The 226,281-nt window shown below is 65.1% G+C and carries 204 protein-coding genes, 3 pseudogenes and 1 riboswitch (2 of these 208 running past the window's edge); of the genes and pseudogenes, 127 read left to right on the top strand and 80 right to left on the bottom strand.

What is annotated here, in order from left to right:
* A protein-coding gene (locus ACSFA3_RS16565; RefSeq protein WP_435506575.1) for a YihY/virulence factor BrkB family protein crosses the window boundary here: on the top strand, positions 1 to 1,032 show its 3' portion. The gene continues 258 nt to the left of window position 1, outside the view; the window shows 1,032 of its 1,290 coding nt (coding positions 259-1,290); the start codon falls outside the window, past its left edge; the stop codon is at positions 1,030 to 1,032.
* Between the two features lie 31 nt (positions 1,033 to 1,063).
* On the opposite strand, the gene ACSFA3_RS16560 is transcribed toward ACSFA3_RS16565, so the two are convergent.
* The 4 genes from ACSFA3_RS16560 to ACSFA3_RS16545 form a co-directional block, all read right to left on the bottom strand.
* Positions 1,064 to 1,849, bottom strand: coding sequence for a transglutaminase-like domain-containing protein (locus tag ACSFA3_RS16560; protein WP_435506574.1), 786 nt, complete (start codon positions 1,847 to 1,849; stop codon positions 1,064 to 1,066).
* 49 nt (positions 1,850 to 1,898) lie between these two features.
* Positions 1,899 to 4,340, bottom strand: a complete 2,442-nt coding sequence (locus ACSFA3_RS16555; RefSeq protein WP_435506573.1) for a catalase — start codon at positions 4,338 to 4,340, stop codon at positions 1,899 to 1,901.
* A gap of 104 nt (positions 4,341 to 4,444) precedes the next feature.
* Positions 4,445 to 5,596, bottom strand: a complete 1,152-nt coding sequence (glf, locus tag ACSFA3_RS16550) for a UDP-galactopyranose mutase (protein ID WP_435506572.1) — start codon at positions 5,594 to 5,596, stop codon at positions 4,445 to 4,447.
* A gap of 12 nt (positions 5,597 to 5,608) precedes the next feature.
* The gene (locus ACSFA3_RS16545) at positions 5,609 to 7,981 is read right to left on the bottom strand and encodes a glycosyltransferase (protein WP_435506571.1); all 2,373 of its coding nucleotides are present in this window, start codon (positions 7,979 to 7,981) and stop codon (positions 5,609 to 5,611) included.
* Positions 7,982 to 8,112: 131 nt separating this feature from the next.
* On the opposite strand from ACSFA3_RS16545, the gene ACSFA3_RS16540 reads away from it, so the two are divergent.
* The 3 genes from ACSFA3_RS16540 (at position 8,113) to ACSFA3_RS16530 (ending at position 11,129) form a co-directional block, all read left to right on the top strand.
* The gene (locus ACSFA3_RS16540; protein WP_435506570.1) at positions 8,113 to 9,438 is read left to right on the top strand and encodes an Nramp family divalent metal transporter; all 1,326 of its coding nucleotides are present in this window, start codon (positions 8,113 to 8,115) and stop codon (positions 9,436 to 9,438) included.
* Between the two features lie 83 nt (positions 9,439 to 9,521).
* Positions 9,522 to 9,785 (top strand): helix-turn-helix domain-containing protein, encoded by a 264-nt coding sequence (locus tag ACSFA3_RS16535; protein WP_435506569.1) that lies wholly within the window; start codon positions 9,522 to 9,524, stop codon positions 9,783 to 9,785.
* A gap of 3 nt (positions 9,786 to 9,788) precedes the next feature.
* Positions 9,789 to 11,129 (top strand): type II toxin-antitoxin system HipA family toxin, encoded by a 1,341-nt coding sequence (locus ACSFA3_RS16530; protein ID WP_435506568.1) that lies wholly within the window; start codon positions 9,789 to 9,791, stop codon positions 11,127 to 11,129.
* Between the two features lie 3 nt (positions 11,130 to 11,132).
* On the opposite strand, the gene ACSFA3_RS16525 is transcribed toward ACSFA3_RS16530, so the two are convergent.
* Positions 11,133 to 12,050 carry a LysR substrate-binding domain-containing protein gene (locus ACSFA3_RS16525; RefSeq protein WP_435506921.1) on the bottom strand — a complete coding sequence of 306 codons (918 nt, stop codon included), beginning with the start codon at positions 12,048 to 12,050 and terminating at the stop codon, positions 11,133 to 11,135.
* Positions 12,051 to 12,155: 105 nt separating this feature from the next.
* On the opposite strand from ACSFA3_RS16525, the gene ACSFA3_RS16520 reads away from it, so the two are divergent.
* Positions 12,156 to 13,226, top strand: coding sequence for a tartrate dehydrogenase (locus tag ACSFA3_RS16520; protein WP_435506567.1), 1,071 nt, complete (start codon positions 12,156 to 12,158; stop codon positions 13,224 to 13,226).
* A gap of 31 nt (positions 13,227 to 13,257) precedes the next feature.
* Entirely contained in the window at positions 13,258 to 14,235 is a 978-nt protein-coding gene (locus ACSFA3_RS16515) for a Bug family tripartite tricarboxylate transporter substrate binding protein (RefSeq protein WP_435506566.1), read from the top strand.
* A gap of 18 nt (positions 14,236 to 14,253) precedes the next feature.
* Here the strand turns inward: ACSFA3_RS16515 and ACSFA3_RS16510 are convergent, their stop codons facing one another.
* The 9 genes from ACSFA3_RS16510 to ACSFA3_RS16470 all read right to left on the bottom strand — a co-directional run bounded on the left by ACSFA3_RS16510 (position 14,254) and on the right by ACSFA3_RS16470 (position 21,266).
* Entirely contained in the window at positions 14,254 to 15,435 is a 1,182-nt protein-coding gene (locus ACSFA3_RS16510; protein WP_435506565.1) for an ABC transporter substrate-binding protein, read from the bottom strand.
* A 43-nt stretch (positions 15,436 to 15,478) separates the two neighbouring features.
* On the bottom strand, positions 15,479 to 16,195 hold the full coding sequence (locus ACSFA3_RS16505) for an ABC transporter ATP-binding protein (protein ID WP_435506564.1): 717 nt from the start codon (positions 16,193 to 16,195) through the stop codon (positions 15,479 to 15,481).
* The gene (locus ACSFA3_RS16500) at positions 16,182 to 16,970 is read right to left on the bottom strand and encodes an ABC transporter ATP-binding protein (protein WP_435506563.1); all 789 of its coding nucleotides are present in this window, start codon (positions 16,968 to 16,970) and stop codon (positions 16,182 to 16,184) included. The genes ACSFA3_RS16505 and ACSFA3_RS16500 overlap by 14 nt, the downstream gene beginning before the upstream one ends.
* Positions 16,963 to 17,982, bottom strand: coding sequence for a branched-chain amino acid ABC transporter permease (locus tag ACSFA3_RS16495; protein ID WP_435506920.1), 1,020 nt, complete (start codon positions 17,980 to 17,982; stop codon positions 16,963 to 16,965). Before ACSFA3_RS16495 ends, ACSFA3_RS16500 begins: the two co-directional genes overlap by 8 nt.
* 5 nt (positions 17,983 to 17,987) lie before the next feature.
* A complete protein-coding gene (locus ACSFA3_RS16490; RefSeq protein WP_435506562.1) occupies positions 17,988 to 18,857 on the bottom strand; it encodes a branched-chain amino acid ABC transporter permease in 870 nt (289 codons plus the stop codon).
* Positions 18,858 to 19,067: 210 nt separating this feature from the next.
* Entirely contained in the window at positions 19,068 to 19,238 is a 171-nt protein-coding gene (locus tag ACSFA3_RS16485; protein WP_435506561.1) for a hypothetical protein, read from the bottom strand.
* Positions 19,239 to 19,272: 34 nt separating this feature from the next.
* Complete coding sequence (gene dbpA, locus ACSFA3_RS16480; RefSeq protein WP_435506560.1) at positions 19,273 to 20,679, bottom strand: ATP-dependent RNA helicase DbpA; 1,407 nt, start codon at positions 20,677 to 20,679, stop codon at positions 19,273 to 19,275.
* A gap of 15 nt (positions 20,680 to 20,694) precedes the next feature.
* A complete protein-coding gene (infA, locus tag ACSFA3_RS16475; protein WP_435506559.1) occupies positions 20,695 to 20,958 on the bottom strand; it encodes a translation initiation factor IF-1 in 264 nt (87 codons plus the stop codon).
* Between the two features lie 68 nt (positions 20,959 to 21,026).
* On the bottom strand, positions 21,027 to 21,266 hold the full coding sequence (locus ACSFA3_RS16470) for a hypothetical protein (protein ID WP_435506558.1): 240 nt from the start codon (positions 21,264 to 21,266) through the stop codon (positions 21,027 to 21,029).
* Here ACSFA3_RS16470 and ACSFA3_RS16465 point away from each other — a divergent pair.
* Positions 21,265 to 21,444: a hypothetical protein gene (locus tag ACSFA3_RS16465; RefSeq protein WP_435506557.1), complete on the top strand. Its 180-nt coding sequence runs from the start codon at positions 21,265 to 21,267 to the stop codon at positions 21,442 to 21,444. The two genes, ACSFA3_RS16470 and ACSFA3_RS16465, sit on opposite strands and share 2 nt — an antisense overlap.
* 199 nt (positions 21,445 to 21,643) lie before the next feature.
* Here ACSFA3_RS16465 and ACSFA3_RS16460 read toward each other — a convergent pair whose 3' ends face one another.
* Positions 21,644 to 24,337 (bottom strand): Ig-like domain-containing protein, encoded by a 2,694-nt coding sequence (locus ACSFA3_RS16460; protein ID WP_435506556.1) that lies wholly within the window; start codon positions 24,335 to 24,337, stop codon positions 21,644 to 21,646.
* Positions 24,338 to 24,559: 222 nt separating this feature from the next.
* Here ACSFA3_RS16460 and ACSFA3_RS16455 point away from each other — a divergent pair, with 222 nt between their 5' ends.
* The gene (locus ACSFA3_RS16455) at positions 24,560 to 25,468 is read left to right on the top strand and encodes a gamma-glutamyl-gamma-aminobutyrate hydrolase family protein (protein WP_435506555.1); all 909 of its coding nucleotides are present in this window, start codon (positions 24,560 to 24,562) and stop codon (positions 25,466 to 25,468) included.
* Between the two features lie 12 nt (positions 25,469 to 25,480).
* On the opposite strand, the gene ACSFA3_RS16450 is transcribed toward ACSFA3_RS16455, so the two are convergent.
* Together ACSFA3_RS16450 and ACSFA3_RS16445 are read right to left on the bottom strand one after the other, a co-directional pair.
* Positions 25,481 to 26,389, bottom strand: coding sequence for an N-formylglutamate amidohydrolase (locus ACSFA3_RS16450; RefSeq protein ID WP_435506554.1), 909 nt, complete (start codon positions 26,387 to 26,389; stop codon positions 25,481 to 25,483).
* 7 nt (positions 26,390 to 26,396) lie between these two features.
* Complete coding sequence (locus ACSFA3_RS16445) at positions 26,397 to 27,371, bottom strand: tripartite tricarboxylate transporter substrate binding protein BugE (RefSeq protein ID WP_435506553.1); 975 nt, start codon at positions 27,369 to 27,371, stop codon at positions 26,397 to 26,399.
* A gap of 119 nt (positions 27,372 to 27,490) precedes the next feature.
* On the opposite strand from ACSFA3_RS16445, the gene ACSFA3_RS16440 reads away from it, so the two are divergent.
* Positions 27,491 to 28,456 (top strand): LysR substrate-binding domain-containing protein, encoded by a 966-nt coding sequence (locus ACSFA3_RS16440; protein WP_435506552.1) that lies wholly within the window; start codon positions 27,491 to 27,493, stop codon positions 28,454 to 28,456.
* On the opposite strand, the gene ACSFA3_RS16435 is transcribed toward ACSFA3_RS16440, so the two are convergent.
* Positions 28,434 to 28,619 carry a hypothetical protein gene (locus ACSFA3_RS16435; RefSeq protein ID WP_435506551.1) on the bottom strand — a complete coding sequence of 62 codons (186 nt, stop codon included), beginning with the start codon at positions 28,617 to 28,619 and terminating at the stop codon, positions 28,434 to 28,436. The genes ACSFA3_RS16440 and ACSFA3_RS16435 overlap by 23 nt on opposite strands.
* 287 nt (positions 28,620 to 28,906) lie before the next feature.
* Here ACSFA3_RS16435 and ACSFA3_RS16430 point away from each other — a divergent pair, with 287 nt between their 5' ends.
* From ACSFA3_RS16430 to ACSFA3_RS16385, 10 genes are all read left to right on the top strand, one after another.
* Positions 28,907 to 30,316 carry an amidase gene (locus tag ACSFA3_RS16430; protein WP_435506550.1) on the top strand — a complete coding sequence of 470 codons (1,410 nt, stop codon included), beginning with the start codon at positions 28,907 to 28,909 and terminating at the stop codon, positions 30,314 to 30,316.
* 56 nt (positions 30,317 to 30,372) lie between these two features.
* Positions 30,373 to 31,944, top strand: a complete 1,572-nt coding sequence (locus ACSFA3_RS16425) for an ABC transporter substrate-binding protein (RefSeq protein ID WP_435506549.1) — start codon at positions 30,373 to 30,375, stop codon at positions 31,942 to 31,944.
* The gene (locus ACSFA3_RS16420) at positions 31,945 to 32,928 is read left to right on the top strand and encodes an ABC transporter permease (RefSeq protein WP_435506548.1); all 984 of its coding nucleotides are present in this window, start codon (positions 31,945 to 31,947) and stop codon (positions 32,926 to 32,928) included.
* Positions 32,929 to 32,936: 8 nt separating this feature from the next.
* A complete protein-coding gene (locus ACSFA3_RS16415) occupies positions 32,937 to 33,878 on the top strand; it encodes an ABC transporter permease (RefSeq protein WP_435506547.1) in 942 nt (313 codons plus the stop codon).
* Position 33,879: 1 nt separating this feature from the next.
* Positions 33,880 to 35,733, top strand: a complete 1,854-nt coding sequence (locus ACSFA3_RS16410) for an ABC transporter ATP-binding protein (RefSeq protein ID WP_435506546.1) — start codon at positions 33,880 to 33,882, stop codon at positions 35,731 to 35,733.
* An 84-nt stretch (positions 35,734 to 35,817) separates the two neighbouring features.
* On the top strand, positions 35,818 to 36,570 hold the full coding sequence (locus ACSFA3_RS16405) for a DeoR/GlpR family DNA-binding transcription regulator (protein WP_435506545.1): 753 nt from the start codon (positions 35,818 to 35,820) through the stop codon (positions 36,568 to 36,570).
* Positions 36,539 to 37,876 (top strand): Zn-dependent hydrolase, encoded by a 1,338-nt coding sequence (locus tag ACSFA3_RS16400; protein WP_435506544.1) that lies wholly within the window; start codon positions 36,539 to 36,541, stop codon positions 37,874 to 37,876. Before ACSFA3_RS16405 ends, ACSFA3_RS16400 begins: the two co-directional genes overlap by 32 nt.
* A complete protein-coding gene (locus tag ACSFA3_RS16395) occupies positions 37,867 to 38,823 on the top strand; it encodes a phosphotransferase (RefSeq protein WP_435506543.1) in 957 nt (318 codons plus the stop codon). The genes ACSFA3_RS16400 and ACSFA3_RS16395 overlap by 10 nt, the downstream gene beginning before the upstream one ends.
* Positions 38,799 to 39,764 carry a phosphotransferase gene (locus ACSFA3_RS16390; RefSeq protein ID WP_435506542.1) on the top strand — a complete coding sequence of 322 codons (966 nt, stop codon included), beginning with the start codon at positions 38,799 to 38,801 and terminating at the stop codon, positions 39,762 to 39,764. The genes ACSFA3_RS16395 and ACSFA3_RS16390 overlap by 25 nt, the downstream gene beginning before the upstream one ends.
* Positions 39,761 to 40,543: an inositol monophosphatase family protein gene (locus ACSFA3_RS16385; protein ID WP_435506541.1), complete on the top strand. Its 783-nt coding sequence runs from the start codon at positions 39,761 to 39,763 to the stop codon at positions 40,541 to 40,543. The genes ACSFA3_RS16390 and ACSFA3_RS16385 overlap by 4 nt, the downstream gene beginning before the upstream one ends.
* Before the next feature lie 31 nt (positions 40,544 to 40,574).
* On the opposite strand, the gene ACSFA3_RS16380 is transcribed toward ACSFA3_RS16385, so the two are convergent.
* Entirely contained in the window at positions 40,575 to 43,526 is a 2,952-nt protein-coding gene (locus ACSFA3_RS16380; protein WP_435506540.1) for a DNA topoisomerase III, read from the bottom strand.
* Positions 43,527 to 43,647: 121 nt separating this feature from the next.
* On the opposite strand from ACSFA3_RS16380, the gene ACSFA3_RS16375 reads away from it, so the two are divergent.
* From ACSFA3_RS16375 to ACSFA3_RS16360, 4 genes are all read left to right on the top strand, one after another.
* Positions 43,648 to 44,232: an SET domain-containing protein gene (locus tag ACSFA3_RS16375; protein WP_435506539.1), complete on the top strand. Its 585-nt coding sequence runs from the start codon at positions 43,648 to 43,650 to the stop codon at positions 44,230 to 44,232.
* Between the two features lie 2 nt (positions 44,233 to 44,234).
* On the top strand, positions 44,235 to 45,050 hold the full coding sequence (locus ACSFA3_RS16370) for a biotin--[acetyl-CoA-carboxylase] ligase (protein ID WP_435506538.1): 816 nt from the start codon (positions 44,235 to 44,237) through the stop codon (positions 45,048 to 45,050).
* The gene (locus ACSFA3_RS16365; protein ID WP_435506537.1) at positions 45,047 to 45,379 is read left to right on the top strand and encodes a hypothetical protein; all 333 of its coding nucleotides are present in this window, start codon (positions 45,047 to 45,049) and stop codon (positions 45,377 to 45,379) included. Before ACSFA3_RS16370 ends, ACSFA3_RS16365 begins: the two co-directional genes overlap by 4 nt.
* A 165-nt stretch (positions 45,380 to 45,544) precedes the next feature.
* Entirely contained in the window at positions 45,545 to 46,708 is a 1,164-nt protein-coding gene (locus ACSFA3_RS16360; protein WP_435506536.1) for an ATP-binding protein, read from the top strand.
* On the opposite strand, the gene ACSFA3_RS16355 is transcribed toward ACSFA3_RS16360, so the two are convergent.
* Genes ACSFA3_RS16355 through ACSFA3_RS16345 form a run of 3 tightly spaced genes read right to left on the bottom strand, consistent with a single transcriptional unit; the run spans position 46,680 to position 49,308 of the window.
* The gene (locus tag ACSFA3_RS16355; RefSeq protein ID WP_435506535.1) at positions 46,680 to 48,113 is read right to left on the bottom strand and encodes a sensor histidine kinase; all 1,434 of its coding nucleotides are present in this window, start codon (positions 48,111 to 48,113) and stop codon (positions 46,680 to 46,682) included. The genes ACSFA3_RS16360 and ACSFA3_RS16355 overlap by 29 nt on opposite strands.
* Positions 48,110 to 48,784 (bottom strand): response regulator, encoded by a 675-nt coding sequence (locus ACSFA3_RS16350; RefSeq protein WP_435506534.1) that lies wholly within the window; start codon positions 48,782 to 48,784, stop codon positions 48,110 to 48,112. The genes ACSFA3_RS16355 and ACSFA3_RS16350 overlap by 4 nt, the downstream gene beginning before the upstream one ends.
* A 38-nt stretch (positions 48,785 to 48,822) precedes the next feature.
* Positions 48,823 to 49,308: a MarR family winged helix-turn-helix transcriptional regulator gene (locus tag ACSFA3_RS16345; protein WP_435506533.1), complete on the bottom strand. Its 486-nt coding sequence runs from the start codon at positions 49,306 to 49,308 to the stop codon at positions 48,823 to 48,825.
* Positions 49,309 to 49,453: 145 nt separating this feature from the next.
* Between ACSFA3_RS16345 and recA the strand changes: the two genes are divergently transcribed.
* The 18 genes from recA to ACSFA3_RS16255 all read left to right on the top strand — a co-directional run bounded on the left by recA (position 49,454) and on the right by ACSFA3_RS16255 (position 64,669).
* On the top strand, positions 49,454 to 50,578 hold the full coding sequence (gene recA, locus ACSFA3_RS16340) for a recombinase RecA (RefSeq protein ID WP_435506532.1): 1,125 nt from the start codon (positions 49,454 to 49,456) through the stop codon (positions 50,576 to 50,578).
* A complete protein-coding gene (gene recX / locus ACSFA3_RS16335; RefSeq protein WP_435506531.1) occupies positions 50,579 to 51,040 on the top strand; it encodes a recombination regulator RecX in 462 nt (153 codons plus the stop codon). It abuts the gene before it with no gap.
* A 127-nt stretch (positions 51,041 to 51,167) separates the two neighbouring features.
* Entirely contained in the window at positions 51,168 to 51,536 is a 369-nt protein-coding gene (locus tag ACSFA3_RS16330) for a hypothetical protein (protein ID WP_435506530.1), read from the top strand.
* A gap of 3 nt (positions 51,537 to 51,539) precedes the next feature.
* A riboswitch (cobalamin riboswitch) is annotated at positions 51,540 to 51,806 on the top strand.
* A gap of 159 nt (positions 51,807 to 51,965) precedes the next feature.
* On the top strand, positions 51,966 to 52,832 hold the full coding sequence (gene cobM / locus ACSFA3_RS16325) for a precorrin-4 C(11)-methyltransferase (RefSeq protein WP_435506529.1): 867 nt from the start codon (positions 51,966 to 51,968) through the stop codon (positions 52,830 to 52,832).
* A complete protein-coding gene (locus ACSFA3_RS16320; RefSeq protein WP_435506528.1) occupies positions 52,829 to 53,818 on the top strand; it encodes a sirohydrochlorin chelatase in 990 nt (329 codons plus the stop codon). Before cobM ends, ACSFA3_RS16320 begins: the two co-directional genes overlap by 4 nt.
* On the top strand, positions 53,796 to 54,488 hold the full coding sequence (locus tag ACSFA3_RS16315) for a precorrin-8X methylmutase (protein ID WP_435506919.1): 693 nt from the start codon (positions 53,796 to 53,798) through the stop codon (positions 54,486 to 54,488). Before ACSFA3_RS16320 ends, ACSFA3_RS16315 begins: the two co-directional genes overlap by 23 nt.
* Positions 54,488 to 55,591 carry a cobalt-precorrin-5B (C(1))-methyltransferase gene (locus ACSFA3_RS16310; protein WP_435506918.1) on the top strand — a complete coding sequence of 368 codons (1,104 nt, stop codon included), beginning with the start codon at positions 54,488 to 54,490 and terminating at the stop codon, positions 55,589 to 55,591. The genes ACSFA3_RS16315 and ACSFA3_RS16310 overlap by 1 nt, the downstream gene beginning before the upstream one ends.
* Complete coding sequence (gene cbiE / locus ACSFA3_RS16305; RefSeq protein WP_435506527.1) at positions 55,588 to 56,907, top strand: precorrin-6y C5,15-methyltransferase (decarboxylating) subunit CbiE; 1,320 nt, start codon at positions 55,588 to 55,590, stop codon at positions 56,905 to 56,907. Before ACSFA3_RS16310 ends, cbiE begins: the two co-directional genes overlap by 4 nt.
* The gene (gene cobI, locus ACSFA3_RS16300; RefSeq protein ID WP_435506526.1) at positions 56,904 to 57,701 is read left to right on the top strand and encodes a precorrin-2 C(20)-methyltransferase; all 798 of its coding nucleotides are present in this window, start codon (positions 56,904 to 56,906) and stop codon (positions 57,699 to 57,701) included. Before cbiE ends, cobI begins: the two co-directional genes overlap by 4 nt.
* A complete protein-coding gene (locus tag ACSFA3_RS16295; protein WP_435506525.1) occupies positions 57,698 to 58,447 on the top strand; it encodes a cobalamin biosynthesis central domain-containing protein in 750 nt (249 codons plus the stop codon). The genes cobI and ACSFA3_RS16295 overlap by 4 nt, the downstream gene beginning before the upstream one ends.
* Positions 58,444 to 58,860 (top strand): cobalamin biosynthesis protein, encoded by a 417-nt coding sequence (locus ACSFA3_RS16290; protein WP_435506524.1) that lies wholly within the window; start codon positions 58,444 to 58,446, stop codon positions 58,858 to 58,860. The genes ACSFA3_RS16295 and ACSFA3_RS16290 overlap by 4 nt, the downstream gene beginning before the upstream one ends.
* Positions 58,861 to 58,903: 43 nt before the next feature.
* Positions 58,904 to 59,113, top strand: coding sequence for a CbtB domain-containing protein (locus ACSFA3_RS16285; protein ID WP_435506523.1), 210 nt, complete (start codon positions 58,904 to 58,906; stop codon positions 59,111 to 59,113).
* A 14-nt stretch (positions 59,114 to 59,127) separates the two neighbouring features.
* On the top strand, positions 59,128 to 59,958 hold the full coding sequence (locus tag ACSFA3_RS16280; protein ID WP_435506522.1) for a CbtA family protein: 831 nt from the start codon (positions 59,128 to 59,130) through the stop codon (positions 59,956 to 59,958).
* Positions 59,955 to 60,935 carry a precorrin-3B C(17)-methyltransferase gene (cobJ, locus tag ACSFA3_RS16275; protein WP_435506521.1) on the top strand — a complete coding sequence of 327 codons (981 nt, stop codon included), beginning with the start codon at positions 59,955 to 59,957 and terminating at the stop codon, positions 60,933 to 60,935. Before ACSFA3_RS16280 ends, cobJ begins: the two co-directional genes overlap by 4 nt.
* Positions 60,932 to 61,273, top strand: a complete 342-nt coding sequence (locus tag ACSFA3_RS16270; protein WP_435506520.1) for a (2Fe-2S) ferredoxin domain-containing protein — start codon at positions 60,932 to 60,934, stop codon at positions 61,271 to 61,273. The genes cobJ and ACSFA3_RS16270 overlap by 4 nt, the downstream gene beginning before the upstream one ends.
* Before the next feature lie 106 nt (positions 61,274 to 61,379).
* Positions 61,380 to 62,687: a CitMHS family transporter gene (locus ACSFA3_RS16265; RefSeq protein WP_435506519.1), complete on the top strand. Its 1,308-nt coding sequence runs from the start codon at positions 61,380 to 61,382 to the stop codon at positions 62,685 to 62,687.
* Positions 62,688 to 62,706: 19 nt separating this feature from the next.
* On the top strand, positions 62,707 to 63,876 hold the full coding sequence (locus ACSFA3_RS16260; protein WP_435506518.1) for an ABC transporter substrate-binding protein: 1,170 nt from the start codon (positions 62,707 to 62,709) through the stop codon (positions 63,874 to 63,876).
* Positions 63,877 to 63,889: 13 nt separating this feature from the next.
* Positions 63,890 to 64,669 carry a tRNA-uridine aminocarboxypropyltransferase gene (locus ACSFA3_RS16255; RefSeq protein ID WP_435506517.1) on the top strand — a complete coding sequence of 260 codons (780 nt, stop codon included), beginning with the start codon at positions 63,890 to 63,892 and terminating at the stop codon, positions 64,667 to 64,669.
* A gap of 385 nt (positions 64,670 to 65,054) precedes the next feature.
* On the opposite strand, the pseudogene ACSFA3_RS16250 reads toward ACSFA3_RS16255, so the two are convergent.
* A pseudogene (locus ACSFA3_RS16250) lies at positions 65,055 to 65,393 on the bottom strand (Fic family protein); the annotation flags it as partial.
* A gap of 832 nt (positions 65,394 to 66,225) precedes the next feature.
* Here ACSFA3_RS16250 and ACSFA3_RS16245 point away from each other — a divergent pair.
* Genes ACSFA3_RS16245 through ACSFA3_RS16210 form a run of 8 tightly spaced genes read left to right on the top strand, consistent with a single transcriptional unit; the run spans position 66,226 to position 75,301 of the window.
* Complete coding sequence (locus tag ACSFA3_RS16245; protein ID WP_435506516.1) at positions 66,226 to 67,176, top strand: MurR/RpiR family transcriptional regulator; 951 nt, start codon at positions 66,226 to 66,228, stop codon at positions 67,174 to 67,176.
* Positions 67,173 to 68,114 carry an isoaspartyl peptidase/L-asparaginase family protein gene (locus tag ACSFA3_RS16240; RefSeq protein ID WP_435506515.1) on the top strand — a complete coding sequence of 314 codons (942 nt, stop codon included), beginning with the start codon at positions 67,173 to 67,175 and terminating at the stop codon, positions 68,112 to 68,114. Before ACSFA3_RS16245 ends, ACSFA3_RS16240 begins: the two co-directional genes overlap by 4 nt.
* A 19-nt stretch (positions 68,115 to 68,133) precedes the next feature.
* Positions 68,134 to 70,050, top strand: coding sequence for a dipeptide ABC transporter ATP-binding protein (locus tag ACSFA3_RS16235; protein ID WP_435506514.1), 1,917 nt, complete (start codon positions 68,134 to 68,136; stop codon positions 70,048 to 70,050).
* A 53-nt stretch (positions 70,051 to 70,103) separates the two neighbouring features.
* Positions 70,104 to 71,642 carry a glutathione ABC transporter substrate-binding protein GsiB gene (gene gsiB, locus ACSFA3_RS16230; protein WP_435506513.1) on the top strand — a complete coding sequence of 513 codons (1,539 nt, stop codon included), beginning with the start codon at positions 70,104 to 70,106 and terminating at the stop codon, positions 71,640 to 71,642.
* A 21-nt stretch (positions 71,643 to 71,663) separates the two neighbouring features.
* A complete protein-coding gene (gsiC, locus tag ACSFA3_RS16225) occupies positions 71,664 to 72,584 on the top strand; it encodes a glutathione ABC transporter permease GsiC (RefSeq protein ID WP_435506512.1) in 921 nt (306 codons plus the stop codon).
* Positions 72,550 to 73,437, top strand: coding sequence for a glutathione ABC transporter permease GsiD (gene gsiD / locus ACSFA3_RS16220; RefSeq protein ID WP_435506511.1), 888 nt, complete (start codon positions 72,550 to 72,552; stop codon positions 73,435 to 73,437). Before gsiC ends, gsiD begins: the two co-directional genes overlap by 35 nt.
* A gap of 2 nt (positions 73,438 to 73,439) precedes the next feature.
* On the top strand, positions 73,440 to 74,486 hold the full coding sequence (locus ACSFA3_RS16215) for a DmpA family aminopeptidase (protein ID WP_435506510.1): 1,047 nt from the start codon (positions 73,440 to 73,442) through the stop codon (positions 74,484 to 74,486).
* A complete protein-coding gene (locus ACSFA3_RS16210; RefSeq protein ID WP_435506509.1) occupies positions 74,483 to 75,301 on the top strand; it encodes a M55 family metallopeptidase in 819 nt (272 codons plus the stop codon). The genes ACSFA3_RS16215 and ACSFA3_RS16210 overlap by 4 nt, the downstream gene beginning before the upstream one ends.
* 7 nt (positions 75,302 to 75,308) lie before the next feature.
* On the opposite strand, the gene argC is transcribed toward ACSFA3_RS16210, so the two are convergent.
* On the bottom strand, positions 75,309 to 76,232 hold the full coding sequence (gene argC, locus ACSFA3_RS16205; RefSeq protein ID WP_435506508.1) for an N-acetyl-gamma-glutamyl-phosphate reductase: 924 nt from the start codon (positions 76,230 to 76,232) through the stop codon (positions 75,309 to 75,311).
* 186 nt (positions 76,233 to 76,418) lie between these two features.
* Here argC and sucC point away from each other — a divergent pair, with 186 nt between their 5' ends.
* From sucC to ACSFA3_RS16160, 9 genes are all read left to right on the top strand, one after another.
* Complete coding sequence (gene sucC, locus ACSFA3_RS16200) at positions 76,419 to 77,579, top strand: ADP-forming succinate--CoA ligase subunit beta (RefSeq protein WP_435506507.1); 1,161 nt, start codon at positions 76,419 to 76,421, stop codon at positions 77,577 to 77,579.
* 9 nt (positions 77,580 to 77,588) lie between these two features.
* Complete coding sequence (gene sucD, locus ACSFA3_RS16195) at positions 77,589 to 78,482, top strand: succinate--CoA ligase subunit alpha (protein WP_435506506.1); 894 nt, start codon at positions 77,589 to 77,591, stop codon at positions 78,480 to 78,482.
* 127 nt (positions 78,483 to 78,609) lie between these two features.
* A complete protein-coding gene (locus tag ACSFA3_RS16190) occupies positions 78,610 to 79,299 on the top strand; it encodes a TerC family protein (RefSeq protein ID WP_435506505.1) in 690 nt (229 codons plus the stop codon).
* Between the two features lie 19 nt (positions 79,300 to 79,318).
* On the top strand, positions 79,319 to 80,104 hold the full coding sequence (locus ACSFA3_RS16185) for a Stp1/IreP family PP2C-type Ser/Thr phosphatase (RefSeq protein ID WP_435506504.1): 786 nt from the start codon (positions 79,319 to 79,321) through the stop codon (positions 80,102 to 80,104).
* A gap of 31 nt (positions 80,105 to 80,135) precedes the next feature.
* The gene (locus ACSFA3_RS16180) at positions 80,136 to 80,804 is read left to right on the top strand and encodes an FHA domain-containing protein (protein WP_435506503.1); all 669 of its coding nucleotides are present in this window, start codon (positions 80,136 to 80,138) and stop codon (positions 80,802 to 80,804) included.
* An 86-nt stretch (positions 80,805 to 80,890) separates the two neighbouring features.
* Positions 80,891 to 81,700 (top strand): MBL fold metallo-hydrolase, encoded by an 810-nt coding sequence (locus ACSFA3_RS16175; RefSeq protein WP_435506917.1) that lies wholly within the window; start codon positions 80,891 to 80,893, stop codon positions 81,698 to 81,700.
* A 231-nt stretch (positions 81,701 to 81,931) separates the two neighbouring features.
* A complete protein-coding gene (locus ACSFA3_RS16170) occupies positions 81,932 to 82,447 on the top strand; it encodes a pilin (RefSeq protein WP_435506916.1) in 516 nt (171 codons plus the stop codon).
* Between the two features lie 172 nt (positions 82,448 to 82,619).
* The gene (locus ACSFA3_RS16165) at positions 82,620 to 83,870 is read left to right on the top strand and encodes a glycosyltransferase (protein ID WP_435506502.1); all 1,251 of its coding nucleotides are present in this window, start codon (positions 82,620 to 82,622) and stop codon (positions 83,868 to 83,870) included.
* Positions 83,867 to 85,063, top strand: coding sequence for a glycosyltransferase family 4 protein (locus tag ACSFA3_RS16160; RefSeq protein ID WP_435506501.1), 1,197 nt, complete (start codon positions 83,867 to 83,869; stop codon positions 85,061 to 85,063). Before ACSFA3_RS16165 ends, ACSFA3_RS16160 begins: the two co-directional genes overlap by 4 nt.
* A gap of 18 nt (positions 85,064 to 85,081) precedes the next feature.
* On the opposite strand, the gene ACSFA3_RS16155 is transcribed toward ACSFA3_RS16160, so the two are convergent.
* The 6 genes from ACSFA3_RS16155 to ACSFA3_RS16130 are packed head-to-tail and all read right to left on the bottom strand — an operon-like array spanning position 85,082 to position 92,007.
* The gene (locus ACSFA3_RS16155; RefSeq protein ID WP_435506500.1) at positions 85,082 to 88,792 is read right to left on the bottom strand and encodes a pilus assembly protein; all 3,711 of its coding nucleotides are present in this window, start codon (positions 88,790 to 88,792) and stop codon (positions 85,082 to 85,084) included.
* 18 nt (positions 88,793 to 88,810) lie between these two features.
* The gene (locus tag ACSFA3_RS16150) at positions 88,811 to 89,401 is read right to left on the bottom strand and encodes a hypothetical protein (RefSeq protein ID WP_435506499.1); all 591 of its coding nucleotides are present in this window, start codon (positions 89,399 to 89,401) and stop codon (positions 88,811 to 88,813) included.
* Positions 89,398 to 90,567 (bottom strand): PilW family protein, encoded by a 1,170-nt coding sequence (locus ACSFA3_RS16145; RefSeq protein ID WP_435506498.1) that lies wholly within the window; start codon positions 90,565 to 90,567, stop codon positions 89,398 to 89,400. Before ACSFA3_RS16145 ends, ACSFA3_RS16150 begins: the two co-directional genes overlap by 4 nt.
* Entirely contained in the window at positions 90,564 to 90,965 is a 402-nt protein-coding gene (gene pilV, locus ACSFA3_RS16140; RefSeq protein WP_435506497.1) for a type IV pilus modification protein PilV, read from the bottom strand. Before pilV ends, ACSFA3_RS16145 begins: the two co-directional genes overlap by 4 nt.
* On the bottom strand, positions 90,962 to 91,546 hold the full coding sequence (locus ACSFA3_RS16135; RefSeq protein ID WP_435506496.1) for a pilus assembly FimT family protein: 585 nt from the start codon (positions 91,544 to 91,546) through the stop codon (positions 90,962 to 90,964). The genes pilV and ACSFA3_RS16135 overlap by 4 nt, the downstream gene beginning before the upstream one ends.
* Positions 91,540 to 92,007, bottom strand: coding sequence for a type IV pilin protein (locus ACSFA3_RS16130; protein WP_435506495.1), 468 nt, complete (start codon positions 92,005 to 92,007; stop codon positions 91,540 to 91,542). The genes ACSFA3_RS16135 and ACSFA3_RS16130 overlap by 7 nt, the downstream gene beginning before the upstream one ends.
* 122 nt (positions 92,008 to 92,129) lie before the next feature.
* On the opposite strand from ACSFA3_RS16130, the gene ACSFA3_RS16125 reads away from it, so the two are divergent.
* The gene (locus ACSFA3_RS16125; RefSeq protein ID WP_435506494.1) at positions 92,130 to 93,791 is read left to right on the top strand and encodes a PglL family O-oligosaccharyltransferase; all 1,662 of its coding nucleotides are present in this window, start codon (positions 92,130 to 92,132) and stop codon (positions 93,789 to 93,791) included.
* Here the strand turns inward: ACSFA3_RS16125 and ACSFA3_RS16120 are convergent.
* Together ACSFA3_RS16120 and moaC are read right to left on the bottom strand one after the other, a co-directional pair.
* Positions 93,788 to 94,387 carry a hypothetical protein gene (locus ACSFA3_RS16120; protein ID WP_435506493.1) on the bottom strand — a complete coding sequence of 200 codons (600 nt, stop codon included), beginning with the start codon at positions 94,385 to 94,387 and terminating at the stop codon, positions 93,788 to 93,790. The two genes, ACSFA3_RS16125 and ACSFA3_RS16120, sit on opposite strands and share 4 nt — an antisense overlap.
* 44 nt (positions 94,388 to 94,431) lie before the next feature.
* The gene (moaC, locus tag ACSFA3_RS16115) at positions 94,432 to 94,935 is read right to left on the bottom strand and encodes a cyclic pyranopterin monophosphate synthase MoaC (RefSeq protein ID WP_435506492.1); all 504 of its coding nucleotides are present in this window, start codon (positions 94,933 to 94,935) and stop codon (positions 94,432 to 94,434) included.
* 64 nt (positions 94,936 to 94,999) lie between these two features.
* Between moaC and ACSFA3_RS16110 the strand changes: the two genes are divergently transcribed.
* Positions 95,000 to 96,613 (top strand): M48 family metalloprotease, encoded by a 1,614-nt coding sequence (locus tag ACSFA3_RS16110; protein ID WP_435506491.1) that lies wholly within the window; start codon positions 95,000 to 95,002, stop codon positions 96,611 to 96,613.
* Positions 96,614 to 96,772: 159 nt separating this feature from the next.
* The gene (locus ACSFA3_RS16105) at positions 96,773 to 102,052 is read left to right on the top strand and encodes an amino acid adenylation domain-containing protein (protein WP_435506490.1); all 5,280 of its coding nucleotides are present in this window, start codon (positions 96,773 to 96,775) and stop codon (positions 102,050 to 102,052) included.
* On the opposite strand, the gene ACSFA3_RS16100 is transcribed toward ACSFA3_RS16105, so the two are convergent.
* The 3 genes from ACSFA3_RS16100 to ACSFA3_RS16090 all read right to left on the bottom strand — a co-directional run bounded on the left by ACSFA3_RS16100 (position 102,036) and on the right by ACSFA3_RS16090 (position 103,693).
* Positions 102,036 to 102,392, bottom strand: a complete 357-nt coding sequence (locus ACSFA3_RS16100; RefSeq protein ID WP_435506489.1) for a phage holin family protein — start codon at positions 102,390 to 102,392, stop codon at positions 102,036 to 102,038. The genes ACSFA3_RS16105 and ACSFA3_RS16100 overlap by 17 nt on opposite strands.
* 63 nt (positions 102,393 to 102,455) lie before the next feature.
* A complete protein-coding gene (locus tag ACSFA3_RS16095) occupies positions 102,456 to 102,920 on the bottom strand; it encodes a hypothetical protein (RefSeq protein WP_435506488.1) in 465 nt (154 codons plus the stop codon).
* A 29-nt stretch (positions 102,921 to 102,949) separates the two neighbouring features.
* Positions 102,950 to 103,693, bottom strand: coding sequence for a TerC family protein (locus ACSFA3_RS16090; protein ID WP_435506487.1), 744 nt, complete (start codon positions 103,691 to 103,693; stop codon positions 102,950 to 102,952).
* Between the two features lie 445 nt (positions 103,694 to 104,138).
* Here ACSFA3_RS16090 and ACSFA3_RS16085 point away from each other — a divergent pair, with 445 nt between their 5' ends.
* Positions 104,139 to 104,582 (top strand): DUF3717 domain-containing protein, encoded by a 444-nt coding sequence (locus ACSFA3_RS16085; protein ID WP_435506486.1) that lies wholly within the window; start codon positions 104,139 to 104,141, stop codon positions 104,580 to 104,582.
* On the top strand, positions 104,582 to 104,887 hold the full coding sequence (locus tag ACSFA3_RS16080) for a DUF2007 domain-containing protein (protein WP_435506485.1): 306 nt from the start codon (positions 104,582 to 104,584) through the stop codon (positions 104,885 to 104,887). The genes ACSFA3_RS16085 and ACSFA3_RS16080 overlap by 1 nt, the downstream gene beginning before the upstream one ends.
* A 15-nt stretch (positions 104,888 to 104,902) precedes the next feature.
* On the opposite strand, the gene ACSFA3_RS16075 is transcribed toward ACSFA3_RS16080, so the two are convergent.
* The 5 genes from ACSFA3_RS16075 to purB all read right to left on the bottom strand — a co-directional run bounded on the left by ACSFA3_RS16075 (position 104,903) and on the right by purB (position 113,073).
* A complete protein-coding gene (locus ACSFA3_RS16075; RefSeq protein ID WP_435506484.1) occupies positions 104,903 to 109,777 on the bottom strand; it encodes a calcium-binding protein in 4,875 nt (1,624 codons plus the stop codon).
* Positions 109,774 to 110,319: a hypothetical protein gene (locus ACSFA3_RS16070; protein WP_435506483.1), complete on the bottom strand. Its 546-nt coding sequence runs from the start codon at positions 110,317 to 110,319 to the stop codon at positions 109,774 to 109,776. The genes ACSFA3_RS16075 and ACSFA3_RS16070 overlap by 4 nt, the downstream gene beginning before the upstream one ends.
* The gene (locus ACSFA3_RS16065) at positions 110,316 to 110,765 is read right to left on the bottom strand and encodes a hypothetical protein (protein WP_435506482.1); all 450 of its coding nucleotides are present in this window, start codon (positions 110,763 to 110,765) and stop codon (positions 110,316 to 110,318) included. The genes ACSFA3_RS16070 and ACSFA3_RS16065 overlap by 4 nt, the downstream gene beginning before the upstream one ends.
* A 368-nt stretch (positions 110,766 to 111,133) precedes the next feature.
* The gene (locus ACSFA3_RS16060) at positions 111,134 to 111,694 is read right to left on the bottom strand and encodes a YaeQ family protein (RefSeq protein WP_435506481.1); all 561 of its coding nucleotides are present in this window, start codon (positions 111,692 to 111,694) and stop codon (positions 111,134 to 111,136) included.
* Positions 111,694 to 113,073 carry an adenylosuccinate lyase gene (gene purB, locus ACSFA3_RS16055; RefSeq protein WP_435506480.1) on the bottom strand — a complete coding sequence of 460 codons (1,380 nt, stop codon included), beginning with the start codon at positions 113,071 to 113,073 and terminating at the stop codon, positions 111,694 to 111,696. Before purB ends, ACSFA3_RS16060 begins: the two co-directional genes overlap by 1 nt.
* 183 nt (positions 113,074 to 113,256) lie before the next feature.
* Between purB and ACSFA3_RS16050 the strand changes: the two genes are divergently transcribed.
* Positions 113,257 to 113,868, top strand: a complete 612-nt coding sequence (locus ACSFA3_RS16050; RefSeq protein WP_435506479.1) for a glutathione S-transferase N-terminal domain-containing protein — start codon at positions 113,257 to 113,259, stop codon at positions 113,866 to 113,868.
* Positions 113,869 to 113,911: 43 nt separating this feature from the next.
* Here the strand turns inward: ACSFA3_RS16050 and ACSFA3_RS16045 are convergent, their stop codons facing one another.
* Positions 113,912 to 117,526, bottom strand: coding sequence for an indolepyruvate ferredoxin oxidoreductase family protein (locus ACSFA3_RS16045; RefSeq protein ID WP_435506478.1), 3,615 nt, complete (start codon positions 117,524 to 117,526; stop codon positions 113,912 to 113,914).
* A gap of 174 nt (positions 117,527 to 117,700) precedes the next feature.
* Between ACSFA3_RS16045 and ACSFA3_RS16040 the strand changes: the two genes are divergently transcribed.
* The 3 genes from ACSFA3_RS16040 (at position 117,701) to ACSFA3_RS16030 (ending at position 120,490) form a co-directional block, all read left to right on the top strand.
* Positions 117,701 to 118,180: an Lrp/AsnC family transcriptional regulator gene (locus ACSFA3_RS16040; RefSeq protein WP_435506477.1), complete on the top strand. Its 480-nt coding sequence runs from the start codon at positions 117,701 to 117,703 to the stop codon at positions 118,178 to 118,180.
* A gap of 46 nt (positions 118,181 to 118,226) precedes the next feature.
* Positions 118,227 to 119,849 carry an MFS transporter gene (locus ACSFA3_RS16035; RefSeq protein ID WP_435506476.1) on the top strand — a complete coding sequence of 541 codons (1,623 nt, stop codon included), beginning with the start codon at positions 118,227 to 118,229 and terminating at the stop codon, positions 119,847 to 119,849.
* Between the two features lie 125 nt (positions 119,850 to 119,974).
* Positions 119,975 to 120,490 carry a hypothetical protein gene (locus ACSFA3_RS16030; protein WP_435506475.1) on the top strand — a complete coding sequence of 172 codons (516 nt, stop codon included), beginning with the start codon at positions 119,975 to 119,977 and terminating at the stop codon, positions 120,488 to 120,490.
* A 36-nt stretch (positions 120,491 to 120,526) separates the two neighbouring features.
* Here ACSFA3_RS16030 and mltA read toward each other — a convergent pair whose 3' ends face one another.
* The gene (mltA, locus tag ACSFA3_RS16025) at positions 120,527 to 121,681 is read right to left on the bottom strand and encodes a murein transglycosylase A (protein WP_435506474.1); all 1,155 of its coding nucleotides are present in this window, start codon (positions 121,679 to 121,681) and stop codon (positions 120,527 to 120,529) included.
* Between mltA and ACSFA3_RS16020 the strand changes: the two genes are divergently transcribed.
* Both ACSFA3_RS16020 and ACSFA3_RS16015 read left to right on the top strand, forming a co-directional pair.
* Positions 121,680 to 121,847, top strand: coding sequence for a hypothetical protein (locus ACSFA3_RS16020; protein ID WP_435506473.1), 168 nt, complete (start codon positions 121,680 to 121,682; stop codon positions 121,845 to 121,847). The two genes, mltA and ACSFA3_RS16020, sit on opposite strands and share 2 nt — an antisense overlap.
* A gap of 238 nt (positions 121,848 to 122,085) precedes the next feature.
* Positions 122,086 to 122,724, top strand: a complete 639-nt coding sequence (locus ACSFA3_RS16015) for a YiaD family glycine zipper/OmpA-like lipoprotein (protein ID WP_435506472.1) — start codon at positions 122,086 to 122,088, stop codon at positions 122,722 to 122,724.
* Between the two features lie 100 nt (positions 122,725 to 122,824).
* On the opposite strand, the gene ACSFA3_RS16010 is transcribed toward ACSFA3_RS16015, so the two are convergent.
* The 4 genes from ACSFA3_RS16010 to ACSFA3_RS15995 are packed head-to-tail and all read right to left on the bottom strand — an operon-like array spanning position 122,825 to position 130,646.
* The gene (locus tag ACSFA3_RS16010) at positions 122,825 to 123,451 is read right to left on the bottom strand and encodes a response regulator transcription factor (protein ID WP_435506471.1); all 627 of its coding nucleotides are present in this window, start codon (positions 123,449 to 123,451) and stop codon (positions 122,825 to 122,827) included.
* A 13-nt stretch (positions 123,452 to 123,464) separates the two neighbouring features.
* Complete coding sequence (locus ACSFA3_RS16005) at positions 123,465 to 125,672, bottom strand: two-component system sensor histidine kinase NtrB (protein ID WP_435506470.1); 2,208 nt, start codon at positions 125,670 to 125,672, stop codon at positions 123,465 to 123,467.
* Between the two features lies 1 nt (position 125,673).
* A complete protein-coding gene (locus ACSFA3_RS16000) occupies positions 125,674 to 126,489 on the bottom strand; it encodes a carbon-nitrogen hydrolase family protein (protein ID WP_435506469.1) in 816 nt (271 codons plus the stop codon).
* The gene (locus ACSFA3_RS15995; protein ID WP_435506468.1) at positions 126,486 to 130,646 is read right to left on the bottom strand and encodes a YhdP family protein; all 4,161 of its coding nucleotides are present in this window, start codon (positions 130,644 to 130,646) and stop codon (positions 126,486 to 126,488) included. The genes ACSFA3_RS16000 and ACSFA3_RS15995 overlap by 4 nt, the downstream gene beginning before the upstream one ends.
* Before the next feature lie 25 nt (positions 130,647 to 130,671).
* On the opposite strand from ACSFA3_RS15995, the gene glnE reads away from it, so the two are divergent.
* Positions 130,672 to 133,440 (top strand): bifunctional [glutamate--ammonia ligase]-adenylyl-L-tyrosine phosphorylase/[glutamate--ammonia-ligase] adenylyltransferase, encoded by a 2,769-nt coding sequence (gene glnE, locus ACSFA3_RS15990; protein ID WP_435506467.1) that lies wholly within the window; start codon positions 130,672 to 130,674, stop codon positions 133,438 to 133,440.
* Positions 133,433 to 134,554, top strand: a complete 1,122-nt coding sequence (locus ACSFA3_RS15985; protein ID WP_435506466.1) for a septal ring lytic transglycosylase RlpA family protein — start codon at positions 133,433 to 133,435, stop codon at positions 134,552 to 134,554. Before glnE ends, ACSFA3_RS15985 begins: the two co-directional genes overlap by 8 nt.
* A 25-nt stretch (positions 134,555 to 134,579) precedes the next feature.
* Here ACSFA3_RS15985 and ACSFA3_RS15980 read toward each other — a convergent pair whose 3' ends face one another.
* A complete protein-coding gene (locus tag ACSFA3_RS15980; RefSeq protein WP_435506465.1) occupies positions 134,580 to 135,437 on the bottom strand; it encodes a ferritin family protein in 858 nt (285 codons plus the stop codon).
* A gap of 571 nt (positions 135,438 to 136,008) precedes the next feature.
* Between ACSFA3_RS15980 and yajC the strand changes: the two genes are divergently transcribed.
* The 4 genes from yajC (at position 136,009) to ACSFA3_RS15960 (ending at position 141,880) form a co-directional block, all read left to right on the top strand.
* The gene (yajC, locus tag ACSFA3_RS15975; RefSeq protein ID WP_435506464.1) at positions 136,009 to 136,347 is read left to right on the top strand and encodes a preprotein translocase subunit YajC; all 339 of its coding nucleotides are present in this window, start codon (positions 136,009 to 136,011) and stop codon (positions 136,345 to 136,347) included.
* Between the two features lie 114 nt (positions 136,348 to 136,461).
* Positions 136,462 to 138,387 (top strand): protein translocase subunit SecD, encoded by a 1,926-nt coding sequence (secD, locus tag ACSFA3_RS15970; RefSeq protein ID WP_435506463.1) that lies wholly within the window; start codon positions 136,462 to 136,464, stop codon positions 138,385 to 138,387.
* Between the two features lie 15 nt (positions 138,388 to 138,402).
* Positions 138,403 to 139,356, top strand: coding sequence for a protein translocase subunit SecF (gene secF, locus ACSFA3_RS15965; RefSeq protein ID WP_435506462.1), 954 nt, complete (start codon positions 138,403 to 138,405; stop codon positions 139,354 to 139,356).
* Positions 139,357 to 139,429: 73 nt separating this feature from the next.
* Positions 139,430 to 141,880, top strand: coding sequence for a DUF1631 family protein (locus ACSFA3_RS15960; protein WP_435506461.1), 2,451 nt, complete (start codon positions 139,430 to 139,432; stop codon positions 141,878 to 141,880).
* 7 nt (positions 141,881 to 141,887) lie between these two features.
* Here ACSFA3_RS15960 and ACSFA3_RS15955 read toward each other — a convergent pair whose 3' ends face one another.
* From ACSFA3_RS15955 to ACSFA3_RS15945, 3 genes are read right to left on the bottom strand one after another with little or no spacing between them, the layout of a single operon-like run.
* Positions 141,888 to 142,400 (bottom strand): Smg family protein, encoded by a 513-nt coding sequence (locus tag ACSFA3_RS15955; RefSeq protein WP_435506460.1) that lies wholly within the window; start codon positions 142,398 to 142,400, stop codon positions 141,888 to 141,890.
* Positions 142,401 to 142,434: 34 nt separating this feature from the next.
* Positions 142,435 to 143,589, bottom strand: a complete 1,155-nt coding sequence (gene dprA, locus ACSFA3_RS15950; RefSeq protein ID WP_435506459.1) for a DNA-processing protein DprA — start codon at positions 143,587 to 143,589, stop codon at positions 142,435 to 142,437.
* A gap of 7 nt (positions 143,590 to 143,596) precedes the next feature.
* Positions 143,597 to 144,838, bottom strand: coding sequence for a LysM peptidoglycan-binding domain-containing protein (locus ACSFA3_RS15945; protein WP_435506458.1), 1,242 nt, complete (start codon positions 144,836 to 144,838; stop codon positions 143,597 to 143,599).
* Between the two features lie 159 nt (positions 144,839 to 144,997).
* Between ACSFA3_RS15945 and def the strand changes: the two genes are divergently transcribed.
* The 20 genes from def to ACSFA3_RS15845 all read left to right on the top strand — a co-directional run bounded on the left by def (position 144,998) and on the right by ACSFA3_RS15845 (position 164,346).
* Positions 144,998 to 145,531: a peptide deformylase gene (gene def, locus ACSFA3_RS15940; RefSeq protein WP_435506457.1), complete on the top strand. Its 534-nt coding sequence runs from the start codon at positions 144,998 to 145,000 to the stop codon at positions 145,529 to 145,531.
* 2 nt (positions 145,532 to 145,533) lie between these two features.
* Positions 145,534 to 146,046 (top strand): hypothetical protein, encoded by a 513-nt coding sequence (locus ACSFA3_RS15935; RefSeq protein ID WP_435506456.1) that lies wholly within the window; start codon positions 145,534 to 145,536, stop codon positions 146,044 to 146,046.
* The gene (fmt, locus tag ACSFA3_RS15930) at positions 146,043 to 147,011 is read left to right on the top strand and encodes a methionyl-tRNA formyltransferase (RefSeq protein ID WP_435506455.1); all 969 of its coding nucleotides are present in this window, start codon (positions 146,043 to 146,045) and stop codon (positions 147,009 to 147,011) included. Before ACSFA3_RS15935 ends, fmt begins: the two co-directional genes overlap by 4 nt.
* Positions 147,002 to 147,739, top strand: coding sequence for an AzlC family ABC transporter permease (locus ACSFA3_RS15925; RefSeq protein ID WP_435506454.1), 738 nt, complete (start codon positions 147,002 to 147,004; stop codon positions 147,737 to 147,739). Before fmt ends, ACSFA3_RS15925 begins: the two co-directional genes overlap by 10 nt.
* 15 nt (positions 147,740 to 147,754) lie before the next feature.
* Positions 147,755 to 148,093, top strand: coding sequence for an AzlD domain-containing protein (locus ACSFA3_RS15920; RefSeq protein ID WP_435506453.1), 339 nt, complete (start codon positions 147,755 to 147,757; stop codon positions 148,091 to 148,093).
* A 69-nt stretch (positions 148,094 to 148,162) separates the two neighbouring features.
* Entirely contained in the window at positions 148,163 to 149,356 is a 1,194-nt protein-coding gene (locus ACSFA3_RS15915; protein WP_435506452.1) for a phosphoglycerate kinase, read from the top strand.
* 151 nt (positions 149,357 to 149,507) lie between these two features.
* On the top strand, positions 149,508 to 150,545 hold the full coding sequence (locus tag ACSFA3_RS15910) for a sulfonate ABC transporter substrate-binding protein (RefSeq protein WP_435506451.1): 1,038 nt from the start codon (positions 149,508 to 149,510) through the stop codon (positions 150,543 to 150,545).
* Between the two features lie 25 nt (positions 150,546 to 150,570).
* Complete coding sequence (locus tag ACSFA3_RS15905; RefSeq protein WP_435506450.1) at positions 150,571 to 150,756, top strand: hypothetical protein; 186 nt, start codon at positions 150,571 to 150,573, stop codon at positions 150,754 to 150,756.
* Positions 150,750 to 151,559 carry an aliphatic sulfonate ABC transporter permease SsuC gene (ssuC, locus tag ACSFA3_RS15900; protein WP_435506449.1) on the top strand — a complete coding sequence of 270 codons (810 nt, stop codon included), beginning with the start codon at positions 150,750 to 150,752 and terminating at the stop codon, positions 151,557 to 151,559. The genes ACSFA3_RS15905 and ssuC overlap by 7 nt, the downstream gene beginning before the upstream one ends.
* 1 nt (position 151,560) lies before the next feature.
* Positions 151,561 to 152,367 (top strand): ATP-binding cassette domain-containing protein, encoded by an 807-nt coding sequence (locus ACSFA3_RS15895; protein ID WP_435506448.1) that lies wholly within the window; start codon positions 151,561 to 151,563, stop codon positions 152,365 to 152,367.
* Between the two features lie 122 nt (positions 152,368 to 152,489).
* Complete coding sequence (gene ssuD, locus ACSFA3_RS15890; RefSeq protein ID WP_435506447.1) at positions 152,490 to 153,632, top strand: FMNH2-dependent alkanesulfonate monooxygenase; 1,143 nt, start codon at positions 152,490 to 152,492, stop codon at positions 153,630 to 153,632.
* Positions 153,633 to 153,684: 52 nt separating this feature from the next.
* Positions 153,685 to 154,266: an FMN reductase gene (msuE, locus tag ACSFA3_RS15885; protein ID WP_435506446.1), complete on the top strand. Its 582-nt coding sequence runs from the start codon at positions 153,685 to 153,687 to the stop codon at positions 154,264 to 154,266.
* Between the two features lie 7 nt (positions 154,267 to 154,273).
* Entirely contained in the window at positions 154,274 to 156,004 is a 1,731-nt protein-coding gene (locus tag ACSFA3_RS15880) for an ABC transporter ATP-binding protein (protein ID WP_435506445.1), read from the top strand.
* Positions 156,005 to 156,039: 35 nt separating this feature from the next.
* Positions 156,040 to 157,731, top strand: a complete 1,692-nt coding sequence (locus ACSFA3_RS15875) for an ABC transporter substrate-binding protein (RefSeq protein WP_435506444.1) — start codon at positions 156,040 to 156,042, stop codon at positions 157,729 to 157,731.
* Positions 157,728 to 158,696 carry an ABC transporter permease gene (locus tag ACSFA3_RS15870; protein ID WP_435506443.1) on the top strand — a complete coding sequence of 323 codons (969 nt, stop codon included), beginning with the start codon at positions 157,728 to 157,730 and terminating at the stop codon, positions 158,694 to 158,696. Before ACSFA3_RS15875 ends, ACSFA3_RS15870 begins: the two co-directional genes overlap by 4 nt.
* A complete protein-coding gene (locus tag ACSFA3_RS15865; protein ID WP_435506442.1) occupies positions 158,693 to 159,538 on the top strand; it encodes an ABC transporter permease in 846 nt (281 codons plus the stop codon). The genes ACSFA3_RS15870 and ACSFA3_RS15865 overlap by 4 nt, the downstream gene beginning before the upstream one ends.
* A gap of 22 nt (positions 159,539 to 159,560) precedes the next feature.
* Positions 159,561 to 160,805: an SfnB family sulfur acquisition oxidoreductase gene (locus ACSFA3_RS15860; protein WP_435506441.1), complete on the top strand. Its 1,245-nt coding sequence runs from the start codon at positions 159,561 to 159,563 to the stop codon at positions 160,803 to 160,805.
* Between the two features lie 6 nt (positions 160,806 to 160,811).
* Positions 160,812 to 162,077, top strand: coding sequence for an SfnB family sulfur acquisition oxidoreductase (locus ACSFA3_RS15855; RefSeq protein ID WP_435506440.1), 1,266 nt, complete (start codon positions 160,812 to 160,814; stop codon positions 162,075 to 162,077).
* A 15-nt stretch (positions 162,078 to 162,092) separates the two neighbouring features.
* Positions 162,093 to 162,956: a MetQ/NlpA family ABC transporter substrate-binding protein gene (locus tag ACSFA3_RS15850; protein WP_435506439.1), complete on the top strand. Its 864-nt coding sequence runs from the start codon at positions 162,093 to 162,095 to the stop codon at positions 162,954 to 162,956.
* 16 nt (positions 162,957 to 162,972) lie between these two features.
* Positions 162,973 to 164,346, top strand: a complete 1,374-nt coding sequence (locus ACSFA3_RS15845) for an LLM class flavin-dependent oxidoreductase (RefSeq protein WP_435506438.1) — start codon at positions 162,973 to 162,975, stop codon at positions 164,344 to 164,346.
* Positions 164,347 to 164,990: 644 nt separating this feature from the next.
* Here ACSFA3_RS15845 and ACSFA3_RS15840 read toward each other — a convergent pair.
* Positions 164,991 to 166,134: pseudogene (locus ACSFA3_RS15840) on the bottom strand (fatty acid desaturase); the annotation flags it as partial.
* A gap of 200 nt (positions 166,135 to 166,334) precedes the next feature.
* Here ACSFA3_RS15840 and pyk point away from each other — a divergent pair.
* The 4 genes from pyk (at position 166,335) to ACSFA3_RS15820 (ending at position 170,718) form a co-directional block, all read left to right on the top strand.
* Positions 166,335 to 167,783 carry a pyruvate kinase gene (pyk, locus tag ACSFA3_RS15835; protein WP_435506437.1) on the top strand — a complete coding sequence of 483 codons (1,449 nt, stop codon included), beginning with the start codon at positions 166,335 to 166,337 and terminating at the stop codon, positions 167,781 to 167,783.
* 37 nt (positions 167,784 to 167,820) lie between these two features.
* Entirely contained in the window at positions 167,821 to 168,750 is a 930-nt protein-coding gene (locus tag ACSFA3_RS15830) for an alpha/beta hydrolase (RefSeq protein ID WP_435506436.1), read from the top strand.
* 57 nt (positions 168,751 to 168,807) lie between these two features.
* Complete coding sequence (locus ACSFA3_RS15825) at positions 168,808 to 169,695, top strand: fructose bisphosphate aldolase (protein ID WP_435506435.1); 888 nt, start codon at positions 168,808 to 168,810, stop codon at positions 169,693 to 169,695.
* 117 nt (positions 169,696 to 169,812) lie between these two features.
* Positions 169,813 to 170,718, top strand: coding sequence for a phosphoribosylaminoimidazolesuccinocarboxamide synthase (locus ACSFA3_RS15820; protein WP_435506434.1), 906 nt, complete (start codon positions 169,813 to 169,815; stop codon positions 170,716 to 170,718).
* Positions 170,719 to 170,722: 4 nt separating this feature from the next.
* Here the strand turns inward: ACSFA3_RS15820 and ACSFA3_RS15815 are convergent, their stop codons facing one another.
* Both ACSFA3_RS15815 and ACSFA3_RS15810 read right to left on the bottom strand, forming a co-directional pair.
* Positions 170,723 to 171,169, bottom strand: coding sequence for an META domain-containing protein (locus ACSFA3_RS15815; protein ID WP_435506433.1), 447 nt, complete (start codon positions 171,167 to 171,169; stop codon positions 170,723 to 170,725).
* A gap of 24 nt (positions 171,170 to 171,193) precedes the next feature.
* Positions 171,194 to 172,114 (bottom strand): tetratricopeptide repeat protein, encoded by a 921-nt coding sequence (locus tag ACSFA3_RS15810; RefSeq protein ID WP_435506432.1) that lies wholly within the window; start codon positions 172,112 to 172,114, stop codon positions 171,194 to 171,196.
* Positions 172,115 to 172,150: 36 nt separating this feature from the next.
* Here ACSFA3_RS15810 and purE point away from each other — a divergent pair.
* The 4 genes and pseudogenes from purE to ACSFA3_RS15790 form a co-directional block, all read left to right on the top strand.
* Positions 172,151 to 172,654 (top strand): annotated as a pseudogene (purE, locus tag ACSFA3_RS15805) (5-(carboxyamino)imidazole ribonucleotide mutase); the annotation flags it as partial.
* 110 nt (positions 172,655 to 172,764) lie between these two features.
* Entirely contained in the window at positions 172,765 to 173,937 is a 1,173-nt protein-coding gene (locus ACSFA3_RS15800) for a 5-(carboxyamino)imidazole ribonucleotide synthase (protein WP_435506915.1), read from the top strand.
* A 13-nt stretch (positions 173,938 to 173,950) separates the two neighbouring features.
* Complete coding sequence (locus tag ACSFA3_RS15795; protein WP_435506431.1) at positions 173,951 to 174,952, top strand: L-threonylcarbamoyladenylate synthase; 1,002 nt, start codon at positions 173,951 to 173,953, stop codon at positions 174,950 to 174,952.
* A 131-nt stretch (positions 174,953 to 175,083) separates the two neighbouring features.
* A complete protein-coding gene (locus ACSFA3_RS15790) occupies positions 175,084 to 175,395 on the top strand; it encodes a hypothetical protein (RefSeq protein WP_435506430.1) in 312 nt (103 codons plus the stop codon).
* Between the two features lie 20 nt (positions 175,396 to 175,415).
* Here ACSFA3_RS15790 and dacB read toward each other — a convergent pair whose 3' ends face one another.
* Positions 175,416 to 176,864, bottom strand: coding sequence for a D-alanyl-D-alanine carboxypeptidase/D-alanyl-D-alanine endopeptidase (gene dacB / locus ACSFA3_RS15785; protein ID WP_435506429.1), 1,449 nt, complete (start codon positions 176,862 to 176,864; stop codon positions 175,416 to 175,418).
* A gap of 32 nt (positions 176,865 to 176,896) precedes the next feature.
* Here dacB and tsaB point away from each other — a divergent pair, with 32 nt between their 5' ends.
* The 4 genes from tsaB to pyrF are packed head-to-tail and all read left to right on the top strand — an operon-like array spanning position 176,897 to position 179,764.
* Complete coding sequence (tsaB, locus tag ACSFA3_RS15780) at positions 176,897 to 177,646, top strand: tRNA (adenosine(37)-N6)-threonylcarbamoyltransferase complex dimerization subunit type 1 TsaB (RefSeq protein ID WP_435506428.1); 750 nt, start codon at positions 176,897 to 176,899, stop codon at positions 177,644 to 177,646.
* Positions 177,643 to 178,167 (top strand): ribosomal protein S18-alanine N-acetyltransferase, encoded by a 525-nt coding sequence (rimI, locus tag ACSFA3_RS15775; RefSeq protein ID WP_435506427.1) that lies wholly within the window; start codon positions 177,643 to 177,645, stop codon positions 178,165 to 178,167. Before tsaB ends, rimI begins: the two co-directional genes overlap by 4 nt.
* Complete coding sequence (locus ACSFA3_RS15770) at positions 178,164 to 178,910, top strand: uracil-DNA glycosylase (RefSeq protein WP_435506426.1); 747 nt, start codon at positions 178,164 to 178,166, stop codon at positions 178,908 to 178,910. The genes rimI and ACSFA3_RS15770 overlap by 4 nt, the downstream gene beginning before the upstream one ends.
* A 29-nt stretch (positions 178,911 to 178,939) precedes the next feature.
* A complete protein-coding gene (gene pyrF / locus ACSFA3_RS15765) occupies positions 178,940 to 179,764 on the top strand; it encodes an orotidine-5'-phosphate decarboxylase (RefSeq protein WP_435506425.1) in 825 nt (274 codons plus the stop codon).
* A gap of 53 nt (positions 179,765 to 179,817) precedes the next feature.
* Here pyrF and ACSFA3_RS15760 read toward each other — a convergent pair whose 3' ends face one another.
* From ACSFA3_RS15760 to ACSFA3_RS15740, 5 genes are all read right to left on the bottom strand, one after another.
* Positions 179,818 to 181,392 carry an ArnT family glycosyltransferase gene (locus tag ACSFA3_RS15760; protein WP_435506424.1) on the bottom strand — a complete coding sequence of 525 codons (1,575 nt, stop codon included), beginning with the start codon at positions 181,390 to 181,392 and terminating at the stop codon, positions 179,818 to 179,820.
* Positions 181,389 to 181,931 carry a phosphatase PAP2 family protein gene (locus tag ACSFA3_RS15755; RefSeq protein ID WP_435506423.1) on the bottom strand — a complete coding sequence of 181 codons (543 nt, stop codon included), beginning with the start codon at positions 181,929 to 181,931 and terminating at the stop codon, positions 181,389 to 181,391. The genes ACSFA3_RS15760 and ACSFA3_RS15755 overlap by 4 nt, the downstream gene beginning before the upstream one ends.
* An 81-nt stretch (positions 181,932 to 182,012) precedes the next feature.
* Positions 182,013 to 182,465, bottom strand: coding sequence for a hypothetical protein (locus ACSFA3_RS15750; RefSeq protein ID WP_435506422.1), 453 nt, complete (start codon positions 182,463 to 182,465; stop codon positions 182,013 to 182,015).
* A 63-nt stretch (positions 182,466 to 182,528) separates the two neighbouring features.
* Positions 182,529 to 184,064, bottom strand: a complete 1,536-nt coding sequence (locus ACSFA3_RS15745) for an EAL domain-containing protein (protein ID WP_435506421.1) — start codon at positions 184,062 to 184,064, stop codon at positions 182,529 to 182,531.
* A 116-nt stretch (positions 184,065 to 184,180) separates the two neighbouring features.
* Positions 184,181 to 184,378 carry a SlyX family protein gene (locus ACSFA3_RS15740; protein WP_435506420.1) on the bottom strand — a complete coding sequence of 66 codons (198 nt, stop codon included), beginning with the start codon at positions 184,376 to 184,378 and terminating at the stop codon, positions 184,181 to 184,183.
* A 50-nt stretch (positions 184,379 to 184,428) separates the two neighbouring features.
* On the opposite strand from ACSFA3_RS15740, the gene ACSFA3_RS15735 reads away from it, so the two are divergent.
* Positions 184,429 to 187,614 (top strand): EAL domain-containing protein, encoded by a 3,186-nt coding sequence (locus ACSFA3_RS15735; protein ID WP_435506419.1) that lies wholly within the window; start codon positions 184,429 to 184,431, stop codon positions 187,612 to 187,614.
* A 6-nt stretch (positions 187,615 to 187,620) separates the two neighbouring features.
* On the opposite strand, the gene ACSFA3_RS15730 is transcribed toward ACSFA3_RS15735, so the two are convergent.
* From ACSFA3_RS15730 to ACSFA3_RS15715, 4 genes are all read right to left on the bottom strand, one after another.
* Positions 187,621 to 188,481 (bottom strand): GSU2403 family nucleotidyltransferase fold protein, encoded by an 861-nt coding sequence (locus tag ACSFA3_RS15730; protein WP_435506418.1) that lies wholly within the window; start codon positions 188,479 to 188,481, stop codon positions 187,621 to 187,623.
* Between the two features lie 157 nt (positions 188,482 to 188,638).
* Complete coding sequence (locus tag ACSFA3_RS15725; RefSeq protein ID WP_435506417.1) at positions 188,639 to 189,112, bottom strand: DUF6152 family protein; 474 nt, start codon at positions 189,110 to 189,112, stop codon at positions 188,639 to 188,641.
* 26 nt (positions 189,113 to 189,138) lie between these two features.
* On the bottom strand, positions 189,139 to 189,573 hold the full coding sequence (locus ACSFA3_RS15720; protein WP_435506416.1) for a hypothetical protein: 435 nt from the start codon (positions 189,571 to 189,573) through the stop codon (positions 189,139 to 189,141).
* Positions 189,570 to 190,262 (bottom strand): FadR/GntR family transcriptional regulator, encoded by a 693-nt coding sequence (locus ACSFA3_RS15715; RefSeq protein WP_435506415.1) that lies wholly within the window; start codon positions 190,260 to 190,262, stop codon positions 189,570 to 189,572. The genes ACSFA3_RS15720 and ACSFA3_RS15715 overlap by 4 nt, the downstream gene beginning before the upstream one ends.
* 221 nt (positions 190,263 to 190,483) lie before the next feature.
* On the opposite strand from ACSFA3_RS15715, the gene ACSFA3_RS15710 reads away from it, so the two are divergent.
* Genes ACSFA3_RS15710 through ACSFA3_RS15680 form a run of 7 tightly spaced genes read left to right on the top strand, consistent with a single transcriptional unit; the run spans position 190,484 to position 197,111 of the window.
* The gene (locus ACSFA3_RS15710; protein WP_435506914.1) at positions 190,484 to 191,167 is read left to right on the top strand and encodes an amino acid ABC transporter permease; all 684 of its coding nucleotides are present in this window, start codon (positions 190,484 to 190,486) and stop codon (positions 191,165 to 191,167) included.
* A 2-nt stretch (positions 191,168 to 191,169) separates the two neighbouring features.
* On the top strand, positions 191,170 to 191,820 hold the full coding sequence (locus ACSFA3_RS15705; RefSeq protein WP_435506913.1) for an amino acid ABC transporter permease: 651 nt from the start codon (positions 191,170 to 191,172) through the stop codon (positions 191,818 to 191,820).
* On the top strand, positions 191,804 to 192,532 hold the full coding sequence (locus tag ACSFA3_RS15700; RefSeq protein ID WP_435506414.1) for an amino acid ABC transporter ATP-binding protein: 729 nt from the start codon (positions 191,804 to 191,806) through the stop codon (positions 192,530 to 192,532). The genes ACSFA3_RS15705 and ACSFA3_RS15700 overlap by 17 nt, the downstream gene beginning before the upstream one ends.
* A 55-nt stretch (positions 192,533 to 192,587) precedes the next feature.
* Positions 192,588 to 193,361, top strand: a complete 774-nt coding sequence (locus ACSFA3_RS15695) for a transporter substrate-binding domain-containing protein (protein ID WP_435506413.1) — start codon at positions 192,588 to 192,590, stop codon at positions 193,359 to 193,361.
* Positions 193,362 to 193,411: 50 nt separating this feature from the next.
* A complete protein-coding gene (locus tag ACSFA3_RS15690) occupies positions 193,412 to 194,422 on the top strand; it encodes a zinc-binding alcohol dehydrogenase family protein (protein ID WP_435506412.1) in 1,011 nt (336 codons plus the stop codon).
* A gap of 26 nt (positions 194,423 to 194,448) precedes the next feature.
* Positions 194,449 to 195,576 (top strand): mannitol dehydrogenase family protein, encoded by a 1,128-nt coding sequence (locus tag ACSFA3_RS15685; RefSeq protein ID WP_435506912.1) that lies wholly within the window; start codon positions 194,449 to 194,451, stop codon positions 195,574 to 195,576.
* Positions 195,573 to 197,111 carry a UxaA family hydrolase gene (locus tag ACSFA3_RS15680; protein ID WP_435506411.1) on the top strand — a complete coding sequence of 513 codons (1,539 nt, stop codon included), beginning with the start codon at positions 195,573 to 195,575 and terminating at the stop codon, positions 197,109 to 197,111. Before ACSFA3_RS15685 ends, ACSFA3_RS15680 begins: the two co-directional genes overlap by 4 nt.
* Positions 197,112 to 197,133: 22 nt before the next feature.
* Here the strand turns inward: ACSFA3_RS15680 and ACSFA3_RS15675 are convergent, their stop codons facing one another.
* On the bottom strand, positions 197,134 to 197,967 hold the full coding sequence (locus ACSFA3_RS15675; protein WP_435506410.1) for an IclR family transcriptional regulator: 834 nt from the start codon (positions 197,965 to 197,967) through the stop codon (positions 197,134 to 197,136).
* A gap of 112 nt (positions 197,968 to 198,079) precedes the next feature.
* On the opposite strand from ACSFA3_RS15675, the gene hmgA reads away from it, so the two are divergent.
* The 3 genes from hmgA to ACSFA3_RS15660 all read left to right on the top strand — a co-directional run bounded on the left by hmgA (position 198,080) and on the right by ACSFA3_RS15660 (position 202,943).
* The gene (gene hmgA / locus ACSFA3_RS15670; RefSeq protein ID WP_435506409.1) at positions 198,080 to 199,420 is read left to right on the top strand and encodes a homogentisate 1,2-dioxygenase; all 1,341 of its coding nucleotides are present in this window, start codon (positions 198,080 to 198,082) and stop codon (positions 199,418 to 199,420) included.
* Positions 199,417 to 200,706, top strand: coding sequence for a fumarylacetoacetase (gene fahA, locus ACSFA3_RS15665; RefSeq protein WP_435506408.1), 1,290 nt, complete (start codon positions 199,417 to 199,419; stop codon positions 200,704 to 200,706). The genes hmgA and fahA overlap by 4 nt, the downstream gene beginning before the upstream one ends.
* A gap of 107 nt (positions 200,707 to 200,813) precedes the next feature.
* Positions 200,814 to 202,943, top strand: coding sequence for an ABC transporter ATP-binding protein/permease (locus ACSFA3_RS15660; protein ID WP_435506407.1), 2,130 nt, complete (start codon positions 200,814 to 200,816; stop codon positions 202,941 to 202,943).
* Here the strand turns inward: ACSFA3_RS15660 and ACSFA3_RS15655 are convergent.
* The gene (locus tag ACSFA3_RS15655) at positions 202,927 to 203,193 is read right to left on the bottom strand and encodes a hypothetical protein (protein WP_435506406.1); all 267 of its coding nucleotides are present in this window, start codon (positions 203,191 to 203,193) and stop codon (positions 202,927 to 202,929) included. The two genes, ACSFA3_RS15660 and ACSFA3_RS15655, sit on opposite strands and share 17 nt — an antisense overlap.
* Between ACSFA3_RS15655 and ACSFA3_RS15650 the strand changes: the two genes are divergently transcribed.
* Both ACSFA3_RS15650 and ACSFA3_RS15645 read left to right on the top strand, forming a co-directional pair.
* Positions 203,192 to 203,467, top strand: coding sequence for a DUF3253 domain-containing protein (locus ACSFA3_RS15650; protein ID WP_435506405.1), 276 nt, complete (start codon positions 203,192 to 203,194; stop codon positions 203,465 to 203,467). The genes ACSFA3_RS15655 and ACSFA3_RS15650 overlap by 2 nt on opposite strands.
* Positions 203,468 to 203,664: 197 nt before the next feature.
* Complete coding sequence (locus ACSFA3_RS15645) at positions 203,665 to 203,904, top strand: DUF3606 domain-containing protein (protein ID WP_435506404.1); 240 nt, start codon at positions 203,665 to 203,667, stop codon at positions 203,902 to 203,904.
* Positions 203,905 to 203,951: 47 nt separating this feature from the next.
* Here ACSFA3_RS15645 and ACSFA3_RS15640 read toward each other — a convergent pair whose 3' ends face one another.
* Entirely contained in the window at positions 203,952 to 205,061 is a 1,110-nt protein-coding gene (locus ACSFA3_RS15640; RefSeq protein WP_435506403.1) for a helix-turn-helix transcriptional regulator, read from the bottom strand.
* 264 nt (positions 205,062 to 205,325) lie between these two features.
* On the opposite strand from ACSFA3_RS15640, the gene ACSFA3_RS15635 reads away from it, so the two are divergent.
* Positions 205,326 to 205,559, top strand: a complete 234-nt coding sequence (locus ACSFA3_RS15635; RefSeq protein WP_435506402.1) for a hypothetical protein — start codon at positions 205,326 to 205,328, stop codon at positions 205,557 to 205,559.
* Between the two features lie 215 nt (positions 205,560 to 205,774).
* On the opposite strand, the gene ACSFA3_RS15630 is transcribed toward ACSFA3_RS15635, so the two are convergent.
* Complete coding sequence (locus ACSFA3_RS15630; RefSeq protein ID WP_435506401.1) at positions 205,775 to 206,230, bottom strand: acyl-CoA thioesterase; 456 nt, start codon at positions 206,228 to 206,230, stop codon at positions 205,775 to 205,777.
* A gap of 92 nt (positions 206,231 to 206,322) precedes the next feature.
* On the opposite strand from ACSFA3_RS15630, the gene ACSFA3_RS15625 reads away from it, so the two are divergent.
* The gene (locus tag ACSFA3_RS15625) at positions 206,323 to 207,474 is read left to right on the top strand and encodes an alpha-hydroxy acid oxidase (RefSeq protein ID WP_435506400.1); all 1,152 of its coding nucleotides are present in this window, start codon (positions 206,323 to 206,325) and stop codon (positions 207,472 to 207,474) included.
* Between the two features lie 17 nt (positions 207,475 to 207,491).
* Here the strand turns inward: ACSFA3_RS15625 and ACSFA3_RS15620 are convergent, their stop codons facing one another.
* Genes ACSFA3_RS15620 through ACSFA3_RS15600 form a run of 5 tightly spaced genes read right to left on the bottom strand, consistent with a single transcriptional unit; the run spans position 207,492 to position 212,762 of the window.
* Positions 207,492 to 208,487 (bottom strand): LLM class flavin-dependent oxidoreductase, encoded by a 996-nt coding sequence (locus ACSFA3_RS15620; RefSeq protein ID WP_435506399.1) that lies wholly within the window; start codon positions 208,485 to 208,487, stop codon positions 207,492 to 207,494.
* 60 nt (positions 208,488 to 208,547) lie between these two features.
* Positions 208,548 to 209,429 (bottom strand): carbohydrate ABC transporter permease, encoded by an 882-nt coding sequence (locus ACSFA3_RS15615; protein WP_435506398.1) that lies wholly within the window; start codon positions 209,427 to 209,429, stop codon positions 208,548 to 208,550.
* Complete coding sequence (locus ACSFA3_RS15610; protein WP_435506911.1) at positions 209,426 to 210,286, bottom strand: carbohydrate ABC transporter permease; 861 nt, start codon at positions 210,284 to 210,286, stop codon at positions 209,426 to 209,428. The genes ACSFA3_RS15615 and ACSFA3_RS15610 overlap by 4 nt, the downstream gene beginning before the upstream one ends.
* 53 nt (positions 210,287 to 210,339) lie before the next feature.
* A complete protein-coding gene (locus tag ACSFA3_RS15605; RefSeq protein ID WP_435506397.1) occupies positions 210,340 to 211,668 on the bottom strand; it encodes an ABC transporter substrate-binding protein in 1,329 nt (442 codons plus the stop codon).
* 20 nt (positions 211,669 to 211,688) lie between these two features.
* Entirely contained in the window at positions 211,689 to 212,762 is a 1,074-nt protein-coding gene (locus ACSFA3_RS15600) for an ABC transporter ATP-binding protein (RefSeq protein ID WP_435506396.1), read from the bottom strand.
* Positions 212,763 to 212,915: 153 nt separating this feature from the next.
* Between ACSFA3_RS15600 and ACSFA3_RS15595 the strand changes: the two genes are divergently transcribed.
* Genes ACSFA3_RS15595 through ACSFA3_RS15585 form a run of 3 tightly spaced genes read left to right on the top strand, consistent with a single transcriptional unit; the run spans position 212,916 to position 216,612 of the window.
* A complete protein-coding gene (locus tag ACSFA3_RS15595; RefSeq protein WP_435506395.1) occupies positions 212,916 to 213,722 on the top strand; it encodes a FadR/GntR family transcriptional regulator in 807 nt (268 codons plus the stop codon).
* The gene (gene denD / locus ACSFA3_RS15590; protein ID WP_435506394.1) at positions 213,719 to 214,738 is read left to right on the top strand and encodes a D-erythronate dehydrogenase; all 1,020 of its coding nucleotides are present in this window, start codon (positions 213,719 to 213,721) and stop codon (positions 214,736 to 214,738) included. The genes ACSFA3_RS15595 and denD overlap by 4 nt, the downstream gene beginning before the upstream one ends.
* Positions 214,735 to 216,612, top strand: coding sequence for an IlvD/Edd family dehydratase (locus ACSFA3_RS15585; RefSeq protein WP_435506393.1), 1,878 nt, complete (start codon positions 214,735 to 214,737; stop codon positions 216,610 to 216,612). Before denD ends, ACSFA3_RS15585 begins: the two co-directional genes overlap by 4 nt.
* Here ACSFA3_RS15585 and ACSFA3_RS15580 read toward each other — a convergent pair.
* Complete coding sequence (locus ACSFA3_RS15580) at positions 216,548 to 217,414, bottom strand: ChbG/HpnK family deacetylase (protein WP_435506392.1); 867 nt, start codon at positions 217,412 to 217,414, stop codon at positions 216,548 to 216,550. The genes ACSFA3_RS15585 and ACSFA3_RS15580 overlap by 65 nt on opposite strands.
* A complete protein-coding gene (locus tag ACSFA3_RS15575; RefSeq protein WP_435506391.1) occupies positions 217,404 to 218,504 on the bottom strand; it encodes a glycosyltransferase family 2 protein in 1,101 nt (366 codons plus the stop codon). Before ACSFA3_RS15575 ends, ACSFA3_RS15580 begins: the two co-directional genes overlap by 11 nt.
* A gap of 77 nt (positions 218,505 to 218,581) precedes the next feature.
* Between ACSFA3_RS15575 and ACSFA3_RS15570 the strand changes: the two genes are divergently transcribed.
* The gene (locus ACSFA3_RS15570; protein ID WP_435506390.1) at positions 218,582 to 220,168 is read left to right on the top strand and encodes a glycosyltransferase family 39 protein; all 1,587 of its coding nucleotides are present in this window, start codon (positions 218,582 to 218,584) and stop codon (positions 220,166 to 220,168) included.
* Between the two features lie 8 nt (positions 220,169 to 220,176).
* Here ACSFA3_RS15570 and ACSFA3_RS15565 read toward each other — a convergent pair whose 3' ends face one another.
* From ACSFA3_RS15565 to ACSFA3_RS15540, 6 genes are read right to left on the bottom strand one after another with little or no spacing between them, the layout of a single operon-like run.
* The gene (locus tag ACSFA3_RS15565; RefSeq protein WP_435506389.1) at positions 220,177 to 220,998 is read right to left on the bottom strand and encodes an alpha/beta fold hydrolase; all 822 of its coding nucleotides are present in this window, start codon (positions 220,996 to 220,998) and stop codon (positions 220,177 to 220,179) included.
* Between the two features lie 52 nt (positions 220,999 to 221,050).
* Positions 221,051 to 222,649, bottom strand: coding sequence for an MFS transporter (locus ACSFA3_RS15560; protein WP_435506388.1), 1,599 nt, complete (start codon positions 222,647 to 222,649; stop codon positions 221,051 to 221,053).
* On the bottom strand, positions 222,639 to 223,049 hold the full coding sequence (locus ACSFA3_RS15555) for a DoxX family protein (protein WP_435506387.1): 411 nt from the start codon (positions 223,047 to 223,049) through the stop codon (positions 222,639 to 222,641). The genes ACSFA3_RS15560 and ACSFA3_RS15555 overlap by 11 nt, the downstream gene beginning before the upstream one ends.
* Positions 223,049 to 224,941 (bottom strand): amidohydrolase, encoded by a 1,893-nt coding sequence (locus ACSFA3_RS15550; protein WP_435506386.1) that lies wholly within the window; start codon positions 224,939 to 224,941, stop codon positions 223,049 to 223,051. The genes ACSFA3_RS15555 and ACSFA3_RS15550 overlap by 1 nt, the downstream gene beginning before the upstream one ends.
* Positions 224,938 to 225,222, bottom strand: a complete 285-nt coding sequence (locus tag ACSFA3_RS15545; RefSeq protein ID WP_435506385.1) for a XapX domain-containing protein — start codon at positions 225,220 to 225,222, stop codon at positions 224,938 to 224,940. The genes ACSFA3_RS15550 and ACSFA3_RS15545 overlap by 4 nt, the downstream gene beginning before the upstream one ends.
* Before the next feature lie 13 nt (positions 225,223 to 225,235).
* A complete protein-coding gene (locus ACSFA3_RS15540; protein WP_435506384.1) occupies positions 225,236 to 225,889 on the bottom strand; it encodes an isochorismatase family protein in 654 nt (217 codons plus the stop codon).
* Between the two features lie 220 nt (positions 225,890 to 226,109).
* On the opposite strand from ACSFA3_RS15540, the gene ACSFA3_RS15535 reads away from it, so the two are divergent.
* Positions 226,110 to 226,281, top strand: the 5' portion of a protein-coding gene (locus tag ACSFA3_RS15535) for a LuxR C-terminal-related transcriptional regulator (RefSeq protein ID WP_435506383.1). It continues 473 nt past the right edge of the window; 172 of the gene's 645 nt are visible here — the first part of the coding sequence; its start codon is at positions 226,110 to 226,112; the stop codon falls past the right edge of the window.

Below are 226,281 nucleotides of genomic sequence, written 5' to 3'. Positions count from 1 at the left end.
CAGCTCCAGAGCCTGATCGGGCGCGACGGCGCACTCGCAGTGCAAGGCCTGATCAAGAGCGCGAGCGAGCCAGCGAAGGGCATCACGGCAGGGCTGATCAGCATCGTGGTGCTCGTCGTCGGTGCGACGACGGTGTTCGCCGAGCTTCAGAGCGCGCTCGACCGGATCTGGCATGTGCCCGAGCGCGCGAAGCCGACAGGGCTGTGGGCGATCTTTCGGGCGCGGGTGCTGTCGTTCGGGCTGATCCTGGGACTGGCGTTCCTGCTGATGGTGTCGCTGTCGGTGAGCTCCGCGATCGCTGCATTCGGCACCTGGACGAGCGGCGTTGTGCCGGGCTGGGGCCGATTGCTTCAGGTCTTCAACATCCTGCTTTCGATCGGCATCTCGACGGTACTTTTCGCAATGATCTACAAGTTCATGCCGACGGTGAAGATCGTCTGGCGTGACGTGTGGATCGGCGCGCTGGTGACGTCGGTGCTGTTCGAGGTCGGCAAGGCCGGAATTGCGCTGTACATCGGCAAGAGCGGGGTAAACGAGTCGTTCGCGGCCGCAGGCTCGCTGGTCGTGCTGCTGGCCTGGGTGTATTACGCGGCGCAGATCTTTTTGCTCGGTGCCGAATTCACCAAGGTCTATGCCAACGAGCACGGTTCGGTGGCGGGCGTCAAGGCCGCTGCCGCCACGGAAGCGGTGGCGAAGGTCAAGCAGACGGGTACGGATGCGGTGTCTTCGGATGGCTCCGTCGACATCGCAGTCGCCGTCGGCAACGGCACTGGAAATTCCGCCGCTCCCGCGAATACCGACGAAATCCTGGCGCGCACTTCCCAGACCAGCCAGGAAGTTCAGAGGCGCCTGCATGCAGCCACCGCTTCGCTCACGCGCCAGGTCTTGCTGTTGGGTGTTGCTGCCGTGGCCACGAGCGTGGCGACGTATTGGCAGAAGCGTCAGGAAAAAAGCGCGCGCATCGCCCGGCGCGAGGCGCGGAATCTGAAGCGAGCGAAGCTTCAGACCGTGAAGGCGATGAAGAAGCGCTAGAAAAGCGCTTCTCTTCGAGAAATCCCGGGGATCATGCGTCGAGTTGCTCGACCGTGACCTTCATTTCGCCCATTTCCATCGGCCCGTAGTTCGAGACGAAGGCCACGTCCGCCGCATCGCGGCCGTAAGCCACAACGATCCGTCCACCGCGTGGCGCACTTTGCGTGGCGTCGAACGTATACCAGCGACCGTTGATGAATGCCTCGAACCAGGCATGCATGTCCATCGGATCGAGCCGATGCAGATAGCCGACGACCATGCGCGCCGGAATCTTCAGCGCTCGCGCGAAGCCGACACCGATGTGCGAGAAATCGCGGCATACGCCGGCGCCGTGGTCGAGCGTATCGAGCGCGTCGGTGGTGCCATCGCTCACGCCGTAGCGATATTCGATGTTGGCGTGGATCCACGAACGAATCGCCTCCACCTGGTCGTAGCCGGGCAAGGCGTCGCCGACGATCTCGCGCGCTTTCGATTCCATCTTGTCGGACGGGCAATAGCGGCTTTGCAGCAGGTACAGAAGCGCATCGTCGGGCAACAGGTTGACGGGCGTCGGCGGCGCACCCGGGCTGACGCGGATGTGCGCTTCGGTCTCCATCACCATTTCCACCTCGATCTTCATCTCGCCCTGCGGAATGGTCAGGCGCTGGCCGAGATTGCCGTAGTTGTCGACATATTCGGTCGTGCGAACCCACGGCGTGAGTTCGTAACGCTCGCTGATCATCCACTGCGCCATGCCGCTGCGCGGACGCAGCATGGCAATGACGGGGCAGTCTTCCGCGACCTTGACGGTCATCGTGCAATTGGCTTTGAGTTTCATGCGCTGATCACACCAGAGAAAACTGACATCAGGCTCACATTCGCAGCGCTCATACGCGCGGAGGATCGCTGTCGCGCGATGCATGTCGCGGCAACGCCACGGCAGCGATGAAATCCGCGACGGCAGCATCCGCGTCCGAGGCATCGGCGAGGATCAGACCCGGGTCTTCCGAACCATCGGGCAAGGTCATCGGAATACCGGCTTCGGTCAACAACGCCTCAGAAGCGCCCAGCGCCATCAGCGTCTTGCAATGCCGATACTGGTCCTTGATGAAGTCCATCGTGTGCGGATCGGCAGCAAGCGACTCGACAGCGGGCATGCCGTCCGGCAACACCAGTGCATCGAACAGGAAACCGGGGCTGTTCTCCATCGTGCAGTCGGCTTCGATCTTTTCGCCGCTCGCCGTCACGACGGTGCCGAGGCGCGAGCCGACCAGACGTCCGACGGCACCGGCCGCAAGCAGTGCAGCCTGCACTGCCGCCACGGATTTGCCTTCGCAGCCCGGCGCCACCAGGATCGCGACCTTTCGCGTCCGGATGCCGCCGTCGCCGGTGCGCGCCAGAAGCGAAAGCGCCGGAGATGTCTCGACTTCCGGCTTTGCCGGCGTTTCGAGGGCCAATGGGAGCGGAGCGGGCAGTTCCATGCCGAGCCCTTCGGCGACCTTGGCGGCCAGCTCTGGCGACGCGTTGAGCAGACCGGCGACCACACGCTGGCGAATGGCCGGGGTCTGCACCTTGGAAAGCTCGAAGCGGAAGGCGGCGGCGATATGCGCCTGTTCGACCGGCGTCTGGCTGTTGAAGAACAGCGTGGCCTGCGTGTAGTGATCGGCGAACTTCTCCGGCTTTCCACGTACCTTGTCGGCGGATTCGGCCGCATCGATACGGCGCGCGACGCTCTGGAAGCCCTGAGCGGCGCCGGCCTGGAACGGGGCACCGCCAGCGAGGGAATTCGGCTCGTACGAAACGCGACCGCGCGGGATCGCCTGGCGATGCATGCCGTCGCGCTGGTTGTTGTGCACCGGCGCGATGGGCGCGTTGATCGGCAGCTCATGGAAGTTCGGGCCGCCCAGGCGGCTGATCTGCGTGTCCACATACGAGTGGATGCGGCCAGCCAGCAGCGGATCGTTGGTGAAATCGAGGCCCGGCACGATGTGTGCGGTACAGAACGCTACCTGTTCGGTTTCGGCGAAGAAGTTGTCCGGGTTGCGGTTCAGAACCATCCGGCCGACGATCTGCACCGGCACCAGTTCTTCCGGAATGAGCTTGGTCGAATCGAGTACGTCGAAGCTGAAGCCTTCGGCCTCTTCCTCGGTGAAGATCTGCAGGCCGAGTTCCCATTCCGGGTACTCGCCGCCGTCGATGGCTTCCCACAGGTCGCGACGATGGAAGTCCGGATCGGCACCGGAAATCTTCACCGCTTCGTCCCACACCATCGAATGCGTGCCCAGCTTCGGCTGCCAATGGAACTTCACGAATACCGACTCGCCGTCGGCGTTCACCAGGCGGAACGTGTGCACGCCGAAGCCCTGCATCATCCGGTAGCTGCGCGGCAGTGCGCGGTCGCTCATCTGCCACATCAGCATGTGGGTCGATTCGGGCATCAGGGAGACGAAATCCCAGAACGTATCGTGGGCGGATGCCGCCTGAGGCATGCCGTGGTGCGGCTCCGGCTTGACCGCGTGGATCAGGTCCGGAAACTTGATCGCGTCCTGTATGAAGAACACAGGCATGTTGTTGCCGACCAGATCCCAGTTGCCTTCGTCGGTGTAGAACTTGACTGCGAAACCGCGCACGTCGCGCGCCGTGTCTTTCGATCCCCGCTCGCCGGCAACCGTGGAGAAACGCACGAACACCGGCGTGACCTTGCCGGCTTCGGCGAAGACAGACGCCTTGGTGTACTTGTCCAGCGGTGCATAGCACTCGAAATAGCCATGGGCGCCCGATCCGCGTGCGTGGACGATGCGTTCGGGGATGCGCTCGTGGTCGAAGTGCGTGATCTTCTCGCGCAGGATGAAGTCTTCGAGCAGGACCGGACCGCGCGTGCCGGCCTTCAGCGAATTCTGGTTGTCGGCGATCTTGACGCCGTGATTGGTGGTCAGTGTCTGGCCCGACGAGTCGACGCGCACGCGATCGAGCGTGCCGATGGCGACGTTGACGCCTTCGGGCGCGACCGTACCGGTCTTGGCGGACGAATTCGATTCCGACAGCGTGCTGCCGCCCGGCAGGCGAGACGGCGGCTTTGCCTGCAGGCCGACGGGCGCCGCCTGGGAGTTGTCGTAGCCATGCTCTAGCGGCTTGTTAGTGTTCGCAGGCATCGCGGCGACGAGCGCTTGCGTTTCTGCGGCACGCTGCGCTGGCTGATCGCCTGCGGCTGCGCCCGGGGGCGCCGGATGGGCCGGGCCGCTGTCCGAATTGCGCGCTGCGGATTGCGCGGCGACGATTTCCGCCGGGGAAGCCTGCGGCGCTGTGGGTGTGTTGGATTTTTTGGCCATTTGGATTCTCGTAAGCTGGAAAACTACGTTACGAGAATGTTTCTTGGCCGCCATGTAGGAACAATGCGCTAACGCGCTACGTCAAGCGCGTACCCTCGTCAACGTCATCCGAGCGGGTCGACCATAAAAGCAGGCATTGCCTCGCCCGTTCCCATGCCTTCCTCGAATCGCTTCGCCGTATCGAGCGCTTCCGCAATCGTCACGTGCATGTCGATGTACCGGTAGGTGCCCAGCCGCCCGACGAAGGTGACGCCGCTCTCGTCGCGAGCGCGCGCTACGTAGCGAGACAGCAGTGTCTTTTCCGCCACCAGCCTGATCGGGTAGTAGGGCGTGTCGGCCTCTCCGCAGAGCCGGCTGTATTCCTTGAACACCACCGTTTTCTCGTGCGACTCCCACGGCGCGAAATGCTTGTGCTCCGAAATACGTGTCCAGGGCACCGAAAGGTCGCCGTAGTTGACGACCGCATTGCCCTGATGGTCGCCGTCGTGGTCCTCGCGCACGAAATCGAGCGTGCGATAGCCAAGGCGTCCTTCGTCGTAGCCGAACCAGTCGTCGATCGGGCCGCTCCAGAAGACATGGTCGTAGTCCGAGCGATAGGACCGCTCGAACCGGGTGCCGAGATGGACCCGGATGGACGGGTGGTCCAGCATGTTCTGCACGACGGCGGTGTAGCCGTCGCGCGGAATGCCCTGGTAGCGACTGGCGTAGTAGTTGTCGTCGTAGTTGAAGCGCACCGGCAATCTTTTCAGGATGCTGGCCGGGAGTGCGGACGGCGACATGCCCCACTGCTTGGTGGTGTAGCCCTCGAAAAAGGCTTCGTAGAGCGCACGGCCCATCAGCGACAGCGCCTGTTCCTCGAAATTGGCCGGCGCCGTGATGCGCTTGTCGCCCACTTCGGTGAAGAAGGCTTCGGCTTCCGCTGGAGAGAACGTCTTGCCGAAGAACTGGTTGATGGTCAGCAGGTTGAGCGGCAACGAGAACACGCGTCCGCCGGTGATCGCCTTGACGCGGTTGACGAAAGGCACGAACTCGCCGAACCGGCGGACGTAGTCCCAGACTCTCTCGTTGCTCGTATGGAAGATATGCGGGCCGTAGGTATGGACCATCACATCGGTCCGTTCGTCGCGGGCGGTGTGGCAGTTGCCGGCGATGTGCGGCCGGGTGTCGAAGACATCGACCTGGCAGCCGGCCTCGGCCAGTTCCCTGGCCAGCACGGCGCCGGAGAAACCGGCACCGACGATTGAGATATGCGTCATGGAATCGGTACTTCAGACAACCGGGTCGAGTTCGGAATGAAGGGGATGCGAAGAATCTGCTGCATTTGCGGCATCTTTCTCGAAGCGGTCGAGCAGCGCCGTCATCGCAGCCGCAGTGCGGTCCCACGACGTCGCGGCGACCGTGTCCAGCGCCATTGCCGCGAAGCGCAATTGCGCTTCGGCATCGCGCGCGAGGATGTCTTCGCAGGCCGCCACGAACCCGGCGGGAGATGCGGCGATGGGCACCACCGTCGCGTACTGCTCCGCCACGTCGCGCACGGGCGTGCTGACCACGGGTTTGCCGGCGGCAAGGTATTCGAGGGTCTTGGTCGGGCTGATGAAGCGCGTCGAAGCGTTCAGCGCGAACGGCATCAGGCACACATCCCAGCCCGCGAGGAACGCCGGAAGTTCGTCATAACGGCGCTGGCCCATCCAGTGAATGTTCGGCCGACGGGGAAGGCTTGCCGGATCGACCTTCACGACCGGTCCGACCATCACCACCTGCCATTCGGGGTGCGCATCGGCCAGCGCCGCGACGAGCGGCAGGTCCAGACGTTCGTCGATGACGCCGTAGTAGCCGAGTCGCGGGCGCGCGATGGCGCGCTGATCGAAATGGTCCTCCAGATCGCGGCGCCCGAAGTGGCCATGATCGACGCTGCTCGGAAAGCAGTGCACGTCGCCATGCCGGCTTCGCTTGGATTCGTACAGGCTGCGGCCGCCGGTGAAGACGAGGTCGACGGCTTCGAACAGTGCGTTCTCGCGTGCGATCAGTGCGGGCGGCGCGAAGTCGAAGGCCGCCAGTTCGTCCATGCAGTCGTAGACCATGCCGCGCGGCGCAAGTCCTTCGGCCAGCGGCAGCGCCATCGGCGTGTAGAACCAGAGCAGGTAGTCGGCGATGCGCTGCTCGCGCAGATAGCGCCCGAGCATTTCCTTCATGCCGTCGACGTGCGCATCGTCGAAACCCGCGCCGTGGCTCGGCAGGTGCATGCGCAGCACCACGACGCCGGCGCAGGGGCTGTGCTGTTCGAGCCAGGCATGGTCGGCGCCGGACATCGGTTCTTCCACGAACACGACCGGGCGGTTCATGGCGAGGCGGGACATCAGTTGCTGCGGGCGCTGGTAGACAAAGTCCCAGCGAAGGTGGGAGAAGACGATCAGGGTGGTCATGGTGCGGCGTCGGGAGGGAAACAAGGAAGTGAGGGAAGTGGTCGCCAGCGCTTGCTGCCAATGGCGCAGGCGGTCGGCAAAGGGTCTGCAGAGGTGTCGGGTGAAGTCGCCGTGTGCGGCGCCGGGCACGTCCCACAAACCGCTGTGGTGCCAGTGGCCGGCGTCCTGCCAGTCGGGCCGGTCGATGAGCGGATAGAGGCACAGGCCTTCGATCGGGATTCCACGGCTTTCGCACTCCGCTACCTCGCCGACCATGTGGTCGAGCCAGGTGCCGCGGCCTTCGCCGACGTGGCCGGTTTCGGAAATGCACAGCGGGCGGCCGTAGCGCTGCCAGAGCCTGGAAGCGAGGTCCGCGAACGACCGGCGCCGCGGATCGCCCAGATGCCAGTGCAGGCGGGCGCCGCTGCCCTCCTCCCACTGGTTGTCGTGGTAATAGTTGATGCCCAGGACGTCGAGGTAATGCATCGCCCCGCCGAGCTCCGGAGAGGTTCGCCCGGCCAGCATGTCCCACGCTTCGAACTGACGTTCCTGCGCCGCGACCGCTGCGGACGTGACGCCCGGGCCCGCGCCCAGCGGCGGCTCGACATGGATCAGCGGATCGGTGTGGACGAAACGCGCCGTCGGGTCGATGGCGCGGATCGCGTCGATCGCGCGCAAGGTGGCGCGCACCAGTACGCGCTTCAGAAGAAAACCGTTCTCGGGCGCCGACGGAACATAGGGATGAATGAGGCCGGTGCTGGACGCAGCCCAGGCTAGGAACGAAATCTCGTTGATCGGCTGATAGACCTGGGACGGACCGCAGATGCCCACGAGCACCTCGGACAGGCCGGCGCAATGGGATGCGAAGGCATCGACGAACTGGTCGGGTCGCGCAAACGGGTCCAGCGTGGCCGGCCATCCGTAATGCATCAGGGTCCAGACGACCTGGATGCCGTGACTGTGTGCCGAGCGGGCCTGCGCCTCGAGTCGGCGAAGACCCGCAACGCCGCTTCCCTCGATCAGGCGCCAGCCGATCGTTTCCCGGATCGTGCGGATACCAAGACCGGCAACGGCCGCATAGTCTTCGTCGATGCGCCCGGCATGACCGTTGCGCAGGTTCGGATCCAGCGGCAAGCCGAAGCCGTTGATATGGTCCGCGCCCTCGAATCCGCCGATCCAGAAGCTGCCGAACAGGGGCTTCACGTCCCCGTGCTGCTCGAGGCTTTTGGGCGCATCCATGTTTTTCCTTTGTTCTGCCTCCACAGTGCATGTCGGCGGGTGTCGAAAGCACGTCTCCTTTTGCTGGCGTGGATGTAGGTCAAATCGGATTGGCTTCGGTGTCCGCGTCGCACATCCCTAAGATCGCTGCCATGTTTTCGCTGCCCCGCACCGCCACCGCGCCGTTCTGCCCCTCCGAAGTCAAGGGCAGCATCACCGTCGAATCGACGTTGCCGTTCCACCGCAAGCTGTGGCGTTACGCCGGTCCGGGGTTGCTCGTGTCGGTCGGCTACATGGACCCCGGCAACTGGGCCACCGACATCGAAGCCGGTTCGAGATTCGGCTATGGCCTGCTTTTCATCGTGCTGTTCGCCAGCCTGGCGGCGATGCTGCTGCAGACGCTCTGCGTGCGGCTCGGCCTGGTGGCCCAGAAAGACCTCGCCCGCCTCTGCCGTGAACGCTACTCACCGCGGGTGAACCGCTTCCTGTGGCTGGGCGCAGAGCTGGCCATCGTCGCCTGCGACCTCGCGGAAGTGCTCGGCAGCGCACTGGCCCTGCATCTGCTCTTCGGCGTTTCGGTCACGACCGGCATCGCGATCACGGCGTTCGACACGATCCTCGTACTCGGCCTGCAGGGCGCCGGCTTCCGGCGGGTCGAGGCGATCGTGCTGGGGCTGGTGACGACCATCGCCGCCTGCTTCGCGGTCGAGCTGGCGATGTCGCAGCCCAACTGGTTCGGCGTCGCGATGGGTTTCGCGCCGAGCCTGGAGCGGCTGCAGCAGCCCGGCGCGCTGTACCTGGCGATCGGCATCGTCGGCGCCACGGTGATGCCGCACAACCTGTACCTGCATTCGTCCATCGTGCAGACACGGCTGTTCGCAGCCACCGATGCCGCGCGGCGCGAGGCGATCCGCTTCTGCACCTGGGACGCGATCATCTCGCTGACGCTCGCGCTGCTGGTCAACGCCGCGATCATGGTGCTGGCGGCCAGCGCCTTCAACGCCAGCGGACACCGGGAAGTCGCCAGCATCGAGGACGCCTATCACCTGATCGAGCCATTGGTCGGCAGCGCGCTGGCGGCGACGCTGTTCGGGATCGCGCTGCTGGCGTCGGGCCAGAGTTCGACCTTTACCGGGACCATCGCCGGACAGATCGTGATGGAAGGTTTCCTCGACATGAAGATCCCGTGCTGGCAGCGCCGGGTCATTACGCGCGGGCTTGCACTGGTGCCGGCCTTCGTCGGCGTCTGGTGGTTCGGCGACGGTGGCATCGGGAAGATGCTGGTGCTGAGCCAGGTGGTGTTGAGCTTCCAGCTGCCGTTTGCGATCTGGCCGCTGGTGAAGTTCACCAGCGACCGTCGGGTGATGGGCGTGTTCGCGAACGGAACGCCGACCAAGGTTGTGGTGTGGTCGCTGTTTGCGGTGATCGTGGTGGCGAATGTCTGGCTGGTGGGGGCAGTGCTGGGCGGTGGAGGTTGAGTTGGATATAGCTACTTCATGGGTAAATGACGATTTAGCTACTTGAGCGGTAAAATCTTTTTTACCCACTCCAAAGCTAAAGCATGCGGCAACTTCTTTCGACTCCCACGCAACTCGGCATCCTGCTGAAGGCTGCCCGCAAGGAGGCCGGCCTGTCGCAGACGGATCTGGCTCGGCGCCTGGGTATCAGCCAGAGCCGCATGTCTCATATGGAGCTCAATCCTGGTTCGGTCAGCCTGGCTCAGCTTCTGGCCATCTTCGGTGTGCTCGACCTGGAAATCATGGTGGGATCGCGACCGACCGCTCACCACTTGACGGTTGCCGAACCGTCACCTCCGGGTTGGTGAGCCATGGGCCGCAAATCGCATACGCAATCGCTGTCCATCTGGGCCAACGGCCAGCGCGTCGGTAGCTGGCGAATCCCCGCAGGCGGTGCAGACGAGCTGCGTTACGACGACGCATGGACAAGCTCGCCAGCCGGCCGTCCGCTGTCTCTATCGCTTCCGCTGGTTCGCGGGGTGGCGCACAAGGGCCCGGTCGTCCGGAGCTACTTCGACAATCTGCTGCCCGACAGCCTGCCCATCCGCGACCGCATTGCGCGCCGCTTCCAGACGCAGACGACGGACGCATTCGAACTCCTGCAGGCCATCGGTCGCGATTGCGTCGGCGCCATTCAACTGCTTGGCGAAGACGACCAGCCGACGGATGTCGAGCGCATCGACGGTGTGGCGCTGGACGAGAGCGCTGTCGAAAGCCTGTTGCAGCAGACGGTGGATCCTGGCGGCGCGGGAGGCCGCTCGACGCCCGAGGACGAGCTGCGAATTTCTCTGGCTGGCGCGCAGGAAAAAACTGCGCTTCTGTGGCACGAAGGACGGTGGCTGCGACCCGTCGGCGCAACGCCCACCACCCACATCCTGAAGCTGCCGCTCGGCCTGGTGGGCCATCGAAAGGCCGACTTCACGACATCCGTCGAAAACGAATGGCTGTGCCTGAACATCCTGCAGGAATACGGGGTTCCCGTGCCGCCCACCGCGATGCTGAAGTTCGGCGCCCAGAAGGTGCTGGCGGTCGAGCGCTTTGACCGCCGGATGCATCCGTCAGGCAAGTGGTTGCTGCGCCTGCCGCAGGAGGACTTCTGCCAGGCGCTCGGCAAGCCGTCGCATCTCAAGTACGAGGCCGATGGCGGCCCCGGAATGATCGACCTCGCGAACGTCTTGCGGCAGTCGGTGCGGGCGAAGGAAGATCTTGGCACGCTCATCACCGCGCAGCTGCTGTTCTGGATGCTCGGCGCACCCGACGGCCATGCGAAGAACTTCAGCATCGCACTGCTGCCGGAAGGTCGCTACAGGCTCACGCCGATCTATGACGTGATGTCGATCTGGCCGGTGGAGGGAAGCGGGCCGAACCAATTCTCGCGTCACGACGCCAAGCTTGCGATGGGTCTGTCGGGCAAGAACAGGCACTACCGGTTCAAGGACATCCAGCGGCGCCACTTCAATGCCATGGCGCAGAAGTGCCACTTCGGGCCCGATGCGGAGATGCTGATCGAGCGTGTTCTGGATGCCACGCCGGGTGTCGTCGACCGGATTGCGGCGCGGTTGTCGACGGACTTCCCGGCCGCTGTCTCAGGTCGGATCCTGGAAGGTCTTGTCAGGTCGGCGAAGGCGTTGCGGGCGATGCCTGCCGCCTGAGTCTCAAGCCGCCATTCCCGCAACCATCCCCGCAGCCGCGAAATCCACGAATGCCCGCACCCGCGCCGACAACTGGTGCCGCTGCGGCCATACCGCGTAGATGTCGGCATCCGGCGTGCGATAGCCAGGCAGCACCGGCACCAGCCGGCCGCTGCGCAGGTAACGCGCGATGTCCCATTCGGCCCGCATCAGGATGCCGTGGCCGTCGAGCGCCCAGTTGACCGCGATCTCGCCATCGTTGGTGCTCAGCGTGCCGCGCGTCTTGATGCTCTCGGTACGTTGCGTTGCACCGCGGCCGGAGGTCAGCCGCCACATGCCGTAGGCCTCGTCACCCTGCCGGATGCCGATGCACGAATGCCGCGCGAGATCCTGCGGCAGTTTCGGCGTGCCGGCGCGTGCAAGGTAGACGGGCGAGGCGCAGAGCAGCCGCCGGTTCGACGCGATGCGGCGCGCGATCACGCGGGTGTCGGGCGGCGCGCCGAAGCGGATGCAGACGTCGAAAGCCTCGTCGGCCAGCGCCGGCGGATTGACCGACAGCTGCAGCTGCACCTCGACTTGCGGGAATTCCCGAGCGAACCGCGAAATCAGTGGCGCCACATGGCTGCGCCCGAAACCCAGCGTCGCGTTCACGCGCAGCAGCCCGCGCGGCTCGGCTTTCGATTCGCCCAGCAACTGCGTCAGGTCGTCGATCTCCGCGAGGATGCGGCGCGCATGCTCGACGTAAAGCTCGCCTTCCGGCGTGAGGCTCATGCGGCGCGTGGTGCGGTTGAGCAGCGCCACGCCGAGACGCGCTTCCATCTGCGTCAGCCGCTTGCTTACAGCCGGCGTGCTGATGCCGAGTTCGCGACCCGCCGCGCTCAGGCTGCCGCAGGCGGCGAGCGTCGAGAAGAAGCCGAGCTCCGCCGGCTGGATCGGTGACATCGAGGCCATCGGATTGTTGAACTCAGGTTAACGATGGATTCACTTCGACTGCGAATCGAAGGGCGCGCCGAATCCTACATTGGGGTCATTCAACAAGGAGACTCCATGACCAGCTACCGCATCGCAACCATTCCCGGAGACGGCATCGGCAAGGAAGTGATTCCCGCCGGCCGGCAGGTCATGGAGGCACTCTCGGCTGCTTCCGGCGGCAGCCTGAAGTTCGAGTTCGAGGACTTCGGCTGGGGCGGCGACTGGTATCGCGCCCACGGCGAGATGATGCCGGCCAACGGCCTCGATGCGCTGCGCGACAAGGACGCGATCCTGTTCGGCTCGGCCGGCGATCCGCACATCCCCGACCACATCACGCTCTGGGGCCTGCGCCTGAAGATCTGCCAGGGCTTCGACCAGTACGCCAACGTGCGACCGACGCGCATCCTGCCCGGCATCGACGGCCCGCTCAAGCGCTGCACGCCGGAACAGCTCGACTGGGTGATCGTGCGCGAGAACTCCGAGGGCGAATATGCCGGCGTCGGCGGCCGCGTGCACCAGGGCCATCCGATCGAGGCCGCGACCGACGTCAGCATGATGACGCGCGCGGGCGTCGAACGCATCATGCGGTTCGCCTTCCGCCTCGCGCAATCGCGGCCGCGCAAGCTGCTCACGGTGGTCACCAAGAGCAACGCGCAACGTCATGCGATGGTGATGTGGGACGAGATCGCGGTGCAGATCTCCAAAGAGTTCCCGGACGTGACCTGGGACAAGGAACTGGTCGATGCGGCCACCGCGCGCATGGTCAACCGTCCGGCCACGCTCGACACGCTGGTCGCCACCAACCTGCATGCCGACATCCTCAGCGATCTCGCCGCCGCGCTGGCCGGCAGCCTGGGCATCGCGCCCACCGGCAACATCGATCCCGAGCGGCGCTATCCGTCGATGTTCGAGCCGATCCACGGCTCGGCCTTCGACATCATGGGCAAGGGGCTCGCGAATCCGGTCGGTACCTTCTGGTCGGTCGTGATGCTGCTGGAGCATCTGGGCGAGCCCGAGGCCGCCGCCCGCGTGATGCGCGCCGTCGAGCATGTCACCTCGAACCCGGCGCTGCATACCGGTGACCTCGGCGGCAAGGCGACGACCGAACAGGTCACGCGCGCCGTCTGCGCGCACATCAGCGGCTGAGCCGACCAAAAAAGAAGACGGAGACAAGACAATGACAAATTCATCTGCGTTCAAGGTCTGCTTGTTGGCCTTCGGGCTCGGCGCCGCCGCGTTGGTCGGCGCCCAGACGGCATGGCCGACGCGCCCGATCAGCCTGGTGGTGCCATTCCCGGCCGGCGGCACGACCGACGTGCTCGCACGAGCGCTGGCCGAGAAGCTGTCGCAGAGCCTCGGCCAGCCGGTCGTGGTCGAGAGCAAGCCCGGCGCCGGTGCCACGCTCGATGCCGACTACGTCGCCAAGGCAAAGCCGGACGGCTACACGCTGCTGATGGGCGCGGTGCATCACACCATCGCGACCAGCGTCTACAAGAAGCTGCCCTACGACTTCCAGAAGGATCTCGCGCCGATCACGCTGGTCGCGATGGTGCCCAACGTGCTGGTCGTGAATGCAGCGCTGACGCCTGCGAAGAACGTGGCCGAACTGGTCGCGCTGGCCAAGGCCGCGCCCGAGAAGCTGGCCTACGGATCGAACGGAAACGGTACGGCGCAGCACCTGATCGGCACGCAGTTCCAGGCCAGCACCGGGACCACGTTGCTGCATGTGCCCTACAAGGGCAGTGGCCCGCTCACGACCGACCTGCTCGGCGGCCAGATCGCCATGTCCTTCGACACCATCACGCCGGTGCTGCAGCACATCAAGGGCGGCAAGCTGCGTCCGCTGGCCGTGACGACGGCAAAGCGCTCCTCGGTGCTGCCGGATGTGCCGACGCTCCAGGAAGCGGGACTGAAGGATTTCGACATCGGCACCTGGTTCGGCGTACTGGCCCCGGCCGCCACGCCCAAGGACGTGGTCGCCCGGCTGAGCGCCGAGATGGCGAAGATCGTCGCATCGCCCGACTTCGCCCAGCGCATGGAAGCCATCGGTGCGGAGCCGATCGGCGGTACGCCCGACCAGATGGCGAAGCGCATCGACGATGAGACCGTCAAGTTTGCGAAGCTGGTGAAGGACGGCAAGGTCGCGATCGACTGACCAGACCTCGCCTGCGCATCACTTGCCGAGTTCGCTCAGCACGGCCGGCTTGATCTTCCCTCCCTCCACCGTCGCCACGACCGGGTTCAGGAGAGTGCCGCCGACCGTGTCGATGCCCTTGAATTCGCCCGCGTTCGTTTCCTTCGGCAGTTGCGCCAGCGCATCGCCGATCTTCGCGCGGATGGCGGCCGCGTCGGTCGTGGTGCCGGCCAGCTTCATCGCGATGGCCAGGGCGTGCGTCAGCGTGTAGTTGTAGGAGGATTCCGTGGTCGGGTCCTTGTCGGCGCCGTAGGCCTTGCGGTAGGCGGCGGCGAAGGTCTTCGGGCCGAGACGTTCGTCGTAGGACACCGGCAGCACGCCGATCGAGCCCTCCAGCGGCGCGAGACCGCCAGTGACCTTCGCCATCTCGTCGAACTTGGCCTGGTCCATGATCAGGAAGCCGCCCTTGAAGCCGAGCTCGCGCGCCTGCTTGATGACCAGCGCGGTCGGTTCCGACGGACCGCCGACGAACAGCACGTCGGGCTTCTCGGCCAGCACCCGGCTCACGCCGCTGTAGAAATCGGCCGAGCGGTTGTACGACATCGGGTTGTTCGATACGACGGTGCCGCCGGCCTTGGTCCAGGCAGGCTCGAACAGCGCCGACCAGTTCTTCGCGTACTCGTGGTCGCCCGGCAGCATGCCGACCTTCTTGCCGTACTTCTTCATTTCGTAGGCGGTGAACGGTTCGATGTACGAGTCGAACGTCGGCGGAATGCGGATCGTCAGCTTGTTGCCGGTCTCGGTGATCTTCGGCGTGCTGGAGTAGGCCATCACGATGAACTTCTCCTGCTGATTGAAGGCCTGCATCGCATAGATGCCGCCCGAATGCGGCACGAAGACGGCCGACGTCTGGTACTGCTGCACCAGCCGGCGCGCGTTGATCGCGGCCTCGGCCGGCGCGTACTTGTCGTCGAGCGCGACCAGTTCCAGCTTCACCTTCTTGCCGGCCACTTCGAGCCCGGCGGCGTTGATCTCCTTCATTGCCATCTCGATGCCGTTGACGACGTTCTTGCCGTAGAGCGCCGCGCCGCCCGAGAGCGGTCCGGTGAAGCCGATCTTGACGGCGTCCTGCGCCGCGACGGTCGTGGCGCCGAATGCGGCGACCAGCGCGGCGGCGACGGGCAGCAGGCGGGTGAAAGTGCGACGGGAAGCGATCTTCATGGGTTTGTCTCCTGATTGATCCGTGATGTGGAAATTCGTGACTTCACGCGCCGATGTAGGCGGCGCGCACGGCCTCGTTGTTGAGCAGCGATTCGCGGTCGCCTTCGAGCGTGATGCGTCCGCGCTCGATCACGTAGGCCCGGTGCGCGATGGCCAGCGCCGAGTACGCGTTCTGCTCGGCCAGCAGCACGGTGGTGCCGGCCTTGTTGATGCGCTGGATGACCTCGAACACCTGCTTGACCACCAGCGGCGCGAGGCCCAGCGACGGCTCGTCCAGCAGCAGCACCTTCGGCCGGCCGAGCATCGCGCGACCGATGGCGACCATCTGCTGCTGGCCTCCGGAGAGCGAGCCGGCCGGGTCGTCCTGCTTCTTCTCGAGGATCGGAAAAAGCCCGAACACCTCGTCGATGGAACGCTGGATGCCGGCCTTGTCGGCGCGGTGCACGTAGGCGCCGAGCTGCAGGTTCTTCTTTACCGACATCATCGGAAAGAGTTTTCGGCCCTCGGGGCAGTGCACCAGGCCCGACTGCACGATCTGCGCGGTGCGCTGGCCGACCAGTTCGACCGGGTTCGTGCTGCCGAAGCGGATGCTGCCGCCGCTCGGTTTCTGGATGCCGCTCGCGGCCATGAAGATCGACGTCTTGCCCGCGCCGTTGGCGCCCAGCAGCACCACCAGCTCGCCAGCGTCGGCGTGCAGCGTGACCTTGTCGAGCGCGAGGAAGCTCCCGTAGTGCAGGTCGACGTTGTCAAACCGCAGCATGGGCAGCCTCCGCGTTCGTATCGATGTCGGCGCCCAGGTAGGCCTCGATGACCTGCGGGTCGCGGCGGATCTCCGCCGGCGTGCCTTCGGCGATCTTTGCGCCGTTGTTCAGCACGACGATCTTGTCGGCCAGCCGCATGATCATGTCCATCTTGTGTTCGATCAGGCACACGGTCTTGCCGTGGTCCACCAGCTTGCGGATCAGCGCAGCCAGCCCGACAGTCTCTTCCGGATTCACGCCGCCGGCCGGTTCGTCGAGCAGCAGCAGCTGCGGGTCGGTGGCGAGTGCCAGCGCGAAGGCGACGCGCTTGCGCTCTTCCTGCGTGATGTCGGCGGCGATGCGGTTCGCGACATGCGAAAGGCCGACGAAGTCCAGTGCGTCCTGCGCCTTGTCCCTGCACAGGCGCTCCTCGTCGCGCAGGCGTCGCGTGTTCGCCAGCACGTCCCACAGGCCGGACCTGGTGCGCAATCGGTGGCCGACGATCAGGTTGTCGAGCACGGTCGCGTTGTCGAACAGGTGCGTGGTCTGGAACGTGCGCGCGATGCCGATGCGCGCGATGTGGTCGGGTCGCATGCCGGTCACGTCGCAGCCTTCGAAGACGATGCGTCCGGAGGTCGCCGGATGCGTGCCGGCGACCAGGTTGAAGAAGGTCGTCTTGCCGGCGCCGTTGGGTCCGATGATGGCGCTGACCTGGCCGCGCTCGAAGCGCGTCGTGATGCTGTCGACGGCGGTCAACCCGAAGAATTTCTTGGTGAGGTCGGTGATCTCAAGCATGGGAAGCGGCTTCCTGTGCAGGCGTTTTCAAAGCAGGCGCTGCAGGCGCTGCAGGCGCCGCACTGACCGCCGCGGCCCGCCGCGCGCGCCGTTTGAGCCAGGTGCCGACGATGCCGTCCGGCAGGAAGATGATCAGCGCGATCAGCAGCGGCCCGAACACCACCATCCGGTAGTCCTGCAGGAACTGCAGGCTCTGCGTGAGGTACGTCACCAGCACGGTGCCGACCAGCGGGCCGAGCAGCGTGCCCACGCCGCCGACCAGCACGAACATCACCAGGTCGAAAGTCACCGCCTCGCTCGCCAGGTCCGGCCCCAGGAAGCGCACCTGCCCCGCGTAGAGCGCACCGGCGAAGCCTGCGTAGACGACCGACAGCACGAACGACAGCGTCTTGGTGCGCATCAGGTCAATGCCCAGCGCCTCGGCCAGCTCGTCGCTGTTGCGCACCGCCATGAAACTGCGCCCCAGCAGCGACCGCACGATGCGCGCCATCACGAAGATGCCGAGCACCAGAAACGCCAGCACCAGGTAGTACTGCGACAGCGGCGTGCCGAACTGCAGCGGGCCGATGCCGGTCGGCGCCGGTATGCCCATGATGCCGACCGGTCCGTGGGTCAGGCTTTCCCACTTCTCGATCAGCAGAAACATGATGTAGCTCACGCACAGCGTGAAGATCGAGAAGTAGTGGCCCTTCAGACGCAGCGACAGCAGGCCGACGAAGAAGCCCATCGTCGCCGTCACGCAGCCGGCCGCCAGGAACGCGATCCAGAACGGCACGCCGTGGTCGACCGTCAAGATGCCGACCGTGTATGCACCCACCGCCATGAATGCGCCGTGCGCCAGGTTGAACTGCCCGGTGTAGCCGGTGATCAGGTTCAGCCCGAGCGCGGCAATGGCCATGATGAAGGCCTGCGTCGCGACCGAGATCAGGTAGTTGTTCTGCGCGAAGAGCGGAAACACCAGCGCGATGACGGCGAGCAGCGCCCAGCCCGCCTTGCCTTCGAGCAATTGCATCGGCCTCATGCGCGCGCTCCCTTCGGCGTGAACAGGCCTTGCGGACGGAACGACAGGATCACCACCAGCAGCACGAAGGCGATGATGTCCTTGTAGTCGGTCGAGAAATAGAAGCCGCCGAAGCTCTCCGCCATGCCGATGATCAGCCCGCCGACGATGGCCCCCGGAAAGCTGCCCATGCCGCCCAGGATGATGATCACGAACGCCTTGGTGATGACCAGATTGCCCATCGACGGATAGACCAGGTTGATCGGCGCATACAGCACCGCCGCGATCGCCGCCAGCGCGCCCGAGATCGCGAACACCAGCAGCTTGACCCGCGTCGCGTCGATGCCGACCAGCGCCGCGCCGGCCGGGTTCTGCGCCATCGCGATGATGGTCGAGCCGATGGTGGTGTGGTTCAGGAACAGGTGCAGCACCACCATCAGCGTGAAGGCGCCGGCGATGATCAGCAGGCGCTGCAGCGGCGCGGTGAGACCGAAGATCTCGACCACTTGGCCGTAGGGTGTCGGCATCCGGTGGAAGTCGGCGCCGAACATCGCCTGTGCGCCGGCTTCGAGGAACAGCAATATTCCGATGGCCGCGATCATGTCGTGCAGCTCCGGCGCGTTGCGCAGCGGATGGAACACCAGCCGGTCGGCCAGCATCGCGATTACGGCGACGATGGCCGCGGCGCCGGCCATGGCCAGCCAGTAGTTGAGCCCCAGCTTCGCCATCAGGTAATAGCCGGCGAAAGCACCCGACATATAGAAGGCGCCGTGCGCGAAATTCGGCACATGCAGGATGCCATAGACCAGCGTGAGCCCCAGCGCCACTAGGCTGTAGACGCCGCCGACCGTCAGGCCGTTCAGAAGTTGCTGGAAGAACAGTTCCACATCGATCCTCGCGAAAGACCCCGGGAGCGGCGCCGTGGAGGGCGCCTGGGGCAAGCGGACGATTGTGGAGAGCGGTGCGAAGCCGGTCGACTGAGGTTTGCCCGCGGTCGGCGTCGCCTCGGCGACTGGCTTGGCTACCAGACATAAAAAAACGCGCCCGAAGGCGCGTCGTTCTGCGGATCGGCCCTGCGGCCGATCTGCGAAGGTGGCTCAGCCGCCCTTCTTCGCCCGCTTGCCGGGGTTCTTCTTGCTGCGCGTGGCCTTGCCGCGTTCGAGGCTCACCTTCTGGCCGCCTCCGCTCGTGGGGACGTTGTAGCCGGCGACAGCGACGGGTTTCGGGGTGGCAATACGGTCTGCCTCGGTGCGGATTTTGGTGGCCATGAAGTAGCTCGGAGTAAGTGTTCGAAGGGCGTAATTAAGCCACATCGTCGAGCAGCCGTACCTTGACGGACTTGCCCTTGACGCGGCCGGTGGAAAGCTTGTGTGCGGCCTCGCGCGCAATGCGCCGGTCGACCGCCACGTAAGTGGAGAACTCGTTGACGTTGATCTTGCCGACCTGCTCCTTGGCGAAGCCGGCATCGCCGGTCAGCGCACCCAGCACGTCGCCGGCACGGATCTTTTCCTTGCGGCCGCCGACGATCTGCAATGTCGCCATCGGTGCGCGCAGCGGTTCACCACTGCCGGGTGTGAGTCCGGCCAGCGGCTGCCAGTCGGATTCGCGGCCCTGGAGCTGCTCGATCTTGCCGACGCTGCCCATCTCGTCCATCGAAGCCAGGTTCAGCACGATGCCTTCGGCGTCCGCGCGGCCGGTGCGGCCGATGCGGTGGATGTGGATTTCGGAATCGGGCGTCACGTCGACGTTGATCACGGCTTCGAGCTGCGAGATGTCGAGGCCGCGCGCGGCCACGTCGGTCGCGACCAGCACCGAACAGCTGCGGTTCGAGAACTGCACGAGCACCTGGTCGCGCTCGCGCTGTTCGAGCTCGCCGAACAGCGCCATTGCGCTGAAACCCTGCGCCTGAAGCACGGAAACGAGGTCGCGGCATTGCTGCTTGGTGTTGCAGAAAGCCAGCGTACTGCCGGGCCGGAAGTGGTCGAGCAGGCGCGAAACGGCATGCAGCCGGTCGCTCTCCTCGACTTCGTACCAGCGCTGAACGATCTTGCCTTCCTCATGCTGCGCCTGCACGGTGATCTGCTGCGGCGACTTCATGAACCGGTCGGCCAGCTTGGCTATGCCTTCGGGGTACGTCGCCGAGAACAGCAGCGTCTGGCGCGTCGGCGGGCACTGACGCGCCACGGTGACGATGTCCTCGAAAAAGCCCATGTCGAGCATGCGGTCGGCTTCGTCGAGCACCAGCGTGTTGAGCGCATCTAGCTGCAGATTGCCGCGTTCGAGGTGATCCATGATTCGGCCGGGCGTCCCGACCACGATGTGCGCACCGTGTTCGAGGCTGGCGGTCTGGCCGCGCAACGCGACGCCTCCGCAGAGCGTGACGACCTTGACGTTTTCTTCCGCACGCGCAAGGCGGCGGATCTCGGTCGTGACCTGGTCGGCCAGCTCGCGCGTCGGGCACAGCACCATCGCCTGGACGGCGAAGCGGCGCGGGTTGAGATTGGCGAGCAGCGCGAGTGCGAAGGCTGCGGTCTTGCCGCTGCCGGTCTTGGCCTGCGCGATCAGGTCCTTGCCGAGCAGCGCGACCGGCAGGCTTGCCGCCTGGATCGGCGTCATCTGCGTGTAGCCGAGCTGCGTGAGGTTGGCGAGCGTCTGCGGCGCGAGCGGCAGCGTATCGAAACCGGTGGCCGAACCTGAGGCAACTGTCACTGGGGAAATCCTGGCTTAACGACGCTGCGCGCCGGTGTTGACCGGCGGCGGTCCGCGGCGTTCCAGGTGACGGAACGTGATGCGGCCCTTGGTCAGGTCGTAGGGCGACAGTTCCAGCGACACCTTGTCGCCGGCCAGAATGCGGATGTGGTGCTTGCGCATCTTGCCGCCGCTGTACGCGATCAGCTGGTGACCGTTGTCGAGCGTGACGCGGTAGCGCGAGTCGGGCAGGACTTCGGTCACTGCGCCGTTCATTTCGATAAGTTCTTCCTTGGCCATGAATTACCTCTTCTGACTGGTGTTGTTTGCGGTGATCGGAAATTTATTCTGTAAGGCGGTGGCCTGCATCAGGCGGCGCACTGCATGGGGGCGGTACGCTCGCGCGCCCAGCCGAGTCCTTGGTCGACCGCATAGCGCAGCGCGGCGGCATGGCTCGCAAAATGCGGCGTGAAGCGCATTACGCGGTCGTGCATGCCGCTGCCGCGGCCGGAGCGGATCGACACGGACGCTGCGAAGCGGCCGTTGTCCAGGTTCTTGATGAGCGGGGAGACAAGGTATTTGCCCACCGAATGTTGAATGATGTCCATGAAAGCCTTGCGTAATACGACGCCGCATTACGCTGAAATTATTGAAAACGGACGCGGGCCGGCCATGGTTGGCGTCAATATGGAAGGCCGCGCAAATTCGCTTCAACAGGAACGAAGGCAGTGGTGGCAATCATGGGCGCCCGATCTGGCGCTCCAACACACTGTGCAGCCGGCTTGAGAGTGAGGGGCACGCAATCTGGAGGATCCTGGGGATCGACGTGGAATCGGCATGCCAGCCGGCGGAGAAGACGAAATTCTTCGTCGTGGTATCGAAACGAACCGCATATTGTATCTGATTGGCACGCGTGTTGCTGCGCGCATCAGATTGGCCGAATATACAGCCGCGCAGGCGCCGAAGCGCCTGTCCACGTTACGCGTTACATCAGCACAGCTGTCACGCCATGCTGAATGAAGACCTCCGCCGCCGCCATCGAATGCTGGTAGACGGCGTAGCTCTCACCCGCCAATGTCGCCGTACCGCCGGAGGTCCAGCTGCCATTGCTGCCATTGCTGCCGTTCAGCCCCGAAAGTTCGACCGCATCGCCCTCATCGCCATTCACCATCAGCTGGGTTCTGCCGTCGATGGCGTAAAGGTCGGTTCTGCCCAGGTTGAGCAAGTCATCGAGCGAGAGCTTGAGCGTGTTGTCGCCATTTCCGCCGAGGTCGAGCTTTCCTAACGACGCAACTGCTGAACTGGCCGTGTTCCTTGCGGCGAGTGTGGACGTATCGACGTAGAACTCGAAGGCGTTGGTATGGGCGACGCCAGCCGTACTGTCTACATAGGCATAGATGTCGTGCAGTCCCTGTTCCAGCGTTGGCGTGTAGCTCCAGTGACCTGTGCCGTCGGCAATCACCGTGCCGATCTTGTCGGCCGACGAATCGGCGATGCCGTGGTTATCGTAAAGATCGACGGTTGCCCCGGCCGAGGCGGTGCCCTTGATTTGCGGCGAGGCGTCGTCCGTCGATTCGCCGTATGCCACCGAGCCGGTACTGCTGCCTACGTCGTCGGTCACCGAGTCGAGCGTGACGAACACCGGCGTGACGACCACCGGTGGCGTGGCGACGGTGAACTGATGGGTGCTGAAATTGGCGAGGCCGGCCGCGCCTTCGACATGGGCATAGATGTCGTGCAGTCCCTGGTCGAGCGTGGGCGTGTACGTCCAGTGGCCTGTGCCATCGGCAATCGCAGTACCTATCTTGTCGGCCAACTTGTCGGCGATGCCGTGGCTGTCGTAGAGATTGACGGTGGATCCCGGCGTGGCGGTGCCATTGAGCTGCGGCGAGGTGTCATCCGTCGACTCGCCATATCCCACGGGGCCGGTGCTGCTGCCGACGTTGTCGAGCACTTCGTCGAGCGTGACGAACGCCGGCGTGACGACCAACGGCGGCGTGGTGACGATGAAATCGCGGACCTCGGAACTGGCGGCGCCAGCCGTCCCGCCTACATAGGCATAGACGCCGTGCAGCCCCTGCTGGAGCACGGGCGCGTAGGTCCAGTGGCCCGTGCTATCGGCAACCACCGTTCCTATCTTGCTGGCCGCCGCGTCGGCAAGGCCGTGAGTGTCGTAGAGCTCAACGGTGGCCCCCGGTGTTGCGGTGCCCTTGAGTTGCGGCGAGGCGTCACCCACCGAACTGATGATGCCCACCTGGAGGCCGTTGCTCGTGTATTCGAAAATCCCGTCGAGCGTGACCCACATCGGCGTGACGACCACCGGTGACGTGGCGACGGTGAACTGGTGGGCGCTGGAACTGGCGATGCCGGCTGTGCCTCCGACATGGGCATGGATGTCGTGCAGCCCCTGGTCGAGCGTGGGCGTGTAGGTCCAGTGGCCTGTGCCGTCGGCGACTACCGTACCAATCTTGTCGGCGATGCCGTGGCCGTCGTAAAGATCGACGGTGGCTCCCGGTTTGGCCGTGCCCTTCAGCTGCGGCGAGGTGTCATCCGTCGACTCGCCGTATCCCACGCGGCCGGTGCTGCTGCCGACGTTGTCGAGCACTTCGTCGAGCGTGACGAACGCCGGCGCAGTATCGACAGTGAACCTGATGGGAGCGCTGGCTGCGCTGGACAGGCCTGTGCCGTCGGCGACGGTGACCGTGAAGGCGTGGCTGCCGACGGCGAGCGGGGTCGTCGGGGCGAAGCTCCAGGACCCGGTAGGCGACGCGAGCACCGTGCCGATGACGGCATCGTTATCGCGTACGGTAACGGTCATCCCGGCAGTTGCATGGCCGGAGAGCGTGGGCCTGGCGTCATCGGTGACCGTGCCGTTGACGATCTGGCCTGTGATACCGACGGCGTCGTACAGACCGCTGATCTGCGCAACAGGTGGCGCGACAGGTGGCGCGATGGGGCCGGTAGCTGTGATGACATTGGCCAACGAGCTGGTGGTGCCGCTGGCGTCGGGGATGGTGGCTGTCGATTCGCTGGCGGGCCGGGCTGGCATGTCGACTGCGGGCTGTGTGTTGCCGCTGGCGCCGACCGGTGCGGTGGAGAGGGTGCCGTTGAACGCTTTGACGGTGGCGGTGGCGGTGGCGGTGCCGGTGGATGCAGTTGTAGTTGTATCTGAAGTGACGATCGTGGAGTTCGAGGCGACGGAGGGGTTTCCTGAGTTGGAGGCGGAGTTGGAGTCGGAGCCGTGGTCGCGGGTGCTGGCCGCGACAACCGTCGCTGCACCGAGTCCGATCGCACCCAGCATCCAGGGGGAAAACGAGCCTGCTGCCGCGGGTGCGGCAAGAGCGCCGCCTTGAGGCGCCAGCGTGGTGCCTGTGTAGATGTCGGCCTGAGCTACCGTGACGGCCTCATCGCCGTAGAGCGCGGCCTGCGAATCGCCGGCTTCCACGCTTGCTGACATGCGTTCGGCATTTTCCCAGGCTGCGCCGTCCGCCAACCCTGCAAGGTCGTCGCCCTTGCGCCATGTCCTCCCTTTGCCCGCAAGCTTGCTGTTTGCCTGGGTCGAATGTCCGGCAGGAACATCTGCCGTCGCTGGCGATTGGTTGACCAGGTCTGTCGCGTTGAAGGCATTCGTGCCGGTGATGCGGGTGTCAGGTTGCTTGAGAGGAACTTGTGGAGCCATTTGGTTTGGATTCGTTGCAAAAGGAAGCTGGGCTGCGGAGGCAGAAAAGCCTTGAAGGAGGTGCCCAGCGAAAATTTTGCAATCGATCTCCGAAGTGAAGCTAAAAAGCTCCGAGGCACTAGGATTTGGGGAATGAAACAATGGTTGCCTGTCACGGCCCGTCCGCCATGTCCGAACGTCGGCGCCGTTTTCATCAAATCGCTTCATTCGCCATTGCCCGCCATGCCAGCCACGTCCCAGTCCGCTGCCGGTCGCCTCAAGATCGGGCTCTCCGCCTGCTTCCAGCACGCCGATCCCTCGCGCTCGCTGTTCACCAACAAGACCCTGCAATACGTCGAGCAATCGATCGCGCACTGGCTGATGTCTGCTGGTGCGATGGTCGTCATGGTGCCCTGCCCGACCGGCGAAACAGCTCGGGGAGACACCAAGCTCTCGCATTACGCCGAATGGCTCGACGGCGTCGTGATGCATGGCGGCGCCGATGTCTGGCCGGGCAGCTACGGCGAGGTGCCGCTGCGCGAAGCCTGGGTCGGCGACCGCATCCGCGACCTCTACGATCTGGCGCTGGTCGAGGCTTTCGAGCAGGCCGGCAAGCCGATCTTCGGCGTCTGCCGCGGGCTGCAGCTCATCAACGTGGCTTTCGGCGGCACGCTGTTCCAGGACATCGAGACCCAGCATCCGCACGCGCTGCGGCATCGCGACCCGGTCAGCTACGACCAGAACTTCCATGACATCGAGCTCGTCGACGGCACGCGGCTCGCGCAGATGTATCCGGGCGTGGCGCATGCGCGGGTCAACAGCATCCATCACCAGGGCATCAAGGACCTGGCGCCGGGCTTCGAGGTCGAGGCATGGAGCTACCCGGACCGCGTGCCTGAAGCCATTCGCCGTGTCGGAAAGAGCGATCCGAAGGGCAACCACCGCGGCTACATCGCCGCGACGCAGTGGCATCCTGAATTCCACCGCGCCGGCAGCACCGTAAGCACGGTCGACGACACGGCCATCCTGAACGACTTCATGGCTGCGTGTGCCGCAGCCAAGGTGCAGCCGGCCCGTCCGGCGCGCCACATGCCGGGGCGCATCCGCGACCGCGCGGCGCGCATGCTGCGACAGGCGCTTCTGCGGCGCTGATCGGTCCGAACTTCAGCGCGGATCGGTCGCGAGCAGCATTTCCAGCAGCGACCGCAGGCTCGCCTTCAGCCGCGCCGTGCCTTCTTCGTCGAGAGCCAGCGTGACTTCGTCCATATAGAGCTTGCGGTTGATCTCGACCTGGATGCTGTGCCGGTTCGCGGCCGGATTGCCGTGGCGGCGCACCAGTTCCACGCCCTTGTACGGATGGTTGTAGTCGACGCTGTAGCCGAGCGAGCGCAGGTGGGTGCAGATCTTCTGCGACAGCGCCGGATCGGCGGTGCTGCCGTCGCGGTCGCCGACCACGAAATCGGCATGCGCCATGCCCGGAAAGTCGGTGGCGTGGCTGCCCGCGATCGCCGGCATCGAGTGGCAATTGATATGAATGCTGTAGCCATGACGCGCATGCGCGGCGTCGATGGCGCCGGCCACGGCCGCGTGGTACGGCGTCCAGCATCGGTCGATACGCCTTTGCACCTCGTCGACGCCGAGCAGCCGGTCGTAAATCGACAGGCCGTCGTCGGTCAGCTTCCAGATCAGCCCCTTGCCGAGTCGCACCTTTGCCAGCATGCGCGGGTCGGTCGATAGCGGACCGGTCCACGGGCCGTCGAGCAGGCTCGTGTCCAGTTCGGTGACGTCGCGATTGGCGTCGAGGTAGCTGCGCGGGAAATGCGCCTCGACCCAGGCCGCGCCCAGCGCGGGCGCGAAGTCGTAGAGCTTCTCGACGTGCGTGTCTTCGGCGCGGCGCAGCGACGCCATGTCGCAGGCCGGCTGGAAATCCGGCGGGTAGTAGGTGCCGCTGTGCGGGGAATCCAGCACCAGCGGCGTGCTGCCGGGCAGATGCGTCACCAGTGGCGATTCGACCTCGCTGCCGGGCGCAATGTCGGTGTTCTGGGTGTCGATAGGGTTTGTCGTGCTCTTCATAGGCAATTCAATCCAGGCTGATCTTCGCGAAGGCGGCGACCTTCTTCATCTTCTCGATCTCACTCCTGATCTGCGCATCGAACTCGGCCGGCGTGGTGCCGGACGCATACAGACCCTGCAGAGCAAGCCGTTCGCGCACCGCCGGGTCCTTCAGCGCAGTGGCGACCGCCTGCTGCATGCGCAGCGCGACCGGCGCCGGCGTGCCCGCGGGCGCGACCAGGCCGAACCACGACGGGTCGTTGTTGGCCGGGTAGCCGAGCTGTGCGTAGGTCGGTACGTCCGGCAGCACGTCGAGGCGCGTGTTCCAGGACACGGCCAGCGCCTTCAGCTTGCCCGACTTGACGTGCGGCAGCGACGAAGCGACCTGGTCGAAATACACCGCGACCTGTCCGGCGAGCACGTCGTTGATGGCCGGACCCGCACCGCGATAGGGGATGTGCACCATCGAGGTTCCGGTGCTGCTCTTGAAAAGCTCGCCCCACATGTGGCCGATGGTGCCGTTGCCCGGCGATGCGTAGGAAACCTTGCCCGGATTCGCCTTCAGGTACTTCACCAGCTCGGCAAAGTTCGCGACCGGCAACTCCTTAGGGTTGATGACGATCACGCCCGGCGCCTTGACCAGTTCGGTCACCGCGACGAAGCCCTTGATCGGGTCGTACGGCAGCTTGGCGAAAACGGCCGGATTCACGCCGTGCGTCGACAGCGTCGCGACGCCGAAGGTCAGGCCGTCCGGCGCAGCACGCGCGACTTCGGCCATGCCGATGGAACCGCCCGCACCGCCGCGGTTGTCGACCACCACCGGCTGCTGAAGGATCGGCGCGAGCGCATCGGCCAGCACACGGCCTGTGATGTCGGTGGCACCGCCGGGCGGAAACGGCACGACCAGACGGACCGGCTTTCCTTGCGCAAAGGACATTCCAGGCGCGAGAGAAGCGATGGACGAGGCGGCAGCGATGGCGGCAAGAAGATGGCGGCGTTGCATGGGGTTTCTCCAATGAGTCCGAAAGACGTAAAGCGGATTGCTGCCTATTCTTAAGCAAAGGACGTACCTGCTAGCATTCCGATCTGGAATGAACTAATCGCTTTGCCGGGAGCTGTCCGATGTCGTTGCGTCGCCTCAATCCGCCGCTGAACCTGCTGCGCGCGTTCTCGACCGTGGCCAGTTTCGGCGGCGTTTCGCGTGCCGCGGAGGCGCTGCATCTCACCCAGGGCGCGGTCAGCAAGCAGATCCAGGAACTCGAACGCTGGATCGGCATGCCGCTGTTCGAACGCAGCCGCAAGCGCCTGACGCTCACGCCCGCCGGCGAGCGCTACGAGAAAGCCGTGCGCGCGGTGCTGTCGGCATTGGAAGACGCCACTCTGGAACTCATCACCAGCGGCGACGGCGGCGGCGCGCTGCACCTGTCGACATTGCCGACCTTCGGCGCCAAGTGGCTGATTCCGCAATTGCCGGACTTCCAGCGCGCCAATCCGCAGATCACGCTGCATTTCGTGCCCTTCGTGCATGGCTACGACTTTCAGCGGCCGGAACTCGACTGCTCGATCCTGTTCGGCGACGGCCACTGGCCCGGTGCCCGGTCGCACTATCTGGCCGGGCAGGACGTCGCGCTGATCGCTCCGCGCCCCGACCTGGCCGAGGTGCCGATCCATTCGCCGCAGGACGTGGCGCGCTGCACGCTGCTCCGCCATGTCACCGTCCCGCAGGCGTGGATGCAGTGGCGCGAGGCGCACGACGTGCGCGGGCTCGATCCGCTGGCCGGACCGCAGTTCGACCAGTTCCAGACCATGATCCGCGCGGTGATGGTCGGCATGGGCGTGGCGCTGGTGCCGCGCTGTCTGGTTCATGACGAGATCGCGTCGGGGCTGGTGCACGAGCCGCTGCCCGGCGGCGGCTACCGGGGCGATCGCGGTTACTGGTTCTGCTATCCCGAAGGCCGCAGCCAGCTTGCGACGCTCGACCGCTTTCGCACCTGGTTGATGGCGCGTGTCGAACGCAGCGAGGACGCCGCCTTCGTCGCGCCGGTGTCGGCGGCCGTCTCCGTGCTTACTTCGTCTCGACCCGCCTGACGCTGGTGTCGATGGTGCCGAACATCTCTACGCCGCTGCCGTTGCGATAGCCGCTTCCGGCACTTCCGGCACTTCCGGCATTTCCGCCGGATGTACCGGCGCAACCGGCGAGTGCGGCAAGAGCGGCCGTGGCGAGGAGGACGAGGGCGGTATTTGTCTTCATGGTGTGTCCGAGAAGCGATCCCGGTCGAAGTTCAATCGCCATCTTTGTCCAAGGCGCGTGCGAATGCGGCGACGCAAGCAAATGCACTTCCGCGGTGCGACCGCAGCGCATCGCGACGGGCGATGCACGATATGTGGGATTTGTTGATCTTGAAAAATCAACAGATTTAGCTCTTTGCAAGTTGAGCTCGCCCATGTCCCAGAGTGTGGAGCCGATAAGTTTGTGGTTTTTGTGGATATTTGGCACGCCCTTTGCATAGACATCGGCAACCACGTCCGAGGACCATCTTGTCGAACCCGAACGCTTCTTTTGCTCCTTTCGAATCTCTCTCAGGGCTTGCCGGCGCCTTGCGATCCGGCGAGCTTTCGTCTCGCGAAGCGGTCGATCTCAGCCTGAGGACTGCGCACGCGGCGCAGCCGGCGATCAATGCCTACACCGCGCTCTACGACGAGGAAGCGCTGCAAACTGCGGCTGCGCGGGATGCCCAGCGCGCGCGGGGCGAGTCGCTGGGGCCGCTGCACGGCGTGCCGATCGCGGTCAAGGACCTGATCCACGTCAGTGGACAGATCAACACCCGCGGTTCCAGGCTTTACGCCGACGCCCGTGCGACAGTGACAGCGCCCGTCGTCGAACGCGCGCTCGCAGCCGGCGCCGTGCTGATCGGCCGCACCACCACCACCGAATTCGGCTGGAAGGCATCGAGCAACGGGCCGCTGCACGGCGTCACACGAAATCCGAGGAACCCTGCGCTGACGACGGGCGGGTCCAGCTGTGGTTCCGCAGCCGCAGTCGCCAGCGGATCGGTGACGCTGGCCATCGGCAGCGACGGCGGCGGTTCGGTTCGGATTCCGGCGTCGTTCTGCGGCATCTACGCATTGAAGGGTTCGCTCGGCCGCGTGCCGGCCTGGCCCTGGAGCGCGACGGAAATGCTGTCGCACGTGGGCCCGTTGACGGCGAATGCGATGGACAGCGCGCTCGCATTCGACGTGCTCGGCGGGAAGCACTGGCGCGACCCACAGTCGCTGCCGCAGGACGACGAGAGCTACAGCACGCTGGCTGCGCGGCCGATCGCCCGGGGACTGCGCGTCGCCTACGCACCGACGCTCTTCGGCGTCGCGGTCGATCCGCGCGTGCGTTCGGTCGTATCGGCCGCGGTCGGGCAGATCGGCAGGGCGCTGGATATCCAGATCGAAGAAATCGAGCCGTCCTGGGGCGATCCGTTCCAGACCTTCGAGGACCTGTGGACCATCGGGCGCGGCGTCGTCTACGGCGGCGCGGTGCATGGACGGACGGACGAGATCGATCCGGGCTTCGCACGGCTGGTGCAAGCCGCGCAGAGCGGCACCGCCGAGCGCTACCTGAAAGCGCTCGAGTCGAGGGCCGCCTTCAACCAGGAAGTCGCCCGCAGCTTCGAGGCCGTCGACGTATGGCTCATGCCGACCGTGCCGGTGCTCCCGTTCGCGGCGGAAGCCGACGGGCCGGCCGACTGGGATCCCGACAGCAGCCCGGTGGCCTGGGCGCGATGGACGCCTTTCACCTATCCCTTCAACCTGACCGGCCAGCCTGCGGCCTCCCTGCCGTGCGGCACGACCGACGACGGCACGCCGGTCGGTCTGCAGATCGTGACGGCGCGACACCGCGACGACCTCGCGCTCCAGTTCTCGGTCGCCGCGGAGCGCGCCCTGCGCGGCGAATAGTTTTCGATCCCTCCACCTCCCTCCACCTCCCTCCACATCAATCCAAGGAAAGCAGCATGAAGTACACCCGTCGGAAACTCTTTCGCGATTCGACCCTCATGGCGCTCGCCGCCGCGTCGGCCCGGCCCGACTTCAATTTCCTGATCAATTCGGCCTTCGCGCAGAACAACTCGGCGCTGACCATCCTGTCGGCCGAGAACCTCACCGGCAACTGGGATCCGTCGTCGCACACGACGCTGGCGCAGATGAATCTGGAGGGTTACGTGTTCGGCTACCTGAACCGGGCGCCCATGCGGCTCGAAGACCCGTACCGCCTGCAGATGGAGCTGGCGAAGGAGATGAAGATCGTCGACAAGGGAACCATCGCCTTCAAGATCCGCGACGACGTCAAGTTCCACGACGGAACGCCGCTCACCGCGGACGACTTCAAGGCGACGTTCGAATACGCATCGCAGCCTTCGCGGCCGGCGCAGTGGTATCCGGGGCCCTGCAAGGTCAACGTCCTGGCCAAGGATGCCTTCGAGATCAAGACAAGCGACTTCGGCTATCCCGCCGCGCTGTTCTATTTCCTGTCTTCATTCCTGCCGGTGATGTCCGCCAAGGACATCAAGAGCGGCGACATGGTCAAGCGTCCGAACGGAACCGGCCCCTTCCGCTTCGTCGCCCAGAAGGGCAACAGCACCGTGCTGGAAGCGAACCCGACCTTCTTCGCGGGCAAGCCGAAGATCCAGACGCTGAACTACAGCTTCGTCGGCGATGCCACGACCCGCACGCTCGCGCTGATGGGCGGACAGGCGCACCTGATCGAGAGACTCGAAGCGGAACAGGTTTCCACGATCGAAAAGGACCCGCGTTTCAAGATCAGCAAGGCGGTTTCGGTCGAGAACAAGTACCTCTGGTTCCGCTGCTCCAAGGCGCCGTTCAACGATGTGCGCCTGCGCCAGGCGGTCTGCCACGCCATCGATCGCAAGCAGATTCTCGAAGTGCTCGGCATCTCGGGAGCGCAATCGAAGGCGCACATCTCGCCGGTCAAGTTCGGCTACACCGATGTGCCCGACTATCCCGAATTCGATCCGGCCAAGTGCCAGCAGCTGCTCGCGGCGGCCGGCTTTCCGAAGGGCAAGGGCCTGCCGCCGCTGGAGTACATCACCTCGGTCGGCTTCTATCCGAAGACCAAGGAATACGGCGAACTGATCACGGCGATGCTGCAGGAGCAGGGCATCCAGGTGACGTTGAACGTCATGGAAATCGCCGCCTGGAACGAGCGTCTCTACGACCGCCCCGGCGGCGGCCCCGGCCACATGATCGACTGCGGCTGGAGCACCGGCTCGCCCGAACCCGACCTGGTGCTGCGGACCCATTTCCACTCCTCGTCCAAGCGCATCTGCGGCATCGACGACAAGGAACTGGACGCCGTGCTCGACAAGGAGCGCAACGCGGCGACCACCGAGGAGCGCAAGAAGATCCTCCAGCAGGAGACGCTTCCGATGCTGGCGCGCAAGGTTCCCGCTTACTCGCTCTTCACCTCCGTCTTCATCCACGCGATGGTCAAGGACCTGGACGGCCTGTATATCTACCCGAACGGCATGATCGACCTCGGCAAGGCGTCGCGCGGCGGCAAGTCGTAGATGTATTACCTCGGCTTCCTTGCGCGGCGTCTGCTGCAGGGCGCGTTGATCGTGCTGCTCGTCGCGATGCTGATCTTCACGCTGATGCGGGTCGTTCCCGGCGATCCGGTCCGGCTCATGGTCGGCGGCATGGCGCCGGACAGCGTCGTGAAGGAAGCCAGCGAACGCCTCGGGCTGAACGCGCCGATACCGGTCCAGTTCGGGCGCTACCTGCTCCGGCTGGCGCATGGCGACATGGGCGCATCGTTCATCCGGCCGGTGAACGGCGCATCGGTCGGCGGGTCGACCTACGACGATCCGTCTCGCGCCGAGCGGGCCGCCGTGCTCGATCTGGTCGCGCAGACCCTGCCGATGACCTTGCAGCTGGCGGCGGTCGCGTTCTTCTTCGCGCTGCTGGTCGGGGTGCCGCTCGGCATCGCGGGCGGGCTCCGGCCTGGACGATGGCCGGACAAGCTCGCCTTCTACACCGGCTCGCTGTTCGTCTCGATGCCGAATTTCTGGCTCGGGATCGTGTTGACGATCCTGCTGTCGGTCAAGCTCGGATGGATTCCTTCGATCGGCTATCAGGGCTTCGTCTACACGATCCTGCCGGCGATCGTGCTCGCGGTCGAGATGGCGCCTTTCATCATCCGGACGCTGACGGTTTCGGTCGCGCAGGTGATGACCGAACCGTTCATCGAGGCTGGAACCGTGCGGGGAATCGGTCGTGCGCAAATGATCAGGCGGCATGCGCTGCGCAATGCGAGCGTGCCGCTCCTCAACGTCTTCGGCATCCAGCTGTCGGGGCTGCTGGGCGGGGTCCTGATCGTGGAATACATCTTCGACTACCCCGGACTCGGTCTTCTCACCGTGAACGCCGTTCTGCAGCGCGACTTCCCGCTGATCCAGGGCATAGCCGTGATCACGTCCTCCATCTTCGTCCTGATCAATATCGTCGTGGACCTTGCCGCTGCGGCAATCGATCCGCGACTGGAAACCGCATGAGCCACACGATGACAACTGACTCAGCAACGCCGCCGGGCCTGGTTGCCGCCGTGCCGGTGCCCGCGCCTGAACCCGATGCTGCGCGCTACAGCTCGGTAGGCCGTCGCATCCTCGATCGCGCATGGGTTTCATGGGAATTCCGTATCGGAATCGCCATTCTTCTCGGCGTCCTGGCGCTGACCGTGCTCTACCCGATGTTTTCCAGCATCGACCCCGGCAAGGCGGCCGTGTCGATCCGCTTCAAGCCGCCGATTCCGTTCGACGGGTCGAGCTGGGCGCATCCGCTGGGCACCGATCAGCTCGGCCGCGACACGCTGGTGCGCAGCCTGATCGGACTGCGCTACTCGCTCATGATCGGCGTCGGGACCGTGATCCTGATGTTCATCGTCGGCTGCACACTGGGGCTGATCGCCGGCTTCAGGGGCGGGCGCATCGGCGCGGTGATCATGCGGCTGGCGGATGCGCAGCTGTCCATTCCCATGATCATTCTGGCCATCACCGTGCTCGGCGTGTCGCGCCCCACCATTCCGGCCATCGTCCTGGTGCTGGCGTTGTCCGGGTGGCCGCTCTATGCGCGGGTCGCGCGGAGTGCCGCGCTGGCCGAGTCCAAACGCGAAGCCGTGAGAGGCGCCCGGATCCTGGGCGCGTCGGACTGGCGGATCATGCTGCTGATGGTCGCACCGGCCGTCCTGCCGCCGATCGCATTCGTGTCGGTGCTGGACATCGCCCGGATGATGATCTTCGAGGCGACCCTGGGCTTCCTCGGACTCGGCGTGCAGCCGCCGACACCCAGCTTCGGCAGCATCATCGCGGACGGTCGCAAGTACCTCATCAACGCCTGGTGGATCGCGACCATGCCCGGCGCGTTTCTGCTGATCTCCCTGACGAGCATCAACCTGATCGGCGCATCGCTCGAGCGCGCACGCAATGCCGTGCTGAAGGGAAACTAGCATGACGACCTCCCCATTGCTCGAAGTCAGGGGGTTGTGCGTCGAAGCGCGCTCCGACGCCGCGCGCCGGACGGCGCCGGCTGCCGTCCAGATCCTGCAGGACGTGAATCTGCGCGTCGAGGCCCGGCAGGTACTCGGCATCATCGGCGAAAGCGGCGCCGGAAAGACGGTTCTCGCCCGCGCTCTGGCCGGCTGGCTGCCGCCAGCGCTGAGAATCCGTGCCGGACAGGTTCTGTACAAGGGCGTCGACATGGCCGTCGGTGCGACCGACCCGCTGGCGGCATTGCGCGGCAGCGAGATCGGCTACATCGGGTCCGATCCGGTTCGCGCGCTCGACCCCACGGTGACGATCGGCGCGCAGATCGCGGAAAAGCTGCGCGCGGTCCGTCCGGGAACGACTGCGGCCGAGGCGCGGGAGAAGGTCGTCGCATTGCTCGCTGCCGTGCGGATTCCCGCGCCCGCCAAGCGATACGGCGAATTTCCGTTCCAGTTCTCGGGCGGAATGATGCAGCGCGTGATGATTGCCGACGCCCTGATTTCCGACCCCGCGTTGCTGATCGCGGACAACATCACGCAGCCACTGGACGTCACGGTCGCGGCGCAGATCCTGCGGCTTCTGCGCGAGCTGGGCGACAGTTTCGGCACCAGCGTGGTCTTCGTTTCGTCCTCGTTGCCGGTGGCATCCCAGGTTTCCGACAACCTCGTCGTGCTGCAGGCGGGGCGCGTGATCGAACGGGGCGAACCGCAACGCATCGCCACGCATCCGGTCGAGCCGTACACGCGGGAACTGCTGCTGAAGATTCCGGAGATCTGGACAGATCGTGCGAGCGAAACCGCACGTGCCGCGCCGGCCGCCAGGATCGGCGACACCATCCTCAAGGTCGAGAACGTCAGCAAGCTGTATCGCGTGCGCGACCGCACGGCGTTCAACCGCGTGCACGACGTCCAGGCGGTACGGAACATCACCTTCTCGGTGGCGCGCGGCGAGAGCATCGGCATCGTCGGCGAGTCCGGTTGCGGCAAATCGACGCTCACCCGGCTGCTGACCCTCCTGGAACGGCCCGACACCGGCACCATCGAATTCGACGGGCAGGACCTGGGCGCACTGTCGTCGTCCGCGCTGCGCGCCCTGCGTCCGCAGTTCCAGTTATTGCTCCAGGACCCTTACAACGCCCTGCCCTCGGGACGCACCATCGGCGAGATCATTTCCGAGCCTCTCTCGATTCACAGGATCGCGAAGGGCGCGGAAGCCCGCCAGCGGGTGCTCTCGGTGATGAACGAGGTCGGCCTTCCCGCGTCGCAGATCGACGCGCTACCGGTCTCGATGTCCGCCGGCCAGCGGCAGCGCATCAACATCGCGCGGGCACTGGCCCTGGAGCCGAAACTCATGGTGCTCGACGAAACGCTGTCTTCGCTCGACCAGGTCGAGCAGTCCAGGCTGATCGCGCTGTTCGAGCGGCTGCACCGGCAGCACGGCCTGACCTATATCTACATCTCGCACGACCTGGCCATGGTGCGCCGCGTGTGCACGCGCGTCGCGGTGATGTATCTCGGTGAAATCGTCGAACTGTCGCCCAACGAAATGCTCTTCAGAAATCCCGGCCATCCGTATTCGAAGGCATTGCTGTCCGCCATCCCGACGCTCGAAGCGCACCCTTTCGATGCCGAGCGATGCCTGCTGGACGGCGAGCCTCCGAGCCCGATCGATCTTCCGGTCGGTTGCAGTTTCGCGAACCGCTGCCCCGTGGCGCTGGAGCGATGCACCGGATCGGCGCCAGCCGCTTTTCCGCGAGGCGAACAGGCGTTTTCGCGGTGCTTCCTGACCGAAGGCGCGACTTTCGCGGTGGCACAATGAAATCGCCTTCGTCACCAGCGATCCGCGCCCGGCATTCCTCCATGCGCCCGGCGGTCGTGCCTCCCGGAAAGCATCGCCTTCGATATGCCCTTGCCCCATCGCCAAGCCGAGATCATCTCCAGATTGAATCAGGAAGGCCGCGTGACGGTGACCGAACTGATGCAAGGACTCCAGGTCTCGGACGAGACGGTGCGCCGCGACCTGAGGGAGCTGGAATCGCTCGGCCTGGTGCGCCGGATTCATGGCGGTGCGATCACGCCGAAATCCGACCAGGAAGAGCCTTTGCTCGCGCGGGAGCGTTTCAACATCAGGGAGAAGGCGCGGATCGGTCAGCTTGCGAGCCGCATGGTGTCGGACGGCATGTCGCTCTTTCTCGACACGGGCACGACGACGCTGGCATTCGCCAGGAGGCTGACCGCCAAGAACCTGCGCGTGACCACCAATTCGCTCGACATTGCGCTGGCTTTGCGGGACCAGGGCGCGCTGGTCGAGATGACGCCCGGAACACTCCGGTCGAACGACAACGCGCTGGTCGGCATCGAGACGCTCGATTACGCGAAGCGCCGCTATTACGACATCGCCTTCATGGGTATCGGTGCGTGCACGATCGCACACGGCTGGACGGACTATGCGCAGGAAGAATCCGCGTTGCGGCGCATCCTGCTCGGACAGGCCAGGCAGCCGGTGCTGCTGGTCGACCACAGCAAGTTCGGTCGGCAAGCCTATGTGCGGACCTTTTCGCTGGCGGAGGTCGATTGCATCGTTTGCGACAAGCGGCCACCCCGCGCGTTGCAGGAGGTCTTTGATGCCGGGAACATACGAGTGGTCTTCGAGTGACGCACGCGCTCCGGCGTTTCTGGATCTTCCAAGCCAGCAGCACCTGGCCCTGCCCCGGCTTTTCGAACTGCTGACGCGGTTCGGCACGTTCGGCGCGCAGGAAGGCGGCGGAATCTCCCGTCTGGCCGCGAGCGAAGCCGACGGCGAGGCGCGCCGCGAATTCGTCGCGCAACTCGAAGCCGCCGGTGCGCAGGTCGGTGTCGATGCCGTCGGCAACCTCCATGGCCGATTCGAGCTTGCCGGCCCCGATGCGCCATGGGTGATCTGCGGTTCGCATCTCGACAGCCAGCGTGGCGCGGGCGAACTCGACGGCACCTACGGCGTACTTGCAGGACTCTGCGTCGCCGAGGCCTTCATGCGAGCGCGCGAGGCGGGTGCCGTTTTTACCTCCAACCTCTGCCTGGTCGACTGGTGCAACGAGGAAGGCGCCCGCTTCCAGCCGAGCATGCTGGGCAGCGCGGTGTACGCCGGCAAGGTGACCGCAGAGTTTGCGCTCTCCCGCCAGGATCCCGACGGGATTTCGCTCGGTGACGCTCTCGGGCGGATCGGCTTCAGCGGCAACACGACCCTTCCGCCCGAGCCGCGCGCGTATGTCGAGCTTCACATTGAACAGGGACTGCTGCTGGAGGATGCGGGCATGAAACTCGGCGTCGTGCGCCGGAACTGGGGCGCGATCAAGCAGCGGCTCGTTTTCTTGGGCGTCCAGTCGCACACGGGTCCGACGCCGATGGGCGAACGACGCGACGCATTGCTCGCCGCGTCCCGGGTGATCGCAGCATTGCGCCAGCTGGCCGACGACCTCGGCACGGTGGCGTCGCCACTGCACACTTCGGTGGGCCGCATCCAGGTCGATCCGAACTCGCCGAACACGGTCGCGGCCAGGGTCGAGATCTGGGTCGAACTGCGCAGCGCGGACGCCGACATCCTGACGCGTGCCCGGCTCGCCTTGCTAGGCATTGCATCCGATGCGGCGGACCAGGGCGGCGTGCGGTGCGAATGTGCTTCCGAAGAGATCCGGCCAGCGGGCGAAACGTCTGCGAAGGTCGGGCGCTGGATCGAAGCGAGCGCGAACCGGCTCGGCACCGGACTGCTTTCGCTGGACACGGTCTCGGGTCACGACGCGCTCAATCTGCTCGATGTCTGCGATGTCGGACTGATCTTCGTCCCCAGCATCGGCGGCATTACCCATCACCCGGACGAGCGCACGTCGAACGCAGACCTGGCGCTGGGTCTGAGGGCGCTGACAGACGTGCTCTGGTCGGCCTGCACCGAACCCCTTGCAATGGAGAAGCCGACGTGGAGATAGCCGAACTGGTCACGCGAATGCGCACGGAGATCTGCACGGAAATACCGGACGGACTCGTCGGTGCGCCCGGCCTTTCGCCGATCGCCTCGCCGATGCATCGCGCTACCGCGCGCGAGCAGCTGCGTCTGGTCGATGCCGACGGCGCGACCATCGGCATCGCGAAACGCCTCCAGCCCGACATGGTCGACTGGATCGGCTGGCAGGCCTCCGACAGCGCGCAGCGCCAGGCCGCCCGGCTGGGCATCGCGCCCGAGATCTGGTGCGCCCTGCCCGGCGAACTCGTGCACGTCGAAGCGTGGAAGGGTACGCCGTGGCGCACTGCGACACTGGCTGACCTGTCGCGGCCGGCGGTTCTGGATGCCGTGCTGGCTGCAAAGAGGAAGCTTCATGTCGGTGGCCCTTTGCCTGACGCCGACGGCCAGCCCGACGTGTTCGAACGCATCGCCGCGCTGGCGACGGGACTGCGAGCGGCTGCGCTGGGCGCCCCTTCCGACCTGGACTGGCTGCTTCGACGCGCCGCTGCTGCACGGATCGCACTGGATGCCGCCGCTCACGTCAGGACGCTGTGTCATTGCGATGGATCGAGCGGCAACGTGCTCGTCGGCCCCGACGATGAAGTCATGCTGGTCGACTTCGACATGGCCCGGAACGACGACCCGCATTTCGACCTCGCGACCACGCTGGTCGAGGCCTGCGAGTTCGACGAGGACTGGGCGGACGCGCTGGAGCGCCTCACCGGCACCGTGGACCGCACGACGCTCGCCAGGTTGCGCCTCTACGGCTTCCTCGACGACCTGATGTGGGGACTGTGGGGATGCCATTACTCGACCCGGTCGCGCCGCGGCGGCATCGAGTTCTTCAAATACGGTCAGTGGCGCCTGTTGCGATGCCGCCAGGCCGCCGTGTCCTGGTACTTCGAACAATGGCTGCGCAACGCGGGAGGCTGAGCATGTGGAAGGCGATGGGCGAAGGAGCGACCGGAGACGAGCACCGCGTCGAGGAAATCATCGGCAGATGGCCGGACTGGGCCGGGCGGGCGCTGCGTTACGCGCCCGTCAGCGGCGGCATCAGCAACACGAACTGGCGGGTCCATGCCGACGGCTTGACTCGGGATTTCTTCGTGAAGATTCCCGGCCGCGGCACCGAGCGATTCATCCAGCGCGACGCCGCGCACGAAGCCAGCATGAAGGCGCATGCCTGCGGCTACGGCGTGCCGGTGGTCGGCTTCATGGTCGAGGAAGGCGTCGAGATCTTCGAGTTCATCGACGGCTGGCGTACCTCCACCAACCTGGATTTCCTGGACAGCGACATCCGGCACAACGCCGTGCGCGCACTTCGTGCTTTCAACGACAGCGGGCCGCTGACGCTGACCAAGACGGTGTTCGACATGATCGACGAGCATGTGTCCCAGGTCGCGGAACTCGGCTCCTGGAAGCCTCGCGATCTGCCGTGGATGCTTGCGCAGCGGGACGAGGCGCACGCCGCGATGCGTGCGTCGGGCATGGACCTGGTGCCGTGCATGAACGACACGCTCGCCGGCAATTTCATGATCGGTCCGCGCAACGAGATCGTGATCCTCGACCTCGAATACGCCTCCAACAACGACCGCGCCTACGAGCTGGCGTTGTGGTTCGGCGAGATGTTCTTCGCCGACGACATCGAGCGCGAAATGATCGAGGCCTATTACGGGCAGTGGACGGCTGCACTGGATGCGCGCGTGCGCGTGCTGCGGGCCCTGGCGGACGTGAAGTGGGCGACCTGGGCGATGGTCCAGGAGTCGCTGTCGACGCTCGACTTCGACTTTCGGAAGTACGGCCAATGGAAGTACAACCGCGCACGCATCGTGCTGCATCACCCCGACTGGCCGACCTGGCTGAAACTGCTATGAACGACGAAGCCATCGAAGATCCGAACATCGCACGCGCGTTTGCCGTCGAGCTCGCGCTGTCGGTCCGGCCGCTGGTGAAGCGTCATTTCAGGGCGCGGCTGGATGTGACCCTCAAGGCCGATTCGAGTCCCGTGACGATCGCGGACCGTGAGGTGGAAGCCGCGTTGCGTGCAGCGATCCGGGAGAAATATCCGGCGCACGCGCAGCTGGGCGAGGAAATGGGTGGCGATGTCGGCGAGGACTGGAGCTGGGTCGTCGACCCGATCGACGGAACCAAGAGCTTCATCTGCGGCGTTCCGCTCTTCGGTACGCTGATCGCGTTGCTGCATGCCGGCGTGCCGAAGCTGGGCGTGATCGACATGCCGATCCTGGATGAATGCTGGGTCGGCGATTCGGCATCGACGACGTGGAACGGCAAGCCGGTCGCGACGAGCGGCTGCGACACGCTCGACAGCGCGCGCCTTTTCGCCACCTCGCCCGATCTGTTCGCGGGCGCCGACCGGCTGGCCTACGAACGCGTGGCCGACGCCGTTGCCATGCGCCGCTACGGCGGCGACTGCTATCTGTACGGGCTGCTCGCATCGGGCTGCTGCGATCTCGTGATCGAGGCCGGATTGCAGCTTTACGACGTCATGGCACTCGTGCCGGTGGTCGAGGGCGCCGGCGGCGTCATCACCGACTGGAACGGCCAGCCGCTGCGCCAGGGCTTCGACGGGCGGGTGGTGGCTGCGGCGACCCCTGCGCTTCACCGGGCGGCCATCGCGCTTCTCGACGGATAGATAAACGCGACGGCCGGCGGTAGCTGACGGCTTACGCCGTCAGGTGCTTGCCGACGATGCCCGCCAGCTCGAACATCGTCACCTGGTCCTTGCCGAAGACGAGCTTCAGCTTCGCATCGGCATTGATCGCGCGCTTGTTGGTCGCGTCCTGCAGGCTGTTGGCCTTGATGTAGTCCCACAGCTTCTTGATGACCTCGGTGCGCGCCACCGGTTCGGTGCCGATCACCGCGGCCAGCGCCTCGCTCGGCTTCAGCCCGGCGCCGGTCTTGCGCGGCGCCTTCGGTGCGGCGGTCTTCTTGGCGGATGCGACCTTCTTCGTCGCCACCTTCTTGCCCGCAGCCGTCTTCTTGGCCGGCGCGGCGCCGGCTTTGGTGAATGTCTTGCGCGGCGGGAACTTGCTGGCGCGGGGCTCGAAATCGAAGGTCACCTTGCCCTCGTCCTTGTTCCACATCAGGAACGCCTTGAATGAGCGGCGTGTGCGCATCGAGACGAACTTGTCGAGCAGGTCGGTCTTGCCGGTAGCCAGCAGCTTTTCCATCTGGTCGCGCTCGACCGGCTGCGTGAGGATGATCTTGCCGGTCTTGAAGGTGCAGCTCGGCGTCGGCTGACCTTCGGTCGGCACCGACTTCTCGCAGACGTAATTGGCGCCGTGCTCGAACACCGGCGCGCCGCAGACCGGGCAGGGGCCGAGCGTGTCCTGTGCGCCGAAGTCGACGATCTCGCCGGATTCGGCGTTCTTGTCGTCGCCGAAGTCGAACTCCAGCTTCCAGTTCTTGGTCTCTTCCTCGTCGTACTTGAGGATGATTTCCGCCGTGAACGGCCAGCCGGCCTTGGAGCGGAAGCCTTCGAGCGGACCGATGTGTTTGTTCGCAAGCAGCGATTCGGCTTCGACGACTTCGAAGGTGCGCCCGGCCGGCGATTTCCCGAACGAGAAGCCGCAGCCTTCCAGCGCGCCGGGCTGGCCGGTGCAGGTGTAGCGGCGGTAGTTTTCCTTCACCACGCCGCCGCAGTTCGGACACGGCGCGGTGAGCGTCGCGTAGTCGCCGGGGACGGTGTCGCGGTCGTATTCCTTGGCCTTCTTGACGATGTGCTGCGTCATCTCGGCGATTTCGCGCATGAAGGCGTCGCGGCTGAGCGCGCCCTTCTCCATCTGCGCGAGCTTGTATTCCCACTCGCCGGTGAGTTCGGCCTTGGACAGTTCCTCCACGCCCAGCCCGCGCAGCAACGTCATGAGCTGGAACGCCTTGGCGGTCGGGATCAGCTCGCGGCCTTCGCGCAGCATGTATTTCTCGGCGATCAGCCCTTCGATGGTCGCTGCGCGCGTGGCTGGCGTGCCCAGACCCTTTTCCTGCATTGCCTCGCGCAGTTCGTCGTCGTCGATGGTCTTGCCGGCGCCTTCCATTGCGCCGAGCAACGTGGCTTCCGAATAGCGGGCGGGAGGGCGCGTCTTGAGCGCCTTGGTATCGACCGTTTCGGCCTTGACGGTTTCGCCGGCCTTCACCGGCACCAGGTTCTTGCCGTCTTTTTCATCATCGTCGTTGACGGCTTCCTTGCCGTAGATGGCGAGCCAGCCCGGCTTGACCAGCACCTTGCCGTCGCTGCGGAACGGGTATTTCTTGCCGTTGGTTTCGACCGTGCTGATGCGGGTGGTGACCTGGAATTCGGCGCTCGGGAAGAATACCGACAGGAAGCGGCGCACGACGAAGTCGTAAAGTTTCTGTTCGGCGTCCGACAGCCCGCTCGGCGCCTGCAGCGTCGGGATGATCGCGAAGTGATCCGACACCTTGGCGTTGTCGAAGATGCGCTTGCTCGGCTTGACGTAGCTGCCGTCGACCGCCTGCTTCGCGAAAGGCGCCAGGTGTTTCATGCCGCTGTTGGCCAGCATCTTCATCGTGTCCTTGACCACCGGCAGATAGTCCTCGGGCAAAGCGCGCGAATCGGTCCGCGGATAGGTCAGCGCCTTGTGGCGTTCGTACAGGCTCTGCGCCAGCGCCAGCGTGGTCTTGGCGGAGAACCCGAAGCGGCCGTTGGCTTCGCGCTGCAGCGAAGTCAGGTCGAACAGCATCGGCGAGGCCTGCGTGGTCGGCTTGCTTTCCTCGGTGACGGTGGCGGGCTTGCCGCGCGATGCATCGGCGATCTCCCTGGCTTCGCGCTCGTTCCAGACGCGGTCGGCGCGCATTTCGGGGTCGGCGATGCCGTCCGGGCCCGGCGGCGGCTTCTTGAAGCCGGCGTCGAACCACTTGCCGGGGTACTGGCCGGCCTCGGCCTGGAACGCGCCGTGGATTTCCCAGTAGTCGCGGCTCACGAACTTGCGGATCTTCTCCTCGCGCTCGACCACCACCGACAGCGTCGGCGTCTGCACGCGGCCCACCGTCGTCAGGAAGAAACCGCCGTCGCGCGAGTTGAAAGCCGTCATGGCCCGCGTGCCGTTGATGCCGACCAGCCAGTCGGCCTCCGAGCGCGAACGCGCCGCATCGGCCAGGCCCTGCATCTGTGCGTCGGTGCGCAACTGGTCGAAGCCGTCTCGGATCGCCTGCGGCGTCATCGACTGCAGCCAGAGCCGGCGCACCGGCTTGCCCAGCGGCAGGAACACGCCGCCCTTCTGGCCGCCCGCGTACTGCTCGATCAGCCGAAAGATCAGCTCGCCCTCGCGGCCCGCGTCGCAGGCGTTGATGAGCTGCGTCACGTCCTTGCGCTTGGCCTGCTTGACGACGGCGTTCAGGCGCGTCTTGGTCTTGTCGACCGGCTTCAGGTCGAAGCGAGGCGGAATCACCGGCAGGTTGGCGAAGCTCCACTTGCCGCGCTTCACGTCGAATTCCTCCGGCGCCTGGATCTCGACCAGATGGCCGACCGCGCTGGTCACGACGTAGCTTTCGCTTTCGAAGTACTCGTCGTGCTTCTCGAACTTGCCGGCCGTCGGCGTGAGCGCACGGACGATGTCCTGCGCGACCGACGGCTTCTCTGCAATTACCAGTGTCTTCATATAAGAGTCATCCAAAAATTGGGGCGGAGCTTGATGCCTACAATCGGGCCGCTCTCGCGTGCGCACACACACGCACATGTGCACGCGCATGTGTGCATATTCAAACTATCAGACTTCGGCGATGCCTTCAAAACCCCCACAGCCTACCGGCCGCCGCATTCAGACCCGCCAATCCGGCGTTCATGGCAAGGGCGTCTTCGCCGTGAAGGACATCGCGGCCGGCGACACGCTGATCGAATACCTCGGCGAAATCATCAGCTGGAAAGAGGCGCTGCGCCGCCATCCGCACGATCCGGCGCAGCCCAATCACACCTTCTACTTCCACATCGATGACAAGAATGTGATCGACGGGAAGGTCCACGGCAACGCAGCCAAGTGGATCAACCATGCCTGCGACCCGAACTGCGAAGCAGACGAGGTCGACGGTCGCATCTTCATCAAGGCGCTGCGCGACATCGCGGCGGGCGAAGAACTCAACTACGACTACGGTCTGGTGATCGACCTGCCGTACACGCCCGAGTTGCTTGCCGAGTTCCCGTGCTGGTGCGGCAGCGAGAACTGTCGCGGGACGCTGCTGGCGGCGAAGCCCGAGAAGAAGAAAAAGAAGAGCAAGAAGAAGGACGACGCCAAGGCGGACGACGCCAAGTCGGAAAAAAAGTCCAAGAAGTCGAAGGCCGAAAAGTCCGACAAGAAGGCCAAGCGCTGACCATGGCCGGCATCTGGTTCGCGCAGGACATCGCATCGACCGTCGAGCCGATGCTGCCGGGATTCCGTGTCGAGGTCGTCGACACGATCGATTCGACCAACAGCGAACTCATGCGACGCGCGCGCGCAGGCGATGGCGCTCCGGTGCTGCTGGTCGCGGAACGGCAGACAGCGGGGCGCGGACGCATGGACAGGCCCTGGCAGAGCGCACAGGACGACACGGAGCCGCTGACGCTCACCTTCTCGCTCGGCCTGCCGCTGGCACCGCGCGACTGGTCGGGCCTGTCGTTGGCCGTCGGCGCCAGCGTGGCCGACAGCCTCGACGCCGACGGGCGCGCCAGTATCCGCATCAAGTGGCCGAACGATCTGTGGACCGCCGACGACCGCAAGCTCGCTGGCATCCTGATCGAGACCGCGACCGCTGCGACATCTGCTGGAACCGCCCCGGCAGCGCGCCATGTCGTCATCGGCATCGGCGTGAACATCGGGCCGCGCGATGGCGACGGCCTGCGCGCACCGCCCGCGTGCCTGCATGAACACATGCCTGCGATGACCGCGCCCGAAGCGCTCCGGCTGATTGCCGCGCCGCTGGTGCGCGACGTGTTGGCTTTTGGCGCGCACGGCTTCGCGCCGTTCTCCGCGCGTTTTGCGGCGCGCGACGTGCTGTTCGGACGTGAAGTCGAATTGAGCGACGGCACCGCTGGCCGCTGCGAAGGCGTCGGCGCGGCCGGCGAACTGCTTGTGAAGACGGCGACCGGGTTGCAGCCGATCACCAGTTCCGAAGTCAGCGTGCGGCCGCGCCGCGCGGAATCGTCATGAAGCCGGTCGTGAAGGCGCATTCGACCAGGCATGCGGCGTGGAATGTCGCAGCTGTCGTTCTGGTGCTCGCGAACGTCGTCTATTTCGCCTGGAGCCAGGGTGCGTTTGCCGTTTTCGGCGCGCAACCGGAGCGCTTCACCCAGACCGAGCCGCAGCGGATGGCGCGGCAGGTGAACCCGACGCTCTTGCGGGTGCTGAAGGAGGCGCCGCCGGTGCCATCCCCGGACGCAGCGCCAGCCGAAGCACCGATATCCGATGCGGCTGCAATATCCGAACCGCCGACCGTAGCGCCGTCGACGGTCGATCCGACAGATCGAACCGCACGCTGATATGACAGCGCGATCGCGCGTGTGCTATGTCGCTTTAGAGGCGATCACTATATTTGGCGACTGCGGACTGTAATTAGACAGTCAAAACTATAATTGGCTGTAATCGGGTTTCCATGCTCGTTGTCTCGGCGTCTGGATATGCCGGTAGGTCAGCAGGAGCAATCCATGGCGAATGTCGTTTTCCACAGAACCGAGCTGGCAGAGCAGATGGTGCGAGCCATCATGGCCTCGACTGTCGGCTCGGCCTCCGCGTCCGGGCTGTTCCTTGCCGCGCCCAGGCGCACCGGCAAATCCACGTTCGTGCGCGAAGACCTGCGTCCGGCGCTTCAGAAAGTCGGCGCGACAGTTCTGTATGTGGACCTGTGGGCCAACAAGCAGGCCGATCCGGGTGCCGTGATCGTCGGTGCAGTACGTACCGAACTTGCCAAGCACGAAGGCATCGTGGCGCGCCTGGCCAAATCGGCCGGCATGGAGAAGGTCAGCGTCGGCGGTGTCGCTTTCTCCCTTGACCGTGTGGGGCTGGGCAAGGAGATCTCGCTCAGCGGCGCTCTGGCTGCGCTGTCGGACGAAACGAAGAAACCGATCGTGCTTCTGATCGACGAAGCGCAGCACGCCATCACCACCGATGCCGGTTACGACGCCCTTTTCGCGCTGAAGGCTGCACGCGACGAACTGAACAGCAGCCAGCACCACGGCCTTCGCATCGTGGCCACCGGCTCCAACCGCGACAAGCTGGCGATGCTGCGCAACAGCAAGGACCAGGCCTTCTTCGGCGCGCCGCTGGTGGCGTTCCCGGCGCTGGGCGCCGACTTCATCGACTGGTTCTGCAAGGGGGTCGGTCTGGCCGGTCCACTGGATCCAGAGGACGTGATGAAGCTCTTCAAGCGCGCGTCCTTTCGACCCGAGATCCTGGGCACGGCAGCCGACAGCCTTCGGTTCGACTTCGAACTGAGCGGCGAAGAAGCTGGAAAGGCCTTCGCTGCCGCCGTCGAAAAAGAGATCGAAGAAGCAGATCTACAGACACTGCGTGTGATCAACGCGCTCACGCCGCTCCAATCCGCCGTGCTGCGCGTTCTGGCGTCCGACGGCGACAGTTACGCCCCTTTCGAAGCCCGCACGATGGAGAGTTACCGGAAGGTCCTGTCAGCGATTGCTCCCGACGAATCGATCGTTCCGGATGTGTCTAACGTCCAGGCTTCGCTGGCATCGCTTCAGGACAAAACGCTCGTCTGGAAAGAAAAGCGAGGCGTCTATGCCCTCGAAGAAAGCACGACGGCCGATGTCCTGCGGCGGTACATGATCACCGCGACAGATCGAACCGCACGCTGAAGCGCGTGCCCGGCGGCCGCTGGTCGGGATGCGCGTCCTCGAGCGTGACGGTCGCGCCATGCTGGCGTGCGATCTCCCGCACGATGGGCAGGCCCAGGCCGGAGCCGTCTGCCTCGTTCCCCAGCACGCGGTAGAACGGTTCGAACACCAGTTCCCGATCGGCCTCCGCAATGCCCGGCCCGTTGTCCTCGACCTGCAGCAGCACCACGCGCCCGAACGGATCTGCCAGCACGCGCGCGGTGATGACGCCGGGATGCACCGATGTTGACGGCGTGTAGTTCAACGCGTTGTCGACCAGATTGCGCACCATTTCTTTCAACAGCGTCGGGTTGCCCCGCAACGTCGCGCCGGGCGTGCCGGCTTCCGCGCCGTCGTAGCCGAGGTCGATGCGCTTTTCGATCGCGCGCGGCACGGCTTCGCGCACCACCTCGATCGTCAGGCGTGCCAGGTCGCAAGGCAGCAGTCCGACGACGGCGCCGCTGCTTTCCGCCCTCGCCAGCGACAGCAGCTGGTTGACGGTGTGCGTGGCGCGCACGCTGGCGCGGCCGATCTGCTTGAGCGACTGCTTGAGGTCCTCGGCATTCGCGCCCTCGCGCTGCGCCAGATCGGCCTGCATGCGCAGTCCGGCCAGAGGCGTCTTGAGCTGGTGCGCGGCGTCGGCCAGGAAGCGCTTCTGCGTCGCGATCGAGTCCTGCAGCTTGCCGAGCAGTTCGTTCACCGACGACACCAGCGGAATCACTTCCTGCGGCACCGACGATTCATCCAGCGGGCTCAGGTCGTCGGGCCGGCGTTCGCGTATGCGCGCCTCGATCACCGACAGCGGCTTGATGCCGCGCACCAGCGCCAGCCAGATCAGCAGCACCGCCAGCGGCAGGATCGCGAACTGCGGCAGCAGCACGCCCTTGATGATCTCGGTGGCCAGCACCGACTGCTTTTCCCGCGTCTCGGCCACCTGCACCAGTGCCGGCTGGACATCGGCGCCGGCCACCACCCAGAGCGAAGCGACGCGCACCGGCAGGCCCCGCATCGTCGCGTCGTGCAGGTAGACGACGCCGGGCACCGGCGGCTCGTCGGCCGTCGGCGCTGGCACGTCGCGCTCGCCGCTCAGCAGCTTGCCGGCCGCATCGAGCACCTGGTAGTAGACGCGGTCGGCATCGTCGCCGCGAAGGATCTCGCGAGCCGGCTGCGGCAGCAGGAACTGCAGTTTGCCGTCCTGAACAAGCACCAGCCTGGCCAGCGTCTGGACGTTGTATTCGAGCGAGCGGTCGAAGGGCGCGTTCGCGATGCCCTGCGCCACCAGCCAGGTCAGGCCGATGCTGACCGGCACCAGCAGCAGCAGCGGCGTCAGCATCCAGTCGAGGATCTCCCCGAACAGCGACCGCTGTGCGCGCTGGAAAAGCTTCAAGCTGCGATCTTCTCGAGGCAGTAGCCGAGTCCGCGTACCGTGGCGATGCGCACCGGGCCTTTCTCGATCTTCTTGCGCAACCGGTGGATGTAGACCTCGATCGCGTTGATGCTGACTTCCTCGCCCCATTCGCACAACCGTTCGACCAGCTGGTCCTTGCTCACCAGCCGGCCGGCGCGCTGCAGCAGCACTTCGAGCAGGCCGAGTTCGCGGGCCGAGAGTTCCACCATCTTTCCGTCGAGCGTCGCGACGCGCCCGGCCTGGTCGTAAACCAGCGGGCCGTGCTTGATCGCGTTGCTGGTGCCGCCCATGCCGCGGCGCGTGAGTGCGCGCACGCGGGCTTCGAGTTCTTGCAGCGAGAACGGTTTCGCCATGTAGTCGTCGGCGCCGTAGTCCAGGCCCTTGACGCGCTCCTCGACGCTGTCGGCCGCGGTCAGCACCAGCACCGGCATCTGCGAGCCGCGCGCGCGCAGCCGCTTCAGGATTTCGAGGCCGTGCATGTTGGGCAGGCCGAGGTCGAGGATCAGCAGATCGAATTCGCTGTTGGTCATGAGCGCCGCATCGGCCTGGGAACCGGTCGCCACGCGGTCGACCGCCGCTCCCGAGGTGCGCAGACTGCGCAAGAGCGCATCCGCCAGCACCTGGTCATCTTCAGCAATCAGTATCCGCATCGCCACCTCCGGCTCGTTGTGTCGTCCCCGCTCAAATTTTAGGCGCCTGCGTACGCTTCCAGTCCGATGGTTACTACGGTGGCGACATCGTCGCCGACACTTTGACGGAACTCGGCCTCCGCCTGCGCCACCGCATTCCGGAAAGCCTGCAGCCAGGCCAGCCCATCGGCGGTGAACATCACCCGGCGCGCGCGGGCATCGAGCGGATCGGGCGCGCGCACCACCAGCCCCCAGGCTTCGCACTGGTCGACCAGCGTGCCCATGGCCTGCTTGGTCATGCCGGCGCGCTCTGCAAGTTCGGTAAGGCGCGAGCCGTTCTGCGAGAGATGGCGCGTGATGTGGATGTGGGCCGCGCTGATCTGGGCTCGCGCCGCGAGGTTCGACAGCGCCAGCGGCACCTCGATGTCGTGCGCCATCAGCGCCAGCACGCGTTCGTCGAACCGACGCATGGCATGGCCGAGCAGACGGCCCAGATGGGTCTGGCGCCAGGCGTCGGCATCGTGGTGGAAGACATGTTCAGGCATGACTGAAATAGTAAATCAAACTGACTAAAAAATGGGTTTACTTCGTTCGACCAGCCCCTAAACTACTGTTCAAGCATCCAGCCTGTGGTTAAAGGCAGCTGGGTGGAATCGAATCCAAACCGTTGATATTTCAGGAGTTTTTCAAATGGACGCACTTGTCAAGGGCACCAGCATTTCCGTCGCCGGCAGCGAAAAAGCCAAGGCACTCCAGGCCGCACTGGCCCAGATCGAAAAGCAGTTCGGCAAGGGCACGATCATGCGTCTGGGCGAAGGCGAGGCACTGGAAGACGTGCAGGTCGTCTCGACCGGCTCGCTCGGCCTGGACATCGCGCTCGGCGTCGGCGGCCTGCCGCGCGGCCGGGTCATCGAGATCTATGGCCCCGAATCGTCGGGCAAGACCACGCTCACTCTGCAGGTTATCGCCCAGATGCAGAAGCAGGCCGGCACCTGTGCCTTCGTCGACGCCGAGCACGCGCTCGACGTTCAATACGCGCAGAAGCTCGGCGTGAACCTGTCCGACCTGCTGATCAGCCAGCCGGACACCGGCGAGCAGGCGCTCGAGATCGTCGATTCGCTGGTGCGCTCGGGCGCCGTCGACCTGATCGTGGTCGACTCGGTCGCCGCGCTCACGCCGCGCGCCGAAATCGAAGGCGACATGGGCGATTCGCTGCCCGGCCTGCAGGCCCGTCTGATGAGCCAGGCGCTGCGCAAGCTGACCGCCAGCATCAAGAAGACCAACTGCATGGTCATCTTCATCAACCAGATCCGCATGAAGATCGGCGTGATGTTCGGCTCGCCCGAAACCACGACCGGCGGTAACGCGCTGAAGTTCTACGCCTCGGTCCGCCTCGACATCCGCCGCATCGGCACGATCAAGAAGGGCGAGGAAGCGATCGGCAACGAAACCAAGGTCAAGGTCGTGAAGAACAAGGTCAGCCCGCCCTTCAAGACGGCCGAGTTCGACATCCTGTTCGGCGAAGGCATCAGCCGCGAAGGCGAGATCATCGACATGGGCGTGACCGCCAAGATCGTCGACAAGGCCGGCGCCTGGTATGCCTACAACGGCGAGAAGATCGGCCAGGGCCGCGACAACGCCCGCGAATTCCTGCGCGAGAACCCGGCGCTGTCGCGCGAGATCGAGAACAAGGTGCGCGATTCGCTGGGCATCCCGCTGCTGGCTGCCGATGCCGGCTCCGAGGAGTCCGAAGCCAAGGCCAAGGCAGATGCGAAGGCCGAAGCCAAGGCAGCCAAGGCGGCCGCCAAGGAATAAGTGGGCTTTTCCGCACCGTCGCTCAAGGGCCGCGCGCTGCGGCTGTTGAGCCAGCGCGAGCATTCCCGGCCCGAACTCGAGCGCAAGCTCAAGAAGTACGAGGAAGTGCCCGGTACGCTGGCTGCGGCCCTCGATGAACTGGCGGCCAAGGATTTCATCAACGAGGCGCGGGTCGTCCAGTCGGTGGTCAACCTGCGCGCGCCGCGCATGGGCGCCGCGCGAGTGCGTCAGGAACTTCAGCAGAAAGGCATTGCGCCCGAAGCGATCGCCGAAGCGGTGGCCGATCTGCGCGACTCCGAACTGGCGCGTGCCCGCGACGTGTGGGGACGTCGTTTCGATGCGCCGCCCGCGGATGCAAGGGAGCGAGGCCGCCAGATGCGTTTTCTGATGGCCCGCGGATTCGCAGGAAGCACGGTTTCAAAACTTTTCCGTTTTGACGCTGAGGCGGATGCAGACATCTGAATCAGTTGATCGAAACTTGTAATTTCCAGCTCGAACTGAACAAATGTAAAGATCGACTGATAAAGTTCGTGCTCATTGCGACGGCTCGGTAGGAGTCGATTTTGACGACTCAGCCGGAGGTGTTGGCATGGACAATTTCTCCAAAGGTCATGCGACCGAGAAAATTCTTCGTTCATGGACTTTCTGGATCCACACGCATCTGCGAGAGGAATGCCAGGAGTACATGGAGAACTACAAGCTCAAGGAAATGAACGCGGCGCCGGGCAACGAACGAGCGACCGCCATCTTCCGTGACCTCTGCGACGGCTCCACTGAAGTGGCCGTGATCTCGATCTGGGAATCGATGGAAATGATCCGCCGTTTCGTCAGGACCGAACACCAGCCCTCGATCCATCCGGACGACCGCAAGAAGCTGCTCGACCGCGATCCCGTCGTACGGCACGAGGTGATCACCGACGAGCACGTTTTCTCGTTGATGCCGGCCGAGTGGCGCTGATACACTGCGCCCGAGTTGTCAGGTGTCCTGGCGCTTCCTGGAAACGGGGAAGCGGCCAGGGTGAAACGGGAAGTCGGTGCGCAGTGGTTGAACGATGCCACGCCATGCCGACGCTGCCCCCGCAACGGTAAGCGAGTCGAAAGCAAGACCCCGGGATCCGGTCCCGAACCACTGTGTCACGAACGGCATGGGAAGGTGGTGCTTGCAGGAACGCACATCTCGTGCCTTCCGCTCGCGAGCCCGGAGACCGGCCTGACGACAAGCGCATGACCTTGCGGTGGGCGAGGATCGGCGGGCGGACGAATGGCGTCCGGCTCGATGCAACGCCGCATCCGCCGGAATCGCTCCCACCGACGCCTCCCGATTTCCCTCTCTCCGCCAGGTCGTACCGACCATCGAACGCGCGGCGGGCGCGGAGGGATCCATTTCATGAACGAGCGAAGCATCGCTCCAAGCGACGCGCCATCCGGGCCACCCGGCTCGTCCACGCCGGGAACCGTCTGGTTCGTAGGCGCCGGTCCGGGCGATCCGGAACTCATCACCGTCAAGGGCCGCGGCCTGATCGAACGCGCCGGCGCCGTTCTGTTCGCGGGCTCGCTGGTGAGCGAGGCGGCCACGCGCTGGGCGCCGGCCGATTGCGTTATCGCCGACAGCAAGGACATGACGCTCGAGCAGATGTCGGCCTGGCTGATCGCGCAGGCCGCGCGTTGTGAAACCGTGGTGCGTCTCCAGACCGGCGACCCGGGCCTCTACGGCGCGCTGATCGAGCTGGTGCAGCCGCTGGACGCAGCGGGCGTGCCGATCGCGGTGGTGCCGGGCGTTTCTTCGGCGATGGCGTCGGCGGCTGCGGCGGTCGAGAGCCTGACGCTGCCCGAAGTCACCCAGACCGTGATCTTCACGCGCGTCGAGGGCCGCACGCCGATGCCCGAAGGCGAATCGCTCGAAGCGCTGGCGGCGCACCACAGCACGCTGTGCATCTTCCTGAGCATCACGCTGATGGGCAAGGTCACGGCCGCGCTGCTGGCCGCCGGCTGGTCGCCCGATGCGCCGGTGGTGGTGGTGCACAAGGCCAGCTGGCCGGGCGAGGAAAAGATCGTTCGCGGCACGGTCGCCACCATCCAGGCGCTCTGCCGCGAAGCCCGCATCGCGACCCAGTCGATGATCATCGCCAGCCCCAACCTGGGCGCGCGGCAGTGGACAACGCTCGCCAAATCCAAGCTCTACGACGCGAGCTTCACCCATCGATTCCGGCGTGCCAGCGTGCCCGCCGCCGACCTCGTCCAGGACACCCCATGAACACGACCACGACACCCAGCGAAACCATCCTTCTGGTGGGCCACGGCTCGCGCGAAAAGTCAGGCAACGACGAGATCGAGGCCTTCGCCGCGCAATGGCGCGAACGCCGGCCCGGCTGGCGCATCGAGGTCTGCTTCATCGAGTTCTCCGAGATCACGATGAGCGAAGGCCTGCGCCGCGCCGCCGAGGGCGCGCGGCGCGTGGTCGTGGTGCCGCTGATCCTGAACGCCGCCGGCCACGTGAAGATGGACATTCCGCAGGCCATCGACGGCGCGCGGCTCAAGTTCCCGTTCGTGCAGTTCGCATACGCGCCGCACCTCACGGCCTGCGATCCGATCCTCGCGATCCTGCGGCGTCGCCTCAAGGGCGCGATGCAGGCGCTCGACATGCCCGACCCGACCACCACCGGCGTGGTGATCCTGGGGCGCGGATCGTCGGACCGGCAGGCCAACGGCGACATGGCCAAGATGGCGCGCTGGCTGATGGAGGAAACCGACCACGAGCTGGTCGACCTCGCCTTTACCGGCATCACCTATCCGCGCCTGGAGAAGGCCGTGCAGCGCCAGAGCCTGCTGGGCATGACGCAGGTCGTGGTGCTGCCGTACTACCTGTTCAACGGCACGCTGGTCGAACGCATCGCGCGCCAGGTCGAGAACCTGAAGACGCAGTACCCGACGATCCGTTTCATCTCGACGAAGTACTTCGGCTTCGAGCGCGAGATCTTCGAGGTGCTGGAGCAGCGCGTGCTCGACCTGCGCCGCGGCATGCCGATCGCGCTCATGCCCTGCGACGGCTGCAAGTTCCGCGACTTCGCGGTCGAGAACGGCATGGGCGGGCATCACCACGACGACGCGGTGCCGCACAACCACGATCACGACCATGCGCACGATCACGCGCATCCGCATCCGCATGCCCATCCGCATGACCACGCGCACGATCACGGCCATGACCATGGACACGCACATGACCACGCGCCCGCCCGTTGAGTCTCGCGCGAACGTCGTCACCGAGCAGCTCACCGCTGCCGGCCGCGCGATCGAGCACGACTCCTTCGCCGTGATCGACCGCGAGGTCACGTCGCACGCCTACACGGCCGAGCAATGGCCGGTGGTGCGCCGCATGATCCACGCGAACGCCGACTTCGACTTCAACGGCCTGACCGACTTCCATCCCGGCGCCATCGATGCCGCCGTTGCCGCGATCCGCTCGCGCGAAAGCCGCGTGGTGGCCGACGTCGAGATGATCTGTGTCGGACTCTCGGAACCGCGCCTGGGCCATTTCGGCATGGACACGCACCAGTTCATCAGCGACGAGGACGTGATCGCGCAGGCCAAGGCCGAAGGCACGACGCGCGCGGTGCAGGCGATGCGCAAGGCGCACCGGCTGGGGCTGGTCGACGGCGCGATCGTCGGCATCGGCAATGCGCCGACCGCGCTGATCGAGATCGTGCGGCTGATCCATGAAGAGGGCGCGCGCCCGGCGCTGGTGGTCGGGATGCCGGTCGGTTTCGTGTCGGCAGCCGAGTCGAAGGATCTGGTCGCGCTGGAGCACGAGGTGCCGTGGATCGTGATCCGTGGGCGCAAGGGCGGCTCGACGCTTGTGGTGGCCGCTATCCATGCGCTGCTCGGGCTAGCGGAGGCACGCGAACTCGCATGATGATGAAGAAGGACGCGCCCCGCGGCACCCGCACCGGTTTCACGACCGGCGCGTGTTCCGCCGCGGCCGCGCGTGCCGCCGTCATCGGACTCGTCACGGGCCAGGTGCCCGACAGCGTCGAATGCCTGCTGCCCAACGGCGACCTCGTGACCTTCGCGGTGCAGGACGGTCGCGTCGACGCGACCGGCACGCTGGCGCATGCGATGGTCGTCAAGGACGCGGGCGACGACCCGGACTGCACCGACAAGGCGCATCTCACCGCCGATGTACGGCTGCTGCCCGAACGCGCGGGGCAGGTATTGCTCGCTGGCGGCCTGGGCGTCGGCACCGTGACGATGCCGGGGCTCGGCCTGGAAGTCGGCGGTCCCGCCATCAACCCGGTGCCGCGCCGCAGCATCGAAGCCAACGTGCGTGCGGTCGGCGAGTCGCTGCTCGACGAGGTCGGGCTCGAAGTCGCGATCTCGGTGCCGCAGGGCGAGGAGATGGCGAAGAAGACGCTGAACGCGCGGCTCGGCATCCTCGGCGGGATTTCGATCCTCGGCACCACCGGCATCGTGAAGCCGTATTCGACCGCCGCCTACCGCGCGAGCGTGGTGCAGGGCGTGCACGTGGCCGGCACGCTGGGCCATGGCGTGGTCGTGCTGACCACCGGCGGGCGCACCGAGAAGTTCGTCATGGGCGAGATGCCCGAGCTGCCCGAAGCCGCCTTCGTGCAGATGGGCGACTTCCTGCGCTACGCGATGAGCGCCGCGGTCAAGGCCGGGCTGAAGCGCGTCGTCATCGGCGGCATGGTCGGCAAGCTCACCAAGATCGCGCAGGGCGAAACCATCACCCATGCGGGCCGCGCCGAGGTGGACACCGGCCTGCTCGCCGACATCGCGGCCGAACTCGGCGCACCGCCCGACGTATGCGAAGCGATTCGCGGCAACGAGACCGCGCGCTATGCCGGCGAGCGTATGGACGCGCTCGGCCTGGGCACGCAATTCCACACCGCGCTCGCGCAACGCGTCATCCGGACGCTGCGCGAGCGCTACCCCGACCGATTCGAACTGAAAGTGCTGGTCTGCGACTTCGATGGACGCAAGATCGCGGAGGCCTCGTGAACACCGACGAAGAACTGAAGATCAACCGATGCCGCATCCTGGGCGTGCTCGACGACGGCGAGGCCAGCCTCTCGCGTTCTGCGCTGGCGCATCTGCAATCCGCGCAACTGGTGATCGGCGGTGCACGCACGCTGGCGCTGTTCGCCACGCACATCGCGTCCGATGCCTTGCAGCGCGACCTCACCGGCGCGCTGTCGCAGGTGCCCGAATGGATCCGCGCCGCGCAGGCCGACGGCATGCGCGTGGTGGTGCTGGCGACCGGCGATCCGCTGTGCCACGGCATCGCCGCATACCTCGCGTCGCGCCTTTGCATCGAGGCGATCGAGGTGCTGCCGAACGTCTCGACGCTGCAGCTGGCCTGCGCGCGTCTGGGCCTGCCGTGGCAGGAGATGAAGTTCGCCTCCGTGCATGCGAAGGATGCCGGCGACTGGGTGCCGGGATCGGCGCCCTCCCACGGCCTGTATGCGCTGCTGCGCGACATCCGCCAGCACGACCGCCTGGCCGTGCTCACCAGCCCCGACAACACGCCCGACCGCATCGCGCGGATGCTGGTCGCCGAGGGTCTGGCCGACGATTTCGAGATGGCCGTCGCCGAGCGCCTGTGCCGGCCCGACGAGCGCGTGATCAGCGGCATGCGGATCTCCGCCGCGACCGAAATGCGCTTTGCCGACCCGAACGTGGTGCTGCTCTGGCGCACGCGAATGCGTACGCCGCAGGTGCTGTTCGGCCTGCCGGACGCGAGCTTCGAGCAGCGCCATCCCGAGAAAGGGCTGATCACCAAGAACGAGGTGCGCGCCGTGTCGCTGGCGCGCATGCAGTTGCGCATCGACAGCGTGGTGTGGGACATCGGCGCGGGGTCCGGCTCGGTCGGGCTGGAGGCCGCGCGGCTGTGCCGGATGGGTCATGTGTATGCGATCGAGAAGAACGTCGACGACGCCGCCATCGTCGGCCGCAACCGGTTGAACATGGGCATCGGCAATCACACGCTCGTGCACGGCAAGGCACCTGAAGGGCTGCAGCAGTGGGCCGATCCGGATGCGGTGTTCATCGGTGGATCGGGCGGCGAACTGGCCGAACTCATCGCGCAGGTGCTGCAGCGGCTGCGTCCGCAGGGCTGGCTGGTGATGAACTTCGTGACCATCGAGAACCTCGCCGCAGCTGTCGAGGCGCTGAAGGCGCAAGGTGCGACCTGGGACGTGCTGCAGCTGCAGGCTTCGCGCAGCAAGCCGATTCTGCACATGCACCGGATGGCGGCGGAGAACCCGGTGTGGATCGTGTGCGCTCAGGCCGCGCCAGCTACGGAGGTGACCGCATGACCGCGCCCGGCACGCTCCACGGCGTCTCGCTCGGTCCCGGCGATCCGGGGCTCATCACGCGCCGCGCGTGGTCGCTGCTCGTGCGGCCCGACGCGATCTGGACCTATCCGGTGCGCAGCCTTCGCAAGGAAAGTTACGCGCTCGACATCGCCTTGCGCGCCGGCCTGCAGCCGCCCGCGCAGCACCAGTCGCTGCTGTTCCCGATGACGCACGACGCCGAGAAGCTCGCGCGCCACTGGCTCAAGGCAGCGGAGACGGTGCGCGAGATGCTCGCCACCGGGCAGGACGTACTGTTCCTGGTCGAAGGCGACGCCAGCACCTACGCCAGCTTCTGCTACCTGGCACGCGTGCTGCGCGAGCTCGACCCCGCCGCGCGCATCGAGATCGTGCCCGGCGTCACTTCCTTCAACGCTGCCTGCGCGCAGCTGCAGGTGCCGCTTTCGGAGCAGGACGACACCATCGCCATCGTGCCCGCCGCCTACGGCATCGCGGCCGTCGAGAAGATGCTCGACGACTTCGACACGCTGGTGCTCATGAAGGTCAAGCCACTGCTCGACGACCTGATCGATCTGCTCGATCGACGCGGCCTGCTCCTGCACAGCCGCTTCATCGAAAAGGCCGGTGCGCCGGTCGAGCGCGTGGTGCTCGACGTCGCGAGCCTCAAGGGAACCAAGGTCAATTACCTGTCGCTGCTGCTGGTGAAGAACCCGCATCGCGTGCGCGGCGAGCTGGTGCGCGGCTGCCGCAAGAAGACCTCCACCGAACTCGAAGAACAAGAGGAAGAAACCGAATGAACCAATCCATTCCCGAACAGGCCGCGCCCCGCGTCGTGCTGGTTGCCATCACCAAGCACGGCGCGCAGCAGACCGCTGACCTCGCGCGCCAGCTGCCCGATGCGCATGTGTGCGTTGCCGAGAAGTTCGCGCCGCTCATGGCGGGTTTGCCGAACGCCGTGCGCGCCTATGCGGGCGCGTTCCGCGACGAGATCGCCGCGCTGTTCGCGGATTACGACCAGATCGTGTTTTTTGTCTCGCTCGGCGCCGTGGTGCGGCTGATCGCGCCGCACTTGAAGAGCAAGGACGAAGACCCCGGCGTGCTGGTGGTCGACGATGCCGCGCAGTTCGTGATCCCGGTGCTGTCGGGCCATGTCGGTGGCGCCAACGCGATGGCCGAGCAGGTGGCGGCGCTGCTGGGCGCGACGCCGGTGCTTACCACTGCGTCGGACGTGGGCAAGACCATTCCGGTCGACATCCTCGGGCGCGAGCTCGGCTGGAAGGTCGAGGCGCCGAAGATCAACATCACGCGCGTCTCTGCGCACGTCGTCAATGGCGAACCCATCGCCGTGGTGCAGGAGGCCGGCAGCCCCGACTGGTGGACGCGCCCCACGCCGCTGCCGGCCACCATCCACAAGTTCGCCTGCTTCGACGAGGTCGACCTCGCGCGCTTCAAGGCCGTGCTGTGGATCACGCATGCGGATGTGAGCGCGGCGCAGTGGGATGCGCTGGCCGAACGGCTGGTCGTGTACCGGCCGCCGCAATGACGCCTGAAACGACCACTGCGCGCTACGCTATCGGCATGGGCTGCGACCGCGGCACGCCGGAAGACACGCTGCAGCAACTGCTCGATCAGGCGCTGGCCGGCCTTGGTGCGCAGCCTGCGCAGGTGGTGGCAGCAGCGAGCATCGACCTGAAGGCCGACGAGGCCGGGTTGCTGGCGCTGGCACGGGCCCAAGGCTGGACGATGCACTTCTATCCGGCAGCGGAGTTGGCACAAGTGCCTGTGCCGCATCCCTCGGAAACCGTGCGCAGGCACACCGGCACGCCTTCGGTCAGCGAGGCTTCGGCGCTGCTGGTCGGCGGCGGGCTGCCGATGACGGCTCTGGTGGTCGAGAAGCACAAACACCGCGGCGCCGACGGGCGCAACGCGACGATTTCGATCGCGCGCATTCCCTGAAATCCCACGCCACTTTTTTCCATCTTTTTAACGAAAGCATTCCATGAACACATCGATCCACGCCCCCGCCCCTGCCTCCACCACCGCCGCAGGCTCGTCCGACACGGGCATCGCACGCAGCCTGCTGCTGCAACTCGCCGGCGCTGCCGTACTCGGCATGTTCGTGCTCTACGGCGTCGCCTTCGCCGAAAGCCCGCTAGCGCACAACGCCGCGCATGACGTGCGCCACGTCACGGTCAAGCCCTGCCACTGAGCTCGGACCGTTCCATGATGTTGTTTCAACGACTGATCTGGTCGGGCTTGGCGGCGGCCGTGCTGGTCGGCAGCGTGCAGACCGGCGTCCAGCTCTGGCAGGCGACGCCGATCATCCACGCCGCCGAGAGCTACGAGTCGCAAAAGGTCGAGGTGCCCGCGCCGGTTGCGCTTTCGACCGCACCCGCGCAGGCCGAGGCGCAAGACCACACGCACGCTCACGCGCATGCTGCTGCAGCCACACCCGCATGGCAGCCCGAAGACGGCGCCGAGCGCACGTTCTGGACCTGGGTCGCCAACCTGCTGCATGCGTTCAGCATGGCGCTGCTGGTGCTTGCCGCGATGGGCGTCTGTCTCTGGCGCGGCGCGAACATGCGTTCGATGCCGCTGGCTGCGCTGATCGCCGGCGCCGGCTGGCTGAGTTTTCACCTCTGGCCCTCGCTCGGCTTGCCAGCCGAGATTCCCGGCATGGACGCCGCCCGCCTGGGTTCGCGCCAGGGCTGGTGGGTGCTGGCGGCAGTCAGTGCCGCATTGGCCTGCGGCGTCGCCGCAGGACTGCGCAGCGCCTGGCGCTGGCCTGCCGCCGCTGCGCTGCTGGCATTGCCGTTCTTCGTGGGCGCGCCGCACATCGCGGCCGACCCGTTCGCCGGCTTTAGCGCCGAAGCGCAAACCGCACTGCGCGCGCTCGATGCGCAGTTCGTCATCGCGACGACCTGGATATCGATCTCCTTCTGGGTGTCGATGGCCGTGGTGTGCGGACTGGCGTTCGAACGCTGGCTTCGCCCCGTGCTGGCCGACGGCTTCGGCGGCGCACGCCCCACAACCTCGCTGGAGCTGAAGTCATGAGCGGAAAAATCATGCTGGTGGGCATCGGCCCCGGCAGCCACGACCACATGACCCAGCGCGCGCGCGACGCGATCGCCGAGGCCGACGTAGTGGTCGGCTACAGCACCTACATCAAGCTGGTCGCCGACCTGCTCGAAGGCAAGGAAGTCATCCGAAAGGGCATGACCGAGGAACTCGACCGCGCCGTCAACGCGCTCGAATGCGCGCGCGAGGGCAAGAAGGTCGCGCTGATCTCCAGCGGCGACGCGGGCGTCTACGGCATGGCCGGGCCGACCTACGAGGTGCTGTTCCAGGCGGGGTGGACGCCGGAGTCGGAGATCACGGTCGAGGTGGTGCCGGGCGCATCGGCCATCAACGCCTGCGCGGCGCTGGTCGGCGCGCCGCTGACGCATGACTTCTGCTCGATCTCGCTCAGCGATCTGCTCACGCCCTGGCCGGTGATCGCGCGCCGGCTCGACGCCGTAGCCGCTGCCGACTTCGTGGTCGCGCTCTACAACCCGAAGAGCGGTCGGCGCACCCAGCAGATCGTGCAGGCGCAGCAGCTGTTCCTCCGGCACCGCCGGCCCGACACGCCGGTGGCGGTGGTCAAGTCGGCCTATCGCCGGCGCGAGCGCCTCGAGTTCACCACGCTCGACAGGATGAGCGACTGCGACATCGGCATGCTGACCACGGTGCTGATCGGCAACAGCCACACCTTCATCCAGCATGGACTGATGGTCACGCCGCGCGGCTATGCGAACAAGTACGACCTGGACGACGGCGGCTCGACGCGCGAAGGCGAGCGCCCCGGCCGTTCGCTCTCCACCGGCCTGATCGGATGGCTGCAGAACCTGCGCGCCGACCATGCCGAGGGCGCGAGCACGGACGATCTGGCGCAGCGCCACCGATTGCCCGTCGACTACATCGAGGCGGTGCTCGCGGCGCCGGTCGAAGACGAAGTGGCGGCGCCCGTTGCGGTCGAGGAAGCGCAGGAATGACCGAAGTCGTCAAGCCGAAGATCGGTGCGTACAAGCGCCACCTGCTGGTCTGCACCGGCCCGCGCTGCACGCCCGACGGCGCGTCGCAGGACCTGTTCGACAGCCTGGGCGAGAAGTTCAAGGCTGCGGGGCTCAACGAAGGCGAGTTGCGCGTCAAGCGCAGCCGCGTCGGCTGTTTCGCGGCCTGCAAGGGCGGCCCGGTGATGTGCGTGCAGCCCGACGGCACCTGGTACTACAACGTGACGCCGGAGAACCTGGACCGCATCGTCGAGCAGCATCTGCTGGGCGGAAAGGTCGTGGAGGACCTGGTGTTCCATCAGGGGCCGGGGCTGGATTGAGCACGCGGGTGCGCCGGAATGTCACCCGAAAGAATGCAGAATCGCCGGTCGAACGAAAACCACGACATCGACGACTTCGACGACCACGGCCAAGAAACGAGCCCCTATGCTGACTGCCCTCGCCTACACCATGATCCTCGTGTTCATGGCGCTGATCATGACCAAGCGCCTCTCGGCGATGGTCGCCCTGATCCTCGTACCCATCGCCTTCGGCCTGCTCGCCGGATTCGGCATGGGGCTCGGTCCGATGATGCTCGACGGCATCAAGAAGCTCGCGCCCACGGGCGTGATGCTGATGTTCGCGATCCTGTACTTCGGGATCATGATCGACGCGGGCCTGTTCGATCCGCCGGTGCGCTGGATCCTGAAGCTGGTGGGCAACAACCCGACCAAGATCGTCATGGGAACCTTCGTGCTCGCCACCTGCGTCTCGCTCGACGGCGACGGTTCCACCACCTACATGATCACCTGCGCGGCGATGCTGCCGCTGTACAAGCGCCTTGGCATGAGCCGGCTGGTGCTGACCTGCGTGGTGATGATGGCAGGCGGCAACATGAACATCCTGCCCTGGGGCGGACCGACCGCGCGCGCGGCCAGCGCACTGGGCGTGGACGTCGGCGAGCTGTTCGTGCCGATGATCGTGCCGATGATCGTCACCGGCGCGTGGGGATTGCTGGTGGCCTTCTGGCTCGGCCGTCGCGAGACGCGCCGGCTCGGCGGCAGTGTCGATCTGCCCGTGACGTACGACGCCACCGAAGCCGACATGGCCACCGCTCTGTCGATCGCGCGGCCGCAACTTATCTGGGTCAACTTCGCGCTGACGGTCGCGCTGATGGTGCTGCTGGTCATGGGCACCTTCCCGCTGCAGGTGCTGTTCATGGTGGCCGCAGCCATCGCGCTGATGATCAATTACCCGCGCCTCGAGCAGCAGAAGGAACGGCTCGAATCGCATGCCGCCAACATCGTGCCGGTGGTGGCGCTGATCTTCGCGGCCGGCATCTTCGTCGGCATCCTGTCGGGCACGAAGATGGTCGACGCGATCGCTGCCAGCGTCATCGCCGGCCTGCCCAACTGGCTCGAGCCCTACCTGGCGGTGGTCACGGCGGTGCTGAGCGTGCCGTTCACCTTCTTCATCTCCAACGACGCGTTCTATTTCGGCATCCTGCCGATCCTGGCCAAGGCCGGCGCGGTGCACGGCTTCACGGCCGCCGAGATCGGCCGCGCCTCGCTCATCGGCCAGCAGGTGCATCTGCTGAGCCCGCTGGTGGCGTCGACCTATCTGCTGGTCGGGCTGGCTAAGGTCGAGTTCGGCGATCACCAGCGCTTCACGCTGCTGTGGGCAATGTCCGCGGCAGGCGTCATGCTGGCCGTCACGCTGCTGCTCGGCGTGATTCCACTGGCGCGCTTCGGCTGAACCGCGAGGACCGGCAGACATGACGAAAGATGCACCCCGCAAGCCCACTGAGACCACGCGCCGGGCCGCGGTCCGGGGCCTGATCGCCCTGGGCGTGAGCCCGCTCGCCGCCGCGCAGAACAACAGCACGGACGAACTGCTCGACTTCTCGCCCCGCTCGAAACCGCCTGCGGGTTATGCGCCGGACTATGCAGCCACCGTGCGCGCCGCCGAGGACGAAGGCCGGCTCGTCATCTACTCCACCACCGATATCGCCGTCGCGCAGCCGCTGGTCGACGATTTCCAGTCGCTCTATCCACGAATCGCCGTCGAGTACGAAGACCTGACCAGCACCGAGCTGCACCACCGCTTCGTGGCGGAAACCCAGCTCGGACGCGACACCGCCGACGTGCTGTGGAGCTCGGCGATGGACCTTCAGGCCAGCCTGGTCGAGCAGGACTACGCGCTGACCTACGCTTCGCCCGAGAGCGCGGCCCTGCCCGCGTGGGCGCGGATGCGCGACCAGGCCTGGGCCACGACCTTCGAGCCGATCGTCGTGGCCTACAACAGGAAGCTGGTGCCCCAGCCGCCCCGCACGCATGCGGATCTCGCGACGCTGCTGCAGCGCTCGCCGGCGCTCAGGGGCAAGGTCGTCACGTACGACGTCGAGAAGTCCGGCCTCGGTTTCCTGCTGGCTGCGCAGGACGCGCGCGCCGCGCCGGCCTTCTGGGACATCGCACAGGCCCTGGGCCGCGCCGACGTGCGCTTCTCCGCGACCACCTCGGCCATGCTGGGCCAGGTCGTCAGCGGGCGGTCCGCCATCGCCTACAACGTGCTCGGCGCCTATGCGCTCGCGCAGGCGCGCCGCAATCCGGACATCGGCGTGGTATTTCCCGCCGACTACACGCTGGTGCTGTCGCGACTGCAGCTGATCGCCCGGCGCGCCCGGCGGCCTAACGCGGCGCGGCTGTGGGTCGACTACACGCTGTCCCGGCGCGGCCAGGCGCTGCTCGCGCGCCAGGGCGTCTACGCGATGCGCGCGGACGTGAGCGGCGAAGCGACCGCGGCGCAGCTCATGCAGAAACTGGGCGCGACGCTGAAGCCGATCGTGCCCGGCATCGAGCTCACGCAAGACCTGCAGCCGGCTGCATATCGCGCCTTCATCGAGCGCTGGCGCAGCAGCCTGGGACGACCGCTGCGCGGCAGGTAGCGCGCATCTTTCGATGCCGCACGCCGTCGCCCTGCTTCGCGCTGCCCGCCTGGCGCGCAGCAGCAAACCCTTTCTCGCCCGCGGCGGTTTCAAGCGAGAGCGCTGCGATGGTTGCCGTCTCGCAACTAGCCATTGCATGTGCGCCGTGCGCCCGACCGTGTCCACCAACGCCGGTGTTTGCCTGCTCATGGCCGACATCGAGCCGCTCAAACCCAGCAACACCGGCTGGCTGGTCGCCGAGGTCGTGCCCGATACCTTCGCGTTCGGTTGGGCGCGGACCGAAACCGATCCTGCATTGCTCGCCCTGCTCCGCGATCCGCAGTGGGCGCCGTATGTGGTGTTTCCGGGGCAGTACGCGGCGCCGGAACGGGTGGTGCACGCCGTCGCGACGGGTGATGCGTCGGTCGGAGGAAACGCCGAAGCCGGCAAGCGCCCTTTGTTCATCCTGCTCGACGGAACCTGGGCCGAGGCGCGGAAGATGTTTGGTCGGAGTCCGTATCTGGATGCGTTGCCGGTGCTGAGCCTGGAGCCGGCGCACGTATCGCAATACAAGCTGCGGCGGTCAGGGCGCGGAGATCATTTCTGCACGAGCGAGGTGGCAGCGATGTGCATGGAGCTGGCGGGCGAGCATGCGGCAGTGGCGGTGCTGGAAGCGTATCTGGCGGTTTTCACGCATCACTATTTGTGTGCGAAGAATCAACAGCCGGTGGCGTGGGAGGGGGTGGCGCATCGGGGATTGCGGGATGCTGTTTCCGAAGGCGACCTGCATCGATCCAGGTCTGTGTTTCCTTGATGCCGAGACGATATCGCGCACAGTTGAAAGCCGCCAGTGCCGCAAGTTCCTGCACAAGCAAGTCCCGGAACTTCGACGCGTCCTCTTCAGGCAGTCCCAGCCCCGTCATCGCTTCCTGCTCGGAGGCTCGTCCCCTCACCACCAGTCCGACCGCTTCGGTAAGCGCCTCACGGTACTTCACGCGAAATGGGTCCGGCGAGCCCATGGATTCCTGAACCACCCTGTACTTGGCTTGCGAGCGTCTGTAGGTCCAGTCGAAGAGGTCTACGGCCATCGACACGTCGCAGTATTCGTAGACGCCCATCATGGCCATTGCGTAATCATCCCTTTCGACGTCCAGAAACGACAAAGGCGCATGGTTGTAGAGCATCAACGGGATGTTGGCGGCAAGCCGACTCACTCGTTTGTTTCCGTCCTCGAAAGGTTGAAGGTACGCGAGATTGGTCCAGAGGAAAAATGCCGCCTCCAAGGGGTTCTTGATGCGTTGCCCGACCGAGACGATGCGCTCGAACATCTCGCTCAACACCGCAGGAACCTGGCTGGGAACGTAGGTCGTGCCGCTGATGTTGACCACCTTCTCGCGAATGGCGCCGAGCGACGCTACGTCCGCCAGCAGATCCTGCATGAGCACGGCGTGCAGATTGCGGATGAGTCCGGCGCTGAGTCCCTGCACCGGGACCGCATCCACAAGGAATTCGATGGCTGCCTTGTGATTGAGCAGCATGACCGCATCGCCATCGGTGGCAGCAGCGCCGCTTTTGAAAAGCTCTTCGGTGTCCAGCAGCGTGTAGCGATTGCCTTCCAGATGGGACGACGACCATGAAAGGTCGATCAGCAGTTGCTCCAGAACCTTTCGGACGTACGTGCCTGCCGGCAGTTGCCCAGGGTGACTGCCGAGGGCTGACAGTTCTTCGGCAAGCTCGCGCGGCAGCAGGAAGGTTTCGTTGGGCTTGTAGTCGTCAACGAATTCGCGGCGATACGTCACCGGCATGCGGGCTGCGAGTGGCAATCCCAGCCGCGCCCGGAGTTCGATACTCGCTGGGCGCCAGGTCAACGCAATGCCGCGTCCGGCTTCCGGGGGCACTGCGAGAGCAGGTGTTCTCGTCGGCAACAGGCGATAGCGCGTCGCGCGTGCCTTGCCAGTGACCTCGATTTTCGTGTCTGCAACCAGTTTCAACAGCATGCGTTTGACGGCAGGCAGGCTCGAGCCTGTTGCCTTGGCGAGCTGGGCCGAGGAAGCCTGCGCATGCCCGGCGGATTTCAGGGCTGCCATGTGGTGCAGCAATTCGTCGGATGTCAGTCGGTTGTTGTATGGCATGAATCAGCTCGATGTTTCGAGCCGATTCTAATAAATCAGCTCGATATTTGAGCTGATACCGATTGAATCGAGCTGATATCAGCTTCGACCGTAAAGGGTAGCTCTACGCAGCAGCGGGCCCGGACTTTGCTTAACTTATGAAAATGACCAAAAGTTTTCTTTCGGTCTGTATATTTGTTATCAAATTTACTTTCCTGCCCTGTCATGGGGCAGGCAACGCCCCGTTTTCAACCCGCCTATGCGCCCCGACGCTCCCGTCGCCATCACTTCGTTCGCAAAGCCGGCAGGCCCCGACACGGTCACCCAGCGCATCGCGCAGGCATTGCCGCGCCTGAGCCGCCTGCACCGTCAGGTCGCAGACCACGTCCTCGCGCATCCGCTGCAGGTCGCCACGTTGCCGATCGACGAGCTGGCAGCCACGGCCGGCGTCTCCGTCGCCACGGCCAACCGCTTCGCGCGCGCGCTGGGCTATGAGGGCTACGCGAGCTTTCGCGCCGAACTGGTGCTCGGCTTCGAGCCGTTGCTGGCGCCGGTCGAGCAGTTGCGCGGCAACCTGGCGCAGCCTTCTACGGTGGCTGAAGTGTTCGCTGCCGCGCTGGAAGAAAGCCATCGCAACATCGAGGCGACGCGCCGCACCATCGACTACGGCGCCTGCGAGCGTGCGGTGCAGTTGCTGCTCGACGCGCGCTCGGTGCTGTTGGTCGGCTACGGTGCCAGCGCATGGCTGGCCGGGATGCTGCAGCATGGGCTCGACCCGTACTGCGCCGACGTCAGGCTGCTGTCCGCCGTGAGCGGCGTCACGCATGCGGCGCGCACGCTGTCGCGCGGCAAGCCGGGCGACGTGTTGGTGGCGATCGGCTTTCCGCGCTATCTGACCGACACCGTGACGCTTGCCGCCGCAGCGCGCGCTCACGGCGTGCGCGTGTTGGTGTTGACCGACCGGCCGAGCTCGCCGCTCGCACCATTGGCCGATGTGGCGCTCTACGCACAGACCGAAACCCGCTACCGTCCCAACTGCGAAACTGCCGCGCTGGCCGTGATCGAGGCGCTGACCAGCGCCGTTGCCCTGCGCACGCCGGGCGCTTTCCAGCTGGCCGGCAAGGTCGTCGAATCCGTCATGCCGTGGCTGCATGGCAATCCCCATCGCGGCGCACGCGTCGCGGCCCGCAAGACACTCGCTTCCCCATGAAGACCACGCCCGTCATCGCCATCCACGGAGGCGCCGGAACCATCGCTTCGGTGGCTTCGGATTCGTCCGCCGCACAGCCTTACCGCGATGCGCTGCAGGCCGTCGTCTCCGCCGCGCAGGCCGCATTGCTGCGCGGCACGAGCGCGCTCGACGCGGTCTGCATCGCGGTCGAAATGCTCGAAGACTGTCCGCTGTTCAACGCCGGCCACGGCGCGGTCTTCACGCACGACGAGACGCATGAACTGGACGCCGCCGTGATGAACGGCGCGGACCTTCGCGCAGGCGCGGTGGCCGGCGTGAGCCGCATCAGACGACCGGTGCGTGCGGCGCGTGCGGTGATGGCCGACGGCGCGCACGTGCTGCTCGGCGGCTTGGGCGCGGAGAATTTCGCGCGCGAGCACGGCCTGGAGATGGTCGATCCGTCATACTTCTCCACCGAGGCGCGACGCCAGCAGCTCAAGCTGGCCCGCGTCGCCGATCGCGTATCGCTCGACCATGACGGCGCGCCGCTGATCGAGGGCAGCAAGTTCGGCACCGTCGGCGCGGTCGCGCTCGACATGCACGGCCACCTCGCCGCCGCGACATCGACTGGCGGCATGACCAACAAGCGCGTCGGTCGCATCGGCGATTCGCCACTGATCGGCGCCGGCACCTATGCCGACGACCGCAGTGCGGCGGTGTCGTGCACCGGCAGCGGCGAGATGTTCATCCGGGCCGTCGCGGCCTACGACGTCTGCGCGCGCATGCGCTATGCCGAGCAGTCGCTCGAAGAAGCCTGCGAGGCGGTCGTGATGCGCACGCTGCCGGCCATCGGCGGGCGCGGTGGCCTGATCGCGGTCGATCGGCTGGGCAACGTCTGCCTGCCGTTCAACACCGAGGGCATGTACCGCGCCCATGCCCGGGGCGCCGACGCGCCGCAGACCGCCATCCATCGCTGAAGAAAGCGCAACGCCGTTCATGTCCGCCGTTCTCAACGATCCTTCTTCCGGCCCTTCTTCCGCCGCGCGATCCGTCGCATCGCCGATCGCGCTGCCCGAGGGTCGCGTGCTGTCCGTCGAGGACCTGAACGTCCGCTTCTCGACCTCCGAGCGCGTCGTCGATGCGGTGAAGAACCTGTCGTTCCACGTCGAGCGTGGCGAGACGCTGGCCATCGTCGGCGAGTCCGGTTCGGGCAAGTCGGTGACCTCGCTGGCGCTGATGCGGCTGGTCGAATACGGCGGCGGCCGCATCGTCGGCGGCCGCATGCTGTTCCGGCGCCGCAACGACCAGGTACTTGATCTGGCGAGCGCGCCCGATGCCGCCATGCGCGGAATCCGCGGTGCCGACATAGCGATGATTTTCCAGGAGCCGATGACCTCGCTGAACCCGGTGTTCACCGCCGGCGACCAGATCGCCGAGGCCATTGCGATCCATCAGCGCAAGGACCGCAGCGCAGCGCGCGCCGAGGCACTGCGCATGCTCGAGCTGGTCCGCATACCCGAGGCGCGCGGTGTGCTCGACCGCTTCCCGCACCAGCTCTCGGGCGGCATGCGCCAGCGCGTGATGATTGCGATGGCACTGTCGTGCAAGCCGTCGCTGCTGATCGCCGACGAGCCGACGACGGCGCTCGACGTCACCATCCAGGCGCAGATCCTCCAGCTGATCCGCGAGCTGCAGACCGAGATGCGGATGGGCGTGCTGTTCATCACGCACGACATGGGCGTGGTGGCCGAAGTGGCCGACCGCGTGTTGGTGATGTACCGCGGCAACAAGGTGGAGGCCGACACTGCCACGCAGGTGTTCGCCGATCCGAAGCATCCGTACACGCGGGCGCTGCTGTCGGCCGTGCCGCAACTCGGCGCGATGCGCGGCACCGACCTGCCGGCGAAGTTCGAACTGCTGCGCGTCGATGAACCCGGCGCCGCGCCAGCCCCCGCAATCGAGCCGCACGACACGGTGCGCCACGACCAGCCGCCGATCCTCCGTGTCAAGGATCTGGTGACGCGCTTCGAGCTGCGCAGCGGTCTGCTGAGCCGCGTGACGCGCGTGGTGCATGCGGTCGAGAAGGTGAGCTTTGACCTGCATGCGGGCGAGACGCTGGCGCTGGTCGGCGAATCGGGCTGCGGGAAATCGACCACCGGACGTTCGCTGCTGCGGCTGGTCGAGAGCCAGCGCGGCAGCATCGAGTTCGACGGCCGCAACGTGCTGGAACTGCCGAAGAAGGAAGTGCAGGCGCTGCGCCGTGACATCCAGTTCATCTTCCAGGACCCGTTCGCCTCGCTCGACCCGCGCGTGACGGTCGGTTATTCGATCATGGAGCCGCTGCTGGTGCACGGCATCGCGAGCGGCGAAGAGGCACAGACGCGCGTGCGCTGGCTGCTGGAGAAGGTCGGGCTGCCGGCCGAGCACGCGCAGCGCTATCCGCATGAGTTTTCCGGCGGGCAGCGCCAGCGCATCGCCATCGCGCGGGCGCTTGCGTTGAACCCGAAGGTGGTGGTGGCGGACGAGTCGGTGTCGGCGCTGGACGTGTCGATCCAGGCGCAGATCGTGAACCTGCTGCTCGACCTGCAGCGCGAGCTCGGCGTCGCTTTTCTCTTCATCTCGCACGACATGGCGGTGGTCGAGCGCGTGAGCCATCGCGTGGCCGTGATGTACCTTGGCCAGATCGTCGAGATCGGGCCGCGTCGCGCCATCTTCGAGAACCCGCAGCACGCCTACACCAAACGCCTGATGGCGGCAGTGCCGGTGGCCGACCCGACGCGGCGCAACATCGGCCGCACGCTGCAGAAGGGCGAGATTCCGAGCCCGGTGCATCCGGTCGGCTACGAGCCCGATCCGCCGCCGTTGGTCGAGGTCGCGCCGGGGCATTTCGTGGCGCTGCATTCGGTCGCCTGACCCGTTTCAAATTTCCAGTCATTTCTCCCAACCGGCTTCAAAGGAGTCTTCGCATGTTCAATAAACGTCTTTCCCACATCGCCGCCGCCCTGGCGCTGGCCGGCGTGGCGCTTTCCGCCCACGCCGCCAAGGACGTGGTCGTCGCGGTGCAGTCCAACTTCACCACCACTGACCCGTACGACGCCAACGACACGCTGTCGCAGGCGGTAGCCAAGTCCTTCTATCAAGGCCTCTACGGCTTCGACAAGGACATGAAGATGGTCCCGGTGCTCGCCACCGGACACACGGTCAGCAAGGACGGCCTGGTCTACACCGTCAAGCTGCGCAGCGGCATCCAGTTCCATGACGGCACGCCCTTCAATGCCGAAGCCGTCAAGGTCACCTTCGACCGCGTGACAAACCCGGACAACAAGCTCAAGCGCTACAACCTCTACAAGAACATAGCCAAGACGGAAGCGGTCGACGCGACCACGGTGAAGTTCACGCTGACCGAGCCGTTCTCGCCGTTCATCAACACGCTGGCGCATCCGTCGGGCGTGATCATCTCGCCGGCGGCGCTGGCCAAGTTCGGCAGCAAGGGCATCGCGCAGAACCCGGTCGGCACCGGCCCGTTCAAGTTCGTCGAATGGAAGGCCACCGACTACCTGAAGGTCGCGAAGTTCGACGGCTACTGGCGTAAGGGCTATCCGAAGGTCGACACCATCACCTTCCGCCCGGTGGTCGACAACAACACCCGCTCGGCCATGATGCAGACCAACGAGGCGCATTTCGCGTTCCCGATGCCGCCCGAAGCCGCCGCCACGCTGCGCGCCAAGCCGAGCCTCGAAGTGACGGCCGCGCCGTCGATCATCCAGCGCTACATCTCGTTCAACACGCAGCAGAAGCCGTTCGACAACCCGAAGGTGCGCGAGGCCATCAATTACGCGATCAACAAGGACGCGCTGGTCAAGGTCGCGTTCTCCGGCTTCGCGATTCCGGCCGAGGGCGTGCTGCCCAAGGGCGTCGACGGAGCGATCAAGACGGGCCCGTGGCCGTATGACCCGGCCAAGGCGAAGGCGCTGCTGGCCGAGGCCGGCTACCCGAACGGCTTCGAAAGCACGCTCTGGTCTGCCTACAACCATACGACCGCGCAGAAGGTGATCCAGTTCGTGCAGCAGCAGCTCGGCCAGGTCGGCATCAAGGTGCAGGTCCAGGCGCTCGAAGCCGGCCAGCGCGTCGAACGCGTCGAAAGCGCGCAGGACCCGGCGACCGCGCCGGTGCGCATGTACTACGTCGGCTGGTCGTCGTCGACCGGTGAAGCCGACTGGGCGTTGCGTCCGCTGCTGGCTTCCGAATCGTTCCCGCCGAAGCTGTTCAACACGGCCTACTACAAGAACGACGAGGTCGATGCCGGCATCAAGAAGGCGCTGGTCACCACCGATGCCGCTGCAAAGAACAAGATCTATTCCGACGTGCAGCAGCGCATCTGGAAGGACGCACCATGGGCGTTTCTCGTAACCGAGCAGCTGCTGTCGGTGCGCGCACGCAACCTGTCGGGCTTTTATGTAATTCCGGACGGCAGCTTCAACTACGACGAAGTCGAATTGAAGTAATCCGGCGAGCTTTCAGTTCAGATGACGCACTACATCCTCAAGCGCCTGCTCGGCCTGCTGCCGACGCTGCTGATCGTCGCGGTGCTGGTGTTCCTGTTCGTGCACCTGCTGCCCGGCGACCCCGCGCGGCTGGCCGCGGGCGTGGACGCCGGCCCGGAGACGGTGGCGCTGGTGCGTCAGGAGCTCGGCCTCGACAAGCCGTTGCCGCAGCAGTTCCTGAACTTCTTCGGCAACCTGCTGCAAGGCGATTTCGGCACGTCGCTGCGCTCCAAGCGCGCGGTTTCGACCGAGATCGCGGAGCGCTTCATGCCGACGCTGCTGCTCACGCTCACCAGCATGGTCTGGGCGACCTTCTTCGGCATGTTGATCGGCATCGTTTCCGCCGTGTATCGCAACCAGTGGCCCGACCGTGTCGGCATGACGCTGGCAGTCTCGGGCATCTCGTTCCCGGCGTTCGCGCTGGGCATGTTGCTGATGCAGGTGTTTTCGGTGCAGCTGGGCTGGCTGCCGACCGTCGGCGCCGACACATGGCGCCACTACATATTGCCGTCGCTCACATTGGGCGCGGCCGTCGCCGCCGTGATGGCGCGCTTCACGCGGGCTTCGTTCATCGAGGTGATCCAGGAAGACTTCGTTCGCACCGCGCGGGCCAAGGGCGTCCCGGAAAAACTCGTGGTGCTCAAGCACTGCCTGCGCAACGCGCTGATACCGGTCGTCACCATGATGGGCCTGCAGTTCGGCTTTCTTCTGGGCGGATCGATCGTGGTCGAAGCCGTCTTCAACTGGCCGGGGCTCGGCCGGCTTCTGGTCGACGCGATCGAGATGCGCGACTACCCCATCATCCAGACGCTCGTGCTGCTCTTTTCGCTCGAGTTCATCCTGATCAATCTCGCGGTCGACGTGCTCTATGGCTTCATCAATCCAACCATCCGATACAAGTAACGCGGTGCGCACGCCGTGGCGCGAGTTCTGGCGCAAGTTCCGGATGCAGCACGTGGGTTTCGCGGCGTTGATCTTCGTCGTGCTGCTGGTGCTGGTCGCGGTGCTGGCGCCGTGGATCGTGCCGTACGACGCCGAGAATTTCTTCGACTACGACCGCATCAACCAGGGCCCGTCGCTGGTGCACTGGTTCGGCGTCGACCCGCTTGGGCGCGACATCTTCAGCCGCATCCTGATGGGCACGCGCATCTCGCTGGCCGCCGGCTTCCTGTCGGTCGTGGTGGGCGCCATCGTCGGCACCGTGTTCGGCTTGCTGGCCGGTTACTACGGCGGCTGGTGGGACCGCATCGTGATGCGGATTTCGGACGTGCTGTTCGCGTTTCCTGGCGTGCTGCTGGCGCTCGGCGTGGTCGCGATCCTCGGCAACGGGATGATCAACGTGATCATCGCGGTGTCGGTGTTCAGCGTGCCGGCCTTCGCTCGGCTGGTGCGCGGCAATACGCTGGTGCTGAAGAACCTCACCTATATCGAGGCCACGCAAAGCATCGGCGCAAGCGATCGCATGATCCTGCTGCGCCATATCCTGCCGGGCACCATCTCCGCCATCGTCGTCTACTTCACGATGCGGCTGGGCACCTCGATCATCACGGCGGCGAGCCTGTCGTTCCTCGGCCTCGGCGCGCAGCCGCCGACGCCCGAGTGGGGCGCAATGCTCAACGAAGCGCGTGCCGACATGGTCAACGCACCGCACGTCGCACTGTTTCCGTCGCTCGCGATCTTCTTCACGGTGCTGGCCTTCAACCTGCTGGGCGACGGCCTGCGCGACGCGCTCGATCCGAAAATAGACAGGCTGTAGCCGTGGCTGTCCAGGTCCCGCGGATCGGCCGCCTGCCCTCGGGTCCGCGCGATGCGATCACCGACGTGGCCGGCGTTGTCGTCGGCCACTGCACGCGCGATGAGGGCGAGGGCAGCGGCATCCACACCGGCGTGACGGTCGTGCGGCCGCACGGCGGCGATCCCTTCATGCAGCGCGTGCCGGCTGGCTTCGCGGTGCTCAACGGCTTCGGCAAGAGCGTCGGGCTGATGCAGATCGATGAACTGGGCCTGCTCGAAACGCCGATCGCGCTGACCAACACCTTCGCCGTGCCTGCCGTGACAGCGGCGCAGATCCGCCAGTGCATCGAAGCGAATCCCGAATGCGGACGCGCATTGCCGACCGTGAACCCGCTGGTGTTCGAGTGCAACGACGGCTTCCTCAACGACATTCAGCGCATGGTGGTGACCGAGGCCGATTACCTGCACGCATGGAACGCGGCCGGCGCCGATGTCGCGCAGGGTTCGGTGGGTGCGGGGCGCGGCATGTCGTGCTTCGAGCTCAAGGGCGGCATCGGCACCGCGTCGCGCTGTGTGACGACGACAACCGGTGACTACATCGTCGGTACGCTGGTGCTGGCGAACTTCGGCGTGCTGGCCAATCTCATCGTCACAGGCGATGCGGTCGGCGAACGGATCGCGGCAATGTCCGAAACCAGCCGCTCGATGGTCCCCGAAAAGGGTTCGATCATCATCCTCATCGCGACCGACGCGCCGCTCGATGCACGCCAATTGCGCCGCCTCGCACTGCGCGCCGGCGCGGGGCTCGCCCGAACTGGCTCGGTCTTCGGCCACGGCAGCGGCGACATCGTGCTGGCGTTCTCGACCGCCTACACAGTGCCGCAACGAACCGATGCGTTGATGCCCGCCGTCGCGCTGCTGCACGACGCATTGCTCGACGGACTGTTCCATGCGACCGCCGACAGCGTCGAGCAGGCCATCCTGCATGCGCTGTGGCATGCCGAATCGTTCATCGGGCGCGACGGCCATGTGCGGCCGACGTTGCCCCACCTACTTTCGAGAGTCTCATGAAAATCCTGATCTCCGTCGACATCGAAGGCGTGGCCGGCGTCTTCCATCCGCAGCAGGTGCGCGCGGGCAACCCCGAATACGAACGCGCCCGCCGCTGGATGACCGACGAGGCCAACGCCGCCATCGCCGGAGCCTTCGATGGCGGCGCGACCGAGGTCTACGTCAACGATTCGCACGGCGACTTCCGCAACATGCCGGCCGACCTGCTCGACCCGCGCGCGCAGGCGATCCAGGGCAAGCCGCGCTACCTGAGCATGGTGTCGGGCGTGGAGCTCGGCATCGACGGCGTCTGCATGGTTGGCTACCACTCACGCGCGCAGGGGTCGGGCATCCTCGCGCACACCATCAACAGCTTCGCCTTCGCGGCGATCGAATTCGACGGTCAGCCGATGAGCGAAGCCGGCATCTACGGCGCGCTCGCCGGCGAGTACGGCGCACCCGTGCTGATGGCCAGCGGAGACGATCTGTTCATCGCCGAGAACCGGCCGCTGTTCCCGCAGGCGACCTTCGTGCAGACCAAGCGCGCGACCGGGCAGAACAGCGGCATCTCGCTGTCGCCGGCGCAGTCGTGCGCGGCGATCCGTGCGGGCGTGGTCGAGGCGCTGGGCCGCATCGGCAACGCGCGACCGCTACAACTGCACATGCCGCTCTCTGTCACCTTGCGCACCCAGACGCCAGCGCAGGCCGACCTGTTCTGCCAGTGGCCGACGTTCCAGCGCGTCGACCCGATGGCGCTGCGCTTCGCGGCGCCGTCGGTCGAGGCGGCCGTGCGGATGCTGAATTGCTGTTCGGCGATGTCGGCGATGCTGCGCTGAGTTCGAGTCAGATCTTCAACATCAGCTTCAGGTTCTGCACCGCCGCGCCGCTCGCGCCCTTGCCCAGGTTGTCCAGACGCGCGATCACCACCGCGTGGCGGTGGTCCTCGTTCGGGTAGACGCGCAGCTCGAGCATGTTCGTGTCGTTGAGCGCAGTCGGTTCCAGCTTGCCGTCGTCGGTCGGCGGCAGAACCTTGATGAAGTTGTCCGGCGTGTTGCTGCGGGCGTAGTGCGCAGCCAGCGCCTCGTGCAAGTCGCCCGCCTTCGGTTTGCCCGGCAGGTCGTCCAGGTGCAGAGGCAACTGGACGAGCATTCCCTGCTTGAAATTGCCCACAGACGGGATAAACACCGGACGGCGCGTGAGTCCGGTGTATTTCATGATTTCCGGGATGTGCTTGTGCTTCAGGCCCAGCGCGTAGGTTTCGTAAGGCGCAGCGCCGCCCGCTTCATAGGCCTCGATCATGGTGCGCCCGCCACCCGAGAAACCACTCACGGACGGCAGCGCGATCGGGAAGTCGACCGGCAGGATGCCCGCATCGACCAGCGGCCGGACGATGGCGATGGCACCGGTCGCATAGCAGCCCGGATTCGCGACGCGGTCGGCTGCAGCCACAGCTTCCCAGTGGCCGGCTGTCAGTTCCGGAAAGCCGAATGCCCAGGCCGGGTTGGTGCGGTGCGCAGTCGAGGCATCGATGATCTTGGGTTTCTTGCCAGGCAACTGGTCGATCAGTGCGACGGATTCGATCGCCGCGTCGTCATGCAGGCACAGCACGACGAGGTCGACGCCCGCCATCAGGTCGCGCTTGGCATCGGCGTTCTTGCGGAGTTCGGGCGCGATGCTGACGAGCTCGACCTGCGGCATCGACTGGAGCCGCTCCCGGATTTGCAGACCGGTCGTGCCGGCTTCGCCATCAATGAAAACCTTGACCATGATTGTGTCCGTTCATTACGAAAAATGAGAACTAAAGCGCTAATCCTGGCGTGATTCGCTGGAGTTTGTGCGGCGCACCATGATACATTCCGCAGTTGTCCGCCACCCCCTGCCCGAAGCGGTGCGCAGTGGCCTTCGGACAACAGTCACCATCTCGTTTTCAACCTCCGTTCCGAGAGAACCCTCATGAAGATTCACGAGTACCAAGGCAAGGAAATTCTTGCCAAGTTCGGCGTGCCCGTGCCACGCGGCATTGCGGCCTACACGGTCCAGGAGGCGGTCGAAGCCGCCCAGAAACTTGGCGGCCCCGTGTGGGTGGTCAAGGCCCAGATCCACGCCGGTGGGCGCGGCAAGGGCGGCGGCGTCAAGGTCGCCAAGACCATCGAAGACGTCAAGCGCATCGCCGGCGAAATCCTCGGCATGCAATTGATCACGCACCAGACCGGCCCCGAAGGCCAGAAGGTTCGTCGCCTCTACATCGAAGACGGCGCCGATATCAACAAGGAATACTACATTTCCGCCGTGACCGATCGCGCGACGCAGAAGGTCGCCTTCATCGCGTCCAGCGAAGGCGGCATGGACATCGAGGAAGTTGCACATTCGTCGCCCGAGAAGATCATCACGGTCTTCGCCGACCCGCAACTCGGCCTGACCGACGCGCAAGCCAAGGAAATCTCGGACGGCATCGGCATGCCGGCCGATTCGACCGCGCAGACGGTCGACATCCTGAAGAAGCTCTACACCTGCTACATGGAGACGGACGCCTCGCTGGTCGAGATCAACCCGCTCAACCGTGACAGCAAGGGCCAAGTCATGGCGCTCGACGCGAAGTTCAACTTCGATCCGAACTCGCTGTTTCGCCACCCCGAACTCGTCGCCCTGCGCGACCTGGACGAAGAAGACGCAGCCGAAGTCGAAGCCTCGAAGTTCGACCTCGCCTACATCTCGCTCGACGGCAACATCGGCTGCCTGGTGAACGGCGCCGGCCTGGCGATGGCCACCATGGACACCATCAAGCTGTTCGGCGGCGAGCCGGCCAACTTCCTGGACGTGGGCGGCGGTGCCACCCCCGAGAAGGTGACCGAAGCCTTCAAGATCATGCTGAAGAACAAGAACGTCAAGGGCATCCTTGTCAACATCTTCGGCGGCATCATGAAGTGCGACACCATCGCCACCGGCGTGATCGCAGCCTGCAAGGCAGTGAACCTCAGCGTGCCGCTGGTGGTGCGCATGAAGGGCACGAACGAAGTCGAGGGCAAGAAATTGCTGGCCGAATCCGGCCTGCCGATCATCAGCGCCGACACGATGGCCGATGCGGCCCAAAAAGTGGTTGCAGCCGTCAAGTAAGGATTAGTCATGTCGATCTACATCAACAAAGACACCAAGGTCATCACCCAGGGTATTACCGGCAAGACCGGTCAGTTCCACACGGAAAAGTGCCAGGAATATGCGAACGGCAAGAACGCCTTCGTGGCCGGCGTGAACCCGAAGAAGGCCGGCGAGTCGATCTTCGGTATCCCGATCTTCGGTTCGGTGAAAGAAGCCGCATCGCAGACCGGTGCCACCGTGTCGGTCATCTACGTGCCGCCACCCGGTGCGGCAGCCGCGATCTGGGAAGCCGTCGAAGCCGACCTGGACATGGCGATCTGCATCACCGAAGGCATTCCGGTCAAGGACATGCTCGAAGTGCGCAACAAGATGCGCGCCAAGGAAGCCGCTGGCGGCAAGAAGACGCTGCTGCTCGGCCCGAACTGCCCCGGCCTGATCACGCCCGACGAAATCAAGATCGGCATCATGCCCGGTCACATCCATCGCAAGGGTCGTATCGGCGTGGTCTCGCGCTCGGGTACGCTGACCTATGAAGCCGTGGCCCAGCTGACCGAGATCGGCCTCGGCCAGTCGTCGGCAGTCGGCATCGGCGGCGATCCGATCAACGGCCTGAAGCACATCGACGTGATGCAGGCCTTCAACGACGATCCGGACACCGACGCTGTCATCATGATCGGCGAAATCGGCGGCCCGGACGAGGCCGATGCGGCCCGCTGGTGCAAGCTCAACATGAAGAAGCCGGTCGTCGGCTTCATCGCAGGCGTGACCGCGCCTCCGGGCAAACGCATGGGCCATGCCGGCGCGCTGATCTCCGGCGGTGCCGATACGGCCGATGCCAAGCTCGCCATCATGGAAGAGTCGGGCTTCACGATCACGCGCAACTTCTCCGAACTGGCCAAGCTGCTGAAGGCGCGCCTGTAAGTACATCGCAGGCGACGCGAAAAGCGTCCCTGGCGACGACCACAACAAACGAAAAGGCGCTCGCAATTCAAATTGCCGGCGCTTTTTTTATTCATAACAGTGGCATAGAGACATCGAGATCGACAACATGGAATTCCTGCAAACCTCCGACTTCTGGCTGAATCTGCTGAAGATCGTCTGGATCAACATCATCCTTTCGGGCGACAACGCCGTCGTGATCGCGCTGGCGGCACGCTCGCTGCCGCCTGCCCAACAGCGCAAGGCCGTCTTCATCGGCTCCGGCGCAGCGGTCGTGTTGCGAATCGCACTCACGGTGGTTGCCGCCAAGCTGCTGGCGCTGCCCTATCTCCAGATCATCGGAGGACTGCTGCTGCTGTGGATCGGCCTGCAGTTGCTTGGTGACGAGGACGACGGCGAAGGCGAAAGCAAGGAGTACGGCAGCATGTTCGCGGCCGTGCGCACCATCCTGATCGCCGACCTGGTGATGAGCCTGGACAACGTGATCGCCGTGGCCGCGGCTGCGCAGGGCAACACGACGCTGCTGATCCTCGGCCTCGCCATCAGCATTCCGCTGGTGATCTTCGGCAGCACGCTCATGATCAAGCTCATGGAGCGCTTCCCGATCATCGTTTTGCTCGGCGCCGTGCTGATCGGCTGGGTCGGTGGCGAAACCATCGTCGGCGACGTGTCGCTCGAGGGTGTGCGGGCGACCTATCCGTGGCTGCATTACGCCGGCGCCGTCGCCGGTGCCGCCTTCGTCCTCATCGTCGGCCGTTTCCTGCAGAAACGCGGACACGACAAATCGGCCGTCCACTGAACAGACGACCCACTCGACCATGACAATCAAATCCTCATCCTCTTGGGACTTCGAGGCGCTCACCGATACCGGTCGGGTGCGCGCCAACAATGAGGATGCGATTGCAGTCGATCCGGCTTTGGGGTTTGCGATCCTGGCCGACGGCATGGGCGGCTACAACGGCGGCGAGGTGGCCAGCGGCATGGCCATCGCGCTGCTCCGCGCCAGCTTCGGTCGCTGGCTGGCCCACGCCGGAGTGCGGGCGCCCGCACGTTCGGTCTGTCTTGCACTCCAGGTCGGAACGGACGAGGCCAACAGCGCCATCCTGGAAGCCGGGAGCGCCAATCCGCATCTTCACGGGATGGGCACGACGCTGGTGCTGGCCGTGCTGGGCCCCGACCGTGCCGTGGTCGGTCATATCGGCGATTCGCGCTGTTACCGACTCCGGAACGGCCAGTTCGACCAGCTCACGCGCGACCATTCGCTGATGCAGGACCAGCTCGACGCAGGGCTCATCACGCCCGAGCAGGCCGCCCAGTCGCCCCACCGGAACCTGGTGACGCGCGCACTCGGCATCGAGCGTGCGGTCGAACTCGAAGTCAACGAATATCCGGTGCTGCCCGGCGATCTGTATCTGCTTTGCTCCGACGGTCTGAGCGAAATGGTGCAGGATGCCGTAATGCAGAGAATTCTGTTACAAAACGATACGTTGTCGGACAAGGCGGCGCTTCTGGTCGCTGCTGCCAACGACAATGGCGGTCGTGACAACATTTCCGTTGTCCTCGCGCGAGCCCTCGGTGACGAGACGGAACGCGGAGCCTGCTGACCGATCAACTTTGTAGATTCAGGAGCCGGCAATGCCGAAAATGATCGTCTCGATCGATGGTGTCGTAATCAAGGAGGTGACGCTTGCGAAGGACCGCACCACGCTCGGACGGCGGCCCTACAACGACATCGTCATCGACAACCTCGCGATCAGCGGCGAGCACGCTGTGCTGCACATGGCAGGCAGCGATGTCCAGATCGAGGACCTTAACAGCACCAACGGCACCTACGTCAACGCGCGCGCAGTGAAGAAGCAGGCGCTCGAGCACAACGACATCATCGAGGTGGGCAAGTACAAGATTCGCTTCCTCGCGGGAATCGAATCGCCCGAGCCGGTTTCGGATACGCAGATGCCCGGTGCCCAGCGCCCAGGTTCGCCGGTCATCTCTGCGCCGATACCGCTTTCGACCGCGCCTACCGTCGTCGGCACGCTCAACGGCGGCGTGCTGCCGGCGGCGATCCGGGTGCTCTCCGGCGTCGGCGCCGGTCGCGAGCTGTCGCTCGAGAAGGTCGTCACCACGATCGGCAAGCCCGGCATCGCCGTCGCCGCAGTGACCCGACGCCTGCACGGCTACGTGATCGCGCCGATCGACGGTGGCACTACGCTGAACGGCGAAAAGCTGGGCAGCGAAGCTGTGACCCTGCAGGACGGGGACGTCCTGGAACTCGGTGGAACCAAGATGCAGTTCATCCACGCCTGAAACGACGTATGCCAAAAAAGTCCTTTACCGGCAGCGACTGAAGCGTTTAGCCTCCCCGAAGTAAAACAGCGAAGGGGGTGGCAACGATGCAGGTGCGTGTGCTGGGCTGCTCGGGTGCCATCGCGAAGGACTGCAGGACGACTTCGTTCCTCGTGGACGACGATCTGCTGATCGACGCCGGAACCGGCGTCGGCGATCTCACACTCGTCGAAATGGCGCGCGTCGACGACGTGGTGCTCACGCACTCTCATCTCGACCATGTCGCCGCGCTGCCCCTGATGATCGACGCCGTCGCCAGTCGCCGAGATCGCCCATTGCGCGTCCATGCGCTGAGCGCCACCATTGATGCGCTTCGTGCCCACGTCTTCAACAACGTCATCTGGCCAGATTTCGCGAGTATTCCCAGCCGCGAGAAGCCGTTCGTCAGCTTCCATTGCTTTGCGATCGGCGAGACGCTGAAATTGGGAACGATGCAACCAAAGCATGTCGAGGTGTTGCCGGCGATCCACACCGTGCCGGCCTGCGGCTTTGCCGTGCGGAGCGCAACGGGCGGTCCTTATTGGGCTTTCAGCGGCGATACGGACCGGAATCCTGCATTCTGGGCGCGCATCAACAAACTGGATATCGGCATGCTGGTGATGGAAACCGCCTTCAGCGACCGCGAACAGGCACTGGCCGAGCGCAGCAGGCATCTGTCTCCGGCGACGTTGGCCGACGAGTTGGGAAACATCGTCGACGGACGGCAATATCCCATCTACATCACCCATACCAAACCAGCAGAAACAGCGGAGATCATGAGCCAGATCGACGCGCTGGTGTCGGACTGGCGCGTGCACGGCGTGATGGGACGGGACATTCGGTGGCTGGAGACGGGGAGTGTGCTTGTCATTGATTGAGGTCGACAACATCAGGCATCGACACAAAATGACACATTCTTCGTCAGGTGACAAAAATGTCATGACAGAAAAAGTAACAAAGAGCAGGCTTTGTCATTTTTCTTAACCTGAACGTTCTCATTTTTAACGCATATCGAACGTTTTAGGCCGATTCCGAGGTTGGCACGCATGCTGCAAATACTCTGGCGCACCGGGCAGACCGGGCTGAACAACCAACCTGGAGTAAATGAAATGAACCGTCGTTCCATCGCACGCAATGTGCAAAAGGGCTTCACCCTTATCGAATTGATGATCGTCGTGGCGATCATTGGTATTTTGGCTGCTGTGGCGTTGCCGGCTTATCAGGATTACACGGTGCGGGCGCGTGTTACTGAAGGTTTGTCTTTGGCGAGCGGTCTTAAGACCTCAATTTCTGAGGCATTTAATACGCAAGGTCCGCGCTCAATGATTTGTGGAACTACCACAACGACTAACTGCGATGCTATCAATTCGACTCCCCCAGGCGCTACAAAGAACGTTGCTTCTGTTCAATCAACTGCAGCTGGAGTGATCACAATCACGTATGCAACAACGGTAGATAATGGCGGAACAATAATTTTTACGCCTGCAACGCAAGCCTCAGCGGCCTTGGCAACACCAGTCGCCCTTGACTTGAGTGCGCCAGCGAGTGGTGGTACAGCCTTTACCTATGTATGCAGAGCGGGATCTTTGAAGGCAAAGTACACTCCGGCCGCGTGCAAAGCATAACCGCTGCTCTTTCAGGTAGATTTGAGGTCCTTCGGGACCTTTTTCTTTTGGCGTGTCAAGGAAGTTTATAAGTTGATGCAACAGTCGTTAGAAATCAGATGGATTTGACGCCTTTTAACTCTTTCTGCTGCGCAAGATTTAATACGAACTTGTGTAAGGTTTCTCTGTCCGCATGAAAATCCTCCACGTCATCACCAGCATGGACCCCGCCCAAGGCGGTCTCTGCCAAGCTGTCCGCAACATGGTTCCCGCATTGGCGGCACAAGGCTCCGACAGCGAAATCCTCTGCCTAGATGCGCCAAACTCCGACTTCCTCGGGCGCGACACTTTCCCCGTTCACGCCATCGGCCCGGCCAAAGGCCCCTACGCTTACGGTGCCGCACTCAAGCCTTGGTTGATCAACAATTTTCACCGCTTCGACGCCGTCATCACCCACGGACTTTGGCAACACAACAGCGCCGGCACTTCGCGCGCACTGGCGCAATACCGGAAAACAAACCCCCGCAAGCCCGCGCCACGGCATTACGTCATGCCGCACGGAATGCTCGATCCGTATTTCCAGAAAGCACCTGGCCGCCGTTTGAAAGCGATCCGCAACACCGTGTTCTGGAAGCTTTTCGAAGGTCCGGTCGTGAACAGCGCTGACGGCGTTCTGTTCACCTGCGCGCAGGAGCTCTCGCTGGCCCGCGAACCGTTTCATCCTTACCAGCCCAAGCAGGAACTCGATGTCGGCATGGGCGTTGAAGCGCCGCCGATTCGGCAAGCGGGAATGGCACCTGCCTTTCTTGAGCGGTGCCCGCAAGTCGCGGGTCGGCCCTATCTGTTGTTCATGAGCCGTCTGCACGAGAAAAAGGGCGTCGATCTGCTGATCCGCGCCTATGTGCAATTGCGCACCGAACAACGGCAACGCGCTTCCGACGATGCCATGCCGGCCTTGGTCGTCGCCGGACCTGGACTCGATACGGCTTATGGCGCGGAACTCCAGGCTTTGGCTGCCGCTTGCCCAGCCGACATCCACTTCCCGGGCATGCTCAGCGGCGACGCCAAATGGGGAGCGCTTTACGGTTGCGATGCCTTCGTTTTGCCGAGTCACCAGGAGAACTTCGGCATCGCCGTGGTGGAAGCCATGGCTTGCGGGCGGCCGGTGCTGATCAGCAACCAGGTCAATATCTGGCGTGAGTGCCAGCCCGGCGGTGTGATTGCCGACGACACACTGGCCGGAACGCTGAATCTGCTGACAGAATGGCGGTCGTTGTCACCGGAGCAGCGCGCTGCACTCGGTATCGAGGCGCTCGCCGCCTACCAACGCAATTTTGCCGTCGACGAAGCGGCCCGACGCCTCAACGCGGCAATCGGGCTTCAGCGTTCCGTGCCAACCAACCGCAATCCACCGCAGGAAAAGCAGCAATCCGCTACGGCATGAAACTCGTTTTTCTTACGCATCCGCCCTTCCTGAAAATAGCCAGCATGATGCGGTACGCCGCCTGGCTCGCCGACGGCATGCGACAACGCGGCCACGAAGTGCATACCTGGGCGCCGGAGCCGTATTTCTACAAACTGCCGGTACCCGCACGGTTCCGGAAATGGATGGGCTACATCGACCAGTATCTGGTCTTTCCCGGGCAATTGCGCAAGCGGATGGCGCGACAGCCGAACGACACGCTGTACGTGTTCGCCGATCACGCACTCGGCCCCTGGGTGCCGTCGTTCGTGTCCAAACCCAACGTCGTGCATTGCCACGACTTTCTCGCACAGGATTCGGCGTTGGGCCTGATTCCGCAAAATCCGGTCAGTGCCACCGGGCGCATCTACCAGCGCTACATCCGACAGGGTTTTCGTCAGGCCGACGCCTTCATCGCAATCTCGCAAAAGACGCGCGACGATCTGCTGGTCGTTATCGGTTCGAACGGCAATTGCGAGGTGGTCTACAACGGCGTGAATCCACGCTTCCGTCAGTCGACCGATGTCGCCGCAGACCGCGCGACGCTCGGCAAGACGCTGGGCATCGATCTGTCGCGCGGCTACGTTCTGCACGTCGGCGTCAACACCTGGTACAAGAATCGGCGTGGCGTGCTGGTGGCATATGACGCATGGCGCCGAAGCATCGGGGCGAACGCTGCCGCGTTGCCTCTTCTGATGGTCGGCCCGCAGCCGCCTGAAGCGCTTGCCGAGTTGTGCAAGTCGCTGTCTTCGGCAGGCGACATCCACTTTTTGACGTCTGTGTCCGATGAGGTGCTGGTGTCGCTCTACGGCGCCGCTACGGTCTTCCTGTTTCCATCGATCGCCGAGGGTTTCGGCTGGCCGATTGCAGAAGCGATGGCATCGGGTTGTCCGGTCATCACGACCGGCATTCCGCCCATGACCGAGGTCGCCGGAGATGCGGGGTTCTTCATTCCTCCGGATGCCGACGCGCAAGCGACGGTCGGTTCGGCATGGGCCGCGCAGGCAGCGACAAAGCTGGCGGAAGTAGTCGGGCTTTCAGATGACGAGCGCCGAGCCGTAGCCGCTCGGGGCCTGGCGCAGGTAAGGCATTTCGACTCGACGCATGCGCTTGATCGGATCGAGAAGATTTACGAGCGGCTGCTGGCAAAAGACAGGACGCCTGAGGCATCCTGAATTTCCGAGAGCGGACGATCAATACGCGGTCGGTATCTCTCGCCAGTTCAAAAGCCTCAACGTGGTACCGCTGTTCAAATCGGCGTCGACTTTTGTGATGACACCTGTCGTGTCGCCGACAACCAATTGCGGCTTGCCGTCTGCCGTGATGAACTTCAGGTCGGTGACGGCATTTGTAAATGGCACGTAGGCCAGTCGCGAAACCAAAACAGTTTTTCCGGTTGCGAAATTCAGCACGTATACGCGGCTTGTTCCTGCTGGGCTGCAGGCATCGCCAGTAGTCAATAAAGAACTGAAAGCGACGATGCCATTGAAAGCATCGATCTCTGAAGAAATTCGGAGTGCGACGCCACCGCTTGAACCAAGTTCCGTGTACCAGCCGCGCGACGATGTATTCAAGGCGACGCCCGCCGCAGGATCGGCGACCTGCATCAGATCGCTACGTGTCGCAGCCGTCGTGATGGTCGAGAAAGTGGAGGCGGTGCCGTCGATGAGTGCATAAAAACTCTGCCCAGCCGTAGAGACAACGTCGGTGCTGTCCAGCAGAACACCGGTACCGACCAGAACGTAGCGTAGGCGAGTCACTGGATGAACTTCGACAAGAGGTCTTGTCGTTACCGGTTGAGCTACGCCTGCTGCACTCGTCAGCTTTGCGAGCTTTTTGGGTGCAGGGTAGAAGCCCGAGCTTTTTGCGCCGGTCAGGTCGAAACGCCAGACATTGCCGTCGAGATCGCCAGCATAGATTGCATCTGATGTGTAATCCGCAAAATCCTGGACATACGGGGTTGCGTGAGTCAATCCCGCAGCGGCTACGCCGGTACTGACTTTTTCAAGCAATGCGCCGGTATTCGGATTAACAAAATAAAGGTACCCATATCCATCGCTGTTGTTGTAGCCCGAGGTCAAGACAACGACCCAGCCGTACTTCGCGGTTTTGACAACCATTGGCGAACCGTAGCTGTACCCCATGGTCGGATCCGAGAACTCCCACTTCACTTTGCTTGCGACCGTCGCTTCGCTGGTCATGCTTGCAGGGTCGGTTACATCGATTGCGTAATAGCTTTTGCCACCTTTGCCAAGGCCACCGATCAGTAGACTGTGCCAATCGGAGGTTCCTGCGCTTGTAGTGACGAACTTTCCTCCAGCCAAATTGAAATCGATATCGAAGACCAACGGTGTTGCATCAACGGAATAGCGATGCGCGTAATTGGGGTTGCCTAGATGAGCCAGGATGCTGTCGCTGTCCGAGGCGAGTGTTTTGCCAAAGACGGCAGACGGCACGTAAGCAAACCTTTCGGTGCCTGCCGTCGACCCGGTCAGCGCACCGTTAAACGCATGTAGCATGCCGTCGTTTGCGCCAACGTAGACCATCGTAGGCCGAGTTGCCTTTGCTGTCTTGAATGCCCCGTAGCCAGGATTAGCTGTATCACCGTAACTTGCACCAGGGGCCGCAACCGGCGTGACTTTGGCATTGACGATGTCGCCGAGGAGAAGTTGTCGCGTTCTGTAGCTTCGAATGCTGCCCGCAACGGCAGAATTGCTTTCCTGCGATCGATCGCCGCGAAGGAAGTTGAGGTATTGAGTCGGCGTATCGGTTGAGCTGTAGCTTGTAGTAAGCGCTGCCTGCTGACTCGATGTCAGGTTCGCCATGCGAAACGGAGTGCCGGTTAGACCGTTCCAAGTAACGACGTTCCGGGATAGATCCCACCCACTGTTCGAAAGCTGGTTTTCGAGGGTCGTCGTTGTGGACCAGACATCGGTCGGCGAGGGAGATCCATCAGCAGCATAGGTCACAGTGCGCGCAGTGACCACGCCAGTCCAGCCTTTCGAATCGTATTGAGATGCATAAGCCGCATCACCCGAGCTGACATCCGTTGCGGTGAACGAGAAAGCCGTAGTGAACGCCTTGATTGCATTCGCAATACTTGTGAAAGCGGATTGAAGGCCGCTTACCATTTGCGCTGCATCGCTCGCCATAAAATAGTTATCGGGAAGCTGGCGGGTAGCACCATTCATATTGATGGTTTCCCCGCTCTGATTCCACGCGCTTTGCGTCAGCGGAGTACCAATTGCGTAACCTGCAGGAACAGTAAATCCGCCGTACTTCGTTGCAAGCCAATAGGGATTTCGATCCAGTGCTACCTGGTTCTCCATGACATCCATCCAGTAGGTGGAAACGGTTTGCATGCCCGGCAGGTCGGCTCGCATGTCTGTCACATGCGCGCCGTAGGCCAAACCGGCAATGTATTCCGAACCCTGATTTCCCCAAGCCGAATTGCGACCAGTGAGACTTTCAAGTGTCTCGACTGCGCGCGTCCAGGTCTGCGCCTCGTTAAGTGTGTCGCTGCTGACCGCGGGCGGCTTTGGACGATAGTTGGTCAGCGTCCCTCCGCCGACATTGACATCGAAATGGGTATTGTTGTCGCCGATGCCAAGAATGAAATTTTTCTGGCAAGAATAGGAAATAGGGTCATATCCTTTCCAACTCGCCGGCGCGGGAAAGCCATCTAGCCTAGTGGCATTCAGGTCGGCCGTCCACTCAGGAACATTCTCAAGATTCTGGAAATAGCGGAGTACCGAATAATACAATTCGCTGACCGTGTCATACGTCATGTAAGCCTGCGAATTCTGGCCGAATTTATTCAAGTAGTTCATGGCGCCGCTGCCCGGGACGCCGCTGTTGCTTGCCAGAGTGGAATCCGGATTGGTCACCATGATGCCGGTGGCCGAATTCCACTCGGCTTTGGGGTTGGTCGTGATGGCTGTCGACAAAGGTTGCGGAAAAGTGGGGCCGATGAAACTCATTGGCGCGCGCATGACGCCACCCTGCCGGGTGTCGCCGTTGGCATACAGGTATGAAAAAGCGCTATACCGAATCTTGTTGGCATACTGCTGCATCAAACCCTCGGGCTTGTAGTCATTTCCATACTTAACGCAATTCGCCTCGACCCCGCCGGCAGCGTTGGACGGATCGCAGACTTTGACGCGCACATACAGTTCATAGGTCTCGGTGCTGTCGTCCTGTGCGTCCGAAATCCAATTCGCACCTCGTTTGCCGGTATTCTTGTAATCCGAATCGGTTCCGGTGAACATCATCCGATTTCCGCGCGTCCAGATACTGATGTTCAAATCGGACCATTTGAAAGGCGTCAATGAGCGGATCAGAGCGGGGGCCAGATTGTGACCGCCGCCAGCGTTGGTTCCGCGCAGCGGGAAGTTGTTCTGACCGCCCTGGCTCGATCCCCAGGCCTTTTCAAGAATGGTGTTCCCGACGACGTCAACCGACCGGTAGCCGCCCGTGAGTGCCCAGCGAAAAGGATCGATGGTCTGCATCGTCGCCCAGTTCAGGAAATTGCCGCTCCATTTGCCGTTGCTGCCTCCACAGCTGTGCGAGTTCACTCCGTTGGAAGCACCGGCAGGCTGGAAATAGCTTTGCGCTGGTACGGCGGTATTTGCCTGGTACGTGTAGCACTTTCGCGGGTCGAAATAGCCCAGGTAATCTCTGGTGTCCGCATAATTGCCGAGATTCGCAACGCTGATCGCGGTAGGAAATTCGACGGACAGTGCCAGTGCCAGATTGCCCGGAACATCCGAAGAAGCGAATACCGGCTGATCGGACAGTGTCACGGCGGATGCGCCAGAAGCCGATACGACGAACACAAATGCAGCAAGCGTATTCGACAGGTATTTCTGCATCTGCGACGCTCCGAATTTAGTGGTGCGGATCATGGATATGCAGGCCTTTTATCAATCGGGTTTGGTAATCGACGATTGCAGGAAAACCTGCGTCGAACGCGCACCCGTCACGCGAATGCTGACTCGGTATACCGTTGCGGTTTTTGGCTTGGGCCGACGTCCGTTGTCAAAGGCCGATCCTCCGGTAGGCGCCGCTGCGGATTGAACGCAGGTGTTGCTTGCAGGAATGCCGCTGCTGTTGCATAGGCGATCCACTACATAGCGGATCTTTACGTCCGCAGTTGCGCCGGCCAGATCGGCTGCCGTACCGACGCTGGAGAACGTCGCGTCATTGACAAGAACCGTGGGGATGCCTTGCGGATTGCTGGCCAGCATGCTTGCCTTGTAATTCGCTCCGGGAAGATCTGCCGTCGTGACTGCAAGCACACCGCCAGCCTTGAATTGCACCAACACCTGGGAGAGCGCCTGCTCTCCCTGATTTACCAGATCGCGCCGAAAGGCGAGGTTCCCAGCGCTTTGTAGCGACGTATTCATCGAACGAACGACCGCGACACCGCCAGCTAGCAGGACCACGAGAACGATCAGGCACAACAGCAGGACAACGCCGCTCTGGCGACGGCCGAGAACAGGTTTCTTCTTCATGAGGCGGTCATCAACAGCAGGTTGCGCAACGGAATGGTTGTCTCGATGATTCGATACCGGTAGTGACGGCGTTCGTCCTCCGACGCTGCATTCGCACCGAGCGTGACGGTGCCCGCGAGAGATGCACCCGCAGCATTCGTCAAGTCGTTGAAATAGGTAAGCTGGTACGGCGTCACCATCTGCTTTTCATAAGAGCTGCTTCGCAACACCAGCGCAACACGAACCGCCACGATCCGCCGGAGCGTGGCGGGCGTGCTCATGATGGTGTTGATGGTGTAACCGGCAGCGCCGGGATCGGCCCAGGCGTCCAGCAGTCCGTCGTCGTTGCTGTCCACGCCGTAGGCCGCATGCAGTTCCAAGACGCCGTCCGCGATCGCCTCCGACGCATCGGCGCCGGCTGCTGCGCGGAGAAGGTCGTAGTTGAAGAGCGTGCGGTTGCTACCGACACCGATCAGCTGCATCTGCACGTTTGCCGCCGTGCTGTTGCCCAGCAGCGTCACGTAGGACGGGTTTGCCGAGGCGCTGGCCGCGAGGTCTGCCAGTTTGGCCGTGGTTCCAAGGGTGTAGTAGCTGCCGCTGGTTCTCAGTTGGAGTGCTGTTGCCGTGATGCTGTCCACCTGTTCGATCAGACAGTCCGAAACGCCTGACTGACTGACCAATACGATGTCGTTCGAAGCGAAGCCGAGTGCCGTTTCAAGTTTCAGGGTGCTAGCGGTTCCAGGATCGGTCAGACGCCTTGGCACGTCGCCCGCGGCGCCGTTGCCGGACATGACGACCAGGACGTCCGACCCAGCATCGGACTGGTTCTTGGCGATTAGCAAAGGAGCTACCGTCAATGTCGTCGTGGCGCCGGTAAGGAAATTCGTGAACGGCGCGGGAAACGGATTCGCACGCGGCAACATCGCGCCGGCGTTGAGCCGGCAGCCGAACACCCCCTGGGCAGACGACTGAACAAATCCGGAACCTGCGCTCCTGATCGTGCGGTCGATGGTCGCAGCGGCGTAGGAACCGGTCTGGTTCATGTCGTTGGTCGACGTGGTGGTACGCCGCTGACTTTCGCCGACGATCACGATGCTGGTCACGGCCAGTGTGAGCACAAGTGCGATGACCATTGCGACCAGAAGCTCGATGATCGTCATGCCTCGCTGATTTTGCCGGCGCGTCATGGGAGCGTGACCCGTGTCGAGAAGCGGCTCTGCGTGGTGCGCGACGGCGGCATCCATGTGATCGCGATATCGGCACTGTTTGCCGTCACGGTAACTGTCCCGGTGCCGTTTGGAAGTCCTTCTTTTTTCGCGTCTGCGACACGGGCTTGCCAAGCAGTCAGCGTCGCCGCTGGCAAAGTCACCGAGCGGTTGAGCCACATGGTGCTCGTCACGTCATTGGCCAACAGCGCTGCACGATTCCGGTCTTCCGCGTCTCCGGAAAGGGTGATGGCGCGTGTCTGCAGCCCGATCAGCCCGAGGATGCCGAGAGAAAAGATGAGCAGCGAAACCAGCACTTCGATGAGAGCGACACCGCCCTGACGATGCCCGCTCTGGTTGGCGTGACCAGGACGCTTCATACACAACCGTCCGGACGAGTTGCGATGGATTTGTTGGGGTCGCACATGCGGACCTGCCCGCCGACCGTGACGGTGACCCGCAACGGACGATCTGCCCCGTCGAGCGTGACTGCATAGGTCGCCGCGGATGCGGAGGCGCAGTTGCCACCGGTGACGCCCGTGGCGGTATTGGCGGTGAGCCGGCCGAGCGAGTTGAAGCAGATGGCGGCGGGGCCGGCGATCTGGACCCCCGAGCCGACGGCGGTCAGAACACCGCTTTCGACGAACTCCGCCGCGCTGTCGGTCGACAGCAGCTTGACTGTATTGATCGACCAGTTGCTTCCATTGGCCGCAGCGGACAGGCTGGTCTTGGGATTGGCGCTGTCGGTGAGCGAAAACACGACCTGACGACTGCGTCGCATTGCGTCGGTCTGCGCGGTACGCAGCCCGTTCTGGAGTGCATCCGCGACAGTGCGAACCTTGCTGTTGCGCATCCAGGCTGCCATCGAAGGAAAAGCCAGCGCCATGAGGATGCTCATGATCGTCACCGTCACCATCAGCTCGATCAGCGTGAATCCATCCTGATGCGCGGGTCTCAACACGTCTGCCCCTTTTTGGTCACCCAGTCGTTGGCGCATGTGTTCCAGCCCGAACCGGCGGCAGTGGTTGCACGGTTGTTTTGCTGGTCGACCGTGAAAGTGAAGCCATTTGTCGAATTGCTTCCGACCGCTTGAAGAATGAATGTCGTGTCAGTAGGCGCCGTTGCGCACGAGAGCTGAAAACTTCCTACCACCCGCTGAGCGGCCGCTACCAGGCAGGGCGACGTGAAGGTGCCTGTCGTTTTGTAGCTACGGTTGTCCTGGAAAAAACGCTCCATGTCCGCGCGCATTGCCGACAGGCCATTGTGTGCGTCCACGATCTGGCCCCGGAGTACGTAATCTCGGTACGAAGGAAGGGCGATGCTGGCCAGGATTGCAATGATGGCCACGGTAATCATTACTTCGATCAGCGTAAAACCGCGACTTCTGTGGCAGTTTACGAAGAGCGGGCTGGCTTTTTTCACCGGATGACCTTTGCATGGCTGGAGCTGAAGTGACAAATTGTCACTGAATCTTTCTGATGAGGTGAAGACCGTTTATCTGCCAGTGGTTACCTTTCATCAACATAAGCACCAAATGTGAAGTTTTGAACCTCGTCTCTGCAGCACTGATCGCGCTTCCCTTTCTCTTCCCCTTCGTAGCCGGCCCGTCCGCCAACGTCTGGCAACTCCTGACGTCCTGGCTCTGCATCGCGCTGCTCTTCCTCGCCGGACCTCGCGCCCGACCGTCGGGCTGGCCACTCACCGCACTCGCACTGCTCGCCGCAGCGATCGCGTGGCGCGGCGCCGGAGGCGACGCTTCGATGGTGTCCGGCGCCCTTGTCGCGGTCGGCGCGACGGCGCTGGCGGCTTTCGTCGGCGCCGGGCTGTCGCGCGCGGGGACCTCCGATCAGTCGGCGCTGGCTTGGGGCCTGCTCCTGGCGGGCGTACTGAGCGCGGTGCTGGGGCTCTTGCAGTACTACGGCGCCGCGGCGTCGCTCAAACCGTTCACGACCACGCCGGAGCTGGGCCAGGCCTACGGCAACCTTCGCCAGCGCAACCAGTTCGCAACACTCATCAGCATGGCGCTGGTGGCGGCGTTGTGGCTGCATGCGTCGGTGATGTCCAGGCGCGGTCGTAATTGGCGGGTCTGGCGGATTTGGCTGATGCCGGCGGTCGGTCTGCTGCTGGTGCTCGCGGCTGCGGCATCGACGTCGCGCACGGGGTTGCTCCAGTGGCTGTCGATCTGCGGCGTGGCGGCAGCGCTGGCTTGGGGCGAGCGCCGGTCGGGTTTGGAAAAAGACCTGCGTCTTCCGCATCCGCTGTTGCTGCTGGGGCTCGTTCCGGCCTACTTTGCCGCCGCCTGGGTTTTGCCGATGCTGGCGGGTCCGGATGTCGAAGACATGCTTCGCCGCCTGCGCGTCGGTGCGCCCGAGGGCAACAGCCGGATGTTGCTCTGGCGCAACGTGATCGACCTGATCGCGATGCGTCCGTGGGTCGGCTGGGGCTGGGGCGAGCTCAGCTACGCGCACTTCAGCACGCTTTACGGCGGTCCACGCTTCGTGGAGATCCTGGACAACGCACACAACCTGCCGTTGCAACTGGCTGTCGAAGCGGGCATTCCGGCGTCGCTCGCGATCTGCGGCGTTTTCGGGGTGATGGCGCTGGCGGCGCGGCCCTGGCGCGAGCGCGAGCCGACGCGGCTCATGGCCTGGGGCGTGCTGGGCGCGATCGTGCTTCACAGCCTGCTCGAATATCCGCTCTGGTACGGGCCCTTCCAGCTGGTGTTCGGCGTGTGCATAGGGCTGCTGTGGCCGGCGTCACGCGCGGCAACTGAACCGACGACATCGCCGCTCCGGGCGCCGGCCATCGCAGCCGTGGCGCTGCTTTCGTCAGCCATCGGCTATGCCGCCTGGGACTACACCCGCATCAGCCAGATCTACGTCGCGCGCGCCGACCGCCTGGCGCCGTGGCGCGACGACACGCTGAATCGGCTCGAGGCTTCGTGGCTCTACGCCGGCCAGGTCCGTTTCGCTGCGCTCACGCTGATGCCGGTGACGGCGGCCAACGCGGCCGAGGTGCATGCGCTGGCGCTGCGCGTGGTGCATTTCTCGCCTGAGCCGAAGGTCATCGCGAAGCTGGTCGAAAGCGCGATGCTGATCGGTCGCGAGGACGAAGCGGCCGGATGGGCGGCGCGCTTCAAGATTGCGTTCCCGGTGGAATATGCGCAGTGGCTGGCCGGGAAGCCGATGGAGGAGCCGAAGCCTTAGGCTTTCTTCTTCGGGCGACCGGCCTTCAATGGCGTGAGTGCGTTCAGCGCGGAGCGCAGTTGGGCGTCGCTCAATTGTTGAAGCGCGTGCAGGCCGGCGCGCAGGAGTTCGCTCTTCTTGGTCGCACGCTTGAACCCGAGTGCACGGTCCTTGAGGGCGGCGATCAGCGCGAAGTCGTGCTGCGGCATGGTGAAGCTGTCGCGTACGAGCTTTGCTTTGGACGCGTCGACAGACACGGTCGAAACGGTCGGCTTTGCCGGAGAAGGTGCGACAGCCGGCTTCGCGCTTTTTGCCTTGGGCTGCGGAGGCACAGCTTTCTTGGTCGCGACTGTCTTGACGACTGCCTTCTTGGCCGGAGCGGCCTTCACTGGTGCAGCTTTCTTGGCGGGGGCCGCGACTGGCTTTGGAGCCGGCTTGGCCTGCTGCTTCCTGGCTGCAGCCTGCGGCTTGGGCCTCGAGGGTGCGGCGACGGCATTCGGGGTCGCAGGTGCGGCCGGAGCGACGGACGTCTTGGCAGGTGCCTGGGCAGGCACTGGCGCAGGCGCAGGCACAGGCGCGGCGTTGTCGATGGGCGCGGTGGTGTTTTCGTTGGTCATGGAGAAGTTTTTATTGTATAAATGGTTTACACAATAATTTTATCTCACCCCACCGACCAGCTCCCCGACTTCCCCCCGTGCTTCTCCACCACGTGCACGTCCGTGATCCGCATGCCGCGGTCCACCGCCTTGCACATGTCGTAGATGGTCAGCAGCGCGACCTGAACGGCGGTCAGCGCTTCCATCTCCACGCCCGTCGGCCCGACCGTTTCCACCGTCGCGGTGCAAGTCACCTGCGGCACGGTGTCGGTGTCTGCCTCCGTATCCCGATCGACCATTGCAAACGCCACCGCCACGCGCGTCAGCGCCAGCGGGTGACAGAGTGGAATCAGGTCGCTGGTCTTCTTCGCGGCCTGGATGCCGGCGATGCGGGCGATGCCGAGCACGTCGCCTTTCTTGGCGGTGCCGGATTCGATCACCGCCAGCGTGGTGGCGAGCATCTCGATGCGGCCGGTCGCGACAGCCACGCGATGCGTCGAGGCCTTGCCGCCGACGTCGACCATATGGGCCTGGCCCTGGGCGTCGAAATGGGTGAGAGATGAGCTCATGGAATTCCAGGATTCGCGGGCGCGAATATGAACAAAAACTGGGGTTGTGCATCATACGAGTCCGATGCGCCTGACTGTCCTTCGCTCGTTCCGCTTCCACCGCACCATGTTCCGCAAGGGCTGCGCTGCTGCCGTGATCGCGTCGCAGCTGCTGCTTGCGCTGTCGGCCCCCGCCCGCGCGCAATTGCTGCCCGGCATGGGCGACGGCGGCGAGATGACGGCCAGCGCCGAGCGCCGGCTGGGCGACCAGATCGCGCGGGAGCTCTACCGCGAGCCGGACTTCATCGACGATCCGGTGCTGGTCGATTACGTGCAGGGCATCTGGACCCGCCTTCTCGCCGCCGCCCGCGTGCGCGGCGAACTCACGCCGGAGCTGGACGAGCGCTTCGCCTGGACGCTGCTGCTCGGCCGCGACCGCAGCATCAACGCGTTCGCGCTGCCGGGCGGCTACCTCGGCATGCACCTGGGTCTGATCGCCGCGACAGACAGCAGTGACGAGATCGCCACGGTGCTGGGCCACGAGCTGTCGCATGTCACGCAGCGCCACATCGCGCGGATGATGTCCAAGCAGAGCCGGCAGATGCCTCTGCTGCTGGCGGCGATGGTGCTCGGCATGGTCGCTGCCGCCAAGAGCCGCAGCGGCGACGCCGGGCAGGCGGTGGTGATGGGCACGCAGGCAATGGCCATGCAGAACCAGCTCGATTTCTCGCGCGACATGGAGCGCGAGGCCGACCGCATCGGCTTCGGCGTGATGACGCAGGCCGGTTTCGCGCCCGAAGGTGCTGCGTCGATGTTCGAGAAGCTGCAGTACGCCTCGCGCCTGAACGACAACGGCTCCTATCCCTACCTGCGCAGCCATCCGCTGAACACGGAGCGCATCTCCGACATGCAGGCGCGGTTCCAGTTCCGGAATTCGACCGACGCTCCCGCCGCGCCGGGCCGGGCGTCGGCGCCACCGCCGAAGATGGATCACGCAATGATCGCGGCGCGGGCGCGCGTGCTGTCGCAACCCGGTGTCGACGTGCTGCGTCAGTGGATCGTCGCTGCTTCGCCTGCCAGCGGCGATCTCGCCCGCCAGACGACCGCGCGCCAGGCGGGCATTCTGTATGCGGCGGCGCTGGCTTCGGTCGAGTTGCGCGAGAACATGGCGGCTCGCACGCTGGCAGAGCGTCTGGCGCCGCTGACGAAGGACGATCCCGCGGCGGCGCGACTCACGCGGCTTCTGCTGGCAGAGATCGAACTCGCCGCAGGTGCCGCATCGCGGGCTGCCGTGCTGCTCGGCGGATCGGGGCCGCGCGATGCCGGCAAGCGCGAGCGTCCCGAGCTGCTCCTGTCCGCACAGGTGGCTATTGCGCTTCGTCAGCCCGAGCCGATGATCGCGCCGCTGCGCGACTGGGTCGCCGTGCATCCGCGGGACGCGCTGGCCTGGCGCACGCTCGGCAATCTGTACGGTGCGCAGAACGACACCTCGCGCGCCGTCCGCGCCGATGCGGAAGCCAACGTCGCGATCCTCGACTACGCAGCAGCCCGGGATCGTCTGAAGGCGGCGCAGACATTGGCGTCGCAAGGAGGCAACAGTGGCGTCGTCGATCACTACGAAGCGTCGATCGTCGATACGAGGGCACGCGCGGTCGAAGCGCTCTGGCGGGAGCAGCAGGAAGACAAGCCGCTGCGCTGAGAGCCTTCCGGGCAATGATGCATTGAGTTACATTTTGTAATCCATGGTTGCAGCCGAGTCGACCTGGTAAGAAAAAGCCTTACACGCTTGAACGACGCAGGCGCAATGGGATGTTGCACCGCACCAGCCACCGTGTGAGCCAAACAAAGTGCGCGCACCGTGTCCATCAATTCCCTTTCTCGTGTTTTCGACGATCAATGCCGTGCCGGCAGCGACCAAACCGCTTATGTGTTCTTGCGTGACGACCTTTCCACAACCGAATCGTTGACCTTCGCACAGCTCGGCGTCGAATGCCGTGCGCTGGCCGGCCGGCTTGCAGCTGTCGCACCCGCCGGAAGCCGCGTTCTTCTTGCGTTCCCGCCAGGCCTCGATTTCGTCCGTGCGTTCTGGGCCTGCTCGCTGGCCGGCCATGTGGCCGTTCCGGTGCCGGCGCCCGATCCGGTCCGTCTGCTTCGGGCGGCACCGCGCCTTCGCGGGATTCTCGAAGACACGTCGGCTGCACTGGTCCTGAGTTCCGATGCCGTCATCGAAGCTGCGCGGGTCACGCTCGAACCGGCGATGTTCGCGCTCGCGCCCTGGATGTCGCTGTCGGAACTGCAGGCGACGACCGCATCCGAGCCCGCGCCCTCCTTCGATACGACCGGCGGCACGCTTGCCTACCTGCAATACACATCCGGCTCGACCATGGCGCCGCGCGGCGTTCGGCTCACGCATGCCCAGGTGCTCGCGAACGTGGTGGCGCTCAACGCGGCCGGCCACGTGACAGCCGAAAGCCGGGTGCTGACCTGGCTGCCGCATTTCCACGATTACGGCCTGGTGCACGGCGTGATCGCGCCCCTGTGTGCCGGTGCGACCAGTTGGTTGATGTCGCCGCTGGTGTTCCTGCGCCGCCCGCTGCGCTGGATCGAGGCGTTGTCGTCGCTGCGCATCACGCACTCGGGCGCGCCGGCTTCGGCGTACATCGCTTGCCTGCGCGCGCTCGACGGTCGTTCGCTGGCGGATCTGCCGGACAACGCAGGTAACTCAGGCAACGCAAGTAACGATCTCTCCGCGCTGGTATCGCTGAACTGCGGCGCCGAGCCGATCCGGGCGGAAACCGTGTCCCAGGTGCTCTCCGTGTTCGGTTCGGCCGGCATGCGCGCACACGCGTTCATGCCGGGCTATGGCCTGGCGGAAACGGTTTTGGGCGTAAGCGGTCGTAACGGCGGCGAAGGGCATGCGCCGATCATGATTTCGGTCGATGCTGCGGCATTGGCGCGCGACCGCATCGTCGTGGGTACGACCGCCGGGGAAGACGTACCGGCGAAGCATCTGGTCGGCTGCGGCCGGCCGCTCGCGGGAACCGAAATCGCCATCGTCGAAGTCGCGACGTCGCAGCGCTCCGCGCCCGATGCCGTCGGCGAGATCTGGGTGCGCTCGGCCAGCGTCGGCGACGGCTATTGGCACCAGCCCAACGTCTCGCGTGAAATATTCGAAGCGCATCTGGCCGATGGCAGCGGGCCGTTCCTGCGAACCGGCGACCTCGGCTTTCTGCACGACGGCGAGCTTTTCGTCACCGGGCGGCTGAAGGATCTGGTGATCGTCCACGGCGGCAATCACTATCCGCAGGACCTCGAATGGACTGCCGAACATGCGCACACGGCGCTCCGGCCGGGCTACGGCGCGGCCTTTTCGGTCGACGGTCCGAACGGCGAGGCACTGGTGCTGACGCTGGAGACCGAACGTCGCGTGGTCGAACTCGACGCAGGCGCGATCGCCGCGGCGGTTCGTCGCGCGATCGGGGAAATCCATGGTTTGCCGGTCGAGCAGATCGTGCTGGTGCGATCCGGCTCGCTGCCGCGCAGTTCCAGCGGAAAGATCCAGCGAAATCGTTGCCGCCAGCAGTTCCTGGACGGAGAGCTGACGGTCCAGGCCGTCGTCGCGTCCGCTGCACAGGCGTCGCGCGTCATGCCGCGCGACGAAACCGAGCAGGCGATCTGGGACATCTGGCGCGAAGTATTGAACACCGCCGCTTTCGGCGTCCACGAAAGCTTCTTCGAGCTCGGCGGCACTTCTCTTCTGATGACGCAGGTGGCTTCGCGCATCGGGCAGCGGATGGGTGTCGAGCTGCCGCTCTCGGTGCTGTTCGATCAGTCCAGCGTCGCTGCGCTGGCCGACCACGTGACGCGCGCGATGCTCGACGGAAGCGAACAGTCGCAAGCCGCAGAGATTCCTCGGGTGCCGCGCGGGCGACCGCTGCCGGTGTCGCTGTCGCAGCGGCGCATGTGGCTGATCCAGCAGTTCGATCCGGCCTCGTCGGCCTACAACGTGGCGATTTCATTGCGGGTCCGTGGTGCACTCGACATCGGCGTGCTGCAGCGCGCCGTCGACCTGATGATCGAGCGGCATGAAAGCCTTCGCACGCGCCTGGTCCAGGGCATCGACGAGCCGATGCAGGTGATCGAGGACGCGCGTCCGATGCCGATCGAGCACATCGATCTCTCCGGGCATGCCGATCCGCAGGCCGATGCGCGCGCGCTGTTCTCCGAGCGCATCGCGACGCCCTTCGATCTGGCTGTCGAGCCGCTGCATCGCGCGACGCTGTTGCGTTTCGGCGAACGCGACCATGCGCTGATGTGGGTGATGCATCACGCCATCGCCGACAACTGGTCTTTCACCGTGCTGATGCGCGAAGCGCTCGACGCCTACACCGCATGGCGCTCCGGTGGCACGCCCGATCTGGCGCCGGTGCCGATCGAGTACGCCGACTACGCCGCCTGGCAGCGCAGCCCGGCGGCCATTGCTCAACGCAAGCCGCAGATGGCGTACTGGCGCGAGCGCCTGGCCGATCTCTCTCCGCTCGATCTGCCGACCGATTTTCCGCGTCCCGCACGACCGAGCTTCCGTGGCGGCCGTGCATCGGCGACGCTGTCGGCTTCGCTGCGCAGCGCCGTGCGCGCCTTCTGCTCACGTGAATCGGTCACGCCGTTCGTGGTGCTGCTCGCCGTCTTCAAGCTGATACTGGCGCGCCAGTCGCGCGGCACCGATATCGCGGTCGGCACGCCGGTCGCCAACCGCCATCGCTTCAGCGCCGAGCATCTGGTCGGCACGCTGGTCAATACGCTGGTCATGCGCACCGATCTGTCCGGCGATCCGACCTTCGTCGACCTGGTGCGGCGTGTGCGCGGCACGGCCGTCGACGCCTACGCGCACCAGGAAGCACCGTTCGACGAACTGGTCGAAACGCTCGGCCACGACCGCGCGGTGCATCCCGAGGGTCTGGTGCGCGTGCTCTTCAACGTGCTGAATGCGCCGCTCGGCCGGCTGGACCATGCGGGGCTCGACCTGGAAGAGTTCGTCTTCGACCGCTCTACCGCGCAATTCGACCTGTCGGTGCATATCGATACCGAATTCACGCACCGCGTGCACTTCGAATACGCGACCGATCTCTACGATGCCGCAACCATCGAGCGCATGCGCGACAACTATCTGGCGCTGCTCGAGGCCGTGCTCACGCAGCCGGCGCAACATATTTCGGCGTTCCCGGTCGTCGCGCCGGCCCAGCTGGCTTTGCTGCGCCAGAGCTGGAATGCCACGCAGGTGCCGCTGCCGGCCGAACTCACGCTGCACCGCTATCTCCCGATCGCCGACAACGCGCGTCATGACGATGTCGCGCTCTGCGATGCGGACGGCCGGACGCTTCGCTATGGCGAGCTGGAGGCGCGGTCGAACACGCTGGCGCATGCCTTGCGCGCTCGCGGCATCGGTCGTGGCGACCGTGTCGGTCTCGGCGTCAAGCGCGATGCGCTGATGGTCGTGGCGATGCTGGGCGTACTCAAGTCGGGCGCCGCCTATGTGCCGCTCGACCCTGGTTTTCCCTCGGACCGCCTGCACTTCATGGCCGAAGACGCCGGTCTGGCTGCATTGCTCACGCGAGGCGTGCCGGCCGGCTGGCTGGGCGACGCCGGCGTACCGCTCCTGCCGCTCGGCGAAGACGGCTGGATCGAAAGCGACAGTGGCGCCGATCGCGACACGTCGGCGTTGAAGCCTGATGCGCACCACGACGCCCGGCCGCTCGATGCGGCCTACATGATCTATACCTCCGGCTCGACCGGACGCCCGAAGGGCGTCGCTGTGCCGCACCGGGCGGTGGTCAACTTCCTCGCCAGCATGGCGCGCATGCCGGGGTTGAGTTCCGACGACAGGCTGGTCGCCGTGACGACGCTGTCTTTCGATATCGCCGTGCTCGAACTGATGCTGCCGCTGGCTGTGGGGGCGCAGGTCGTCATCGCGGACGCGAGCCAGGTACACGATCCGCATGCGCTGCGCGATCTGCTGGCGCAGCACGATGCGACCGTCATGCAGGCCACGCCCACTTTGTGGCGGACGCTGCTAGACGCCGGCTGGTCAGGCAGGGACAGCGGTGAGGCCAACTGCACGGGCTTCAAGGCACTGGTCGGCGGCGAGCCGCTGCCGCCGATGCTGGCGGAACATTTGCTCGCCAGCGATGTCGAGGTCTGGAACATGTACGGGCCGACAGAAACCACCGTCTGGTCGACCGTCTGGCGCGTGGTTTCGCCGCGTGCTGGCATTTCGATCGGTCGTCCGATCGACAACACCACCGTTCAGGTGCTCGACGAAACCGGCCATCCGTGTCCTGTCGGCGTGCCTGGCGAGCTGTGCATCGGCGGTACCGGCGTCACGCTGGGCTATCACCGGCGCGACGAACTCACCGCCGAGCGCTTCCCTCCCGATGCCGGATCCGTCGAAGCAGGTGCCCGTCTCTACCGCACCGGCGATCTGGGACGCTGGCGCCACGATGGCTGGCTCGAACATCTTGGCCGGCTCGATCGGCAGGTGAAACTGCGCGGATTGCGCATCGAGCTCGGCGAGATCGAATCGGCGCTGCTGGACCATCCGCTGGTCGCTCAATGCGTCGTCGACACCCGCGCCGACCGCAGCGGCAGAGAGAACGACGTCCGGCTGGTCGCCTATCTCGTTCCGCGAGACGGCGATGTGAAAAGTGCTTCGGAAGACGTCGACATCGCCGCCGTCCGCGAACATCTGCGAAAGCGTCTTCCCGACTACATGCTGCCGCAGTATGTCGTCTGGCTAGAGGCGCTGCCGCTCCTGCCCAACGGCAAGATCAACCGCAATGCGCTGCCGGCCCCACAAGCGGAAATCAAGGTGCGCGCAGGAAGCGCTGCGCAACGTTCGGGGCCGACAACGGCGGCAGAACATGCGATTGCCGCGGTCTGGCGAGAGCTTCTGGATGTCGAGGTGGTCGACCTGCGCGACAACTTCTTCGATCTCGGAGGCCATTCGCTGCTGGCGATGCGTGCGGTCGTCGCGATCCGCGAAAAGCTCGGATGGGACATCGCGCCGCCGCGGCTGGTCTACGAGACGCTGGGCCAGATCGCCAGGCGACAGAACCTCGAAACCGTCAGCGCTTCTTCGTGAAAAAGCTGCCGAGCGCGGTGTCGATGACCAGGTTGATCACGGAGTAGAGCAACGAGCCGAGCAGAGCGGCGCCGAATCCATTCACCACGAACCCGCTGAGCAATCCGGATGCGGACCAGAACATCAGCGCGTTGATGACGAACAGGAACAGGCCGAGCGTGACGATCGTGACCGGCAGCGTGAGAATCACCAGCACCGGCCGCACGACCATGTTCAGCAGGCCGATGACGGCAGCGGCGATCAGCGCCGAGCCGAAGCTCGCAACCTGAACGCCGCCGTAGAGATAAGTCACCGCCAGCAGGGCCAGGGCGCTCAGGAGCCAATGTATGAGGAGTCGCATGGCGCGCAGGATACCGCGCCGATGCGGTGAAACCTCGATTCGCCGACTGCGCGAGCCTCGTCTCTACTCGCCGAGTTCGTTGGCGAGCACGAGCAGGGCGCCCAGGCCCATCGCTGCGCCGGGCAGCGACCAGGCCGAATTGCCCGACGGCTTCTGGTCCAGCGACACCGGCTCCATGTCGACGCCGATCTTCGGGCGGCGCGCATCGACGACGCGTGCTGTGCCGTGTTCGAGCTTCAGGCGCTGCGTCAGGTCCGTCAGCGGGCCCTGCGCCAGTACCGGCGTGATCGCATCGCCCGGACGGCGCAGCAACGGCACGATCTGGTCCTGCGTCTTGCTGAACCACTTGCCGCGCCAGTTCTCACGCGCGCTGTGGCTCACCCACTTGCTGATGCGGTGCGTCATGCGTGGCGCGCAGGCGACCAGCACCCAGTGCTTGGCTCCGGTGCCGACCGTTTCGGCCGGCGCCTTTGCAAGGAAGTCGCGCGCATAGGCCGCGTCGTCGACGTACAGGATGATCTTTTCCATGTCGTTCTCCTTCTAGTGGACAAAAACCCTCAGACCAGTGGCGCTGCCGCATGGTCGGCCTTGGGACGGCGCGAAGCCACCCACTTGCCGATCGCCAGCACCAGCAGCGCACCGATGATGCCGGCGGCATACTTGATGGTGTCGGTTTGCGGAATCTTCGGCACCCAGGTCCAGGCGTCGAGGCGCACCACGGCAGGGTCCGAAATCAGCATCGTGCCGGCGATCCAGCCCAGCAGCATGCCGCCGGCCGTGATGATCATCGGATAGCGATCCATCAGCTTGATGACCAGCTGGCTGCCCCAGACGATGATCGGGATGCTCACGACGAGACCGAAGATGACCAGCGCCATCTGGTGGCCCTCGCCCGCGCCCTGTGCGGCGCCGGCGATGGCGATCACGTTGTCGACGCTCATCACCAGGTCGGCAATGATCACGGTCTTGACGGCAGCCCACAGCTTGTCGCTGCCGGCGATGTTGCCGTGCGCATCGTCATGGTCGGGTGCCAGCAGCTTGACGCCGATCCACACCAGCAGAAGCGCGCCGACGACTTTCAGGAACGGAATCGCCAGAAGCGTGAGCGCGAAGAAGATCAGGATGACGCGCAGGATGATGGCGCCGGCCGTGCCCCAGAGGATGCCCTTGGTGCGTTGCGCGGGCGGCAGCTTGCGGCAGGCCAGTGCGATCACGACGGCGTTGTCGCCGCCCAAAAGAATGTCGATCATGATGATCTGACCGACTGCGACCCAGAATTCCGGGGTCATGAATGCTTCCATAGCGTCCTCTTAGCGTTTCGATGTTTTTATCCAGGCGGACCTGATCGAAGCGGCTGTAAGAAGACTCCATTGAAGTCCGGACATGCAATCGCTTCGATCAAACCTGCGCAGGTTCCAATCGAAGGTCTTGCTCGGCCGCCCCATGATTTCGCATGAAGCGGCCCGACAGGCCGGAAGATTGTTGTGCTTCGTGTTGACGACCTGTCGAACGGGAGCTACTCCCCTTCGTGGGCGGATTAAAGCATCTGGGTCTAGGCATCGCAATCCATAATGCTTTGCGGTTCTATAAGAATCGTCCTAAAAGCCGCTCTGCGTAAAGCCCGGTCGCTATGAAATAAATAGCACATCGAAGGCCCTGAAAAAATGCGGGACTTTGCCGGACTATGATGGTCTTCGCTTGTCCGCAGTCGTTCTTTCAGTCGTTTCTCAGTCGTTTCGTCGCCTCATGGCCGCCATCCACATCACAGACATCGAGGCCGCCATCAACTTCTGGCGCAGCCGCAATCCTTCGCCCGACGGCGTCACGCTGGCGCCCGAGCTGCGTGCGCTGGGAACCGTCTACGCGCTGATGGTCTATCACCGTGAAGACGAGGTCGACGAGACCGGCTTTCCCGCAAAAGCCTGGGCTGCATGGCTCGCGTGGTACGAGAGCACACCCGACACGCCCTGCATCGCGATCTGTTCCACCAGCCAGGGTGATGAGGAATGCAAGGGCTGCGGCCGCAGCTTTGCCGAAGTTCAGCATTGGCCCGCGATGACACCGGTCGAGAAGCGCGGGACGTGGCGCCGAATCACCATGGAAGACACCGCTTGGCGCTTCAATACGTATGCGGAACGCGCGCGCGAGACCGACCGGGTCGTGCCCGGAACTTCGGGCAGTGGCGCCTGATGCGTCGTCTCGCGAAGGCTCCCAATCTCGCGATCGCGACGTTGTGGGTTCATGCGCTGGGCGAGGACGGCATCGCCGCATCGGTGCAGCGCGAATTCCTGGGCGGAGCTGTCGGGCAACTGCCGCCCGATCAGTGCCTGCCGGAAATATGGATCGAAGACGACGGGCAACTGGCTCAGGCCGAGCGCGCGCTGTATTCGATCCAGAACCGCCCGCAACGCCGGTGGCACTGCCGCTGCGGCGAGCTGGTCGAAGGCGGCTTCGAACAGTGTTGGCAGTGCGGCGCGATGATGCCGGCGCTCTGAATCGCGCCGTATGACTCAGACCCAGCTGGCCGCGAGCACAGGCGCCAAGGCAGCTTGATAGCTCGGCGCCAGGATCGTCTCGCCGGCCGCCGGGGGCGCGAATGCAGCCATGGCCTGCACCAGGTTCTGCACCTGCAAATTCATCAGTGTCATGCCATCGGAGGTTTGAAAACTTTCGACCTGGGCCATGGGCCCCATATACCAGTTGCTGATATTTAGCGTGTCGGTTGTGCCGATGAGGTTCACCTGCAGGTCGTTGCCGACTTGCCGGAACCACAGCTGATCGGTCGCCACATCCGCACCAAAGATCGCCTTGTCCATATTGCCCGTCGCGGCGTCGAAATCCATGATGATGTCGGCACCGTAGCCGCGCCCGAACCTGTACGTGTCGTTGCCCGAACTTCCCAGGAGAAAGTCGTTGCCTGCGCCGCCGTCGAGGTCATCGTTGCCGCTTTGGCCCATCAGGAAGTCCATTCCGGCACTGCCCTTCAGGGTCAGTCCGGCAGGCACCGGCGTTGCCGTCCTGGCTTGGAGGGCAGTAACGTTCCATGCGGTTCCGTCAGCAAAACGGACCTGATCGATCTGAAATCCCATGGTCGCCTCACCGAGAAAGTGATTGGAAACCGTCAGCTCGTCCGTGCCGCTTGCGAGAGCCAGTACAAGGTCGTACCCCGAACGCCTCACCTCGACGTCGGTTTGCGATATCCCCGCGCCGAGCTGAATGACGTCCAGTTTGCCGCTCGTGCTTTCATAGGACGAAAGCGTGTCGTGGCCCGATCCCGTGCCGAAGAGGTACGTATCGTTGCCCGCGCCGCCATCCAGAGTGTCGTTGCCCGCGCCACCATCCAACACGTCGTTCTTGCTCCCGCCATAGAGCATGTCGTCACCGGCCAAGCCATTCAGTCGGTTGATCGAGTCATAACGACCTTGCAGCGTGTCGGCATTTGCCGTGCCATTCAGCGTGCTGGCCATGCTCACGATGGCAGCTGCGGTCCACTGCGTTCCGTCGGCGAATTCAATGCAGGCGATGTTGCTGGTGGGGTTCGAAGCCAGAGACTGCAACGTGATCCGGTCGCCCTGACCAAATGACAGGACGATATCGTTGGCCTCCGAAGAACCGGCTGCACCTCTCAATACCTGCGTGTCTGCGGCCGTCAAGCCTGCACCGAGGTGCACCACACTTTGAGCTGTAGCGCTCGAGCTCGCCGAGCGGCTGATCTTGTCCTGGCCATCACCCCGATTGAAAATCACGGTGTCGGCGCCTTCGCCCAGCTTGATGACGTCGTTACCCTGACCGCCTTCGAAGATGTCGTTCAAGCGGCCACCTGCGATCACGTCATTGCCTGCGCCACCGTTGATGCGGTTGGACTGGTCGGCCAGTCCATCGAGTCTGTCGTCGCCTGTCGTTCCGACGTAAGTCAGTTGGCTGACCAGTTCCGAATATCCCCATCGCGTGCCGTCGGCAAATTCGACCGAAGACAGGCGCATCGCGGCGTCGAAGTAATCCTTAAGCAGCACCTGGTCGCCCTCGCCGAACACCAACGCAAGGTCGTTGCTTGCGTTGCCGATGCCGCGCACGAGTTGTGTCGTCGCCGCCGCAATGCCAGCGCCAAGGCGCAATACATCCTGATTGATGCCGCCAAGTGCCTGGGTGGAACTGGTGGAGAACACCGTATCCTGGCCGTCGCCTTCCTTGAAGTCGAGCACATCAAGGCCATTGCCGAGAAAAATGTTGTCGTTGCCCGCACCTCCCTGGATGTGGTTGGCCTGATCGATCAGACCGCGCAGGGTGTCGTTGCCTGCAGTGCCCGTGTAGATCAATCGACGGATCACCTCCGCGTAGTCCCAATGGGTTCCGTCGGCGAACTCGATCGCCGAAAGCTGCGTCGTGCCTTGCAACGAGCTTTGCGCGCTTGCAAAGTACCCTAGCAACTTGACCTGATCGCCGTCGCCGAACGCCAGGGTCAGATTGTTGCTATCGGCGCCCAATCCTCGTACCAGACGGATTCCTGCGGGAGTGAGGCTCGAGTCTAGGCGCAGCACGTCCCGGTTGACGCCATCGGTCTTGCGCTGCTGACCGATTTCGTCCACTGTGTCTTGGCCATCCCCTTTTCGGAAGACGACGACATTTGCGCCTGCTCCCAGTTTGAGGTAATCATTGCCGAGCCCGCCGATGAGTGTGTCGTCGAGATTGCCCGCATAAAGATCGTCGTCACCTGCACTGCCATCGATTCGATTGTTCTCGTTTGCCAATCCGATCAGATGGTCATTGCCTGCTGTGCCTTTGTAGATCAACCGGGAAATGACTTGTTCATGGTCCCACTTGGTCCCATCGGTGAACTCGATCGATGACAGTCGTTGCGTTCCCTGGAGCGCTACCGCTGCCGTGAAATAGCCCTTCAACAGTACCTGATCTCCACCGCCGAACACTAACGTCAGATCGTTGAAACCGCTACCGACGCCGCGGACCAGTTGTGTATTTGCGACCGTAATGCCTTGACCCAGTCGCAACACGTCGTTATTGACTTGGCCGACCTTGCTCCATTCATTTGTTTCAAAGACGGTGTCTTGTCCATCGCCCCGTTCGAAGATGACGACATTGGCGCTATCGCCGAGGAAGATGGTGTCGTTGCCCAGGCCGCCAATCACCACGTCGTTGCCTGCGCCGGTGATAAGTTCGTTATTGCCCACGCCGCCCAAGAGGATGTCGTTGCCCACACCGCCCAGAACACGGTCATTGCCATTGCCGACCCGGACCACGTTTTCGTCACTGGTGTTGCTGCCGTTGCCGATCGTATTGACGTCATTGATCGCCGTATCGACATGGAACGGCCGATAGCCGAGCACCGCCACCTGCAAGTCGAAGCCTGAAGCCGTCAGCGTGCCCGTCTTGCGCAAGCTGGTGGCGATACCTTCGCCAGCAGCGCCCATGGCACGCAGGCTATTGCCGAACTCGTCCATCAGGCGCCCGCCATGCGCAGGATCGATCTGGTAAGCCGCAAGCAATGCTGCGCGCGTGGCCGTCACGTCGAGCGACATGCCTTGCGCCGCTTCGTCCCAAGAGACGGTAAGAGTCTTGAAAATCTCCGCGAAGTGCGTCTGCGTCATCAGCTTGCCGTAGACGTCCTGCGAGAGATTCTGCATGGCCGAGTTCAACATGGTGCCGGCCATTGACCTCGGGTCGCCGCTAGCAGCCAACTGACCGAATCGGTTCTGCATGAAGTCTTCACCAAGGAAGCTTTCCAGCGCATGCAGCGCCCGAGCATCGATATTTGCGCCCCGGCTGTCTGGAGCAATCGCGCTGGCGCCGGTCCAGGCATAAACGATCTGCATGGTCAGACTCTGGCGTACGACAGCGTCGCTTGCGCTAGCGAACTGGACGACCAGATCTTGAAGGGCACCGCTGGTATCGCGCGCCATGGCTTGCTGCAGGCTGTTCACATTGCCGAAGCCCTGCAGATCGGGCAGTTTCGCAATGGTCGCATCGACGCTCACCAGATCTTTCGCCACGGTGCGGGCCGTGTCGGCGGCGAACCAGACATCGGTCATCGCTCGCAGTTGGCCGGTCGAGGTTGTGAAACTGCCCGCCTGCAGATGCTGGTTGCCGTTGCCATCCGTGATGGTTTGGCTGGTGAAACTCGTCTGGAGGCTCTCGACGCCGGCAGCCGAGAGGCTCGACAACTCGTCTGCATCGACCGAGCCGTTGCTGTTGGCGTCTTTCCAGACGCGCAGATTTGCGAAGGCGGCATCCTGTGCATCGACCTTTCCGTCGTGGTTGGCGTCCAGATCTCCCAGCGCCGCGAAGCCGTTGGCTGCCTCCTGCCCATCGGCCAGCAGCGCGTTGTTGCCGAACAGTTCGCGTCCGCTGTCGATCTGGCCGTTGCCATTGCGGTCCCACACAAGCAATACATCGTCCTTGCCCACCCAACCCGTGAGTTCGCCGAAACGATTGGCGTCGTGGTCGAAGTGCACACCTTGCGCCGTGCCCAGCGTCTCGACGCCGTCTCCGTCCAGGTCCAGGATCAAAGGGCTGGCGACTTGGCTCGCCTCGCGGAAGAGTTTCTGTATTGCGGTGATGAGCCCATCGATCGGCCCAGCCCAGGACTTGCCGTCCGCAGCAGGCAGCAGCATGCTTACATTGGTCAGCGCCCCCGCACTGTCGTACATCCAGGTCATGGCACTGATGGGCGCACCGCTGCTGCTGTACTGATATTGGGTGAAGTTTGTGTACTTCAGCGTGCCGTCACCGCGGATGGAAGAAATGCTTTCATTTTTGGTGAACTGGCCGTTTGCATTCCGGGTCCAGTACACCTGCACTTGGTGGTTTCCTACCTCCGTGGAAATCATGGTGTTCAACAGCGTCATGCCATCCGGCGCGTGGTCGAACAGGCTGCGCGGTACAACCGGCGCGTTGTTATTTGCTGCGCTGACGCCCATCAACTGGCCGATGGTCTGGTCTCCGACGATGTTTTGCGCCACACCAGCCACCAAGCCTGCGCCTTTGAGCGTCAAGCCTGCGACCAATAGCGGGCCGGGCTTGACGAGGAAGTTGCCTGTTAGCTCGCTGATGCCGCCGACGACGCTGAGGATGTCGCCGGCTTTTATTGCGTTGATGTCGTTGGTGCGAACAAGGGTGTCAGTGACTTTTTTTACTGACTGTCGAACACCTTCTAGCGTCGATGCCGAACCAAGCAGCCCAGCCCAGCGAGGATCACTTGCAGCAAGTTCAGCCATGCCGGCAGTCATTTTTGCAGTCGTCAAGGCGGAGTCGTACCACGCTTGGCTTCTGTCGGTTTCTCGTTCTGCATTCATGGCATCGTTCAGAGATTTTGATAGAGCAACTGCGTCATTTTGTAGATTGCTTACCGTGTAAAGAGTGGAAATGCTCATGATTTATTCCTTAGATTTCTAGATTTGCGGTTGAAGTAAAGAAGTTGAAAAATATGGAAAATCATTCCGAGCGTAAAACCAAACGTGGCATCACCGTACGAACCGCTAATCCAAAGGTCGCGGATTTTTTTGTCGCTAAGATCGATGTATGTCGTGGTCTGTGTTTTCATTTTTATGACGACCGGGTCGGATACAGTAAAGCTTGGCAAATATGTTTCTACGACTTCTACTGATTGACCATCAAGCTGAGATTTGAAGCCGCAGTCGTTCCTGTTGGTTCCAAATAATGGATAATAAGTAAATCCCGTACATGCGACAGTTTTGTGTCCGATCCAGCTTCTGCTGTACCGCCCTCCTGCTTCGCAACACTTGTAGATCCCTGTAATCGATGGGAGTCGCTCAAACACGTAGCCTTCTGGAGGTTCCGCGCGTTTCATTAAGCCGCAGAAAAATATAAAAAAGACCATACCTACTACGAAGCTTCGAATAAGCATTCTTCGATCGTGCCACTTGATTTCACTTGCGAATGTTGGCTCGTTCATGCTGCGGCAAGCCAATTTGGCTCGTTGGCTGTTGGAGCGACCACCAAGCCCGCGCCTTTGATCGTCAAGCCTGCGACCAATAGCGGGCCGAGCTTGACGAGGAAGTTGCCTGTTAGCTCGCTGATGCCACCGACGACGCTGAGGATGTCGCCGGCGTTTAGGGCGTTGACACTGTGGATTGCTTCGATATCTTCTCTAGTTTTTTGGCGGAAACACCTGCGGCCAATAAAGTCGAAATAGAATCTAATGTCTCCAGCCCAATGAGGGTTATTTGCAGCAAGCTTCGCCATGCCGGCAGTAATCTTCGCAATTGTGGTGGCCATATCAATCCATGCTTTTTGCTTGATCTGTGACGCCTTGATGATTGAAAATGACACAATGGCATATTCTCGAGATTTCCTGAAGAACGAAATTCTCCACAAAATTTCCAAAACGATTCTGAACATTACTTTTTAAATTTGATGGTTCAGCCACGATCCATTTTTCGAAGGAATAAACATTTGGAATTACTTCGCGAAAAGGATGAGCCAGACATTAAGACGAAAGGGTATATTCGACTGTCTCGACGGATGTAAGACTGAATAGAAGTATTCAATCCGGGTGTTTGCCGCCGTGAATCCCAGGCATGCGAACGCGCAGCAGATTCACATTGGGCGTGCGCTGCTGGACGATCTTCATGATTGCCGACTGAAGAATTGGTCGCGCGATGCGCACAATCCACGAAAGACTGAGTCGGCTCAGGTAAGTCGGCCGCTATTGGACCGACGGAAAAATTCAAGGCATTGCGCTGGATGCGCAACGTTGGGCCAGAGCCCTACTTCAGACGCATCAGCTCGATGTCGATGCTGTTCTTGCCGTCGCCCAGCATCAGCACGTTTTCCTGAACCGTCGCCTGCAACTGCATGCTGCGCTGTGCCAGTGCCGCGACAGCCTGCGATGTCTCGCTGGGAATGCGCCACACCTGCAGGTTCTGCAGCCGCGCCAGCTTATTCTCGATACCCTTCCACCAGATACCGGCTGCGTGGCTGAAGCAATAAAGCAGCACTTCATCGGCCTTGCCGCAGGCCTTCTGCAGCGGCTTATCCTCCGGCTGGCCGACCTCAATCCAGACCCGCGTGCGGCCGGTGAAGTCGCGCAGCGACACGTCCGGATCGTCCTGATTCGACAGCCCCGCGCCGAAGCCCAGCACGCCGTCGCCGTCGCAGACGCTCTGCAACTTGTACGCGTTGAGCGCAAGCGCGATCAGCCGCACCATCATCCGTTCGTCGTTCTCGCTCGGATGGCGCGCCAGCGTCAGCGCGTGATCGGCGTAGTAGCTGTGGTCGATGTCGGCGACCGCGAGGTTCGCCTTGAAGATGGTGGATTTGAGGGCCATTACACCCGCTTCGCCAGTTCGGCAGCCTTGCCGACATAGCTCGACGGCGTCATTGCCAGCAGGCGTTCCTTCTCGGCTTCCGGAATCTCCAGCGAGCGGATCAGGCCGTGCAGCGCTTCGGCGGTCACGGTCTTGCCACGCGTCACTTCCTTCAGTTGCTCGTAGGCGCCCTGGACGCCGAAGCGGCGCATGACGGTCTGGATCGGCTCGGCCAGCACTTCCCACGACGCGTCCAGGTCTTCGGCCAGCGCTTCTTCGTTGAGCTCCAGCTTGCCGAGGCCGGTGGAAAGGCTGGTGTAGGCAAGCACTGCATAACCGAAAGCCACGCCGATGTTGCGCAGCACCGTGCTGTCGGTCAGGTCACGCTGCCAGCGGCTGATCGGCAACTTTTCGCTGAGGTGCCGCAACAGCGCGTTGGCGAGGCCCAGGTTGCCTTCGGCATTCTCGAAATCGATCGGGTTGACCTTGTGCGGCATCGTGCTGGAGCCGATCTCGCCCTTCTTCAGCCGCTGTTTGAAATAGCCGAGGCTCACGTAGCCCCAGATGTCGCGCGAGAAGTCGATCAGGATCGTGTCGGCACGCGCCACGGCATCGAACAGTTCGGCCATGTAATCGTGCGGCTCGATCTGGATGCTGTACGGCTGGAAGGTGAGGCCCAGACCGAGCGGCGCCGGTGTCTCGATGACCTTGCGGCTGAAGGCTTCCCAGTCGAAATCGGGCCAGGCAGCCAGATGGGCGTTGTAGTTGCCGACAGCGCCGTTCATCTTGCCAAGCAACTGCACGCCGGCGATCTGGTCGCGCGCCTTGGCCAGCCGGACCGCCACATTGGCGATTTCCTTGCCGACCGTGGTCGGGCTCGCGGTCTGGCCGTGGGTACGCGCGAGCATCGACACGCCAGCGAACAGATGCGCCATTTCGCGCAGCTTGACGATGATGGTGTCGAGCGCAGGCAGCAGCACCTTGTCGCGCGACGACTGGATCTGCAGCGCGTGGCTGGTGTTGTTGATGTCCTCGCTGGTGCAGGCGAAATGCACGAACTCGGCCGCGGCCAGCAATTCCGGACGCGCGTCGAAGCGGGACTTGATCCAGTACTCGACTGCCTTGACGTCGTGGTTCGTGGTCTTCTCGATCTCCTTGATGGCGACGGCGTCTGCTTCGGAGAAGTTGGAGACAAGGGCGAGCAGGTATTTGCGGGCGCCCGGTGTCAGGGGCTTGAACTCGGCGAAACCGCAGTCCGACAGCGCGATGAACCAGGCCACTTCGACCTGCACGCGACGGTGCATGTAGCCCTGCTCGCTCATGAGAGGGCGCAGCGCGGAAAGCTTGGCGGCATAACGGCCGTCGAGGGGAGAAAGTGCGGATACGGAGGAGAAGCTCATGCCCGAATTTTAGGCGTTCGACCCGCCACGCTTCGACCGTCGCATGTGTTGCATGCCCGCGACACCTTAAGTTGCAAGATATCTCGCATTTTGCGGGCCTATTTCGTTTGGTCGTGGAGATAAAGGTCGCCACACTAGAATCAAAACGCTACAACAAAGAGAACTTGGGAAGAGAGAAATCGCATGAAACTGATCGGATCTGCCGCCAGCCCCTTCGTACGAAAGGTACGTGTGGTCATGGCCGAAAAGCGGCTCGACTATCAGTTCGTCATCGAGGACGTCTGGTCTGCCACCACGACAATCTCCAGTGCGAATCCGCTGGGCAAGGTGCCGTGCCTGGTGATGGAAGGCAGCGAAGCCATGTTCGATTCGCGCGTCATCGTCGAATACCTCGACACGCTTTCGCCGGTGGGCAAGCTGATTCCGCAACAGAGTCGCGAACGCGCCGAGGTCAAGACCTGGGAAGCATTGGCCGACGGCGTCATGGATGCCGGCGTGCTGTGCCGTCTGGAAGCGACGTGGGGCGGTCGCGCCGACGGTGAGCGCAGCCAAGCCTGGATGGACCGGCAACGCGGAAAGATCGTCGCCGGTATTGCCGCCATGGCCAAGGGACTGGGCGAAAAGCCGTTCTGCAGCGGCATCCATCTGAGCCTCTCGGACATCGCCGTGGGCTGTGCGCTCGGCTGGATCGGCTTCCGCTTCCCGGAGATCGATTGGCGAACCGCGCATCCGAACCTCGATCGCCTGCACGAGAAATTGCTGCTTCGACCGAGCTTCGCCGAGACGAAGCCTTAAGACGCGGCGCAACGCCGCGCTGCGCGGCGTTGCATCTTATTGCTCAAGCGGCTGCGCGATCCATCGCCGGATTGCGCCATTTGGTCATCAGTTCAGTCCAGCGGATACGCGCGGCTGCCAGATTGCGTTCCTTCACATGGCCGTAGCCGCGAATCTGTTCCGGCAAAGTCGCGATTTCCAGCGCCGCCGCGTAATTGGTGGCGTTCAGACCGCCGATCACTTCATCGATGGCCGCGCAGTATTCGCCGATCAGCGCGCGCTCGGACTTGCGTTCTTCCGAGCGGCCGAAGATGTCCAGTGCGGTGCCGCGCAAACCTTTGAGTTTTGCCAGCAGACGGAAAGCGGTCAGCATCGACGGACCGAACTTCTGCTTTTGCAGTTCGCCTCTGCTGTTCTTCTTCGCGATGAGCGGCGGTGCGAGGTGGTAGTTGAGCTTGAAGTCGCCCTCGAACATGCCGTTGACACGGTCGAGGAACGTGCGATCGGTATGCAGCCGAGCGACTTCGTACTCGTCCTTGTAAGCCATGAGCTTGAACAGATAGCGCGCCACTGCTTCGCTCAGCCCGGTCTTGCCGACAAGCGCCGTTTCGCTCTGCTGGACCTTGGCCACGAAGGCGCGGTAGGTCTCTGCGTAGGCGGCGTTCTGGTAAGCCGTCAGGAACTCGACACGGCTTGCCACCAGGTTTTGGACCGTGTCGCGCTTCTTGAATTCGATCACCTGACCGGGCGACACCAGCTTCTGCACCGACGCCAGATCGTGCGCTGCGCGGCGGCCCCACTGAAACGCCGTCTTGTTGTTCTCGATCGCGACGTTGTTCAGCTCGATCGCGCGCATCAGCGACGCGTACTGCAGCGGCAGCCAGCCGCGCTGCCAGGCAAAACCGAGCAGCATCGGGTTGGCATACAGGCTGTCGCCCATCAGTGACGTCGCAGCGGCATCGGCATCGAAACTGCCCAGTGCGTCGGGGCCGATCAGGTTGGCGATCTGGCTGGCACAATCGTCCTGCGGGTTCTGCCAGTTGGCATTGCGCACGAAGGCCGCTGTCGGCGTACTGTGCGTGTTGAGCGCGACGTGCGTGCGGCCTTCGCGCATGCGGGCCAGCGTTTCGGCGTTCACCGCGACCAGCGGGTCGGCGGCCAGGATCAGGTCGGCCGCAGCGGTGCCGACCCGCGTCGTGCGGATCGATGCCTGCGTGTCGCCGATCAGCGCATGGCTCCAGGTCGCGCCGCCTTTTTGTGCCAGACCGGCCGCGTCTTGCGTGACGATGCCTTTGCCTTCGATGTGCGCAGCCATGCCGAGCAATTGGCCGATCGTGATGACGCCGGTGCCGCCGACGCCTGCGACCACCACGCCCCAGACCTGGCCGGATGCGAGTTGCGGAATGACGGGCTCGGGCAAGGTTTCGACAGACTCGGCCCGAACGGATGTGGACGGCTTCGTCTTCTTCTTCAGCGCTCCGCCTTCAACCGTCACGAAGCTCGGGCAGAAGCCCTTCAAGCAGCTCATGTCCTTGTTACAGGTGCTCTGGTTGATGGTGCGCTTGCGGCCGAATTCGGTTTCCAGCGGTTCGACCGACAGGCAGTTGCTCTTCACGCCGCAGTCGCCGCAGCCTTCGCAGACCAGCTCGTTGATCACGACGCGCTTCGCCGGGTCGACCGCGGTGCCGCGCTTGCGACGGCGGCGCTTCTCGGTCGCGCAGGTCTGGTCGTAGATGATGGCGGTGGTGCCCTTGATCTCGCGGAATTCGCGCTGGATGTCGTCCAGCAGGTCGCGATGCTTCACCTCCGGATCGCCGGCCACCTTCACGCCTTCGTACTTCTCGGGCTCGTCGGTGACGATGACGACCTTGGTCGTGCCTTCGGCCAGCAGGCTCTGCGCGATCTGCAGCACCGAATGCCCCTCGGGACGTTCGCCGACCTGCTGACCGCCGGTCATGGCGACCGCGTCGTTGTAGAGGATCTTGTAGGTGATGTTGACGCCGGCAGCGATGCTTTGCCGGATGGCCAGCAGTCCGCTGTGGAAGTAGGTTCCGTCGCCGAGGTTCGCGAAGATGTGCTGATCGGTCGTGAACGGCTGTTGTCCGACCCACGGCACGCCTTCGCCGCCCATCTGCGTGAAGCCGATGGTGCTGCGGTCCATCCATGTCGCCATGAAATGACAGCCGATGCCGCCCAGCGCGCGCGAGCCCTCGGGCACCACGGTGCTGGTGTTGTGCGGACAACCCGAACAGAACCACGGCTGGCGGTCGGCGCCCTGCACTGCACCGGCGCCGAGCGTCAGCACTTCCATCGAGCGCGCCTTGGCTTCGAGGATGGCGAGTTGTGCGTCGATGCGGGCACGCATGTCGGCGCCGGCCTGTTCGAGAAGGCCGGTCTTCTTCAGACGCTGCGCGATGGCCTTGGCGATCAGCGCCGGGTTGAGGTCGGCATTGGCGCGAAGCAGCGTGTGTTCGGTCGGGTTGGGCATCGACCATTCGCCGCCGGCATAGCCATCTTCGCTGGCGCCGTGGGCATCGTCGAACTTGCCGACCACGTTGGGCCGCACGTCGGAACGCCAGTTGTAGAGCTCTTCCTTGAGCTGGTATTCGATGACCTGGCGCTTTTCCTCGACAACGAGGATCTCCTGCAGACCGGTCGCGAATTCGCGCGTGAGCTGTGCTTCCAGCGGCCACACCACGGCAACCTTGTGCAGCCGGATGCCGAGCTGGCGACAGGCCGCATCGTCGAGACCGAGATCGATCAGCGCCTGGCGCGTATCGTTGAAGGCCTTGCCGCTGGCCATGATGCCGAAGCGATCGTGCGGGCCTTCTATGACGTTGTGGTTCAACCGGTTGGCGCGGATATACGCGAGCGCGGCGTACCACTTGTAGTGCATCAGCCGCGCTTCCTGCTCCAGCGCATGGTCGGGCCAGCGGATGTGCAGGCCGCCGCGCGGCATCTCGAAATCGGTCGGAATGACGATGTCGACCCGTTCCGGATCGATCATCGCGGTGGCGCTGGACTCGACGATCTCCTGGATCGTCTTCATGCCCGACCACACGCCCGAGAAACGGCTCATCGCGAACGCGTGGATGCCGAGGTCGAGGATTTCCTGCACGTCGGTCGGGAAGAAAACCGGCGTCCCGCAGGCCTTGAAGATGTGGTCGCTCTGGTGCGCAGCAGTGGAGCTCTTGGAGATGTGATCGTCGCCGGCGACTGCGATCACGCCGCCGAATTCGGTCGTGCCGGCCATGTTCGCGTGCTTGAAGACGTCGGAACAGCGGTCCACGCCCGGACCTTTGCCGTACCAGATGCCGAAGACGCCGTCGAACTTGTTGGTGCCCGCTGGCGAGAAACCCAGTTGCTGCGTGCCCCATAGCGCGGTGGCGGCAAGTTCTTCGTTCACGCCCGGCTGGAAGACGATGTTCTGCGCCTTCAGATACTTGCTGGCTTTCCAGAGCGCCTGATCGTAGCCGCCGAGCGGCGAGCCGCGGTAACCGCTGATGAAGCCTGCGGTGTTCCTGCCCTGCTGCTGGTCGCGCAGGCGCTGGAGCATCGGCAACTTGACGAGGGCTTGCACCCCGCTCATGAATGCGCGACCGTAGTCGAGCGAATACTTGTCGTCGAGCGTGACCGTTTCGAGGGCCTTGCGGATGTGCTCGGGGAGGGGGGCATTCATCGTCTTTGTCTCCAGTTGGCATGGCCTTGTGGGCCTGGCTTGGTTCTTAGTCCGGATGGGGCTTCGAACCCTCATGTTGCTCGCAAAGTGTATGCCTGGGTCGGTGACAGGTGTTTGCTAAAAATGCCCGGGAAACCCTGCTTTTAGAATGAATCTTTCTCCAAGTGACCAGTTATGGAAAGCATTGACAAGTTCGATCTCGCGATCCTGAATGAACTGCAGATCGATGGGCGCATCACCAATGCGGATCTTGCGCAGCGCGTCGGCCTGTCTGCGGCACCTTGCTGGCGTCGCGTGCGTGCGTTGGAGGAGAGCGGTTTCATCAAGGGCTACCACGCCGAAATCGATCGTCGAAAGATCGGGCTCGGCGTGCTCGCTTTCGTGCGACTCGACACCGACCGCGCGACCGGCGATGTCACGCGCAAGCTCGAGGAAACGATCCGCCAGATGCCCGAAGTCATTTCGTGCCACTACATCAGCGGCACCGGCATGTTCGAGCTTCAGGTGGTGGCGGAAGACCTGGACGGCTTCTCGCGCTTCGCGCTCAACAGCCTGATGCACCTGCCGAATGTGAAAGACCTGCACACCAGCTTTTCGCTGGGCGAGGTGAAGGCGAGCCGGGCGTTGCCGCTGGGGCATCTGCGCGCAAAGTGATCCGGACGGCATTTCGCTGACGCACGACGCCACAATAGTCCACCCGATGCCACCCATCTCCCCCGCCGAATCCATCGCCGCCCCGACCGTCGCCAAACCCGCGCGCATCGGACCGCTCGATCCGCTGAAGCTCCCCGTCTTCCGCATGCTGTGGAGCACCTGGCTGCTCGCCAACGTCTGCATGTGGATGAACGACGTGGCCGCCGCGTGGATGATGACGACGCTGACCACCACGCCGATCTGGGTCGCGCTGGTGCAATCTGCGTCGACATTGCCGGTCTTCCTGCTCGGCTTGCCCAGCGGTGCGCTGGCCGACATCCTCGATCGTCGGCGCTGGCTGATGGCGACGCAGTTCTGGCTGGCCGGCGTCGCGATCGTGCTGTGCGCGGCGGTGGCGCTCGACATGATGAGCGCGCCGCTGCTGCTGGCGCTGACATTCGCCAATGGCATCGGACTGGCGTTGCGCTGGCCGGTGTTCGCGGCCATCGTGCCGGAACTGGTGCCGCGCGCGCAGTTGCCGGCGGCGCTGGGCCTGAACGGCATTGCGATGAACGCGTCGCGCATCATCGGCCCGCTGGTGGCGGGCGCGCTGATCGCCAGTGCTGGAAGTCTCTGGGTTTTCGTGCTGAACGCCGTGATGTCGGTGGCATCGGGCTTCATCGTGCTGCGCTGGCGGCGCGAGCCGACGCCCAATCCGCTGGGCCGCGAAAAGCTGGTGAGTGCGATGCGTGTCGGCGTGCAGTTCGTACGCCAGTCGCTGCGCATGCGGGCGGTGATGGTGCGGATCTCGATCTTCTTCCTGCATTCCACGGCGCTGCTCGCGTTGCTGCCGCTGCTCGCGCGCGGACTCGAAGGCGGCGGCGCTGGCACTTTCACGATGCTGCTTGCGGCCATGGGTTCGGGCGCGATCGGTGCGGTGCTGGTAATGCCGCGGCTGCGCCAGGTCTATGTGCGCGACCAATTGGTGCTGCGCGGCGCCTTGCTGCAATCGGCAGCGACAGCGGTGATGGCGGTTGCGCCCACTACCTGGATCGCCGTGCCGGCGATGTTCGTGAGCGGCGCGGCCTGGATCACGGTGGCGAATTCGCTGTCGGTGTCGGCGCAGCTCGCCTTGCCCGACTGGGTGCGCGCGCGCGGCATGTCGATGTTCCAGATGGCCATCATGGGCGCCAGCGCCTTCGGGGCCGCGCTGTGGGGTCACATCGCCACGGTCGGCTCGCTCCAGGCCAGCCTGCTCATCGCCTCGGTCACCGGCGTGCTGATGATGGGCGCGGCCTTGCGCTACGTGGTGGACGGCGGCGTCGACGACGACGTGAGCCCGGCGGGTCCCGGCTGGGCGAATGCGCCGCTGCACGCGCCTCCGGGCGAAGGGCGTCTGGTGATAACGGTCGAATACTTCATCGATCCGTCACGCGCCGCGGCTTTCCACCTCGTGATGCAGCAGACGCGGCGCACGCGCCTGGGCGAGGGCGCCATCGGCTGGGAACTGCTTCACGACATCTCGGAGCCTGGCCGGTACGTCGAGCAGATCATCGACGAATCATGGACCGGGCACCTTCGACGCTTCCATCGCGCGACGGCGGCCGATCTTGCATTGCGAGAACGTCGCCTGGCCTTCCACCTCGGCGACGGGCCGCCGCTAGTGAGGCGCTACGTGGTTAAGCGCTAAGCGTCTTTGCAACTGCTCGTTTGCCGGCGACCGCAGTTTCCGAACATTCTTAACGAAATGCGGCAGGAGCCATGCGATTCTGTCGACACGCTCAGCGCCCCACGTACAGATTTTGAAAGAAACGCATGGTCCAGAACATCTCGACACCCCTCGGCTTCAGAAGTCTCCCCATCGACAAGAACGGGGCTTCGAAACCTGCCCCGCCGCTTTCAACGCCATCGACACGCAGTTTCGTTCGCGCAGGCGGTAACGGCATCAAGAGCGCGCCGGTGCCTCACAGCACCTCGGTACATGCCTCGCAGGATGCGGAAGCGAAGAAGATTCAGGCGCTTTTCATGCAGATGAATCCGGGCAAGTCTCACAGCGTCCACGCCGCTCAATTCATGCTCAATGGAAAGCCGGCCACGATCAGCGGGACCAAGGACGAGCTGACCATCACCAGCGAAGGTTTCGAGATAAAGATCGACCACGGCGAACTCTCCAGCGTGAAGGGAATTCCCGGCAGTCTGCAGTGCTATCGCACGCTGCTCGAACTCGACAATGCCCTGCAGCATCACAACGGCCTGGATGGCGTCTGGCCGAAGACGGCAGGCAGAGCGACGACAACCGATACGCCAGGGGCGGCGCGGGCGAGGAGCTGAAGCGGCCAGGCCGCTCGCACCTCTGCGTTCACATCTCTATCTGGGCCACAACGCCCAGAGCCGCAATGGCTGGTTCACCGTGGCGGCGAGCCGGCCGGCCTCCAGTCCGGTGCCGGCGAAATAGTCGGCGCGCACTGCGCCGAGGATGGCGCTGCCGGTGTCCTGTGCGACCACCAGTTTCTGCAACTGCACCGTTGGCCCTGGCGAAGCGAGCCAGACCGGCGTGCCGTACGGAATGCTGTCCCGGTCGACGGCGATCGAGCGGCCGGCCGTCAGCGGAACGCCCTGCGCGCCGCGCGGCCCCGAAGATGCATCGATCTCGCTGATCGTTTCCTCGCGGAAGAAGACGAAGCGCGGGTTGCTCCACATCAGCTGTTGCACCCGCTGCGGATTCTGCGCGACCCAGGCCTTGGTGTCGTCCGGCCAGCGACTGACACGACCGGCACCCTGGCTGACGAGCCATGCCTGGATGCTGCGGTAAGGCTGTTCGTTGGTGGCTGCGTAGGCCACGCGGATCACGCGCTGCGAGCCGTCATGTTCGGTGATGCGCAGCCGCCCGGAACCCTGGATGTGCAACATCATGGCGTCGACCGGATCGGACATCCAGGCAATCTCGCGTCCGCGCATGGCGGCTTGCGCCTCGGGCAGGGTCTCGATCTGCTGGCGCGTGAACCAGACACGACGCGGTGCCAGGCCTTCCGGCACGGCGTAGAGCGGCACATTGAATTGCGCGGTCGGGCGTCGCGTGGCGTCGTAGATCGGCTCGTAGTAGCTGGTGAGCTGACCGTCGTTCTGGCCGGTGAGCGACTCGACGCGGTACGGCTGCAGGCGCTGCATCATCCACTGGCGCTGCACCGATTCATCGGCGATGGCGAGACGGCGGACATCCTGGCAAAGCGGGGCGAAGGCAGCGTTGGGACGACCGCAGTTCGACACCATCGCCGACCAGCCTTCGTGCGTGGCGTCGTCCGCGAAGCCAGGCAGCTCGGACCAGTCGACGGGAACCCAGCGACTCTTGGGATGGGTGAGCGATCCGGTCAGCGGGCCGAGCACCGGTGGCGCGGCGTTGGGGGAGAGCGGGGTGGTGCTCGCACCGGTCGACAGGTCCGGCGTGCGCGTACCTGTCGAGCAGCCGGCCAGCGTTGCTACGATCGCCAGCCCGGCCAGCCACCAACGGAGTCCTTTGTTCATGGGTCTGATTTTGCTTGAAGCGCTCGGCGCTCTTCTGGTGCTGGCGCTGATCGTCTGGTGGACGATGTTCTCGGGACGCAAAGGCGGCGAGATGGACGCCACGGAAGCCGATGAGCAGGCCGACGGCAAATCCAGCAAGCCGAACGATCGGTCGTCGCGCCGCTGATCTTCGCGTTTTCCCTGTCGGGCAAGACCGCGAGGTCGCGTGGGCTGGAAAGTAGCTTGCTATATAAAACGGAGCGCCCGACCATTACTGAACAAAGCTTTCCAGAGGGAGTGAACTTTTTCATTCAGGGCTCGGAGCGACTTTCGAACGTATGCGCAAACGCTTGTCGACGGGATAATGAAAGACGTGCCACGGCCCTGCCGCGGCGTTCGTCAATTTCGACAGAAGGGATCTTTCCATGAAAAAACTCGTACTCTCCACCGCCGCTCTGGCCGTCTTCCTCACCGGTTGCGCCGGCATGACCGATACGCAGCGCAACACCGGCATCGGCGCAGGCGCCGGCGCATTGGGCGGCGCGGCCATCGGCGCGGTGACCGGCGGTCGTGCCGGAACCGGTGCCGCGATCGGTGCCGGCGTCGGCGCGCTGGGCGGCTACCTGTGGTCGCAGCGCATGGAAAACCAGAAGCGCGAAATGGAAGCCGCAACTCGCGGTACCGGCATTGCCGTGACGCAGACGGCCAACAACGAACTGAAGCTGGCGATCCCGAGCGACGTTTCCTTCGACACCGGCCGCTCGGCCATCAAGTCGAACTTCGCGCCGGTGCTCGACCAGTTCGCAAACGGCTTGCGCAACAATCCGCGCGCGGACGTACGGATCATCGGCCACACCGACAGCACTGGCAGCGATGCGATCAACAACCCGTTGTCGGTCGATCGTGCGGCTTCGACCCGCGACTACCTGATCGCACGCGGCGTTCCGTCCACAGCATTCCGCATCGAAGGCCGCGGTTCGCGCGAGTCGATCGCCGACAACGGCAGCGACAGCGGCCGTGCGCAAAACCGTCGCGTCGAAATCTACGTCGGCGAGAGAAGCTAAACCCCCAGGCTTGCGCGCTTCGCGAGGCCGCCAACCCCCTTGCAGGGGGGAGACGCCTGCGGTCCGGCAAAGCCGGTCCTGCGGTGTCTTTGAAAAATTCTCAGAGTCCTCTGAGCAGGTTGGCCAGTTCCACGGCCGACTTCACTTCCATCTTTTCGAACACGCGCGCGCGGTGGACCTCCACCGTACGCACGCTGATCGCAAGCTGATCGGCGATCAGTTTGTTGGGCAGGCCTTCGACCACCAGCCGCATCACGTCGCGCTCGCGATCGGTCAGTTCGGAGATTCGTTTTCGCAATACGTCTCGCTCGGACCGTGCCCGCACGGCGCGCAATGATGCGCCGAGCGCTCTCTCGATACGGTCGACCAATGCGTTGTCGGAGAACGGTTTTTCACAGAAGTCGAAAGCACCGCGCTTGACCGTTTCGACAGCCGTCGGCACATCGGCATGGCCCGTGAGGAAGATGACCGGCATCGCGTCCAGCAGTCCGCGTTCGGCCAGTCGGTCGAACAGCACCAACCCGCTGGTTCCGGGCATGCGCACATCCAGCAGCAGGACATGAGGCTGCGCCGGAAGCGGCGTTTCGGCCAGATAGGCCTCGAACGAATCGGCGCTGCCGAAATGCTCGCTCGCCAGCCGACGCGAGCGCAGCAGCCAAGCGAGCGCTTCGCGGACATGGGCGTCGTCGTCGACGATGAAGACAAGGCCATCGATCAGGGGTTGCATATCGGCAATATTCTCAGGCGATCGGCAGGGTGAAGCGGAACACCGTTCCGCGTGGGCGGTTCGGTTCGAACATCAGCGCACCGCCGTGCTGCTCGACCACGGTGCGGCACAGGCTCAGGCCGAGGCCCATGCCGTCGGCACGGGTGGTGAAGAACGGCGTGAAGAGGCGTTCGGCGACGTCTGCTCCGATTCCGCTGCCGACGTCGGCGACCGAAAACTCGAGCCAGCGCCGCGCGTCGCTCCCGGTGGCAGGCGCCGCACCGATTCCGCCACCGGCCCGCACGGCGCGCAAGATCAGCACGCGCTCGCGCAGTTCGGGCATGTCCATGGCCTGCATTGCGTTGCGCGCCAGGTTCAGCAGGACCTGCTCGACCAGCGTGCGGTCGCACAACACCGCCGGCAGGCTGGCGTCGAGAGAGATATCGATACGCACGCCCAGCTTTCGCGCCTGCAGTCGCACCAGCGGCAGCACGGCGTCGAACAGCACCTGCGGCGCCACCGCCTCGCGCGTGCGGTCGCGGCGGCGGACGAAGTCGTGCACGCTGCGGATCACCTGCCCGGCGCGGTCGGCCTGTTCGGCGATCCGGCGCACGGCCATCGCGACCTGCGCGCGATCGTCGTCGGCGTCTTCGCTGGATGTGCCTTGTCCGCCCTGCAGGAGGTTCAGCGATCCGTTGGCATAGCTGGCGATGGCGGCGAGCGGCTGCGTGAGCTCATGGCTGAGCAGCGAGGCCATTTCGCCGACCGTCGCCAGACGCGCGCTGGCCTGCAGGCGTTCCTGGCTGGCGCGCGAGATTTCCTCGATGCGGCGCTGCTCGGCAATGTCGATGAAGGCGCTCATCCAGCCGGTCTGCACGCCGTGCGCGTTGATCAGCGGCGCCTCGAAGATCAGCACCGGAAACCGCGTGCCGTCCTTGCGCATGAAGACCGATTCGAAGCCTTCGCGCGGCGGCATGCCGCCGGCCAGGCGCAGCGTCTGGCGTTTTTCGTACTCGTGCGCAAGCTCGGTCGGCCAATAGGGCGCGTCGCCGGCGCCGGAGGTCAGCAGCTCGCTGGGGCCGAAACCCACCATCTCGCAGAAAGCAGGATTGACGTAGGTGATGCGGCCCTGCAGATCGCGTGCGCGCAGGCCGGTGATGACCGAATCTTCCATCGCCTTGCGGAATGCGAGCGTGTCGGCAAGTTCGTTCTCGGCGCGCAGGCGGCGGCGTGTGTCGCGCGCCAGCAGCACCAGAACCGACACCAGCGCGATCGACACCGCCGTGACCAGGGCGGTCAGCAGGTTGGGAAACACGTCGGGCGCGCCGCGCCAGCCGTCGACGCGCAACAGCAGCGTGTTGCCCGGCAGCTCCAGCGTCTGGCGTGCTGTGAAGACGCGGCTTCCGCTGCGCCGCGCGATGCCGACCGATGCCAGCCGCGTGCCGTCGGTTTCGGTCAGCGACACTTCCTGGCCGCGCCGCAGCGTCGGCGTCACGAGTTCGCTCAGGATGTCCCGCAAGGCGTAAGTCGCCACCAGGTGGCCGCCGCCGGTCATCGGCACGCAAAGTTCCATCACCTCGATGCCGCTGCCTTCCGGCAACAATACGTAATGACTCTGCGAATACGCCGGACCGCCGAGCGAGCGTGCAGACGTGCAGGCCATGACCGCATCGGACTGCGCGACGTATCCGCTGCCCGGGAAGGACGCGAAGGGTGGCGCGGATTCCGCCGGTTGCACCACGGCTGGAGTCGGAGCCGGCGGGACGGGAAGGGGCGATAGCGACGGCCCCAGTGCCGACGCCGCGGGTGCGGGCAGCGCTGCCGGACGCGGCACGCGCTGGATGCGGTAGGGCGTGTCGGCGGCGACGACGGTGCGCATGTTGCCGTCGCGCCATTCGAGCCGCTGCCACTCGCGATGCCCGCGCAGCAATGCTGCGGCTTCCGCCGGCCAGCGGTCGCGGTCCAGGCCGTTGCCCTGCAGCGAACCCAGGCTCTGTGCATTGCGTTGAAGTGCGGCGCGAAGGTCGGCTGCCGCATCCGCTGTGTCGCGCTCCAGCGCTTCCTGCACCTGCTCGGCCTCGTGCCGGCCGGCAAGCCAGATGACCGTGCCGAGCAACACCAGGACCAGCACCGCCAGCACGACCCATAGAAACCACCGCTGCCAGACCGAGCGCAGGCTGAGGAACGCCTGTCCTCCGATGCCTATGGCGATCCGTGCCGGCAGGGGTTCGCGTTCCGGCACGTCAGAGGACGATGTGCGAAAGCGCAGGCAGTTGCGCGCGCGACGCCGCCGTCTTGCCGGCATCGAGGTCGAACAGCACCACGCCCTCGCCTTCGGCCTGCTGCGCGACCACCGTGCCCCACGGGTCGACGACCAGCGACTGGCCCCAGGTCCGGCGGCCGTTCTCGTGCGTGCCGCCCTGCGCGGGAGCCACCACCCACGCCAGGTTCTCGATCGCCCGTGCCCGCAGCAGCACTTCCCAATGCGCGGCGCCGGTGGTGTGCGTGAACGCGCTGGGCACCAGCAGCAACTCCGCGCCTTGCCGGGCCAGCGCACGGTAGAGCTCCGGGAAACGCAGGTCGTAGCAGACCGACATGCCGATGCGCCAGACGTGCCCGTCGCGCGACGGCAGGTCGAACACCACCGGCGTGTCGCCGCGCGCGATGGTGCGGCCCTCGTCGTAGCGCTCGCGGCCGTTGTCGAAGAAGAACAGATGGATCTTGTTGTAGCGCGCCACGCACTCGCCCTGGGGCGAATAGGCGAACGAGGTGTTGAAGACATGTGCGGCATCACCCGCATCCACGGGCAGCGTGCCGCCGACGATCCACAGCCCGAATTCGCGCGCCGCGTCGGCGAGGAAACGTTGCACCACACCGTCGCCCGGCGTCTCGCGCAGCGCGAGCTTGTCGGTGTCGCGGGTGCCCAGCGCACAGAAGTATTCGGGCAGCACGGCGAGTTCGGTACCGCCGGCTGCGGCTTCGGCCAGAAGCATTCGGGCGCGTGCCAGGTTGGCATCGCGGGCGATGGCGGAAACCATCTGGATGGCGGCGACTTTCATGACGATGCGTCCTTGCCGGTTGTTCGCGGCACCTTGGTGATGTTGGGGTCGGTCCAGGTGCCGTCGATCTGGAATTCCTGCGTTCCGGCCGCCGACAGCGGCTTGCTCAGCAGCCATTGGGCCAGGAAAGTGCCCAGCCCGATCGCGGGATTGATCGCGGTCGCCACCAGCGCGGCGGTGCCGGCATTGATCTGCGGCACCACCACGACGCGAAGATTCTGCGTTTCCTTGGCGACATCGGCCACGCCGTCCATCAGGACCGCGGCGTTGACGCCCTTCATCTGCAGGTTGTTGGTGCTGGCGCGCCCGTCGACGATCTTCACGTCGCCGCGCACGAAGTCGAAAGCGAAGCCCTCGCTGAACAGGTCGCGGAAATCCAGCGTCAGCCGACGCGGCAGCGCCTGCAGGCTGAGCACGCCCAGCAGCTTGGCGAGACCCGGATCGGCCTTCAGGAACTGGCCGCTGCCGACGTCGACGTGCAGTTGGCCACCGAGCGTCGGATAGTCGAGCGACAGCGGCGAACCGCGCCAGTCGACGTCGCCCTCCAGACGTCCGCGGCCGTGGCGGATCACGTCCTTCATGCCGAAGCGCGCCAGCAGCGCACCGGCGTCGGCCATGTCGAGCTTGAAGCTCATCGCGGTGCTGCGCGGATCTCTTGCGCCGTTGCCATTGCCGTTCAGCCCGACCGCCCAGCTGCCCTGCGCCGTGAAACTGGCCTCCGGCATGGTGAACGCGAGCTTGTCGAGTCGCCATTCGCGCCGCGCGCCGCCGCGGTTGATGGCGACGATCTCGGCGCGGCCGAGGTGCTTGCCCAGCAGTTCGAACTCGTCGATCACGATGTCCAGTGCCGGCAGGGCGCCCGGCTGCTCGTCGAGCAGCGACTCGACGCTGCCGGCCTCGCTCGGAGCGATGCGAAGACGCGCAAGTCGCGCATAGATGCGGCCGGCCTGCGACGTGCTGTATTCGGCATAGCCGCTGAGTTCGCTGGCATCGATGTTCGCCCGCCACAGCGCGCCTTCGCGCGAGCCGCCCATCACGACATCGTGCAGCGTGCGCCCGCCACCGATGCCGAGCGCCTTCGCGCGCACGGCGATCTGCGTCGGCAGGTAGTCGGAAGCGCTGCCTGTGCCTGTTTTCGCCGTTCCGGTCGCCTCGCCGAACAGGGCCTGCCAGGCTGCGATGTCGAACTGGCCCAACTGCAGGTTCGCTTGCACGCCGCTGTCGGGCAGCGACGGCGATTCGCCTGCCGGTACGCCGACGCCGATCGCACCGCGAAGCACGCGCGTGCTCGCTGTCGAAACGTCGCGCACGTAGTTCGCCGATGCCACGTCGCCGAGCGAGAGGATCAGCTCGTCCTGCATGCCCGGCACGGTGCCGGCCGCGCGGGATTCACGCAGCACCAATTTGCGTTCGATGCGCAGCGGCAATGCCGTGTCGGCCGGCTTGGCCAGCGGCGCCGGCAAAGTCAATCCGAGCCCCTGCAGGCTGCTGGTGACAGCGAATTCCGGCTCGCCGTCGCGCATCGACAGCGCCGCCGCGTAGGTCGTGTCGCCGGTGGCCCGCAACGCGAGCGGTTGCAGCCAGACGATCTCCTGCGCCGCACGCATGCCATCGGCGGTGATGTTTCCCTGCGCGCTGAAATTGAGGTCGTGGCCGGCCGTGCCGTACTTCCCGTGGCCCTCGACACGCATCTCGCCGCCGATCATGCGGCCCTGGACGCCGGCCAGCGAAAAGCCGGTTTCCGTGAAATTCAACATGCCGCGGACCTGGGAAAGGGTCGGCGCCTCGGGTGCGAGCTGGACCTGATTGCCGGCCAGCGTCACGCCGGCCTTCACCAGCGCCTTTTCCGGTGTCTCGAGCGGCACGCTCAGGCGCAGCGCGTAGTCGGCATCGCCCGTCGCGCGCACCTTGCGGACGGCGTCGGCCGCTTCGCCGAGCAGCGGTGCACCGGCCGCGAGCAGCTCGGAGACCGGTCCACGGGCCTGCGCATCGACTTCCAGCACCGGCGCGTGGTGCGACAGATCGGCGATCTTCACGTCGGCCCGTGCCACCTCGATCCCCGGCGCGCCGGCGATGCGGCCTCGCGCATTACGCACCTGCATGCCGGCGCGTTCGAAGACCAGTTCGCCGCTGACGCCGGTGAGGCCGGGCCACGGCAGCGTCTTGCCGCTCGCGATCATCGACGGCGTGGCCGGCGAATAGCCTGCGTCGACGACCTTGGCAGCGATCCGGAAATCGCCGTCGCGCGGGTCCATGAAGGGCATGTCGTGCAGGTCGCCGCGCACCTTGAAGTCGACCACGCTGGCCGTGCCGCGCGTGACGCTTTCGCGGACGTAATCGCGGGTGTGCAGCGGAATGTCGAGCGGAAGGTAGCGGTGGACGCGCATTCCGTTGGCTCGACTCAGTTGGCCGCTGAGGTCGAGCACGCCGGGAAAGCGCGACTTGCCGCGCGACGTGGCCGGGTCGCTGGTGCGCCAGGTTGCCTGCAGTTCGCCGCTGGCATCCGCATTGGCGAAGCCGAGTTTCGACACCTGCACCTGCACCTTGTCGCCGTCGAGCTTCCAGGTCAGCTGGGCCGACAGCCGGTCGATCGGGACCGTCGGCTCTTCGAAGATGCCGGGAAAATCCAGCGCGCCTTGTGCAATGGCCAGCTTCGCAGAACCGCCGGCCTGGGTGGCCTCGAAATCGACGAAAGCGCCGCGCAGGCCCGGCATGCCGATCGCCATCCGGTGGCGCACCGAATCGGCTGGAAGCACGGCGAGCAGCGAAGCCGGCACCGGCGTGCCGGCGACGACAGCCGCCGCAGCAGCCACCGCTGCCGCGCTGGCAGGCTGCGAAGCCACGCTCAGCCCGGTGACCTTGCCGCGCGCCCGGTAACTCTGCGGCGTGTCGGCCGGCCCCTGCCAGCCGGCGTCGATGTTCTCGACCACGCCGCGCGGTGCGTAGGCCGACAGCGCGGCGTGTGCCTTGTCGCCCAGCGGCAGCCGGCCGGCGATCAGCGCCAGCGCGGCGAGATCGAGCCGGTCGGCCTTCAGTTCGCCACGCTCCGGCGCCACAGGTCTCGCCGCATTGCCGGTGCGGCGTACATCGGCCGGCGTGTGCCTGAACCACAGGTTGCCGCCGGGCCAGCGCAATCCGTCGGCGGCCGTGAACTGGAGATCGGTGGTCGAGAACTCCAGCGTTTCCGGTCCGTTGGCTGCGTCGTCGCGCTTGCCGGCCAGGCGTCCGGTCACTGCGCTCAACACCAGCGGATCGAGTTCGGCGCCGAGCGACGCGTCGACCCGGTCCAGCGCCAGATCGACCGCGCCGCCTACGACTCGGCCCTTGCGCACGTCGGCCCAGGCGCGCAGCCCGCCGCCGGCTGCACGGATACGGGCGTCGACGCTCACGTAGTCGCCGAGACGCCGCACGTCGATGCGGGGAAGTTCGGTGTAGATCTCGCCGTTCCAGGTCGCCCAGTTGCCGCTGCGCACCGAAAGCAGCGGCTGGCGAAAGCGGCCGCGCACCGTGAAGCGCTCGCCCCAGCCGGCGGGCGGCGTGGCGTCGAGGCGCATGGTGTGGCGCCGCGTGCCGTTGCGCGCGACGAAGCGCACGTCGGAAAGCAGCAGCGGTTCGGCCTTGCGGCGCTCGTCGGTCCAGCGGACGGTGCCGTGCTCGATCACGAGTTCGCGCTGTGCGAAGAACCAGTCGGCGGCGCTGGATTCCCCGCTGGTTTCCGTGGACATCGCCAGGCCCGCGACGTGCAGCTTGCCGAGCGCATCCATGCGCACGTCCAGCTGCGGACGCTCTACATAGAGCTGCTCGAAACTCAGCCGCCAGATCGAGCGCGGAGAAACGCTGGCGACGATGCGTTCGAGTCGCAAAGCCTCACGCTGCCGGTCGTCCTGCAGCACGACGCCGCGCAGTTCGAAAGTCGGGAAGATGCCATCGGAGCGGGCGTCGATCGATGCAATGCGCACCGGCACGCCGATGACGCGGGAAGCCTGGGTTTCCAGCAGGGAACGGTATTCGCCGATTCGCGGCACAATCCAGCCGTGTAGGACAGCGACCGACAGACCGAACAAAATCCATGCGGCGATCAGCAAACCCAGCAGCCAGCGCGCGGTCACGGCGGTTATCTTGAGCAGCCGTGAAGGTTGGGTCGCCGGTTCGTTCATTGAGGATCGTGCTGTGTCAGGAATTATGACCCCCAGCCTTCCGACGGGTTCCCCCGTCGACCTTTCAGCGCCCTCGGGCCATTCGCGCTTCGTGCAGCGCCTTCGCCGCCGTTATGCAAGCGATCTGAACCTTCTCGCCGAAGGTGCGCCGCGCCGCGCCGCCATGGTCGCTACCTACGACCTGCTGCGCGCGCGCGGGGATGGCGTGGGCGACGCGTTGCGCATCGTCCGCCAGCTGGTGATGGAGCGATTGGCCACGCTCGACTGCGACCTTCGGGCGCCGCTGGAAGTCGTGACCATCGCCTGCACCGAACTGGCGGAGTTCGCGCTCGATGTCGCCTGTCGCGAGAGCTGCGCCGAACTCGACGAGCGCCACGGCGCACCTGTCGGCGTCGACGGCGAGCGCGCCCAGATCTGGATCGTCGGCATGGGCAAGCTCGGCGGTCGCGAACTCAACGTGTCGAGCGACATCGACCTGATCTATCTCTACGACCAGGATGGCGAAACCGCCGGCAACGCGGCCGGCCGCAACCGCATCTCCAATCAGGAATACTTCGCGCTGGCCGTCAAGCGTATCTATGCGCTGGTCGGCGAGACGACCGAGCACGGCTTCGTCTTCCGGGTCGACCTGGCGCTGCGCCCGAACGGCAATTCCGGCCCGAGCGTGGTGTCGATCGACGCGCTGGAAGAGTATCTGCAGGTGCAGGGCCGCGAATGGGAGCGCTTTGCCTGGATGAAGAGCCGCGTGGTGGCGCCGCAGTCGGTGATCGACAGCGGCTCGGCACAGGCGCTGCGCGGCGTGGTGCTGCCGTTCGTTTTCCGTCGCTACCTCGACTACAGCGTGTTCGATGCGCTGCGCAACCTGCACCGGCAGATCCGCGAACAGGCCGCGCGCCGCAGCGCCGGACGGCCGGAGCGGGCCAACGACGTCAAGCTGTCGCGCGGCGGCATCCGCGAGATCGAGTTCACCGTGCAGCTGCTGCAGGTGGTGCGCGGCGGGCAGTTTCCCGAACTGCGCACGCGGCGCACGCTCGACGCGCTGCAGCGGCTGGCTGGCGACGGCCTGATGCCGCAGGAAGCCGCCGACGCGCTGGCCTCGGCATACGAATTCCTGCGCCGCGTCGAGCACCGCATCCAGTATCTCGACGATCAGCAGACGCATGTGCTGCCGGTCGACGACGCCGATGTGCGCTGGATCGCGCTGACGATGGGCTATCCGGATTGCTGCGCTTTCCTGGCGCAACTCGACACGCACCGTGAATTCGTCGCCCAGGAGTTCGACAAGCTGCTCGGCGGCAAGCCGAAGTGCGTCGGCTGCAATGCCGGTGCATCCGCGCGCCCCGCCGTACCGCCGACCGATCTGGAAGACCTGATCGCCCGCCTGCCGCCGGCATTCGCCAAACGCGTCGTGCAGTGGCGCGGCAATCCGCGCATCCTCGCCCTGCGCGACGACACGCGCGCGCGGCTCCGGCAGCTCGTTCAGCGTACCGGCGCCTGGGTTCGCAGCGCCGCCGAAGAGACGGAAGGCGACGCGGAGGAAGCGATCGCGCACCGCACCGAAGCGGCCCTTCGCTGGGCCGACTGGATCGAGCCATTGCTTCGGCGCGAAAGCTATCTGGCGCTGCTGGTCGAGCGGCCGGCGGTGCAGGACCGGCTGCTTCAATTGCTCGGCGCGGCACGCTGGCCGGCGCGCTATCTGGTGCAGCATCCGGGCGTGATCGACGAGCTCGCCAGCGACGAGATGCTGGAGGGCCGTTTCGATGCCGAGGAATTCGAACAGGAACTCGAAAGCCGCATCGGCTCGCTGCGCCGCACCGGCGAGGACGACGAAGAACGCCTGCTGAATCTGCTGCGCCATGCCCACCATGCCGAGCTGTTCCGCACGCTGGCCCGCGACGTCGATCACCGCATCACCGTCGAGCAGGTGGCCGACGATCTGAGCGCGCTGGCTGACACGGTGCTGCGCGTGACGGCGCGCTGGTGCTGGCAGCACGTGCGCAATCCGCATCGCGTGCTGCCGCAGTTCGCCATCGTCGGCTACGGGAAGCTCGGCGGCAAAGAGCTGGGCTACGGCAGCGACCTCGACATCGTGTTCGTCTACGAAGACGACGACGAGCGTGCAGGTGAGGTCTATGCGGCCTATGTGCGGAGGCTGATTTCCTGGCTGTCGGTGAAGACGCGCGAGGGCGACCTGTTCGAGATCGACACCGCGTTGCGTCCCAACGGCAGTTCCGGCCTGCTGGCGACCAGTTTTGCCGCCTATGAGAAGTACCAGCTCGGTCGCGGCGGCAATACGGCCTGGACCTGGGAGCACCAGGCCATGACACGCGCGCGCTTCGTGCTCGGTAGCGAATCGCTCGAACACCGCTTCGACGCCGTGCGCGAAGCGGTCGTCACCGCACCGCGAGACCGTGAAGCGCTCAAGGGCGAGATCGTCGCGATGCGCGACAAGGTGCGCGCGGCGCATCCGGTGAAGGCGGGGCGTTTCGACGTCAAGCACAGCCCGGGCGGCATGGTCGACGCCGAATTCGCGGTGCAGTTCCTGGTGCTGTCCCAGTCGCATGCGCATCCGGAACTGGTGCCGAACGTCGGCAATATCGCGCTGCTGCTGCGCGCCGAAGCCGCCGGCCTGTTGCCGCCAGGCGTCGGTCGCGACGCGGCGGCGGCCTATCGCGAGCTGCGCCGCGTGCAGCACCGCGCGCGCCTGAACGAAGACCCGACGTACGTGCTGCTGCCGGTACTGGCCCATGAGCGCGAGGCGATGCTGGCGCTCTGGAAGGCGGCCTTTGCCTGAGGCGCCGTTGCGTTGCGCAGCCGGCTGGGCGCTTTGTGCTGCGGCTATCGCGCTGGCCGGCTGCGCGAGCGGTCCGAAGGGCGGAAGCTCGGGTGGTCGCGACGGACCCGGCGCGAATCCGCCATCGGGCCTGAATCAGACGCCCGATGCCGAGCCGCGCATCGAGCCCGTCCGCAGCAGCGGTGGCACCAGCAAGCCGTACACGGTGCTGGGCCGCAGTTATGTGCCGATCACGGACGACAGGGCGGTGCGCGAAAGCGGGCTCGCCTCCTGGTACGGGCGCAAGTTTCACAGCCAGTCGACGGCCAGCGGCGAGCCCTACGACATGTACGCCATGACGGCCGCGCACAAGACGCTGCCGCTCCCGAGCTACGTCCGCGTGCGCAATCCGGCGAACGGGCGCGAAGTCATCGTGCGGGTGAACGACCGCGGCCCGTTCCACGACGATCGCGTGATCGATCTGAGCTACACCGCTGCGCTGCGGCTCGATCTGTTGCGCGGCGTGGCGCCGGTGGAGATCGAGCGGATCACGAACGACGACATCCGGGCGGGAACGTGGCGACGCGGCGGCGGCGACACGATGCTGGCTGCGGCGCCGTTGCCCGCGCCGGTTGCCGTGCCGATGCCGTCAGTCGAAGTGCCTTCCGCGCTGACGACGCGTACAGCCGGCCAAACCGCATCGGCTTTCACAACGCCGGCATCGCCGCAGCCGAGGATCATGGTCGCCGAACTTCCGCCGATGATGAACGAGCCTGCGCCGCCCGCTCCGCCCCCTCCTGTGTCGAGCAAGCAAGACGATCCGTGGGCGGATGCCGCGTTGGTGAATCCGGCGTCGGCTGCGCAACCGACTCCATCCGCATTTCAGGCACCGGAACCGGTTGCCGGCTATTGGGTCCAGCTGGGCGCTTTCCGGGAGCGCGACGGTGCGGAAGGGTTGCGCGTCAAAGCGGCGTCGGGCATGCCGGCGCTCTCTTCGCAACTGCGGGTATTCAGCGAGGGTGGTACCAACCGGTTGCAGGTCGGTCCATTCATGTCGCGCGATGCGGCGCTCGGTGCGGTGTCGCAGGTGCGCGACACGCTGGGAATTGCGCCGATGGTCGTCGAGCGGCGCTGAACGCAGTTCGACCGATCCTTGGCGCTCAGGCGCCCTGGTATTCCGGCTTGGGGCCGATCGACGCAGCCAGTTCCTTGCGGTACTTGTTGAGTTCCTGAACCGTCTTGAAACTGCGGTCCATCAGGAGACTCAGGTTGTGCAGGATGCGCTCGCCGACCTTGGTCTCCCAGGCTGCGTCGAACTTGATCTGGTTGTCGAGCCAGTGCTCGAGCCAGTCCGGGTCCGGCATGCGGCTCTGGATGGTGTCGTTCGGGAACAGCGCCTTGCTGACGTGCAGGTTGGTCGGGTGCAGCGCCTGCGCCGTACGACGTGCGCTCGCCATGAGAACGCCGACCTTGGTGAATGCGGCACGGGCTTCGTCGCCGAACTTTTCCATGGCCCGCTTCATGTAGCGCAGGTAGGCGCCGCCGTGTCGGGCTTCGTCCTGGCTCAGGGTGGTGTAGATGTGCTTGATGACCGGCTCGGTATGCCATTCGGCGGCACGGCGATACCAGTGGTTCAGGCGAATCTCGCCGCAGAAATGCAGCATCAGGGTTTCGAGCGGCGGTGCCGGGTCGAAATCGAAGCGGATGTCGTGCAGTTCCTGTTCGGTAGGCACGTGTTGCGGGCTGTAGCGCTTGAGGTATTCCATCAGCACCAGCGAGTGCTTCTGTTCCTCGAAGAACCAGATCGACATGAAAGCGGAGAAATCGCTGTCGTGCCGGTTGTCTCGAAGGAACATCTCCGTGGCCGGCAGCGCCGCCCACTCGGTGATGGCGTTCATCTTGATGGTCTGTGCCTGTTCTTCCGACAGCTTGGTGCCATCGAACGATTGCCAGGGGATGTCCTTGTCCATGTCCCAACGGACGGATTCGAGTTGTCTGAAGAGTTCCGGGTAGAGCATGGGCGTCTTTCTAGGCTGGCGACATTTCCGCCGCATTGATACGGATTGTGTACGGTGAATATGACCCGATGGATGCATGGTTCCCGATGGCAACGCGTGCCAAGTAGGCGTCAGCGTACTTCGCTTTATGAAAATCGGAAGCGTTTTCCTTCGTCCGATAAGGGTTTGCGGACCCTGTTGCCAGATTCATCTGGTCACAAATTCGCCTGCGCGGCCGGGGAACCGCTTTTCCGAAACCACGCTCTCAACGGCTCGGATCCACGAATCCAGAACGGTTTACATGTTGCGAGGTCTTTCGGGCGCATGCCGCCCGGTCGAAATCCCGGAGCGACTCTCCTCCTCCTCCCTCCTCCTTCGTGACGGGGCACCTCGCAACATTTTTATATTCCCGAGCCCGCAAATCCCCAACAGCCTTGCCGGGTTAGCCGCCGAAGGCGCGCACCTCGCCGAATACAATGCCCGGTGCTCGCGCGGCCCACGGTCGTGCAGAGTGGCTGCATCCTGCGGCTGAAACGTGCGGATCCACTTCCGATTCCCCACGCCTACTTCTCTCTTCTGCTGGAGACATCTCTTGTTCATTTCCTCTGCTTTCGCCCAGGCCGCACCGGCTGCCGCCACTTCGACGGGTGGCGATCTCATGTCATCGCTGGGCGGCATGCTGCCGCTGGTGCTCATGTTCGTGGTGCTCTATTTCGTCATGATCCGCCCGCAAATGAAGCGCCAGAAAGAAGCGCGCGCCATGATCGAGGCGCTGGCAAAGGGCGATGAAGTCGCGACGTCCGGCGGCATGCTTGGTCGCATCACTTCTTTGGGCGACCAGTATCTGGGCCTCGAAATCGCCAATGGCGTGGAAATCAAGGTCCAGCGCACGTCGGTCATCCAGGTGCTGCCCAAAGGCGCTATCAAATAATGCTCGCCCCCAGGCTGCGCGGCACTTCGTGTCCGCTCCGCCTACCCCCTACCGGGGGCAACACCAGCGGCCTGGCAAAGCCAGTTCCGCGGTGTTTCTCGAACAGGTGAATCAATGAATCGTTACCCGGTCTGGAAGTACGCGATCCTCGTGATCGTGCTGCTGGTGGGGCTCGTCTATGCCCTGCCGAATTTCTTCGGCGAGGCGCCGGCGGTACAGGTTTCGTCGGCCAAGGCGGCCGGCAAGATCGACGCTGCGATGCAGACCCGCGTGGCGGAGGCGCTCAAGGCCGGCGGTTTGACGCCGGACGTGCTGACGCTCGACGCAGGCTCGGTCCGTGCCCGCTTCACGTCCACCGACGATCAGCTCAAGGCGCGCGACGTGCTTCAGCGCGCGCTGGTGCCCGACGCCAACGACCCGAGCTATGTCGTGGCGCTGAATCTGGTTTCGCGCTCGCCGGCCTGGCTGACTGCGCTGCACGCGTCGCCGATGTACCTGGGCCTGGACCTGCGCGGCGGCGTCGATTTCCTGCTGCAGGTCGACATGAAGGGCGCCATCGACAAGCGCGCCGAATCCTTCGCCAGCGACCTGCGTACCGCCTTGCGCGACAAGAACATCCGCGGCAGCGCGGTCAACCGGAACGGCCAGACCATCGAGGTCAGCTTTCGCGATGCCGCGGCTCTAGAAGCAGCCAAACGCCTGGTCCAGGACCAGTTTCCCGACCTGAGCACCACCGACAGCCAGCAGGGCAGCGACTTCCGGATGGTCGCGTCGATCAAGCCTGAAGCGGCGCGCCGCCTTCAGGACGCGGCGCTCAAGCAGAACATCACCACGCTGCACAACCGGATCAACGAACTCGGCGTCGCCGAGCCGGTGATCCAGCAGCAAGGCCTCGATCGCATCGTCGTGCAGCTTCCGGGCGTGCAGGACACGGCCAAGGCAAAGGACATCCTCGGACGTACCGCGACGCTCGAGATGCGCATGGTCGACGAGACGACCGAAGGTCGCGCCGCCGAACTCGGCACCGGCCCGGTGCCCTTCGGTTCGGAAAAATTCCTCGATCGCGAAGGTCGCCCGGTCATCGTCAAGAAGCAGGTGCTGGTCACCGGCGAGAACCTGACCGATGCGCAGCCCGGTTTCGACTCGCAGACCCAGCAGCCCAAGGTCGACCTGACGATGGATGCCAAGGGCGGCCGAATCATGCGCGACGTGAGCCGCGACAATTTCCGCAAGCGCATGGCGATGCTGATCTTCGAGAAGGGCAAGGGCGAAGTGCTCACGGCGCCGTCGATCAACGGCGAACTCGGCAACCGGTTCCAGATTTCCGGTTCGATGAACGTGGTCGAAGCCAACGATCTGGCGCTGCTGCTGCGCGCCGGTTCGCTGGCCGCTCCGATGGAAATCATCCAGGAACGGACCATCGGCCCAAGCCTGGGCGCAGACAACATCGAAAAGGGTTTCAAGAGCGTCATGTACGGCTTCCTCGCCATCATGGTGTTCATGTGCCTGTATTACGCGCTGTTCGGCTTGTTCTCGTCGATCGCGCTGGCTGTCAACCTGATGCTGCTGGTCGCGATCCTGTCGATGCTCCAGGCCACGCTGACGCTGCCCGGCATCGCCGCCATGGCGCTGGCTATCGGCGTCGCCATCGACTCGAACGTGCTGATCAACGAGCGCGTGCGCGAAGAACTGCGCAACGGCGCTTCGCCGCAGGCGGCCATCCACGCCGGCTACGAACGAGCCTGGGGCACCATCCTCGACTCCAACGTGACCACGCTGATCGCCGGTATCGCGCTGCTGGCCTTCGGTTCGGGTCCGGTGCGCGGCTTCGCGGTGGTGCACTGCATCGGCATCGTGACCTCGATGTTCTCGGCGGTGTTCTTCTCGCGCGGCCTGGTGAACTTCTGGTACGGCGGCAAGAAGAAGCTCAAGAGCGTGTCGATCGGCACCGTCTGGCGGCCAAAGACCGATCCTGTGAATGCCGTCGATGCCGTCGATGTTGTCGCCGCAGACAGCACGGCCGTGGCCAAAGCGAAATAAGGGGCGAGCGCCACCATGGAATTCTTCCGCATCCACAAGACCATTCCGTTCATGCGCCACGCCGTGGTGCTGAACATCGTTTCCTTCGCCACTTTTGCGCTGGCGGTGTTTTTCCTGTTCCACCGCGGATTGCATCTTTCGGTGGAATTCACCGGCGGCACGGTGATGGAAGTCGCCTACCAGCAGTCGGTCGACGTCGGCCAGGTACGCGAAACCATCGGCAAATTGGGCTATGCCGAAGTGCAGGTGCAGAATTTCGGCACATCGCGCGACGTGCAGATCCGCCTGCCGGTGCAGAAGGGCCAGACCTCGGCCCAGCAGAGCGTCCAGGTGATGGACGCGCTCAAGGCGGTCGATCCGACGGCCACCCTGCGCGGCAATGAGTTCGTCGGTCCGCAGGTCGGCGAGGAGCTGACGACCAACGGCCTCAAGGCGCTCGGCATGGTGGTCGTCGGCATCATGATCTACCTGGCATTCCGTTTCGAGTGGAAGTTCGCGCTGGCCACGGTTTTCGCCAACCTGCACGACGTGATCATCATCCTGGGCTTCTTCGCCTTCTTCCAGTGGGAGTTCTCGCTGGCGGTGCTGGCGGCCGTGCTGGCGGTGCTGGGGTATTCGGTCAATGAATCGGTGGTGATCTTCGACCGCGTGCGGGAGAACTTCCGTCGTTTCCGGAAGATGGACACGCGCGAAGTCATCGACAGCGCCATCACCTCGACCATCAGCCGGACCATCATCACCCACGGCTCGACGCAACTGGTGGTGCTGTCGATGTTCTTCTTCGGCGGCCCGACGCTGCATTACTTCGCGCTGGCGCTCACCATCGGCATCTGCTTCGGCATCTATTCGTCGTGTTTCGTGGCTGCGGCGATCGCGATGTGGCTCGGCATCAAGCGCGAGGACCTGATCAAGGTGCCGGTCAAGCGCGACGGCGACCCGGACGACCCGAACGCCGGCGCTACCGTCTGACGCTCTTGTGCGTAAACGTTTCTCGCGGCAAGCTCAGGCTTTACGATAACGATTCATCGCAAACCCTTATTTCATGAGCACCGCGCGGCCCCAAGCCCTTTCCCTGCAGATCGCTCGCGAGACGCGTGAACGTTTTCTGGTCGCTACCGACGAGGTGGTCGCACTGATCGCACAGCCGATCCGCGAGCGTCTGATCGCCATGTCGGATGAGATGACGAACGCGCGGGAGATGCAGGACCGGCGCGATGATTTCCTCGCCTTCAAGTCGCAGGGCGACAACTGGGTGAACGAAACGCGTACCGCCTGGCGCAAGGCGCTCGGCGCGAGTTCGGGTTCCGGCGCATCGACCAATACGCTTTCGCGGCTCGAACTGATCGGCGACGACGTGGTGGAAACCGGCATTCTGTCGTCGCGCCTCGCGCAGGCCGTGCAGGGCAAGGCAAGCTTCGAATACAGCGATCTGCGTTTGCGCATCCAGTCGCTGGAAAATACCAGCGAACTCGACGCCAAGGACATCCTCAAGCCGGAAGCGCTGGCCGGCGTGATGGTCGCCCAGTGGCTGGCCGTCGGGCTGAGCCGCGTGCTCTGGACGAAGATGCAGGACACCATCCAGCAGCACGTTCTCGACGGCATCGTCAACGCCTATCGGGAAGCGAATGCGTTCCTGATCTCCAAGGGCGTGATGCCGGAGATCGACCTCAAGAGTTTCGTGCGTCGCGCGGGGGCGAACGGATCGAACGCCGCACCGCTCGGCGGCGGCGGTAACGGTGGTGGTATCGGCGGCGGCAATGGCGGCGGCGGCCTCGGCGCTTCCGGTGCCAGCGCGCTGGCCAATCGACCCGGTGCTTTCGCGCCTGCTGCCATCGGCCTAAATTCGCATTCCGGCCAGTCGGCGCAGGACGGCCACGAGCAGTTCTTCGGATCGCCGCTCGGCATCGCGCGTCAGCGGGCGCAGGGCGTGATGATGAACCTGAAGCGCTTCGTGACCGCACGGATCGGCGGCGGCCTCGGCGGTCAGGGTGGCGACGGCATCCAGCGGAGTGCCTGGTCCGACGGCGGCGGATCTGCTGCGGGCGGACGACAGTCCGTCGGGCGTTCCGGCGGCGGTGCCGGAGCGGGCGGCGCTGCCGCGGAGGCCGACATGAACGCCTTCGCCTCGGCCATCGCCGACGCGGGAGCGGCATACCAGATCGCGGCATCGCAGTTCATGGTCGGCAACGAACTCTCTGCGCTGCAGCAGACGGCTGCCGACCTGCGCCGCCGCACCAGCGAGCTCAAGCGTCGCGCGCCCACCACAGCCGACAAGGCGACGGTTGAAATCGTCGCGCTGATGTTCCAGGCGATACTGGCCGAGGAGCGGATTCCGTTTTCCGCCCGCGTCTGGTTCGCCCGGTTGCAGATGCCGGTGCTGCGCGTGGCGATCGCCGAGCCGGAATTCTTCGGCACGCTGCAGCATCCGGCGCGCATGCTGATCGACCGCATGGGTTCGGTCGTGATGGGTTTCGACGCGGCTGCCATTTCCGGCAGCGCACTCGAAGGCGAGATCCGCCGCGTGGTTCAGGTGATCGAACAGTATCCCGAGACTGGCCAGCGCGTCTTCAAGCTGGTTTTCGACGAATTCGTCGGCTTCCTCGGCAAGTACCTGACGCAGAGCGACGCGACGCAGCGCGTGATGAGCGTGGCGCAGCAGGTCGAGCAGAAGGAGACGATGGCGATCCAGTACACCATCGAGTTGCGCAAGATGCTCAACGACATTCCGGTGCGCGAGGAGATCCGCGAGTTCCTGTTCAAGGTCTGGGCCGAGGTGCTGGCCATCGCGGCACTCAAGTACGGCGCGCAGGACGCGCAGACGGTCACGCTCAAGCGCGCGGCGTCCGAGCTGGTCTGGGCCGCGAGCGCAAAGCCGAACCGCACCGACCGCACCCGCGTGATCCAGGATCTGCCGAAGCTGCTGCAGCGTCTGCGTTCCGGCATGGCCTTGCTGGGCATCGTCGGCGAGCCGCAGGAAGCGCACATCAAGACCATCGGCGCGACGCTGTCCGATGCGTTCATGTCGAAGACCGAGAGCATTCCGCAAGCCAAGATCGAGGCCATGGCCAAGCGTCTGGCGAATCTGGAAGACTTCGTCAGCGATGAAGACACGTCGGATCTGCCGCTGGACGCTGCGAGCATCGAGCTGCTGCTGGGCGTCGACGCGGCGTCGATCGAAGTCGCGCCGGACACCGGCGCGAAGGTCAGCGAGGAAATGATGCAGTGGGCCAACGAGCTTCAGGTCGGCAACTGGTTCATGCTCGATCACAACGGCCGCGCAAGCCAGGTGCAGTTCGTCTGGCGCTCGGACCGCAAGCAGCTGCATCTGTTCGCTGCGGCGGACGGTCGCAGTTTCCTGATCCAGGCAGGGCGTCTCGGTTCCTATCTGCAGGCGGGTCTGCTGGTGCCGGCCGAAGAAGAAACGCTGACCGTGCGTGCCACGCGCGAAGCGCTGGCCAAGCTGGACGCGAATCCCGAACGTCTGCTGAACTGAACGCCGCTCAGTGTGCGACGCGGCCGGTGCCGTCGTCGCGCAGTTCGTCGAGCACCAGGGCGTCTGGCTCGATTCCGCTGCTCCAGTGGACCATCAGAAGGATGATCTTCAGCTCGTCCAGTGAAACCGGACCGGCTGGCGTCGCCATCGCGCGCTCGATCACGATTTCTCGCAGTCCGCTGCGCAGCACGCTGGCCGATTCGAGGAAATGGATGAAGCCCAGGCATTCCGCACCCAGATGGTCCTGCTCGGCCACCGAGTAGACACGCATTGCATCGGAAGAAGCCGAAACCACGTCGGCACTGCCGCGCATTCCGATGGTCGCCGACAAGGCGCCGTCGTTCAGCGTCAGCGGCAAGCCCTGCGTGGCGCGGCTGAGGTCGTCGAGCCACTGGAGCGCGGTGTTTATCTCGTCCGCCTCGAAGCCGTGGGCAGTGAGCTTGCGGCCCAGCTGTTCGGGTTCGGGGCATGCATCGCCACGCCAGTAGTTTTCGTACACAAACACGAGGACTTCGAACATGGGGTCAATATAGCCCACGCGATGCCCGAATCGTTCAGCGATGCGCGACGCGCTGGAAAAGTCCGCCGGGCAGGCGAGCGACGTGACCGTCGAGCTCGAGTCCGAGCAGCTCGGCCTGCAACGCCGCTGCCGGCTGGCCGGTGCGTGCGCAGAGCGCGTCGAGGCCGACCGGGTCGAAGCCGAGCCGCTGAAGCAGCCCGTCGTCGCCGGCTTCGTCGCCCGCATCCGCTTGCGGGGCGTCGTGCGATGGCGGCGCGCATGCGTCCGGCTGCAATTCCTCGAGTACTTCGTTCACCGATTCGACCAGCTTCGCGCCCTGCCGGATCAGCGCATGGCAACCTCGCGACTGCGGAGAATGGATCGACCCGGGTATCGCGAACACCTCGCGCCCCTGCTCGGACGCCAGCCGCGCGGTGATCAGCGACCCCGACAGCAGCGCAGCCTCGACCACCAGCGTGCCGCGCGACAACCCCGCGATGATGCGGTTGCGCTTCGGGAAATTCTGGTTGAGCGGCGGCGTACCGAGCGGGAATTCGCTCACGATCAGGCCGTGCGCGGTGATTCGATGCGCCAGTGCATGGTGTCGTGCCGGATAGATGCGGTCGAGTCCGGTTCCGACCACGGCGACCGTAGCCGGACGGTCGGGGTGCGTGCCGGCAGCGTCGAGCGCGCCCTGGTGCGCGGCGCCGTCGATGCCCAGTGCCAGCCCGGACACGACCGGAATGCCGAGTTCGCCGAATGCACGACCGAAATCGCGCGCATTGAGCTCGCCCTGCGGCGTCGGATTGCGGCTGCCGACCATTGCGATGCTGTTGCCGAGCTGCGTGAGGTCGAAAGCCGCCGGGCCGATCAGGTAGAGCATCAGCGGCGGATCGACCATTTCGAGCAGCGCAGGCGGATAGCCGATATCGCCGAGCGTCACGATGCGGTGAGTCGCCGCGCCGCCGTGGTCCTCGGCTGCCAGCCACTTCCGGGTCTGCGCGATGGTTTCGGCGAGACGGGCCGGTTCGGCATGAAGCGCGGCAGCCTGCGCCGGGCTCACGACCTGCCGCAGCGCCGTTTGCGATTGCGTCAGCACATCGCAGGGCAATCCGAAGGCCGAAAGAAGTTTGCGCGCCGTGATGTCGCCGATGCCCGGCGTGAGCGTCAGGCGGAGCCAGTCGGCAAGCTCGTCGCCGAAAACGTTCAAAGGCCGCTCAAGGGTTGACCAGCAGATCGCCGACGCGGGGCGCGTCGTTGATTTCAAGCACCAGCGCGTACGACACCTTCTCGAAGGTGCGAAACACCATCAGCAGGCCGATGCGTTCGTTCGGCAGCTTGAGGGTTTCCGCGACGCCGCCGGTCTTGTCGATCACGGTCTGGCCGTTCTTGAGAATGGCGAGCACATAGCCGCTCTGGATGCCGTCGCGCAGTCCCTTGTTGATGGCGACCACCTGGTTCTGCGCCGCGAACCGCACCGCGTTGCCGTAGACGGAGACGATGCGGCCGTTGAATTCCCGGTCGGGCGCTCGTGGGGTGTAGCTGGTGAGCAGACGCGCCGGTTCCGGCAGCAGCCGGTCGCCGGAGCGGATTTCCTCGCGCGCGGCCACGATGTCGATCGTCGCCGGCACGACGTCGACGACTTCCTTACCGCTTTCGAGCGAGCGCGTGGTCGTTTCGCCGCGCTGCAGGAGCGCCTTGCCGAGATACTGCGCTTCGTAGCCGAGGATTTCGCCGGTACCCGGATCGGTCAGCGGCGTCGCGTTGCGGAACACGCGGAAAGTCTTGGCCGGGCCGGGTGTCTCGAGAAGCGGCGTTTCCGCTGCGCCGCGTGCATAGGCGCGGTCGCCGCGTGCGAGCAACACCCGCTCGTCGTTGCCCGCGACGATGCGTGGTGCGGCCAGCAGCGCGGTTTCGTCGACCACGATAGGCTCGCTCAGGAAAGGCTCGATCAGGCTGGGGTTCAGAGTCGGCAGCGCCATGCCCGAAAGCGACTGCGAGCGCGTGCGCGGCGAGAGCTTGATGGTTTCGTCGTAGGCGCCGCTGCCGCCACCGCGCCGCGTGCTGAGCCGTGCGCGGCCGCCGGTCTTGTCGAGATAGAGCGCCTGGCCGGGGTAGATCAGGTGCGGATTGGAAATCTCCTGGATGTTCATGCCCCAGAGTTCCGGCCAGCGCCAGGGGCTGCGCAGGTAGAGCCGGGAAATCGCCCAGAGCGTGTCGCCCGGCTTGACCGTGTATTCGTCGGGTGCGTTGGGCGCAAGTTCGCTCACCGGAATGCCGGTTTGCGCAGTCTGCTGCGCAGTGGCCCGCTGCGTCGGGGTGACGGGGTAGCTCTGCGACAGTGCGGTGGTGCCGAATCCGAGCGCCGAACAGGTGGCCAGAATGGTCAGCGCTGAAGCCAGGGCGCTCCCTCGACCTTGACGCGAGATGGGACGGCGAGAAAAGTTGGGTTTTTTCATGTTTCGATCGATGTGCGCCGGGACGCCGCTGCAGCTTACGAATGCTCACAATTTGCTGCGGATTTTGCGCGGAAGCCATTGATTGGGCAACGCTTTAAGCCTGCGCTCCTTCATGCGAGCCCGGAATTGGCGAAAATAGAGACACATACATCTCGTTCCATGACCAAAAGAAACATCCTCAGCTTCCCCGATCCGCGGCTGCACACGGTGGCAAAGCCGGTGCAGGGCATCGACACGCGCATCCGGACGCTGGTTTCGGACATGCTGGAAACCATGTACGACGCCAGCGGCATCGGCCTCGCAGCCACGCAGATTGACGTGCACGAGCGCCTCGTCGTCCTCGACATTTCGGAGGAACGCAACCAGCCGATGGTCCTGATCAACCCCGAGATCGTCTGGGCCAGCGACGAAAAGGTGCTGAACGAAGAGGGTTGCCTCTCCGTGCCCGGCATCTACGACGGCGTCGAGCGCTCGACCTCGGTGCGCGTGACGGCCCTCGACGCCGACGGCGACATGCGCACCATCGAAGCCGAAGGCCTGCTGGCGGTTTGCATCCAGCACGAGCTCGATCATCTGCTGGGCAAGGTCTTCGTCGAGTATCTGTCGCCGCTCAAGCGCAACCGCATCAAGGGCAAGCTGCTGAAGCAGCAACGCGAAGACCAGCGCGTCGGTTCGGGCGACGGCCGGAGGTGAACATGAACAGGCGACGTTCCACCCTGGGCGCGATGGCGGCTTTCGCCGTTGCCGCGACGGTTCTGCTTTCGGGTTGCGCGAGCGATCCGACCCGGCTGCGGCCCGGCGCCACGCGCGCCGAAGCGCTGCAGCAGCTCGGCCAGCCGACTTCGGTCTATCCGATGCCCGGCGGTGGTGAACGTCTGCAGTACTCGCGCGCGCCGATGGGCTCGGAAGTGAGCAACGTCGATGTCGATGCGGCCGGTCGCGTGGTGTCGAACCGGCAGGAAATGCAGGAGTACCTGTTCGACAGCACCATCAGGACCGACACATGGCGCCTGGACGACGTGCTGCGCACCTACGGCCGGCCGTATGAGGTCTCGCGCGTCTCGTCCTATGACGGCGTGGTCTGGAGCTGGCGCTACCAAGTGCTCAACAATCCGCGCCTGCTGCATATCTATATGGATCCCGCAGGCAAAGTCACGCGTTATCACACCGGACCCGATCTGATGCGCGAGCAGCGGCGCGATCTGTGAGGATCGCGTTCGCGGGAACGCCCGAATTCGCTCGCGTCGCGCTGGAAGCGCTTCACAAGGCCGGTTTCGAGATCGCGCTGGTTCTGACTCAACCCGATCGGCCCGCCGGTCGCGGCATGAAGCTTCAAGCCTCGCCGGTCAAGCAGTTTGCGACTCAGCACGGCTGGCCCGTCTCGCAGCCGCGCAGCCTACGTCTCGACGGCAAATATCCCGAGGACGCAGCCGTGGCGCAAGAGGTCATCCTGAGCGCGAAGCTCGACGCGATGGTCGTCGCGGCTTACGGACTGATCCTGCCGCAATGGGTGCTCGACGTGCCGCGGCTGGGCTGTCTGAACATCCATGCCAGCCTGTTGCCGCGCTGGCGCGGCGCCGCGCCGATCCATCGCGCGATCGAAGCCGGCGATGCGCAGACGGGCGTGACGATCATGCAGATGGACGCCGGCCTCGACACCGGCGACATGCTGCTGCGCGAGTCGCTCGAGATCGACGACGACAGCACGGCGCGCCTGCACGACCGGCTGGCCGACATGGGCGGCCGCATGGTCGTCGATGCGTTGCGGCAAGCCGAGTCCGGTTCGCTCGTCCGCACGGTGCAGCCTGCGGAAGGCGTGACCTACGCGCACAAGATCGAGAAGAACGAGGCGCCGGTCGACTGGACGCTGGGCGCCGAAACCATCGTGCGCCGCATCCGCGCGTTCGATCCGTTTCCGGGCGCAACGGGCAAGCTGGGTGGCGAAACCGTCAAGTTCTGGGCTGCTACGGCGCGTCTGCATGCCGACTCCTCGAAAGAAGAAGCGCCGGGCACCGTCATTGCGGTCGCACCTGACGGCATCGCGGTTGCAACCGGTAGCGGCGTCGTCGTGCTGACCGAGCTTCAGCGCGCCGGCGGCAAAAGACTGCCTGCCGCGGATTTCCTGCGCGGCGCCGGCATCCAGGCCGGCCAGGTTTTCGACCCATGTTCCTGAGCGCGGCGATCCGTCGCCAGCCGGCGTTTCGCGAAGGCATTCGCAACATGGCGCCGATGGCACTCGGCATCAGCGCCTGGGGGCTGATGACCGGCGTGGCGATGGTGAAGTCGGGTATGAGCGTCATCGAAGGGCTGGCGATGACGTTCCTGGTCTACGCGGGCAGTTCGCAACTCGCCGCGATCCCGCTGCTGATCGCCGGCGCACCGGCCTGGGTCATTCTGGCGACGGCGTTCTGCGTCAACCTGCGCTTCCTGGTGTTCAGCCTGCATCTGCGACCCTATCTGATGCACATGCCGCGCTGGCGCCGCATGACGCACGGTTATCTCACCGCCGACCTGAGCTACGTCACCTTCACCGCGCGCTTTCCGAAGCCGCCGGTCGATCGTGCCGAGCAGGTCGCGCAGGAGGCCTTCCTGACCGGCGGCTATTTCACGACCTGGACTGCCTGGATGGGCATGAGCACGCTGGGCATCGCGCTGGCCAATTTCATTCCGCAAGCCTGGGGACTGGGTTTTGCCGGTGTGCTGAGCCTGGTCGGCATCCTGTGTTCGATGGCGACCACCCGGTTGCGCGTGCTTTCGGCGCTGATCGCCGGCGCGACGGCGGTGGCCGCCTATGCGCTACCGCTCAACCTGAACATCGTGACCGGCATCGGCGTGGCGGTGATGTTCTGCTTCTGGCTCGAAAAACAGTTCGTGCGCAACCCGTCGGACGCAGACGAATGACAGCGACAGCGACGAATGAATAACGGAACGGATCCCTGGACGCTGGTGGTCATCGTCGGCATGGCGCTGGTCACGGCGCTGACGCGCTGCTTCTTCTTCATCCTCGACAAGCCCTGGGGCCTGCCCGACTGGGCACACCGCGCGCTTCACTACGCGCCGGTCGCCGCACTGTCGGCGGTGGTGATCCCTGAAATCGTCATGACGCACGGTCAGCTCGTCGCGACGTGGCAGGACGCGCGTCTCTATGCGGCAGCGGCAGGCGCTGCGTGGTATTTCTGGCGCGGCGGCGTGCTCGGCACGATGCTGACCGGCATGGCCGTGTATCTGCCGCTGCATCTGGGGCTCGGCTGGTAGCCACGCTTCTAGAATCTGGCGAATTCTTAAGTTTTCATCTTCACGTCTTTAGAGAGTGCCGCCACCGCCATGAACGTCATCCGCTTCTCCGATCTGTGTGCCCAGGGCAAAGTCGCCGGGCAACGCGTCTTCATCCGCGCCGACCTCAACGTGCCGCAGGACGACACCGGCCGCATCACCGAGGACACGCGCATCCGTGCCTCGGTGCCGTGCATCAAGCTCGCGCTGGAAGCCGGTGCGGCCGTGATGGTCACGTCGCACCTCGGTCGTCCGACCGAAGGCGCGTTCAAGCCTGAAGACTCGCTGGCGCCGGTGGCCGCGCGCCTGGGCGAACTTCTGGGTTGCGAAGTGCCGCTGGTCAGCGACTGGGTCGAAGGCGTCGAAGTGAAGCCGGGCCAGGTCGTGCTGCTTGAAAACTGCCGCCTCAACAAGGGTGAGAAGAAGAACGACGAGGCGCTCGCCCGCAAGCTGGCCGCGCTGACCGACATCTACGTGAACGACGCCTTCGGCACCGCGCATCGTGCCGAAGCAACCACCTACGGCATCGCGCAGTACGCGAAGATCGCCTCGGCCGGCCCGCTGCTGGCGGCCGAAATCGACGCCATCACCAAGGCGCTGGCGCATCCGAAGCGGCCGCTGGTCGCGATCGTCGCTGGTTCGAAGGTCAGCACCAAGCTCACGATTCTCGAAAGCCTGGCGTCGAAGGTCGATCAGCTGATCGTCGGCGGCGGTATCGCGAACACCTTCATGCTGGCTTCCGGCCTGTCGATCGGCAAGTCGCTGGCCGAGCCCGATCTGGTCGGCCAGGCCAAGGCGGTGATCGAGGCCATGCGCGCACGCGGCGCGGCGGTGCCGATTCCGGTCGACGTGGTCACGGCGACCAAGTTCGCGGCCGACGCGCCGGCCACGGTCAAGGCCGCGGATGAAGTCGGCCCGGACGACCTGATCCTCGACATCGGCCCGAAGACCGCCGAAATGCTCGCCGCGCAATTGCGCGAAGCCGGCACCATCGTCTGGAACGGCCCGGTCGGCGTGTTCGAGTTCGAGGCGTTTTCGCACGGAACCGAAGCCATCGCAAAGGCCATCGCCGAAAGCCCGGCGTTCTCGATCGCCGGCGGCGGCGACACGCTGGCCGCGATCGCCAAGTACGGCATCGAGGACAAGGTCGGCTACATCTCGACCGGCGGCGGTGCGTTCTTGGAGATCCTGGAAGGCAAGACGTTGCCGGCGTTCGAGATCCTGACCCGGCGCGCTGCGGGCTGAGCGCCCCGATCCAGCAAAAAACGCATCAGCAAACTCGTATTCGTTCTTTGGACGATACGGGCAGGGTACGCAGAATCCATCGGGTCAGAGTCGTCTGCCCGATGTTCCGGTCCAACCGGGGCTTCCTTCATTTCGAGGATTCGAGAACACCATGCTGCCCATTCCAGCCGAAGACTTCGGCTCCTCCGCGCCGATCCGTTCCGGCACACAGTCACTGCGCGATCTTGCGTTGAGCGTGCTGGTCGTGTTTGCCATTGCGCTGGTCGTCAGCCTGCTCAAGGTACCTGCTGCTCACGCCCAGGCGACACCTGCCGCGAAAGGCGAGCTGCGTGTCGGCTTCCAGAAGTCGGCCAGCCTGTTCGTGCTGCAGAAGGCGCAAGGCACGCTTGAGAAAAGGCTCGCGCCGCTGGGCTTCGGCGTGAAGTGGGTGGAGTTCCCGGCCGGCCCGCAATTGCTCGAAGGGCTCAATGTCGGCGCGGTCGATGTCGGCTACGTCGGCGAGGCGCCGCCGATCTTCGCGCAGGCGGCCGGCGCGAAGTTCGTCTACATAGGCTACGACCCGGCTTCGCCGCGTGCCGAAGCCATTCTCGTGGCGAAGAATTCGCCGATCCGGTCGGTCGCCGATCTCAAGGGCAAGAAGGTCGCACTCAACAAGGGAAGCAACGTTCACTACCTGCTGGTGAAGCAGCTGGAGAAGAACGGGTTGAAGCTGGGCGACATACAGCCCGTCTATCTGGCGCCTGCCGACGGGCGCGCAGCGTTCGAGAGCAGGAACGTCGATGCCTGGGTGATCTGGGATCCGTTCCTCGCGGCGGCCGAGAAAGCCACCGGCGCCCGCATCCTGGCCGACGGAACGCCCGACGTGGTCAACAACTACCAGTATTGCCTCGGCGAGCGCGGCTTCGTCGGCAAGAACCCCAAGGTGATCGAGGCGCTGTTCGAGGATTCGGTCACGCAGGGCATCTGGCTGAAGAAGAATCTTCGCCAGGCCGCCGCGCTGATCGCTCCTCTGCAGGGTCTGCCGGTCGAGGTGGTCGAACTCGCACTGCAGCGCAACGAATTCAACGTCAAGCCGATTTCCGCTGCCGTGGCTGCGGACCAGCAGAAGATCGCCGACACCTTCTTTGACCTGAAGCTCATCCCGAAGGCCATCAAGGTCGGCGATGCGGTGGCTCCCGCATCGCCCTGATCGCGCGCACCCGTTCGAGATTCGCATGACATCGTTTTCCCACTCCGCACCGACGCCCGGCGATCGCGCGGTCGCCGTGATCGCCAGGACCCGCAACGTCTGGCGCATCGCACTGGCTTCGCCGCGCGAGATCGCGCGGCGGGCGCCTGTCGGTTATGTCCCGGTCAGGACGTTGCGCCGCCGGATGCAGGCGCTCGCTTACTCGTGGTGACGGCGGCACGAGGCGGCGCGCTGCGCGCTCTTCGCGGCGTAGTCGACGGGCTCCTGCCGTGGCTGGTGCCCGTCGCGCTGATCGTCGTCTGGCAGTCGGCTTCGTCGTTCGGCTGGCTTTCGACGCGCGTGCTGCCGGCGCCGGTCGACGTCATCAGGGCCGCCTGGACGCTGGCCGTTTCCGGCGAGCTCTGGACCCATGTGAAAGTCAGCGCGGGCAGGGCGCTGGCCGGACTGGCGATCGGCGGCGGCCTCGGGCTGGTGCTCGGCCTGCTGACCGGCTCCGTGAAGTTCTTCGAGACGCTGCTCGACTCGACCATCCAGATGGTGCGCAACATACCGGCGCTGGCGCTGATTCCGCTGGTGATCCTGTGGTTCGGCATCGACGAGACGGCCAAGCTCTTCCTGATCGCGGTCTCGGTTTTCTTTCCGATCTACCTCAACACCTTCCACGGCATCCGCAACGTCGATCCGCAGCTCATCGAGATGGGGCGGACCTACGGGCTCACGCGCTGGCAGCTCTACCGCGAGATCATCCTGCCGGGTGCGCTGTCGTCGATCCTGGTGGGCCTGCGCTTCTCGCTCGGGCTCATGTGGGTGATCCTGATCGTGGCCGAAACGATCTCGGCGCAGTCGGGCATCGGCTACCTGACGATGAACGCCCGCGAGTTCCTGCAGACCGACGTCGTGCTCGTCGGCATCCTGCTCTACGCATTGCTCGGCAAGTTCGCGGACCTGTTTGCGCGAGGGCTCGAGCAATGGTTGTTGCGCTGGCATCCCGGTTATCAGAAGAAGGCAGGCTGACATGGCGATCACCCTGGCCGAACGGCCAATCAGCGGCGTGCGCCTCGAAGCGCGGCATCTCTCGAAGCGCTACGGCGACCGACAGGTTCTCGACGACACGCAGATCGTCATCGAGGCGGGCGAGTTCATCGTCATCGTCGGACGAAGCGGATGCGGCAAGAGCACCTTGCTGCGTCTGGTCGCAGGACTGGAGGGCGCCACGGACGGCGCGCTCTACACCGACGGCAAACGGATCGACGGCCTGCACGACGACACGCGGATCATGTTTCAGGAGGCGCGACTTCTTCCCTGGCGCAATGTGCTCGACAACGTGGTGCTCGGCTTGCCGCCGGAAGCGCGCGAACGCGGGGAACAGGTGCTGGCGCAAGTCGGACTCAAGGAGCGTGCGCAGGAGTGGCCGACGCGCCTGTCGGGCGGGCAGCGACAGCGCGTCGCGCTGGCCCGCGCACTGGTCCATTTCCCGCGCCTGCTGTTGCTCGACGAGCCGCTCGGCGCGCTCGACGCACTGACGCGCATCGAGATGCATCGGTTGGTCGAGAGCCTCTGGCAGCGCCACCGCTTCACCGCGCTGCTGGTGACGCACGACGTGCAGGAGGCGGTGGCGCTGGCCGACCGCGTGATCCTCATCGAAGACGGGCGCATCGCGCTCGACGAACGCATCACGCTGGCGCGACCGCGCTCGCAGGGCGACGCCGCATTCGCGGCCATCGAGAAACGCATCCTCGACCGGGTGCTTCGCGGCAAGGATGCCGCCGAAGAAGTCGTGCCGAGCGAAGCGTCGATCCAGCGCTGGCGCTGGGCGACCTGACTGCACAAACCGCTTAAACCGCATATCGATAGCCGAAATGCGTCTAGCGGCGATGTGCCGCAAAGCCTCTGCCGGAGGCAAAGTTGCAGCTCTTGCAACTCCGCTCGGCATGAGACGATTTCGTGAAGATTTTCTGGTTCCTTCCGACCCACGGCGACAGCCGGTACCTGGGCACTTCGCACGGCGCTCGCAGCGTCGGCCACGCTTATCTGAAGCAGATCGCTCAGGCCGCCGATTCGCTCGGCTACGAGGGCGTGCTGATTCCAACCGGTCGCTCCTGCGAAGACTCCTGGGTCGTCGCATCGTCGCTGGTGCCGTTCACCGAGCGACTGAAGTTCCTTGTCGCGATCCGTCCCGGCATCATCTCGCCGACCGTGTCGGCGCGTCAGGCTGCCACGCTCGATCGCTTCTCCAACGGACGCATCCTGATCAACGTCGTGACCGGCGGCGACCCCGACGAGCAGCACGGCGACGGCAGCTTTCTCACGCATGCCGAGCGCTATGAGGTCACCGACGAATTCCTGCGCATCTGGCGCGGCGTATCAGCCGGAGAGACGGTCAATTTCAAGGGCAAGCACCTGCGCGTGGAGAACGCGAAGACGCTCTACCCGCCGGTACAGAAGCCGTATCCACCGCTGTGGTTCGGCGGTTCGTCCGACGCGGCGATCGAGCTGGCCGGTGAGCAGGTCGACGTCTATCTGACCTGGGGGGAGCCGCCGGAAGCGGTGGCCGAGAAGATAGCCAAGGCGCGCGCGGCTGCGGCCGTGCACGGTCGCACGCTGCGATTCGGAATCCGGCTGCACGTCATCGTGCGCGAGACGTCGGAGGCAGCGTGGCAAGCGGCGGACGAACTGATCTCGTATGTGACCGACGACACCGTCGCTGCGGCTCAGAAAGCCTTCTCGCGTTTCGATTCGGTGGGCCAGCAACGCATGGCTGCATTGCACGGCGGGCGTCGCGACAAGCTCGAGGTCTCGCCCAATCTCTGGGCCGGCGTAGGCTTGGTGCGTGGCGGAGCCGGAACGGCGCTGGTGGGCAATCCCGAAGAGGTCGCCGCGCGCATCAAGGAGTACGCCGCGCTCGGTATCGAGACCTTCATCTTCTCGGGCTATCCGCATCTCGAAGAAGCGTACCGGCTGGCGGAACTCGTGTTCCCGCTGCTGCCGCTCGAGCTTCAGCAGCCGCAGGGCCAGGCCAACCTCACCGGCCCATTCGGAGAGGTGATCGCCAACGACATCGTGCCGCCGCGCCGTGTGCCGGCCTGAGCGCCCTTTCGTTCCTTCCAGTCCTCGTTCCTTCTTCATCTTCTTCTTCGCCATGGCTAAAAAACTCAAGATCGTCGCCGTCTCCGGCGGCCTGCAACGTCCCTCCCGCACCCTCGCGCTGGTCGAGCAACTGCTCGAAGGCCTGAGCGACGCACTGCCCGATGCGCAAACGCGCCTCGTCGAACTGGGCGGTCTCGTACCGAAATTCGGCGGCGTCCTGCAACGCAATCACCTGCCCGCCGAAGTCGAATCGGTGCTGCGCGACATCGAAACCGCCGACCTGTTGCTAGTGGCCAGCCCGATCTATCGAGGCTCCTACACAGGCCTCTTCAAGCACCTGTTCGACTTCGTGCATCACGAGTCGCTGATCGACGTGCCGGTGCTGCTGGCCGCGACCGGCGGCAGCGACCGTCATGCGCTGGCGATCGATCACCAGTTGCGCCCGCTCTTCAGCTTCTTCCAGGCGCACACGCTGCCGATCGGCGTGTACGCGACCGACAAGGAATTCGACAACTACCGCGTCACCAGCGAAGCGCTGCACGCCCGCATCGCGCTGGCGATCGAGCGCGCGGTGCCGGTACTGCAGCAGCGCGGCGAACGGCTGGCGGCGCTGTCGTCACTCGCGCTCGTCTGATCCTGTGGTGACGACGCACGCTGCCCCTGCGGACGACGCGCCGTCGAGAGCATTGCTGCAACTGAGCGGCCTGACAGTCGATTTTTCGGACCACACTGCGGTGCGATCGCTCGACCTCGAGGTGGCTGCCGGCGAGACGGTGGCGCTGGTGGGCGAGTCGGGCTGCGGCAAGTCGACAACAGCGCTTGCGGTGTTGCGCCTGCTGCCGTCGAGTGCGCGGATATCGGGCTTCGTCCGCTTTGCAGGTCGCGACCTGCTGGCCATGAAGGAACGCGAACTGGTCGATCTGCGTGGCCGGGAGATCTCCATGATCTTCCAGGAGCCGATGACCTCGCTGAACCCGTTGCAGACCATCGGCAGGCAGGTCGCGGAGGCGTTGACGCTGCACCAGCCGTTGTCAAAAACGGCGGCGCGTGCGCGTGCAATCGAACTGCTCGATCTGGTCAGGCTGCCCGAGCCCACGCGGCGCTTCGACGACCATCCGCACAACCTCTCCGGCGGCCAGCGCCAGCGCGTGATGATCGCGATGGCCGTGGCCTGCAAGCCGCGGCTGCTGATCGCCGACGAGCCGACGACTGCCCTGGATGTGACGATCCAGGCGCAGATCCTGCAACTCATCGACGACCTGCGTCGCGAACTCGGCATGGCGGTACTGCTGATCACCCACGACCTCGGCGTCGTGGCGCAGTGGGCCGATCGCGTCGCGGTGATGCACGGCGGCCGCAAGCTGGAAGAAGGCACGACCTCGCGCGTATTCGCGAATCCGCGCCACGCCTACACGCGCGGATTGCTGGGCGCGTCGCTGCATCTTTCGCCGGAGCTCCACTACCGCGAAGCGCGGCTGGCTGAGATCCATGCGGACGGGCAGGGTGGTTTCGAACTTGTGCGTGCACTGGTCCGGGTGCATGCCGAAGTACATGCCAACGCACCGGTCGCACCGGCTGCACCGCTGCTCTCGGTCGAAAATCTGCATATCGCCTATCCCGGACGCAACGGCCCGCTGCCTGCGGTGCGCGGTGTTTCGCTTTCGATCGCAGCCGGCGAAACCGTCGGCCTGGTCGGTGAGTCGGGCTGCGGAAAGTCCAGCCTGTCGCGCGCGATCGTGCGGCTGGTCGCTGCGCAGTCGGGTCGCATCGCGATGGACGGCCAAGACCTTCTGGCGCTGTCGCCGAGTGCGCTGCTGCCCTGGCGCCGACGGGTGCAGATGATCTTCCAGGACCCCTACAGCTCGCTCAATCCGCGTCACCGCGTCGAGGACATCCTGCATCACGCGCTGGCGATCCACGGCGTGCGCGACCGTGCCGAGCGCGAGCGGCGCATCGTGACGGTGCTCGACGACGTTGGTCTTGGCGCACGGTCGCGCAGCCGCTACCCGCATGAGTTCTCCGGCGGTCAGCGGCAGCGTATCGGCATCGCGCGTGCGCTGGTGCTGCGCCCCGAACTCGTGATCTGCGACGAGCCGGTATCGGCGCTCGATGTGTCGATCCAGGCGCAGATCCTGAATCTGCTGGTCGACCTGAAGGCGGCCTACGGGCTTGCCTATCTCTTCATCTCGCACGACCTGGCCGTGGTGCGCTACATCGCCGACCGCGTGCTGGTGATGACCGGCGGGCGGATCGTCGAGTCCGGCGACCCCAGGACCATCTGGGCTGACCCGCAGCACCCGTACACGCGTTCGTTGCTCGCGGCTTCGCCTCGACTTTCGGGCGATGTCCGCGAACTGCAACTGGCCGCCTGACCACTCCCTCTTTTTTCCTTAGAGAGCTGCAAGCCATGTCTCCTTACATTCCCCTCGACCCGGCGGACAACGATTCCGACGTCCCTGCGGAACTTCGCCGCCGCCAGCTGTTCGGTTTGACCGGCGCGCTGCTCGCGAGCGGGTTGCTCGGCGGCCTGTACGCCGGCGATGCTTCCGCCGTCACGCAGGCGCTGCCCGATACGGTCGACGGCGCGCAGCGCGGCGGCACGCTCGAAGCCACGGTTCATCCGGAGCCACCGACGCTGGCCTTCTTCATCAACAGTTCGACACCCGGACGTACCGTGGTCAGCAAGATCTTCGACGGCCTGCTCGACTACGGGCCGGACCTGAAGCCGCGTCCGCAACTGGCCGAGCGCGTCGACATTTCGCACGACGGACTGACGGTGCGATTCGCGCTGCGCAAGAACGTCTTCTGGCACGACGGCAGGCCGTTCACTTCGGCCGACGTCAAGTTCTCGGCCGAGGAGGTGTGGCGCAAGTACGCACCCACGGCGCGACGCGTCTTCCAGTACCTGACCAAGGTCGAGGCGCCCGATGCCCACACGGTGGTGCTCACGCTCTCAAAGCCCACGCCGGTGATCCTGAACGCGCTCGACGTGGTGGCGGCGCCGGTGCTGCCGAAGCATCTGTATGAGGGCACGGACATTCCGAACAACCCGTACAACAACAAGCCAGTGGGCACCGGACCGTTCGTGTTCAAGGAATGGTCGCGCGGCAGCCACATCGCGTTGGAACGTTTCGACAAATACTGGGTGCCGGGCCTGCCGTACCTCGACAAGCTGACCTTCAAGATCATTCCCGACGTGGCCGGCAGGGCGACCGCGCTGGAGACCGGCGCCATCCAGTACGGCGAGCGCAATCCGGTCACCTTCGCCGATGCCGACCGGCTGGCCAAGCTGCCGAATCTGGTGGTGAGCACCGACGGCTACAACGGCTTTGCCGGATGGCTGTGGCTGATACCGAATCTGCGCGATCCGGTCCTCGGCAAGCTCGAAGTGCGGCAGGCGATCCTGCATGCGATCGACCGCACCGCGCTGGTCAAGACCGTGTGGGGTGGCTACGCGGCACCGGCAACGGGGCCAGTGTCGTCGCTGCTCAAGACCTTCTATACGAAGGACACGCAGCAGTATCCGTTCGACCGCAAGAAGGCCGAGGCGCTGCTCGATGCGGCCGGCTATCCGAAGAAAGCCGACGGCTTCCGCTTCAAGCTCGATCACGACTTCATCCCTTTCGGCGACGACTACCGCCGCACCGGCGAGTTCGTGCGGCAGGCACTGCGTGCGGTGGGCATCGACGTCAACCTGCGTTCGCAGGACCTGCCGAGCTGGACGAAGAACGTCTTCGGCGACTACAAGTTCCAGCTCGTGAGTTCCTGGGGCATCAATTGGCAGGACCCGCAGATCGGCGTCGAGCAGCACTACTGGTCCAAGGCCGAATCCAAGGGCACGCCGTGGCAGAACGCATCGGGCTATGCGAGCGCGGATGCGGACCGGCTGATAGAAGCCGCGCAGATCGAGCGCGATGCGGGCAAGCGGGTGCAGCTCTATCAGGAGTTGCAGAAGCTAACGCAGAAAGACCTGCCGCTGCTTCCGCTGTTCGAGTTCCGCTGGTTCGGCGTCTGGGACAAGCGCCTGCGCAACGTGACCGATTCCTTCGACCATAGCCAGAGCAATTTCGCGCGGGTGTGGTTCGAGTCGAAGGCATGACGGGGCGAATCTTTCGTCGGCTGTTGCAGTTGCTGGGCGTGATCGTCAGCACGGCGGTGCTCAACTTCGTGTTGCTCAAGGCGTTGCCGGGCGACCTGGTGGATGTGATCGCCAGCGAGAGCGGCAGCGTCTCGGCCGAGTACGTCGCGCAACTGCGTTCGATGTACGGGCTGGATCGGCATGTGCTCGAGCAGTTGCTGAGTTATCTGGGCCGCATCGCGCAGGGAGACCTGGGCTTTTCGTTCCGCTTCGGCGAGCCGGTGCTGGGCCTGGTGCTGCACCGGCTCGGGCCGACGCTGGCGCTGGTCGGCGCGGCGCTCCTGGTGTCGGTGGTCGCGGGCGTGCTGCTGGGCATCGCTTCGGCACGGCGTCCGCACGGCATCGTCGATACGGTGCTGTCCGCGCTCGCAACGCTCGGCTATTCGGCGCCGATGTTCTGGACGGCGCTGATGCTGATCGTGCTGTTCGGTGTGCATCTGGACTGGTTGCCGATCGGCGGTCTGCGCGATGTCAGCGCGGGCTTCGGCGGTCTTCGCCTGTGGCTGGACTATGCGCATCACCTGGTCCTGCCGGCGCTCACGCTGTCGATCTACTACGTCGCGGTGTATGCGCGGCTGTCGCGCGCCTCGATGATCGAGACGCTGGCCGAGGACTACATCCGCACCGCGCGCGCCAAGGGCGCGCCAGAACGGCGGGTGATCTTTGGCCACGCGCTGCGCAACGCGGTGTTGCCGGTGCTGACCATGCTGGGACTGCAGAGCAGCGCGCTGCTGGGCGGATCGATCGTGGTGGAGACGGTTTTCGGCTGGCCCGGCCTCGGCCAGCTTTCTTTCGAAGCCATCAAGAGCCGCGACATTCCGGTGCTGCTGGCGGTGCTGCTGTTCAGCGGCGTGCTGGTGGTGCTGGCGAACCTGCTTGTCGACCTGGTGCAGACGCGGCTCGATCCGCGCGTGCAGGCCGCATGAAGCGCTGGTATCTGCAGCCGTCGATCCTGATCGGCGGATCGATCCTTCTGGCGGTATTCGCGGCGGCATTGCTGGCTGGCACGCTCTACCCCGGAGATCCGCTGGACATGGTGAGCGCGCCGTTCCAATGGCCAGGCGCCGATGCGCAGACGCCGCTCGGCACCGACCTGATGGGCCGCGACCTGGCCGCCGGCCTGATGCATGGCGCCCGCGTCTCGCTGATCGTCGGAGTCTCGTCCGCGCTGATCGCGCTCGCGATCGGCATCGCGGTCGGTGCGGCGGCGGGCTTCTATCGCGGTCGGGTCGATGCGGTGCTCACGCGCATCACCGAGTTCTTCCAGACCATCCCGGCCTTCCTGCTCGCGATCGTCCTGGTGGCGGTGCTGCAGCCTTCGCTGCCGACCATCGTGTTCGCGCTGGGCGTCACGTCGTGGACCAGCATCGCGCGTCTCGTACGCGCCGAATTCCTGTCGTTGCGCGAGCGCGAATTCGTCAAGGCCAGCATCGCACTGGGGGCCAGCGACAGCCACCTGATCTTTCGCGAGATCCTGCCGAACGCATGGACGCCGGTGATCGTTTCGACCGCGCTGCTGGTCGCCAACGCGATCCTGTCCGAGGCCGGCCTTTCTTTTCTGGGCCTGGGCGACCCCAACGTCGTGAGCTGGGGTTCGATGATCGGCCTGGGCCGCGACGCACTGCGTACCGCCTGGTACATGACCGCGTTGCCGGGCCTCGCGATCGTGCTCACCGTGCTCGCCCTCAACCTGCTCAGCGATGCGCTGCATGCGGCGCTCAACCCACGACTGCGCCGGGCGCATCGCGCCGCGCCGCTCGTGCTGTGACGCTTTTTTCCATCCAGACACCATGTCCGAAACACTTGAAACATCCATCCCCGTTGCGCGATTGCCGCGCCAACCCGATCCGTCGCGCGTGCGGCTCATCGCCGACGACGCCGAGGCGTTAGAGGCGGCGCAACGCCTGGCCGCGCTGTTCGCACCGGGCGCCTCGCAGCGCGACCGCGACCGCATCCTTCCGTGGGACGAACTCCACCTCTGGTCCGAGAGCGGGCTCGGCGGCATCACCGTGCCGCGTGCCTTCGGTGGCGCCGACGTATCGTACGAAACGCTGGCCGAAGTGTTCGTCATCCTGTGCGCGGCCGATCCGGCGCTGGGGCAGATTCCGCAGAACCATTTCGGCCTGCTGGGCGTGCTGCGCGAGATCGGCAGCGAGGAGCAGCAGCGGCGCTTCTTCGCCGAGGTGCTGGCCGGCAGGCGGCTGGGCAATGCCGGACCCGAGCGCAATTCGAAGACCATCCTGCATGGCGAGACGCGGCTGCACCGCACCGCCGACGGCCTGCGTCTGACCGGGCATCGCTTCTATTCGACCGGCGCGCTGTTCGCGCATCGCGTTCCGACCCGCGCGCTCGACGAGGAAGGCCGTTCGGTGCAGGTCTGGGTGCCGCGCGATGCGCCGGGCCTGACGGTCATCGACGACTGGTCTTCTTTCGGCCAGCGCACCACGGCCAGCGGCTCGGTGAAGTTCGATGCGGTGCCGGTCGATGCAGCCGATGTGCTGCCGCTGTGGCAACTCGCCGACCGGCCGGGTTTGTTCGGTCCCAATTCGCAGCTCGTACAAGCCGCCATCGACCAGGGCATCGCCATCGCTGCGGTCGCCGATGCCATCGCCTTCGTGCGCGAGAAGGCGCGGCCGTGGGTGGATTCGGGCGTCGAACGCGCGGCCGACGATCCGTACCTGATCCAGGACGTCGGACGTCTGCAGATCGATCTGCACGCCGCGCACGAGGTTCTGCAGGAGGCCGCACGCACGCTCGACGCCATCGCCGCCGAGCCCGTCACCGCCGGATCGAGCGCACGCGCATCGATCGCGGTTGCCGAAGCCAAGGTGCTGACGACGCGGATCGCGCTCGACGCGAGCGAAAAGCTGTTCGAGCTGGCCGGCTCGTCGGCCAGCCGCGCGCAACCGAATCTCGGCCGCCACTGGCGCAACGCACGCACTCACACCCTTCACGACCCGGTGCGCTGGAAGACGCACCTCATCGGCAACTACCTGCTGAACGGCGTGCTCCCGCCCCGGCATTCCTGGAACTGATCCGCAATGAGCACCAACCCGACATCGAGCCCGGCGGTACTGCCGCTGGCCGAACCCGCACCCGAAGCGACGGTGCGACCCGCCCTCATCCGCGACGACGCGCATGCGATCGAAGTGGCGCATGCGCTGGCCGCCGACTTCGCCCAGGGCGCGGCGGCGCGCGACCGCGACCGCATCCTGCCGTGGGCCGAACTCGAGCGCTTCACCGCCAGCGGGCTGTGGGCGATCACCGTGCCGCGCGCACACGGCGGCGCCGGCGTTTCGGTCGCCACGCTGGCGCAGGTGATCGCGATCGTCTCGGCGGCAGACGGCTCGCTCGGACAGATTCCGCAGAACCATTTCTATGCGCTCGAAGTGCTGCGCGTGGGCGGCACCGAAGCGCAGCAGCGCTTCTTCTACGAACGCGTGCTCGCTGGCGAGCGTCTGGGCAATGCGCTGGCCGAGATCGGACACAAGGATTTCAAGCGCCGCACCCGGCTCACGCCCGACAGCGAAGGCGATGGCGACGGCTTCCGCGTCGACGGCCGCAAGTTCTACTGCACCGGCGCGCTGTTCGCGCACTGGATTCCGACGCTGGTGGTGTCGATGGAAGGTGAGCGCGAAGTCACTCGTCTGGCGTTCATTCCGCGGCGCTCCGAAGGCATCGGCATCACCGACGACTGGGACGGTTTCGGCCAGCGCACGACCGGCAGCGGCTCGGTGGCTTTCGACGATGTGCGGGTCGAGAAGGAATGGGTGGTGCCGTTCCTGGCATCGTTCGAACGCCCGACGACCATCGGTCCTTTCGCGCAACTGCTGCATGCGGCCATCGACCTGGGCATCGGGCAGGGCGCGCTGGCTGCGACCTTGCCATTCGTGCGCGAGCGCTCGCGCCCCTGGATCGACGCCGGCATCGAGCGCGCGAGCGACGACCCGCTGACCATCGCGCAGATCGGCGACATCGCCGTGCGCCTGCGCGCAGCCGAGGCCCTGGTGCGCCGTGCGGCGCGCATCGTCGCGGCCGCGCAGGCCGACACGACCGACCGCAGCGTGGCCGAGGCTTCCATCGCGGTGGCCGAGGCGCGCGTTCTGACCACCACCGCATCGCTCGATGCCGGCACGCGCCTGTTCGAACTGGCCGGCACCGGCGCGACGCTGGACGGCCTGGGGCTCGACCGCTTCTGGCGCAACGCCCGCACCCACACGCTGCACGACCCGGTGCGCTGGAAGTACCACGCGGTCGGCAACTACTACCTCAACGACCGCTTTCCGCCACGTCACGGCGCGCTGTGAGCCACTGAACCCGACATGATCCATACACATTTCCCATCGACCGCACCGACCTCGCGTCGCCTCGTCCTGCAAGCGGTCGCCGCCGGCGCATTCGTGGCTGCCGGCATGCCTCTGCATGCGGCGCTCAAGGAGCAGCCCGGTACCACGAAGCTGCTCAAGGTCGGTGTCACCTCCGGCCCGCACGAGCAGGTCTTCGAGGTCGTCAAGCGCATCGCCGAACGCGACCACGGTCTGAAGATCCAGATCGTTCCGTTCACCGACTACAGCCGGCCCAACGCCGCGCTGGAGGCCGGCGACCTCGATGCCAACAGCTTCCAGCACCGGCCGTTCCTGGCGGCGCAGGTCCGTTCGCGCGGCTACAGGATCGTCGGCTTCGGCCGCACCTGGATCGGGCCGATCGCGTTCTATTCGAAGAAATACAAGTCGATCGCCGCTCTGCCCGAAGGCGCGCGCATCGCCATACCGAACGATCCGGCCAACGAGAGTCGCAGCCTGCTCCTGCTGCAGAAGGCCGGCGTCATCAAGCTGCGCACCGGCATCGATCCTGTCGAAGGCGTCAACGCGACGCCGCGCGACGTGGTCGACAACCCGAGGAAATTCCGCTTCGTCGAGATCGAGGCCGCGCAGCTGCCGCGCACGCTCGACGACACCGACGCCTCCGCCGTGAACGCCGACTACGCGCTCAAGGCCAGCCTCAATCCTGCCCGCGACAGCATCCTCCTGGAAGACAAGGACGGTCCCTACGCCTGCCTGATCGCCGTACGCGAACAGGACCAGGCGCAGCCGTGGGTGCAGCAGCTGGTTCGGTCGTATCAGACCGACGAGGTGCGCGAGTTCATCGTCACCACTTTCGGCGGCGGCGTGATTCCGGCGTTCTGACTTCGAAGTGCAAATCATGTCTGCCAAGAAACAGATCCTGCTCAACGCGTTCAACATGAACTGCGTGGGCCACATCAACCACGGGCTGTGGACGCATCCGCGCGACCAATCCACGGCCTACAACTCCATCGAGCACTGGACCGGCATCGCGCGCACGCTGGAGCGCGGGCTGTTCGACGGGCTGTTCATCGCGGACATCGTGGGCGTGTACGACGTCTACCAGGGCAACGTCGATGTGACGCTGCGCGAATCGATCCAGCTGCCGGTCAACGATCCGATGATGCTGATCTCGGCGATGGCGGCAGTCACGCAGAACCTCGGCTTCGGCGTGACGGTGAACCTCGGCTACGAGCTGCCCTATCTTCTGGCGCGCCGCTTCTCGACGCTGGACCATCTCACGCGCGGCCGCATCGGCTGGAACATCGTCACCGGCTATCTCGACAGCGCCGCCCGCGCGATGGGCTTGTCGGCGCAGTTGCCGCACGACGAGCGCTACGACCGCGCGGACGAATTCCTCGATGTTCTTTACAAGCTCTGGGAAGGCAGCTGGGAAGAAGGCGCGGTGCGGCGCGACAAGGCGGCGCGCGTCTACGCCGATCCCGCGAAGGTGCACAGGGTGCAGCACAAGGGCCGTTACTACCAGGTCGACGGCTATCACCTGGCCGAACCCTCGCCGCAGCGCACGCCGGTGCTGTTCCAGGCCGGCAGTTCCGGCCGCGGCCAGCAGTTCGCCGGACGGCATGCCGAATGCGTGTTCATCTCGCCGCCGAACAAGGCCGCCGCCCGCAAGAGCGTGGACTCGCTGCGCGAGCAGCTGGTGCGGTCGGGCCGCCGGGCGGACGACGTGAAAGTGTTCGTCGGCACTTCGGTGGTGACGGGCGCCACGGAAAAGGAGGCGCGCGAGAAGTTCGACGACTACAAGCGCTACGCCAGCCGCGAAGCGGGCCTTGCGCATTTCGCCGCCAGTACCGGCGTCGACTATTCGCGCTACGACCTGGACGAACCCATCGCCTATGGCCAGACCAACGCGATCCAGTCCGCCGCGCGCACGGCCGAACAGCACGGATGGACGCGGCGCCAGCTGCTCGAACTGTTCGATCTGGGTGGCCGCTACCCGGCGATCGTCGGCAATGCCTCGCAGGTGGCGGACGAATTGCAGTCGTGGGTCGACGAAGCCGGTGTGGACGGTTTCAACCTGAGCCGCACCGTCGTTCCGGAAAGCTACGAGGATTTCGTCGACTTCATCGTCCCGGAGCTTCAGACGCGGGGCGTCTACAAGACCGGGTACGCGCAAGGTACGTTGCGCAAAAAGCTTTTCGGCGGCTCGGATCACCTGCCCGAGCGGCACGCGGCTTCGGCGTTCAGGCGGGCGGCAAGCCAATCCGCGTGATGCCGTCGTGGCCAAGCCGCCGGCAGGATGCGGGCGGCTAGCTTGCCCTTGCGCGAAGGGCTTCGAAAATCCGTGCCTGCATCAGGACCAGGCCGGCATAGCAGATCAGTTCCGCCCATTCCTCCAGCACGGCCAGCATCGCCTCGATACCCGGCAGCTCGATGCCCAGCTTGCCTTCGGCGCCCACCGACAGCAGCGCCGCGACCACGGCCAGACCGAGCTCCAGCCACGGAAACTGCCGGTGCCGCATCAGCGCACGCATCGGCGTCGCCAGCCGCCATCTGAAGAATGCGATGCCCATGCCGGCCACCACGACCAGCACGACCGGCAGGATGAGCGGGTGGTACCAGAGCAACCGTGACGTGAAATACGGGCCTTCCGGTGTCGGCAGGGCCACTGTCATCAGCGTGGCGCCCCAACTCGTTTCGCGGATGGCGCAAAGCAGCCAGAACGGAATGGCGACAGCGGCCAGCCGTCGGGCGACGCCGAAACGCGCGGCAGCAGCCGACCCGTCCCGACGCGGCAAAGACACCCAGGGCCAGACCGCGAGCACGAATCCGAGCAGAAGCACGACGATCTGCGCGTTCTCGACCGCGCCGTTTTCCCAGCCCCAGTTCGCCGGCAACAGGCCGGCCACTGGATAGCTGGTGACCAGCAGCAGTACCAGCAGCCAGCGGGCGATGTCGAGCGCAGTCAGACGGGAACCGCACGCGGTTCGCTCGTCGCGTGGCCCTTGAAGTCGGTCCAGCACTTGCGCGTGAAGTCGTAGAGCTTGCAATTGCGCGCGGTGCTGAAGTACCAGCGCCAAGAGAAGCGCTGCACCACGATGCGGGTCGGCAGCATCTCCTCGATGCGCGCCTGCGCGGCCTTCAGCGTGTAGAGCGGGATGCTCATGTCGACGTGGTGCGCCGTGTGTTCCATGATGTGATGCAGCAGCGAGCCGATCTGCATCGGAAACGTCAGGTGCACGGTGGTCGATACGAAAGGCTGCGCGCGCTGCCAGGCGGCGCGGTCGTCGTGCCACGACACCTTGACGTGGGTGTGATGCACATAGACGACGAAGCCGATCATCGCGAACCAGAACATCAGCGGCAGCACAAAAGCGACGCCCAGCAGCAGCAGCACCGATTGACCGGTCGCCAGTGCGGCACCGACCAGCGCCGCGAACCAGACGACCGCGAAGCTGCCGACGAGCCAGCAGTCGCGCGAGAAGACCGGGCGCTCGGCGTTGGTCGACTTGTCGCGCGCCAGCATCCGGCGCCACCAGATCTCCACCATGTAATACACGCCTGGCGCCCAGCCGCTGCGGTAGGCGCGCTCCATCAGCCGGCGGGCCGGTGACAGCGCCTCGTATTCGGCCTGCGTGAGCGGCGCCCAGACGAAATCGACGCCCTTCAGGTTGGTGAAGCCGTGGTGCACGACGTTGTGACCCATGTCCCAGAGGCTGTAGGGCGTGAGCGATGGCAGGAAGGCGATGCGGCCCAGCCATTTGTTCAGGCGACGGTGCGGTGTGAGGCTCTGATGGCAGGCGTCGTGGCCGATGATGAAAAGCCGTCCGGTCACGAAGCCCATGCCGATGCCGCAGGCCAGCTTGAGCCAGGTCGATTCCAGCAGCACCGCGCCCGCGGCCAGCGCGGAAAGAAGCACGTAGTCGAAAGCCAGCAGCAACAGCGCGCGCACGGTCGTGCGCTGTGCCAGCGGGAGCAGCCAGGAACGGATCACCTTGCGGTGCGGCAGGGGAACGTCCGGTGACAGGGGTGTCAGGTCGAGTTCGGGTTGGGTCTGCATAAGACGCCGCCAGTGGCGGAAAAACGAAAGGTCGGAAGGATCGCGGTGCTGGATCGCACCGTACCGTATTCATCGTGGGCGGCCATGACGGATATCAAGGAAGCGGCGATTCGATACCAGATCGGCACCCGCTTGCATATCGTGCGAAGTCATACCCTTATGTGAGAATTGTGCCAAAAGTGCAAACCAGGAGACGCTGCATGGAAACAATACGCATTCCCAGGCACGCGACGAAGATCGTCGCAACGCTCGGACCGGCATCGAACACGATCGAATTGCTGGAGCAGATGATCCACAGCAAGGTCAGCGTCGTGCGTTTGAATTTCAGCCACGGAACCGCCCAGGACCACATCGACCGCGCCGTCATGGTTCGCGAGGCGGCGCGCCGCACCGGGCGCGAAGTGGCCATCATGGCCGACCTGCAGGGACCGAAGATCCGCGTCGGCAAATTCGCGCAGGGCAAGATCTGGCTCGAACCCGGCGCTAAGTTCGTGCTTGACGCCCGTCGCACCGAGCTCGGCGACATCGACGAGGTCGGGCTCGACTACAAGGACCTGCCGCGCGACGTGAAAGCCGGCGATCGCCTGCTGCTCAACGACGGCCTGATCGTGCTCAAGGTGGACGCGGTCCGCGGCGAACAGGTGATCACCACCGTGGTTCTCGGCGGCGAGCTGTCCAACAACAAGGGCATCAACAAGCAGGGCGGCGGCCTGACCGCGCCGGCGCTGACAGCCAAGGACATGGAAGACATCAAGACCGCGATGAGCTTCCAGGCCGACTATGTGGCCGTGAGCTTTCCCAAGAACGCGACCGACATGGAAATGGCGCGCCAGTTGTGCAACGTGGCGGCTGCCGAATTCGGCCATCGTCCGGGGATGATCGCGAAGATCGAGCGCGTCGAGGCGATCCCCAACCTGGAGGAGATCCTGCGCGCCAGCGACGGCATCATGGTCGCGCGGGGCGATCTGGCGGTCGAGGTCGGCAATGCGGCAGTGCCGGCGCTGCAGAAGAAGATGATCCGCATGGCCCGCGAGATGGACCGCGTGGTCATCACCGCGACCCAGATGATGGAATCGATGATCACCAACCCGGTGCCGACACGCGCCGAAGTCAGCGACGTCGCCAACGCCGTGCTCGACGGCACAGACGCCGTGATGCTCAGTGCCGAAACCGCATCGGGTCGTTATCCGCTCCAGACCGTGCAGGAGATGAGTCGCATCTGCGAAGCCGCCGAGCAGGCCGAGGACACTGCCCGCGACACCGACTTCAGCGGCCACACCTATGGCCGGATCGACCAGGCGATTGCGATGGGCGCGCTGTTCACGGCGCATCACCTCGGCGCGAAGGCGATCGTCGCGCTGACCGAATCGGGCTCGACGCCGCTCTGGATGAGTCGCCATTCGGCACACATCCCGGTCTACGCGCTCACCTCGCGCCTCGCGACGCAGCGCAAGATGGCGCTCTATCGCAACGTGCGTCCCCTGCTGATGGATTCGCAGACCGACCGCGACACGGCGCTCGAACAGGCCGAAGCTCATCTGAAGAAGCGCGGCATCGTGCAGAGCGGCGACGTCTACGCGATCACCTGCGGCGAACCGATGGGCGCACCGGGCGGCACCAACATGCTGAAGATCTGCCGGGCGACCTGACGGGAATCCGTTTTCTTTCGTGCTGCGTACAAGCAGCATGAAAACTCCTGCCCGGTTCAGCCGCGTCGCCGCATTGGCGGTCGTCGCTGCCGTCTCCACCGTCTCCGCCGTCGTTCTTTCCGCGTGTTCGCCGGTCAAGCTGGTCGATCGGCTGACACCCGACAACACCTACATCGCCGAAAGCGGCATCGCCTATGGCGTCGAGCCGCGCCAGAAGCTGGACATCTACCAGCCGCTTCCCGCACGCTCGGCCGCTGTCGGGCAACGGCCGCTGATCGTCTTCTTCTACGGCGGCACCTGGAGCAGTGGCGACCGCGGCATGTACCGTTTCGTCGGCGAAGCGCTGGCGTCGCAGGGCGCGATCGTCGTGATTCCCGACTACCGGCTGTCGCCGCAGGTGACTTACCCGGTGTTCGTGCAGGACAGTGCCAAAGCCTTAAAATGGGGAATCGACAACGCGGCGCGGCTCGGCGCCGACCCCAGGCGCGTCTATGCGATGGGCCACAGTTCCGGTGGCTACAACGCGGCCATGCTCGCGCTCGACCCGCGCTGGCTGGGCGAGGTCGGTGCCAGTCCGAAGCAGCTGGCCGGCTGGATCGGCCTGGCCGGCCCCTACGACTTCCTGCCGATGGGCGACCCGGATGCGCAGCGTGCCTTCAACTGGCCCGACACGCCGCGCGACTCGCAACCCATCCATCACGTCACGGCCGCATCGCCGCCCGCGCTGCTGATGGCCGCCAGCAAGGACAAGCTCGTCGATCCGGTGCGCAATACCGAGCAGATGGCGCAGAAGCTGCGCGCAGCCGGCGTGCGCGTCGAAACCAGGGAATTCGACGACCTGAGCCACGTCACGCTGATCGGCGCGGTGGCGAAGCCGATCCGCTGGATCGGTGGGCCGGTGGTGCCTCCGATCCTGGATTTCGTGGGGTTGGCGCCTGGGAAGGCCCGGACGGCATCGATACAATAGTTCACCTTCCAACCCCACCATCGCCGTTCCGACGGCCACGAACGAGAGAGCGACACAGTGAACCAGGAACAACTGAAACAAGTCACCACGGGCAAGGGCTTCATCGCCGCGCTGGACCAGAGCGGCGGCAGCACTCCCAAGGCGCTCAAGTTGTACGGCGTCGAGGAAAGTGCCTACAAGGGCGATGCCGAGATGTTCGACATGGTCCACGCCATGCGCAGCCGGATCGTGACCAGCCCGGCATTCGACGGCAAACGCGTCATCGGCGCGATCCTGTTTGAAGCCACCATGGACCGTCAGATCGACGGCGTCGACGCAGCCACCTACCTTTGGGAAAAGAAGCAGGTCGTGCCGTTCCTCAAGGTCGACAAGGGCCTGTCGGACGAAGTCGACGGTGTTCAGACCATGAAGGCCATGCCCGAACTCGACGCCCTGCTCAAGCGCGCAGCCGACAAGGGCATCTTCGGCACCAAGATGCGCTCGGTGGTGAACTCGGCCAATGAGAAGGGCATCGCCGCGGTGCTCGACCAGCAGTTCGCGGTCGGCCAGCAGATCCTCGCTGCCGGCCTGATGCCGATCCTGGAGCCCGAAGTGTCGATCGGTGCCGCCGACAAGAAGGAAGCCGAAGCGCTGCTGAAGGACGGCTTTCTGAAACGCCTCGACGCGCTTCCCGAAGGCTCTAAGGTGATGCTCAAGCTGACGCTGCCGACCGTCGAAGGTTTCTTCAGCGAGCTGGTCGCGCACAAGAACGTGATCCGCGTCGTTGCGCTGTCGGGCGGCTATCCGCGCGACCAGGCCAACGTCCACCTGTCGAAGAATCCCGGCATCATCGCCAGCTTCAGCCGCGCGCTGACCGAAGGCCTGAGCGCCCAGCAGTCGGATGCCGAGTTCGACGCCTCGCTCGACAAGGCCATCGAATCGATCTATCAGGCTTCCATCACCTGAGCTGACGACCCGGAGACGCGCGGGGCTTCGTGCCCCGCCGCACAGCCACCGCTCGCGGTGGCTTTTTTCTGCGCGCACAATCCTGTTCGTCGCGTATTTCTCACTTTTCTTCACACCATGACGACCGTCCACACCTCCTCGATCCAAAGCCTGCCCTTGCTCGCGCGCGGAAAAGTGCGCGACAACTATGCCGTCGGCGAAGACCGCATCCTGATGGTGGCGAGCGACCGGCTCAGTGCCTTCGACGTCATCATGGGCGAGCCGATTCCCGGCAAGGGCGTGATCCTCACCCAGATGGCGCTGTGGTGGTTCGAGCGGCTCGGCCACATCTGCCCGAATCACCTGACCGGCGAATCGCCGGAAAGCGTCGTCACCGCCGACGAGGTGCCGCAGGTGCGCGACCGCTCGATGCTGGTCAAGCGGCTGAAGCCGATCCCTGTCGAGGCGGTTGTGCGCGGTTATCTGGCGGGCAGCGGCTGGAAGGAATATGCGGAGAACCAGGCCGTCTGCGGCGTTCCGTTGCCGCGAGGCCTGTCCAACGCCAGCAAGCTGCCGCGCCCGATCTTCACGCCTGCAGCCAAGGCGGCAGCCGGCGAGCATGACGAGAACATCAGCTACGACCGCGTGGTCGAGGTTGTCGGGCCGCTGCTGGCCCAGCAGATCCGCGAGATCAGCATCGCGCTCTACGAAACCGCGGCCCAGATCGCGCTGACGCAGGGAATGATCATTGCGGACACCAAGTTCGAGTTCGGTCTTGACACCAACGGCACACTGGTGCTGATGGACGAAGTGCTGACGCCCGACAGTTCGCGCTACTGGCCGATCGAAGGTTATGAGGAGGCGCTGGCGACCGGCGCGAATCCTCCGAGCTACGACAAGCAGTTCGTGCGCGACTGGCTGGAGCACACGAAGATCAACGGCAAGCCGTGGGACAAGACGCCGCCGGCTCCGCGCCTGCCGGCCGAGGTGATCGAGAAGACGGCGGCGAAGTACCGCGAGGCACTGGAGCGGCTGACCGGTTGAGCTATCAGCGGCTTTCCAGCACAGCCAGCGTCCTGCCGCCCGCATCCAGCAGCGTGAGCTGGCTGCCGACCAGCGCATAGCTGGTCGTTGCCTGCAGCGCGCCGAGGAAGCCGGTCTCGAGCGTGGCACGGTCCGCTTCCACACAAGCCATCCGCGTCGCTGCCAGCGGACCGATCTTCAGGTCGTGGCCGGTGCGCTGGTAGCTGCCTGTGATGCGGTTACAACCGCCGGAGCCCGTCACGCGCGCCCCCTCGAACTGCAACTGTGGATCGCGCTGCAGATCGACACCGGCCGGGCCCGGTCGAACCGGCTGCAGCCCCAGGCTGGTCAGGCGCCATGTGCGCGATTCGATCGGTTCGTCGAGGCTGACGCTGGCGGCGCAACCTGCAAGCAGCGCCGAACCGGCAGCCAGGGTGAGCGTGAAAGCGGCGAGGCGGGCGTGCAGGCGCATGAAGTCTCCTTGGGTTGTTCCGGTTCAGCTCAGCACGACGCTGCTCAGCCGACGGCGGTAAGTCGCCACGGTCGGATCGTCGGCCGGAATCTGTCCGTCCGCCACCTTGGCTTTCGGCGGCTCGATGATTTCGAGGATCGCGATGTAGGTCTTGCGCGCCAAGTCTTCGCTCCACGTCTTGTCGCGCATGAGGATTTCGAGCAGTTCGTCCATCGCGTCGGTCCAGCGCTGGGCCTGCATCAGCAGACGCGCGCGGCCGAAGCGGGCGTCGAAGTCGCGCTTTCCGGCTGCGATCTTCGCGTCGAACGCATCGAGCGTCGGCGCCGTGCCCGACACCGGCTGCGCAAAGTCGATGGCGTCCATCCAGCGCTGCAATGCATCGAAGCGGCGCACCGTCGCGGCCTTGGAAATGACCGGCGCAAAAGCCACTTTGGCATCATCGACGCTGTCCATCAGCAACAGCAACTTCACATAGTCGAAGCGCGCATCGTCGTTCGCCGGATCGGTGGCGACGGCGTGCTGCAGCTTTTCGAGCGCGCCTTCCGTATCGCCCTCGGCCAGCGCGTCCTGCGCGGCTTCCTCCTCGGCGGCGGCTTCCAGCTCTTCGGCGGCCGGCACGTGCTTGTCGAGGAATTCGCGGATCTTGTCCGCCGGAATCGCGCCGACGAAGCCGTCGACCGGCTGGCCGCCGACGAACATCACGCAGAACGGAATGCTGCGCACGCCGAACATTTCCGACAGCTGGGTAGAGATCTGCGGCACCTTGTCGGCGTCGAGCTTGGCCAGCGTGAAGCGGCCGGCGTATTCGGTTTCGAGCTTTTCGAGCACCGGGCCGAGCTGTTTGCAGGGGCCGCACCATTCGGCCCAGATGTCGAGCAGAACCGGCGTGGTGGCCGAAGCCTCGACGAGTTCGGACTGGAAGTTGGCGAGAGTGATATCGATCATCGGATCCAGATGGGTGCGAAACGTAAAATTGCGACCATGAACCAAACTATCCAGGTCGGCGTGGTGATGGGCTCGAATTCCGACTGGGAAACGATGCGCCACGCGGTCGAGATTCTTACGCAATTCGGCATCGGCCACGAAGCACGCGTCGTCTCGGCCCACCGCATGCCCGACGAAATGTTCGCCTACGCCGAGCGCGCGGCGGCACGCGGCCTGTCCGCGATCATTGCCGGCGCGGGCGGCGCGGCGCACTTGCCCGGCATGCTGGCTGCCAAGACGACGGTGCCGGTGCTTGGCGTCCCTGTCGCCAGCAAGCATCTTCAGGGCGTCGATTCGCTCTACAGCATCGTGCAGATGCCCAAGGGCGTGCCGGTCGCGACGTTTGCCATCGGCACAGCCGGCGCGGCGAACGCAGCGCTGTTCGCGGTAGCGATGATCGCGGCGGCCGATGCGGCGCGGGGCGATACGGCCCTGCGCATGCAGCTCGACAACTTCCGCACCCGCCAGACCGCCGTCGCCGAGGCGATGGAATTGCCGCCGCCGGACAACATTGCCGGCTCGGCAGCTTCGGCACCGTCGACCGTATCGCTGGCTTCGGCGTCGGCGGTTTCTCCGTTCTCGCCGCAGGGCGGAGGCGCGCTGTGAGCGAGATGCCGTATCTCGCGCCCGGCGCCACGCTCGGCGTGCTCGGCGGCGGGCAGCTGGGACGCATGTTCGTGCATGCCGCGCAGCAGATGGGTTATTTCACGGCGGTGCTCGACCCCGATGCCGACAGCCCCGCCGGCCGCGTCAGCCATCATCATGTGCAGGCCGGCTACACCGATGTCGACGGGCTGGCGCGCCTGGCCGGACTGGCCGACGCGATCACGACCGAATTCGAGAACGTGCCCGCGCCGTCGCTTGAAAACCTCGCCGTCGCACGCCCTGTCGCGCCTGCCGCCGCCGCCGTGGCGATCGCGCAGGACCGCATCCGCGAGAAGGCGCATTTCGTGCGCTGCGGCGTCGATTGCGCACCGTACGCCGTGATCGAAAACGTTTCACAACTCGACGCCGTCGCCGACGACCTGCTGCCCGGCATCCTGAAGACCGCGCGGCTCGGCTACGACGGCAAGGGTCAGCAGCGCGTTGCTACGCGTGCAGAACTTGCCGCCGCCTGGGACGCCACCGGCGGCGTGCCGTGCGTGCTCGAAAAACTGATGGCGCTCGATTACGAATGCTCGGTGATCGTCGCGCGCGGCCACGACGGCCAGATCGTCAACTTCCCGCCGCAGCGCAACCTGCATCGCGACGGCATCCTCGCCGTGACCGAGGTGCACGCGGGCAGCATTCCCGGCGTGCAGGGGCGCCGCGCGGTCGAGGCCACGCGCTCGATCGCCGAGGGCATCGAGTACGTCGGCGTGCTGTGCGTGGAATTCTTCGTGCTGGCCGACGGCGCGATGGTGGTCAACGAAATGGCGCCGCGCCCGCACAACAGCGGCCACTGGACCATGAACGCGTGCGACGTGTCGCAATTCGAACTGCAGGTGCGTACATTGGCCGGCCTGCCGCTGAGCCAGCCGCGCCAGCACAGCCCGGCTGTGATGCTGAACCTGCTCGGCGATCTCTGGTTCGCCGGCGACGAAGACACCGACGGCAGCGAGCCTCCCTGGGCCGACATCCTGGCGCTGCCGGGCGCGCATCTGCATCTCTACGGCAAGTCCGAGGCGCGGCGCGGCAGGAAGATGGGGCACCTGAACATCACCGGCGCCGACATCGACACGGTGCGCAGCACGGCGGACTTCGCGGCGGCGCTGCTCGGCCTGCCGATTCCCTTGTCGGAATGAGCGGAGCGCGATCGTGATCCTCGACGGGCAATCGCCGGCATCCATCGCCGAGGCCGCGCGCCGGCTGCGGGCCGGCGAACTGGTCGCCTTCCCGACCGAAACGGTCTACGGCCTGGGCGCCGATACGGCGAGCGATGAAGCGGTCGCGGGCATCTTCCGCGCCAAGGGCCGGCCGAGCGACCATCCGCTGATCGTCCACATCGCGGCCGGCGCGCACGGCACCCAATCGCTGTCGCGGTTCGCGCAGCCGCTGCCGGATTTCGCGCAGAAACTGGTGAAAGCCTTCTGGCCCGGTCCGCTGACGCTGATCGTCACGCGCCAGACTGGCGTAGCAAGCGCATCGGCCGGCGGGCAGGACAGCATCGGCCTGCGCTGCCCGGCGCACCCGGTCGCGCAGGCGCTGCTCGAAGCCTGCGCCGAACTCGGCGTCGCCGGGTTGTCCGGACCGAGCGCCAACCGCTTCGGCCGCGTGAGCCCGACGACCGCACGGCACGTCTACGACGAGTTCGGGGATGCGCTGACGATCGTCGACGGCGGACCATGCGAGGTCGGCATCGAATCGACCATCGTCGACTGCAGCCGGGGCGTGCCGGTGCTGCTGCGGCCGGGTGCGATTTCGCGCGCGCAGATCGAAGTGGCCTGCGGCGAGGCGCTGCGCAATCCGCACGACCTGGCCGCGCCCGATCCGCGCGCTTCCGGGACGCTGGCATCGCACTACGCGCCCGAAGCCAAGGTCAGGCTGATGGATGCGAAGGCGCTGCAGGCAGCGCTCGACGTGCTCGGCGCGCAGGCGGCGCACATCGCGGTCTGGGCGCGCAGTCCGCTGAAGGTCCGCTCGCAGCGCGTGCTGCAGCGCCGCATGCCCGACGATGCGGTCGCCACGGCGCAGCAGCTTTTTGCAGTGCTGCGCGAGTTCGATTCCCGCGCCGTGCGCCTGATCTGGATCGAAACCCCTCCGGAGACGCCTGAATGGGAGGGTGTCGGTGACCGGTTGCGCAGGGCGGCTGCGACTTAATTCCTCATTTACAAAAGACTCCGGCGACCGGAATACTTTTGTTTATTTTTGAGTCGGATTTCAGTGTTTTTAGAGTGGCCGGTGCTGGCAACATCACGCCCGATGAAGAATAAAGTTCACCGAGAGAAGAGATGACTCACCCGCTTAGCGAAACGGCGTTGATCGACAACGCACGTGCAGCCATCGGGAAAGTTCTGGCGCGCATGGACGGCGAGCCGGCCATTGCTTCCGACGGGCCCGAGCACATCGCCATCCAGTGTTGCCTGGCGTCTGCCAGCGCGCTGCTAGATGTGAGCCAGACCCTGATCATGCGTCCGGTGCGCCAGTCGCCGTACGACCAGGCAGAGCACTGGAAGACGCTGGTCGAGCAGACCAAGATCGCCGGCCGCGCCGCCTACCGCGCTTCGCTTTCCCTGACCGACCCGGAGTCGCGCTACAACTGATCCTCGTCTCGGGCGCCGGCTCAGCGGTCCTGCGTGACCCAGTCGACCAGCGCGTCGAATGCCGGCCGCGCCGCTGCGGCATTCGGATGGTTCGCGATCGCGACCACCACGTAGCGCCGACCGCTGGCACCGTCGACGAAGCCGGCCACACCCGCCGCATCGCGCAACGTGCCGGTCTTGAGATGCGCCGAACCACCCGACCGCAGCGCACGTCGACGCAGCGTGCCGTCCACGCCCGAAGCCGGCAGCGACGACATCAGTTCCGACATCACCGGCGAGCGCCACGCGACCTGCAGCATCTTCGCCAGCTCCGCCGCAGTGATCCGCTCGTCGCGCGACAGGCCCGAACCGTTGTCGAACACCGGCTGTCCCTCGCCGGTGCCGATGCGCTCGTTCCACCACTGCCGCACCGTTGCGCGCGAGGCTTCAAGCGTGCCGCGCCTCTTTTGTTGCAGGCCAAGCGTGAGGAACAGCTGCTGCGCCATCACGTTGTTGCTGAACTTGTTGATGTCGCGCACCACCTCGGCCAGCGGCGGCGAGCTGATCTCGAACGCCGGCTTCAGGCCCGGCGGCACGCGACCGTCGCGCAGCTGGCCGCCGGTCTGGCCACCCATTTCCGCCCACATGCCGCCGACCGCCCGTGTCGCATAGCTGCGCGGATCGGCGTACGCGGTTGCCCAGGTCTTTTCGCCGCACGATGCCGGATAGCTGCCTGCGAAACGCAGCTGCGCCGGATCGGCCAGCGCTGCATTCAGCGCCGTCTGCCAGTCGCCGCAGGCGCCCGGCACGAGCGGCACCGATGCCTGCAAGGCTACGCCGGCCAGCGGCGGTTCGTAGGTGATGCGCGCGGTCTGCGTCGCGGCGTCGGGCACGAAAGTCATGACGACCGACTTGAAGTTGACCAGCAGGGCGTCCGGCGACGCGTTGTAGGGCCGCAGACCTTCGCCGTCGAACGCGGACGGGTCGGCATCGAGCGCTTCGAAGGCGCTGCGGTCGAGCACGATGTCGCCCTGCACCGTGCGGATGCCCAGGCCCTGCACGCGACGCAGCAGCAGCCACAGACGTTCGAGCACCAGTTTCGGGTCGCCCTGGCCCTGGATGTAAAGGTTGCCTTCGAGCACGCCGTTGCGTATCGGACCGTCCACGAACACCGGTGTGGTCCAGGTGTAGGCCGCGCCGAGCAGGTCGAGCGCGGCGTAGGTGGTGACCAGTTTCATGATCGACGCCGGATTCATCGGCACCTGCTGGCGCCAGGCCAGGCGCGGCGGACGGGCGGCATCGGCATCGGCGACCAGCAGCGTGACCGCGTCGCGCGGCACCTTGGCACGAACCAGCGCGTTTTCGACTTCGACCGGCATGTTCTGCGCTTGCACGCCGGTGCCGGAAGCCGCGAACACGGCAAGTGCCAGGACCACGGATCCGACGAGCGGGCGACAGAGTAAAGCGGAGACTGGAGCGGACGCGAACATCGGTGGATTATCCCGGCCTCGATAATCGGCGGATGTCCGCGTCCGTTCCAGCTTCAGTTCCCGCTTCCTCGCCCCGCCTGCTCGCCTTCGACACCAGCACCGACACTCTGTCCGTCGCGGTCCAGCATGGTGAGCGACTGGTCGTGCACACGGGCGCTGGCGGCGCGCAGTCGTCGACGACGCTGCTTCCGCTGATCCGCTCGATGCTGGCCGAGGCCGGCCTGTCGCTGGGCGAGCTCGATGCCATCGCCTTCGGTCGCGGTCCCGGCTCCTTCACCGGCTTGCGCACGGCCTGTGCGGTGGCGCAGGGGCTCGGCTTCGGAGCCGGCGTACGCCTGCTGCCGGTCGACACGCTGCAGGCGGTGGCCGAAGAAGCGCGGTATCGCTTCGGCGCGATACGGGTGGTGGCGGTGCTCGATGCGCGGATGGACCAGGTCTATTCGGCGATGTACGACCTGGATCGCGTGTCGGAGCCGTCCGGCGTCGATCGCGACGTGCAGGTTCTCGCGCCCGAGGAGGTCGCGGTACCCGCAGGCTGGGCGCTCGCCGGAAACGCCTTCGCTGCCTACGGCGACCGGCTCCCGCCCGAAACGGAAGCGGCGCGCCACGAGGTGTTGCCCACCGCCGAGGCGATGCTCCGCCTTGCGCCGGCGCTGCTCGCCGCAGGCCTGGATGTCGCGCCGTCCGACGCCCGCCCGCTTTACGTCCGCGATAAAGTCGCGCAGACCACCGAAGAACGCATGGCCCTCAAGCTGGCCAAGATCGAAACCCCACAGTCATGAGCGCCGTCCTGCAACCTCTGGAAGCCCGTCTGGACAACCTGCGCGTCGATCTGCTCGACGCCGTCTGCGCGGTCGAACAGACCGCCTACAGCCATCCGTGGACCCGCGCCAACTTCATCGACTCGATGGCTGCCGGCTACCACTGCCAGGTGCTTCTGGGCCCGGGATCGGGTGCCGCCGCGGGTGTCGACACGGTCATCGGCTATTTCGTCGCCATGAAAGGCGTCGACGAAGTGCACCTGCTGAACATCACCGTGGCGCCGGCCTTCCAGCGCCAGGGTTGGGCGCCGCTGATGCTGGAGGCGCTTGCCGGATGGTCGCGCGGTCAGGGTGCGCAGTGGCTTTGGCTGGAGGTGCGCGTAAGCAACCAGCGCGCACTGCAGATCTACGAGCGCCACGGTTACCGCCGCGTCGGCATGCGCAAGGCGTACTACCCTGCGCACGGCGGGCGCGAGGACGCCGTCGTCATGAGCTTGCGCCTGAACGAGCCGAACAGCGCCTGGGGCGGGCTGATCGGATGAACCTCGATGCGCGGCAGCGCGCGATGCTCGACGAGATGGGGGTGAAGGTGTGGTGGCCTGCAGCCGCCACAGCCACAGCCACGGCCGAAACAACTGCCAAGACCACCGCTGCGGCTGTGGCTGCGGTTGCGTCGCCGCCGCTTGCGGCAGCAGCCGCAGTGGCGACCGCAGCCGAGCCGGCGCAGGTTCCCGCGATCGCGTCGCGCGCCATCACCATCTCCAACGGCGCAGCCACCGTCCTCATCGATTCGCCGCGCCGTCTTTATGCCGACGGCGAGGCGTCCGCGCGTCTGGGCGGCTGGCTGATCGTTGCCGACATGCCGCCCGATACCGACGGCCGCCATGGCGAACCGTTCTCCGGCGATGCGGGCAAGCTGCTCGACAACATGCTGCGCGCGTTGCAGCTCCATGTCGGTGCGCTGCCGGTCCATCTGATGCGCACGCACCGCGGAATCGCCTCGGGCCGGGACGGCAGTCCGCATCCGTTCGCAGATGGTTTTCTTGCGCAGGCTGAAGCTTTGGCGCCCCGCGTGATCATGGCGATGGGTCCGCTGGCGGCGCAGAGCCTGCTGCGGAGCACGGAGCCGCTGGGACGTCTGCGCGGTCGCGCTGCTCCGATGGCTGCGCTGAATGGCGTACCGGTCGTGGCGACCTACCATCCGGCCTATCTTCTGCGAAACATGGCCGACAAGGCGCGCGCCTGGGCCGACCTGTGTCTTGCCGCCGACCAGGTCGCGCCTTAGCCCTGCTAGGCGCCACCTAAAATCCCGGCATGACTTTCATCGAACAACTGCGCGCCGCCGAGCGACAGAACCGCTCCCTGCTGTGCGTGGGCCTCGATCCCGAGCCGACCAAGTTTCCGTCCCGCCTCAAGGGCGATGCCAACAAGATCTACGATTTCTGCGCGCGCATCGTCGATGCGACCGCCGACCTGGCAATCGCCTTCAAGCCGCAGATCGCCTATTTCGCTGCGCACCGTGCCGAAGGCCAGCTGGAGCGACTCATGGAGCACATCCGCCGCGTGGCGCCCGATGTGCCGATCATCCTGGACGCCAAGCGCGGCGACATCGGCTCCACCGCCGAGCAGTACGCCATCGAAGCCTTCGAACGCTATGGCGCCGATGCGGTCACGCTGTCGCCGTTCATGGGCTTCGACTCGGTGGCGCCGTATCTTCAGCATGAAGGCAAGGGCGCTTTCCTGCTGTGCCGCACCAGCAACCCCGGCGGTGCCGACCTGCAGGGTCAGCGGTTGGCCAGTGTCGAAGGCGAGCCATTGTTGTACGAACACGTCGCACGCCTGGCCCAGGGTCCATGGAATCTCAACGGCCAGCTTGGGCTCGTGGTCGGCGCGACCTATCCGGCGGAAATCGAGCGCGTGCGCGAACTGGCGCCGACCGTGCCGCTGCTGATTCCCGGCGTCGGAGCGCAGGGCGGCGATGCGGTTGCCACGGTGCGCGCCGGCTGGCGCAGCGACGCGCCGATCATCGTCAACTCCTCGCGCGCGATCTGCTACGCGTCCAGCGGCGACGATTTCGCAGATGCCGCGCGCCGGGTCGCGCTGCAGACGCGCGACGCGCTCGAAGCGGCCAAGCAGTAGCGGCGCCGGCAGCATCCGCCCGCCGCGCTGCCGCACTTCCGCCTGACGCTCCGCTAAAGCAGCGGGACTTTCGTCTCCGGATCCGGCGTCCGACGTTGTTCTGCCGATGGGAAAGGACAATCCGCCATCCCGGAAAAGCGCCATGCCGCAACCTGCTCGTTCGATACGACCGGCACCTTCTTCGCCAGCCAGCTGCGGGTCTTCAGCGCATCGGTCCGGGCGATCAGCCAGGTCGTGCGCGGTTGGCACAGCAGCGAGGGCAGCGCGGATTCTTCCGGCAGCAGATCTGCGGCGCGCACCGGGTCGAAGCGGGCCGCATCGCCGAATTCCTTGCGCCAGTCGTCCTTCAAGCTGTGCCTTGAGGCCTGCCATGGTCCGACGACGGTCACCGGTGACTTCAATCTCCAATAGAGCGGTATCTCGTAGTAGTACGTGTCGAGCATGACGATCCGGTCGCCGTCCGCAAGCACTTCGCCCGCCGGTAGCCGCAAGCGCGCGCCCGGCGGCGTCGCGAAGCGTGCGGCCGCCAGCACCGACCCGACGCACAGCACGGCCGCGCCGACGGCAGTCCAGCGAAGCGCCGCCGGAATCTTCCAGGACTGCGTGAAATGCGAGAGCACGGCAGCGATGAGATAGGCCAGCGGCGGCAGGCAAGGCAGCACGTAGCCGACGAGCTTGGAGCGCGGTATCGAAAAGAAGATCACGATCACCGTCAGCCAGATCGCCATCAGCAGATCGACGTCGGACAACGACCGGCTGCCGGCCCGGCGTCGCCAGGTCGCGACGAGCGCCCAGCCGAACCAGGGCAGCGTCAGCCCGGCGATCACCGGCAGGTAGAACCAGAACGGGTAGGGATTGTTGAATTCGGCGGTGGCGAATCGCCTGAAGTGCTGGGTGACGACGAAGTAGTCGAAGAACTCCGGGAAGTGCATCTGCATCGCCACGAACCAGGGCGCGCCGACGACCAGGAAAATTCCCCAGCCGGGCGGCCACGCGAGCAGTTTGAGCGCGCGCGGCCGCCGGGTGATCGTGCACCAGACGACATGCACCAGGCCGGGCAGCACGACACCGATCAGCCCCTTCGAAAGCACGCCCAAAGCCGCGAAAAGATAGGCTGCCGCGAGCGGCTTCTTCCACCTGGTGCCTTCTTCGGCGGCCAGCGTGGCCCAAGTCGCCGAAAGCACTGTCGCCGCGATGCAGCCGGCCACCAGCATGTCCAGGTTAGCGAACTGCGCGCCCAGGTGGAAAAACGGCATCGTCACCAGCACGACCGCCGACAGCATCGCGCGCTGCGGTGTCGACCAGCGCCGCAGGAAAAGCAAAAGCGCCGCCGCGGCCAGCGTGCCGCCGATCACCGACGGCAGGCGCGCGACCCATTCCAGCGGACCCCAGACCGCCATCGCCGACGCGCCGAGCCAATAGAACAGCGGCGGCTTGTGGAAGAACGGCAGGCCGTCGAGGCGCGGCACGATCCAGTCGCCCGACTGCAACATGGCGTAGGCGACGCCGGCGTAGCGGCCTTCGTCGGGCGCGTTGAACGGTCGGATCCACGCGCTTATCGCCAGCCAGACGAAAAGCAGGGCGACGACGGTCGGCGGATGGGCAAAGGCGCGCTGCCACGCCTTCACGAGACGCCTCCGGATGTGCCGAGACGCGCCAGAAGCCGTCGCAGCAAAATGAACACGCCGGCCACAGCGCAGGCCAGCAGTAGTCCGGCGCCGATGTCGGCCGGAAAATGCACGCCGACGTAGATGCGTGCCCAGCCGGTGAAGGCGGCCAGCGCGAACATCGCGATGCCGTATCGCCGCAGGCCGGGGCGCAGCAGGAACAGCAGCGCGACCGCGAACATCACCGAAGCGTGCGTGCTCGGCATCGATCCGCTGTTGCTGTGCGCGACATACGCCGGACCGAGGCCCACGACGAACGGGCGCGATACATGCAGCGCCGTGGACAGGCCGTGCGAAAGCAGCGACGTAATGCCGGCGACGACCAGGGCTGCCATCACGAAGCCACGATGGCGTGGCTGGCGCCAGGCGATCCAGCCCATGATGGCGATGCAGATCCACGGACCGCCGGAGGCAATGAGCGAGGCCGGCCCGAGGAGGGCGGGATGCGGCTGGAACCCCGCAGCCATCCATTGAAAGAGACGCAGATTCAGTGCGTGCATCGGAGAAAACCTTTCGACCAGGAACAAACATCCCGCTGCGGCAGGCAGCGGAACACGAGGCGCCGCGAGGGCGCCGTTGGTTCAGGTCGTCAGGGGTGGTGCGGTCTGGGGCGGCAGTCGCTGCCAGGGTGCGACAGGGGGCGGCGCACCGCCGCGCGTGGGAACGAAGTCGGGCCGCTCGCGTACGGCCGGCGGTACCAGGCCCGGCAGCAAGATCGACAACGGCAGGATCAGCAGGACCAGCGCCATCAGGCCGTCGATGCCGTTCTGGAAAGCATCCGGCAGGTCGACGCTGGCGGACGGCGACACGAAAAGCGTCGTCTCGCGATCGTCGGGATGGTCCTGCCGGTCGTCGGCCTCGAAGCGAACCAGATCACCGGCGCGGATGCGGAACCCAGGTTCGTCTTCCCATCCGTCGACGCGGAAGTGCGCGGCGAGAAAGGGCTGGCACATCGTCAGCAGGACACCGCCCATGCACCACCACCACGCCATGCGGCGGGCGATCGAACTGAGGTGGGAACGCGGCGGATGCATCCGCGAATCGTAGGAGTCGCTCGTGAATGCAGCCTGAATTGAGCGCGATCCCGCTCCGGGTTTTCAGACCCCGAACAGCCGCGCCGCTTCCACCGGCTTGCTGAACAGCCAGCCCTGCCCCAGCGCCTTGGGTGCCAGCGTCAGGAAGTAGGCCGCCTGCTGCTCTTCCTCGATGCCCTCGATCACCATGCTCAAACCCAGCACTTCGGCCATCGCGACGATCTGCGGCGCGATGGTGTCCTTGTCGCTCTGGTCGTGCAGCGCTTGCATGAAGGTGCGGTTGATCTTGATCGCGTCGACCCGCAGCCGCGACAGGTACGACAGGCTCGAATAGTCGGTGCCGAAATCGTCAATATAGACCTTGTGCCCGGCTTCGCGCAGGCGGGCGATGCCGCGGCCCATTTCGCGGCTGTTGGCCGTGGTGCGCTCGGTCACTTCGAGGCCGATGCTCGCCGCCGCCAGGCCGGCTTCGACCAGTCGCGCCTGCAGGAAGGGCAGGAAGCTGTTGTCCAGGATGTCGCTCGCGGCGACGTTCACCGTTACCTGGAAATCCGGCCTGCGACGCAGATCGTCGCCCAGTTCGGCCAGCACGCGGTTGATCACGAAACGCGTGATCTCGCCGATGAATCCGTCCTGCTCGGCCACGCTAATGAATGCATCGGGGCTCACCGACTTCCCGGTGGCATCGGTCCAGCGCAGCAGCGCTTCGGCGCCGGTGCGACGGCGGTCGGACAGACGCACGATCGGCTGGTAGACGATGCGCAGCTTGCCCGAGCGCAGGGCGGTGCGCAGTTGCCGGCCCAGCGAATTGGAGCGTCCCAGCATCGAACTCACGGCCAGGCCGCCGCTGAGTCCGATCAGCAGACCGAAGATGCCGAACTCAAGCATCACCGGCGAAGCCAGGATCGACGGCGGTTCGCGCAACGCCGCCGCCATGCAGCTGGCGTAGATCGTCGAGCAGCGCACTGCAAAGAGGCGTCCGCCGATTTCCATCGACTCGCCGTTCTGGAGCGGCACATCTTCGAGCGGAATGTCGGTGCCCGAAGCCATGAAGAGCCGGCGCTGGGTGCCCTGCACGGCGACCACGGCGTAATCGAGCCGGCTGTCGACCATCTCCGAATAGACGTGCGCATTGAGCGAAACCGATGCGCTGCCTTTTTCGATCACCATGGCGCGCGCGCCGGGGATGCCGAGTTCGGGCGTGTCGAAGGTGAAATTGCTGCCGTTCTCGGTCGAGAAGTCCGGTTCCGGCACAGGCACCGGCGGATCGATGCTGCCGGCGGTCGAGCTGCAATAGAAGTGGCGGTCGCGCACGCGGGAAGCGGTCTTCAGGTATTGCGAAGAAAGGACGATGCGCCGCAGACGGGAGACTTCGGTGGTCGAGCAGGAGGCATCGGTGCCGCTGCCGACTTCGGCCAGCGCGGTGATGGCTTCCGCGTTGATCTTGTCGGAACGCGAGATGTAGTTCTCGGCCAGTTCGCCGGTGTCGATGTGCTGCTGGCGCCGGACGGTCAGCTCGCCGATCCACAGCGCGACAAGCGTCGCAGCGACGGCACCGCCGAGCATGCAAAGGACGGTCCGCGTCAGGGGTTTTCTCATCATTTGAAGTGACGGCAGCCGGTTTCCAGGAAAGAGCCCCCTATTCTGATCGACTCCGGACACATTCGGACACGAAACGCAACGCGGGAATGCAACAGACGGCCCGCAATGCGATTTCAGTAGTGCGGTGGCAACTCATGAGCAGCCGGACCACCGGCTTCGGGCATCTGCTGGCGTAACTGGTGCAGTTGACGTGCCATGCGGTCGATCTGCTCCTGCTGCCGGTAGATCACCAGATTCAGCTGGTCGAGCAGGTCTTCGGTGAAGCTGGCCTTGATCTCGAGTTCGGTGAGGCGGGATTCGATGGGGGTCATGCCGCCATTGGACCCGATCTTGCTTAACTTTTAGACACAACCTATTCCACATGCTGCAATTCATTACCCGTCGGCTCGGCAGGCTCAGCGTTGGGCGCAAATTGCTGGTCATCTATCTGCTCGATCTCACGGCAGTGATCTTCATCAGCAGCATCCTGATCAACGAAAAGTTCATCGCCATCGACTTCGGCCGCAAGGAAATGGCCGGTGCCGCCTACATCGGCGAGCTGCGGCCTTCGCTGATGGCACTGGCCGGCTGGCGCGACGCTTCGCTGGCCTCCGCGGCGCAGATCGAGGTGCTGGAGCAGGAGCGCGGCGACGGCTTGCAGAGCGCCGAGCGAAACATGCAGTTTCGCCAGGCACTCGCACGCGCGCAGGGCGCGCCACCGGCCGAAAGCGTTGCAGCCGGCCGTGCGGCGCTCGAAAGCGGCCGAGCGCTGGTGACGCGGGTGGGCAACCAGTCGAACCTGATCCTCGATCCGGACCTCGACAGCTACTACACGATGTCGCTGGTGCTGCTGCGGTTTCCGGAACTGCTGGACCTGGGCTCGGCGATGAATGCGCGGTTGCGGACCCCGGCCGGTTCCGGACTGGCCGCAACCGAGGCGCGCACACAGTATTTCATTCTCGAAGGCCGGATCGACGCCGTCGCGGCCGGCATCCAGAGCGACTACGGCGAAGCCTTCGCCGCCGCCAGCGGACCGCTGCAGGCTCGCCTCGACGCTTCGCGCCTGCGTCTCGATGCCGGCATCACGCGCTTCCGGCAGGCCGCGCGCGCCGTGCTCGAAGCCAGCAACGGTACCGGCCATATCGGCAGCGCCATCGCTACACCGGAATTCGCGGCCTTCGGAATCGCGCAGCAGGCGCTCTTCGCCGATCTCGACCACGCCTGGTCGCGCGCCAGCGTCGAGCTCGACAATCTGCTGAAGGTGCGGGAGAAAGGCTTCTTCACCCGCATGTGGCTGCACCTGGGCACCGCGCTGTCGCTGCTGCTGCTGATCCTCACGGCCGTGTTTTTCGTCGCCCGCCAGATCGCAGTGCCGCTTGGCCGGCTGTCGCGCGTGGTCGATACCGTGCGGCGCACCGGCGACCACACCCTGCGCGCGCACTGGAACAGCGGCGACGAGATCGGTCGCCTGGTGCTCGGTTTCAACGACATGCTGGCGCAGCTCGACCGCGAGCGCCGCATCCAGCAGGAACTCGCGGCCAACGCCCGGGCGTCGGAGGCACAGCGCGATCTGGTCGCGGCGATACCGATCCCGCTGATGGTCACGGCCATTCCCGGTCACGAAGTGCTCAACGCGAATCCGCCGGCGCAGGCCTGGCTTGGGGGGCGGCCGGTCGATCCATGGGCGATCGGGCTCGATCCGGCGGTGCGCGCGCGTTTCTTCCAGGAACTGGCCGATCTCGGCTCGGTGGACGAGTTCGAGGTTCGCTGGCAGGGCGGCCGCGAGCCGTCGTGGGCCGTGCTGTCGGCCCGGCGCCTGACCTACCAGGGACAGGACGCGATGCTGACCGCCTTCACGCCGATCAACCATCTGAAGCAGATGGAGCAGCGCCTGGAGCTCTGGGCCAAGGTGTTCGAGGCATCGTCCGAGGGCATCATGATCATCGACGACCGGCACCGCATCGTGACGGTGAACCGCGCCCTGACCCGCCACACCGGCCGCGACCTGCGCGAACTCACCGGCGAGCGTCCCGAGTCGTTCCTGACCGACGCCGCGCTGCTCCAGCCCGACTTCTGGGAGATGCTGAACCGGCGCGGCGCATGGCAAAGCGAGGTCGGCGTGCGCCGGCGCAACGGCAGCACGTACCCGGCCTGGCTGGTGGCGAGCGTGGTGCGCAACGGGCCGGACAGCATTTCGCACTACATCTTCACGTCGATCGACATCAGCGAGCGCAAGCGCAGCGAGGAGCGCATCCGTTTCCTGGCGCTGCACGACACGCTCACCGAACTGCCCAACCGGGCGTTGTGCATCGAACGACTGCGCACGGCCATCGGCGATGCGCGGAGCAGCGGCAAGCGGGTCGGCGTGCTCTTCATCGACCTCGACCGCTTCAAGAACATCAACGACTCGCTCGGCCATCACGTCGGCGATGCGCTGCTGCAGTCGGTGGCTCGGCGGCTGCTGGAATCGGTGCGGCCGGGCGACACGGTCAGCCGGCTGGGCGGCGACGAGTTCGTGGTGGTGCTCGATGCGGTGGCCGACAGCGCGGAAGTCCGGCTCATCGTCGAGAAGCGGTTGGCGCCGGTGATCCGGCGTGCCCACATGATCGAAGGCACTGAGCTGCATGTATCTTGCAGCGTGGGCATGGCGATGTACCCGGAAGATGGCGAAGACATCGACGAACTGATGCGGCATGCCGACGTCGCGATGTACCACAGCAAGGCCGGCGGACGCGACATGGCGCGCTTCTTCACGCCCGACATGAACGAGCGGGCGCAGAAGCGGCTGCTGATCGAGTCGAGCCTGCGGCACGCCATCGACCGGCACGAATTGAGCCTGGCCTACCAGCCGCGCATCGATGCGCGCAGCGGAGAGATGCTCGGCGTCGAGGCGCTGCTGCGCTGGACGAACGAGGAGCTCGGCGCGGTGTCGCCAGCGGAATTCATTCCGATCGCCGAGGAATCAGGCCAGATCGTGCGCATCGGCGCCTGGGTCATCGCGCAGGCCTGCGGGCAGCACGCGGCCTGGAAGCGCCAGGGGCTGGACGCGATTCCGGTGTCGATCAACATGTCGGCGCTGCAGTTGCGCGACGGCGGACTGGTCGACACGCTGCGCAACGCCATGCAGGACAACAACGTCGATCCGGCGCACATCGAGATCGAACTCACCGAGTCGACGCTGATGGATTCGGCAGCGCAGACGCTGACGCAGCTGCACGCGCTGAAGGCGCTCGGCGTGCTGCTGTCGATCGACGATTTCGGCACCGGTTATTCGAGTCTGGCCTATCTCAATCGCTTCCCGATCGACAAACTGAAGATCGACCGGTCCTTCATCCACCAGATGCTCGACGACCCGACCGAACTGGCCATCGCGCGCGCCATCATCGGACTGGGGCACACGCTTGGCATGCGCGTGGTGGCGGAAGGTGTGGAGCGGGAGCAGGAAGTCGAGACGCTGCGAAAAGCGAAATGCGACGAGCTGCAGGGCTTCTACTTCGCGCGGCCGATGGCGGCGGATGCGCTGACGGTTTGGGTGGTGCGGGCGCGGGAGGTTCGGGAAGAGGTTTAGAGAGGCTCAGGACAGGTACTGCGGCATCCGTTCCCGGACCAGCTCTTCGACCAGACCGGCTTGCAGAACATCCTTGGAACGCTTGAGCGGATCGCGGTTCGCGTAGGTCGCCAGCGTGCGTTTGACGCTCACGAAATCCATGGGATGCATGGTGATCATCGAGGCCATTTCGCCGTTGGTGGCAACAACCATCTGCTCGAAGCGGGGCGAACCCAGGATGCGGTTGCCGGTCGAGGCCTGAACAGCCCAGATATCCCCCTCGTCATCGTTCATGCGCAAAGGATGCGGATCGCCGTCCTTTGCGATCCGTCGAATGACGTCCACCTCGAAACCCTGCGCATTTCTTGCGGTCTCCTTCTGGTCTTCGAGTCTCACGAACGATTTGTCGACCTTCTGGAGCAATCCGATGAAAGAAGCTTCGGACTCTTTCATCTTCGAGAAAAAGGCGAGGTGTTTGCGTGTGTCGAACAGTAGATCGATGTCGCGTGTCGCCATGGCCTGAGGCATGAAACGGACGCCGCAGGCGCTTTCATAAGCGTAGAGCGCGTGGGTGCCGACCACCGTGAAGTTCTCCTGAAATCCCGACTTTTCCAGCATGTTCAGCACGTCGACCACGATCTTCGGAACCCGTCCGACGCGGAGCGCCCGATTCAGACGGCGCTGTTCGTCGTACACCGTTTCGATGGTTGCGAGACGCCCGGCAATTTCGGCCTTCCGCGCCATGAAGCTGCGATGGATTTCCATCGTTTTCTCGTTCTCCGGACCGAGCGATGTCTGCGCACTTCTGGAGGACGTGCGGATCAGGTAGCGGCCGCCCGACACTTCGCGCCAGATCATGCCGCCGCGAAACTGATCCGCTGCCTTCATGACGCGACGTCGTTCGTTGAAAACAGTTTCAGCGTCGATGTACTGCCGGTTTTGGCTCTCGGAGTTTTCGATGTAGCCGATCACTTTTCAATCCATTTTGGAGAAAAGCGATTTTGCATTGAAAAACTTTACGTATCAATGACTTAGCTTCCGCGATTCAGACCGGGCTCGACCGCAGCCCATAGGCCTTCCCACCCACGAACAGGTACTCCACGCGCATTACCGCTTCCCCCGCCTCGTCCTTCATCGTGAACCCGACCGCCGACACATTGTCGCCGGCCTTGATCTGTGGCACCTGCCATGCCGACATGCGCGTGAGCGGCGCGAGTTCCAGTTCCCAGCGGTTGTCCTTGCGGCGTGGAATCACAGCCTTCGCCAGCAACCCCGGACCATCGACGCCGGCGCTTTGTGCAGGAACGGCGCGCTGCGCCAGACCGGCCGGCAAAGCGAGGCCCGGAGAGACGTCCAGCATCAGCTCGGCATGCGGGTTCTGCCACTTGCTGCTGGCGACCTTGCCTTCGAGATAGATCGGGCGGTCCTGGTCGAAGCTGCTCCAGCCGTGGTGCGCCCAGGCGGCGGACGGCAGGGCGGCGATGAAGAGCAAGTGGCGGCGGGAAATCGGCGACGACATGATGAAAGCTCCTTGTCGGTAAAGCGTCAGTAGGCGATCCAGCGTCCGCAGACGACGACGCCGAGCCAGATCGCAGTGGACACCAACATCTGAATCCGCGCGACCGGGTCGAGTTTTTGCAGCGATCCGCGTCCGTGGAACCACGCCGCATTGCAGCCGGCCATCGCGAGCAGGCCCATCTTGACGAGAAAGCTGCGGTTCGCCAGCAGTTCCGACGGCTGCGTGGCGAACATCAGCAGCCCGCTGAAGGCGGCCAGCCCGAAACCGACGGCAGCGATCCGCAACGACAGCCGCGCCAGCGCCTGCACCGGCAACGCCGCCTCGCCGCCGAACACCCGGATCTCCAGCGCCACCAGATTCCCCAGCAGCAGCGCGATTCCGACGATGTGTACAGATTCCAGCGCAGGATAGGCCCAGGAACTGGCGCGCAGGGCGTCGAAGAACGCGACGATCCCGTTCAAGGCGTGACCCAGCGGTCCGCCGCCGCGCCAATGTGCGAGCGCATCGCCGACTCCGCCAGCAGCGGATCGCGTTGCACCAGGCAGCGGTAGATCTGCTCGTGCTCGGCCAGCGCCTCGTGCGTCGTCGGCTTGCTCTCCAGGCGGTTGCGCATGTGTTCGGCCAGCGGGCTGCGGCGCTCGTCGAACAGCGTGCCGACCAGGCTGGCGAGGATCGAGTTGCCCGACATCTCGGCGATGCGGACGTGGAATTCGCGGTCGTGCGCCATCACGTCGCGGCCGGCGGCGACGTCCGCGCGCATTGCTTCGACGCTGTCGTGCACGCGGGCCAGGCTTTCGGCCGTCGCGTGCACGCAGGCCAGCACGATGACCGCGCCTTCGAGCGCACCGCGCGCCTGCATGAGTTCGGCCGGGCTCTCGCCCATCGACACCGGCAGCGCAGGCCGGCGCAGGGTCCGCTGGCAGACGTAGACGCCGGAACCCATGCGGATCTCGACGTTGCCTTCCATCTCCAAGGCGATCAGCGCCTCGCGCAGCGATGGCCGCGACACGCCGAGCTGCTGTGCCAGATCGCGCTCGGGCGGAAGGCGGCTGCCTTCGCGATAGCCGCGCTCCTGGATGAGTGCGCGCACCCTGTCCGCGATCTGCTGGTAGAGGCGGCGGGTTTCGAGCGGGCGGACGAGTTCGGTCATGGAGCTTGAGAGAGAGGAATGCAGGAATGCAGAAAGGCAGAAAAGCGGCGAATTGCATGTCCGACTGGTCAGACCAGATGGTCAGACCAAAACCATTTTCTGTGGCCTTTCGATTGCAATTGCCGGGGTAAACCCGGTAAGGCCAATTCAGATTCGTAGGTAAATTGGCCTGACCAGACAAAAACGACGTGAAGCCGCTCAGCGAAACCACGCAACCCGCCTTGAAATACTCCTTCGACTTCTCCGCACCGCTGGCCTACTGGCCAGACCTGCTGGCCGGCGCCTGGACCACCTTGACGCTGTCGCTCGCGTCGACTGTGTTCGGCTTCATGGTCGGCGTGCTGTGCGCGCTGGCCACCACCGGGCGCGCGGCATGGCTGGCCCGCGTTGCCAACGTCTACATCGAGGTGATCCGCAACACGCCGCTGCTGGTGCAGGTGTTCATCGTGTACTTCGGCATGTCGTCGATGGGCTTCCAGGTCGGCGCGTTCACCGCCGCGACGATCGCGCTGGTGGTCAACGTCGGCGCCTACACGGCCGAAATCGTTCGCGCCGGCATCCAGTCGATCCCGCCGAGCCAGCTTGAAGCGGCCGAATGCATGGGCCTCACGCACTGGCAGACGCTGCGCCACGTGGTGCTGCCGCCGGCCATCGAGCGCGTGTTCCCGGCGCTGACCAGCCAGTACGTGCTGCTGATGCTGGCCTCGTCGGTCTGCTCGCAGATCTCGGCGGAAGAACTCACGGCGGTCGCCAACCGCATCCAGTCGGACACCTTCCGCTCGGTCGAGACCTATCTGATCGTCGCTGCGGCGTACCTGGCGATGTCGCTGGTGATGCGCACGGTGTTCTGGGCGGTCGGCATGGTGGCGTTTCCGCGCCGCCGTCGCTTGGGGACGCCGCTATGAGCATCGGATTCCTGAACACCGCGCACCTGCAGTACCTGTTCAACGGGCTGCTCTGGACGGTCGTGCTGTCGCTGCTGGGCTTCGTCGGCGGCGGCATCCTCGGCGGCGCGGTCGCCATCGGCAGCACCTGGGGGCCGAAGTGGTCGAAGCTGCTGGTGTCGCTCTACATCAAGCTGATACAGGGCACGCCGCTGCTGGTGCTGCTGCCACTGGCGTATTTCGGGCTGCCGTCGCTGGGGCTGAACATCGCGCCGCTCACGGCTGCGGCGATCGCGCTGTCGATCTACGTGTCGGCCTATCTGGGCGAGATCTGGCGCGGCTGCATCGAGTCGGTACCGAAGACGCAGGCCGAAGCGGCCGAATGCCTGGCGCTGCCATGGCACCAGCGCGTGATCCACGTGATCCTGCCGCAGGCGCTGAAGATCGCGACGCCGCCGACGGTCGGCTTCATGGTGCAGATCGTCAAGAACACCTCGCTGGCTTCGGCCATCGGATTCGTGGAGCTGGCCCGCGCGGGCCAGATCATCAACAACTCCACCTTCGAGCCCTTCGTCATTTTCATGATCGTCGCGGCCATGTATTTCGCCCTGTGTTATCCGCTGTCGGTGCTGAGCCGACGGCTCGAAAGGAGCTTCAATGTCGGCAATCGTTGAAATCGAGAACATCTCCAAGTGCTTCGGCACGGTGCGCGTGCTGGAGGACGTGTCGTTCACCGTGAAGAAGGGTTCGGTCGTCGCGATCATCGGCGCCAGCGGATCGGGCAAGAGCACCGCGCTGCGCTGCATCGACCGGCTGGAGCAGGTCGAAAAAGGCCGCATCCGCGTCTGCGGCCACGACGTGACCGGCCCCGGCCTCGATCTGCAGAAGTTGCGCCGCGATGTCGGCATCGTGTTCCAGAGCTACAACCTGTTCCCGCATCTCACGGTGGCCGAGAACATCATGCTGGCGCCGCGCCTGGTGCTGAAATCCAAGCGCGCCGACGCCCGCCAGCGCGCGATGGAAGTGCTGGCGCAGGTCGGCCTGGCCGAAAAGGCCGATAACTATCCGTCGCAGCTTTCCGGCGGACAGCAGCAGCGCGTGGCCATCGCCCGTTCGCTGGCGATGTCGCCGCAGCTGATGCTGTTCGACGAAGTCACGTCCGCGCTCGATCCGCAGCTCACCGGCGAGGTGCTGCGCGTGATGGAGGGCCTGGCTGCCGACGGCATGACCATGATCCTGGTGACTCACGAGATGGCGTTCGCCCGCAAAGTGGCGGACGAGATTGTCTTCATGCACAAGGGCCGCGTCTGGGAAACCGGGCCGGCTTCGATCCTCGACGCGCCGGCGACGGTAGAGCTGCGCGACTTCGTCGGCAACGGGCTCTGATCCCGATCCGACCCGGCCACCTTTTCTTCAATCCCTGCGAAAAGAGACAAACGACATGACAAAGACATCCAACTTCGTGCGCGGCATCCTGGCTTCGGCCGCCGTTCTGGCCATCGGCCTCGGCTCGGCGCATGCCGACCTGCTCAAGGACATCCGCGACGCCAAGAAGATCCGCATCGCGCTCGACACCGGATCGCCGCCCTACGGCTTCGTGAACGACGTGATGAAGCCGGTCGGCTCCGACGTGGAAACCGCCACGCTGCTGGCGCAGGACCTGGGCGTCGCGCTGGAGATGGTGCAGACCACCAGCCCGAACCGCATTCCGTTCCTGCAGACCGGCAAGGCCGACATCGTGGTCGCATCGCTGTCGGTCACGCCGGACCGCGAAAAGGTCATCGACTTCTCGCAACCGTACGCGCAGATCCTGGCCGTGATCGCCGGGCCGAAGGGCGTCGAGATCAAGGGCTTCGACGACCTGAAGGGCAAGCGCGTCGCCACGACGCGCGGCTCGAACAACGACAAGGTCGTGACGACCGGCGCCAAGGATGCGCAGATCGTCCGCTACGACGACGACGCCACGCTCGTGACCGCAGCCGTCAGCGGCCAGGCCGACATCGTCGCGACCTCGCCGGCCATCGTGAGCACGGTGCTGCAGAAGTCGCCGAAGAAGGACCTCGTCACCAAATTCACGATGTCGACCGTTCCGCTCGGCATCGGCCTGCGCAAGGAAGAGCCGCAGCTCAAGGCCTGGCTCAACGACTGGGTCGCCAAGAACACCGAGAACGGCAAGCTCAAGGCGATCTACACCAAGTACCACGGCGGCAACTGAGCCACCGGCGCGCACCGACCCACACCACCCACTTTTCCCCCGGACCCACCATGCTGACCGTCATCTGTGAAACCCCTGGCACCCTGCGCGCCGAGCAACGCGACCGCCCCGCGCGCGGCGACGGCGAAGTGCTGCTGCGCGTGAAGCGCGTCGGCGTCTGCGGCACCGACCTGCACATCTTCACCGGCAACCAGCCCTTCCTGCAGTACCCGCGCGTGATGGGCCACGAGCTCTCCGGCGTGATCGAGGAGGGCGTGCCGGGCGGCCGTCTGCAGGCGGGCGACGTCTGCTATGTAATGCCGTATCTGTCTTGCGGCAAATGCATCGCCTGCCGCCAGGGCAAGACCAACTGCTGCGTGAACATCCAGGTGCTGGGCGTGCATCGCGACGGCGCCTTCACCGAATACCTCTCGCTGCCCGAAGCTTTCGTACACAAGGCCGAAGGCGTGTCGCTCGATCAGGCGGCGATGGTGGAATTCCTTGCCATCGGCGCGCACGGCGTGCGCCGCGGCGACGTGAAGCCGGGCCAGCGCGTGCTGGTGGTCGGCGCCGGCCCGATCGGCATGGCCGCGATGATCTTCGCCCGCCTGCGCGGCGCGACCGTCACCGCGCTCGACGGCCGGCAGGATCGCCTGGACTTCTGCCAGCGCGAACTCGGCGTCGCGCATACCGTGGCGCTGGGCGATGGCGACGAAGCCAAGCTCTCCGAAATCACCGATGGCGAATTCTTCGACCAGGTGTTCGACGCCACCGGCAACTCGAAGGCCATCGAGCGCGGTTTCGGCTTCGTGGCCCACGGCGGCAACTACGTGCTGATCTCGGTCGTGCGCCAGACCATCACGTTCTCCGACCCCGAATTCCACAAGCGCGAGACCACGCTGATCGGCAGCCGCAACGCGACCACCGAAGACTTCGAAACCGTGCTGGCTGCCATGAGCCGCGGCGACGTGCCGACCGCAGCGCTCAACACGCACCGCATGAAGCTCGCCGACGTACCGACCGATTTCGCGCAACTGCTCGACCCGGCGCGCGGCGTGGTCAAGGCGATCGTCGAGGTCTGAACCGAATGACGACCGCGCACCAAGAACTGACCCATCCGATCCTGCAGTTCGGCACCAGCCGCTTCCTGCAGGCGCACGTCGATCTTTTCGTCTCGCAGGCGCTGGCCGGCACCGATGGTGCCGGCAAGGCGCTCGGCGGCATCACCGTCGTGCAGACCACCGATCGGCCCGACGGCGCGGCGCGCATTGCGGCGCTGGCGAACGGCGCGGCGTATCCGGTGCGCGTGCGCGGCATCGCGCATGGCGAACGCGTCGACCAGACGCTGGAATGCAGCGCGGTGAAAGCCGCCGTGCAGGCTTCGGCCGCCTGGCCGGCGTTGCGCGATGCGGTGGCGAAGCATGTGCAGGTCATCGTCTCGAACACGGCCGACAAGGGTTATCAGCTCGACGCGAGCGATTCGGTTGCGGCACTGACGAGCGACACGCCGCCGGCCAGCTTCCCGGCCAAGCTGCTGGTGCTGCTGCACGGCCGCTGGGTTGCCGACCACGCATCGACGCTGACGCTGTTCCCATGCGAACTGATCGAGCGCAACGGCGAAGTGCTGCGCGACGTGGTGGTCGCGCTGGCGCACGAATGGAATCTCGAAGACACGTTTGCCGTCTGGCTGCGCGACCACTGCGTGTGGGCGAATTCGCTTGTCGACCGTATCGTCTCGGAGGCGATCGAGCCGGTAGGCGCCGTCGCCGAGCCGTATGCGCTGTGGGCCATCGAGCGCCATGAGCGCCTGGTGCTGCCTTGCGAGCATCCGGCCATCGTGCTCACCGACGATCTCGCGGCGCACGAGCGGCTCAAGCTGTTCCTGCTGAACGCCGGCCACACCTTCCTCGCCGAGCGCTGGCTGAAAGACGCCCGCCCGGCCGACGAGACGGTGCGCGAGGCGATGGCCGATCCGGCGCTGCGTGCCGAACTCGAAGCGCTGTGGGCGGAAGAAATCCTGCCGGTGTTCGAGGCGCTCGGCGTGCTGCCCGATGCATTGGCTTATCTGGTCGACGTGCGCGAGCGTTTCGAGAACCCGTTCCTGAACCACCGCATCGCCGACATCGCGCAGAACCACGCGCAGAAGACGCAACGCCGCTTCGGTCCGATCGTGGAGATGGCCGGCGAACAGCTGGTCGGCCTGGCCCAGCCCCGCTTGAACGCTGCATTGCCATGAACACCCAAACCCTGCTGCCTCCGTCCGCCATCCGGCTCGGCGAAACCGACAACGTCGCCGTCGCGCGCCATGCGCTCGAAGCCGGCGCGGCGCTGTCGGTCGGCCGGCACGATCTGGTCGTGCGGCAGCCGATCCCGTCCGGCCACAAGGTCGCGCTGGCGGCTATCGCGGCGGGGCAGTCGGTCGTGAAGTACGGGCAGAACATCGGCGTCGCGACAGCCGACATCGCCGTCGGCGACCACGTGCACGTGCACAACGTCGGCATGTCGGAATCGATCCACACGCATGCGGTCGGCGCGGCTTATCGGGCGACGGTCGAAGACGCCGAAGTGCTCACATTCGACGGCATCGTGCGCGCAGACGGCCGCGTCGCGACCCGCAACTACCTGGGCGTGATCGCGAGCGTCAACTGCTCGGCCACGGTCTGCCGCCACATCGCCGACGCCTTCAAGGGCGGTGCGCTCGATGCGTACCCGAACGTCGACGGCGTGGTCGCGATCACGCACGGCAGCGGCTGCGGCATGGGCGGCAATGGCGAAGGGCTGGAGTTGTTGCAACGCACACTGCGCGGCTATGCGAACCACCCGAATTTCGCCGGCGTGCTCGTCATCGGCCTCGGCTGCGAGGTCAACCAGATCGCGCCATTGGTCGAAGTGCTGACCGCCCGCGAGCCCGGCATGTTCGCCACGCTCACCATTCAGGACGAAGGCGGCACCCGCGAGACCATCGCGGCCGGCAAGGCGCTGCTCGAAGACATGCTGATGCAGGCGAATCGGGTGAAGCGCGAGCCGGTGCCGCTGACGCATCTTGCTGTCGGATTGCAGTGCGGCGGATCGGATGGCTATTCGGGCATCAGCGCGAATCCGGCGCTGGGCGCGGCCGTCGATCTGCTGGTGCGCCACGGTGGCACCGCCATCCTCTCGGAGACGCCGGAAATCTACGGCGCCGAACATCTGCTCACGCACCGTGCCGCATCGCAAGCCATCGCCGACAAGCTGATGGCGCGGCTGAAATGGTGGGAAGGCTATGCCGAAATGCACGGTGGCGACCTGAACAACAACCCGTCGCCGGGCAACAAGGCCGGCGGCATCACGACCATCCTGGAGAAGTCGCTCGGCGCGGTAGCCAAGGCCGGCTCGACCGGGCTGATGGACGTCCTCGAATACGCGGAGCCGGTGCGCACGCACGGGCTGGTCTTCATGGACACGCCCGGCTACGACCCTGTGTCTGCCACCGGCCAGGTCGCGGGCGGCGCGAACCTGATCTGCTTCACCACGGGGCGCGGATCGACCTACGGCTGCAAGCCCACGCCTTCGCTCAAGCTCGCGACGAACACGCCGATGTTCGAGCGCATGAGCCTGGACATGGATTTCGACGCCGGCGGGATCGTGGAAGGGCGGCAGAGCATTGCTGCAGCGGGGCAGGCGTTGTTCGAACTGATGATCGCGACCGCTTCGGGGCAGGCGACGAAGAGCGAAGACAACGGGCTGGGTGACAACGAGTTTCTGCCCTGGCAACTCGGCGCGGTGATGTGATCTCGCGCGGTTGAGTTCGTCGTCAGCCCGGCGCGCCGAGCCGTCCCGACACCGCCCTGGCGCAGCGCTGCAGCGCCAGAGCCAGCGCGCCATCCCACCGTGTGTCGAAGATCCCGCTTGGCCCGATGGCCGTCAGCGCCAGCACGATCGCGCCACGATGGTCGAACACAGGCGCCGACATCGCGCTCACGCCCGGGAGAACCTCGTTCTCCGAACGGCTGATCTTGTGGCTGCGCACCTCATCGATCTGTGACCCGAACTCGGCCCAGGTCGGCAAAGTCGGCGCCGGCGGCAGTCCGAACGCCGCCGTAGCCACCGGCTTGCGCTGCGCAGCCCGGCGCCGCTCGTCGTCAAGCAGCGCCTTCACGACCGCTGCATCCAGATAAGCCCCGAACAGCCGCCCCGACGCCGTGTGCGTCAGCGAAAACACCGTCCCGTGCCGCAGGCTCACATGCACCGGCGACGGCGCTTCGGCGATCTGCACGATGGTCGCGCCGCGCGCACCCCAGACCGCGATGGCAACGGTGTGGCCGATTTCCTGCGCCAGCGGCGCGAGCAGCGGCGCGGCGATGCGCACCGGATCGGCCTGCTGCAAGCCGATCAACCCCAATTGCAGCGCGAGCGGGCCGAGCAGATAGTGACCGCTGGTCGGGTCCTGCTCGATCAGCCCGAGCCGGCCGAAGCTGACCATGTACGGATGCGCCTTGGCCGGGGTCATGTCGGCCTCGCGCGCCAGGTCCTTCAGCGCCATCGGCCGGCCGTGATGCACGAGCGCCCGCAGCAATTGACCGCCGACTTCGATGCTCTGGATGCCGCGCTGCGTGCGGTCGCCGGGCGGGGTGTCGTCGGGTGTCATGGGTTCGATTAGACATTAACGGATCACGCGTCTAAACTCCTGGTCATTCGCTCAGTACAAACGAATTCGGATTAGACAAATAAAATCCGGTCCAGACGGAGACACGAACCTCATGACTTCCACCCCGCCCGATCCGCTCGACCTGCGCTACCAGCACGGCTTCGGCAACGAATACACCTCCGAAGCCGTCCCCGGCGCGCTGCCCCAGGGCCGCAACAGCCCGCAGCGCGCGCCGTTCGATCTGTATCCCGAGCTCATCTCCGGCACCGCCTTTACCGCGCCGCGCCACACCGGTCGCCGCAGCTGGCTCTACCGCCGCCAGCCGTCCGTCGTGTCCGGCCGCTATCAGCCGTATGTACAAGCGCTGTGGGCGACAGGCGCCAACCGCGACATGGCCTTGCCGCCCGAGCCGCTGCGCTGGCATCCGATTCCGTTCGAGGCTTCCGCCGTGGCTGCCGATTTCGTCGACGGCATGCACACGCTGGCCGCCAACGGCGATGCCGAGATGCACACCGGCGTCGCCGCGCACGTCTATCTCGCCGGTCGCTCGATGCAGCGCCGCGCCTTCGTCAACGCCGACGGCGAGATGCTGCTGGTGCCGCAGCAGGGCCGGCTGGTCATCACCACCGAGATGGGCGTGCTCGATGTGAAGCCCGGCGAGATCGCTGTGCTGCCGCGCGGCGTGGCCTTCAAGGTCGCGCTGCCGGATTCGGAGGCCGGCGCCGGCCCGTCGCGCGGGTACGTCTGCGAGAACTACGGCGCGCAGTTCCGGCTGCCCGAACTCGGGCCGATAGGCTCGAACGGCCTCGCGAACGCGCGCGACTTCCTCGCGCCGGTCGCGGCCTTCGAGGACGACGGCGAGTCGGGCAGCGGCTATGAAATCGTCAAGAAATTCGGCGGACGCTTCTGGCGCGCGCCGATGAAGCAATCGCCGTTCAACGTCGTCGCGTGGCACGGCAACCTGGCGCCGGTGAAGTACGACACGGTCAACTTCATGACCATCGGCTCGATCAGCTTCGACCATCCCGATCCGTCGATCTTCACCGTGCTGACTTCGCCGAGCGACACGCCCGGCACGGCCAATTGCGACTTCGTGATCTTTCCGCCGCGCTGGCTGGTGATGGAAGACACCTTCCGTCCGCCGTGGTACCACCGCAACCTGATGAGCGAATTCATGGGTCTGGTCTACGGCCAGTACGACGCAAAGCCGGGCGGTTTCAAGCCCGGGGGCGCCAGCCTGCACAACCCGATGGTGCCGCACGGACCGGACGAGGAAGCCTTCGACAAGGCCAGCCACGCCAATCTGCAGCCTCACAAGCTCGACAACACGCTGGCCTTCATGTTCGAAAGCCGGTTCCGTTTCATTCCCACGCCGTTCGCGATGCAGAGCCCGGCGCTGGACGACGATTACGCCGACTGCTGGGCCGGCCTCAAGGACCAATTCAAATCATGACGAACGCAATCGCAATCAACGCCACCCACGATCCGAAGCTGCGCAGCTGGATCGAATCCGCGAACGTGGCAGGTGCCGACTTCCCGATCCAGAACCTGCCGTTCGGCCGCTTCCGGCTCGCTGGCGGCAACGAGGCTTTCCGCATCGGTGTCGCCATCGGGGACCAGGTGCTCGATCTGAAGGCCGCCGGCCTCGTCGATACGGATGACATGAACACGCTGATGGCCGCCAGCGCCGATCAGCGCCAGGCTCTTCGCGCAACGCTGTCGGCCGGTCTCGCCGAAGGCAGCGCGCAACAGGCGGCATGGTCGAAGGCGCTGGTAGCGCAATCTGCAGTCGAGCATGCGCTGCCGTGCCGCATCGGCGACTACAGCGATTTCTACACCGGCATCCATCACGCGACCACGGTCGGCAAGCTGTTCCGTCCCGACCAGCCGCTGATGCCGAACTACAAGTGGGTGCCGATCGGTTATCACGGTCGCGCCTCGTCGATCAACGTGAGCGGCACGAACTTCAAGCGGCCGAAGGGCCAGACCTGGACGCCGGGCGCGCCCGTCGATGCCGCGCCGAATTTCGGCCCGTCGAAGCGCCTCGACTACGAACTGGAACTCGGCCTGATGATCGGTCGCGGCAACGCGCAGGGCGAACCGATCGACATCGCCGATGCCGAGTCGCATCTCTTCGGCATCACGCTGCTCAACGACTGGTCGGCGCGCGATCTGCAGGCCTGGGAATACCAGCCGCTCGGCCCGTTCCTGGCGAAGAGTTTCGCCAGCACGCTGTCGCCCTGGATCGTGACGATGGAAGCGCTGGCGCCGTTCCGCAGCCCGTTCGAGCGCCCGGCCGGCGACCCGCAGCCGTTGCCGTATCTCGATTCGCCGGCCAACCGCGCGCACGGCGCTATCGACATCACGCTCGAAGTCTGGCTGCAGACGCCGAAGATGCGCGAAGCCGGCGAGCCCGCCGTGCGTTTGACTCGCGGCAACTATGGGCACGCCGCGTACTGGACGGCGGCACAGCTGGTCGCGCACCACACCGTCAACGGCTGCAACCTGCAGCCGGGCGACATGTTCGGCTCCGGCACGCTGTCGGGCGTCGAACCCGAACAGGCCGGATCGCTGCTGGAACTGTCGCTTGGCGGCAAGCAGGCCATCGCGCTGCCGAACGGCGAAAAACGCACGTTCCTCGAGGACGGCGACACGCTGACGTTGCGCGGTTACTGCGAGCGCGACGGCGCGGCGCGCATCGGTCTTGGCGAAGTGACGGGGACCGTGCTGCCGGCCTGAAAGCCTAAAGGCGGCATTCGCGCGGGGGCTTCGTCCGACACGGCGCGCGGTGCCAGCTGCAGACAATCCGGGCGTTCCATCTACCGCGGCAACGCGCCGCTCTCCCCATGTCAGCCCCGACGCCGCCCAAGAGACTGAAGAGGCGCGCACCCACGCTCTCCCTCGCCGCCTGGCGCCAGTTCGTCGACGTTGCCAAGCCTTACTGGAAAGGCGACCAGAAGAAGACGGCGTGGACGCTGATCGCGCTGCTTGTCGTGCTGATGCTCTGCGAAACCCAGCTCGCGGTGATGCTCAACGAAAAGACCGGCGAAATGACGTCGGCGCTCGCCGCGCAGGAAGCCGACCGTTTCTGGAGCGCCGTGCGCGCCAGCCTCATCGTGCTGGCCATCGCGGTGCCGGTCTACGCCTTCTATTACTACATGCGGGATGCGTTCTCCAACGGCTGGCGCCGCTGGCTGACCGCGCGCTTCCTCGACGGCTATCTCGGCAGTCGGCGCTACTACGAACTGAACACCGCCGGCGACATCGACAACCCCGATCAGCGCATCAGCGAAGACATCAACAGTTTCACCGGCCGGTCGATCAATTTCCTGCTGATCTTCATCGGCTCGATGATGCAGCTGGTCGCATTCAGCGCGGTGCTCTGGTCGATCTCGCACGTGCTGGTCGGGTTTCTGGCGCTCTACGCCGTCGTCGGCACGGTCGGCGCGCTGTTCATCTTCGGCGCGCCGCTGATCCGGCTCAATTTCTGGCAGCTGCGGCGCGAAGCCGACTTCCGCTTCGGACTGATCCGGTTGCGCGAGAACGCCGAATCGATCGCTTTCTACCGTGGCGAAACGCAGGAGCGTGCGGAGATCGACGTCCGCTTCGGCGCGGTCTATGCGAACTACGCGCGATTGATCAAGAAGCAGCGCTCGCTCAATCTTTTTCAACGCGCCTTCAGCCAGCTGACGCTGGTGGTGCCGAGCATCATCCTGGCGAACGACGTGCTGTCGGGGCGCCTCGAAGTCGGCCGGGCAGTGCAGGCGGCGGGTGCGTTCGTTGCCGTGCTGGGCGCGGTGTCTCTGATCGTCGACAACTTCGAGAGCCTGAGCCGTTTCGTCGCGGGCATCGACCGGCTGCATACGCTGTCGATGCGGGTGTTCAAGGGTGGCATTCCGGGCTATGAGCCGACCAGTACGCCGGCGTCGATGCCGTTGGCGACGCCAGGCGTCACCACGGCTGCGGTCGTCGTGGCCGGATCCGTGCCGAAGTCGTCGAAAGGTACGCACCAGGTGTCGGCCAATCGACGCGCACGAATGGACAGGGCTGCCGAGCGCCGGGCGAAGCGCCCGCGACCGCAGCGCCCGGCCGGACTCGCGGATGCGCCCGATCCGGTGGCCGGTCCGATGTCGGCGGAGCAACGGAGTGCCGCCGCAGCAGCGCTTGCCGCCGCATCGACGTTGCCGGCCGACGCACAGACGCAGATCCATGCCGAAATCGGCGACCGTCTGGTGCTCGACAAGGTCACGCTCTACACGCCGCAGTTCGGGCGATTGCTGGTCAAGGACCTGAGCCTGGAACTGGCGCCGGGCGACGGCCTGCTCATCACCGGGCCGAGCGGCTGCGGCAAGAGTTCGCTGTTGCGTGCGATGGCCGGACTCTGGCGCACCGGCAGCGGCGCGGTGCGTCATCCGCCGCTCGACGAGATGTTCTTCCTGCCGCAGCGGCCGTACATGCAGGTCGGATCGCTGCGCAGCCAGCTGCTCTATCCGGGCACGCCGAGCGGCGGCGAAAAAGTCGACGATGCGCGGCTGAAGGAAATCCTCGACGAGGTCCAGCTTTCGGAACTGATCGGCCGTGTCGGCAGCCTGGATTCCCAGCAGGACTGGGAAAAGCTCCTGTCGATGGGCGAGCAGCAGCGACTGGCCTTCGCTCGGGTCCTGGTGCGGATGCCCAGGCTGGTGATCCTCGACGAAGCCACCAGTGCGCTCGACAGCCGAAACGAAGCCAAGCTGTATCGACGGATGCAGGATGCGGGCGTCACCGTCATCAGCATCGCACACCGACCCGCGGTGCTGCGCTATCACACGCATGTGCTGCACCTGAGCGGCGGCGGTGTATGGGCGCTGGCCGAGGCGGCGGACTACAGGTTCGATAACGACGGCGACGAGGACAGCGAAAAGGCCAGCGAAAAGGCCAGCGACAAGGGCACCGAAGCTTTGGCTTCGCCCCTTTCGATCATTGCTGCGGCTTGACTGCAGCTATCGTGACCGTGCCTTTGCCGTCGCAATCGGAACACGGTTTGCCGCCATCGTCGTGACCGACACCGTCGCATCCGGGGCAGGGTACCTTCTCTCCGGCGGGATGCCCTTCCGGCAGCCGATCCGCATCGACGGGCGCGGCCGATGGCGCAATCGCGGCGCCCGGATCTTCCTCGCCAGCGGCGGATTCCCTGGATGTGTCGGTTGCGTGGGTCGATGGGGTGATGGAAGGGGTACGGGACATGACTGAACCTTTAGGTGAAACGGAAAACGACCGGGTGATTGCGGACACGATCGGCGAGTTGCTGTCCGCCCGGGTAGCTTCGTCCTCGATCTGCCCGTCGGAGGTTGCGCGGGCGCTGGCTTCCGGTGAAAACGCCTGGCGCGCTTTGATGCCGATAGTCAGAAGGGTGGCGGCGAAGATGGCTTCGGAGGGAAAGCTGAAGGTGACGCGTGGCGCCGACATCGTCGATGCGGAGTCCGAAGGTGGCCCGATCCGCCTGCGCCGACCGCGCTAGCCGTTGTCTGTTGCCGTGGATGTCTGGTTGCGATGCCATCTGTCGGTCTCTGCACATCTGTGTCAGGGCTTCAATGTCGACATTGCCTGGCACTCGACTTGTCATCGCGGTGTCAGATTCCGCGTAGGTCCGCGGCGCACTGCACCTACAAACACGCGCTCCGACTTTGGCTACGTTGGTATTTTCAAAGGACTTCCATGACCGACTCCAAATCGTCTACCTCACCCTCCGACGGTATCGTTCCTGATCGAATCGATACTGGTTCCAGCGCGTCCGTGAGCGAATGGGCCAAGAAACTTCAGGTGACCGAAATGCAGGTCGCGGATGCCGTCAAGGAGGTCGGAGATCTCGCGACCGATGTCGAAATGCATCTGAAGGGCTCTCGCAGCACGACCAACAGCGAGCGTGTCGAAGAGGTCGGCGAAAAGAACGCCTAGCCCAAATGCGCTTCGGCGTTTGACATTTGGCGTTTTGCGTTTGGCCATCAACCCAGAACGAGCAGCACCAGATCGAGTTGGCGCGAGCAGCCAGTCTTCTCCATCAATATCGCGATCTGCTTGCGGACGGTGTGAAGCGACACATTTGCCTGTCTTGAAATGGTCGCTGCGGTCTGGCCTTGGCTCAATGCCAGAAGAACACGACCCTCCGCCGGCGTGATCCCATATCGGGCCGATATGGCGGGCATTGCCAAATCGGGCTTTTCCCGAAAGCCGATACGCACCATCAGAAGCGGCCGGTTCCGCATGCTCCTTCTTTCATCGGCCCTGACGATATCCGCCACCACTGCCCTGTTCGGACTGCCCGTCGTTGCTGGGATCAGGACCCGGGAATGACGCCCGCCGTTATCGGATTTCGCAAATGCATCGAGCAATTGCGTGCGGATATCGGACAAGGGGTGCCATAAGCGGCCATGTCTTATATGCAGGCTGTAGGGCATGTCCAGCAACGCTTGTGCTTCAGGAGAGGACTGGACAATGCAGCCCTGCGCATCGACGAGACACATGGCTTCCCCAAAAGCAGAAAAAGCCTTTTCGGCCGACGCGAACCAATTGCGAACCGTCTCCTTTCGGCGTTGCAGGCCTGCAAGGAAGACCTGGGTAAAGGCTTCTTTCTGCGCACTCGAGACGAAGCGGGCGTCGTCGACTGCAAATTCATTTTGAATGCTCAATCCGATCTTGATCGACGGACTTTTGTCGATCACCAGCGATCGCATTTGCCGCATTCCGTGCTTGCACATGAAATCGCAGTAATAGGCGTTGGAATCGCGCGCTTTGCGAGACATGAGTGTTTCGGTGTCGAGCCATGTACCCGAACGCCTCGACGATGCAGGAGACAGCAGGATGTCCTGTGATGCGAAGTGCTCGACATATTCGCGTTCGGCAGCTTGTTCGATGTCCATCTGGCGCAATTCGAGGAGGCGATCTCCTTCCGCATGCAGGAACGTCGCGGAATCTCCTCCGAAAAGATCGCGCGTGCCTCGCAGGATTTCAGTCCAGGGAGGGTCGATTTCGGACAGCGCGAATGCCGCATCCAAAGCGCGCCTGAATACTTCCGGACTGGCGCTCATGGCCGTTCCTGCCAGCGCCAGGAACATGCGTGCGAATCACGGGAAGAAAATGCCATCAGCTCTCCTTGTGTGATCCCTGAGTCGCAATCGATCCTACGCAGCATGGCTGACTTGAGCAACAGGTCGTCGAACCGCTCGGCAACGAAGCGCTCGTCATGGCGCACTGCTGAATGCAGTGCACGAATCCAATGGCATGCACTTTCGAAAGAGTTCTGTCAACAGCAGAACGAGTATTCATGAAAGCTTTGCGCCTGAATAAGCTCTTTGTCTTTCTCCATTCGAGGAGCTTTCATGCGTCTTTCATTCCAGACAGCAAAAGCCGGTGTCGCTGCGCTGGCACTGGGTGCAGTCGCTCTCGCCGCGAGCATGCCATTCTCCGGCGACGGTGAAAGTGAGACCGGAAACGTGGAAGCCTGTTCGGAAGCGACGAAACTGGCAAATCTGCTGGGCCTCAAGAGTTCCGGAGGCTGCAATTGTTCAAACGGCATCTACGGATGGACTTGCTTCGTCGAAGCCGACGGTTGATCGTCAGGTGCCGCAAATGTTATCCAGGCGATCAGCCATTCTTTTTTGCGTTCTCTTCTCTCAATTTGCCATTTCAAAAGAAACGTGCACGCAAGATCTCCGCACCGCCAATAGTTGCATGAAGACCCGCGTCACCTGCAACGCAAGAGGGAGTTGCTCGGTAGAGACGAAATGCACCGCGAAGGACAGTCGAGCGCAGCAGTGCCCGACACCGGTCAGCCGCCGATAGCCGTCCCTGCAGCCCGGCTCGCCGTCAGATGCGCCCGGGCCCGTTCCGCCAGCGCCATCTCGCCCGGCGTCTCCGGCGTGAACGAATCCACCGGCAGCGGCTGTCCGTGCGAATCCAGCGCCACGAAGACGATCAGGCATTCGGTCGTCTTGCGCATTCCGCCGCCCTTCAGGTCGCCGCTGCGCACTTCGACCGAGATATTCATGCTCGTCTTGCCGGTGTAGGCCAGCCGGGCTTCGACTTCCACCATGTCGCCGATGCCGATCGGACTGTGGAAACGGATGCTGCCGATGAAAACCGTCACGCAATAGCGTCGCGACCAGCTCGTCGCGCAGGCATAGCCCGCTTCGTCGATCCACTTCATGACGGTGCCGCCGTGTACCTTGCCGCCGAAATTGACTGTGCTGGGTTCGGCAAGGAAGCGAAGGGTGATGGACGACATGGTGGGCTCGCGGGTAGTTTCAGGAATTATCCGGATAATTCCCTTGGCCGGGAGACAAGTCGCGGCGATCAAAAAAAACCAAGGATGCTCAGATGAGTGTGATTACGACGATCGAAGACCTGCGCGTGCTGGCCGAAAAGCGCGTGCCGCGCATGTTCTACGACTATGCCGATTCCGGTTCGTGGACCGAAGGCACCTATCGCGCCAATACCGACGACTTCAAGAAGATCAAGTTGCGTCAGCGCGTGGCCGTCAACATGGAGGGCCGCAGCACCGCCGCCGCCATGGTCGGGCAGATGGCGAAGATGCCGGTCGCCATCGCGCCGGTCGGGCTCACCGGCATGCAGCATGCCGACGGCGAAATCCACGCCGCGCGCGCCGCCGAGAAGTTCGGCATTCCGTTCACGCTCTCGACGATGAGCATCTGCTCCATCGAGGACATCGCCGCCAGCACCGCCGCGCCGTTCTGGTTCCAGCTCTACATGATGCGCGACCGCGACGCGATGGCGCGGATGATCGAACGCGCCCGCGTCGCCCGCTGCAGCGCTCTGGTGCTGACGCTCGACCTCCAAGTCATCGGCCAGCGCCACAAGGACCTGAAGAACGGCCTCACCGCGCCGCCGCGCCCGACGCTCGCCAACATGATCAACCTCGCGACCAAACCGCGCTGGTGCCTCGGCATGCTTGGCACCAAGCGCCGCACTTTCGGCAACCTGGTCGGCCATGTGAAGGGCGTGAGCGACATGAATTCGCTGTCGGCCTGGACCAACGAACAGTTCGACCCGACGCTGTCATGGGCGGACGTCGAATGGGTCAAGAAGCAATGGGGCGGCAAGCTGATCCTCAAGGGAATCATGGTTGCCGAAGACGCGCAGCTGGCGGTCGATTCGGGCGCCGATGCGATCGTGGTCAGCAACCACGGCGGTCGTCAGCTGGACGGCGCACCTTCGAGCATCGAGGCGCTGCCGCCCATCGTCGACGCGGTCGGTAGCAAGACCGAAGTCTGGATGGACGGCGGTATCCGCAGCGGCCAGGACGTGCTCAAGGCCTGGGCGATGGGTGCGCGCGGCACGATGATCGGCCGCGCGATGGCCTACGGGCTGGGTGCGATGGGCGAGGCGGGCGTGACGAAGGCGCTGCAGCTGATCCACAAGGAGCTGGATGTGACGATGGCCTTCTGCGGGCACACGGACATCCGGACGGTGGACAAGAGCATCTTGCTGCCGGGAACGTATCCGGTCTGACTGTCTGACCGTCTGACTTAGGCCGGCACAGCCTCTTCCATCACGCTGGCCAGAATCTCGTAAGACCGCAGCCGCGCCGCATGGTCGAAGACCTGCGACGTGACCATCAGCTCGTTCGCACCCGTCCGCGCCACGAACGCAGCCACGTCCTCGCGCACCTTGTCCGGCGTACCGACAGCCGAGCATGACAGCACCGAATCCAGCAGTGCCCGCTCCTGTGGACCGACCTTCTCTCGATAGCCTTCGACCGGCGGCGGCAGGCGACCGGGCCGCCCGCTGCGCAGGTTGACGAAAGCCTGTTGCCACGAACTTGCGCGGAACTGCGCTTCGGCATCGGTGTCGGCGGCGAACACGTTGAAACCCAGCATCACATACGGCTTGGCCAGTTGCGCAGAGGGCTTGAAGGTCTCGCGGTAGATCTGGATTGCCTGCATCATCTGCTGCGGTGCGAAATGCGACGCGAAGGCATATGGCAGTCCCAGATGCGCTGCGAGTTGCGCGCCGAAAGTACTGGAGCCGAGGATCCAGATCGGCACTTCGAGGCCGCGACCCGGCACAGCCATCACGGGCTGGCGTGGCGACTTGCTCATGAAGTCGATCAGCTCGATCACGTCCTGTGGAAACCGGTCGGAATCGGACTGCAGATCGCGGCGCAGCGCCTGCGCGGTGCGCTGATCGGAACCCGGTGCGCGACCGAGGCCCAGATCGATGCGACCCGGATAGAGCGATTCGAGCGTGCCGAACTGCTCGGCGATCACCAGCGGCGAATGGTTCGGCAGCATCACGCCGCCGGCACCGATCCGGATGGTCGACGTGCCAGCGCCGATATTGGCCAGCAGGACGGCGGTTGCAGCGCTGGCGATGCCGGGCATGCCGTGATGCTCGGACAGCCAGTAACGTTTGTAGCCGAGCGCCTCGCCATGCTGGGCGAGCGAAAGCGAGTTGCGGAACGAGTCTGCCGGCGTGCCGCCTTCGCAGACGGGGGACAGGTCGAGGATCGAAAGCTTGGTCATGCGGTCATCATCCGCCTGATCGGAAACGCGCGTTGCAGCGGGGTTTTCACCTTTGTGTCTTCATTCCTTCACGGACCCCGTCATTCCAGACACGTAGTACTCGACGAAGAACGAGTAGATGAAAGCCACCGGCAGCGAACCCAGCAGAGCGCCGGCCATGAGCGGGCCCCACTGGTAGACGTCGCCCTGCACCAGTTCGGTGACCACACCCACCGGCAGCGTCTTCACCTCCGAAGACGAGATGAACGTCAGCGCGTAGATGAACTCGTTCCACGACAGCGTGAAGGCGAAAATGCCGGCCGAGATCAGGCCGGGGACCGCCAGCGGCAGCACGATCTTGATCAGGATCTGCAGCCGGTTGGCGCCGTCGATCAGCGCACATTCCTCCAGCTCCGCCGGAATCGAGCGGAAGTAGCCCATCAGCAGCCAGGTGCAGAACGGGATCAGGAAGGTCGGATAGGTGAGGATCAGCGCCCAGCGCGTGTCAAACAGGCCGAGGTTGAAAACCACGTTGGCCAGCGGAATGAACAGGATCGACGGAGGCACCAGATACGCCAGGAAGATCGACAGTCCGACGTGCTTCGAGCCCGTGAAGCGCAGCCGCTCGATCGCGTAGGCCGCAAGCACCGACACCACCAGCGACACGACCGTCGACACCACCGACACCAGCACCGTGTTCCACAGCCATTGCGGGTACGCGGTCTGGAACAGCAGTTTGTGGAAGTGCGACAGCGTCGGCGTGATGACCCAGAAAGGATTGCCGTCACGCGAAAGCAGCTCGGCTTCCGGCTTCACCGACGTGATCGCCATCCAGTAGAACGGGAACAGCAGCACGATCAGGAAGACCAGCAGCGGCAGATAAACGGTCACCATCTTGCGCGGAAGCGTGTCCAGGAAGCTCATGCCGACGGTGTCGACCTGGGCGTTGGAGTTCTTGCTCATTTGTCGTTCCCGCCTTGTTGCCACGCACGGCGTTGCAGGCCGAAGAAACTGAACATCACGCAGGCCAGCAGGAACGGCACCATCGCGATGGCAATGGCCGCGCCTTCGCCGAGCGCACCCCCGGAGATCGCCCGCTGGAACGACAGCGTCGCCATGAGGTGCGTCGCGTTGAGCGGACCGCCGCGCGTGATGACGTAGATCAGCTGGAAATCGGTAAACGTGAACAGCACCGAGAACGTCATCACCACCGCGATGATCGGCGTCAGCAGCGGCATCGTGACGTGGCGGAACTGCTGCCACGGCGTCGCGCCGTCGATGGCCGACGCCTCGTAGTACGACGGCGAGATGGTCTGCAGTCCGGCCAGCAGCGTGATCGCCACGAAGGGCACGCCGCGCCACACGTTGGCGATGATCACCGCGATGCGCGCGTTCCAGGGGCTGCCGAGGAAGTCGATGTAGGTGTCGATCCAGCCCATCTTCACCAGTGCCCAGCTGATGATCGAGAACTGCGAGTCGTAGATCCACCAGAAGGCGATGGCCGACAGCGCCGTCGGCACGATGTACGGCAGCAGGATGACGGCGCGGAAGAAGGTCTTGAACCGGATGTTCTTGTTCAGCAGGATGGCCAGCCAGAGTCCGAGGAAGAACTTGAAGACGCTCGCCACCGCCGTGTAGAAAAGCGTGTTGAAGAGCGCCAGGCGCGTGACGGAGTCGCCCCAGAGGTACTCGTAGTTCTCCAGTCCTATCCACTGGCCCGGCCGGCCCACCTTGGCATCGGTGAATCCGAGCCAGGTGCCCAGGCCGAGCGGGTAGGTGAGGAACAGCAGCAGCAACACGGCTGCCGGCAGCATGAACATGAAGCCCAGCGCATTGCGGCTGTTCTGGAGCCTTGCGAACACCGTGCGTTCCCTCAGAGCTTGTAGTAACGCTCGGCGCGCTTCTGGGCGCGTTCGGCGGCTTCTTTCGGCGTCTTCGATCCGCTGGCCGCCTCGGCCACCATGTTCGGGATGATGAAGTCCGCAGCCGCGCCGGCCGATGCGTAGCCGAGCTTGCCGTCGTAGCCGCCCGGGCGCAGGTTCTTCAATGCGTCGCGGTAGGGCAGATGTTTGGGGTCGACGGTCCAGACCGCGCTGTTCTCGTAGTAACGCAACGGCTGCGCCGTATAGCCGCCGCCGCCCTGCAACCAGGGATCGAACTGCTCTTTCTCCATCATGAAGCGCAGGAACTCCTTGGCCGCCATCGGGTACTTGGTGTACTTCATGATCATCTGGTTGAAGAACAGGTGCGACTCCGTCGGCGTGCCCACCGGACCGATCGGGAACACCGAATGGTTCATGTCGGCGGCGATCTCCTTGAGCTTCGGATCGGTCGAATTCTTCGCCGTGTAGTAGATCGAGATGCCGTTATTGGTGACGCTGATCTGGCTGTCGAGAAAAGCCTTGTTGTTGTTCGGGTCGAGCCACGACAGCGTGCCCGGTATGAAGTTCGCATACAGCTCCTTGCCGTATTCCAGCGCCCTGATGGTCTCGGGACTGTCGATCACGACCTTGTTGGTCTTGTCGACCAGCTTGCCGCCGTGCGACCACACCAGCCAGTTGCACCAGGTGCTGTCGCCGGTGGCGTTGCCCAGCGCCATGCCGCCGGGCGTACCCTTGGCCTTGAGTGCCTGATAGAGCTTGAGGAAGCCGTCGGTGGTCTTGGGGAAGGTGTCGAAGCCGGCGGCCTTCACCAGGCTTTCGCGATAGACGATCAGCGAGCCCGAAGCACCCAGCGGCAGGCCGATCCACTTCTTGCCGTCCGGGCGCATGAAGGCCTCGCCGGCGGGATACCAGCCACCGTACTTCTTGCCGAGGTATTCGGCCAGGTCGGTGACGTCGAGCAGCTTGTCCGGATAGAGATTGGCATCGTCGTTGGTCGACAGGATGATGTCCGGTCCGGCACCTGTGTTCGCTGCGACCGCCGCCTTGGGCCGAACGTCTTCCCAGCCTTCGTTGTCGACGCGGACCTCGACGCCCGTCGTCTCGGTGAAACGCCTGACGTTGGCCATGTAGGCGTCGATGTCGCCCTGCACGAAGCGGCTCCAGCGCAGCACGCGCAGCTTGGCGCCTGCTTCAGGCTTGAACGTCATCGACTGCGCCTGCGCGCCGGTCGAGAACAGTGCGGTGCCTGTGCCCAGCGTGGCTGCAGCGGCCACCCCTGCGGAACCTTCGAGAAACCTGCGGCGGTTGAAGTCGTTCATTCTTGTCTCCTGGTTTGCTTTCATGCCAGCAACCGCTGGCCGGTGGCGGCATCGAAAAGATGCGCGCGCTGCAGGTCGGGCTGCAGATGGATCGTGCTGCCGGGCGCGAAGTCGTGGCGTTCGCGAAACACCGCGCAGAGCTCGGTGCCGTCGTGCCGGCAAGAGACGAAGGTGTCCATGCCGGTGGGTTCCATCACGACCACCTGCGCCGGAATGCCCTGACGGTCAGAAAGCACGAGGTGTTCGGGCCGCGTGCCGTAGACGACCGCCTGGCCGTCGAGACCGCCGGCCTGCAGCGGCGCGTCCAGCAGCGTGCCATCGCCCAGTTCGACCTGTGCACCGCCGGCCGTTCTGCGCAGCTTGCCCGGCAGGAAGTTCATCGACGGCGAGCCGATGAAGCCCGCGACGAACTGGTTGGCCGGACGGTCGTACAGGTCGAGCGGACTGCCGGTCTGCTCGATGCGGCCATCGCGCATCACCACGATCTTGTCGCCCATGGTCATCGCCTCGATCTGGTCGTGCGTGACGTAGATCGATGTCGTCTTCAGGCGCTGATGCAGTTCCTTGATTTCGCTGCGCATCGCGACCCGAAGCTTGGCGTCGAGGTTCGACAGCGGCTCGTCGAACAGGAACACCTGCGGATCGCGCACGATGGCGCGGCCCATTGCCACGCGCTGCCGCTGTCCGCCGGAGAGCTGGCGCGGATAACGGTCGAGCAGCGGAATCAGCGCGAGGATCTCGGCCGCGCGCTGCACCTTGGCGTCGGCGACCGACTTCTCGATCTTCGCCAGCGAGAGCGCGAACGCCATGTTGGCGCGCACCGTCATGTGCGGATAGAGCGCGTAGTTCTGGAACACCATCGCGATGTCCCGTTCTTTCGGCGGCAGGTCGTTGACGCGCTTCTCGCCGATGCGGATCTCGCCGCCGTTGATCTGCTCTAGCCCGGCGATCATGCGCAGCAGCGTCGACTTGCCGCAACCCGACGGACCGACCAGCACGGTGAATGAGCCGTCCTGGATGTCGATGTCGACGCCATGGAGGATGGGCACCTCTCCGAAGTTCTTCTTGACACCCTGGATCGTGACGCTCGCCATGCAGTTGAATCCTCAAAGGTTCTCGGGCCAGCGGAGTATGGGTATCGCGATACGGCGTCGCCATAAGGACAAACCGTTAGGCAGAAACCCGCTTTGCAAAACACACGGAATTTGTATGATGAGCCGACAACCGTGCTTCAAAGACTCGTTTCCGTGCTGCTTCCCGGTCCCTCTACATTTCCATCTCCGCAGCCGCTTCGCGTCGAGTCGGACCGGCTGTCGGACCGACTGGCGCTGCGTCTCGTCGCGCAGATCGAGTCCGGCGCGCTGCGACCCGGCGACCGTCTTCCCACCGAACAGCAGCTTGCCGTCGCCCATGGCGTTTCGCGCACCGTCGTGCGCGAGGCCGTGCACCAGCTCAAGTCGAAGGCGCTCGTCACCTCCCGGCAGGGTTCCGGCGTATTCGTCGCGCAGCCACCGACCCACGCGCCACTGGCGTTCGATCCGGCCGTGCTGGCGTCGGTCGAGGCGGTCGTTCACGTCGTCGAGGTGCGCCGGGTGCTCGAAGGAGAGATCGCCGCGCTGGCGGCCGAACGGGCCACGCGCCGCCAGGTCGCCGACCTGCGGCGTGCGTTGAAGGCCATCGACGCGGCTGTCTCCGCAGGCGGCAACGGCGTGGCCGAAGACCTGGCGTTCCATCGCGTCATCGGCGAGGCGACCGGCAATCCGCAGTTCCGCCTGCTGATCGGCTTCCTGGAGCAGTACCTGCGCGAAGGCATGCGCATCACGCGCGGCAACGAGGCGAGGCGCAGCGACTTCATGCAGGCCGTGCAACTGGAGCATCGCGCCATCGTCGATGCCATCGCGGCACGCGACCCTGTCGCCGCCCGGCATCACGCGACGCAGCACCTGATCCTCGGCGAAGACCGGCTGATCGCATCCGGCGTGATCGCGCCAAAGCCGAGAGGCCGATCCGGCCCCCCGTCCCGAACATCGAAAACCATGAAGGAGACCCCATGAAACTGCTCATCACCGGCGGCGGAGGCTTTCTCGGCGCCCGCCTCGCACGCACCCTGCTCAAGCGCGGCACGCTCGCAGGCGGAACCATCGAACGCCTGGTGCTCACCGACATCGCTCCGCCGCCGGCCGACCTGCTGGCGGACGCGCGCGTCGAGGCACGGACCGGCCCGCTGCTTGCGCAGACCGATGCGCTGCGCACCGAGCATTTCGACGGTGTGTTCCATCTGGCGTCGGCGGTGTCCGGCGAATGCGAGGCTGATTTCGAACTCGGGCTGCGGTCGAATCTCGACAGCACGCGCGCACTGCTGGATGCATTGCGCGCCAATGTCGAGGCCGGCGGCAAGGTCACGCGGCTGGTGTTCTCCAGTTCGGTCGCGGTGTTCGGCCCGGACCCGGCCGTGCCGTTGCCCGCGCTGGTTGCCGACGACACCCTGCCCGCACCGCAGACGTCGTACGGCACGCAGAAGCTGATCTGCGAACACCTGATCGCCGACTACACGCGCAAGGGATACATCGACGGCCGTGCCGCGCGGCTGATGACGGTCACCGTGCGTCCGGGCAAGCCGAACGGCGCAGCGTCGTCGTTCTTCAGCGGGATCATCCGCGAGCCGCTGGCGGGCGTCGAATCGGTCTGTCCGGTGTCGCCCGACGTGTCGCATCCGATGTCGTCGCCGACACGCACCGTCGACGGGCTGATCGCCGTCTACGAAGCCACGCGCGAGGCATTCTGCGGCCGGACCGCGCTGAACCTGCCGGGCCTGAACGTGCGCGTGAGCGACATGCTCGACGCGCTCGAGGAAGTCGCCGGCCCCAAGGTGCGCGCGCTGGTGCGCTTCGAGCGCGACGAGCGCGTCGCCGGCATCGTCGCCAACTGGCCGGCGGGTGCGACGGCGGAGCGCGCGGCGCGGCTCGGACTCCTGCCGCATGAGAATTTCGCAGACATCGTTCGCCAGTACATCGAGGATTGCGCCGCGCTGCCGAATGCAGACCAGACATTGAAGGGAATGAAGCAATGACCAAGACCAGCAAGATCGAAAAGGCCGTCCAGGCGGACGTTGCCCAGAAGAAGCAACCTGCGCCGCGCAGCCAGCCCAAGGCACGCCGCACCACGCCGCAGCGCCTGCGTTCGCAGTCGTGGTTCGACAACCCCGACAACGCCGACATGACCGCGCTCTACATCGAGCGCACCATGAATTTCGGACTGAGCTTCGACGAGCTGCAGTCGGGTCGTCCGATCATCGGCATCGCGCAGACGGGCTCCGACATCGCGCCTTGCAACCGGCATCACATCGTGCTGGCCGAACGGGTGCGCGAAGGTATCCGCGATGCGGGCGGCATCGCCTTCGAATTCCCGATCCACCCGATCCAGGAAACCTGCAAGCGCCCGACCGCCTCGCTCGATCGCAACCTGCAATACCTTTCGCTGGTCGAGGTGCTCTACGGCTATCCGATCGACGGCGTGGTGCTGACCACCGGCTGCGACAAGACCACGCCCGCACAGCTGATGGCTGCGGCCACGGTCGACATTCCGGCCATCGCGCTCAACTCCGGGCCGATGCTCAACGGCTGGTTCAAGGGCGAGCGCACCGGCTCCGGCACCATCGTCTGGAAGGCGCGCGAGATGATGGCTGCAGGCGAGATCGGCTATCAGGAATTCCTGAAGCTGGTCGCCTCGTCGGCACCGTCGACCGGCCACTGCAACACGATGGGCACGGCCTCCACGATGAACTCGCTGACCGAGGCGCTCGGCATGACGCTGCCCGGCAGCGCCGCGATCCCGGCGCCTTACCGCGACCGGCAGGAGATGGCCTACATGACCGGCAAGCGCATCGTGGAGATGGTGCGCGCCGACCTCAAGCCGTCCGACATCATGACCCGCGCCGCATTCGAGAACGCCATCGTCGTGAACTCGGCCATCGGCGGTTCGACCAATGCGCCGATCCACCTGAACGCGATCGCGAAGCACATCGGCGTCGAGCTGAACAACGACGATTGGGAAAAGCAGGGCTACAAGGTACCGTTGCTGGTCAATCTGCAGCCGGCGGGCGAGTATCTGGGCGAGGATTTCTACCGTGCCGGCGGCGTGCCGGCTGTGGTGGCCGAACTGATCGCCAAGGGCAAGATCCAGCCGGCCATCACGGCCAACGGCAAGACCTTGACCGAGAACTGCGAAGGCCGCTTCACCGACGACCGCAAGGTCATCTTCGCGTATGCCAAGCCGATGAAGAAGGACGCGGGCTTCCTGCACTTCAAGGGCAACCTGTTCGATTCGGCCATCATGAAAACCAGCGTGATCACGCCCGAATTCCGCGAGCGTTACCTCGCGGACCCGGCCGATCCGATGGCCTTCGAAGGCACCGCCGCAGTCTTCGACGGACCGGAGGATTACCACCACCGCATCGACGATCCGAAGCTTGGCCTGACCGAACACAGCGTGCTGTTCATGCGCGGCGTCGGCCCGGTCGGCTATCCCGGCGCGGCCGAGGTGGTGAACATGCGCGCGCCCGACTATCTGCTGAAGAAGGGCGTCACGGCGCTGGCCTGCATCGGCGACGGGCGGCAGTCGGGAACGTCGGGATCGCCGTCGATCCTGAACGCATCGCCGGAGGCTGCGACCGGCGGCAACCTGGCGCTGCTGAAGACGGGCGACCGGGTGAGGATCGACCTGAAGAAGCGTACCGCGAACATGCTGGTGTCGGCAGAGGAGATCGAGAAGCGCCGTGCCGAGCTGGATGCGGCCGGCGGCTACAAGTATCCGGCGAGCCAGACGCCGTGGCAGGAAATCCAGCGCGCCGTTATCGGGGAGCTGTCGGAGGGGATGGTGCTCAAGCCGGCGGTGAAGTACCAGAAGATCCACGCGACCTTCGGTGTGCCTCGGGACAACCACTGAGAGCGACGCCGTACCGTCGGAGGGCGTCGCCGAATGCCTCCGACGACAAGTAGCCGAACTCCACCACCCGCGCCGCTGCAATCGCATCGCCGGTGACCAGCGCGGTCGCCGGATGGCACATCATCAGCGTGCCGTCCGCGCATCCCGCGAGCCAGCGGTCCATGTGGCGGCCGTAGTCGGCGGGGGTAGTGGCATCGAAGCCGTAGACGCCGGCGAAGCCGCGGTTGTGGCGCAGGCCTCGGTCGGAGAGCTGGCCACGAAAGCGAAGGCCGCCCAGCATCGCGAGCACGCCGGCCTTGCCGAAGCTCCATGACAGACGCGCCGGCACCGTTGCGCGAACGGACGGCGCAGCACCGCCCGGGTAGCGCTTCGCCAGCACAGCCAGCAGCGCATCGCGCACGACCGGCAGCTGATGCACATGCTGATGCCCGTCGATGAAGTCCGGCGCGCGCTGCATCGCCTGCTCGAAGTCGTCGAGCTGCCGAATGATCGTCTGCGTGATCCTGGCGCCGTCCAGCCTGCGCGCATAGGCGTCGATCAGCACCGCGCCGAGCGTCGGCGCCGTGCCGCCATGGCCTTCGGTGAGGTTAATGTGCAGGCCGGTCGACAGCGTCGGCGGTGCATCGGCGAGCGTGCGTGCCGCCTCTGCCCAGCGCGGCGATGTCGTCATGCAGCTCGTCGCGCTGAGTCGCCCCCGGCGCGCCAGTTGCACGACGGCATCGTCGATGGCCGGATGCATCGCGAAGTCGTCGGCGCAGAGCTCGATGCGGATTGGACCGGTCGATCCGGCGTCAGCGACCATGCAGTTGCCCGTCGTGCTGATTGGCTGCCTGCGTCGTCGTCGCCGGCTTGGCCAGCGGACTGTGGTCCAGATCCTCGGCCAGCAGGTACAGAGGTCTCCGCTTGACCTCCGTATAGATGCGCCCGATGTATTCGCCCAGGATGCCGATCGACAGCAACTGCACGCCTGAGAACAGCATCAGCCCGGCGGCCAGCGTCGGCCAGCCCTCCAGCTTGTTGCCGTAGAGCAGCGCACCGATGACGATCCAGAGGCCATAGCAGATCGCTGCGGTAGAGATGACGAGCCCGGCGCCACTCCAGAAACGCAGCGGCAGCGAGCTGAACGAAGTGACGCCTTCCAGCGCCAGCATGACAAGCCCGCGCAGGCTGAAGCTCGACTGCCCGCCGCGCCGCGCATCGGGCGTGAAAGGAAGCGCCACCGAGCGGAAGCCGACCCAGGCGTAGAGGCCTTTCATGAAGCGGTTGCGTTCGGGCAGGCGGCGCAGCGCTTCGACGACCTTGCCGTCCATCCAGCGGAAATCGCCGGCGTGTTCGGGTATGTCGACCGAGCTGCCGACGCGCAGCAATCCGTAGAAGAGCCGGGAGCCGGCGCGCTTGCCTAGCGATTCGCCGGCCCGCTCGGCGATCACGCCGTAGATCATGTCGTAGCCGCTGCGCCAGAGCGCTTCCATCTCGGGCACCAGCGACAGCGGATGCTGGAAATCCGAGTCGATCAGCAGCACCGCGTTGCCGCGCGCGTGCGCGATGCCGGCGGTGAGCGCGGCTTCCTTGCCGAAATTGCGCGACAGCTCCAGGTAGCGGATGCCGAGTTTCGGGCTCAGCAAGCGTGCGATCTCGCGCGTGGTGTCCCGGCTGCCGTCGTTGACCACGATGATCTCGACGTCCGGCGTCAGCGCGATCAGCGTGGAATGCAGGGCTTCGAGGAACTCGGCCAGATGGTCGGCTTCGTTGTACGCAGGCACCACGCAGCTCAGGCGCAACGGGCTGCGCAGCGCGTCGCAGGCCTCCGTGCTGGCGAGCGGCGCGGGCACGTGATGTGTGCCGGCGATCGGGTCGGGGGAGTCGTCCAGCGAAAGCGAAGAGAAAGGCATGCACGATTGTTGCGCATGCGGAGCGCCGCACATAATCCGGCGCTCCCTCATCCCGCTCAAGATCGCCGCCTCCGACCATGGACATCGCCTGGAAAACCCGTCTGCAATCGCTCACACCCGCTGCGGCGTTCAGGCTCTTCCTGGTCGCGCACGTCCTGCTGTGGACCTTGCTGCCGACGATGCTGGCCTTCAACCTGCCGCTCGACACCATCGAGGCGCTGAGCTGGGGCCGCGAATGGCAGGCCGGCTATTACAAGCACCCGCCGACATCGGCCTGGCTTGCGGAGCTGCTCCGCTGGGGATCGCTCGACTGGCCGCTGTTCCTGCTGTCGCAGCTCGCCATCGCAGCCGCGCTCTGGGCCGCCTGGGAACTGGCGCGCGATGTGCTGTCGCCGTGGATGGCGCTGGTTGCGGTGATGGCGCTCGAAGGCGTCAATTACTACAACCTCACCAGCCTGGAGTTCAACGCGAACGTCGTGCAGTACCCGTGCTGGGCGGTCGCTTCGCTGGCGTTCTGGCGCGCGGTGCGCAGCGGTTCGCGCGGGCTCGGCTGGTGGGTGCTGCTGGGTGTCGCTTGCGGCTTCGGTGTGCTCGGCAAGTATTCGTTCCTGACGCTGCCCAGCTCGATGGTGGTGGCGATGGTGCTGGTGCCTTCGCTGCGCGCGCAGTGGCGCGGCATCGGTCCGTGGCTGGCGATGGGCATCGCCTTCGCGATGTTCGCGCCGCACGTGCTGTGGGCGCAGGCGCACGACTGGCCCACGCTGCGTTATGCGGCGGGCCGCGCGGTCAGCGCGACCGGCAACGGCCCGCTGGCACGCATCGGCGGCGTCGCGAGCTTCATCGGCGCGCAGCTGGCTGCGATCCTGCCGCTGGTCCTGCTGCTGTGGGCTGCGAACGGCTGGCGCAAGCGCAGTGCCGGTACGAATGCCGATGCGCCATCGACCGAAGTCGCGCCTGACGAACCCCCGCGCACTCCCGCCCAGCGCCGGCGCGACGGCTGGATGCTGTTCGCGATGGGCGTCGGTCCGCTGCTGATCTTTCTATCGGCTGGCGTCTTCGGCGTCCGTCTCCATGACATGTGGGGCTCGCCGCTCTTTCTGGTGATCGGCCCTGCGATCGCGGTTGGCTGGGCGATGCGGCTGCGCAATCCGCGCCGCTTTGCCATCGCGTTCGCGGTGTGGACGCTGGTGTTGGTGATGCTCTACGGCCTGATCGCCATCGGCGGGCCGCTGGCCAAGGGCCGGCTGTCGCGCATCCATTACCCCGGTCGCGAACTGGCCGTGGAAGTGGCGCGCGGCTGGCATCGGGTCGAAGGTGCCGATGCGCGCCTGCCGATCGTCGCCGGCCATGCCTGGCCGGCCGGCAATGTCGCGCAGTACCTGCCGCCGCAATCGGGTGGCCGGCCTTCCGTCTACATCGATGCCGACCCGGACCGCGCAGCCTGGCTCGACGATGCCGCAGTGCGTGCGCAGGGCGCGGTGTTCGTCTGGGAGGCGGAATCGGGTCAGGTGATGGAAGCGCCGGCCGCAACGCCGCCGGCCGGTTGGCTCGCGCGGTTTCCGGCAATGCAGGTGCAGCCGCCGCTGGAGATCGCGGTGCGGCGCTTCGGGCGCGACTTCAGGGTGCAGGTGGGCTGGGCGATCCTGCCGCCGCGACAGCCCTGAGCCCGGGTTCAGGACCTGATGAAAGCCAGCAGGTCTTCGTTCAGCTGGTCCGCATGCGTCAGTGCCGTCGCATGCGGCGCGCCGGCATAGACCTTGAGCGTCGCGCCGGCGATCAGCTGCGCCGACAGCTTGCCGGTGGTCTCGAACGGCACCACCTGGTCGTCGTCGCCGTGGACGATCAGCGTCGGCACGTCGATCTTCGCCATGTCGGGGCGGAAGTCGGTTTCGGAGAAAGCGGTCACGCAGTCGATGGTCGCCTTGATCGAAGCCTGAAGCGCGATGAACAGCGTCTGCTTGAAAACGCCCTGCGACACCTTCGCGCCGGGCCGGTTGGTGCCGTAGAACATGGTGCTGAAGTCGTCGAGGAACTGCGGGCGGTCGGCGGCCAGGCCGGCCCTGATGCCGGCGAACACCGACATGTCGACGCCTTGCGGATAGTCGGCGGTCTTGCCGAAGATCGGCGTCACTGCGCTGATGAGCGCGAGCTTGGCGACGCGCGCCGAGCCATGACGCGCGATGTAGCGCGTCACGTCGCCGCCGCCCATCGAGAAGCCGGCCAGCACCGCGTTCCTCAGGTCGAGGTGGTCGGCCAGCGCCTTGATGTCGTCGGCGAAGGTGTCGTAGTCGTAGCCGGTCCACGGCTGGCTCGACCGGCCGAAACCGCGCCGGTCGAAGGCGATGGCACGGTAGCCGCGCGAGGCGAAGAACAGCATCTGCGCGTCCCACATGTCGGCGCTGAGCGGCCAGCCGTGGCTGAAGAGGATGGGCTGGCCTGTGCCCCAGTCCTTGTAGTAGATCTCGGTGCCGTCTGCGGTGGTGATCGTTGGCATGGGATGTCCTCGGGTGGGTTGGAAAAAGGGTGACGGATGACGGATGACTGGATCAGTCGAGCGCCAGGAAGTGGTTCACCGCCGGCTGCCCGGGTCCGATGTGGAAGCGCAGCGCTTCGCCCTGCATGTCGGCATCGGCGTTCGACACCCGCGCGTGCTGGCGCAGGTGCTCGGCCCACGATTCGACCAGGAACCATTCGACGACGCGCTCGGGCTCGCTCGTGTGCTCGGCCACGCCCCAGGCATAGGCGCCGTCGCGCCGCCGTTCCTGCGCAACGTGCTTCATCGCCAGCAGGAAAGCGGGAAGGTCCGGCTTGCGGATGCGGTATTCGATCTGCACCATGACCGGGCCGCGGTCGTGCGCGACGGGCTCGGTCAGCATCGGTTCCGGCCAGTGGTTGGCGGCCTGCAGGTCGGCCTCGCCGGTCGGCAGCTTCACGCGGTGGAACAGCAGCGCGATGACGACCAGCCCGGCTGCGCCGATCAGCAGCGTCGCCGGTATGCCGGCCTCCTGCGCGACCAGGCCCCAGCTCAGGCTGCCGCCGGCCATCGCGCCGTTGAACACCATCAGGTAGATCGCAAGGCCGCGTCCGCGCACCCAGTTCGGCAGCACCGCCTGCGCGACGCCGTTGAGCGTGGTGAGCGCGATGATCCAGCCGACGCCGAGCACCAGCATCAGCAGCACCGCCACCCACTGCGGCGGCGCGAAAGACAGCGCCGCCATGACCAGCGCGCTCAGCACCGACGCGGTCAGCACCAGGCCGTCCGCATCCAGACGCTGGCGCAGTTTCGGCAGCAGCAGCGCACCGAGGATCGCGCCCGCACCGACCGCGCCGAGCATCACGCCGTAGAAGCCGGCGGTGCCGCCGAGCATCCCGCGCGCGACCAGCGGCAGCAGCGCCCAGACCGAGCTCGCGAACAGGAAGAATACCGCCGCGCGCAGTAGCACGACATGCAGTTCGGAGCTGGCGCGCGCATAGCGCAGCCCGGCGCGGAAAGCGCCGAAGAACTGCTCCGAGAGGCCGGTGTCGACAGCCGCAGGCCGCTTCCACCAGACCAGCGCCGCGATCACGAAGACATAGCTCGCCACGTCTGCGCCATAGGCCGCGCCCGCACCGAAGCTCGCCAGCAGCAACCCGCCCGCCGCAGGCCCGAGTGCGCGGGCGATGTTGATGCCCAGCGAATTCAGCGCGACCGCGTTCTTGAGGTCGCTGCGCGGCACCAGCTCCGGCACGATCGACTGCCAGGTCGGCCCCATCAGCGCCGCGCCGATGCCGCCGACGAAGGTCAGCGCGACCAGCGATTCGACGGTCAGCGAATCGGTGCGCGCGAGCAGCAGCAACGTGCCGCTGACGCATGCCAGCAGGATCTGCACCGCAATCAGGAAACGGCGCCGGTCGAGGATGTCCGACAGCACGCCCGCAGGAATCGCCAGCAGGAAGATCGGCAGCGTGGCGGCGGTCTGGATCAGCGCGACTGCTGCCGGGCTGGCCGACAGCTCTGTGACCATCCAGGAGCTGGCGACGTCACGCATGAAGCTGCCGATGTTGCCGAGCACGGTGGCTGCCCACAGCACGGCGAAGATCGGCTGGCGCAGCGGGGCGAAGCTGCCCGACGGAGCGGGTGGCGCGGCTTTTGTTTCAGTGCTCATCGCGTGTCCTGAGGTCATGCCATGCCACCAGCAGAAATCCGCCGACCAGTCCCCAGTGCTCGAAGAACGCATTGGCGACCATGAAGCGCTCGACGCCTGCCATCTCCCAGAACCGGTTGGCGACGAAGGTCGCCATCAGCGTGAAGCCGGCCAATCCCAGCGCGCCGAGCCAGCGAAGGAAGCCGGTGAGGATCATCAGCGCCGCACCGACCTCGAACACGATGACGGCCACCGCCATCGGCCCGGCCGGCGACAGGCCGAAGTGGTTCATCTCCGCAATGGCCGACGAGAAGTCGGTCGCCTTGTTGAAGCCGCCCTGCAGATAGGCACCGCACAGCAGGAGCAGTGCGAGCCAGTGCACGGCGCGATGGGTAAAGACACGTTGGAGTGGGGGTGCCATCAAATGCTCCAGCAGGCGCAGCCGAGCGCGCCCCAGAAGCTCTTCAGATCGGCGATCGGCAGCTTGCTGCTCCATGCCGTCGCGTGCCGGTGACCGTGCACGTTGCAGTCGTTCGCGCAGGCGCAATCGGCGGCGATGCGGCGCAGCGTCGACTGCAGCGGCCTGCCTTCCGAGCCGGCGTGTTTGTCGGCCCATCCCGCATAACCGCCGAAGGTGCGCGCGGGAGACCAGTCGGGCATGGCGAGCGGTGGCGTGCTTTCGTCAAGGCCCTGGAACGGGCCGGCGCCGTAGACCACCTTGCCGCCGACCATCGTCAGCAGCGCGGTGATATCGGCGATGTCGGACTCGGCGCAGGCGAAGAAGTCGCGGTCGGGCACCACCAGGTCGGCCAGCAGGCCGGCTTCGATGCGGCCCTTCTTGCCGACCTCGTTGGAGAACCAGGTCACGTTCTCGGTCCACATGCGCAGCGCGGCTTCGCGGTCGAGGCAGTTGCGCTGCGGATAGAGCTGCATGCCGCCGACCGTCTTGCCGGTGACCAGCCACGACAGCGACACCCACGGGTTGTACGAGGCGACCCGCGTCGCATCCGTGCCGGCCGAGACCTTCACGCCCTTTTCCAGCATGCGCTTGACCGGCGGCGTCGCCTCTGCCGCGCCGGCGCCGTAGCGTTCGACGAAATACTCGCCCTGGTAGGCCATGCGGTGCTGCACCGCGATGCCGCCGCCGAGCGCGGCGATGCGGTCGATGGATTTTTCGGAGATGGTCTCGCAATGGTCGAAGAACCAGTTCAGGCCGGCCAGCGGCGTGTCGCGGTTCACCTTCTCGAACACGTCCAGCGCGCGTTCGATGGTCTCGTCGTAGGTCGCGTGCAGGCGCCACGGCCAGCGGTTCTCGGCCAGCACGCGCACCACGCCTTCGAGGTCGCCTTCCATCTCGGGTGCCATGTCGGGACGCGGCTGGCGGAAGTCCTCGAAGTCGGCGGCCGAATACACCAGCATCTCGCCGGCGCCGTTGTGGCGGAAGTAGTCGTCACCCTGCTTGTACTTCGAGCTGGCGGTCCAGTTCAGGAAATCCTGCTTCTCCTGCTTCGGCTTCTGCGTGAAGAGGTTGTAGGCGAGGCGGATAGTGAGCTGGCCGGCTTCGGCCAGCTTCTGGATCACCTGGTAGTCCTCCGGATAGTTCTGGAAGCCACCGCCGGCGTCGATGGCGCCGGTCACGCCCAGGCGGTTGAGCTCGCGCATGAAGTGGCGCGTGGAATTGAGCTGGTAGTCGAACGGCAGCTTCGGTCCCTTGGCCAGCGTTGCGTAGAGCACGGTCGCGTTCGGCTTGGCCAGCAGCAGGCCGGTCGGGTTGCCGGCCGCATCGCGCACGATCTCGCCGCCGGGCGGGGCGGGCGTGTCCTTCGTGTAGCCGACGGCTCGCAGTGCGGCGCCGTTGAGCAGCGCCCGGTCGTACAGGTGCAATAGGAAGACGGGCGTGTCCGGCGCTGCGGCGTTGAGTTCGGCGATGGTCGGCAGCCGCTTCTCGGCGAACTGGTGTTCGGTGAAGCCTCCGACCACGCGCACCCACTGCGGCGCCGGCGTGACCGCGACCTGCCGCTTGAGCATGTCCATCGCGTCGGCCAGGCTCTTCACGCCGTCCCAGCGCAGTTCGAGATTGAAGTTGAGACCGCCGCGAATGATGTGCAGGTGGTTGTCGATCAGGCCCGGCAGCACCGTGCGGCCCTGCAGATCGATGACGCGCGTGGCGACACCGGCCAGAGGCAGGACGTCTTCGCCGCGGCCGACATGCGTGAAGCGGCCTTCGCCGATGGCGACCGCGCTCGCGACCGGATTTGCACGATCGAGCGTGGTGAAGCGGCCGTTGTGCAGGATGAGTTCGGGAGCGGTCATGCGCGATGTTCCTTGTCGGATGTCGTGGCGGTCGCGGCTGGCTTGGCGCGCTGCGGCAGCTCGCCGAACATGTGCGGCGCGACCTGGTGCTGCAGCCACGACGTGACGACCGGCCCCTGCTGGAACAGCCGCTTCGCCAGCGACGGCAATTGCTCGCCAGCCAGGATGCCCAGCAGCCCGACCAGCGCGATGATCGGCGGCGCCGGCGAGCGCACGCCGGACAGCGCGTAGATGACGCCGACCAGCACGCCCAGCGCCAGGGAAATCAGATACGGCTTCATCGCGCGCTGCCGCTCAGCCTTCGTGCGCGCCGAACATGGCGCGCGCGTAGTTGATGCCGATGCCGTAGCCGCCGCCGAACTTCTTCGCGATGCCGGTGGTCATGTCGTAGGTGTCGGTTCGCGCCCAGTCGCGCTGCATTTCCAGCAGGTACTGCAGGGCGGTCATCGGCTGGCCGCCCGCCTGCACGATGCGTTCGATGGCGCGGTTGTGCGCTTCGAGCGAGATATCGCCGCAGGCGTCGGCGATCACGAACACCTCGAATCCCTGGTCGATGGCCGACAGTGCGGGGCCGACGATGCAGACGCTGGTCCACAAACCCGCCAGCACGATGCGCGACTTGCCGATCTCGTTGATGCGGCGGATCACGGCCGCGTCTTCCCAGGTGTTCATCGACGTGCGGTCGAGCAGTGCCTGGCCGGGAAACGGCGCGGTCACTTCCTCGAACATCGGGCCCGAGAAGCTCTTTTCGGCCACGGTCGTGAGGATGGTCGAGGCGCCGAAGCCAGCGGCCGACGCTGCGACCAGCCCCGCGTTGGAGCGCAGCAGCACCGGATCGATCGAGTTCGTCGCGAAGGCCATCTGCGACTGGAAGTCGATCATGACCAGCGTGTGGTCGGTCGGCTTCAGCAGCTTGGCGCCGGGGGTCGGGGTGGCTGTGATGTTCATGATTCGGGACCTTTGTCGATGAGGAAAGTGAGCGATGGAAAGAGACAACGAGGCAACGGGACGAAGTCATTCTTGAATGCGCATCCGTTGCCGGCATCTCTCTTTCGAGCAACATTCGCCATCCATACGAAGATGTGTCCGATCTATACCAAGGCTCAATAGCGCCCGCGCGATCCGCTTCCTAGACTGGGCAACGCGACCAGCCACAGGAGTTCGAATCATGTTCATCAGTTCATCCGCGCCGCCGGCCCAGATCGCAGTGGCGGTCCTGCACAAGGACCCTCTGGTGCGGGCCGGCCTGACATTCATCCTGGCTACCGAAAAGGATTTCGATGTGAGCGTGGTGGATCGCTGCGCCTCGACTGCGGACGTGGTGGTCGCCGATTACGACA

Source organism: Variovorax glucosi, from assembly GCF_051216695.1.
Classification (GTDB): Bacteria; Pseudomonadota; Gammaproteobacteria; order Burkholderiales; family Burkholderiaceae_C; genus Variovorax.
The sequence above is the reverse complement of the archived record's forward strand: the minus strand, read 5'-3'. Positions and strand labels throughout refer to the sequence as shown.

Excerpts from the sequence above, each read along its gene's own strand:
- ACSFA3_RS16560 (WP_435506574.1), bottom strand. The coding sequence starts at position 1,849 with ATGAAACTCAAAGCCAATTGCACGATGACCGTCAAGGTCGCGGAAGAC.
- ACSFA3_RS16555 (WP_435506573.1), bottom strand. The coding sequence starts at position 4,340 with ATGGCCAAAAAATCCAACACACCCACAGCGCCGCAGGCTTCCCCGGCG.
- glf (WP_435506572.1), bottom strand. The coding sequence starts at position 5,596 with ATGACGCATATCTCAATCGTCGGTGCCGGTTTCTCCGGCGCCGTGCTG.
- ACSFA3_RS16545 (WP_435506571.1), bottom strand. The coding sequence starts at position 7,981 with ATGGATGCGCCCAAAAGCCTCGAGCAGCACGGGGACGTGAAGCCCCTG.
- ACSFA3_RS16540 (WP_435506570.1), top strand. The coding sequence starts at position 8,113 with ATGTTTTCGCTGCCCCGCACCGCCACCGCGCCGTTCTGCCCCTCCGAA.
- ACSFA3_RS16535 (WP_435506569.1), top strand. The coding sequence starts at position 9,522 with ATGCGGCAACTTCTTTCGACTCCCACGCAACTCGGCATCCTGCTGAAG.
- ACSFA3_RS16530 (WP_435506568.1), top strand. The coding sequence starts at position 9,789 with ATGGGCCGCAAATCGCATACGCAATCGCTGTCCATCTGGGCCAACGGC.
- ACSFA3_RS16525 (WP_435506921.1), bottom strand. The coding sequence starts at position 12,050 with ATGTCACCGATCCAGCCGGCGGAGCTCGGCTTCTTCTCGACGCTCGCC.
- ACSFA3_RS16520 (WP_435506567.1), top strand. The coding sequence starts at position 12,156 with ATGACCAGCTACCGCATCGCAACCATTCCCGGAGACGGCATCGGCAAG.
- ACSFA3_RS16515 (WP_435506566.1), top strand. The coding sequence starts at position 13,258 with ATGACAAATTCATCTGCGTTCAAGGTCTGCTTGTTGGCCTTCGGGCTC.
- ACSFA3_RS16510 (WP_435506565.1), bottom strand. The coding sequence starts at position 15,435 with ATGAAGATCGCTTCCCGTCGCACTTTCACCCGCCTGCTGCCCGTCGCC.
- ACSFA3_RS16505 (WP_435506564.1), bottom strand. The coding sequence starts at position 16,195 with ATGCTGCGGTTTGACAACGTCGACCTGCACTACGGGAGCTTCCTCGCG.
- ACSFA3_RS16500 (WP_435506563.1), bottom strand. The coding sequence starts at position 16,970 with ATGCTTGAGATCACCGACCTCACCAAGAAATTCTTCGGGTTGACCGCC.
- ACSFA3_RS16495 (WP_435506920.1), bottom strand. The coding sequence starts at position 17,982 with ATGCAATTGCTCGAAGGCAAGGCGGGCTGGGCGCTGCTCGCCGTCATC.
- ACSFA3_RS16485 (WP_435506561.1), bottom strand. The coding sequence starts at position 19,238 with ATGGCCACCAAAATCCGCACCGAGGCAGACCGTATTGCCACCCCGAAA.
- infA (WP_435506559.1), bottom strand. The coding sequence starts at position 20,958 with ATGGCCAAGGAAGAACTTATCGAAATGAACGGCGCAGTGACCGAAGTC.
- ACSFA3_RS16465 (WP_435506557.1), top strand. The coding sequence starts at position 21,265 with ATGAAAGCCTTGCGTAATACGACGCCGCATTACGCTGAAATTATTGAA.
- ACSFA3_RS16470 (WP_435506558.1), bottom strand. The coding sequence starts at position 21,266 with ATGGACATCATTCAACATTCGGTGGGCAAATACCTTGTCTCCCCGCTC.
- ACSFA3_RS16460 (WP_435506556.1), bottom strand. The coding sequence starts at position 24,337 with ATGGCTCCACAAGTTCCTCTCAAGCAACCTGACACCCGCATCACCGGC.
- ACSFA3_RS16455 (WP_435506555.1), top strand. The coding sequence starts at position 24,560 with ATGCCAGCCACGTCCCAGTCCGCTGCCGGTCGCCTCAAGATCGGGCTC.
- ACSFA3_RS16450 (WP_435506554.1), bottom strand. The coding sequence starts at position 26,389 with ATGAAGAGCACGACAAACCCTATCGACACCCAGAACACCGACATTGCG.
- ACSFA3_RS16445 (WP_435506553.1), bottom strand. The coding sequence starts at position 27,371 with ATGCAACGCCGCCATCTTCTTGCCGCCATCGCTGCCGCCTCGTCCATC.
- ACSFA3_RS16440 (WP_435506552.1), top strand. The coding sequence starts at position 27,491 with ATGTCGTTGCGTCGCCTCAATCCGCCGCTGAACCTGCTGCGCGCGTTC.
- ACSFA3_RS16435 (WP_435506551.1), bottom strand. The coding sequence starts at position 28,619 with ATGAAGACAAATACCGCCCTCGTCCTCCTCGCCACGGCCGCTCTTGCC.
- ACSFA3_RS16425 (WP_435506549.1), top strand. The coding sequence starts at position 30,373 with ATGAAGTACACCCGTCGGAAACTCTTTCGCGATTCGACCCTCATGGCG.
- ACSFA3_RS16420 (WP_435506548.1), top strand. The coding sequence starts at position 31,945 with ATGTATTACCTCGGCTTCCTTGCGCGGCGTCTGCTGCAGGGCGCGTTG.
- ACSFA3_RS16415 (WP_435506547.1), top strand. The coding sequence starts at position 32,937 with ATGACAACTGACTCAGCAACGCCGCCGGGCCTGGTTGCCGCCGTGCCG.
- ACSFA3_RS16410 (WP_435506546.1), top strand. The coding sequence starts at position 33,880 with ATGACGACCTCCCCATTGCTCGAAGTCAGGGGGTTGTGCGTCGAAGCG.
- ACSFA3_RS16405 (WP_435506545.1), top strand. The coding sequence starts at position 35,818 with ATGCCCTTGCCCCATCGCCAAGCCGAGATCATCTCCAGATTGAATCAG.
- ACSFA3_RS16400 (WP_435506544.1), top strand. The coding sequence starts at position 36,539 with ATGCCGGGAACATACGAGTGGTCTTCGAGTGACGCACGCGCTCCGGCG.
- ACSFA3_RS16390 (WP_435506542.1), top strand. The coding sequence starts at position 38,799 with ATGGCTGCGCAACGCGGGAGGCTGAGCATGTGGAAGGCGATGGGCGAA.
- ACSFA3_RS16385 (WP_435506541.1), top strand. The coding sequence starts at position 39,761 with ATGAACGACGAAGCCATCGAAGATCCGAACATCGCACGCGCGTTTGCC.
- ACSFA3_RS16380 (WP_435506540.1), bottom strand. The coding sequence starts at position 43,526 with ATGAAGACACTGGTAATTGCAGAGAAGCCGTCGGTCGCGCAGGACATC.
- ACSFA3_RS16375 (WP_435506539.1), top strand. The coding sequence starts at position 43,648 with ATGCCTTCAAAACCCCCACAGCCTACCGGCCGCCGCATTCAGACCCGC.
- ACSFA3_RS16370 (WP_435506538.1), top strand. The coding sequence starts at position 44,235 with ATGGCCGGCATCTGGTTCGCGCAGGACATCGCATCGACCGTCGAGCCG.
- ACSFA3_RS16365 (WP_435506537.1), top strand. The coding sequence starts at position 45,047 with ATGAAGCCGGTCGTGAAGGCGCATTCGACCAGGCATGCGGCGTGGAAT.
- ACSFA3_RS16360 (WP_435506536.1), top strand. The coding sequence starts at position 45,545 with ATGGCGAATGTCGTTTTCCACAGAACCGAGCTGGCAGAGCAGATGGTG.
- ACSFA3_RS16350 (WP_435506534.1), bottom strand. The coding sequence starts at position 48,784 with ATGCGGATACTGATTGCTGAAGATGACCAGGTGCTGGCGGATGCGCTC.
- ACSFA3_RS16345 (WP_435506533.1), bottom strand. The coding sequence starts at position 49,308 with ATGCCTGAACATGTCTTCCACCACGATGCCGACGCCTGGCGCCAGACC.
- recA (WP_435506532.1), top strand. The coding sequence starts at position 49,454 with ATGGACGCACTTGTCAAGGGCACCAGCATTTCCGTCGCCGGCAGCGAA.
- ACSFA3_RS16330 (WP_435506530.1), top strand. The coding sequence starts at position 51,168 with ATGGACAATTTCTCCAAAGGTCATGCGACCGAGAAAATTCTTCGTTCA.
- cobM (WP_435506529.1), top strand. The coding sequence starts at position 51,966 with ATGAACGAGCGAAGCATCGCTCCAAGCGACGCGCCATCCGGGCCACCC.
- ACSFA3_RS16320 (WP_435506528.1), top strand. The coding sequence starts at position 52,829 with ATGAACACGACCACGACACCCAGCGAAACCATCCTTCTGGTGGGCCAC.
- ACSFA3_RS16315 (WP_435506919.1), top strand. The coding sequence starts at position 53,796 with ATGACCACGCGCCCGCCCGTTGAGTCTCGCGCGAACGTCGTCACCGAG.
- ACSFA3_RS16310 (WP_435506918.1), top strand. The coding sequence starts at position 54,488 with ATGATGAAGAAGGACGCGCCCCGCGGCACCCGCACCGGTTTCACGACC.
- cobI (WP_435506526.1), top strand. The coding sequence starts at position 56,904 with ATGACCGCGCCCGGCACGCTCCACGGCGTCTCGCTCGGTCCCGGCGAT.
- ACSFA3_RS16295 (WP_435506525.1), top strand. The coding sequence starts at position 57,698 with ATGAACCAATCCATTCCCGAACAGGCCGCGCCCCGCGTCGTGCTGGTT.
- ACSFA3_RS16290 (WP_435506524.1), top strand. The coding sequence starts at position 58,444 with ATGACGCCTGAAACGACCACTGCGCGCTACGCTATCGGCATGGGCTGC.
- ACSFA3_RS16285 (WP_435506523.1), top strand. The coding sequence starts at position 58,904 with ATGAACACATCGATCCACGCCCCCGCCCCTGCCTCCACCACCGCCGCA.
- ACSFA3_RS16280 (WP_435506522.1), top strand. The coding sequence starts at position 59,128 with ATGATGTTGTTTCAACGACTGATCTGGTCGGGCTTGGCGGCGGCCGTG.
- cobJ (WP_435506521.1), top strand. The coding sequence starts at position 59,955 with ATGAGCGGAAAAATCATGCTGGTGGGCATCGGCCCCGGCAGCCACGAC.
- ACSFA3_RS16270 (WP_435506520.1), top strand. The coding sequence starts at position 60,932 with ATGACCGAAGTCGTCAAGCCGAAGATCGGTGCGTACAAGCGCCACCTG.
- ACSFA3_RS16265 (WP_435506519.1), top strand. The coding sequence starts at position 61,380 with ATGCTGACTGCCCTCGCCTACACCATGATCCTCGTGTTCATGGCGCTG.
- ACSFA3_RS16260 (WP_435506518.1), top strand. The coding sequence starts at position 62,707 with ATGACGAAAGATGCACCCCGCAAGCCCACTGAGACCACGCGCCGGGCC.
- ACSFA3_RS16255 (WP_435506517.1), top strand. The coding sequence starts at position 63,890 with ATGCCGCACGCCGTCGCCCTGCTTCGCGCTGCCCGCCTGGCGCGCAGC.
- ACSFA3_RS16245 (WP_435506516.1), top strand. The coding sequence starts at position 66,226 with ATGCGCCCCGACGCTCCCGTCGCCATCACTTCGTTCGCAAAGCCGGCA.
- ACSFA3_RS16240 (WP_435506515.1), top strand. The coding sequence starts at position 67,173 with ATGAAGACCACGCCCGTCATCGCCATCCACGGAGGCGCCGGAACCATC.
- ACSFA3_RS16235 (WP_435506514.1), top strand. The coding sequence starts at position 68,134 with ATGTCCGCCGTTCTCAACGATCCTTCTTCCGGCCCTTCTTCCGCCGCG.
- gsiB (WP_435506513.1), top strand. The coding sequence starts at position 70,104 with ATGTTCAATAAACGTCTTTCCCACATCGCCGCCGCCCTGGCGCTGGCC.
- gsiC (WP_435506512.1), top strand. The coding sequence starts at position 71,664 with ATGACGCACTACATCCTCAAGCGCCTGCTCGGCCTGCTGCCGACGCTG.
- gsiD (WP_435506511.1), top strand. The coding sequence starts at position 72,550 with ATGGCTTCATCAATCCAACCATCCGATACAAGTAACGCGGTGCGCACG.
- ACSFA3_RS16210 (WP_435506509.1), top strand. The coding sequence starts at position 74,483 with ATGAAAATCCTGATCTCCGTCGACATCGAAGGCGTGGCCGGCGTCTTC.
- argC (WP_435506508.1), bottom strand. The coding sequence starts at position 76,232 with ATGGTCAAGGTTTTCATTGATGGCGAAGCCGGCACGACCGGTCTGCAA.
- sucC (WP_435506507.1), top strand. The coding sequence starts at position 76,419 with ATGAAGATTCACGAGTACCAAGGCAAGGAAATTCTTGCCAAGTTCGGC.
- sucD (WP_435506506.1), top strand. The coding sequence starts at position 77,589 with ATGTCGATCTACATCAACAAAGACACCAAGGTCATCACCCAGGGTATT.
- ACSFA3_RS16190 (WP_435506505.1), top strand. The coding sequence starts at position 78,610 with ATGGAATTCCTGCAAACCTCCGACTTCTGGCTGAATCTGCTGAAGATC.
- ACSFA3_RS16185 (WP_435506504.1), top strand. The coding sequence starts at position 79,319 with ATGACAATCAAATCCTCATCCTCTTGGGACTTCGAGGCGCTCACCGAT.
- ACSFA3_RS16180 (WP_435506503.1), top strand. The coding sequence starts at position 80,136 with ATGCCGAAAATGATCGTCTCGATCGATGGTGTCGTAATCAAGGAGGTG.
- ACSFA3_RS16175 (WP_435506917.1), top strand. The coding sequence starts at position 80,891 with ATGCAGGTGCGTGTGCTGGGCTGCTCGGGTGCCATCGCGAAGGACTGC.
- ACSFA3_RS16170 (WP_435506916.1), top strand. The coding sequence starts at position 81,932 with ATGAACCGTCGTTCCATCGCACGCAATGTGCAAAAGGGCTTCACCCTT.
- ACSFA3_RS16165 (WP_435506502.1), top strand. The coding sequence starts at position 82,620 with ATGAAAATCCTCCACGTCATCACCAGCATGGACCCCGCCCAAGGCGGT.
- ACSFA3_RS16160 (WP_435506501.1), top strand. The coding sequence starts at position 83,867 with ATGAAACTCGTTTTTCTTACGCATCCGCCCTTCCTGAAAATAGCCAGC.
- ACSFA3_RS16155 (WP_435506500.1), bottom strand. The coding sequence starts at position 88,792 with ATGATCCGCACCACTAAATTCGGAGCGTCGCAGATGCAGAAATACCTG.
- ACSFA3_RS16150 (WP_435506499.1), bottom strand. The coding sequence starts at position 89,401 with ATGAAGAAGAAACCTGTTCTCGGCCGTCGCCAGAGCGGCGTTGTCCTG.
- ACSFA3_RS16145 (WP_435506498.1), bottom strand. The coding sequence starts at position 90,567 with ATGACGCGCCGGCAAAATCAGCGAGGCATGACGATCATCGAGCTTCTG.
- pilV (WP_435506497.1), bottom strand. The coding sequence starts at position 90,965 with ATGAAGCGTCCTGGTCACGCCAACCAGAGCGGGCATCGTCAGGGCGGT.
- ACSFA3_RS16120 (WP_435506493.1), bottom strand. The coding sequence starts at position 94,387 with ATGACCAACGAAAACACCACCGCGCCCATCGACAACGCCGCGCCTGTG.
- moaC (WP_435506492.1), bottom strand. The coding sequence starts at position 94,935 with ATGAGCTCATCTCTCACCCATTTCGACGCCCAGGGCCAGGCCCATATG.
- ACSFA3_RS16110 (WP_435506491.1), top strand. The coding sequence starts at position 95,000 with ATGCGCCTGACTGTCCTTCGCTCGTTCCGCTTCCACCGCACCATGTTC.
- ACSFA3_RS16100 (WP_435506489.1), bottom strand. The coding sequence starts at position 102,392 with ATGCGACTCCTCATACATTGGCTCCTGAGCGCCCTGGCCCTGCTGGCG.
- ACSFA3_RS16095 (WP_435506488.1), bottom strand. The coding sequence starts at position 102,920 with ATGGAAAAGATCATCCTGTACGTCGACGACGCGGCCTATGCGCGCGAC.
- ACSFA3_RS16090 (WP_435506487.1), bottom strand. The coding sequence starts at position 103,693 with ATGGAAGCATTCATGACCCCGGAATTCTGGGTCGCAGTCGGTCAGATC.
- ACSFA3_RS16085 (WP_435506486.1), top strand. The coding sequence starts at position 104,139 with ATGGCCGCCATCCACATCACAGACATCGAGGCCGCCATCAACTTCTGG.
- ACSFA3_RS16080 (WP_435506485.1), top strand. The coding sequence starts at position 104,582 with ATGCGTCGTCTCGCGAAGGCTCCCAATCTCGCGATCGCGACGTTGTGG.
- ACSFA3_RS16075 (WP_435506484.1), bottom strand. The coding sequence starts at position 109,777 with ATGAGCATTTCCACTCTTTACACGGTAAGCAATCTACAAAATGACGCA.
- ACSFA3_RS16070 (WP_435506483.1), bottom strand. The coding sequence starts at position 110,319 with ATGAACGAGCCAACATTCGCAAGTGAAATCAAGTGGCACGATCGAAGA.
- ACSFA3_RS16065 (WP_435506482.1), bottom strand. The coding sequence starts at position 110,765 with ATGTTCAGAATCGTTTTGGAAATTTTGTGGAGAATTTCGTTCTTCAGG.
- ACSFA3_RS16060 (WP_435506481.1), bottom strand. The coding sequence starts at position 111,694 with ATGGCCCTCAAATCCACCATCTTCAAGGCGAACCTCGCGGTCGCCGAC.
- purB (WP_435506480.1), bottom strand. The coding sequence starts at position 113,073 with ATGAGCTTCTCCTCCGTATCCGCACTTTCTCCCCTCGACGGCCGTTAT.
- ACSFA3_RS16050 (WP_435506479.1), top strand. The coding sequence starts at position 113,257 with ATGAAACTGATCGGATCTGCCGCCAGCCCCTTCGTACGAAAGGTACGT.
- ACSFA3_RS16045 (WP_435506478.1), bottom strand. The coding sequence starts at position 117,526 with ATGAATGCCCCCCTCCCCGAGCACATCCGCAAGGCCCTCGAAACGGTC.
- ACSFA3_RS16040 (WP_435506477.1), top strand. The coding sequence starts at position 117,701 with ATGGAAAGCATTGACAAGTTCGATCTCGCGATCCTGAATGAACTGCAG.
- ACSFA3_RS16035 (WP_435506476.1), top strand. The coding sequence starts at position 118,227 with ATGCCACCCATCTCCCCCGCCGAATCCATCGCCGCCCCGACCGTCGCC.
- ACSFA3_RS16030 (WP_435506475.1), top strand. The coding sequence starts at position 119,975 with ATGGTCCAGAACATCTCGACACCCCTCGGCTTCAGAAGTCTCCCCATC.
- ACSFA3_RS16020 (WP_435506473.1), top strand. The coding sequence starts at position 121,680 with ATGGGTCTGATTTTGCTTGAAGCGCTCGGCGCTCTTCTGGTGCTGGCG.
- mltA (WP_435506474.1), bottom strand. The coding sequence starts at position 121,681 with ATGAACAAAGGACTCCGTTGGTGGCTGGCCGGGCTGGCGATCGTAGCA.
- ACSFA3_RS16015 (WP_435506472.1), top strand. The coding sequence starts at position 122,086 with ATGAAAAAACTCGTACTCTCCACCGCCGCTCTGGCCGTCTTCCTCACC.
- ACSFA3_RS16010 (WP_435506471.1), bottom strand. The coding sequence starts at position 123,451 with ATGCAACCCCTGATCGATGGCCTTGTCTTCATCGTCGACGACGACGCC.
- ACSFA3_RS16000 (WP_435506469.1), bottom strand. The coding sequence starts at position 126,489 with ATGAAAGTCGCCGCCATCCAGATGGTTTCCGCCATCGCCCGCGATGCC.
- ACSFA3_RS15995 (WP_435506468.1), bottom strand. The coding sequence starts at position 130,646 with ATGAACGAACCGGCGACCCAACCTTCACGGCTGCTCAAGATAACCGCC.
- glnE (WP_435506467.1), top strand. The coding sequence starts at position 130,672 with ATGACCCCCAGCCTTCCGACGGGTTCCCCCGTCGACCTTTCAGCGCCC.
- ACSFA3_RS15980 (WP_435506465.1), bottom strand. The coding sequence starts at position 135,437 with ATGCTCTACCCGGAACTCTTCAGACAACTCGAATCCGTCCGTTGGGAC.
- secD (WP_435506463.1), top strand. The coding sequence starts at position 136,462 with ATGAATCGTTACCCGGTCTGGAAGTACGCGATCCTCGTGATCGTGCTG.
- secF (WP_435506462.1), top strand. The coding sequence starts at position 138,403 with ATGGAATTCTTCCGCATCCACAAGACCATTCCGTTCATGCGCCACGCC.
- ACSFA3_RS15960 (WP_435506461.1), top strand. The coding sequence starts at position 139,430 with ATGAGCACCGCGCGGCCCCAAGCCCTTTCCCTGCAGATCGCTCGCGAG.
- ACSFA3_RS15955 (WP_435506460.1), bottom strand. The coding sequence starts at position 142,400 with ATGTTCGAAGTCCTCGTGTTTGTGTACGAAAACTACTGGCGTGGCGAT.
- ACSFA3_RS15945 (WP_435506458.1), bottom strand. The coding sequence starts at position 144,838 with ATGAAAAAACCCAACTTTTCTCGCCGTCCCATCTCGCGTCAAGGTCGA.
- def (WP_435506457.1), top strand. The coding sequence starts at position 144,998 with ATGACCAAAAGAAACATCCTCAGCTTCCCCGATCCGCGGCTGCACACG.
- ACSFA3_RS15935 (WP_435506456.1), top strand. The coding sequence starts at position 145,534 with ATGAACAGGCGACGTTCCACCCTGGGCGCGATGGCGGCTTTCGCCGTT.
- ACSFA3_RS15925 (WP_435506454.1), top strand. The coding sequence starts at position 147,002 with ATGTTCCTGAGCGCGGCGATCCGTCGCCAGCCGGCGTTTCGCGAAGGC.
- ACSFA3_RS15920 (WP_435506453.1), top strand. The coding sequence starts at position 147,755 with ATGAATAACGGAACGGATCCCTGGACGCTGGTGGTCATCGTCGGCATG.
- ACSFA3_RS15915 (WP_435506452.1), top strand. The coding sequence starts at position 148,163 with ATGAACGTCATCCGCTTCTCCGATCTGTGTGCCCAGGGCAAAGTCGCC.
- ACSFA3_RS15910 (WP_435506451.1), top strand. The coding sequence starts at position 149,508 with ATGCTGCCCATTCCAGCCGAAGACTTCGGCTCCTCCGCGCCGATCCGT.
- ACSFA3_RS15905 (WP_435506450.1), top strand. The coding sequence starts at position 150,571 with ATGACATCGTTTTCCCACTCCGCACCGACGCCCGGCGATCGCGCGGTC.
- ACSFA3_RS15895 (WP_435506448.1), top strand. The coding sequence starts at position 151,561 with ATGGCGATCACCCTGGCCGAACGGCCAATCAGCGGCGTGCGCCTCGAA.
- msuE (WP_435506446.1), top strand. The coding sequence starts at position 153,685 with ATGGCTAAAAAACTCAAGATCGTCGCCGTCTCCGGCGGCCTGCAACGT.
- ACSFA3_RS15875 (WP_435506444.1), top strand. The coding sequence starts at position 156,040 with ATGTCTCCTTACATTCCCCTCGACCCGGCGGACAACGATTCCGACGTC.
- ACSFA3_RS15870 (WP_435506443.1), top strand. The coding sequence starts at position 157,728 with ATGACGGGGCGAATCTTTCGTCGGCTGTTGCAGTTGCTGGGCGTGATC.
- ACSFA3_RS15865 (WP_435506442.1), top strand. The coding sequence starts at position 158,693 with ATGAAGCGCTGGTATCTGCAGCCGTCGATCCTGATCGGCGGATCGATC.
- ACSFA3_RS15860 (WP_435506441.1), top strand. The coding sequence starts at position 159,561 with ATGTCCGAAACACTTGAAACATCCATCCCCGTTGCGCGATTGCCGCGC.
- ACSFA3_RS15855 (WP_435506440.1), top strand. The coding sequence starts at position 160,812 with ATGAGCACCAACCCGACATCGAGCCCGGCGGTACTGCCGCTGGCCGAA.
- ACSFA3_RS15850 (WP_435506439.1), top strand. The coding sequence starts at position 162,093 with ATGATCCATACACATTTCCCATCGACCGCACCGACCTCGCGTCGCCTC.
- ACSFA3_RS15845 (WP_435506438.1), top strand. The coding sequence starts at position 162,973 with ATGTCTGCCAAGAAACAGATCCTGCTCAACGCGTTCAACATGAACTGC.
- pyk (WP_435506437.1), top strand. The coding sequence starts at position 166,335 with ATGGAAACAATACGCATTCCCAGGCACGCGACGAAGATCGTCGCAACG.
- ACSFA3_RS15830 (WP_435506436.1), top strand. The coding sequence starts at position 167,821 with ATGAAAACTCCTGCCCGGTTCAGCCGCGTCGCCGCATTGGCGGTCGTC.
- ACSFA3_RS15820 (WP_435506434.1), top strand. The coding sequence starts at position 169,813 with ATGACGACCGTCCACACCTCCTCGATCCAAAGCCTGCCCTTGCTCGCG.
- ACSFA3_RS15815 (WP_435506433.1), bottom strand. The coding sequence starts at position 171,169 with ATGCGCCTGCACGCCCGCCTCGCCGCTTTCACGCTCACCCTGGCTGCC.
- ACSFA3_RS15810 (WP_435506432.1), bottom strand. The coding sequence starts at position 172,114 with ATGATCGATATCACTCTCGCCAACTTCCAGTCCGAACTCGTCGAGGCT.
- ACSFA3_RS15800 (WP_435506915.1), top strand. The coding sequence starts at position 172,765 with ATGCCGTATCTCGCGCCCGGCGCCACGCTCGGCGTGCTCGGCGGCGGG.
- ACSFA3_RS15790 (WP_435506430.1), top strand. The coding sequence starts at position 175,084 with ATGACTCACCCGCTTAGCGAAACGGCGTTGATCGACAACGCACGTGCA.
- dacB (WP_435506429.1), bottom strand. The coding sequence starts at position 176,864 with ATGTTCGCGTCCGCTCCAGTCTCCGCTTTACTCTGTCGCCCGCTCGTC.
- tsaB (WP_435506428.1), top strand. The coding sequence starts at position 176,897 with ATGTCCGCGTCCGTTCCAGCTTCAGTTCCCGCTTCCTCGCCCCGCCTG.
- rimI (WP_435506427.1), top strand. The coding sequence starts at position 177,643 with ATGAGCGCCGTCCTGCAACCTCTGGAAGCCCGTCTGGACAACCTGCGC.
- ACSFA3_RS15770 (WP_435506426.1), top strand. The coding sequence starts at position 178,164 with ATGAACCTCGATGCGCGGCAGCGCGCGATGCTCGACGAGATGGGGGTG.
- pyrF (WP_435506425.1), top strand. The coding sequence starts at position 178,940 with ATGACTTTCATCGAACAACTGCGCGCCGCCGAGCGACAGAACCGCTCC.
- ACSFA3_RS15755 (WP_435506423.1), bottom strand. The coding sequence starts at position 181,931 with ATGCACGCACTGAATCTGCGTCTCTTTCAATGGATGGCTGCGGGGTTC.
- ACSFA3_RS15750 (WP_435506422.1), bottom strand. The coding sequence starts at position 182,465 with ATGCATCCGCCGCGTTCCCACCTCAGTTCGATCGCCCGCCGCATGGCG.
- ACSFA3_RS15745 (WP_435506421.1), bottom strand. The coding sequence starts at position 184,064 with ATGAGAAAACCCCTGACGCGGACCGTCCTTTGCATGCTCGGCGGTGCC.
- ACSFA3_RS15740 (WP_435506420.1), bottom strand. The coding sequence starts at position 184,378 with ATGACCCCCATCGAATCCCGCCTCACCGAACTCGAGATCAAGGCCAGC.
- ACSFA3_RS15735 (WP_435506419.1), top strand. The coding sequence starts at position 184,429 with ATGCTGCAATTCATTACCCGTCGGCTCGGCAGGCTCAGCGTTGGGCGC.
- ACSFA3_RS15730 (WP_435506418.1), bottom strand. The coding sequence starts at position 188,481 with ATGAAGGCAGCGGATCAGTTTCGCGGCGGCATGATCTGGCGCGAAGTG.
- ACSFA3_RS15725 (WP_435506417.1), bottom strand. The coding sequence starts at position 189,112 with ATGTCGTCGCCGATTTCCCGCCGCCACTTGCTCTTCATCGCCGCCCTG.
- ACSFA3_RS15715 (WP_435506415.1), bottom strand. The coding sequence starts at position 190,262 with ATGACCGAACTCGTCCGCCCGCTCGAAACCCGCCGCCTCTACCAGCAG.
- ACSFA3_RS15700 (WP_435506414.1), top strand. The coding sequence starts at position 191,804 with ATGTCGGCAATCGTTGAAATCGAGAACATCTCCAAGTGCTTCGGCACG.
- ACSFA3_RS15695 (WP_435506413.1), top strand. The coding sequence starts at position 192,588 with ATGACAAAGACATCCAACTTCGTGCGCGGCATCCTGGCTTCGGCCGCC.
- ACSFA3_RS15690 (WP_435506412.1), top strand. The coding sequence starts at position 193,412 with ATGCTGACCGTCATCTGTGAAACCCCTGGCACCCTGCGCGCCGAGCAA.
- ACSFA3_RS15680 (WP_435506411.1), top strand. The coding sequence starts at position 195,573 with ATGAACACCCAAACCCTGCTGCCTCCGTCCGCCATCCGGCTCGGCGAA.
- ACSFA3_RS15675 (WP_435506410.1), bottom strand. The coding sequence starts at position 197,967 with ATGACACCCGACGACACCCCGCCCGGCGACCGCACGCAGCGCGGCATC.
- hmgA (WP_435506409.1), top strand. The coding sequence starts at position 198,080 with ATGACTTCCACCCCGCCCGATCCGCTCGACCTGCGCTACCAGCACGGC.
- fahA (WP_435506408.1), top strand. The coding sequence starts at position 199,417 with ATGACGAACGCAATCGCAATCAACGCCACCCACGATCCGAAGCTGCGC.
- ACSFA3_RS15660 (WP_435506407.1), top strand. The coding sequence starts at position 200,814 with ATGTCAGCCCCGACGCCGCCCAAGAGACTGAAGAGGCGCGCACCCACG.
- ACSFA3_RS15650 (WP_435506405.1), top strand. The coding sequence starts at position 203,192 with ATGACTGAACCTTTAGGTGAAACGGAAAACGACCGGGTGATTGCGGAC.
- ACSFA3_RS15655 (WP_435506406.1), bottom strand. The coding sequence starts at position 203,193 with ATGTCCCGTACCCCTTCCATCACCCCATCGACCCACGCAACCGACACA.
- ACSFA3_RS15645 (WP_435506404.1), top strand. The coding sequence starts at position 203,665 with ATGACCGACTCCAAATCGTCTACCTCACCCTCCGACGGTATCGTTCCT.
- ACSFA3_RS15640 (WP_435506403.1), bottom strand. The coding sequence starts at position 205,061 with ATGTTCCTGGCGCTGGCAGGAACGGCCATGAGCGCCAGTCCGGAAGTA.
- ACSFA3_RS15635 (WP_435506402.1), top strand. The coding sequence starts at position 205,326 with ATGCGTCTTTCATTCCAGACAGCAAAAGCCGGTGTCGCTGCGCTGGCA.
- ACSFA3_RS15630 (WP_435506401.1), bottom strand. The coding sequence starts at position 206,230 with ATGTCGTCCATCACCCTTCGCTTCCTTGCCGAACCCAGCACAGTCAAT.
- ACSFA3_RS15625 (WP_435506400.1), top strand. The coding sequence starts at position 206,323 with ATGAGTGTGATTACGACGATCGAAGACCTGCGCGTGCTGGCCGAAAAG.
- ACSFA3_RS15620 (WP_435506399.1), bottom strand. The coding sequence starts at position 208,487 with ATGACCAAGCTTTCGATCCTCGACCTGTCCCCCGTCTGCGAAGGCGGC.
- ACSFA3_RS15615 (WP_435506398.1), bottom strand. The coding sequence starts at position 209,429 with ATGAGCAAGAACTCCAACGCCCAGGTCGACACCGTCGGCATGAGCTTC.
- ACSFA3_RS15610 (WP_435506911.1), bottom strand. The coding sequence starts at position 210,286 with ATGTTCATGCTGCCGGCAGCCGTGTTGCTGCTGCTGTTCCTCACCTAC.
- ACSFA3_RS15605 (WP_435506397.1), bottom strand. The coding sequence starts at position 211,668 with ATGAACGACTTCAACCGCCGCAGGTTTCTCGAAGGTTCCGCAGGGGTG.
- ACSFA3_RS15600 (WP_435506396.1), bottom strand. The coding sequence starts at position 212,762 with ATGGCGAGCGTCACGATCCAGGGTGTCAAGAAGAACTTCGGAGAGGTG.
- denD (WP_435506394.1), top strand. The coding sequence starts at position 213,719 with ATGAAACTGCTCATCACCGGCGGCGGAGGCTTTCTCGGCGCCCGCCTC.
- ACSFA3_RS15585 (WP_435506393.1), top strand. The coding sequence starts at position 214,735 with ATGACCAAGACCAGCAAGATCGAAAAGGCCGTCCAGGCGGACGTTGCC.
- ACSFA3_RS15580 (WP_435506392.1), bottom strand. The coding sequence starts at position 217,414 with ATGGTCGCTGACGCCGGATCGACCGGTCCAATCCGCATCGAGCTCTGC.
- ACSFA3_RS15575 (WP_435506391.1), bottom strand. The coding sequence starts at position 218,504 with ATGCCTTTCTCTTCGCTTTCGCTGGACGACTCCCCCGACCCGATCGCC.
- ACSFA3_RS15570 (WP_435506390.1), top strand. The coding sequence starts at position 218,582 with ATGGACATCGCCTGGAAAACCCGTCTGCAATCGCTCACACCCGCTGCG.
- ACSFA3_RS15565 (WP_435506389.1), bottom strand. The coding sequence starts at position 220,998 with ATGCCAACGATCACCACCGCAGACGGCACCGAGATCTACTACAAGGAC.
- ACSFA3_RS15560 (WP_435506388.1), bottom strand. The coding sequence starts at position 222,649 with ATGAGCACTGAAACAAAAGCCGCGCCACCCGCTCCGTCGGGCAGCTTC.
- ACSFA3_RS15555 (WP_435506387.1), bottom strand. The coding sequence starts at position 223,049 with ATGGCACCCCCACTCCAACGTGTCTTTACCCATCGCGCCGTGCACTGG.
- ACSFA3_RS15550 (WP_435506386.1), bottom strand. The coding sequence starts at position 224,941 with ATGACCGCTCCCGAACTCATCCTGCACAACGGCCGCTTCACCACGCTC.
- ACSFA3_RS15545 (WP_435506385.1), bottom strand. The coding sequence starts at position 225,222 with ATGAAGCCGTATCTGATTTCCCTGGCGCTGGGCGTGCTGGTCGGCGTC.
- ACSFA3_RS15540 (WP_435506384.1), bottom strand. The coding sequence starts at position 225,889 with ATGAACATCACAGCCACCCCGACCCCCGGCGCCAAGCTGCTGAAGCCG.